The organism is Paenibacillus sp. GM2FR (genome assembly GCF_002803325.1).
Taxonomy (GTDB): Bacteria; Bacillota; Bacilli; order Paenibacillales; family Paenibacillaceae; genus Paenibacillus_AQ; species Paenibacillus_AQ lautus.
Genome location: NZ_MKZM01000010.1, coordinates 230,687 through 461,372 on the forward strand (window position 1 = coordinate 230,687; position 230,686 = coordinate 461,372).

At 51.4% G+C, this 230,686-nt stretch carries 196 protein-coding genes, 4 pseudogenes and 1 riboswitch (2 of these 201 cut by a window edge); of the genes and pseudogenes, 155 read left to right on the forward strand and 45 right to left on the reverse strand.

Going from position 1 to position 230,686, the window contains the following annotated elements:
- The 7 genes from PAEVO_RS26160 to PAEVO_RS26195 form a co-directional block, all read left to right on the forward strand.
- Window positions 1-291 carry the 3' end of a superoxide dismutase family protein gene (locus PAEVO_RS26160; protein WP_243390943.1) on the forward strand. 462 nt of this gene lie to the left of the window's left edge, so the window shows 291 of its 753 coding nt (coding positions 463-753); the start codon falls outside the window, past its left edge; it ends in the stop codon at window positions 289-291.
- A gap of 217 nt (window positions 292-508) precedes the next feature.
- Complete coding sequence (locus PAEVO_RS26165; protein ID WP_100540435.1) at window positions 509-1,024, forward strand: DUF4241 domain-containing protein; 516 nt, start codon at window positions 509-511, stop codon at window positions 1,022-1,024.
- A gap of 166 nt (window positions 1,025-1,190) precedes the next feature.
- On the forward strand, window positions 1,191-2,138 hold the full coding sequence (locus PAEVO_RS26170; RefSeq protein ID WP_100540436.1) for a hypothetical protein: 948 nt from the start codon (window positions 1,191-1,193) through the stop codon (window positions 2,136-2,138).
- A 283-nt stretch (window positions 2,139-2,421) separates the two neighbouring features.
- On the forward strand, window positions 2,422-5,766 hold the full coding sequence (locus PAEVO_RS26175; RefSeq protein ID WP_100540437.1) for an S-layer homology domain-containing protein: 3,345 nt from the start codon (window positions 2,422-2,424) through the stop codon (window positions 5,764-5,766).
- Between the two features lie 174 nt (window positions 5,767-5,940).
- On the forward strand, window positions 5,941-8,019 hold the full coding sequence (locus PAEVO_RS26180; RefSeq protein ID WP_100540438.1) for a bacterio-opsin activator: 2,079 nt from the start codon (window positions 5,941-5,943) through the stop codon (window positions 8,017-8,019).
- 321 nt (window positions 8,020-8,340) lie between these two features.
- The gene (locus PAEVO_RS34125) at window positions 8,341-9,498 is read left to right on the forward strand and encodes a WXG100 family type VII secretion target (protein WP_207797536.1); all 1,158 of its coding nucleotides are present in this window, start codon (window positions 8,341-8,343) and stop codon (window positions 9,496-9,498) included.
- Between the two features lie 14 nt (window positions 9,499-9,512).
- Entirely contained in the window at window positions 9,513-10,010 is a 498-nt protein-coding gene (locus PAEVO_RS26195; protein ID WP_100540439.1) for a SitI3 family protein, read from the forward strand.
- Window positions 10,011-10,108: 98 nt separating this feature from the next.
- On the opposite strand, the gene PAEVO_RS26200 is transcribed toward PAEVO_RS26195, so the two are convergent.
- The gene (locus PAEVO_RS26200; RefSeq protein ID WP_100540440.1) at window positions 10,109-11,803 is read right to left on the reverse strand and encodes a PucR family transcriptional regulator; all 1,695 of its coding nucleotides are present in this window, start codon (window positions 11,801-11,803) and stop codon (window positions 10,109-10,111) included.
- 446 nt (window positions 11,804-12,249) lie between these two features.
- Here PAEVO_RS26200 and PAEVO_RS26205 point away from each other — a divergent pair, with 446 nt between their 5' ends.
- From PAEVO_RS26205 to PAEVO_RS26240, 8 genes are all read left to right on the forward strand, one after another.
- On the forward strand, window positions 12,250-13,089 hold the full coding sequence (locus PAEVO_RS26205; protein WP_100540441.1) for an oxamate carbamoyltransferase subunit AllH family protein: 840 nt from the start codon (window positions 12,250-12,252) through the stop codon (window positions 13,087-13,089).
- Between the two features lie 3 nt (window positions 13,090-13,092).
- On the forward strand, window positions 13,093-14,637 hold the full coding sequence (gene fdrA, locus PAEVO_RS26210; RefSeq protein ID WP_100540442.1) for an acyl-CoA synthetase FdrA: 1,545 nt from the start codon (window positions 13,093-13,095) through the stop codon (window positions 14,635-14,637).
- Between the two features lies 1 nt (window position 14,638).
- Complete coding sequence (locus PAEVO_RS26215; protein WP_100540443.1) at window positions 14,639-16,069, forward strand: YlbE family protein; 1,431 nt, start codon at window positions 14,639-14,641, stop codon at window positions 16,067-16,069.
- A gap of 272 nt (window positions 16,070-16,341) precedes the next feature.
- Window positions 16,342-17,883: a xanthine permease gene (locus PAEVO_RS34520; RefSeq protein ID WP_100540444.1), complete on the forward strand. Its 1,542-nt coding sequence runs from the start codon at window positions 16,342-16,344 to the stop codon at window positions 17,881-17,883.
- 60 nt (window positions 17,884-17,943) lie between these two features.
- Window positions 17,944-19,311 (forward strand): tetratricopeptide repeat protein, encoded by a 1,368-nt coding sequence (locus PAEVO_RS26225; RefSeq protein WP_100540445.1) that lies wholly within the window; start codon window positions 17,944-17,946, stop codon window positions 19,309-19,311.
- Window positions 19,312-19,474: 163 nt separating this feature from the next.
- A complete protein-coding gene (locus PAEVO_RS26230) occupies window positions 19,475-20,425 on the forward strand; it encodes a carbamate kinase (RefSeq protein WP_100540446.1) in 951 nt (316 codons plus the stop codon).
- 206 nt (window positions 20,426-20,631) lie between these two features.
- Window positions 20,632-21,483, forward strand: coding sequence for a hypothetical protein (locus tag PAEVO_RS26235; protein ID WP_243390944.1), 852 nt, complete (start codon window positions 20,632-20,634; stop codon window positions 21,481-21,483).
- A gap of 95 nt (window positions 21,484-21,578) precedes the next feature.
- Window positions 21,579-22,139, forward strand: a complete 561-nt coding sequence (locus PAEVO_RS26240; protein ID WP_100540448.1) for a delta-aminolevulinic acid dehydratase — start codon at window positions 21,579-21,581, stop codon at window positions 22,137-22,139.
- 92 nt (window positions 22,140-22,231) lie between these two features.
- Here the strand turns inward: PAEVO_RS26240 and PAEVO_RS26245 are convergent, their stop codons facing one another.
- The 5 genes from PAEVO_RS26245 to PAEVO_RS26265 all read right to left on the reverse strand — a co-directional run bounded on the left by PAEVO_RS26245 (window position 22,232) and on the right by PAEVO_RS26265 (window position 28,662).
- On the reverse strand, window positions 22,232-23,020 hold the full coding sequence (locus PAEVO_RS26245) for a response regulator transcription factor (RefSeq protein WP_100540449.1): 789 nt from the start codon (window positions 23,018-23,020) through the stop codon (window positions 22,232-22,234).
- Window positions 23,013-24,713, reverse strand: coding sequence for a sensor histidine kinase (locus PAEVO_RS26250; RefSeq protein WP_100540836.1), 1,701 nt, complete (start codon window positions 24,711-24,713; stop codon window positions 23,013-23,015). The genes PAEVO_RS26245 and PAEVO_RS26250 overlap by 8 nt, the downstream gene beginning before the upstream one ends.
- Window positions 24,714-24,852: 139 nt before the next feature.
- Window positions 24,853-26,508 carry an ABC transporter permease gene (locus PAEVO_RS26255; protein WP_100540450.1) on the reverse strand — a complete coding sequence of 552 codons (1,656 nt, stop codon included), beginning with the start codon at window positions 26,506-26,508 and terminating at the stop codon, window positions 24,853-24,855.
- Window positions 26,505-27,617: an ABC transporter ATP-binding protein gene (locus tag PAEVO_RS26260; RefSeq protein ID WP_100540451.1), complete on the reverse strand. Its 1,113-nt coding sequence runs from the start codon at window positions 27,615-27,617 to the stop codon at window positions 26,505-26,507. The genes PAEVO_RS26255 and PAEVO_RS26260 overlap by 4 nt, the downstream gene beginning before the upstream one ends.
- A gap of 22 nt (window positions 27,618-27,639) precedes the next feature.
- Complete coding sequence (locus tag PAEVO_RS26265; protein WP_100540452.1) at window positions 27,640-28,662, reverse strand: ABC transporter substrate-binding protein; 1,023 nt, start codon at window positions 28,660-28,662, stop codon at window positions 27,640-27,642.
- A gap of 246 nt (window positions 28,663-28,908) precedes the next feature.
- Here PAEVO_RS26265 and PAEVO_RS26270 point away from each other — a divergent pair, with 246 nt between their 5' ends.
- The 5 genes from PAEVO_RS26270 to PAEVO_RS26290 all read left to right on the forward strand — a co-directional run bounded on the left by PAEVO_RS26270 (window position 28,909) and on the right by PAEVO_RS26290 (window position 34,022).
- On the forward strand, window positions 28,909-29,136 hold the full coding sequence (locus tag PAEVO_RS26270) for a hypothetical protein (RefSeq protein WP_100540453.1): 228 nt from the start codon (window positions 28,909-28,911) through the stop codon (window positions 29,134-29,136).
- Window positions 29,137-29,400: 264 nt separating this feature from the next.
- The gene (locus PAEVO_RS26275) at window positions 29,401-29,775 is read left to right on the forward strand and encodes a BlaI/MecI/CopY family transcriptional regulator (protein WP_100540454.1); all 375 of its coding nucleotides are present in this window, start codon (window positions 29,401-29,403) and stop codon (window positions 29,773-29,775) included.
- Between the two features lie 8 nt (window positions 29,776-29,783).
- A complete protein-coding gene (locus PAEVO_RS26280; protein ID WP_100540455.1) occupies window positions 29,784-31,229 on the forward strand; it encodes a M56 family metallopeptidase in 1,446 nt (481 codons plus the stop codon).
- A gap of 289 nt (window positions 31,230-31,518) precedes the next feature.
- Window positions 31,519-32,394 carry a radical SAM/SPASM domain-containing protein gene (locus PAEVO_RS26285; RefSeq protein WP_100540837.1) on the forward strand — a complete coding sequence of 292 codons (876 nt, stop codon included), beginning with the start codon at window positions 31,519-31,521 and terminating at the stop codon, window positions 32,392-32,394.
- A gap of 155 nt (window positions 32,395-32,549) precedes the next feature.
- Entirely contained in the window at window positions 32,550-34,022 is a 1,473-nt protein-coding gene (locus PAEVO_RS26290) for a DEAD/DEAH box helicase (protein ID WP_100540456.1), read from the forward strand.
- A gap of 84 nt (window positions 34,023-34,106) precedes the next feature.
- On the opposite strand, the gene PAEVO_RS26295 is transcribed toward PAEVO_RS26290, so the two are convergent.
- Complete coding sequence (locus PAEVO_RS26295; protein WP_100540457.1) at window positions 34,107-34,838, reverse strand: class I SAM-dependent DNA methyltransferase; 732 nt, start codon at window positions 34,836-34,838, stop codon at window positions 34,107-34,109.
- 199 nt (window positions 34,839-35,037) lie between these two features.
- Here PAEVO_RS26295 and PAEVO_RS26300 point away from each other — a divergent pair, with 199 nt between their 5' ends.
- Window positions 35,038-35,283: a PepSY domain-containing protein gene (locus tag PAEVO_RS26300; protein WP_100540458.1), complete on the forward strand. Its 246-nt coding sequence runs from the start codon at window positions 35,038-35,040 to the stop codon at window positions 35,281-35,283.
- 81 nt (window positions 35,284-35,364) lie between these two features.
- Here PAEVO_RS26300 and PAEVO_RS26305 read toward each other — a convergent pair whose 3' ends face one another.
- Window positions 35,365-36,606, reverse strand: coding sequence for an MFS transporter (locus tag PAEVO_RS26305; RefSeq protein ID WP_100540459.1), 1,242 nt, complete (start codon window positions 36,604-36,606; stop codon window positions 35,365-35,367).
- Between the two features lie 128 nt (window positions 36,607-36,734).
- On the opposite strand from PAEVO_RS26305, the gene PAEVO_RS26310 reads away from it, so the two are divergent.
- The 5 genes and pseudogenes from PAEVO_RS26310 to PAEVO_RS26330 all read left to right on the forward strand — a co-directional run.
- Window positions 36,735-37,166 carry an NUDIX hydrolase gene (locus PAEVO_RS26310; protein ID WP_100540460.1) on the forward strand — a complete coding sequence of 144 codons (432 nt, stop codon included), beginning with the start codon at window positions 36,735-36,737 and terminating at the stop codon, window positions 37,164-37,166.
- Window positions 37,167-37,211: 45 nt separating this feature from the next.
- Window positions 37,212-37,658, forward strand: a complete 447-nt coding sequence (locus tag PAEVO_RS26315) for an NUDIX hydrolase (RefSeq protein WP_100540838.1) — start codon at window positions 37,212-37,214, stop codon at window positions 37,656-37,658.
- Window positions 37,659-37,892: 234 nt separating this feature from the next.
- The gene (locus PAEVO_RS26320; protein ID WP_100540461.1) at window positions 37,893-38,081 is read left to right on the forward strand and encodes a hypothetical protein; all 189 of its coding nucleotides are present in this window, start codon (window positions 37,893-37,895) and stop codon (window positions 38,079-38,081) included.
- 205 nt (window positions 38,082-38,286) lie between these two features.
- Window positions 38,287-38,892 (forward strand): DUF2087 domain-containing protein, encoded by a 606-nt coding sequence (locus tag PAEVO_RS26325; protein WP_100540462.1) that lies wholly within the window; start codon window positions 38,287-38,289, stop codon window positions 38,890-38,892.
- A gap of 72 nt (window positions 38,893-38,964) precedes the next feature.
- Window positions 38,965-39,402: pseudogene (locus PAEVO_RS26330) on the forward strand (RNA polymerase sigma factor); the annotation flags it as partial.
- 42 nt (window positions 39,403-39,444) lie between these two features.
- On the opposite strand, the pseudogene PAEVO_RS26335 reads toward PAEVO_RS26330, so the two are convergent.
- A pseudogene (locus tag PAEVO_RS26335) lies at window positions 39,445-39,685 on the reverse strand (recombinase family protein); the annotation flags it as partial.
- Between the two features lie 166 nt (window positions 39,686-39,851).
- Here PAEVO_RS26335 and PAEVO_RS26340 point away from each other — a divergent pair.
- From PAEVO_RS26340 to PAEVO_RS26415, 15 genes are all read left to right on the forward strand, one after another.
- Window positions 39,852-40,511, forward strand: coding sequence for a TetR/AcrR family transcriptional regulator (locus tag PAEVO_RS26340; RefSeq protein ID WP_100540463.1), 660 nt, complete (start codon window positions 39,852-39,854; stop codon window positions 40,509-40,511).
- Window positions 40,512-40,623: 112 nt separating this feature from the next.
- Window positions 40,624-41,760, forward strand: a complete 1,137-nt coding sequence (locus PAEVO_RS26345; protein ID WP_100540464.1) for an alpha/beta hydrolase — start codon at window positions 40,624-40,626, stop codon at window positions 41,758-41,760.
- 594 nt (window positions 41,761-42,354) lie between these two features.
- Window positions 42,355-42,618 carry a B-box zinc finger protein gene (locus PAEVO_RS26355; RefSeq protein ID WP_100540465.1) on the forward strand — a complete coding sequence of 88 codons (264 nt, stop codon included), beginning with the start codon at window positions 42,355-42,357 and terminating at the stop codon, window positions 42,616-42,618.
- Between the two features lie 65 nt (window positions 42,619-42,683).
- Entirely contained in the window at window positions 42,684-43,472 is a 789-nt protein-coding gene (locus PAEVO_RS26360) for a prolipoprotein diacylglyceryl transferase family protein (protein ID WP_100540466.1), read from the forward strand.
- Window positions 43,473-43,489: 17 nt separating this feature from the next.
- On the forward strand, window positions 43,490-44,905 hold the full coding sequence (locus PAEVO_RS26365; RefSeq protein ID WP_076322754.1) for a radical SAM protein: 1,416 nt from the start codon (window positions 43,490-43,492) through the stop codon (window positions 44,903-44,905).
- A 124-nt stretch (window positions 44,906-45,029) separates the two neighbouring features.
- Window positions 45,030-46,163 (forward strand): SGNH/GDSL hydrolase family protein, encoded by a 1,134-nt coding sequence (locus PAEVO_RS26370; RefSeq protein ID WP_243390945.1) that lies wholly within the window; start codon window positions 45,030-45,032, stop codon window positions 46,161-46,163.
- 205 nt (window positions 46,164-46,368) lie between these two features.
- Window positions 46,369-47,427: a LacI family DNA-binding transcriptional regulator gene (locus PAEVO_RS26375; protein WP_100540467.1), complete on the forward strand. Its 1,059-nt coding sequence runs from the start codon at window positions 46,369-46,371 to the stop codon at window positions 47,425-47,427.
- Between the two features lie 7 nt (window positions 47,428-47,434).
- The gene (locus PAEVO_RS26380; protein WP_243390974.1) at window positions 47,435-49,306 is read left to right on the forward strand and encodes a sensor histidine kinase; all 1,872 of its coding nucleotides are present in this window, start codon (window positions 47,435-47,437) and stop codon (window positions 49,304-49,306) included.
- Complete coding sequence (locus PAEVO_RS26385; RefSeq protein ID WP_100540469.1) at window positions 49,299-50,804, forward strand: response regulator transcription factor; 1,506 nt, start codon at window positions 49,299-49,301, stop codon at window positions 50,802-50,804. The genes PAEVO_RS26380 and PAEVO_RS26385 overlap by 8 nt, the downstream gene beginning before the upstream one ends.
- A 114-nt stretch (window positions 50,805-50,918) precedes the next feature.
- Window positions 50,919-51,803 carry a carbohydrate ABC transporter permease gene (locus tag PAEVO_RS26390; RefSeq protein WP_100540470.1) on the forward strand — a complete coding sequence of 295 codons (885 nt, stop codon included), beginning with the start codon at window positions 50,919-50,921 and terminating at the stop codon, window positions 51,801-51,803.
- A complete protein-coding gene (locus tag PAEVO_RS26395; protein WP_100540471.1) occupies window positions 51,800-52,630 on the forward strand; it encodes a carbohydrate ABC transporter permease in 831 nt (276 codons plus the stop codon). The genes PAEVO_RS26390 and PAEVO_RS26395 overlap by 4 nt, the downstream gene beginning before the upstream one ends.
- 36 nt (window positions 52,631-52,666) lie before the next feature.
- Window positions 52,667-53,623, forward strand: coding sequence for a glycoside hydrolase family 113 (locus tag PAEVO_RS26400; RefSeq protein ID WP_100540472.1), 957 nt, complete (start codon window positions 52,667-52,669; stop codon window positions 53,621-53,623).
- Window positions 53,624-53,917: 294 nt separating this feature from the next.
- Complete coding sequence (locus PAEVO_RS26405; protein WP_100540473.1) at window positions 53,918-55,234, forward strand: ABC transporter substrate-binding protein; 1,317 nt, start codon at window positions 53,918-53,920, stop codon at window positions 55,232-55,234.
- Window positions 55,235-55,351: 117 nt separating this feature from the next.
- A complete protein-coding gene (locus tag PAEVO_RS26410; protein WP_100540474.1) occupies window positions 55,352-55,900 on the forward strand; it encodes an SGNH/GDSL hydrolase family protein in 549 nt (182 codons plus the stop codon).
- A gap of 333 nt (window positions 55,901-56,233) precedes the next feature.
- Window positions 56,234-56,812 carry a YecA family protein gene (locus PAEVO_RS26415; protein ID WP_100540475.1) on the forward strand — a complete coding sequence of 193 codons (579 nt, stop codon included), beginning with the start codon at window positions 56,234-56,236 and terminating at the stop codon, window positions 56,810-56,812.
- Between the two features lie 97 nt (window positions 56,813-56,909).
- Here the strand turns inward: PAEVO_RS26415 and PAEVO_RS26420 are convergent, their stop codons facing one another.
- Window positions 56,910-57,398, reverse strand: a complete 489-nt coding sequence (locus tag PAEVO_RS26420; protein ID WP_100540476.1) for a hypothetical protein — start codon at window positions 57,396-57,398, stop codon at window positions 56,910-56,912.
- 177 nt (window positions 57,399-57,575) lie between these two features.
- Here PAEVO_RS26420 and PAEVO_RS26425 point away from each other — a divergent pair, with 177 nt between their 5' ends.
- Complete coding sequence (locus PAEVO_RS26425; RefSeq protein WP_100540477.1) at window positions 57,576-57,758, forward strand: hypothetical protein; 183 nt, start codon at window positions 57,576-57,578, stop codon at window positions 57,756-57,758.
- 332 nt (window positions 57,759-58,090) lie between these two features.
- On the opposite strand, the gene PAEVO_RS26430 is transcribed toward PAEVO_RS26425, so the two are convergent.
- Genes PAEVO_RS26430 through PAEVO_RS26440 form a run of 3 tightly spaced genes read right to left on the reverse strand, consistent with a single transcriptional unit; the run spans window position 58,091 to window position 61,013 of the window.
- Complete coding sequence (locus tag PAEVO_RS26430) at window positions 58,091-58,966, reverse strand: ABC transporter ATP-binding protein (protein ID WP_100540478.1); 876 nt, start codon at window positions 58,964-58,966, stop codon at window positions 58,091-58,093.
- Window positions 58,967-58,986: 20 nt separating this feature from the next.
- The gene (locus tag PAEVO_RS26435; protein ID WP_100540479.1) at window positions 58,987-60,033 is read right to left on the reverse strand and encodes a FecCD family ABC transporter permease; all 1,047 of its coding nucleotides are present in this window, start codon (window positions 60,031-60,033) and stop codon (window positions 58,987-58,989) included.
- Window positions 60,030-61,013 carry a FecCD family ABC transporter permease gene (locus tag PAEVO_RS26440; protein ID WP_100540480.1) on the reverse strand — a complete coding sequence of 328 codons (984 nt, stop codon included), beginning with the start codon at window positions 61,011-61,013 and terminating at the stop codon, window positions 60,030-60,032. The genes PAEVO_RS26435 and PAEVO_RS26440 overlap by 4 nt, the downstream gene beginning before the upstream one ends.
- Window positions 61,014-61,210: 197 nt before the next feature.
- Between PAEVO_RS26440 and PAEVO_RS26445 the strand changes: the two genes are divergently transcribed.
- On the forward strand, window positions 61,211-62,233 hold the full coding sequence (locus tag PAEVO_RS26445) for an ABC transporter substrate-binding protein (RefSeq protein WP_100540481.1): 1,023 nt from the start codon (window positions 61,211-61,213) through the stop codon (window positions 62,231-62,233).
- 54 nt (window positions 62,234-62,287) lie between these two features.
- Here PAEVO_RS26445 and PAEVO_RS33575 read toward each other — a convergent pair whose 3' ends face one another.
- The 4 genes from PAEVO_RS33575 to PAEVO_RS26460 form a co-directional block, all read right to left on the reverse strand.
- A complete protein-coding gene (locus tag PAEVO_RS33575) occupies window positions 62,288-62,506 on the reverse strand; it encodes a hypothetical protein (RefSeq protein ID WP_133120359.1) in 219 nt (72 codons plus the stop codon).
- Window positions 62,507-62,702: 196 nt separating this feature from the next.
- Complete coding sequence (locus PAEVO_RS26450) at window positions 62,703-62,957, reverse strand: hypothetical protein (RefSeq protein ID WP_133120360.1); 255 nt, start codon at window positions 62,955-62,957, stop codon at window positions 62,703-62,705.
- 457 nt (window positions 62,958-63,414) lie between these two features.
- Window positions 63,415-63,633, reverse strand: coding sequence for a hypothetical protein (locus PAEVO_RS34135; RefSeq protein ID WP_207797537.1), 219 nt, complete (start codon window positions 63,631-63,633; stop codon window positions 63,415-63,417).
- A 315-nt stretch (window positions 63,634-63,948) separates the two neighbouring features.
- Complete coding sequence (locus PAEVO_RS26460) at window positions 63,949-64,449, reverse strand: VOC family protein (protein ID WP_165789763.1); 501 nt, start codon at window positions 64,447-64,449, stop codon at window positions 63,949-63,951.
- A gap of 264 nt (window positions 64,450-64,713) precedes the next feature.
- Window positions 64,714-64,817, forward strand: a riboswitch (TPP riboswitch).
- A 141-nt stretch (window positions 64,818-64,958) separates the two neighbouring features.
- On the opposite strand from PAEVO_RS26460, the gene tenA reads away from it, so the two are divergent.
- The 12 genes and pseudogenes from tenA to PAEVO_RS26515 all read left to right on the forward strand — a co-directional run bounded on the left by tenA (window position 64,959) and on the right by PAEVO_RS26515 (window position 77,541).
- Window positions 64,959-65,645, forward strand: coding sequence for a thiaminase II (gene tenA, locus PAEVO_RS26465; protein WP_100540484.1), 687 nt, complete (start codon window positions 64,959-64,961; stop codon window positions 65,643-65,645).
- Window positions 65,646-65,700: 55 nt separating this feature from the next.
- A complete protein-coding gene (thiM, locus tag PAEVO_RS26470; RefSeq protein WP_100540485.1) occupies window positions 65,701-66,543 on the forward strand; it encodes a hydroxyethylthiazole kinase in 843 nt (280 codons plus the stop codon).
- Entirely contained in the window at window positions 66,540-67,556 is a 1,017-nt protein-coding gene (gene thiD, locus PAEVO_RS26475; RefSeq protein WP_100540486.1) for a bifunctional hydroxymethylpyrimidine kinase/phosphomethylpyrimidine kinase, read from the forward strand. Before thiM ends, thiD begins: the two co-directional genes overlap by 4 nt.
- Window positions 67,553-68,233, forward strand: coding sequence for a thiamine phosphate synthase (gene thiE, locus PAEVO_RS26480; protein WP_100540487.1), 681 nt, complete (start codon window positions 67,553-67,555; stop codon window positions 68,231-68,233). Before thiD ends, thiE begins: the two co-directional genes overlap by 4 nt.
- A 242-nt stretch (window positions 68,234-68,475) precedes the next feature.
- Window positions 68,476-70,428: a BglG family transcription antiterminator gene (locus PAEVO_RS26485; protein ID WP_100540488.1), complete on the forward strand. Its 1,953-nt coding sequence runs from the start codon at window positions 68,476-68,478 to the stop codon at window positions 70,426-70,428.
- A 244-nt stretch (window positions 70,429-70,672) separates the two neighbouring features.
- Window positions 70,673-72,691, forward strand: coding sequence for a fructose-specific PTS transporter subunit EIIC (locus PAEVO_RS26490; protein ID WP_100540489.1), 2,019 nt, complete (start codon window positions 70,673-70,675; stop codon window positions 72,689-72,691).
- A gap of 312 nt (window positions 72,692-73,003) precedes the next feature.
- Window positions 73,004-74,170, forward strand: a complete 1,167-nt coding sequence (locus PAEVO_RS26495) for a dicarboxylate/amino acid:cation symporter (protein ID WP_100540841.1) — start codon at window positions 73,004-73,006, stop codon at window positions 74,168-74,170.
- A gap of 146 nt (window positions 74,171-74,316) precedes the next feature.
- The gene (locus tag PAEVO_RS26500; RefSeq protein ID WP_100540490.1) at window positions 74,317-74,946 is read left to right on the forward strand and encodes a TetR/AcrR family transcriptional regulator; all 630 of its coding nucleotides are present in this window, start codon (window positions 74,317-74,319) and stop codon (window positions 74,944-74,946) included.
- A 24-nt stretch (window positions 74,947-74,970) separates the two neighbouring features.
- Complete coding sequence (locus PAEVO_RS33990) at window positions 74,971-75,141, forward strand: hypothetical protein (RefSeq protein WP_165789753.1); 171 nt, start codon at window positions 74,971-74,973, stop codon at window positions 75,139-75,141.
- A 272-nt stretch (window positions 75,142-75,413) separates the two neighbouring features.
- Window positions 75,414-75,782 carry a hypothetical protein gene (locus PAEVO_RS26505; protein WP_100540491.1) on the forward strand — a complete coding sequence of 123 codons (369 nt, stop codon included), beginning with the start codon at window positions 75,414-75,416 and terminating at the stop codon, window positions 75,780-75,782.
- A gap of 56 nt (window positions 75,783-75,838) precedes the next feature.
- Window positions 75,839-75,970: pseudogene (locus PAEVO_RS34950) on the forward strand (pentapeptide repeat-containing protein); the annotation flags it as partial.
- Window positions 75,971-76,284: 314 nt separating this feature from the next.
- Window positions 76,285-77,541, forward strand: a complete 1,257-nt coding sequence (locus PAEVO_RS26515) for a DUF4073 domain-containing protein (protein ID WP_100540492.1) — start codon at window positions 76,285-76,287, stop codon at window positions 77,539-77,541.
- Window positions 77,542-77,823: 282 nt separating this feature from the next.
- Here the strand turns inward: PAEVO_RS26515 and PAEVO_RS26520 are convergent, their stop codons facing one another.
- A complete protein-coding gene (locus PAEVO_RS26520) occupies window positions 77,824-78,144 on the reverse strand; it encodes a helix-turn-helix domain-containing protein (protein ID WP_100540493.1) in 321 nt (106 codons plus the stop codon).
- A gap of 299 nt (window positions 78,145-78,443) precedes the next feature.
- Here PAEVO_RS26520 and PAEVO_RS26525 point away from each other — a divergent pair, with 299 nt between their 5' ends.
- The 16 genes from PAEVO_RS26525 (at window position 78,444) to PAEVO_RS26595 (ending at window position 101,434) form a co-directional block, all read left to right on the forward strand.
- Window positions 78,444-79,805, forward strand: a complete 1,362-nt coding sequence (locus PAEVO_RS26525) for a helix-turn-helix domain-containing protein (RefSeq protein WP_100540842.1) — start codon at window positions 78,444-78,446, stop codon at window positions 79,803-79,805.
- Complete coding sequence (locus PAEVO_RS33995; RefSeq protein ID WP_165789764.1) at window positions 79,802-79,942, forward strand: hypothetical protein; 141 nt, start codon at window positions 79,802-79,804, stop codon at window positions 79,940-79,942. The genes PAEVO_RS26525 and PAEVO_RS33995 overlap by 4 nt, the downstream gene beginning before the upstream one ends.
- 248 nt (window positions 79,943-80,190) lie before the next feature.
- Window positions 80,191-82,578, forward strand: a complete 2,388-nt coding sequence (locus PAEVO_RS26530) for a helix-turn-helix domain-containing protein (protein ID WP_100540494.1) — start codon at window positions 80,191-80,193, stop codon at window positions 82,576-82,578.
- Window positions 82,579-82,781: 203 nt separating this feature from the next.
- Window positions 82,782-84,332 (forward strand): extracellular solute-binding protein, encoded by a 1,551-nt coding sequence (locus tag PAEVO_RS26535; RefSeq protein ID WP_100540495.1) that lies wholly within the window; start codon window positions 82,782-82,784, stop codon window positions 84,330-84,332.
- A 21-nt stretch (window positions 84,333-84,353) separates the two neighbouring features.
- A complete protein-coding gene (locus PAEVO_RS26540; RefSeq protein WP_100540496.1) occupies window positions 84,354-85,310 on the forward strand; it encodes an ABC transporter permease in 957 nt (318 codons plus the stop codon).
- An 8-nt stretch (window positions 85,311-85,318) separates the two neighbouring features.
- Window positions 85,319-86,206 (forward strand): carbohydrate ABC transporter permease, encoded by an 888-nt coding sequence (locus PAEVO_RS26545; protein WP_243390946.1) that lies wholly within the window; start codon window positions 85,319-85,321, stop codon window positions 86,204-86,206.
- A gap of 14 nt (window positions 86,207-86,220) precedes the next feature.
- Window positions 86,221-88,974 carry a sialidase family protein gene (locus tag PAEVO_RS26550; protein ID WP_100540498.1) on the forward strand — a complete coding sequence of 918 codons (2,754 nt, stop codon included), beginning with the start codon at window positions 86,221-86,223 and terminating at the stop codon, window positions 88,972-88,974.
- Window positions 88,964-90,001 (forward strand): sialidase family protein, encoded by a 1,038-nt coding sequence (locus tag PAEVO_RS26555; RefSeq protein ID WP_100540499.1) that lies wholly within the window; start codon window positions 88,964-88,966, stop codon window positions 89,999-90,001. Before PAEVO_RS26550 ends, PAEVO_RS26555 begins: the two co-directional genes overlap by 11 nt.
- A gap of 18 nt (window positions 90,002-90,019) precedes the next feature.
- Window positions 90,020-90,955 (forward strand): dihydrodipicolinate synthase family protein, encoded by a 936-nt coding sequence (locus PAEVO_RS26560; protein WP_100540500.1) that lies wholly within the window; start codon window positions 90,020-90,022, stop codon window positions 90,953-90,955.
- Between the two features lie 213 nt (window positions 90,956-91,168).
- Window positions 91,169-92,980, forward strand: coding sequence for an alpha-L-fucosidase (locus PAEVO_RS26565; protein ID WP_100540501.1), 1,812 nt, complete (start codon window positions 91,169-91,171; stop codon window positions 92,978-92,980).
- A gap of 7 nt (window positions 92,981-92,987) precedes the next feature.
- Window positions 92,988-94,022, forward strand: coding sequence for a glycoside hydrolase family protein (locus PAEVO_RS26570; RefSeq protein WP_100540502.1), 1,035 nt, complete (start codon window positions 92,988-92,990; stop codon window positions 94,020-94,022).
- Between the two features lie 773 nt (window positions 94,023-94,795).
- Window positions 94,796-95,746: an ABC transporter permease gene (locus PAEVO_RS26575; protein ID WP_100540843.1), complete on the forward strand. Its 951-nt coding sequence runs from the start codon at window positions 94,796-94,798 to the stop codon at window positions 95,744-95,746.
- 17 nt (window positions 95,747-95,763) lie between these two features.
- On the forward strand, window positions 95,764-96,636 hold the full coding sequence (locus tag PAEVO_RS26580; RefSeq protein WP_100540503.1) for a carbohydrate ABC transporter permease: 873 nt from the start codon (window positions 95,764-95,766) through the stop codon (window positions 96,634-96,636).
- Between the two features lie 140 nt (window positions 96,637-96,776).
- Window positions 96,777-98,357, forward strand: coding sequence for an extracellular solute-binding protein (locus PAEVO_RS26585; protein ID WP_100540504.1), 1,581 nt, complete (start codon window positions 96,777-96,779; stop codon window positions 98,355-98,357).
- 213 nt (window positions 98,358-98,570) lie between these two features.
- The gene (locus tag PAEVO_RS26590) at window positions 98,571-99,596 is read left to right on the forward strand and encodes a response regulator transcription factor (protein WP_100540505.1); all 1,026 of its coding nucleotides are present in this window, start codon (window positions 98,571-98,573) and stop codon (window positions 99,594-99,596) included.
- Window positions 99,593-101,434, forward strand: coding sequence for a cache domain-containing sensor histidine kinase (locus tag PAEVO_RS26595; RefSeq protein WP_100540506.1), 1,842 nt, complete (start codon window positions 99,593-99,595; stop codon window positions 101,432-101,434). Before PAEVO_RS26590 ends, PAEVO_RS26595 begins: the two co-directional genes overlap by 4 nt.
- 94 nt (window positions 101,435-101,528) lie before the next feature.
- Here PAEVO_RS26595 and PAEVO_RS26600 read toward each other — a convergent pair whose 3' ends face one another.
- Window positions 101,529-103,361 (reverse strand): glycoside hydrolase family 97 protein, encoded by a 1,833-nt coding sequence (locus PAEVO_RS26600; protein WP_165789765.1) that lies wholly within the window; start codon window positions 103,359-103,361, stop codon window positions 101,529-101,531.
- Window positions 103,362-103,645: 284 nt separating this feature from the next.
- On the opposite strand from PAEVO_RS26600, the gene PAEVO_RS26605 reads away from it, so the two are divergent.
- The 4 genes from PAEVO_RS26605 to PAEVO_RS26620 all read left to right on the forward strand — a co-directional run bounded on the left by PAEVO_RS26605 (window position 103,646) and on the right by PAEVO_RS26620 (window position 111,710).
- A complete protein-coding gene (locus PAEVO_RS26605) occupies window positions 103,646-106,426 on the forward strand; it encodes a discoidin domain-containing protein (protein ID WP_100540508.1) in 2,781 nt (926 codons plus the stop codon).
- Between the two features lie 72 nt (window positions 106,427-106,498).
- Window positions 106,499-109,096, forward strand: a complete 2,598-nt coding sequence (locus PAEVO_RS26610) for a glycoside hydrolase family 95 protein (RefSeq protein WP_100540509.1) — start codon at window positions 106,499-106,501, stop codon at window positions 109,094-109,096.
- A 423-nt stretch (window positions 109,097-109,519) separates the two neighbouring features.
- The gene (msrA, locus tag PAEVO_RS26615) at window positions 109,520-110,485 is read left to right on the forward strand and encodes a peptide-methionine (S)-S-oxide reductase MsrA (RefSeq protein WP_100540510.1); all 966 of its coding nucleotides are present in this window, start codon (window positions 109,520-109,522) and stop codon (window positions 110,483-110,485) included.
- A gap of 262 nt (window positions 110,486-110,747) precedes the next feature.
- Window positions 110,748-111,710 carry a phosphotransferase enzyme family protein gene (locus PAEVO_RS26620; RefSeq protein ID WP_100540511.1) on the forward strand — a complete coding sequence of 321 codons (963 nt, stop codon included), beginning with the start codon at window positions 110,748-110,750 and terminating at the stop codon, window positions 111,708-111,710.
- A 215-nt stretch (window positions 111,711-111,925) separates the two neighbouring features.
- Here PAEVO_RS26620 and PAEVO_RS26625 read toward each other — a convergent pair whose 3' ends face one another.
- A complete protein-coding gene (locus tag PAEVO_RS26625; RefSeq protein ID WP_100540512.1) occupies window positions 111,926-113,143 on the reverse strand; it encodes an L-dopachrome tautomerase-related protein in 1,218 nt (405 codons plus the stop codon).
- Window positions 113,144-113,291: 148 nt separating this feature from the next.
- Window positions 113,292-114,707 (reverse strand): pyruvate kinase, encoded by a 1,416-nt coding sequence (pyk, locus tag PAEVO_RS26630; RefSeq protein ID WP_100540513.1) that lies wholly within the window; start codon window positions 114,705-114,707, stop codon window positions 113,292-113,294.
- 158 nt (window positions 114,708-114,865) lie between these two features.
- Between pyk and PAEVO_RS26635 the strand changes: the two genes are divergently transcribed.
- Window positions 114,866-115,645 carry an AraC family transcriptional regulator gene (locus tag PAEVO_RS26635; RefSeq protein WP_100540514.1) on the forward strand — a complete coding sequence of 260 codons (780 nt, stop codon included), beginning with the start codon at window positions 114,866-114,868 and terminating at the stop codon, window positions 115,643-115,645.
- Window positions 115,646-115,697: 52 nt separating this feature from the next.
- Here PAEVO_RS26635 and PAEVO_RS26640 read toward each other — a convergent pair whose 3' ends face one another.
- Entirely contained in the window at window positions 115,698-116,654 is a 957-nt protein-coding gene (locus PAEVO_RS26640) for an LCP family protein (RefSeq protein WP_100540515.1), read from the reverse strand.
- A gap of 187 nt (window positions 116,655-116,841) precedes the next feature.
- Between PAEVO_RS26640 and PAEVO_RS26645 the strand changes: the two genes are divergently transcribed.
- From PAEVO_RS26645 to PAEVO_RS26655, 3 genes and pseudogenes are all read left to right on the forward strand, one after another.
- Window positions 116,842-117,600 carry a MerR family transcriptional regulator gene (locus tag PAEVO_RS26645; protein ID WP_100540516.1) on the forward strand — a complete coding sequence of 253 codons (759 nt, stop codon included), beginning with the start codon at window positions 116,842-116,844 and terminating at the stop codon, window positions 117,598-117,600.
- Between the two features lie 142 nt (window positions 117,601-117,742).
- On the forward strand, window positions 117,743-118,594 hold the full coding sequence (locus tag PAEVO_RS26650; protein WP_100540517.1) for a manganese catalase: 852 nt from the start codon (window positions 117,743-117,745) through the stop codon (window positions 118,592-118,594).
- A 72-nt stretch (window positions 118,595-118,666) separates the two neighbouring features.
- Window positions 118,667-118,873 (forward strand): annotated as a pseudogene (locus tag PAEVO_RS26655) (KGG domain-containing protein); the annotation flags it as partial.
- Window positions 118,874-119,021: 148 nt separating this feature from the next.
- Here PAEVO_RS26655 and PAEVO_RS26660 read toward each other — a convergent pair.
- Window positions 119,022-119,360 carry a winged helix-turn-helix transcriptional regulator gene (locus PAEVO_RS26660; protein ID WP_100540519.1) on the reverse strand — a complete coding sequence of 113 codons (339 nt, stop codon included), beginning with the start codon at window positions 119,358-119,360 and terminating at the stop codon, window positions 119,022-119,024.
- Window positions 119,361-119,520: 160 nt separating this feature from the next.
- Between PAEVO_RS26660 and PAEVO_RS26665 the strand changes: the two genes are divergently transcribed.
- Window positions 119,521-120,459: an aldo/keto reductase family protein gene (locus tag PAEVO_RS26665; protein WP_100540520.1), complete on the forward strand. Its 939-nt coding sequence runs from the start codon at window positions 119,521-119,523 to the stop codon at window positions 120,457-120,459.
- A 65-nt stretch (window positions 120,460-120,524) separates the two neighbouring features.
- Here the strand turns inward: PAEVO_RS26665 and PAEVO_RS26670 are convergent, their stop codons facing one another.
- Window positions 120,525-121,499, reverse strand: coding sequence for an aldo/keto reductase (locus PAEVO_RS26670; protein ID WP_100540521.1), 975 nt, complete (start codon window positions 121,497-121,499; stop codon window positions 120,525-120,527).
- 271 nt (window positions 121,500-121,770) lie between these two features.
- Between PAEVO_RS26670 and PAEVO_RS26675 the strand changes: the two genes are divergently transcribed.
- From PAEVO_RS26675 to PAEVO_RS26705, 7 genes are all read left to right on the forward strand, one after another.
- Window positions 121,771-122,085 (forward strand): hypothetical protein, encoded by a 315-nt coding sequence (locus tag PAEVO_RS26675; RefSeq protein WP_100540522.1) that lies wholly within the window; start codon window positions 121,771-121,773, stop codon window positions 122,083-122,085.
- A 196-nt stretch (window positions 122,086-122,281) separates the two neighbouring features.
- A complete protein-coding gene (locus PAEVO_RS26680; protein ID WP_100540523.1) occupies window positions 122,282-122,746 on the forward strand; it encodes a DinB family protein in 465 nt (154 codons plus the stop codon).
- Window positions 122,747-122,872: 126 nt separating this feature from the next.
- The gene (locus PAEVO_RS26685; RefSeq protein ID WP_100540524.1) at window positions 122,873-123,382 is read left to right on the forward strand and encodes a CYTH domain-containing protein; all 510 of its coding nucleotides are present in this window, start codon (window positions 122,873-122,875) and stop codon (window positions 123,380-123,382) included.
- A gap of 339 nt (window positions 123,383-123,721) precedes the next feature.
- Window positions 123,722-124,393, forward strand: a complete 672-nt coding sequence (locus PAEVO_RS26690) for a helix-turn-helix transcriptional regulator (protein ID WP_100540525.1) — start codon at window positions 123,722-123,724, stop codon at window positions 124,391-124,393.
- 56 nt (window positions 124,394-124,449) lie between these two features.
- The gene (locus PAEVO_RS26695) at window positions 124,450-125,622 is read left to right on the forward strand and encodes a MalY/PatB family protein (RefSeq protein WP_100540526.1); all 1,173 of its coding nucleotides are present in this window, start codon (window positions 124,450-124,452) and stop codon (window positions 125,620-125,622) included.
- Between the two features lie 146 nt (window positions 125,623-125,768).
- Window positions 125,769-127,241: a Na+/H+ antiporter NhaC gene (gene nhaC / locus PAEVO_RS26700; RefSeq protein WP_100540527.1), complete on the forward strand. Its 1,473-nt coding sequence runs from the start codon at window positions 125,769-125,771 to the stop codon at window positions 127,239-127,241.
- 185 nt (window positions 127,242-127,426) lie between these two features.
- A complete protein-coding gene (locus PAEVO_RS26705) occupies window positions 127,427-127,813 on the forward strand; it encodes a RidA family protein (protein WP_100540528.1) in 387 nt (128 codons plus the stop codon).
- 109 nt (window positions 127,814-127,922) lie between these two features.
- Here PAEVO_RS26705 and PAEVO_RS26710 read toward each other — a convergent pair whose 3' ends face one another.
- Window positions 127,923-128,678 carry a YheC/YheD family protein gene (locus tag PAEVO_RS26710; RefSeq protein WP_100540529.1) on the reverse strand — a complete coding sequence of 252 codons (756 nt, stop codon included), beginning with the start codon at window positions 128,676-128,678 and terminating at the stop codon, window positions 127,923-127,925.
- An 81-nt stretch (window positions 128,679-128,759) separates the two neighbouring features.
- On the reverse strand, window positions 128,760-129,152 hold the full coding sequence (locus PAEVO_RS26715; protein WP_100540530.1) for a hypothetical protein: 393 nt from the start codon (window positions 129,150-129,152) through the stop codon (window positions 128,760-128,762).
- 146 nt (window positions 129,153-129,298) lie between these two features.
- On the opposite strand from PAEVO_RS26715, the gene PAEVO_RS26720 reads away from it, so the two are divergent.
- Window positions 129,299-129,664: an MmcQ/YjbR family DNA-binding protein gene (locus tag PAEVO_RS26720; RefSeq protein ID WP_100540531.1), complete on the forward strand. Its 366-nt coding sequence runs from the start codon at window positions 129,299-129,301 to the stop codon at window positions 129,662-129,664.
- A gap of 121 nt (window positions 129,665-129,785) precedes the next feature.
- On the opposite strand, the gene PAEVO_RS26725 is transcribed toward PAEVO_RS26720, so the two are convergent.
- The gene (locus PAEVO_RS26725) at window positions 129,786-131,060 is read right to left on the reverse strand and encodes a chitinase (protein ID WP_100540532.1); all 1,275 of its coding nucleotides are present in this window, start codon (window positions 131,058-131,060) and stop codon (window positions 129,786-129,788) included.
- A 398-nt stretch (window positions 131,061-131,458) separates the two neighbouring features.
- On the opposite strand from PAEVO_RS26725, the gene PAEVO_RS34725 reads away from it, so the two are divergent.
- Both PAEVO_RS34725 and PAEVO_RS26730 read left to right on the forward strand, forming a co-directional pair.
- Window positions 131,459-131,803, forward strand: coding sequence for an MATE family efflux transporter (locus tag PAEVO_RS34725; RefSeq protein WP_279300481.1), 345 nt, complete (start codon window positions 131,459-131,461; stop codon window positions 131,801-131,803).
- A complete protein-coding gene (locus PAEVO_RS26730) occupies window positions 131,748-132,812 on the forward strand; it encodes an MATE family efflux transporter (RefSeq protein ID WP_279300482.1) in 1,065 nt (354 codons plus the stop codon). The genes PAEVO_RS34725 and PAEVO_RS26730 overlap by 56 nt, the downstream gene beginning before the upstream one ends.
- 156 nt (window positions 132,813-132,968) lie before the next feature.
- Here the strand turns inward: PAEVO_RS26730 and PAEVO_RS26735 are convergent, their stop codons facing one another.
- Window positions 132,969-135,590 carry a winged helix-turn-helix domain-containing protein gene (locus PAEVO_RS26735; protein WP_100540533.1) on the reverse strand — a complete coding sequence of 874 codons (2,622 nt, stop codon included), beginning with the start codon at window positions 135,588-135,590 and terminating at the stop codon, window positions 132,969-132,971.
- Between the two features lie 189 nt (window positions 135,591-135,779).
- Here PAEVO_RS26735 and PAEVO_RS26740 point away from each other — a divergent pair, with 189 nt between their 5' ends.
- The 7 genes from PAEVO_RS26740 to PAEVO_RS26770 all read left to right on the forward strand — a co-directional run bounded on the left by PAEVO_RS26740 (window position 135,780) and on the right by PAEVO_RS26770 (window position 146,126).
- A complete protein-coding gene (locus PAEVO_RS26740; protein WP_100540534.1) occupies window positions 135,780-139,643 on the forward strand; it encodes an RCC1 domain-containing protein in 3,864 nt (1,287 codons plus the stop codon).
- Between the two features lie 396 nt (window positions 139,644-140,039).
- A complete protein-coding gene (locus tag PAEVO_RS26745) occupies window positions 140,040-141,083 on the forward strand; it encodes a BMP family lipoprotein (protein WP_100540535.1) in 1,044 nt (347 codons plus the stop codon).
- Between the two features lie 70 nt (window positions 141,084-141,153).
- Window positions 141,154-142,647 carry an ABC transporter ATP-binding protein gene (locus tag PAEVO_RS26750; RefSeq protein ID WP_100540536.1) on the forward strand — a complete coding sequence of 498 codons (1,494 nt, stop codon included), beginning with the start codon at window positions 141,154-141,156 and terminating at the stop codon, window positions 142,645-142,647.
- Window positions 142,647-143,714, forward strand: a complete 1,068-nt coding sequence (locus PAEVO_RS26755; RefSeq protein ID WP_100540537.1) for an ABC transporter permease — start codon at window positions 142,647-142,649, stop codon at window positions 143,712-143,714. Before PAEVO_RS26750 ends, PAEVO_RS26755 begins: the two co-directional genes overlap by 1 nt.
- Complete coding sequence (locus tag PAEVO_RS26760) at window positions 143,698-144,621, forward strand: ABC transporter permease (RefSeq protein ID WP_100540538.1); 924 nt, start codon at window positions 143,698-143,700, stop codon at window positions 144,619-144,621. The genes PAEVO_RS26755 and PAEVO_RS26760 overlap by 17 nt, the downstream gene beginning before the upstream one ends.
- 97 nt (window positions 144,622-144,718) lie before the next feature.
- The gene (locus tag PAEVO_RS26765) at window positions 144,719-145,393 is read left to right on the forward strand and encodes a sulfite oxidase-like oxidoreductase (protein ID WP_100540539.1); all 675 of its coding nucleotides are present in this window, start codon (window positions 144,719-144,721) and stop codon (window positions 145,391-145,393) included.
- 1 nt (window position 145,394) lies between these two features.
- Window positions 145,395-146,126, forward strand: a complete 732-nt coding sequence (locus PAEVO_RS26770; protein WP_100540540.1) for a nucleoside phosphorylase — start codon at window positions 145,395-145,397, stop codon at window positions 146,124-146,126.
- Between the two features lie 122 nt (window positions 146,127-146,248).
- Here the strand turns inward: PAEVO_RS26770 and PAEVO_RS26775 are convergent, their stop codons facing one another.
- Window positions 146,249-146,719 (reverse strand): DinB family protein, encoded by a 471-nt coding sequence (locus PAEVO_RS26775; protein ID WP_100540541.1) that lies wholly within the window; start codon window positions 146,717-146,719, stop codon window positions 146,249-146,251.
- Between the two features lie 245 nt (window positions 146,720-146,964).
- On the opposite strand from PAEVO_RS26775, the gene PAEVO_RS26780 reads away from it, so the two are divergent.
- The 7 genes from PAEVO_RS26780 to PAEVO_RS26810 all read left to right on the forward strand — a co-directional run bounded on the left by PAEVO_RS26780 (window position 146,965) and on the right by PAEVO_RS26810 (window position 152,450).
- Window positions 146,965-147,483, forward strand: a complete 519-nt coding sequence (locus PAEVO_RS26780) for a TetR/AcrR family transcriptional regulator (RefSeq protein WP_100540542.1) — start codon at window positions 146,965-146,967, stop codon at window positions 147,481-147,483.
- Between the two features lie 138 nt (window positions 147,484-147,621).
- Complete coding sequence (locus tag PAEVO_RS26785) at window positions 147,622-148,617, forward strand: NAD-dependent epimerase/dehydratase family protein (protein WP_100540543.1); 996 nt, start codon at window positions 147,622-147,624, stop codon at window positions 148,615-148,617.
- A gap of 488 nt (window positions 148,618-149,105) precedes the next feature.
- On the forward strand, window positions 149,106-149,573 hold the full coding sequence (locus tag PAEVO_RS26790) for an RNA polymerase sigma factor (protein WP_100540544.1): 468 nt from the start codon (window positions 149,106-149,108) through the stop codon (window positions 149,571-149,573).
- A complete protein-coding gene (locus PAEVO_RS26795) occupies window positions 149,570-150,778 on the forward strand; it encodes a hypothetical protein (RefSeq protein ID WP_100540545.1) in 1,209 nt (402 codons plus the stop codon). The genes PAEVO_RS26790 and PAEVO_RS26795 overlap by 4 nt, the downstream gene beginning before the upstream one ends.
- A gap of 20 nt (window positions 150,779-150,798) precedes the next feature.
- Window positions 150,799-150,996: a hypothetical protein gene (locus PAEVO_RS26800; RefSeq protein WP_100540546.1), complete on the forward strand. Its 198-nt coding sequence runs from the start codon at window positions 150,799-150,801 to the stop codon at window positions 150,994-150,996.
- Between the two features lie 169 nt (window positions 150,997-151,165).
- Window positions 151,166-151,765, forward strand: a complete 600-nt coding sequence (locus tag PAEVO_RS26805; RefSeq protein WP_100540547.1) for a TetR/AcrR family transcriptional regulator — start codon at window positions 151,166-151,168, stop codon at window positions 151,763-151,765.
- Window positions 151,758-152,450, forward strand: coding sequence for a YqeB family protein (locus tag PAEVO_RS26810; RefSeq protein ID WP_100540548.1), 693 nt, complete (start codon window positions 151,758-151,760; stop codon window positions 152,448-152,450). The genes PAEVO_RS26805 and PAEVO_RS26810 overlap by 8 nt, the downstream gene beginning before the upstream one ends.
- A gap of 5 nt (window positions 152,451-152,455) precedes the next feature.
- Here PAEVO_RS26810 and PAEVO_RS34000 read toward each other — a convergent pair whose 3' ends face one another.
- Window positions 152,456-152,593, reverse strand: a complete 138-nt coding sequence (locus tag PAEVO_RS34000) for a hypothetical protein (protein WP_165789766.1) — start codon at window positions 152,591-152,593, stop codon at window positions 152,456-152,458.
- A gap of 200 nt (window positions 152,594-152,793) precedes the next feature.
- Here PAEVO_RS34000 and PAEVO_RS26815 point away from each other — a divergent pair, with 200 nt between their 5' ends.
- The 9 genes from PAEVO_RS26815 to htpG all read left to right on the forward strand — a co-directional run bounded on the left by PAEVO_RS26815 (window position 152,794) and on the right by htpG (window position 167,742).
- Window positions 152,794-154,500 carry an amylo-alpha-1,6-glucosidase gene (locus PAEVO_RS26815; RefSeq protein ID WP_100540549.1) on the forward strand — a complete coding sequence of 569 codons (1,707 nt, stop codon included), beginning with the start codon at window positions 152,794-152,796 and terminating at the stop codon, window positions 154,498-154,500.
- A gap of 412 nt (window positions 154,501-154,912) precedes the next feature.
- Window positions 154,913-156,658 (forward strand): cache domain-containing sensor histidine kinase, encoded by a 1,746-nt coding sequence (locus tag PAEVO_RS26825; protein ID WP_100540551.1) that lies wholly within the window; start codon window positions 154,913-154,915, stop codon window positions 156,656-156,658.
- On the forward strand, window positions 156,636-157,808 hold the full coding sequence (locus tag PAEVO_RS26830; RefSeq protein ID WP_100540552.1) for a response regulator transcription factor: 1,173 nt from the start codon (window positions 156,636-156,638) through the stop codon (window positions 157,806-157,808). Before PAEVO_RS26825 ends, PAEVO_RS26830 begins: the two co-directional genes overlap by 23 nt.
- Before the next feature lie 144 nt (window positions 157,809-157,952).
- Window positions 157,953-159,230 carry an ABC transporter substrate-binding protein gene (locus PAEVO_RS26835; protein WP_100540553.1) on the forward strand — a complete coding sequence of 426 codons (1,278 nt, stop codon included), beginning with the start codon at window positions 157,953-157,955 and terminating at the stop codon, window positions 159,228-159,230.
- A 23-nt stretch (window positions 159,231-159,253) separates the two neighbouring features.
- Complete coding sequence (locus PAEVO_RS26840; protein ID WP_100540554.1) at window positions 159,254-160,267, forward strand: carbohydrate ABC transporter permease; 1,014 nt, start codon at window positions 159,254-159,256, stop codon at window positions 160,265-160,267.
- A complete protein-coding gene (locus tag PAEVO_RS26845) occupies window positions 160,264-161,076 on the forward strand; it encodes a carbohydrate ABC transporter permease (RefSeq protein WP_100540555.1) in 813 nt (270 codons plus the stop codon). The genes PAEVO_RS26840 and PAEVO_RS26845 overlap by 4 nt, the downstream gene beginning before the upstream one ends.
- Before the next feature lie 148 nt (window positions 161,077-161,224).
- The gene (locus tag PAEVO_RS26850; RefSeq protein WP_100540844.1) at window positions 161,225-164,323 is read left to right on the forward strand and encodes a glycoside hydrolase family 2 TIM barrel-domain containing protein; all 3,099 of its coding nucleotides are present in this window, start codon (window positions 161,225-161,227) and stop codon (window positions 164,321-164,323) included.
- A 53-nt stretch (window positions 164,324-164,376) separates the two neighbouring features.
- Entirely contained in the window at window positions 164,377-165,618 is a 1,242-nt protein-coding gene (locus PAEVO_RS26855) for an MFS transporter (RefSeq protein ID WP_100540556.1), read from the forward strand.
- 246 nt (window positions 165,619-165,864) lie between these two features.
- Window positions 165,865-167,742, forward strand: coding sequence for a molecular chaperone HtpG (htpG, locus tag PAEVO_RS26860; RefSeq protein WP_100540557.1), 1,878 nt, complete (start codon window positions 165,865-165,867; stop codon window positions 167,740-167,742).
- A 112-nt stretch (window positions 167,743-167,854) separates the two neighbouring features.
- Here htpG and PAEVO_RS26865 read toward each other — a convergent pair whose 3' ends face one another.
- Window positions 167,855-168,481, reverse strand: coding sequence for a DUF3298 and DUF4163 domain-containing protein (locus PAEVO_RS26865; RefSeq protein WP_100540558.1), 627 nt, complete (start codon window positions 168,479-168,481; stop codon window positions 167,855-167,857).
- Here PAEVO_RS26865 and PAEVO_RS26870 point away from each other — a divergent pair.
- Entirely contained in the window at window positions 168,449-168,709 is a 261-nt protein-coding gene (locus PAEVO_RS26870) for a hypothetical protein (protein WP_165789754.1), read from the forward strand. The genes PAEVO_RS26865 and PAEVO_RS26870 overlap by 33 nt on opposite strands.
- Before the next feature lie 13 nt (window positions 168,710-168,722).
- Here the strand turns inward: PAEVO_RS26870 and PAEVO_RS26875 are convergent, their stop codons facing one another.
- The 3 genes from PAEVO_RS26875 to PAEVO_RS26885 all read right to left on the reverse strand — a co-directional run bounded on the left by PAEVO_RS26875 (window position 168,723) and on the right by PAEVO_RS26885 (window position 171,226).
- Complete coding sequence (locus tag PAEVO_RS26875) at window positions 168,723-169,874, reverse strand: MFS transporter (protein ID WP_100540560.1); 1,152 nt, start codon at window positions 169,872-169,874, stop codon at window positions 168,723-168,725.
- 42 nt (window positions 169,875-169,916) lie between these two features.
- Window positions 169,917-170,462: a PadR family transcriptional regulator gene (locus tag PAEVO_RS26880; protein ID WP_100540561.1), complete on the reverse strand. Its 546-nt coding sequence runs from the start codon at window positions 170,460-170,462 to the stop codon at window positions 169,917-169,919.
- Between the two features lie 377 nt (window positions 170,463-170,839).
- Window positions 170,840-171,226 carry a winged helix-turn-helix transcriptional regulator gene (locus PAEVO_RS26885; protein ID WP_100540562.1) on the reverse strand — a complete coding sequence of 129 codons (387 nt, stop codon included), beginning with the start codon at window positions 171,224-171,226 and terminating at the stop codon, window positions 170,840-170,842.
- 248 nt (window positions 171,227-171,474) lie between these two features.
- Between PAEVO_RS26885 and PAEVO_RS26890 the strand changes: the two genes are divergently transcribed.
- Both PAEVO_RS26890 and PAEVO_RS26895 read left to right on the forward strand, forming a co-directional pair.
- The gene (locus PAEVO_RS26890) at window positions 171,475-172,023 is read left to right on the forward strand and encodes an NAD(P)H-dependent oxidoreductase (RefSeq protein ID WP_100540563.1); all 549 of its coding nucleotides are present in this window, start codon (window positions 171,475-171,477) and stop codon (window positions 172,021-172,023) included.
- 191 nt (window positions 172,024-172,214) lie between these two features.
- Window positions 172,215-172,742: a GrpB family protein gene (locus PAEVO_RS26895; RefSeq protein ID WP_100540845.1), complete on the forward strand. Its 528-nt coding sequence runs from the start codon at window positions 172,215-172,217 to the stop codon at window positions 172,740-172,742.
- Between the two features lie 17 nt (window positions 172,743-172,759).
- Here PAEVO_RS26895 and PAEVO_RS26900 read toward each other — a convergent pair whose 3' ends face one another.
- Together PAEVO_RS26900 and PAEVO_RS26905 are read right to left on the reverse strand one after the other, a co-directional pair.
- On the reverse strand, window positions 172,760-173,821 hold the full coding sequence (locus PAEVO_RS26900) for a response regulator transcription factor (RefSeq protein ID WP_100540564.1): 1,062 nt from the start codon (window positions 173,819-173,821) through the stop codon (window positions 172,760-172,762).
- Window positions 173,799-175,667 carry a sensor histidine kinase gene (locus PAEVO_RS26905; RefSeq protein ID WP_100540565.1) on the reverse strand — a complete coding sequence of 623 codons (1,869 nt, stop codon included), beginning with the start codon at window positions 175,665-175,667 and terminating at the stop codon, window positions 173,799-173,801. Before PAEVO_RS26905 ends, PAEVO_RS26900 begins: the two co-directional genes overlap by 23 nt.
- A 193-nt stretch (window positions 175,668-175,860) precedes the next feature.
- On the opposite strand from PAEVO_RS26905, the gene PAEVO_RS26910 reads away from it, so the two are divergent.
- The 9 genes from PAEVO_RS26910 (at window position 175,861) to PAEVO_RS26950 (ending at window position 184,456) form a co-directional block, all read left to right on the forward strand.
- On the forward strand, window positions 175,861-177,222 hold the full coding sequence (locus PAEVO_RS26910) for an ABC transporter substrate-binding protein (RefSeq protein WP_100540566.1): 1,362 nt from the start codon (window positions 175,861-175,863) through the stop codon (window positions 177,220-177,222).
- A gap of 30 nt (window positions 177,223-177,252) precedes the next feature.
- Entirely contained in the window at window positions 177,253-178,218 is a 966-nt protein-coding gene (locus PAEVO_RS26915; protein ID WP_100540567.1) for a carbohydrate ABC transporter permease, read from the forward strand.
- 60 nt (window positions 178,219-178,278) lie between these two features.
- On the forward strand, window positions 178,279-179,103 hold the full coding sequence (locus PAEVO_RS26920) for a carbohydrate ABC transporter permease (RefSeq protein WP_100540568.1): 825 nt from the start codon (window positions 178,279-178,281) through the stop codon (window positions 179,101-179,103).
- A gap of 60 nt (window positions 179,104-179,163) precedes the next feature.
- Entirely contained in the window at window positions 179,164-180,030 is an 867-nt protein-coding gene (locus PAEVO_RS26925) for a sugar phosphate isomerase/epimerase family protein (RefSeq protein ID WP_100540846.1), read from the forward strand.
- The gene (locus PAEVO_RS26930; RefSeq protein ID WP_100540569.1) at window positions 180,027-181,037 is read left to right on the forward strand and encodes a Gfo/Idh/MocA family protein; all 1,011 of its coding nucleotides are present in this window, start codon (window positions 180,027-180,029) and stop codon (window positions 181,035-181,037) included. The genes PAEVO_RS26925 and PAEVO_RS26930 overlap by 4 nt, the downstream gene beginning before the upstream one ends.
- A 53-nt stretch (window positions 181,038-181,090) precedes the next feature.
- A complete protein-coding gene (locus tag PAEVO_RS26935) occupies window positions 181,091-182,119 on the forward strand; it encodes a Gfo/Idh/MocA family protein (RefSeq protein ID WP_100540570.1) in 1,029 nt (342 codons plus the stop codon).
- 17 nt (window positions 182,120-182,136) lie between these two features.
- Window positions 182,137-182,928, forward strand: a complete 792-nt coding sequence (locus PAEVO_RS26940) for a glucosamine-6-phosphate deaminase (RefSeq protein WP_100540571.1) — start codon at window positions 182,137-182,139, stop codon at window positions 182,926-182,928.
- The gene (locus PAEVO_RS26945) at window positions 182,921-184,084 is read left to right on the forward strand and encodes an N-acetylglucosamine-6-phosphate deacetylase (RefSeq protein WP_100540572.1); all 1,164 of its coding nucleotides are present in this window, start codon (window positions 182,921-182,923) and stop codon (window positions 184,082-184,084) included. The genes PAEVO_RS26940 and PAEVO_RS26945 overlap by 8 nt, the downstream gene beginning before the upstream one ends.
- An 81-nt stretch (window positions 184,085-184,165) precedes the next feature.
- Window positions 184,166-184,456 (forward strand): hypothetical protein, encoded by a 291-nt coding sequence (locus PAEVO_RS26950; protein WP_100540573.1) that lies wholly within the window; start codon window positions 184,166-184,168, stop codon window positions 184,454-184,456.
- A 129-nt stretch (window positions 184,457-184,585) separates the two neighbouring features.
- Here PAEVO_RS26950 and PAEVO_RS26955 read toward each other — a convergent pair whose 3' ends face one another.
- Entirely contained in the window at window positions 184,586-185,248 is a 663-nt protein-coding gene (locus PAEVO_RS26955) for a CatB-related O-acetyltransferase (RefSeq protein ID WP_100540574.1), read from the reverse strand.
- A 217-nt stretch (window positions 185,249-185,465) separates the two neighbouring features.
- The gene (locus PAEVO_RS26960; protein WP_100540575.1) at window positions 185,466-186,413 is read right to left on the reverse strand and encodes a helix-turn-helix transcriptional regulator; all 948 of its coding nucleotides are present in this window, start codon (window positions 186,411-186,413) and stop codon (window positions 185,466-185,468) included.
- Window positions 186,414-186,524: 111 nt separating this feature from the next.
- On the opposite strand from PAEVO_RS26960, the gene PAEVO_RS26965 reads away from it, so the two are divergent.
- From PAEVO_RS26965 to PAEVO_RS26975, 3 genes are all read left to right on the forward strand, one after another.
- A complete protein-coding gene (locus PAEVO_RS26965; protein ID WP_100540576.1) occupies window positions 186,525-187,013 on the forward strand; it encodes a DinB family protein in 489 nt (162 codons plus the stop codon).
- Window positions 187,014-187,054: 41 nt separating this feature from the next.
- Window positions 187,055-187,543, forward strand: a complete 489-nt coding sequence (locus PAEVO_RS26970) for a helix-hairpin-helix domain-containing protein (protein WP_100540577.1) — start codon at window positions 187,055-187,057, stop codon at window positions 187,541-187,543.
- Between the two features lie 146 nt (window positions 187,544-187,689).
- A complete protein-coding gene (locus PAEVO_RS26975) occupies window positions 187,690-188,361 on the forward strand; it encodes a DUF4097 family beta strand repeat-containing protein (RefSeq protein ID WP_243390948.1) in 672 nt (223 codons plus the stop codon).
- A gap of 147 nt (window positions 188,362-188,508) precedes the next feature.
- Here PAEVO_RS26975 and PAEVO_RS26980 read toward each other — a convergent pair whose 3' ends face one another.
- From PAEVO_RS26980 to PAEVO_RS26990, 3 genes are all read right to left on the reverse strand, one after another.
- Entirely contained in the window at window positions 188,509-189,960 is a 1,452-nt protein-coding gene (locus tag PAEVO_RS26980) for an erythromycin esterase family protein (protein WP_100540579.1), read from the reverse strand.
- Window positions 189,961-190,133: 173 nt separating this feature from the next.
- Entirely contained in the window at window positions 190,134-190,331 is a 198-nt protein-coding gene (locus PAEVO_RS26985) for a helix-turn-helix transcriptional regulator (RefSeq protein WP_009594955.1), read from the reverse strand.
- A gap of 25 nt (window positions 190,332-190,356) precedes the next feature.
- On the reverse strand, window positions 190,357-190,872 hold the full coding sequence (locus PAEVO_RS26990; RefSeq protein WP_100540847.1) for a DUF6773 family protein: 516 nt from the start codon (window positions 190,870-190,872) through the stop codon (window positions 190,357-190,359).
- Window positions 190,873-191,375: 503 nt separating this feature from the next.
- On the opposite strand from PAEVO_RS26990, the gene PAEVO_RS26995 reads away from it, so the two are divergent.
- Together PAEVO_RS26995 and PAEVO_RS27000 are read left to right on the forward strand one after the other, a co-directional pair.
- Entirely contained in the window at window positions 191,376-192,215 is an 840-nt protein-coding gene (locus PAEVO_RS26995; protein WP_347708149.1) for a putative RNA methyltransferase, read from the forward strand.
- Window positions 192,216-192,316: 101 nt separating this feature from the next.
- Entirely contained in the window at window positions 192,317-192,742 is a 426-nt protein-coding gene (locus tag PAEVO_RS27000) for a VOC family protein (protein ID WP_100540581.1), read from the forward strand.
- 93 nt (window positions 192,743-192,835) lie between these two features.
- Here PAEVO_RS27000 and PAEVO_RS27005 read toward each other — a convergent pair whose 3' ends face one another.
- Window positions 192,836-193,885 carry an S-layer homology domain-containing protein gene (locus PAEVO_RS27005; RefSeq protein WP_100540582.1) on the reverse strand — a complete coding sequence of 350 codons (1,050 nt, stop codon included), beginning with the start codon at window positions 193,883-193,885 and terminating at the stop codon, window positions 192,836-192,838.
- 379 nt (window positions 193,886-194,264) lie between these two features.
- Here PAEVO_RS27005 and PAEVO_RS27010 point away from each other — a divergent pair, with 379 nt between their 5' ends.
- The 15 genes from PAEVO_RS27010 (at window position 194,265) to PAEVO_RS27075 (ending at window position 214,580) form a co-directional block, all read left to right on the forward strand.
- Window positions 194,265-195,179 carry a hypothetical protein gene (locus tag PAEVO_RS27010; protein WP_100540583.1) on the forward strand — a complete coding sequence of 305 codons (915 nt, stop codon included), beginning with the start codon at window positions 194,265-194,267 and terminating at the stop codon, window positions 195,177-195,179.
- Between the two features lie 221 nt (window positions 195,180-195,400).
- The gene (locus PAEVO_RS27015) at window positions 195,401-196,444 is read left to right on the forward strand and encodes a LacI family DNA-binding transcriptional regulator (protein WP_100540584.1); all 1,044 of its coding nucleotides are present in this window, start codon (window positions 195,401-195,403) and stop codon (window positions 196,442-196,444) included.
- Between the two features lie 429 nt (window positions 196,445-196,873).
- On the forward strand, window positions 196,874-198,241 hold the full coding sequence (locus tag PAEVO_RS27020) for an ABC transporter substrate-binding protein (RefSeq protein WP_100540585.1): 1,368 nt from the start codon (window positions 196,874-196,876) through the stop codon (window positions 198,239-198,241).
- Between the two features lie 59 nt (window positions 198,242-198,300).
- A complete protein-coding gene (locus PAEVO_RS27025; RefSeq protein ID WP_100540586.1) occupies window positions 198,301-201,258 on the forward strand; it encodes an extracellular solute-binding protein in 2,958 nt (985 codons plus the stop codon).
- A gap of 12 nt (window positions 201,259-201,270) precedes the next feature.
- Window positions 201,271-202,239, forward strand: a complete 969-nt coding sequence (locus tag PAEVO_RS27030; RefSeq protein WP_100540587.1) for a carbohydrate ABC transporter permease — start codon at window positions 201,271-201,273, stop codon at window positions 202,237-202,239.
- 4 nt (window positions 202,240-202,243) lie between these two features.
- Window positions 202,244-203,155 (forward strand): carbohydrate ABC transporter permease, encoded by a 912-nt coding sequence (locus PAEVO_RS27035; protein ID WP_100540588.1) that lies wholly within the window; start codon window positions 202,244-202,246, stop codon window positions 203,153-203,155.
- A 10-nt stretch (window positions 203,156-203,165) separates the two neighbouring features.
- Entirely contained in the window at window positions 203,166-204,629 is a 1,464-nt protein-coding gene (locus PAEVO_RS27040) for a gluconolactonase (protein WP_100540589.1), read from the forward strand.
- Window positions 204,610-205,230, forward strand: coding sequence for a Yip1 family protein (locus tag PAEVO_RS27045; protein ID WP_100540590.1), 621 nt, complete (start codon window positions 204,610-204,612; stop codon window positions 205,228-205,230). Before PAEVO_RS27040 ends, PAEVO_RS27045 begins: the two co-directional genes overlap by 20 nt.
- A 14-nt stretch (window positions 205,231-205,244) precedes the next feature.
- The gene (locus PAEVO_RS27050; RefSeq protein ID WP_100540591.1) at window positions 205,245-207,821 is read left to right on the forward strand and encodes a DUF5696 domain-containing protein; all 2,577 of its coding nucleotides are present in this window, start codon (window positions 205,245-205,247) and stop codon (window positions 207,819-207,821) included.
- On the forward strand, window positions 207,818-208,717 hold the full coding sequence (locus PAEVO_RS27055) for a carbohydrate ABC transporter permease (RefSeq protein WP_100540592.1): 900 nt from the start codon (window positions 207,818-207,820) through the stop codon (window positions 208,715-208,717). The genes PAEVO_RS27050 and PAEVO_RS27055 overlap by 4 nt, the downstream gene beginning before the upstream one ends.
- Before the next feature lie 48 nt (window positions 208,718-208,765).
- The gene (locus PAEVO_RS27060) at window positions 208,766-209,761 is read left to right on the forward strand and encodes a carbohydrate ABC transporter permease (protein WP_100540593.1); all 996 of its coding nucleotides are present in this window, start codon (window positions 208,766-208,768) and stop codon (window positions 209,759-209,761) included.
- A gap of 229 nt (window positions 209,762-209,990) precedes the next feature.
- Complete coding sequence (locus PAEVO_RS27065; protein ID WP_100540848.1) at window positions 209,991-211,007, forward strand: glycosyl hydrolase; 1,017 nt, start codon at window positions 209,991-209,993, stop codon at window positions 211,005-211,007.
- Between the two features lie 160 nt (window positions 211,008-211,167).
- Entirely contained in the window at window positions 211,168-213,726 is a 2,559-nt protein-coding gene (locus tag PAEVO_RS27070; RefSeq protein WP_100540594.1) for a beta-mannosidase, read from the forward strand.
- A 78-nt stretch (window positions 213,727-213,804) separates the two neighbouring features.
- Window positions 213,805-213,939, forward strand: a complete 135-nt coding sequence (locus tag PAEVO_RS34730; protein ID WP_279300483.1) for a hypothetical protein — start codon at window positions 213,805-213,807, stop codon at window positions 213,937-213,939.
- 98 nt (window positions 213,940-214,037) lie between these two features.
- Complete coding sequence (locus PAEVO_RS27075; RefSeq protein WP_100540595.1) at window positions 214,038-214,580, forward strand: alpha/beta hydrolase; 543 nt, start codon at window positions 214,038-214,040, stop codon at window positions 214,578-214,580.
- A 482-nt stretch (window positions 214,581-215,062) separates the two neighbouring features.
- Here the strand turns inward: PAEVO_RS27075 and PAEVO_RS27080 are convergent, their stop codons facing one another.
- The 3 genes from PAEVO_RS27080 to PAEVO_RS27090 form a co-directional block, all read right to left on the reverse strand.
- Complete coding sequence (locus PAEVO_RS27080) at window positions 215,063-216,883, reverse strand: ABC transporter substrate-binding protein (RefSeq protein WP_100540596.1); 1,821 nt, start codon at window positions 216,881-216,883, stop codon at window positions 215,063-215,065.
- An 84-nt stretch (window positions 216,884-216,967) separates the two neighbouring features.
- On the reverse strand, window positions 216,968-218,476 hold the full coding sequence (locus PAEVO_RS27085) for an ABC transporter permease (RefSeq protein ID WP_100540597.1): 1,509 nt from the start codon (window positions 218,474-218,476) through the stop codon (window positions 216,968-216,970).
- Window positions 218,477-218,489: 13 nt separating this feature from the next.
- Window positions 218,490-219,932, reverse strand: a complete 1,443-nt coding sequence (locus PAEVO_RS27090; RefSeq protein WP_100540598.1) for an ABC transporter permease — start codon at window positions 219,930-219,932, stop codon at window positions 218,490-218,492.
- 147 nt (window positions 219,933-220,079) lie between these two features.
- Here PAEVO_RS27090 and PAEVO_RS27095 point away from each other — a divergent pair, with 147 nt between their 5' ends.
- From PAEVO_RS27095 to PAEVO_RS27140, 10 genes are all read left to right on the forward strand, one after another.
- Complete coding sequence (locus tag PAEVO_RS27095; protein WP_100540599.1) at window positions 220,080-221,822, forward strand: ABC transporter ATP-binding protein; 1,743 nt, start codon at window positions 220,080-220,082, stop codon at window positions 221,820-221,822.
- A gap of 335 nt (window positions 221,823-222,157) precedes the next feature.
- Window positions 222,158-222,793: an SGNH/GDSL hydrolase family protein gene (locus PAEVO_RS27100; protein WP_100540600.1), complete on the forward strand. Its 636-nt coding sequence runs from the start codon at window positions 222,158-222,160 to the stop codon at window positions 222,791-222,793.
- A 182-nt stretch (window positions 222,794-222,975) separates the two neighbouring features.
- On the forward strand, window positions 222,976-223,512 hold the full coding sequence (locus PAEVO_RS27105) for a GNAT family N-acetyltransferase (protein ID WP_100540601.1): 537 nt from the start codon (window positions 222,976-222,978) through the stop codon (window positions 223,510-223,512).
- A 182-nt stretch (window positions 223,513-223,694) separates the two neighbouring features.
- A complete protein-coding gene (locus PAEVO_RS27110) occupies window positions 223,695-224,816 on the forward strand; it encodes a sugar ABC transporter substrate-binding protein (RefSeq protein WP_100540602.1) in 1,122 nt (373 codons plus the stop codon).
- 87 nt (window positions 224,817-224,903) lie between these two features.
- Window positions 224,904-226,451 (forward strand): sugar ABC transporter ATP-binding protein, encoded by a 1,548-nt coding sequence (locus PAEVO_RS27115; RefSeq protein WP_243390950.1) that lies wholly within the window; start codon window positions 224,904-224,906, stop codon window positions 226,449-226,451.
- On the forward strand, window positions 226,448-227,443 hold the full coding sequence (locus PAEVO_RS27120) for an ABC transporter permease (RefSeq protein WP_100540603.1): 996 nt from the start codon (window positions 226,448-226,450) through the stop codon (window positions 227,441-227,443). The genes PAEVO_RS27115 and PAEVO_RS27120 overlap by 4 nt, the downstream gene beginning before the upstream one ends.
- A gap of 288 nt (window positions 227,444-227,731) precedes the next feature.
- The gene (locus PAEVO_RS27125; protein WP_100540604.1) at window positions 227,732-228,187 is read left to right on the forward strand and encodes an acyl-CoA thioesterase; all 456 of its coding nucleotides are present in this window, start codon (window positions 227,732-227,734) and stop codon (window positions 228,185-228,187) included.
- Window positions 228,188-228,237: 50 nt separating this feature from the next.
- Window positions 228,238-229,236 (forward strand): Gfo/Idh/MocA family protein, encoded by a 999-nt coding sequence (locus PAEVO_RS27130; protein WP_100540605.1) that lies wholly within the window; start codon window positions 228,238-228,240, stop codon window positions 229,234-229,236.
- Between the two features lie 128 nt (window positions 229,237-229,364).
- Complete coding sequence (gene desA, locus PAEVO_RS27135; RefSeq protein WP_100540606.1) at window positions 229,365-230,441, forward strand: Delta(5) desaturase DesA; 1,077 nt, start codon at window positions 229,365-229,367, stop codon at window positions 230,439-230,441.
- Window positions 230,442-230,539: 98 nt separating this feature from the next.
- A protein-coding gene (locus PAEVO_RS27140; protein WP_100540607.1) for a sensor histidine kinase crosses the window boundary here: on the forward strand, window positions 230,540-230,686 show its 5' portion. Its footprint extends 987 nt past the window's final position; only the first 147 of its 1,134 coding nucleotides appear in the window; it begins with the start codon at window positions 230,540-230,542; its stop codon lies beyond the right edge, outside the window.

A 230,686-nucleotide genomic window follows, 5' to 3' on the forward strand; every position in this document is an offset into this window, starting at 1 on the left:
ATCCAAGGTGGAGATTTTAAATCTGCCGGAGGGCACTTTAATCCAACCGACAAGCATCATGGCCTTGAGAATCCGCAAGGAAGCCATGTCGGCGACATGCCGAACCTGGTCGTAGGCGCAGACGGTAACGCGGAAGCGGAGATGATCATTCAGCATGGAACTCTTGAAAAGAACCAGCCGAACTCGGTGCTGGGACGTTCGCTGATCATACATGCCGGCGAAGATGACGGCGTAACCGATCCATCGGGCAATTCCGGCGACCGTGTGGCCGGGGGAAATATCCCGGAGTAACCTGACTAGCTCCAGGTAACATGTGGTTTGCAGCATATGAGTGCCAGTGAAAAACGCATCTCTTTAGGGAGGTGCGTTTTTTATTAATTCACTAATCGTCCATTACTGTTTACAAACCGCTCCTTCGTTTCGGTTATATTGGAGCGGTTCTTCTAAACTCTCCGCATCATACGTGCTAAAATAAAACCATCATACGGAGTTATTGGAGGTATCTTCATTGATCATTCAACTGGGCGATTTTGAAGTGAATTCCGGGCAATTGGTTGTCGCGGATCCTTGTTATGAATTGGATACGAACATTATTATCATGGGTGTGTTGGAAGCCGTATTGAATGGAACCTGGGTAGGGGAAGTGGAGAAGGTGGAGATCCCGGACTGGGGCGAAGCCAACGCTAAGCTAACGGCTTACCATCATTCGGCAGCTGAACAGGGGGCATTCCTGGAGTGGATCAAGTGTCCATTTGTAGCTGGGGTGGATAGCGGGCAGGTTGGGATTTTTGATATTCAAAAGTACCGGATTCCTGACGCGGATGCGACATCGGACACCTCGGATACGGATACGGAATGGTATTACGCGTGCTGCGACATCACCGAGAGCGGGGAAGAAGCGGGCGTTCTGGATGGAGGCGTTGTATCTCGAACCGGTATGGGCGATGGTGCATACGGCGTGTATAAGGCTGTGAATGAGCAGGATCAGGTGGTTGGCGTAAAAATTGTGTTTATTAAGAAGTAGTCGAGTGCTATAGGAAACTGAATAAGAGCAAGTGCAAACAGCCATGGAAGGTAACCTTTTTGTGGCTGTTTTGCTGAATGAACAGAGGAGGCGGAGCAGCTCTTAGAGGAGTTACAGGAAGGTTAGCGAATAAATAGGGAATCCACTTTAAATCGAAGGTGATTCCATGAGTTTTAGGATTAACAAGAGTGAGCAGCACGCCAAGAAGGCTCTACCTGCATACCTAATCGGTCTGTTCGGAATGTTATTGTCGGTAGTCATTGCCCTCGGCATATTGAGTCTGACGGACTTCGAGTTATATTCGTATTCCATCTTGTTTGTTCTTCCTTTGGGTGCGATTGCCTTGGGTATGATTTCAACGTCGGTTTATACTTGGCGAATCGTAAGCAGAGGCTATAAGCCGTCCAGGCAACATTATGCGGTTTCATTACTCATGGCGTTCATCACCTTTTTCTTGATTCAATATGGTGAATATCAAACAACGTATGTAACTGAAGACCATACGATCAATCATCAGTTTAAAGGGGAACCTATCCGCAACTACACCGATGAGCAGGAAAATGTCCTCACGTTTCCCAATTACCTTGCCTTTAAACTGAAGACTGGCGAAACAAGCTTCATACACCGTGGCGGCGAGGTCATTGAAATGAATTCATCCTCAGGTTCCAACTGGTTCAGTTGGAGTTTGAGCCTTGTCGGATTCCTGTTGGGTAGCACATTTCCAGGCTGGTTCTCCCAGCAGGGCACGCTGCACTGTACGGCATGCAAACGAGCGTATGTGACAGAACACAAGCTGGGAGAGCTCACCTTTGAGAGAGTCACTGAGCTCCACGATGTTCTTGTTCAAGAAATCCAATCCGATAATTTCAACGCTTTTATAGACATCGTCAATCGATATGATATTTTCAAAAACAATGAAGCCCATGATCTTCAAGAAACCTACGTCATTAATATAGGTGTCTGCCCAAACTGCAACCATGGATATGTAATCATGAGACATTACTCTCGCATTGATGCAGAAGGAGGCTCTTTCAGCGAAGATAATAAAAAAATCGTACTTCCAACTACGGGGGCGTTTGCTGCACAGGGGTTTCGTTATGTGAAAGCGGTGTAACTTTTAAAGGCTCCGCCTACAAATTTGTTTGATGGATGTTGCGGAATCATCGTAAAAGCAATGGAACCTCAAGCAATATCTTAGCCGAGCGAAAACTCAGGGCCGCTCCCTGTATTCGCTCGGTTTTTCTGTTATAACATGCCTCCTTGAACTTGAAACAAAATTGAGACAGTCTTTATCCCTTGTTATATTACACTTAATTGAAGTTGTTGAATTTTATCAGATCACGTCGTGTTTCTATGACTCATCGATGATTGTACTGATGCAAAGGAGAAACCTGTTTATGAAAAAAATGTCCATCATGCTGGCAGTAACGCTCATTTTTTCGATGGTGCATGCTCCCTTGACTTCCGCTCTGCCAGTGGTCCGGGCCGGAAACGACTCGGTCCCGGCCGAAGCGGACGGTTGGGTGTGGGTCAAGACCGCAGAAGAACTGGCTTATATCAATCGGAATCAAGCATCTTACCTGGATCGGAAGATCCGATTGACCGACGACATCGATATGACCGGGTACGATTGGTTGCCCATAGCCGATGAAGCGACCGTCTTCAGCGGTATTTTCGACGGAAGGGGACATCGGATCGAAGGTCTCACCATCGATGGAGGAGCTCTACAGTATGTCGGCTTCTTCGGCCGCGTATCGGGGACCATCCGTAATCTAAGCATTTCCGCACAAGTCAACGGCGGCAGCTATGCCGGCGGTTTGGTGGGACATCTGATGGGCGGCAGCATCATCAACTCGCATTCACAGGGCACGGTTACAAGCGGTAATACGGGTACTGGGGGCGTGAGCGTAGCAGGCGGGTTGGTCGGGACGGCCTATGGCGATTCGACCATTCTTCGTTCCTCTTCATCCGCTGCCGTTAAGAGCGGCAATGCCTCCAATCAGTATGCCGGCGGGCTGGCCGGTTCTCAGGGAGCAGGCAGCATCATTGAGTCGTATGCCACCGGAACGGTCACGAACACGGCGGGCGATCACTATTTCTTTGGGGGCGGATTGGCCGGACAATTGATATACGGAACGATCGATAATAGCTATTCTTCGACTGCAGTCATGCAATCCGGAAGCGTCACCTATTACACAGTTGGCGGCTTTATCGGAATCATGACGTATGCATCGATCAACGCTTCGTATTACGATAACGTTGCATCGGCTCAAGCCATCGGCGTTGGTAGCGGGGATACATTGGGGGCGCCGCATCTCACAGGCCTAACCACCAACGAGATGAAGACTGCCTCCAATTATGGCGGCTGGGATTTTGCGAATACGTGGGCCGTCGATGCCGGTGTTAATGGAGGTTATCCTTTTTTGCGTCCCGTCATCTTGACAACCGATCTGCCGCGGGCGGTCAAGGAAGATCCTTATTCGAGCGCGATTGACGCTTTCGATGGTTCAAGGGGAGGGCTGACTTGGAGTGCCTCTGGGCTTCCCAATGGCCTAACGATGACTGCCTCTGGCAGGATCGAAGGCAGCGCTGCGGTGAGCGGCACGTTCCCGGTAACGGTCTCGGCAACCGATGGGGGTCAGAACACCTTTAGCGCGGTATTGACTCTGTACGTGGATGAACCAGCACCGGACATCGACGGCTTCTCAATCGGTCCGGGGAGCGCGATCGGCTCAACAAGCGTGATGGCTGTTTCGGGCGATCCGGGGCATACGTTTGCTTATCTGATCGGACCAGATGCCGGTGTGCGTCCTCTAGTGGGAGATGCGCTGCCTGCTGAAGCGAACTCGTACTTGCTAGGCACGGACATTTTGGATCTAGTCCCGGGTCAATATCTTCAGGTGTTTGAGTTTGATACACTGCAGCGCATTCAGGCATGGAGCAGCGTACAGGTGGAAGCCATCCATATTCGAGACCAAGTCCGCGTGACCGGAGTGACGCTGGATCGGACAGCATTGACCCTTACGGCAAGAGGTGCTTCACAGGAGCTGACAGCCGTACTTGCGCCGGCGAATGCGACGAACCAGACGGTATCCTGGAACTCCAGCGATCCAGCCGTCGCTCATGTGGATCAGAGCGGTGAGGTGACGCCGATCGCGGAAGGTTCGGCGGTCGTTACGGTGACAACCGCCGACGGAGGGTTCACGGCCACCGCAGCAGTGACGGTCCAGTCGGCTCCAGTGGACACGGGGACGGTGATCGGCGCAGTCTACGGTACAGGGAACACACCGCTGGCCGGTGCGGCGGTATCGGTGGGCGGAACGAAGGATATGACCGACGCCGAGGGGAGATTTGCGCTGAATAACGTAGCGGCAGGCCGCCATGCACTCACAGTGACGGCAGCAACGTATAACGATTACGCGACAACCGTAAATGTGTTAGCTGGGGAGACGGTCGACGTAGGACGCATCGATTTGAGAGCTGCCAATACCTCAGAACCGGAATCCCCATCCTATAGCTGGGTTCCTCCTGTTCCTCCCCCTATCCCTACACCGGACCCAAGGACGGTCGTAACGATCAACGGCAAACAAGTTCGGGTAACCACCAAAAAAGAGCAGGAGCACGACGGACGCACCGTTCTGAGAGTGATACCGGGCTCCGAGATGGTTCGGTCATGGGTCGCTGGCGGGGACGATATCGTCATCGACATCGACAATGAGGATCCGGTGGTGAAGGTCGATCTTCCTGTTGAAGCACTGCAGGTTCTCCTTGCGGCGAAGCCGAATGCAGCCATTCGGTTTGGGGTGAACGGGGCAAGCTACCGCGTTCCGCTGCACGTGCTAAGTGACCTCCCGAACCGAGTGACGGTAACGGTCGTTATTGCGAGAATGACGGATTCCGCAAGCCATGGTCTGGATGAGGAATTGACCCGTCAAGGCTATGACATGCTGGCGGAGCCGACGAGCTTTGAGTTATACAGCGACGGCGATGTAAGAATTGAAGCGGAAGGCACGTATTTGAAGAGGGCATTCTCAATGAACGCTGCGACAGAACCCGACCGTACCACCGTCGTATGGGTAGACGGCGCAGGGAAGCCGCGCTTCGTCCCTTCCGTTTTTGAAGGGGAGACAGCGACTTTTTATGGCGCATATAACGGTGTGTTCACCGCGGTTCGCTCCAACCGAACCTTCGAGGATATCCAAGGACATTGGGCGCAAAGCGACATCGAGCGCATGGCGAACAAGCTGATCGTGAACGGATCGGCTGACGGCACGTTTGATCCTAACCGTACGGTAACCCGCGCCGAGTTCGTCGCGATGCTCGTGCGTGCACTCGGACTGGCCGAGAAGCCGCAGCTTTCTTCCTATTCGGACGTGGGGTCAAAAGAAGCCTGGTATGCCGGTGCGATAGGCGCCGCATCCGCGGCCGGCTTGATTGAAGGTTACGCTGACGGTTCGTTCCGACCGGACGCTAGGGTCACGAGAGAGCAGGTGGCGGTTATGCTGGGCAGGACCGTTCGATATGCCGGCGAGCTTCCACCGCCGGATGCCTCCGTATTGGAACGCTTCGCGGACCATGCCCAGGTATCCGGGTGGGCCAAGGGACCGGCTGCCGAGCTGCTGGCCGCAGGCGTGATCGAAGGCGTCGGGAATGCTGCGTTTGCTCCGCAGGCGTTTGCCACGCGTGCCCAAAGCACCGTTCTCTTAAACCGAATGCTGCTCTACTTGAATTTCATCAACTAATTGCAGCCGCATAGTTAACGAGCACATTCCAGCCAAGAATGTGCTCGTTTTTTTGCGTTTATTCTGTTATGGAGCCTATTCGTAGATTCAAAAAATAGTATAGTATAAAAATTAGTAGGTTTATTCGTGATAAGATTCAACGGGCGAGAAGCGGATGGAGTGAGGATGTAACGAATGGAGAAGATTGCAAAACATCGCATCATCGGTTTGGATCGGGAAATGAAGAGTTTCACGGATTGGCTGGCGGATTCCCGGGCGCAGACATCCATTTTTTCAATATCAGGGATTGGCGGTATTGGCAAAACAACGCTGCTGCTTCAGATGGCCCGCACGGCAAGGCAGTCCTCGGTGCGTTCTCTTTGGCTGGACGGGCAAGGGGGCTTAACGACGTCGGGCGCTTTTCTTGCGAGTCTGGAGATGAGTCTGGCAACCGAATACGGCAGAACCAGGGCTCCGGAAAACGCGCTGCTGCCATACATCGTTAACGAGCTTCAGCTGCAGCGTACCGTGCTGTTCATCGACAATGGTGAAGAGATCGCACAGCTGGAAGGGTGGCTGTTCTCCAGCTTTCTCCCTGAGTTAAAGTCCGCCCGCGTGTTGATCGTATGTGCCTCGCGCAATGGACTGCCGCTCAAGTGGCAGACGAATCCGGAATGGAAATCCCGAATCCAAAGGTTCCCTTTGCGGCTGTTTACGCGAGAAGAGGTCTACGATTATTTAGGCGGCAGCGGCTTGGGTGTGGAAATGCAAAGGGTTATTGCCGAGAAGACGGAAGGCCATCCGTTGTCGCTTGCTTTGACCGTGGATCTGCTGCTATCCGAATCTGCGGAACATTGGGATGTATGGCGAGAGGTTCCGGCTGTATTGAGCGCCGAATTTTTGCGGGAAGCGGCATCTCCCGGCGTGTACCGTGCGCTGACGGTTTTGTCGCTTCTGCCTGCAGCCGACGAGAAGCTGCTGAACCGGTTGTTGGACGCACCCTTGGAAGAGGCGGACTATTATCATCTGAGGGCACTTTCGTTTGTACGGGATACGGTGGATGGGATATTACTGCACCAGGTCGTCGCTCGAATGTTACGGGATGATTTCGCTCGCAGAAACCCCGAACAATTCGAAGCGGTTCGCCATCAGGTGTTCGTCCTGCTGGCGGAACGATTCCATTCGGTCGATCAACGGATGCAGACACGCCTGAGTGCCCACATCTTGGAGCTGTACCGCGAATTTCTTCCCTCGGCCCATGCGTATGCCAATTTCTCGTCAAGCCTGAAGCCCGGCGAACAGAAACCGTTCAGGCAGGAGGAACTGCCGTATTTGCAGCGTTTTTTGAAGGCGTCTATTCTCGGTTCCGACTGGCAGTCTGAACTGGTTGAACCTGACGATTGTCCGGTTTTGCTGGAGGAGATTGCAGCTCATTTTCCTGAAGGGATCTTTATCGTGCGGGATGAAAAAGGCATGCCACTGGCATTTTGCGCAGGCGTATGGCTGCATGCCTTGAGTTTGCCATTGTTGGAACGATATGCGCCTGGGTGCAGGGGGATGCTGGGAGAAGGGGTTCCTTCGCTGCATCGGCTTCCTCCGGAGGCAGCCGATACGATATTCGTGCTGTTATCCGCGGTAAACTCCGAACAGACTTTGTATCGTCCCGAAGAGCTGGGGGCTTTGCTGATGCAGCAATGGCTGGTTCACATGACTGGCGGCCTGCGGGGGATATTGGCGGCGGCGGATCCCCAGTTGAATTCCTTATTGTCGATTCTGGGATTCAAAGCGTCCGGGAAAGCGACGGGATCTAAGGGCATCGAATTGACGACATGGGAGCTTGATTTTAGGCAAACAACCTTTGATCAGTGGATTCAACGGATCATCCGGCAAACAGAGACAGCAGCAGGTCAACCGACATATCAACGGGAGGATGAGTTTCCCCCGACCATTGATAGAAGCGTAATGAAGCAAATGCTGGAACGGCTGTTCGACCCGGACAAGCTGGAGGTACTCCCTATCGTTCGGCGATTGGGTTGGGACGGGATGCAGGTGAGGGACATCATCCAAGGGATTCTGGCTGACGCACGTTCGATGGAACCTTTGACGCTATTGGAGAAGGAAATTCTAATCGCAAGTTATCTGCGCAAGGACCGGAACAAAAGCCAGCTCGCAGCCTCCTTCCATATGAGCAGAGCCACCTTTTACCGCCATACGCGTTTGGCAGAAAAACATCTGGCTTTTGTGCTAAGCGATTTGGTGAGGTCAGAGTTCTGAGCACATTAGATAAGATATAGGATCAAATAGCCCGTTTATGCGGGCTCCTGCATAGGATTCCCAGCGGAAAAACGCATCTCTGTAGGAGGTGCGTTTCTTGTGATCTGTTTGATTAGAGATACATCCTAATGTCAACCAAGGCTGTCACTATACTAGAGACAATAGAGCATATTGGGGCTTCTGAACCATATTAGAACATGAAAGGCCCCAATCCTCCAGCTTGTAAACTCTAATGCCTTTGATATGAAGGACTCTGGAACCTTTTCCATATCCTAGAAGATAGGTACAATAAGGTCCAATGGAATATTGGAGAGGATGCAAATGCCTAGAATACTGGTTCCGCCCGAGGTATTGATTCGGGTATCGGAGGAAGCCGCCAGGTCAGCGGAAGAGCTGGAAACGACCAAGAATCGGCTGGACCAGCAGATTACGTATATGATGTCTTCGTGGGAAGGAACGACCCGTTCGCGGTTTTTTGAAGATTTTCAGCACGCCCACGGCGAAATGAATAAAACGATTGAACATCTGCGGATCATCGGCCAGGAGTTGAAAACCATTGCCTTTCGGTTTATTTCAGCCGATATGCATGAAGATCTCATGCTCACGGCAGCTGCAGCGAGCGCTGCTAATGAACCCAAAACGTTCTGGGACCATGCGGGAGACTTCTGGCAGGGGCTGCAGACCGGTGCCAAGACCGTGGCCAATTCGGTAAAGGATACGGCGACCTCCTTAGTAGAAGATCCGCTTGACACCGCTAAGGATATGGCCTATAACATGACCATCGGGGCAGTCGAAGAGGTCGTCGACACGGCGGTTTGGGGAGGCAAAATGATCTTTGATGCCGATACCCAGGAGAAATTCGCCGCAGACGTCGAGGCGTCGGGCGGTGCGTTCAATTTTGCCGGACAGCAAGCAGCCATGACGATCGCCGGCTTGGTCGGACGCCGCTTTGGCGTGAAGACTCACCCTCACCTGAAGCATGATTCGGGTGGGGATGGGGGGAAGGTTGGAGGGCCGCAAATAGTTGGTTCGAACGATATAACAAAACCTAGTGGTCTCCCAAATCCTGATGCGAGTCCTTTAGGAACTAAAACAAAAATAAATTATAATGATCCTGACCCAGGGAATATACGAGCTTTGGAGCGCGAAAACGAGGCTGCAGAAATATTAGCGAAAAATGGATATCAAGTTGAGCAAAATCCGAATCTTCCTAACACAACAAAAAATCCTGATTATAAGATTGAGGGAGAAATTTATGACTGTTATTCTCCAAATTCAAACACTTCGCCAAGAAATATAGGTTCAAGTATACAAGGGAAAGTGGAAGCAGGTCAGACGGATAGAGTGGTATTAAATCTTTCAGATTGGACAGGTGATATAAATGCGTTAAAAAAGCAACTATCAGATTGGCCAATTGCTGGTTTGAGGGAATTAATTGCAGTTGATGGTAAAGGCAATGTTACTCATCTTTTACCGTAATAAGGAGTGGTTAAATGGCTATTGAGTATTCACTTAGAATCGGAAAAATGATGCCTGAATCTCTTTTAATTCAAGAACTCGAGTCCATGGGATATAAAAATATTGACGTAGTAGAGTTATCTAGAGGAATTGAAATTCGTTCTTTTGAAGAAACACTAGGTTTAACACTATACTTAACAGAATCTGGAGCATATCCATATAACGCTTATGATACTCAGTTTTTGCAAAATGAGTTTGTGTACGAAAGTGCATTAAGTTTCCGATTCATAAACAACCTGCACAGCAATAAATCTTTTGAGTTTATGTTAGCATTGGTATTTAATTTGATGAAAAACCATAGCGCAGATGCTTTATTTTTATCAAATGGTGATAATGAACTTTGCTTCTTTTCTAAAGGCAGTGTATATTTAGAAAATTCATCACATGTTTGGGATACGGGGTGTTTTGCTGAAATTCTTAAGGGACATAGATATAGTATTTTCGATGGGAATCATATTTTATTAGAAGAATGAAAGCTAAGCCCTCCGCTCAGCCTTACAATCACCAAAAAGACGTGACTTGGAAATGATCGCCCGGGGCGATCCTTCCTATCACGTCTTTTTGTCGTAGACTACCCTTTATTCAGCAGCCGATAGAGATTGAGCGCCAATTGAATCTGGAATAGCTCGTCCGCGTTTTTTAAGTTGGAATTCAACAGCTCTTTGATTTTGTCGATGCGATAGATAAAGGTGTTGCGGTGGATGAACATCGCCTTGGCCGCTTCCGTCACGTTCTGGTTGTGCATGAAATAGTATTCCAGCGTGGAGATGAAGCTGGTGTTGAACGTTTGGTCATGGTAATGGATGACGCCAAGTGTGTTGTGGAAGAACTCCTCCATCTCGGCAGGCTTGATATTGGAATCGAGAAAATGATAGACGGCGTAGTCTTCAAAATGAGATATGATCCGAATGTCTTTGAATCGCTGCATCAATCGCATGGCTTCCTGGGCTTCGAAGAAACTTCGATGCAGGGAAGAGAACGTTTTATACTGGCTGCCGATGCCGATTAGAAACTGTGTTTTCTTCATTTCTCGGGTCAATAGCTCGACCAGTTCATTCGCGAAGGCCTTTGTTTCATGGACCGTAACCGGAGGTTTATGCTCGTTCTTCCCGACTAATATGATGATCTGCTGGCTTCGGTAGTAACAGGTAAGCTCCCCGTTGGCTTTGCTGGACAAGCCGTGGATCAAATTGACGCACTTCTTTACCATATGCTCCAGCTCGTATTTTCGGTACACGATGTCCTTGTAGTTGTCCAGCAAGGTCGGTTCGATATGGACAACCATGCAGTAATAGGTATAGTTGATATTCAGCCCATGCAAATCCGACTGCGAATGCAGCGTCTCGGTCGAGGTGATGCTGCCGGACAACAGGTCGTCAAAGAAATCATGCCGGATTTTGAGCTTGACTTCCTCCAGCTCTTTCGCCTTCATGCGATCGAGGGCCAGAATGGTAGAGCCGTGCTCTAACGCCAAATTATCGACTTCGGTCAGCTTGCGAACAGTTTGGAAGATGACGATGTATCCGTACACATGGCTGGACACCGAGATCGGCATGATGCGGCATTTAAAGGTTTGATGCTTGTGATTGTAGTCGCGCTGGATCGATTTCTTGATTTCGCTTACGTATGTCGGGATCGCCTCGGTAAACCCGGACGGAAAGATGGGCCTGTTCTTCTGGAGGGACAAGAACTCATGCAGCGGCGTCTTATTATCCGGATGATCTGTATAGCAGAGCAAATTCCAATCCCGATCAAGAATCAGGATCGGATTATGGACGATGTCGGCTAGCTCCGCTGAAATTTGTTCGATGCCGCCCCCTTCCAGCGGGATTTTGAACAGCGCATTATGCAGATCGAGCGATCTGCGATTCAGAGCGTCATAATCGGCATTGGTCTTCTCATTAATGATCGCGATCACCTTGGACAGCGTGTATTCAAAAGGGAGCTCCAGCAGTGGAAGCCCATACTTGTTCGCCAGATCGATCATGTTTTGCGGAATTCGGTCAAAATAGCGTTTCATTTTGATGCACAGTCCCGCGCAATTGTTCGCGGCCAATTCATGAATGACCCGATTCTGCAGCTCCTGGCTATCTTTAAAAATATATCCGGTGGATAAGAGCAGCTCATTCGAAGCCAGCCAATCGAATACATCCGGATTTTCAATAATGTTCACAATGGATATTTGGTGATCGATTCCTGCTGTGCCTGCAACGAGCTTAATGCCCTCGATCGCTTGGATCTGAAGGATGTCCCTGATGGTTAGCATTCTTTAACACCCACCTTTGTTTTTCGATCTTCATTGTGCAATGTGCACAGCGAATACGGCATGTTTTTAGTTTCGCTGTACAATGACCGGAGCATCTCCCTGGATTACAATAAGGGTGTCAGGAGCGGTTTGTAACTTTAACTGTGATATAATTCACAAAATATCCTTTTGGCCGTGGAAAGCTATTCACCTGTTACATGTTCTACGTTTATATACCGGCTGAATTTGAATTCAGTATAGCATTTAAATTCCTTTATCTACAACCGAATGCATGGCGGTTTCAAGGTGAATGAAGCATTCAAAGGGATAGCCTGACGCAGGGCGTTACCTGCCCATTCGTTAGTGAAGGAGGCGATAAAACGGGAAGTTACGGGAAGATAGCGAAGACGGAGTCCGTTACTATTGTAAGCGCCGCCATCTCGTGCGACGCGGAGTTTCTTCAAGACATGAGCAGCTTGAAATGGGATGGGTACGTACACAGTATTTTTGACCGAACGGTGAACCTGCAATGCCGGACGAACGATGAATTATACACGATTGCCAATCGTCAGATGGACAATGCTCCGAATACGCTGATCACGGACATGGGCAGCTTTTCCGATCGGGGGCTGGTCGTTGGAGACCGGGTCTATGCGGAGCACGATCGACTATACGTCGGGAAGGCGTTGGTCCTTACGCTGAGGGACGTCCGCGTATGGAGGAGCAAGCTTCCGTCATATGCGGATGACGAGGGAGTCCTAAGGAGCAATGCAGCTGCAGCGGCTTCATTTATTGAGATTCACGGCAAGGCCGGCGGGATGAAGCGATCGGCTGAGACCGTAAACTCTATTGATCAGGAAATGGAGAGGTTGCTGAGGGAGCGCTCGACGGGACTTCTTGAAGCGCTATCCAAAGGCGAGGTCAGTTTTGCCACCCATTATGCAATTCAACTAATAGGCTTGGGTCCGGGTCTGACTCCGTCGGGCGACGATTTCTTGGTCGGATTGTTTACCGTTATGAATCTAACGGATGGTCCGCTGTTCCAGATCCGCCATGTGTGCGAGCAAGTTGTGGCAGCAGCGGCTGATAGGAGCAATCCGATTAGCTATATGGCTTTAAAGAAAGCCGCAAGCGGCCAGGCAAGGGAATCCATTGGAGGGTTCATGCACCATATGATCCATGGCAGTAAGACTGAAGTTATATCTGGCTTATCCAGGGTACTTGATATCGGTTCTACATCAGGAACGGATATCGCGCTCGGGCTCGTGAATGGCTTGAAGCTTAGCATAGAAAGAAATGGGAGGTAAAGCATGTCGACTAAAGTTGTGATTAAAAAGAATACGTACTTTGATTCCGTTTCATTGATGTCACTGTCAACCAAAGCGAATCAATTGGAAGGCGTGGATCAGGCCTTTATCGCAATGGGAACGCAGATGAACAAGGAAGTACTGGCCAATGTCGGTCTCATGACCCCAGAGCTGGAGGAAGCCAAGGGAAGCGATCTGATGATCGTCATTAAAGCGGTCTCTGAGGAATTCGTGGAAAGCGCTTACGAAGGCATCGAAGCCCTGTTTAACAGCAAGGGAAGCGAGGCAGGAAACAGTGAACTCACGTTCCCGACGATCGACTCAGCCGCGAGAAATCTTCCTTCAGCCAAGCTGGCCGTCATTTCTGTAAACGGACTGTTCGCAGCCAGAGAAGCCAGAACGGCACTGGAGAATGATCTCCACGTCATGCTGTTCAGCGATAATGTCAGCGTGGAAGAGGAGATCGAGCTCAAGAATATGGCGCATGAGCGTGGTTTGCTCATGATGGGACCGGACTGCGGCACGGCCATCATCGGAGGCGTGGGACTGTGCTTTGCGAATCAAGTGCGACCAGGAAGCATCGGGATCGTTGGCGCATCCGGCACGGGAAGCCAGGAGGTCAGCGTTCAGGTTCATGATTTTGGCGGCGGAATCTCCCAGCTGATCGGCACGGGTGGACGCGATTTAAGCGAACGGGTTGGCGGGATGATGATGCTGGACGGCATGAGGGCGCTTAACCAAGACGAAGCAACCAAGGTCATAGTCCTGATCTCGAAGCCGCCGGCCAAGAGCGTGGAGGAGAAGGTGCTTGCCGAGATCAAGAACATGAGCAAGCCTGTCGTGGTGTGTTTTATCGGCGGAACGGAAGAAGCGGTCGTGAACGCCGGCGGACATTTTGCCAAAACAACGAAAGAAGCGGCGTTGAAAGCCGTTATCCTGTCAGGCGTAGACGAGAGTACCATCGATAAGCATCCGCTGAACCTGCCTCTCATCGAGGAGATCAAGGCCAAGCTGACGCCGGAGCAAAAATACATCCGTGGATTGTTCTGCGGCGGAACGCTGTGCGACGAAGCCATGTACCTGGCGATGGAGCAATACGAGGATGTGTACAGCAACATTCCGAAGGATCCGAAGTATCGCCTGCAGGATATCCATGTGAGCCAGGGCCACACGTTTATCGATTTTGGAGATGACGAGTTCACCAACGGCAAGCCTCACCCGATGATCGATCCTTCTTCCCGGATTGCCAGATTCAAGCAGGAAGCTAAAGATCCGTCGGTTGGCGTTATCGTAATGGATTTCGTTCTTGGATATGGAGCGCACGAGGATCCGGTCGGGGTCATGCTCCCGGCGATTCTGGAAGCCAAGCAGGCGGCCGAACAAGAAGGAAGGCATCTGGAGATTATCGGCTATGTACTGGGAACGGATCTCGATACGCCGTCTGTAGAAGACCAGTTAAATAAACTGGTATCTGCGGGAGTTACTTATGCCAGCAGCAGTACGAATACAGGGCTTCTTGCCAGAGGCTTCGTCGAGAAAGGAGTATGACATGAGCAGAATCAACGAGCTGTTTAACAGCGAGCTTCATGTAATCAATGTGGGTCTGGAAATGTTTAAAGACGATATTTTGAAACAAAAAGGGAAGGTCTCCCACCTGGAGTGGAAACCGCCGGGCGGCGGCAAGCCAGAAGTGATCGCACTGCTTGACAAGCTGGATCAGCCGGACGTTCAGGAGAAAATCGAAGCGGCGAACAAGCTGGCCGTGGAACGGATCATCAACTCCCAGCCGGTATTGATCGGTTTCGATCAGGCGATTCATGTCGTGCCGGGCATGACCAAAAAGACGATCCTGCACGCAGGTCCGCCTATTACGTGGGAGCGAATGAGCGGTCCGATGAAGGGCGCGGTGACGGGCGCACTGGTTTTCGAAGGCTTGGCCCGCAATCTGGATGAAGCGGCGGAACTTGCGGCATCGGGTGAAATCACGTTCTCGCCATGCCATGAGCATAACTGCGTAGGCTCGATGGCGGGGGTAACCTCAGCCTCCATGTTCATGCACATCGTGGAGAACCGGACATACGGCAATATCGCGTACACAAATTTGAGCGAGCAGCTGTCCAAAATCCTGCGGATGGGCGCCAATGACGAAACGGTCATCGCCCGTCTGAACTGGATGCGAGACGTGCTGGGCCCGATGCTCCGGGATGCCATGAAGTTCTCCGAGAATGGCATCGACCTTCGTCTCATGCTGTCGCAGGCGCTTCATATGGGAGATGAATGCCATAACCGCAACAATGCCGGCACGACGCTGTTAATCCAAGCGTTAACGCCGTTGATTCTGCGGACGGACTTCCCTACCGAGCAGCAAATTGAGGTCTTTGATTTTGTGGCAAGCAGCGATTACTTCTCCGGCCCGACCTGGATGGCGCTCTGTAAATGCGCACTGGATGCGGCGCACGGGATTGAATACAGCACCATTGTGACCACCATGGCCCGCAATGGCGTCGAATTCGGCATTCGCGTCAGCGGCATGCCAGGCAATACCTGGTTCACCGGACCCGCGCAAAAGGTGGTTGGTCCCATGTTCGCAGGTTATAAGCCGGAGGATTCAGGCCTTGATATTGGCGACAGCGCGATCACGGAAACCTACGGTATCGGCGGATTTGCGATGGCAACCGCTCCGGCGATTGTGGCGCTTGTCGGCGGAACCGTGGATGAAGCCATGAATTATTCAGTCAAGATGAAGGAGATTACGACCACGGAAAATCCGAACGTCACGATTCCTTTATTGAACTTTAGCGGCATTCCAACGGGCATTGATATTCGCAAAGTGGTCCAAACCGGCATCTTGCCTGTCATCAATACGGCCATCGCGCATAAAGACCCGGGAATCGGAATGATTGGAGCGGGTATCACGCATCCTCCGGTGGATTGTTTTGAACAGGCGTTACTAGCTCTTAGCCAGCGCACGCAGTCATAGAATGGTGGCCCTTCAGGCTTGCGTTAATGCCTGAAGGGTACCTGAAGTGCTAGTTCTATAAGAGGTTGTTCAAAAAGTCCGCTTTTGATCACGAGGCAAATCGGGAAGCTGGTTCGGCATCGAATCTTGAATTCAGCCGGTCCTTCCGGTGCTCACGTACCCAAAACGTACGCTCCGCTCCTCAGTCCCTAGCTTTATCCAATCTTCTCGGTGCTGAAAACCGACCTTTTTGAACACGCACTATAAGTGTAATGATCTAAGGAGGCATTTATATGGATCAGGTACTCATGAAAATGTTATGGAAAAAAGGAGATTGGGCTGCGTTCTTCGGCTTGCTTGCCAATAATCTAACCAATCTGCTGACCATGATTTCACTTTTGATTTTTGTTGTAGGTTTTCCGGAAGATATGGTCTACGGAAGAGTAGTCCCTGCCTTCGGATTCGCTATCTTTATCGCAAGCATGGCTTACGGTTGGTTTGGATATAGGCTGGCAAAGAAAACGGGCCGCAGTGACATAACCGCACTGCCGTCAGGTCCGAGCGCCCCATCGATATTTACCGTTACTTTTCTGGTGCTGATTCCGGTATTCCGACAGACCAATGATGCAACGTTTGCGCTGCAGATCGGTCTGGTATGGTGCTTCTTCGAAGCCATGATCCTGGTTGTGGGTTCCTTCTTGGGCGATTTGCTCCGAAAAGTAATTCCAAGAACCGTTCTCTTGTCCTGTTTGTCCGGCCTTGGATTGCTGCTGCTTGCCATGAACCCGATGCTGCAATCATTCGAAACACCGATTGTCGCTTTTATCGTACTGGTTATCATCTTTATCAACTGGTTTGGTAAATCTCCAATATTCAAAAAAATCCCGACCGGTTTTCTGCTCCTAATTGCCGGTACCGTCCTGGCTTGGGTATTCGGATTGCAAAATCCGGAAGCGATTACGACGGCGTTGTCTACACTGGGCTTTAATCCGCCTGAAGTTCACATTACAAGCCTGTTCCAAGGAATCCCTCATGCGCTGCCGTATCTGGCATCGGCTATTCCTCTGGGTCTCGCCAACTATATTTTTGACTTGGAAAATATCGAGAGCGCGCATGCGGCCGGAGATCCCTACAATACCCGGAACGTCATGCTGACGAACGGTGTGGCTTCCAGTATCGGCGCATTCACAGGCAACCCGTTCCCGGTTACCGTGTACATCGGGCACGCCGGCTGGAAATCCATCGGCGCAGGCCTTGGGTATACGATTGCATCCGGCTTTGCCATGTTAATCATCTCGCTCTTTGGAATTGGAGCGCTGCTCCTGTCCATCATTCCGGTTGTCGCGATTGTACCGATCCTGGTCTATGTCGGCGTGGTCACGGCCAATCAGGTTGTCCGCGAGACGCCTAAGAATGAAGTGCCCGTTATCTTCATCACTTTATTCCCTTGGATCGCCAACTGGGCTTTAACGCTTGCCAATAACATCTTTAACGCTGCTGAGACGACGGCTTCCAAGGTTGGCATCGATTTGTTGTTAAGCAAAGGCGTTTATTATAACGGTCTGAATCATCTGGGGAACGGCGCACCGCTCAGCAGTTTAATCTGGGGCTCAATTGCCATCTTCGCCATCCTGAATAAGCCGCTGCGGGCTGCCGTGTTCGCGGTCATCGCAGCCGTTCTATCCCTGTTCGGCATTATCCATGCGCCTACGGTGGGATTTGCCCAAGAAACACTGATGCCGTTCGTATACGCATACCTGATGGTTGCGGCACTGTTTGTTTATAAGCATTTTTCCGATCTACGCGATCCGGCAAACCAACTGCAGTCAGAATAATAGCGGAATATGCAGGTCCGCAAAATAAGGATTGCAAACATAAAATGAGGAGGTCACTCGATGAATGCGGAAGCGATGAATGACGAACTCATTCTGGCATGCGACCGGGGAGACTTGGCTGCGGTAGAGCAGTTATTGGAGCGTGGTGCCGATGTTCATCACAAGGACAGCCAGGGCCGGACGGCTCTAATGGCTGCAACACAGAAAAACCATGTTTCCCTCGCCAAAAAGCTAATCGAAGCCGGCAGTGACGTGAATGCAAGAGACATCACCATGTTAACCCCATACCTCTGTGCAGGAGCTAACGGTTTTCATGAAATCCTGCGGCTGACTATTCACGGAGGAGCGGATATCACAAGCGTGAACCGGTTTGGGGGAACAACGCTGCTGCCTTCAAGCGAAAAGGGATATTTAAGAACCGTTCAGATTTGCCTGGAAGCAGGCGTTGCCGTTAATCATGTGAATAACCTGGGATGGTCTGCGCTGCTGGAGGCGGTTATTCTCGGGAACGGGGGGCGGCTGTACTCTGATATCATTCAGCTTTTGGTTGAAGCAGGGGCCGACGTGCATTTGAAGGATCGTGACGGAAAGTCTTCCCTCCAGCATGCCGTAGAGATGAAGCAGCATAAGGTAATCAAGATTCTCAACAAACAAGGCGTAAGTTTCCCAGGCAGCATCCAAAGAGCGAAAGAGCTGGCTAGGGAAGAGAAATATGAGGAAGCCATCTCGATCATAGACAACGCGCTGGGGGAAGAGGGGAATCCTGCCGACCTCTACTACTACAAAGGTTATTTTTCCGGAGCATTAGGACGTTATGACGAGGCTCTGGCAGCTTATCATCAAGCGCTGTCGCTTGATCCCGGCGATCTCGACTTCTATTTCTATACCGCCAATGCTTATCGGATGATGAAGCGTCCTGAAGAAGCCATTGCCGAATATGATAAAGCGATTGAGCGGAAGCCGGAGGAAACGTTCTACCGCTATCATAAATCCAATTATTTAAGAGAATTGGGCAGGCACGAGGAAGCCGTCATCGTGATGGATCTGCTGTTAGCCCAGCAGCCTTGGCGTTATGATTTCTCTTTTCACAAGGCGAACAGCCTGAGATCGCTCGGTAAACACCAAGAGGCTGCCGATGCGATAGATCATGCAATCACGCATGATCGCACCAATGCGCTATATCATTACCATAAGGGCCAATCCTTAAATTTGCTTGGTAACTATGAGGCGGCGATGGAGCAGATTGACCAGGCAATCGAATACGGTCCGGATCATGCGGATTATTACTGTGAGAAGGTTTGCAGCCTGCTGGAGCTTAAACGGACGGAGGAGGCCATGGCGCTTATAGAACGTGTGCTTACGGTTCATCCGAACCATGGCAGAGCCGAAGGATTGAAAGAAAAAGCAACGGCTGCCGCACGAAAATAATTCTGCAGAATCAATGCCTCTTTTCGGAATTTTCCACAGCCTCGGGCACGATAGGGATGAGTTGGATACTAAACGCTATAGCTTGTTATGTCCCCGTGCCTTACGGCTCGTCATAGAGGATCACGCAGCTGGAGCAATCGGCTGAACGACCAGGAGGATTGTCATGAATAAATTTGTAGTTGTAGCCATTGGCGGAAATTCGTTAGTGAAGGATAAGGGTCGCGAGTCGATTAAGGATCAGTACGAAGCGGTATGCGAAATTGCAGCCAACATTGCGGATATGGTGCAAGCCGGCGTCAACGTGGTCGTTACGCACGGAAACGGGCCGCAGGTAGGCTTCGAGCTGAGAAGGAGCGAGGTGGCTTCCGAGGTCATCGGCATGAATGCTGTTCCGCTCGTGAACTGCGTGGCGGATACGCAGGGTGGCATCGGCTACCAAATTCAGCAGGCGTTAACGAATGAATTCATCCACCGCCGCATCACGAAAAAGGTAGCAACCATCATCACGCAGGTTGAGGTCAGCGAAGCCGACCATAACTTCCGCGAGCCTTCGAAACCGGTGGGTTCCTTCTTCACCCTGGAGCAAGCCGAGGAATTGAAGCGCGAGCATCCCGAGTGGGTGATGATTGAGGATTCGGGCCGGGGATATCGAAGGGTTGTTCCTTCGCCTGCTCCCATTGATATTGTCGAGAAGGATGCTATCCGTTCGCTGATCGAGTCCGGCTGTATCGTGATTGCCGTCGGCGGAGGAGGCATTCCCGTCATCAAGACGAAGGAGCATACCTACGAAGGCATCGATGCGGTGATCGATAAGGATTTTGCCACAAGTTTATTGGCAGAGCAGGTGGATGCGGAAACGCTGATTATCACAACGGGCGTGCCCCAAGTATTCGTGAATTTCGGTACGCCGGATCAGAAGGCGCTCGAAGAAGTCACCGTTGACGAGATTAAACAGTATGTGAAAGAGGGGCATTTTCCAAAAGGCAGCATGCTCCCCAAAATTGAGGCGAGCCTCAATTTTCTTAAGAAGCCGGGGCGCAGAGTTATCATTACAAACCCGGAAAGCTTAAGCGATGCCATCAGGAAACAGGCCGGCACTCATATTGTGAGTTAACGGCGCAAGCGGTTGGCTAATGAACAGCCATATCCACGTTTTTAGAACGAAGACCCGAGAGAGGGATACTTTGAAAAAAGTGCCTCTCTCGGGTTCTTTGCGTTTATATTAATAAATTACGTTTTCAAATAATAAAAAGAGGAAAAAACACCATATATTCGAATATACTCTAGAAACCACAAGAAGAGAGGGATACGCTGATGAATATGCAGACGCTAGCAGAGAAAACGAGTGCCGGCTTGTTTAACGATATCCTAAAACGTGACTTTTCGCAGGACACGATTTCTGAATTGGAACAGATGAACGCAGTCCAATTGGAAAACAAATTGAAAGACACACTAGCAGTGCCGATAAACATATCCAAGCCAAGGGTATTCGAATATCTTCAACTGTATTATTCAGCATCTTGGCAGAATCTCTTCATGGAGCTGCATATGCCCCGTGCTTTAAGTCTTTTGGAAGTCGGTGCAGGCGATGTCATTTACGTTCCCAAGGCTGTAGACGCCTATTCCCATGAAGCGGGGTCCTATGTGACGGCCAACCTCAACAGGGATCTGACACGAAATTTTCAGGAGAAAACGAAAGGAATGGACGTCAACATACGGGTTGTTGGGGACGATGCCGCCAATATCGGTTTATATTATCCAGAGTCCTCTTTTGACGTTGTGGCTTTTCATCATGCCATTAATGATATCATTCAGACCATTATCGCCAACCGCGAGGGCATAGATACCGAAAATCAGGATTGGTGGTCAATCGAACCTCAAATGCTGCAAGCTGTGATGGAGTATCATCGCAAAGGAACGCTAAAAGATGCAGCGTATCAGGCGTTTATCCAAATCATAGACACAAGCTGTAAGCAGCTAAAAAGCGGAGGATACATGATATTCGATAACATTACCTATGCCGGATATGATGAAATGGGGTATTCCTCCGAATTTCACAACGACTATATACAACTGGCTAGAAGCTGGATCGGCGAAGCGAATCTAGGTCTGGAAGAGATCGAAGTCGATTCGTATGATAAGCAATGGTGGATGATATGGAGAAAAGTATGATGAACCGCGCCTGGTTGAAAAAGGAAATGTTGCCGGCAATAATAGAATGGGGCTCCAATTCCAAATCTATGTAATTGTCAGGAGCTGATGTGCTAGTGAGTAAGCAGGTTATACAGGTCGCTCTGGTCGTCGGACCGGATTGCGATATGGAGAGCCAAGCCGTAAGGGCGGCTCTGGAGTATTTCGGGGTACGCGTTTTTACATATTGGATCGGAAGGCCGAATGATCTGATCTCCGTTTTGTCAGGGGATGATATATATGAAGGCACCGATATGATCTTGTTGAACTTTCACGGGGATGAAGGCAGCTTGATCATGCCGGAGCTCGGCGAAGAGGTATACGAGGAGGATGAGCCGAAGGGCGGCTTCGGGCCTGCCGAAATTAAGCGTTATGCGAAGCTGGACGGGAAGACGGTGATCGCGAACGGCTGCTCGCTGGGGGATCCCGCCCTGGCCGACGCCTTCCTGGAGAAGGGCTGCAGGATGTATATCGGGCCGGATGACTATCCGGACGGCAACGATGCGCTGATGTTCGTTCTCCGGCTGTTCTATGAGATCGTTCAGCAGGGACGGGACGTGAAGGAAGCCTTTGCGCAAGCGGTGGCAATGCGTGGTGAGCTATCCATGTACCGGCTGTATGAACGACAGGAATCATAGATAAAGATTCTACACCCCTGCTCAAGCCTAGCAGGGGTGTGTGCAAATATATAAGTGCGATAGAGTACCTCTAGTATCTAGATTACCCTAATCTATCCATTCTTCTCCTCGAAATATTCCTGATACTGACTCGGCGTGACATGGGCGTACTTTTTGAAGATGCTTATAAAATACTTGTAGTCGCTAAATCCGATATCCTGCGCGATGGTATAGACTTTGTTATCGCCTGACTTCAGTAAATCGATCGATTTCTGAATGCGATAACGATTGAGAAACTCGTTGAAGGTGTAGCTGGTCTCTGCCTTGAATTTCTGGTTCAGGTAATAGGCGCTTAAGCCGATCTCCTCCACGAGGTCATGAATGCTGATCTTCTTGGCATAGTTCTCCTGTACATAGGCGATCATGTTGGCCACGTATTTGGAGGTCTTGGTTTCCTTCTCCAGAAATTTGCTGTTTAGAATCTCTTCCTTCTCCTGCGGATGATTCGAGATCACTTCATATTTGCGGATTAAATCCACTTTGGCTTTGGCTGATTCGAGTGCCGCGACCAGCTGCTCATCCTCTAAGGGCTTCACCAGGAACTCGGTGACGCCTAACTGGAGTGCCTGCTTCGCAAGGTGGAATTCATTATAACCGGAGATAATGATGCTGCTGAAGGTATGCTCCTGCAAACCTTCCCGAATCATTGAAATGCCGTCCTTGATCGGCATGGTGATGTCGGTAATGACGATATCCGGCTTCAGCTCGCAGATCTTCTCGTAGCCATCCTGCCCGTTCAGTCCTTCTTCAATGACGATGCAATCGTATTGAAGCCAATCGATGCTGAACCGTATCCCCCTGCGAATCATATCTTCATCTTCGACCAGCAGTACTTTAAACATGATATTCACTCCATTCGTAAGGAATTGTAAGTGCCACGCAGGTACCTTTTCCTTGCGCGCTGTCAATGTGAATGCCGGATTCTTCGCCATATAAAAGCACTAAACGACGATGAACGTTGTACAGACCGATATGCTGCGTCGTATTCGTCTGGCTTTGCAGAATCTGATTCACTTCCTGCAGGGTCTGCTCACTCATGCCTTGCCCGTTGTCGCGAACTTCCAGAATGAGCTTGCCGGTTGATGTGTAGATGTTGATCTCAATCAGCACATCACTTTGATTCTCATATCCATATTTGATAGCGTTTTCGATAATCGGCTGCAGCAGAAGCTTGGGGACGTATACATCCAGCGTTTCCTCCGCTACGGTAATCCGATATTCCAGCCGATCATTGAACCGAATTTGCTGCAGCTTCAGGTAATCCCGTACATAATTCATATCATTCTTCAGCTGGACATTGCGATCATGTCCGATGCTGTATCGAAGCAAGCGGGAGAGAATCAGCACGATGTCCTGGGCTTGATTCGCGTCAATCTTAATAGCATAGCGCAGGGTTTCAAGGACATTAAAAATAAAATGCGGATGGAACTGCGATTGCAGCTGCTTTACCTCAATAATCGTGCGGAGCTCCGACAGCTCTTTATTTTTCTCGATCAATTCCTTCAACCGATCCAGCATCACATTGTACTCATCGCCGAGAATTTGAAACTCGTCGTTCGTCTGAATGTCGACATAGCCATTGAAGTTTCCTTCGCGCAGCTGGGCCAAGGCATGAATTAATTTATCGATCGATTCGGAATTTCGGGTCGACATTTTGTTCGCCAGGAACTGGATCAAGACCCACAGCAGAAGGCTGGCCGCGAGGACAAAGAAAGAAACCGTATAGTAGGTGTATTGCTCCGATTTATAGGAATTCAGCGTAATGACTTGAATCGGCGTGTCAGGGATTCGCTTGGCATACATATAATATTTGCCTTCGTTCAGCAGAACATGTCCCTTGTTATCGACCTTCGGGCTGAATTTGTTGAGAACGCCTTTGGTCACATTGCTGGTCGTGGCAATGATGGTATTATGTTCATCGGTGATCATGGCGATCTCATTATTTTGTTTGAAAATCACCTTCTGAATGTCCGATTCGTACAGCTGATAGATGATATAGCCTATCGTCCGCTTGTCCTTAACGATGGCCTTACCAAACGTGTAACTCGTATCGCGATCATGCGAATAACGAAAGCTGTTCATTTCGGTAAGCGTGTCGCCGGGCCGCTGATCAATTCGATGAATGAGATTGCCGAAGGCAAAATTGGAATACAGTGAATCCGCCGGGGCAGAGCTTGCCAGGAAGACCCCATCCGTATTGACGATATGAAAAATGCTCTTGACCTTCTGCTGGTTGTTGAAATCATAAAATGCGGAGTACACTTGTTCGCTGCCCAAATGCGAGCTTACATAATCGATCACGGTAGGAGAGACGGCCATCCGATTAATCTCCTCGTAGTACTGCTGATAAACGCCGGATATGGACTGACTGATGGACTGGGCAGCTTCGGTCGTTTTTTGGGTTAGGTTCATTCTGCCATTAATAATCGTGAACGCCAAAAACAATACGATTAAGATGGAGAACGGGATCATCGTATAGATGCGAAATAAATGACGGGTTGATTCCTTGAAGTTGCGATAGTGTGTATGTTTCATGCTGCCCTCCATCTGCGATAAGCCCCTCGATCCTATTATACCGACTGGCGGTAGCCGCAGATCATCCAAATACATCCAAGCCGGCCTTCATGCTGCAGGTGCCGACTTGGATGTAGTCTACTTTATGATTTCATTACATTTACATGGAAACTTCCTTTTGTCCAGAGAGCTTCAGGAAGACAAGCAGTGACACCACCGTAATGACGGTAAGAATTGTGGATAGGGCTGCCGCCACGCCGTAGTTCCCGCGAATGACCTCGGTGTATATGGCAACCGTTACGGTCTTGGTCTTGCCTGTATACAGAATGATCGAGGTGCTTAATTCGGTAATGATGGTAATCCAGCTTAGGATCGCGCCGGAGACTACGCCTGCCAGCATCATCGGAAGCGTAATCTTGAAGAACGTCTTCATCTGGGAGGCCCCCAGACTGATGGCTGCTTCCTCGATCCCATCGTTAATCTGATGCAGGATGGCTGCGCTGGATCGAATCGTATAAGGCAGGCGCCGAATGACAAATGAGATGATCATGATGACGGCCGTTCCGCTTAAGGCCAGCGGCTTGTTGTTGAACGTGATCAAGAGAGCAATCCCCAGAATGGAGCCCGGGACGATATACGGGAACATCGTGAAGATATCCAGCGTATTGGTTAGCGCATTCTTTCTTCGAACGGTTACGTAAGCAATCAGTATCGCTAACAGGATAATGGCGACCAGCGACACGATGGCCAAGAAGAACGTGTTCAGAATGACCCCGCCAATATTACTGAAGGCATCCCGATAGCTTTGGAGTGAGAAGCCTTCGACGAAAATTCGGCCGTTGGATTTCAGGAATGAAGTATAGATGACGTAGAGCTGCGGCAGCAGCGCGATTAGCGTATACAGATAGATAACGGCATGAGCCGCGATATTGCCGATCCCTTTTTTCTTCTTGGCTTCAATGGGATGCAGTGCACTCATCGTAAAGGATTTACGATTGGCTACGAATTTTTGCAGCAGGAATATCGTTGTGGCGAAGAGAACGACAATGACGCTGATCGCCGCTGCAAAGCCATCATCGCCGCCGACCTCACTGATGAACTCGTTAAAGATCAGTACAGGAACGGTCTTGTATCCCTCGCCGATCAGCATCGGCGTACCAAAATCGGCAAGCGCGCGCATGAAGACGAGCAGTCCGCCTGCCAGCAAGGTTGGCGTAATGAGCGGGAGTAGCACCTTGCGCATTTTGCCAAAGCCTGTATAACCCATGCTCTCGGCAGCTTCCATCAGCGATTGATCCATATTCTTCAGTGCACCTGATACATACATGAAAATCAGAGGGACCATCTGCAAGGTCAAGACCACTAATATCCCTGTAAATCCGTAGATATCCGGCATCGTAATGCCGAATGTGCTGCTAACGAATTTGGTAATGACGCCGCTTCTGCCCATCAGCAGGATCCAGGAGTAAGCGCCAATGAAAGGAGCCGACATCGAGGAGATCAGAATCATGACCCGAATAGCCGAACTGCCTTTAATCTTCACCGTTGCCATGATGTACGCCAGCGGCGTTGCGATAATGGCGGCAAGCAAGGTTACGCTGACGGTGACTTTCACGCTGTTGAATAGGGCGTTTAAATAGTAGGGCTTACTGAAAAACTTCGTGAAATAGGCGAGGGAAAAATCGCCTGTCGTACCGTTGTACACACTCTTGAACAGCATCGTAAACAAAGGCAGGGCCAGAAAAAGAATGTAGAACACAAAGATCAGTAACGAAATGTTGGTCCAGACATCAAATCGTTTGCGCGTCTCTCTCATAGCCGAGCGCCCCTTGTATAGTTCAGTTCGCCTGTTGCATCATAAACATTAATCTTCTCTTTTTTCGCCTTGAGATAGATGACTTGACCAGGTTCAAGGATATGTGACGTTTTCGATTCCTGCGTAATCTCCACGCGTTGACCGGACGCCAAGTCTACAAAATAATGGGTGTTTTGGCCCAAAAATACGCTGTGTACAATCGTTGCTTTCATGCCGGTTTGGTCCTCGGTCAGAATGAACTCTTCCGGCCGAACCGAGATTTGAACGTTCAGAGCGGAAGCCTGAGCCAATGCATTCGGAACTTGAATGTTAGACAGTTCTTCCGAATAGCCTGAACCGAACTGCAGGGCATAGCTGCTGCCTGCCGATTTCGTTAATTTGCCCATGATAATGTTGGTACGTCCGATAAAGGTCGCAACGAATACGTTCGCAGGGCGCTGGTAAATCTCCTGTGGCGTTCCGAGATGCTGAATCACGCCGGATTTCATGACCGCAATGCGGTCGGATACCGCCATGGCTTCCTCCTGATCGTGCGTGACGTAGACGGTGGTAATCCCGACTTCTCTCTGAATGTCTTTAATTGCGTTACGCATGTCGACCCGAAGCTTGGCATCCAGGTTGGATAGAGGCTCATCCATCAGCAGGACATCCGGCCGGATCACGATCGCTCTGGCTAGCGCAACGCGCTGCTGTTGGCCGCCTGACAGGTTCTTCGGCATGCGATCTTTATAGGGCTCAATCTGAACGACCTTTAGGATGTCATCCACCTTGGCATGAATCTCCGCTTTGGATAACTTTCGATTCTCCAGTCCGAACGCGATGTTTCCTTTGACGGTTAAGTGAGGGAAGATCGCATAGCTTTGAAAGACCATCCCGATATTCCGCTTGCCCGGTTCCACCTGGTTAATGACGCGATCGTTAAAATGAATCGTTCCGCCTTCAATGCTGTTGAAGCCGGCGATCATGCGCAGCAGTGTGGTCTTGCCGCACCCGGAAGGCCCGAGAAGGGTGAAGAATTCACCCTTCTTGATCTCCAGGGACAGCTCGGGAATGACGGTTGTGTCACCGTATTTTTTGATTAAGTCTTGAATGGTTATGGTTACGCTCATGGTTGTCACCTGATTCTATAGTTTATTTAACGCTAGTGAACAAATCGACATAACGCTCAACGATCTCGGATTTATGCTCGCTTACATAGTCCGTGTCTTCATCAATCATGTGGATTTCTTCGTAAGGCTTCATATGGTCTCCAAGCTTCGTGTCTTGGCGAAGCGGACGGTTCGTTAATTGCGTTCCGAACGCATCCTGTGCTTCTTGGGACAGAATGAAGTCGATGAATTTTTTGGCATTGTCCATATGCGGCGCATCTTTGATAATGGCAGATCCCGCATCCAGGAATACGGCGCCTTCTTTCGGATATACGATTTCTACCGGAGCGCCGTTCTTTACATAGGTGCTGGAAGGGTCTTCGTAGGTAAGGCCGACTACATATTCACCGTCCGCCACGCTTTTGTGAACGGCACCGGAACCGCTCGCGATTTTGCCGTCCAGGTTCTCGATCAGTTGACCGACGTAGTTCCAGCCTTGTTCGTTCTCATAATCGCCGCCCATCGCTTTCAGCATATTGGTTAACTGTGCGAAAGCAGAGCTTGAGCTTGCCGGGTCAGCGGAAGCAATCTTCCCTTTGAGCTGCGGGTTCAGCAAATCCGCATAGCCTTCGATCTTGATGTCGCCGATCAGGTTTTTGTTCACGAGCAGCACGCTGCCATCCGAGATATAAGGGGTAGCGAAGCCCGACGTATTGCGGTGGCCTTCCATTAAGTTCTTGTCTTCAGGTGATACGTAAGGCTCGTATAAAGCTTCATTTTCACGGAAACCCGCCATAGAACCACCGAACATCACGTCAGCGTATGGGTTCTGCTTCTCGGACTGTAAGCGCTTAATAATTTCGCCGGTTCCAGCCGTTACAAGCTCAACCGTAATCCCGGTCTGCTTCTCGAACATTGGAATGATGGTTTTGATAATTTCCTCGCTGTTCGGACTGTAGATGACGAGCTTATTCGACGATCCCGAATCGGAATCGCTGCTTGCGCAACCGCTCAGCGCCCCTATGATCAACACGCAGGTTAACAGTAAAATCGACAGCTTTTTCATGTATAATCCCCCTTGAACAAAAGTTCATTTCGTAATTGCATGTTCATTGTAGCAAGCTTGGTACCGTTTACATAATCCCATAATCCGCAAACATCGTCTAAAATTCGCAACCTAATTTGGAGTAGACAGGACCTGAATAGGTATATTTTATAGAATTATCTTAGATCGGTTAGGGCAAGATATGGTCTGGAACAACGTCTGGCAAGAAGGAGCTGTTCCTATCACAATGTCGAGGGAGTGAGATGGATGGCTAATAAGAATGATCGTAATCAAAAGGTTGATTCTGATCGCGACACGACCAACATGGGTGTTGACGCTGGAGAAGCTTTAGGAACCGCGGGTGGTGGCGTCGTGGGTGCTGCTGTAGGTTCCATTCTGGGTCCAATCGGTACGATTGCTGGTGGTATCGCAGGCGCAGCATTGGGAAACAAAGCAGGCGAGACTGTGGAAAATGACGACAACGATTCAAAATAAACGGCGTTAACACTACCATCTGTACGAGTACAAATAAGAGGACCCGGGGAATCCGACGCCCTCGATAATTTGAAGCTGCATGTTTAGATAAAGAACCGCGCTCCCGCGCGGTTCTTTAATTTTTACGTATTAGTTCTATGTAGTAGTAAATTTAAACTTATCTTCGCTTGACTTATCACTACGCGTTGTAGTAAGTTTTAATCACTACATCGTGTAGTGATTAAGTTCGTTATGGACGCATAACGACGTAAAGAGGTGTTCACCGTGAACCAGGTTCAAAAATTATCGGATACTGAAATGGAGCTAATGGAGGTGATTTGGGAGTGTACACCGCCTGTCACATCCACCGAACTGCTAGGTCTGTTTGCCCGAAGAGGAAGAGAGTGGAAAGCGCAGACCATTTCCACCTTCCTATCGCGTTTAGTGGATAAAGGGGCACTTTCGGCTACGAGGCATGGACGGACAAATCAATATATGCCTCGCATTTCGCCTGAAGATTATAAGCTTTTGGAAGCGCAGCACGTCCTGGACGGATTATATCAAGGCTCGGTCAAAAACCTAATTTCAGCATTGTATGACGGTGAAAAGCTATCAGATGAAGATATTGCAGAGCTGAAGCAATGGTTTTCGCAAAAGTAGGGGGGCTTATGAATACTATTCTCGAATGGCTGTTTACCCTTACCGTTGCTGGAAGTGCCGTCGTAGCCTGCCTTCTTGTACTGCGGATCGTATCGATCCATGCCGTTCCTACAAAGTGGCGCTATGGAATTAGCATAATGGCCGTAGGCTTTTATCTTTTGCCCGTAGTTCTTGGTATTCAATCGATTTCACCGTTTTTTATATTCGATGGAACAGCAACCGTCCCCATCGTGAACGAGTTGCCTTCAACTGTGCAACATGCGCTGCCCGGTCCATATCTAGCGACTCATTCGGAGCAGCTCATCCCAGAACAGACCATTCCAGCAAACGTAGCCCTTCCCCTCATTGTCTTATGGGCAATTGGTGCTATAACTTTTGCTGGATGGCAGATGTATTGTTATCGCAGATTTTTAAAGAAACTAGAACATACGCGTACCACTGTTCCGATAAGCAGCGAAGCTGCCAAACAGCTCCCTTTCATCAAGGAAGCCCTTGGTGTGAAAAGCAACGTCCGGCTTTTCTACAGCTCCATCATTCGGACTCCTGTTCTTGTCGGCCTGCGGAAACCCACCATTTATCTCCCTATCGAGAATACCGTTAACGTGGACATGGTGATCCGTCATGAGTTGATCCATCTGAAACGGAAAGATTTATGGGTCAAAGCGTTCACGCTTGGAGCAAGTGCCTTACATTGGTTTAACCCCTTGGTACACATTCTTCGCAAGGACATTCACGTATGGAGTGAGCTGTCTTGTGATGAAGAAGTCGTAAAAGAGATGTCCCATGCCGAGCGAAAACGGTATGGGGAGACGATTCTAAGCGTCGTAGCAGGATCGAGGAATTTACCCGTGCAATTTTGTGCTTCCTTATCCGGTGACGGCAAACAATTAAAAAGGAGATTAATGATGATGCTTAATGTAAAGAAACAAAAAAAGAAAGCATTGTATCTCACGATAGCAGCAGTATTCTTAGTTACTGTAATTAGCACATCAGCAGCGGCATGGGCTTCTAACCATACGCCCAGAGTCATTGGGAATGAGGAGAGTCATGCTGAAGCTCGACCAACAGAAGCGGCCCCTAAAGCGGTACCTTCTGAGACAGTGGTTGAGAATGAAGAAAGCTATGTTGAAACTCAGCCAGAAGAAACTCGTCCTGCACCTGTAGTTGTGAATGAAGGAAGCAACGTTGTAACTTATCCAACGGAAGCTCGTCCTGTAGCTGTCGTGGAGAATGACGGAAGCGATGTTGTAGATGACCCGAAAGAAACTCGTCCTGCAGCTGTAGCTGAGAATGGAAGCAGTGTTGTGGATTATCCAAAGGAAGCTCGTCCTGTAGCTATTGTTGAGAATGAAGGAGACGATGTTGTAGATGATCCGAAAGAAACTCGTCCTGTAGACGAGGGCTCTAGGAAGTCTCAGCCAAACGAGACCCCCCGGGTACTTCCATTACAATAAGATCCATGACGCTTGAAGAACTTGCTGAGTATGACTTTGATAAATAAGAAACCGTCAAAAAGATGGTTTGATGCTCAAGAGTGACGAATTCAACATTAACGATGAACGTTAATTAGAAAAAACGAAAGAAGAGGGTGCTCCCTCTTCTTTCGTTTTATACAGAATGGCACCAGATCGCATTTGTAGTTGTAGCTGTAGAAGCCCGCCTATGGTACGATATGTAGGATCGGCAAGCGACCAAGCTGGCAAATCGTCATACGATCATAGACATGGGATTGGGGATAACATCTTGAAGACGTTTAAGAAAGTTTACATAGAAATCACGAGTATTTGTAATCTGGCCTGCACGTTCTGCCCGCCGACAGAGCGTAAGGCCAACTTCATTAAAGTGGAAGATTTCGCGAAAAGATTGGATGAGATCAAGCCTCACACAAGTTACATTTATCTGCATGTGAAGGGAGAGCCGCTGCTCCATCCGAAGATTGATGAGCTGCTGGATATTAGCCATGAAAAGGGGTTCAAGGTCAATATCACGACCAACGGTACGTTGATCGCGAAGAACCGGCATAAGCTGCTGGGCAAGCCAGCATTGAGACAGATGAACTTCTCGCTCCACAGCTTCGACGGACATGTTGGTTCAACCAATCGTGAGGGATATTTGCGGGAGATACTCTCCTTTGTTCGTGCCGCGGAGGAGCATAAAGTCATCTTTTCGTTCCGTTTGTGGAATCTGACGCAGGACAACCAAACGAACCTGGAGAAGAGCCGTAACCGCCAGACACTCGAAATTTTGGAGCAGGAATTCAATCTGGACTACCGAATCGAGGAAAAGGTTGAACCCGGCGGTGGCGTGAAGGTTGCCGACCATGTCTATCTGAACCAGGATTATGAGTTCCAGTGGCCAAGTCTAACAGCGCCGGAGGATGAAGGCAAAGGCTTCTGCCATGCGCTTCGCAGCCAGGCGGCCATTCTCGTAGACGGGACGGTTGTCCCGTGCTGTCTGGACGGAGAAGGGGTCATCAATTTGGGCAATATTCATCAGAAGTCCTTCTCGGACATCGTCGATGGGGAGCGAGCGAACAACCTGGTGGACGGATTTTCACGTCGGGAAGCCGTTGAGGAATTATGCAGAAAATGCGGGTATCGGCAGCGGTTTGGGGCCTAAACAAGAGGCGGAGAAAAATTCCGCTTCTTTTTTTATACCGATGTATGGTATCCTTATATGTTATGACGTAAAGGAACGGCTTGTGGAGACTCGATCATGAGATGCCCCATGTTACGTGATGAGACAATATAGGTATTTACCTTAAAGGAGACCCCATGACATTTCAAGATTTAAATATATCCCCCGTGATTCTCAAGGCTTTAGCGAAGGAGAATTACAAGACGCCAACGCCTATTCAGGCTCAGGCGATCCCGGCTGTGTTGGCCGGCAGAGATTTGCTGGGCTGCGCGCAGACCGGAACAGGGAAGACCGCCGCTTTTTCGGTACCGATGATTCAGTTGTTGAACCAGCAACCCCCTAAACCAGGCATGGGGCGCCGCATTCGCGCCCTGGTATTGTCGCCTACCCGGGAGCTCGCCCTGCAAATTTCGGATAACGTCAAAGCCTACAGCCAGTTCACGAAGCTGCGTTCGACCGCGATTGTCGGCGGCGTTTCGCAGAAGACGCAGGAACGGGCGCTTCAGCAAGGAGCGGACATCCTCATTGCTACGCCAGGCAGACTGCTGGACCTTATGAATCAGAAGCACGTCGATTTGCAGCATGTGGAGATTTTGGTGCTGGATGAGGCCGACCGCATGCTCGATATGGGCTTTATCCATGACGTGAAGCGTATTATCGCCAAAATGCCGAGCAAAAAACAAACGCTGTTCTTCTCGGCCACGATGCCTGCGGAAATTACTCAGCTTGTCCAAACCTTGCTGCACAATCCCGTAAAAGTCGAGATCACGCCGGTCTCCTCTACGGCCGAACGGATCGAGCAATCGGTGTACCTGCTGGAAACCGGGAATAAGCAGCAGCAGTTGAATGAACTGATGAAGGACCCGTCCATCGTGTCGGCCCTGGTCTTTACCCGTACGAAGCGGGGAGCTGACCGGGTTGCGCGCGGTCTGAACAAGGTGAATATTACGGCTCAGGCCATTCACGGCGACAAATCGCAAACCAGCCGCCAGACGGCGCTCAACAATTTCAAAAGCGGGGCGACCCGCGTCCTGGTCGCGACGGATATTGCCGCTAGAGGCATTGATATCGACGAGCTGTCGCATGTCATTAACTTCAACCTACCGAACATTCCGGAGACGTACGTTCACCGGATTGGCCGGACGGGGCGTGCAGGACTGAGCGGAACGGCGATATCGTTCTGCGAAGTGGACGAGGTGCCTTTTCTCCGGGATATCGAGAAGTTAATCGGAAAGTCCATTCCCGAAGTGAAGGACCATGCCTTCCCGATGTCAGGCTCATTAAGAGCCGCCAAGGTAGACCGATCGCCGAAATCGGGCTCGGCCAAATCCGGCAAAGCCAAGTCAGCAGCGGTTAGATCGGCTAAACCGAAGGCCGATACCACCCGTAAGCCAAAGACCGACACGGCTCGTAAGCCGAAATCAGATGCGGCTCGTCATTCGAGCACGAATTCGGCACGTAAGCCGAAGGCGGAAGCCGTCAGCAATCCGTATTCAGAGATGGCACGTAAATTCAAATCGGAAGCTGCTCAGAAACCTATGGATGGCCAAGCCCGTAAGCGCAAGCCCGAGGGATTTAATAAAGGAAGCAAGACCGGCAGATCCTCGTAAGCAGAAATAACGATAGTGACGCAGAAAGCACCCTTTCCCACTTATGAAGTGGAAGGGTGCTTTTTTTTCGGAATGGAATGGGAGTTATGCGCTCTTTCTCCCCGCCAGAAACAGAAACAGTGGGATTCTGCGCCTGCGCTCATAGGTTTCTTCGTTTAAGAAATGTTCTCGCACAGGTCTGGATTCCCTTAGGTGTTCCACGGTAAAGCCGGCTTCCTGCATCGTCCGGAAGTAATCCTCCACGGTTCGATGGTACTTATGAACGGTGCCGCCGAGCCATTGTTGTTCCCGGTAGCCTTCGCTGAAGTAATGGTCCACGCCCCAGTTCGTTCGTGTGCCAGACGGCTGAAGCGTGGAGGTAATGACGGGATGCTCGACGGAGAAGACAAACCTACCGTTTGGCTTCAAGCTCTGATGAATGCATTGAAAGACGCGCTCGATATCCTGCAGATAATGAATGGCGAGCCTGGAGAGCACCAGATCATAGGAATCGCGGGGATATGCAAAGTCCTCAATCCTCGTATGCACAACGGTTCCGTTGTTGTAATCGGTCAGGTTGCTTGAGGCGGCTTCCACCATATTACGAGAGCCTTCAATCCCCACATACGCAGCACAGCCTTTGTTGAGCAGTTCCACGCCAAAGCCAGCATCGCCGCACCCCAGGTCCAATACATGCCGATCCGAGATATTCCCCAGCAGCTGCCAGATGACGGGTTTCTCCAATGTATCGTTGGCGTTCTCCAGCCCTTGCCGCCGCTCCATGTACTTCTCGAAGTTCGCGTCGTTGTCATAAAAATCGGATCCGTGATAGCTCATAAGCACCTCTTTCTAGGAATCATCCTGCCTTATGGTTCATTATAACGGATCGTTCCTCCCGGAATAATACCCAGACCGCGATTAAAATATAAATAACCGTGCCGATATGAATCAAGAAGGCACGTCAATAGGCACCAAGGAGCAGCTCCTCTCATATGGTACATGAGCGGACTTTTTCATTGAGGAGGTTACTTTTCGAATGTACGGTAATTACTATCATGTACCAGGGCCGATGACCAGGCAGAGAGTCTCCATGCAGCAAGCTCAAGAAATAGCACTTGCCCGTGTGCCGGGTCAAATCGTTCATGTCGATATGGATTTGGAGCATGGCGTGTTGGTCTATGAAATATTTATTCTGACATCCGACAACAGATTGTTTGAAGTTGAAATTCTCGCGAAATCGGGAAGAATCCTAAAGGTTGAGGAAGAAGACGACGCGGATTAAGGCGCCATTAGGAAAAAGCAAATAACCGAGTGAGACGTGGAGAAACCCGCGTTTCGCTCGGTTTTTGATCTGTGCAGGAGGTTAAGTTTCGGTTGCTTCGCCACCTCCAGGCATCATGTGATTCCCATGACGAAGAAGTGGAAGAATCATCAAGAATCCAGCGAGAAAACATGCACCAGCTAAAGCGTATACGTAGGTTAGTGACATAGCCTGCTTCAATAGGCCGGAGCATCCCATTGTGATCAGCATGGCTCCGGTCATGAGCGGCGTACGGACTCCGGTGACCCGACCGATGTAGGCTTGTTCCGTTTGCTGCATGACCAAGGTATGGTTCCCGATAAAAATAGCCGGCTGCAGCAGCGCAATCAGGAATTGCGAGAGCATGGTCAGCCAGAGGATTGTCGACAGACCCAGCAGGAGAATGCCTGCGCCGTTCACGATTAAACCCAACATCAGTAACCGACCGGGAGCGATTCGGGAAGCGAGCATAAACGTTACGATCCCACCCAGGATTTCGCCGACACCGTAAGGGATGGTAATCCACTGCAAGTCCTGAGCGGACAAGCCTAAGCGTTCGGTCACCAGAAACACGCTGAGCGGGGAGATCAGTCCCACCCCAAGACCCACAACCATGAAGCAGAGGCTTAGCCGCAGCAAATCTCTTTTGAATACAACATAACGAATGCCGGCGGTCATATCTTGAAGAATGGAGGGAGCTGCTGTTGCAGTGTTCATAGATGCCTCTTGGTCTTTAGGCACAAGCAGCATAGCTAGGGCAGATAACATGAACCATCCGCTCGTTAACACGAGGGCAGCCGATATGCCCCATTGCTGAAACACCCATGTGCCCAGAATCGGACCGATGATCATGAAGAGAGAGAACAGCGTTTGCAGCAGCGACATGCCAATGGAAGCATCTTCGTCCCGCACATGGATTTTGAACAGCTTCATGCCCGAGGGCTGGGCGAACTGCGACAGGATGGAAGAGCATAAGGTTGCGAAGAATACAGCGCCCCACGAGCCGGATTCCAGCATCAGAAACACGATGAAGACGGAGCAGGCACTGAGTATCTCGCACCAGACGATGGTTGCTTTAGGACGCCAACGGTCGGCCAATACACCCCCAATGAACGAAAACAGAAAGATGGGTCCATATTCGGCGACGGAAATCATGGAAATGGCAAAAGCATTCCCGCCTGTCATGTCCATGACATACAGCAGGACGGCAAAATTTCGGATCCATATTCCGAGCTGGGAGCATACATTGGAAATCAGGATCGCTCGGACGAAGCCGTTGTGGAGCAAACGGATGGAGCTTGGCATGATGATATTCCTCCTTACAGATTTAATGCTGGAACCTATTTTGCGGCCTCCTGTAAGGTAAGAGTCAATGGTCAACCGACGCCGGAATCGTGTAAAGTAAGATCAAAGGTTGTTGGAGGAGGGGTGTCATGTTTATCGTCAACGTAGAAGGGGCCGTCTGCAAGGACGGGCAGTGGCTGATGATTACGCGGAGCATGAAGGAAGAACATGCGGGAGGAACACTATCGTTAGCCGGAGGCAAAGTCGACAGGGAGGGGCACACGCTGGATATTTTGGAGCGCACGGTGAAGCGGGAGCTTTACGAAGAAGTTGGCGTCGAGGTGAAGGAGAACGTCACGTATGTCTACAGCTCTTCTTTTGTAACGGACGATGACCGTCCTGTCATCAACATGGTGTTCCTGTGCGAGTATGATAAGGGGACGCCTTACAGCAAGAGTCCAGACGAGGTCGAGTCGGTACAGTGGATGACGCTGTCCGAGATCATGAATCACCCCAAGGCACCGCCTTGGACGAAGGAGAGTGTGCAAAGAGCGGAGGAGGCACGGCGCAAGCTAACCTAAGTATTTTTCATGGAAAGAAGAATCCAACGAATTGGCGGTGTGGTAATGAGCAATCTGTTGCAGGTCAGAGTGACCGGAATCCTGATTGAAGACGAACGTATTTTGCTGGTCAAACAGAGTGTTTCGTCAGAACGTGGCTGGTCGCTGCCCGGAGGAAGGGTAGAGCAGGGGGAAACCCTGGAAGAAGCCATGGTTCGAGAAATGGAAGAGGAAACCGGGCTAATCACAAAAGTGAAGAAACTTCTATATCTATGCGATAAACCGGATTCATCGCCCTCACTGTTACATATTACTTTTTTGCTGGAACGTTTGGAGGGTGAGATCCGACTTCCGTCGAACGAGTTCGATCTCAATCCTATCGGCGATGTGGTCCTGGTCCCCATCGCAGATTTAGCGAGCCATGGGTTCTCCGAGAAGTTTACAACGATCGTTAAGCGAGGATTTCCGGAGTCAGGAAGCTATCAAGGCCTCAAGCGGAATATTGGATTATAAAGGAGGAGCTGGTTTCATGACCGCGTGAAGGCTTGAAGCCACCTATGTAAAAAAGAATTCATAAGCATTTATTCCCTATATTTGGCGGCAGGCCGTCCTCTATAATGGAGTTGCACAGATATCAGGCTGTATTTCCTACGATTCGTTTAACAAAGGGAAATCGCATCTTGGACAAGCTGTGTGATGGGTTCGCAACAACATTAGAGAGATTATGAAATAAAGGGGATATGAAACATGGCCAAAACAAAACGGGGCCGCGCACTCTGGAACATGCCATCTCGTGGCCGAGGCACATGCCCGGTATGCAGCACGTCTCGCATCAAGCTCCTCTACGTCGCCAACAAGTCGGACGGCACGGCGATGAAGGTATGCAAGAGATGCCAGAATGCCGATCAGTCCAGAGTCGACGCAGCTGTCGTGTAAGAATCGGTTCGTCGGTTATCTGCATGTGAGTACGAAACTTGAGAAACGTTAGTCATGCAGCAGCCCGCTCCTTTCGAAAATGGAGCGGGCTATTTAATGTGCGTGAGATTGAGGAGGTTTACTTTGAATTTCAGATGGGATAACATCTAATTTAATGAATCGCAAATTAGATGTTCGTCAAATTGTGTAGGGAGTGAACATATCCATGCAATTGGATAAGGTAGTTAGTTATCATAAGGCGCTTGCAGATCCGACGCGAATCAAAATGCTGATCCTGCTAGCCGAAGGCGAATTGAACGGACAGGTTTTGGCCGAGAAGATCGGTGTCACGCCGGCAACGATCACGCACCATGCAGCGAAGCTGCGGGAAGCGAGCCTGATCAAAGAGCGCAGAGATAAGAACACGATCTATTTCTCGTTAAACCATTATTTCATCAAAAATAGTGCAACTGCTACGGAAAATCTAATCTACCAAAGAGTGAGGCCCGAGGGCGTTCCGGAGCGCTTGGAGGAAGAAGATCAGCGGACGAGGGACGCTGTTGTGAACAATTTTTTCACTTCCGAAGGAAAGCTGAAGAGCATTCCTGCCCAGCTGAAGAAGAAACTTATCGTGCTTACGCATTTGGTATCCCGGCTGGAGAAGGGACGGAAGTACACCGAGAAGGAAATCAACGAGTTTATTCAGGATTACCACGAGGACTTTGCGACTCTTCGCCGGGAGTTCATCATGCATCATTTCATGTTCAGAGACAACGGGGTGTATGAGCTCAATCCGCAAGAGATGTGGGCACGGTGGGAGGATCTATCCTAAATGAAGGAGGATTCACCGCTATCCCAACAACGGATAGAAGATGCTAAAGCGGGGGATTTTGAAGCTTATCGGATGATTGTCAATCAGTATTCCAACCCCCTGCTATCCGTTGCATACAGTGTACTGGGGGACTTCCACGAGGCTCAGGATGCCGTACAGGAGGCGTTTGTGAAGGGTTACCGTAACCTGCATATGCTGAACGATCCTGCCAAGCTTGGCAGCTGGCTATATGCGATTGCGCACCGGACCAGCCTCGATTTTGCCAAAAGAAGCAAGCGAACGCTCCCGCTGCACGAAACGGCTCCACCATCTGACATTATCACGCCCTGGCTGGAACAATATGTGATCCATGATTCCGTCTGGGGGGCCTTGCAAGAATTGGAGGAGAAGAGTAAATCCGTTGTCGTGCTGCACTACTTAAGCGAGTGGTCCATGAAAGAGATCGGACAGTTCCTTAACAGGTCGGTATCTGACGTTGAAAGCCGAATACGACGTGCCAGAGAAGTCTTGAAGCAGCATCTTGCCCGTGACTTCGAGCATTATTTCCATACCCCCAGTGGAAATTTTTTTATCCATCGTAATATTTTCCTGCAGTCTATAAAAACTAATCCCTTTTTCATTCAGATCATTAACAACACTTATAAGTTCCTGCATGTTTCTTCCAAGTCGATAATCGCCAAACAACGATTGTGTCTCCGCTTCGAACAAAATCTAATGCCTCAGTTAATCCGTCCCTTTTCTTTTTAACTCCACTCCCTTTATCTACAAAAATTCTCTCACAACCAAAGGTCATATAAAAAAACGAAACAACTCCATTAACTTATCTCTTAGGAAGGATAATGTTCTATGCAATGGTTTTAATCTTTTATATGGATACTAATATTTCAATACGACTTGACATGTGAATGGATTATCGGTATGGTGTGAATGAGTTCACACTTCATATTAAGGAGTAATCTATGCCAAAAAATTCGTTCTATCGTTTAGATGAAGCAAGGCGCGAGGAAATATCTAATAACGCTATGCATCTTTTTGTTGATAATCTTTACGAGGATATAACTATGAAGATGGTTTTGGATAGTTTGTCTATGCACCCTGGAACATTTTATCGATATTTTGAAGACAAAGATGACCTTTATTGTCTCTTAGTACGTAATGTCACCCAGAAAAGAGCTAAGTATTTTAATAACAGTCATGAAGATTCCCTTTACCGGTTTTTCCTTACTACCTTATTCGGTAACGTTAATGGCACTGTGACCGAGCCGCTGAATGAGTTGGAAATCAAACTCACTAAAACATTTTTAAACATTCCTGAGAACACTTTGCTTAAAGTATATCTGAATGTGCTAAAGGGCGAGTCATTCCCTTTGATCAAGGACATTTTACGCCGAATGAGGGTTGATGGATATCTCCGACCTGATATTGACGATGACCTGATTTCTTTTATGTTTGAGTCAATGCAGTTTAATTTAGTCATGTTTTTTAGGGAATTCGATATTAAGGACTCTACGCTGCAACATAAGCTTAGCAAGTACTTTGCTGACTTTATGAGTCATGGGCTGCTTGAAGATCATAAATATTCTGAAATGGTTAGCGATATCAAGAAAGCCAAGGAGTAGATATGATTCACTGAAGATAGGATGTAATCGTTTTGCAGTTTTGAAAAGCGCTTATAGCGCAATCTATGTACTTCACATTCGCCACTTTTATTAATTAAGGGGGAACATGAATATGAAAACTTATGACGCATTTCCAGAACCAATTGGCGGCTATACTGTCGGTCGAACCCAGATGGATTTTGAGTACACGGCATCAGATCACTCAAAAAGAGAACTGACGGCGTTTGTGTACTATCCGTCCGACAGCAGCGAAGGTAAGACTACATCAACGTACATGTTTCCTGAAGTCTACGAGATGTTTAATGAGCAGCCACTTCTCACTGCGTTGAAGGATGTTTTCTCTATAGATATCAAGACCCAGTGTTACGACGACCTTGCTCTCTCCGGGAAGGAAAAGCGCTATCCGGTGTTATTCTATGTTTGCGGCGGGGGCGGTTCTCCAGAATGGGGTACAGTGATCTGTACAGACTTGGCAAGCATGGGATATGTTGTGGTAAGCATCGGCCATCAGAATAGCACGATGTATAAGCGTAAAGATGGGCGCCTGTTTAATGTATCAAAGGATTTTTCGGATGTCATTTTGGCGTTTTCCGAAGATCCGGAGATGCTGGCGTTGGCTGGTAAGATGGAGATGCGGCCTGACGATGAAACTGCCATTGAGATGTGCCGTAACGTGCTTACACTGCCGATACTTGCCAAGGTAACAGAGTATAGTGAATTACAGGCAGAAGATGTAAGGTATGCAGCCGATTATCTTTACAGACTGGACTCTGGAGAGCTGAATTCCATCTTTAAGGGCAGACTGCTGCTTGACATCGGCATGGGCATAGTCGGACATTCTTATGGAGGGCCTACGACGGCGATTGTTTGCCGGGACGACGACCGGTTCGCCTGCGGGATTGGCTTGGATAGCGGTGCGTTCGGACTTCAGGACAGCGACCTTAAGAAACCCTTCTTGCTGCTGTTTTGTGAACCTAACTATAACATGAATGCGATAATTGGCGCTAACAATAGCATGGAAACCTATTATTTCTCTGTTGATCGTGCTGCGCATTTAGATTACTGCGACATCGTGTTTACCAGTGTTAATGAGGAACTCAGAGGCGAACGGGATGCTATGGAGATGCGAAATCTTGTTACAGACTATACGAAGAACTTTTTTGATCATTACTTACTGCAGAAGGCTGCAAGTGTGGATAGTCTGGCATACGATGGCGTGGACTTGATCAAGAAGACCAGCAACAAGTGACATAACCGAGAGGTTGCTGATAAACGCATATCAAAGAGCTAGCCGTACAGACACTTTAAAAATATTCATATTGAGACCTGCCATGACTATGTCCTTTCATACTTCGCTACCTGATTGCCGTCAGCCGAAATATTATGAATATTTCTGTTCGATAAAAGTTTTAACATACCACTGCTCACGGTACAGATGTCCTTGCAGTGCTGTTCAATATAGTCCATTACTCGGCGCGGGGATAGGTTGTAATCGTTGACAGAATAAATGTCGCTTATGGTCGAGCCGCTGGTTGATCACGGTTCCTGCGGATTGCAGTTCAAATTCAAGGATCTCGACGGCAACAAGTTTAATGTTTGGCAGGATGCACCCACGAGCTGACGGATAGAACACTGGAATGGATAGGCAAGCACTGGCTCGAATGAGGCAGATGGCTTGCCTTTTTATGTTGTTAACGCGAATTCGCAGTTTGGAAGCTCCAGTTGAGGTGACTGAAACTCCTCATGATCAGTGGACAACGGTCATAACGAATCTGGTAGTTTAATTCCCCGACAACGTTTACAATAGGGAATATAAGGGTTAAATGCCAAGTGAGGTGATTGGATGGAAGTCTACCGCTGCATGAACCATCCCGAGAGGGAGGCCGTCGCTCAGTGCACGCGCTGCGGAAAGCCGGTATGCGAGGAATGCCATAATCCGGAGACAGGCCGCTGCCGCTATCGCTGCGGTGAGATGAACCCCGCACCCGGCATGCCGGGACGACCTAGGAACGTATGGGTGACCGTAATCGTCTCCATACTGGCTATCTTGGGCGGTCTTGCGCTGCTGCTGCTGACGATCTGCGGAGCCATACTGTTTTCTTATTAACGCACGTGTCCCTAGTTCCGACAAGCGCAATTTTCAATTCAGTTATTATTTCAAGGAGTGGACAGATGGAGTTTCCTGTTTATTTGTACCTGGGTTCCTGGCGGATTCATCCACATGTGTTGTTTGAATCGCTGGCTTACTTTATCGGCTTCCGCGTGTATTTATGGACCCGCAGGCCGAGCGGCATGACCAAGCTGATGAGCCTGCAGATTCTGGCTGGAATCATCGCCGGCGCGGCCATTGGCTCCAAGCTGCTATTTTGGCTGGAGGATCCGGCTGCCACTTGGGAACAGCTGCGCCAATTCCACCTGCTATGGGGAGGCAAGACGATTGTCGGCGGTCTTCTGGGCGGATTGATCGGCGTCGAGCTGACAAAGCGCTTGGTGGGATGGAAGCATTCCACGGGTGACGATTTTGTTTACCCGCTGATGCTGGGCCTGGGACTCGGACGGATTGGCTGTTTTCTGACCGGCCTAGATGACCATACCTATGGCACGCCGACGACCTGGTTCACAGGCGTGGATTTTGGCGACGGGGTTTATCGCCATCCGACTCAGCTGTATGAGATCCTGTTCCTGATCGTGCTGGCCTTGCTGCTGCTTCCGCTGTACCGCCAAAGCCGCGGCAGATCCACTCGCGAGGGCTACGTGTCCGGGCGGATGTTTCAATGGTTTATGGCCGGGTATCTGCTGTTCCGCCTGGTGATCGACTGGATCAAACCGACGCCGCATCCTTACCTGGGACTGAACAATATCCAATTAGCCTGCATCGCGGGCCTCATCTATTATGCATGGCTGATCGGCGGCAGAAACCGGCTTCGCCGCTTCATGCCGGGTTCCCATCTTCCAAGTTGACCAAAGGAGTCTTGATTATGCCAAAAAACCGGCCTTATCTGTATCATGAACTGACGAATAGCATATGCACGACCTGTTACCGCAAAGTGGAAGCCAAGATCATCGAGGAGAATGGCATGATCTATATGCTCAAAAGATGCCTCGTTCACGGTCCGGAAAAAGTGCTGATCGCCACAGAGGCCGATTATTACCATCAGACGCGAAAGTTTATCAAGCCGTCCGAAATGCCGCTTGTCTGGAATACGCCGATCCGTTACGGCTGTCCTTATGACTGCGGGCTCTGTCCGGACCATGAGCAGCACAGCTGCCTCACGCTGCTGGAGATCACGGACCACTGCAATCTGCAGTGCCCGATCTGCTTCGCGGAATCGTCGCCGCATCGTACCTCGTACCGGTCGCTAACGCAGATCGAATTCATGCTCGACCGGATCGTGGAGAACGAGGGGGAGCCTGACATCGTGCAGATCAGCGGTGGTGAGCCGACGACGCATCCGGATTTCTTTGACATCCTGGACATGTGCAAGAGCCGTCCGATCAAGCATATTATGGTGAACACAAACGGCATCCGCATTGCCCAGGACCGCGATTTTGCGCGGAGGCTGGCCGAGTACATGCCAGGATTCGAAATTTACCTGCAATTCGACAGCTTTGAGGCGCATGTGCTGAAGGAGCTGAGAGGGGCCGATCTGCGGCGCATCCGCCAGCAAGCCATCGACCATCTGAATGAATTCAATATCTCCACGACACTGGTCGTCACGCTGAAGAAAGGCCTCAATGACGGCGAAATCGGCGATATCATTCAGTATGGACTTCAGCAAAAAGCGGTGCGCGGCGTCACCATTCAGCCGATTCAGGCTGCGGGCCGGCTGGAGGGGTATGATCCGGCAACCGACCGGCTGACCGTGAGCGAAGTGCGGCGGATGATCATCGACCAGTCCGAGGTATTTACGGATGCGGACATTCTACCGGTTCCTTGCCACCCGGATTGCCTTGCCATGGGCTACGCCTTGAAGCTGGGCGGGGAAGTGCTGCCGTTGACACGGATGATCGACCCGGAAATCCTGCTCGAGGGCGACAGCAACACGATTGTGTTTGAGCAGGATCCGGTGATCCGAGGCAAAATGTTTGAGCTGCTGTCGACCGGCCATTCGCCGCAATCCTCTGCGCTTTCCCTGAAGAGCCTGCTCTGCTGTCTGCCGCTGGCGGCCGTGCCGGAGCAGATTACCTATGACAACGTCTTCCGGGTCATTATCATGCAGTTCCTGGACGCCCATAACTTCGACGTCCGTTCCGTCAAGAAATCCTGCGTCCACATCATGCATCCCGACGGACGAATGATCCCGTTTGACACCTACAACATGTTCTACCGAGACGACAAGGAAGAACTGCTGAAGGAGCTGAAGGAAGAGGTTGCCACCGCATGGGACCGGTAGGAAGGCTCTGATATTATGGCTCAATGGCTCCGAAACCGGAGCGGATGAGGCGATATAACACTTGAGAAGAAGATAAGCGCTTTGGATTCCTATTCATTCTTAACTACATAGGGAGGGGAGAATTGTGCAGAACAATGTTCCTGAACCTGAGAAGGTATCCCCTTATCAGTTGGATCAGAACATGAAGATCGATAACCATGGAGCGGACGAACGGATATGGTATTCCCCCCAGAGGGGGCCGTTTCAGGTATCCGGATTTGGCTGGTTCCATACAGAACGCATATATCGCAGACTGCCTGCGGTACCGGATGTTTACATCCGACCTGAGGTGGATGCGTTAGCGAACTGCACATCGGGTGGTCAGATCCGCTTTCGCTCGAATTCGCGGAGCGTGTCGGTCCGCGTGCGTCTGACCGCTGGATCCGGTATGTACCACATGCCCCCAACGGGGGAGTGCGGCGTGGATGCGTATATCGGCGGCCCCGGCCATTGGCTGCATGCGGGAACGGCTCGTTTTCAGGCTGGCCAGGTGGAGTATGAGAGCAGCATCTTTGATTCCGGGACAAGCGAGGCACGGTCGTTCCTCCTGAATATGCCCTTGTACCAGGGCGTCGAAGAGATATGGATTGGACTTGAACCAGGGGCCGAGGTTTGGGCACCGGAATCCTATGATTCTTCCAAAAAAGTGATTGTATACGGAACATCCATTACGCAAGGCGGATGCGCGTCACGGCCCGGCATGTCGTATACAAACATCTTAAGCCGCAGGTGTCATCTGGAGTTTATCAATTTGGGTTTCTCCGGCAACGGAAAAGGGGAGTCGGAGCTTGCGGTACTGGCGGCTCAAATTCCGGAACCCGCATGTCTCGTCATTGATTACGAGGGTAACGCCGGGAGCACTGAGTCTTATCGACAGACCTTGCCTCTATTTATCGAGACTTACCGCAAGGTTCATCCGGAGGTTCCCATCATCCTGATATCCCGCATCCGCCATGGAGCCGAGTCGTTCAAGCCGGAGATTCTCGAAGGGCGGCTTGCGCGGAAGAAGTTCCAGATGGATCTTATCCGGCAGCTGACCGAGGCGGGAGATCATAACCTAACGTTTGTCGATGGATCGGATTGGTTAGGTGATGATCCCGGGGAAACGACGGTTGACGGGGTTCATCCGACGGACCTCGGCTTCAAGCTGATGGCGGACCGGCTTGAGCCTGTGCTCAGGCAAGTGATTGGCGATAGTGCATCTGCAGCAGGGCGATAAGGCAGTTAACAGGTTCAAATGTTAGCGTATGGGTGAAGTCACATTAGCGCAATGAAACGTTCATAAGCTGAATCGTTAAAGGGCCCGTTCCTGGCTGGAACGGGCTTTTATCTGTGCCGTCGTCTAATTCAAAACTTTTGATTGTTTGCCTAATAAATGGGGTGTTATGATAACAAAAGATTACGCTAAAGGATGTGTGCAGGTTATGGCTGGAAAAGTCACGATGCAGCAAATTGCCGATCATCTCGGCCTTTCAAAATTCGCAGTTTCTAAAGCGCTTTCAGGTAAATCCGGCGTCAGTTTGGAGACCCGGGAGAAAATCGTGAACGTCGCGACCCAGCTCGGCTATTTTGCCAACAAGTCGCCGAAGGCCGGAGGCAAGAAGAGCGAAACCAACGCCGATGGCAGCCAAGCCGCAAAGGAGACCGTCATCGTGCTTGTGCCGAATGTCCGTTACCAGACGCGGGATTCCCTGTATTGGGGGCGAATTATCGATGGCATCACAAGTGGGCTTGAGCTGAGGGAGACGGGGATGGTCATCGTGACCGACCAATTTAAGGACAGCTTTGCGAATCTGATTAATCCGAGCGGGGTGAGAGGCATCATCGGCGTCGGATTCATCTCGTCACAGCTGCTGCTCGAAATCCGCAGCCTGGATATCCCCTTCGTCTTGATCGATCATGAAGATCCGCTGATTCCGTCGGACTCCCTGTTCATGAACAATGTGGAGTGCATGAGACGGGTAACCAATTATCTGACGGGGTGCGGACATCGAAGGCTCCAGTTCGTGGGCAACGTCCGGTTCTCGCGCAGCTTCACGGATCGTTATCAAGGGTACCGCTCCGTTCTCAGCGAGCAGGGCTTACCGCTGGATCAGAATGAGGAGCTGCTTAGCTTTGAAGGGGACAACCGCTCCGAAATGACGGATGCGCTGGAGATGATTATAAGCCGGATGGATGAGCTGCCGACGGCCTTTGTGTGCGCGAACGACTCCATTGCCATCTGCGTTATGACGGTGCTCGGCAAGCTGGGCACCAAGGTGCCCGCAGACTGCTCGGTTACTGGCTTTGACAACATTGAGGATGCGGCTTTTGCGGCCCCGTCGCTGAGTACCATTCACGTCAACAAGGAGGCGTTCGGACGCAGGGCAGTGGAGATGCTGATGAGACGAGTGGAGCAGCCGGACAGTCCGCTGGAAAAAATACTGCTTGCCGGCGACTTTATGCTTCGCGAATCCACGGCTTATGCCAAGAAGGTCGAGTGATGTGAATATGCGCGGCTACATCACCCGTCTATGGAAGGAGCGGCCGGCCGGACGCTTGGACCGGAAGCTGTTTGTGGTCTTTCTGTTTCTGATTATCCTGCCGATCGGACTCATCACGTATTTTGCGGCAGAACGCTATACAGCCACCATCGAGAACAATACGGTCGCCTACGTGTCCCAGCTGTCGAGCAAAATGATGGGCAAGCTGGACGATTACGTCACCGATATGATGAAAATTTCGATCATTCCCTCGTACCTCAATGAAATTCAGTCAGGGCTTGAGATGTCGAACCGCTACTACCAGGCCGAAGGGGAATCAAAGGAACCTGCAAGCGTGAACGAGAGTGAGCTGAAGCTCCAGATTACGCGCAAGGTCGAGCGGAGCATCTATTTCATGAACAACATCAAGGAAGGCACGAGTAATGTGTACTTGTTCGATCTTTACGGCAACCCGTATTACGTGGTCAAAAGCGGCGGCAACCGCTCGAATCTGCAGCAGTATTATGACAACTGGCGCAGGCTCGCCACGGAAGCCGGCGGACGGCCCGTACTGGTCAGCACGCAGGAGATCGCCGTGTCCGCCGGCAGCAAGCAGTATATGTTTACGGTTGTCCGCGACATTATCGATAAATCCTACCATTCCATCGGCACCATTGTGGTGGATGCCAACATCGGCGTCATTGAGAACATCGTCACCGATCTGGAGGAGACCACCCACGGCACCACCTTCATCCTGGATGACAACGGGACCGTGATTTATGACAGCGAGAAGAAATATTTGTCCCGCAGCATGACCGATAATGCCGCGCTTGCTCAGGCCACCGGTCACGAAGGAAGCTTTCGTCTTGAGGTCGACGGCGAGCAGCAGCTTGTTGTTTACCGGAAATCGGAGCAGACCGGCTGGCTGATCCTGATTACGGTGCCGGAGCGGCAGCTGATGCAGGATGCGCTTAAGACCCGCAAGATTACGATCACGGCGGCTGTCGGCGTTACCAGCTTTGCGCTCATCATTTCTCTTATTCTTATTTATGCGCTGACAAGACCGCTGCGATCCATCGTCCATCTGATGAAGCAGGTGCAGACCGGCAAGCTGGATGTGGTATTCCCGGTCCGAAGGCGTGACGAAGCCTCGCTGATCGGGGTCTCGTTCAACCGGATGATGGCACGCATCAAACAGCTCATCGACGATATTTACACGATGGAGAAGCGGAAGAAGGAGGCGGAGCTGGAGCGTCTTCAGCACCAGATCAATCCGCATTTTATTTACAATACGCTGGAGACGATTCGGATGACGGCCGTCCTTCACAACGATCACGAGGTAGGGGATATGGTTCAGCTGTTAGGGCAGCAGCTCCGTTACAGCATTCATGCCGGCAGCGAGGTCGTTGAGGTGAGGCACGAGTGGGAGCATGTCAAAGCCTACATCGAGCTGCTCAATTACCGGTACGGTGAGCGGTTCGTGTTGACATTGCCGGATGATTCGGCAGCTAATTCCATTCGGGTGATGAAGCTGCTGTTTCAGCCGATCATCGAGAACGCCGTCAATCACGGCTTTGACGAGAACAAACCCTTGCTGCATCTGACCATTACCTACGCCATGGATGGCATGAACCATGTTTTTACCGTTACGGATGACGGGCTGGGCATGTCGGCAGAAGCGCTTGCCAGGCTGCGCTGCATATTGGATCAGGCGCAGCCCCAAGGAACGGACGGCCGGGGAGTCGGGCTGCGAAATGTGCATGAGAGACTTCAACTCCGATACGGAAGGCCTTACGGCCTTTCCGTAGACAGCGAGGAAGGGCAGGGCACTACCGTTCGGATTACCTTTCCCGCGGAACATGTAGAAGAACCGAGAACAGGAGGACTTGCGAATGCTTAACATCGCCGTGGTGGATGATGAGGAACGGATCAGGCTGGGACTTGGCAAGCTGATACGGGATGCAGGCGAGCAATACCGCGTCGTGGGGACGTTTGCAAGCGGACAGGAGCTGCTGGATCAATGGCATGAGCTCCAGCCCGACTTGGTCATTACCGATATCAAAATGCCGCAAATGAACGGGCTCCAGCTGATGGCGAATATCAAGCAGCTGGCCAGCCATACCAAATTCGCCGTGCTCAGCGGTTACAACGATTTCGAATATGCACGGACCGCCATGCGGCAGGGAGCCCTGGAGTATTTGCTCAAGCCGGTCAACATGAAAGAGCTGCTGCGCATGCTGGAGAACGTTGACGAGCTGGTGAAGGGAGAGCAGAACGAGCGCAAGCTGGAGTCGGACGATCTTGTCAGCTTCCTGTTAGGCACGGATCAGCGAAAAATGCCGGAGCATCTGTTCCAGGAGGTCTGCGACCGGCTGGATCAGCAGGCGCTGTTCCACGGATATTATGCCGTGCTCCTCCTTCGCACGTTCCCGGAGATGGCGGAAGAGAGACTGCTTGCGTGGACGTCGGCTTGGGGGGCGGAGCGGAAAATTATCGGCTGCGAAGGAGGAAGGCAGGCGATCCTGGTGTCCATCGCGGAGTCCAGCCATGCGAATATGGCGAGAGAATGGGCTGCCATGCTGCTGCAGCAGCTTCCCGCGGGGACTTCGGCGAAACTCGGCATCAGCGGCGTGTTCAGTGGAAGCCGATGGCTGCCGCAAGCCTATATGGAAGCCGCTAGCGTGCTGGAGCAGGCTTGGTACAGCGACGAACGGCGCTGCTCAGGAGGCGAAGGCAGACCGCCGGTTCAGAAGGAAGAGCGCTACCGGCTTGTCCGTTCGCTGGATAAACAGCTGCTCCCGGCACTGCGTGCCGGTGAGTATACACGCTTGTCGGCCGCGGTGGACTCCTGGCTGGATGAGTTGGCTTCCCTGCGGCCCGGCTGGGCCGAGCTGAAAGAGGCTTGCCTGACCCTGGAGTCGCATGTGGCGGAAGAGATGAAGCAGCGCGGCATTGGCGCAGGAGATGTGGATTGGAACCTGGAACCGGGGAACAGCGAGAATTGGCGTTCGTTCGCGGGGAGGCTGAAGCGCGCTGTTGAGCAGGCCGCCGGGCTTCTGGATCAAGGGAAGAGTGAGCATCGGGCCGTGGAGACGATCAAGGGTTATATTCAGCAGCATTATACCGAGGAACTGGAGCTTCAGCACCTCGCCGATCTGGTCTATTTGACCCCGAGCTACTTGAGCAAGCTGTTCAAGACCGAAACGGGCGAGACGATTACCGACTACTGCATCGCCGTGCGAATCGAGCATGCCAAGCGGCTGCTGAAGGAGGATCACGGGCTCAAAACATACATGGTTGGCGAGCGCGTGGGCTACCCGGACCCGGCTTATTTTAATAAAGTGTTCAAAAAAATGACGGGGAAAACGCCGAAGGAGTACCGCGATTTTGTTAGGTGACTGTTATCTAAATTGAGGACAATAAAACCAAACAAAGTCTATTATTTTTCGCGGCGCTGTCTTTTATAATGATTGAAAACGGTACCATTTCATCCAGAAAGCGAGGAAGGGAACGTGTTCAATTTCAGTTATAAAACGCAGCGCTATCTTATTCTGTTCGGTTTCCTTGCCATTCCAGTACTCTTGTCCCTGACCTTCTCGTATTATCCGGCGCTATCGCTGTTGTATTACAGCTTGACGGACTGGTCGGGTCTCGGCTGGGATATGAACTTTATCGGCTTTGACAATTACGTTGAGATTTTTACGAAGCCCGAAGTGTTCAGTTCACTGAAGAACAATCTGTATTATCTGATCGGGGGACTCATCCAGGTCGTGTTTGCCCTCTATTTTGCCGTCATTCTGACGAGCAAGCTGAAGGGGAGGAACGGCTTCCGGGTCGCTTTGTTCCTGCCGTACGTGCTGCACAGCGTAGCCACGGTCATCATGTTCAAGAACGTTTACCACATGGAATACGGCTCACTGAATACGCTGCTCGGCGCGCTGGGACTCGAGTCCTGGCAGCAGAGCTGGCTGGGCGATAAGGGGATCGTGAATTTTGCCCTGGCGTTCATCTCGATGTGGAAGTACATGGGGCTGAACATGGTCATCTTTATCGGGGCGCTGCAGTCGATACCGGGCGACCTGTACGAAGCGGCCTCCATCGACGGGGCATCGGGCTGGCAGAAGTTCCGTTATATCACCTTGCCTAGCATACGGGGCGTGCTGGAGTTAATGCTCATCCTTACCTTGACGGGCGCACTCGAAGCGTTTGATATTCCGTTTGTGATGCTGCTCGGGGCTAACGATACGTCGACCTTTGTCATCAAGACGGTGGATACGGCGTTTAAGTATCAGAACTTCGGGCTGGCCTCGGCGATGGCGGTTGTGCTGCTGATTATCGTGCTGCTGTTCATTGTCATCCAGCGGAAGCTGCTGTTCAGGGAGGAGAAGCAATCATGAGAAGGGAACGCTCGATCGGCTTTACGATATTTAACTATTTCACGCTGGTTGTCGCTTTGTTTGTGGTGTTCTTTCCGATTTACTCGATCTTCGTGGGAGCGTTCAAGACCCAGGTCGAGTATTATCAATCCGGCCTTAACTTGCCGGACAATTTCTTGAACTTCGATAACTTCAAGCGGGTGATCGATATCGGGGATCTGGGGCTCGGCTTTCGCAATATCCTGATCGTATTGGTCATTTCGGTGGTCGGCAATATCCTGTTTGGCACCATGGTCGCTTATGCGGTCGGACGGTTTGAGTTCAAGATGAAAAAAGCGATCATGGGCATGTACCTGGTCGCCCAGGTCATCCCGATGGTCACGACGCAGGTAGCTACCTTCAGCGTCATTCAGAGCCTGGGGGCCTACAACACGATGTTTGCGCCGATTCTGCTGTACCTGGGAGCCGATGTGCTTCAGATCGTCATCTATCTGCAATTCGTGAACAGCATCCCGCGGGATCTGGATGAGAGCGCCATGCTGGAAGGAGCGTCCCTGTTCAAAATCTACCGATCCATCATCTTCCCGCTGCTTGCACCGGCTACGGCCACCTTGGTCATTCTGAAGAGCATCTCGATTTACAACGATTTTTACACGCCGTATCTGTATATGCCAAGCCAGGACCTGAAGGTGGTATCTACCGCAATCTATTCCTTCATCGGTCCGAACGCGGCGCAGCTGAATGTGATCTCGGCAGGCATTCTGATTATCTTCATTCCGACGGTCGTGTTGTTCCTGTTTATGCAGCGGTACATTTTTGCGGGCGTTACGAACGGAGCAGTCAAATAACGAACACTAGACGATGAAGAAGAGGAGACTCGATATATGAACTCGACGAACACGTGGACGGAAAAAGTATGCGGCATGACATGGGGATGGACCGGCGTGCGGGGATCCTGGACGGGGCCTGAAGCTGCGTTCTCCATGGAACGCATGGCAGAGATGAACGTGAATTGGGTGGCCATTGCGCTGTCTGCCGTGCAGTCAACGCCGCAGTCGACGGAGATTCCGTTCCGGGAGGAACCGACGGTGACGGATGATGAGGTGCGATGGGCCATCCGCAAGGCGAAGAGCATGGGCCTCAAGGTGTGCTTGAAGCCAGTTGTTAATGTAGGGAACGGAACGTGGCGGGCCCACATTACCTTCTTCGACGAGGAGGTTCCGGGTGAGCCGAGCTGGGCCGAATGGTTTCGCTCCTATGGGGAATTCATTCGCCATTATGCTGAAATTGCAGAGGAAGAGCATTGCGAGATGCTGTGCGTGGGCTGCGAGATGGTACAGGCCGACAAGCGTGATGCGGAGTGGCGAGCTCTCATTGCGGATGTCCGTAGCGTCTATGGCGGGCTGGTGACGTATAACTGCGATAAATATCAGGAGGAGCGCGTGCGCTGGTGGGATGCGGTAGATATCATCTCCTCCAGCGGCTATTATCCGATCGACCAGTGGGAGGAGCAGCTGGATCGGATCGAAGCCACGGTCCGCCGATGGAACAAGCCGTTCTTCTTCATGGAAGCCGGCTGTCCAAGCCGCGAGGGCTCTGCAGCCCGCCCGAATGATTGGTCGCTGCCCGGCGGCCCGTCGGAGGAGGAACAGCGGCGGTATTATGAAGCGATGTTCGCGGCCTGCGCCAAGCGAGAGTGGATGCAGGGGTATATGCTGTGGGATTGGCCGGCACGGCTGTACAGCGGGGAGGAAGCGTCTCTGAATGATGATTATTGTATGTACGGCAAGCAGGCCGGAGAGACGGTGAGGAATTATTATGCTGCCGGAATCCGGGTTTAAATTGGAATCCGTTGGGCTATCTCAGGTTAAGCCCGGTATCTGAACAGTTAGAATAGAGGTTTAGCATCGCACCGCATGCTGCTTAACGCACGGTGCGATTTTGCTATAGAGGGGAGATTTTCTGGAGCCTAACAAGAAAATGATGTGTTAGCATAATTTATGACAATAAAAACAAAAACACTTCATTTGTTTTGGGCGTGTTAGCGATTATCATTTGAAATGTAAGCGATATCAGTAAACGCTTCATGAGGATGCAGGAAGCGCAACACATTCAACGTACAGGGGGAAGACGAAATGAAAAAAAGATTCACGATGGCACTGCTTCTGCTCTTAACCGTATCATCCATTTTGGCCGCCTGCGGAGGGAATAAAACAAATAACGCAGGTACCGAGACGCCGCCGAGCAATAACGCAGGCAGCGAGCCAACCGAGGCATCCGGCGAAGCGGAGCTTGGCGGCAAGCTGAAGGTGCTGACGCACCGCACCGACCTGGTGAATGACGGCACGCTGGACAAATACGTGGAAGCCTTTAAAGCGAAATATCCGAAGGCCGAAATTGAATTCGAAGGATTGACGAACTATGCGACGGATATTCAGGTCCGTCTGACCACGGGTGAAGCCGGCGACGTGCTGATGATTCCGACCGGTCTTGCCACCTCGGAGTACAGTAAATATTTTGAGCCGCTGCCGGATGCGATGTTCGAGGATGTCTATTTTGCGGACAATACCCTATTCGAAGGGAAACGCTACGGAATCTCTACGGGTGTGAATACGCAAGGGATCGTATATAACAAGAAAGCATTCGAGGCCGCAGGCGTCGATAAAGTACCAGCCACGCTGGATGAGCTCTACGCGGCTGCGGAGAAACTGAAAGCGGCGGACATCATTCCGCTGTACATGAACTTCGGGGCCCAATGGACCATGGGCAACTGGGCGGATAATTCGGCATGGTACGTGAACGGGGATCCGCAGTTCGCCTCGAAGCAGGTAACCGAGGAGGCGCCGTTCCAGGTGGATAATGCTTGGGGGATCCTTGCGAATATCGGACGCACCTTCGTGCAGAACGAATGGGTAGAGAAAGACCTGTACACGAACAACTGGGAGATTTCGAAGGGCGAAGTGGCTGCCGGCAAAGCGGCGATGTACTTTCTGGGCAACTGGGTAATCCCGCAGGTGATCGGTGCAGGAGCAGCTTCGGAGGATATCGGCTTCTTCCCGCTCCCGTATGATAACAGCGGCAAGTACAACGCACCGCTCGGTTCGGATTACTTCATCGCTGTCAGCAAAGACAGCAAGAATAAAGAGCTTGCCACTGCTTGGGTCGATTTCTTCGTGAAGGAATCCGGCTATGTGGAGGATTCCGGCTTCATGCCGATCATCAAGTCGGCAGAGTCCTCCATCCCGCAGCTTGCCGAATTCCAATCGTTTAATCCTACGTTGATCGAGAGCGAAGCGACCGATCCGAAGTTTAACGAAATCGCCAATAAAGCGCAAATCGGCATCGGCACCGGCGATTATGTTCAGGAATATATCGTGGCTGACGACCTGCAGGCAGCGTTCGACAAGCTGAATGCAAAGTGGAAAGAAGCCAAAACCGCACTGGGATACTAGTCCGGGGGATATAACGGGCTCCGTCTCGTGCTGTTCTTGCAGTCTTACTCTGGATGATCAGGGTAAGACTGTTTTACTTTATTACTCTATAATATGGATTGAAGAGGAGGCGGATACATGAAGAGGATTTTGTTGCTGGGCGATTCCATCCGGGAGGGATATGAGCCTTACGTTAGGGAAAGGCTGGCTGGCCTTGCAGAAGTTGTGGCACCGGGGGAGAACGGGCGCTTTTCGTTTTATACGCTGTGGGGCGTCAATCTCTGGATGAAAGAGCTGGGGACGCCTGATATCGTCCATTGGAACAATGGACTGTGGGATGTGCACCACGAGGCTCCGATGGTCGAAACGCTGACGCCGATCACCGATTATGTAAACAATTTGAAGCGGATTGCCCACGAGCTGCAGCGGACAGATGCGCATATCGTATTTGCCACGACGACGCCGGTGCATCCGGAATCCGAGGGCAGAAGCAATGAAGAGATTGATGCCTACAATCAGGCAGCGATGGAGGCGCTTGTGCCAATGGGCATTACGATTCATGATCTGAACGCCAGGGTCAAAGAGGATCTGAGCGGTTATTTGTCGGATGACCACCTTCACTTGAACGAGGAAGGATACCGGATGTGCGCCGACTCGGTGGTGGGGATGCTCGGTCGCTATCTGTGACGTTTGGGCCAGGCCAATGAGCCTTAAGGCGCGAATCTATGGAATCTTTACCAAAAATGGCATAAGTCTATTATAGGTTCTAACAAATTTGTTACATCCTACTTGCGTTATGACGATATTATAGAATAATATGAAGGGGCGCGGCTTTCATAGAAGGGACCCGCGCTTTTTTGCTATCTAGCTTGCCTGGACACCTTCTTATCGGAAGCCCCCCCTGTAAGAGAGTGTTATGACGCGGAAGGCCGGCATGCCTTAAGGGTCTACAGGCTTGAGGTGCGCATTTTCATATTTTCCATGTATAATAGAAGAAATCATTCAAATAGGAGCTAGGAAATGAAAAAGCTAGGAAGAAACGATCTATGTCACTGCGGAAGCGGGAAAAAGTACAAAAGATGTTGTCTTGAAAGAGATGAACGCACGGTATACGGTAAAGTCATCCAGTTCCCTGGTGCGAGAGCAGCAGAGCCTAAGCTACAGGTCGATCAATTGCGGCAGATGATTAACGACAAGCTGGGATGGATGGACTGGAACGCTGATGAGCATCGTGAGCTTGCGGAGTCTGTGTTTCCTCAGATCTGCCGGGATTATGAGCTGCAGGATGATCAGCAGCTGTTTCAAGTGTTCAGCCTCCTGATGGTCTGGAACAGTTTCTCCAGAGAAGCCAATCCGAAGTACCGCAAACAGGGCGGATATGCAAGTGCGTTAGAATATATAGTAACTTCATCGCTTAACATTTCAACAACGAAGTCCGATATCGCGAAGAAGCATGAGGTTTCCGTTGCTACGTTGACCCGCAACAGCGGTCAGATCCAAGATTTCATGGATGGCGTAGCGGCATCCGGTGACGACGCGAACGTCGAGGATGAGGAATCCGATAGCGAGGTGGACCAGGACCTGTCCCTGGGACGCTAACATCGCCAAAGTGAAGGATCCATAACAGAGTGCGGCATGTGCGCATTCGGTTTCATAGCTGTGACCGCTCCTATTCAAGTGGAGCGGTCATTTTGCGTTAATCCATAAATCGGCGTTTTCGCATGACTGCTTTCCCGATCTTGGCAGAGATTCCACGTGAACTTGTCAGCAGCCAGCCTAATGCAATGCCGTATAGCAGATGACCTGCCAGCCAGAATAGAAGGGCAGCGAAGTCGGACAGCTCCGGTGTGCGAACGGACAAGACCGTAGTCGGATACAGGACAAGTCCTACGACCATACAGACCAGGGAGACCCAGGATAAACTTCGCCCGCGAGGCCAATTCTTCTGCTCCAGAAAGACGGCCAGAGCGATACTCAGCAGGACGGAGATGACGAGATGCAGCGCAAGCTCGATAGGTTCGGAGAGCTTCAGTTCCTTCAGGACAGGTACGTAATCAACGTTCAGCAGCAGCGTATAGACCTTCACCGAGGTGATGTGCTCGATCATTTTAAGGAACAGCCCGAGGAGAATGCCTGAGGCGATGCCTGCCCAGACCGGCCGGTTCAGCTTCCATGTACTCCACATGAGCGATATCCTCCTTTGCTGTTCATTGTATGATACTTGTCAATCAATGGGAAACCGAAATTCTCGCTTTACACCCATAGAACGCCATCGGCCTAGCCTGTTACCGGTTTTGTTTAGAAATTGTATAGTTCGGTCCTATACTCTAGTTCTATAGACTTATACAGCTGGAGTGATAGGATGACAGACGAGTATTTTGACGAAATGCGCAAGTTCGGCCATGAGGATGAGATGAGGTACCGGATATTGATGCGAGGGGTAAAGAACCTGTTGGAACAACGGAAACGTGAAAAATCCAAGCTGTTCAAAGGACTCCCGCATCGTCAGAGAAAAAGAGACCTGCGCCTAGGTAAATGGTCATGATGAATCGATAGCGGAGCAGTCGTGAGCAACAGCAGTAGAAGCATGGTGATCGTTACGTTTGAATACAGGGACCGCCTTCCACCATGGGGGCGTTTTTTTTTGCATATTTTTATGTCTTTCTATTCGCGTCGGCATTTGTTTTCAAAAATGATGGACGGGTTAAAGCAGATACGCTTACTCGTTTGTCTCTGCCATCCCGGCTGCCCCTCGTATCATGTTTTTGTGAAACCTGTTTTAGATCATAGCTCCATACTGTTAAGAAACGCCTAAATCAAAAAGGCCGGCTCCTGCCGCTTGAATGCGAAAGGGAGTCGGCTTAATTGCGCTTTATACTACACCGGTGCCAGTTCTGGGGCTGGAGTCGGCGTTGTTGGTTGTTTGGGTTTGGGTTCCGCCGATTCCAGCTTGACGGCTGAAGGCCGACGCATGCCCTTCCCGCGCGGGACGCACATCGGGGTCCCGTACAGTGGGTCCGGAATGATCTCACACGGCAGCTGGAACACGGTCTGCATCAGCTCGGAATCGATAATATCTCCCGGTTTGCCCTCTGCCTTGATGCTCCCGTCGCGAATGGCGACGATATGATCGGCATAACGGCAGGCCAGATTGATATCATGCAGCACCATGACGATGGTCCGTTGTTCTTGAACATTTAATTCATACAGCAGATCCAGTACTTCGATCTGGTGCGTCAAATCCAGATAGGTGGTCGGTTCATCGAGCAGAATGAGCGGCGTCTCTTGTGCCAGCGTCATCGCGATCCAAGCCCGCTGGCGCTGGCCGCCGGATAGCGAGTCAACCGTACGGTCAGCCAGTTCGGTCAAACCCGTGGATGTCAGGGCCGCCGTGACTGCTTCCTCATCCTCGCGTGACCATTGACGCAGCCAGCTCTGGTAGGGATAGCGCCCTTGCTTCACCAGCTGCATCACCGTCAGCCCTTCCGGAGCAGTTGGTCCTTGAGGCAAAATGGCGAGCTTACGCGCCACGTCTTTGGTGGACAAGCTTGCGATGTCGGCTCCGTTCAATACAACCGAGCCGCGCTGCGGTTTCAGCAGCCTGGCCATGGAGCGCAGCAAAGTGGACTTGCCGCAGCCGTTGCTGCCGATAAACACGGTGATTTTACCTATAGGCACGGTTAAATCCAGATTTTCGAATATAAAGTCTCCCCCATAGGACAGACCCAATCCCTTTGCTTCCAGCGTATTCATGACGCCAGCTCCTTTCGGTTCTAGAATCGATTGCGGTTACGATACAGCAAGTAGAGGAAGAACGGCGCGCCGATCGCGGCGGTGAATACACCTGCCGGAACGTCGCGCGGCAGAAATGCCGTCCGAGCTACCAAGTCCGCGACAAGGAGCAGAATCGCACCGATCAGTGCGCTGACCGGCAGGACGCTCCCGAAAGATGGACCCACCAGCCTGCGGGCCATATGCGGTGCCATCAGACCGATGAAGGCGATGGCGCCGCCGATCGAGATGGCTGCTCCGGCCAGGGCGACGCTGAGTCCGATCAGGATCAGCCGCTGTTTCTGAACCTGGGCGCCGGTGCTGCTTGCAACGTCGTCTCCCAAGGCTTGGATGTTCACATTCCGGGCCTGCAGCCAGGTAAGCGGTAGCAGTACAGCTACCCAAGGCAGCAGGGTCAATACATCCTTATCCCAGGACATGCCGTAAATGCTGCCTGCCATGAAGGTAAGGGAGCGGTCGGCCAACTGCAGCGGACCGGATATGATCAGCATGTAGGAGATCGATTTGATGGCGGCTGATACCCCGATCCCGATCAAGACGAGCCGTAGCGGCGATACGCCATTCTTCCACGCAAGCACATACAGCAGTCCGGTAATGAAAAAAGCACCAAGGATGGCGAATAGCGGCATCCAATGGATCGATACGGTGCCTGTGAATATGAAGATGAAGAGAACGGCTCCTAGCGATGCTCCCTCCGTTATGCCAATGACATCGGGGGAGGCCAGGGGGTTGCGGATGACGCCCTGCAGAATAGCCCCCGCCACCGCGAGAGCGGCTCCGATCAGCACGGCGATGATAATTCGGGGCAGCCTTAGCTGCATGACGATGACCTGCTCCATGGGCGGAGCATCGCCGAACAATGCTTTAATGACATGAAGCGGCGAAACAAACTGGCTTCCCGTTCCTGTGCTAAGAATCATGGCGGCGATGCAAAGCACGAATAGGATCAGGCATACCCATAGTGTTCTTCTCTCCAGCATAAACGATACTTTAGCGTTCCTGGAGCGGAATATGCGGTGTTTACTCATTGTGCTCGTCTTCCTTTCCTGGCTATGTACACGAAGAACGGCACGCCGATGATTGCAGTCATCACGCCGACCGGGACTTCCTTCGGCATGGCAATGTATCGGGAGCCGAGATCGGCCGTCACCAGCAGAAGTGCGCCAAGCACCGCGCTGTAAGGCAGAATCCAGCGATAATCATTTCCTATTAAATACCGAACGATATGCGGGATGATGATTCCGACAAATGCGATGGGTCCCGCAGCGGCAACGGAACCTCCGGCCAGCAAAATAACGGCCGCTGCCGCTAACAGCTTAATGAGGGCTGTTTTTTGCCCAAGGCTCTGGGCGATGTCGTCTCCCATGGAGAGGGCGTTCAGATGACGGCCCAGCAGGAGTGCAGCCAGCATGCCAACGGTCATGTACGGCCACACGGCTGCAAGTTGGTTCAAATCGCGTCCGGCTACCGAGCCGACCAGCCATACCAGGACCTGATCGAACATTTTGCCGTCGGAGAGCATTAATCCCTGTGTCAAGGAATGGAAGAAGGCGGCTATGGAGGCACCCGCGAGGGTGATTTTTACCGGCGTCATGCCGTCCCTGCCGATGCTGCCCAGGAAAAACACGATACCGCCGCTTACCGCGGCCCCGATCAGCGCGACCCAGGTAAGGGATTGGAGTCCGCTTATGCCCAGCCAACCCGCCGACATAATAATGAAGAAGGCCGCACCGGAGTTCACGCCCAGCGTGCTGGGGGATGCAATCGGATTGCGGGTGATAACCTGCATGAGCGCGCCCGCAACAGCCAGGCTTGCTCCTACGGCAAGCGCAATGAGCGCCCGGGGCAGTCTTGCTGTGAGAATGATCAGATGCTCGTTGCTCCCGTTGAAGTGAGTGAACGATTCCGATACCTGATGAAGAGGTATGTTTGTTACTCCGAATGCGATGCTGCACATAACGGCAGCAGCCAGCGCCAATAGCGATATGAATAGTCCGAATACGCGCATATATGCTCACTTTCTTAAGTCCATGAATAATTAAGTTCATATGAATTTTAGGTGAAGGGACCCCATCTGTCAATGATCTTGATAATCATTCTCATAAATATCTTGATATTTTTCATAAAACCCTTTATAGTTTTGAATCAGTGATTGATAATGATTTTCAAGTAGAGGGATATGACACAAGGGGGATTTAGATAGGTATGGGAAAAGGAATGGCAAATAAATCAACGAGAGGCCTCAAGTTTAGCTTGCTGGCTCTCATCATGATCGTGATCCTTGCCGGGTGCGGAGCAAGCCCAGCGAAAGAAAACGCAAACAGTACCGGCGGCGACACAACGAATGCTGCAGGTGGTAACAATGAAAGCGCAGCAAGCGAATCGTATGAAGTTACGCATGCGATGGGTACGGAAACGATCAAGGGAACGCCTCAAAAAGTGGTGGTTCTCACGAACGAAGGAACAGAGGCCCTTCTCGCATTGGGCGTGAAGCCTGTAGGTGCCGTTAGATCCTGGACAGGCGACCCATGGTATCCGCATATTAAAGACCAGATGGAAGGCGTTACCGTTGTAGGGGAAGAGAGCCAGCCGAACATCGAGCTAATCGCCGGCCTGCAGCCGGATCTGATTATTGGCAACAAAATGCGTCAGGAGAAAGTATATGAGCAATTGAAGGCGATCGCGCCGACTGTTTTTGCCGAGGATCTTCGCGGCGAGTGGCAGACCAATTTTGAGCTGTATGCCAAGGCACTGAACAAGGCATCTGAAGGCGAAGAGCTCCTGGCTGCATACGACAAGCGGATTCAGGATTTCAAAGAAAAGGCCGGAAGCAAGCTGGATGAGACCGTCTCCGTGGTCCGTTTCATGGCAGGCAAGACGCGCGTGTACCATACCAATACGTTCTCGGGCGTCATTTTCGAGAAAATCGGTATCGCCCGCAACGACATGACCAAGAACGCCAAGGACGATTTCGTTGACGAGATTACGAAGGAACGTTTGCCTGAGGCAGATGCCGACAGACTGTTCTACTTCACTTATGAAACCGGGGATGGCGGTGCCAACCAAACCGAGCAGGAATGGATCAACGATCCGCTGTGGAAAAACCTGAACGTCGTCAAGAACGGCCAAGCCCACAAAGTGGATGATGCCATCTGGAATACAGCAGGCGGCATCCTGGCAGCGAATCTGATGATTGACCAGCTGCAGGAGTTTTACGGCATTCAGTAATGAATGAATGAAAACGAATGCTGCATAGGAAAAAGCTAAAAAAGGAGTCACCCCTCAAGATCTGAGATCTTGAGGGATGACTCCTTTTTTGTGCATCGCCGCGTCGCCAGTACCGCCGCGTCGCCAGCATAGCTGCAAGGTAGCATCGCTGTGTAGCCGGTACGGCTGCGTTGGCAGCATAGCTGCACGGTAGCATCGCTGCGTCGCCGGTACGGCTGCGTTGGCAGCATATCTGCACGGTAGCATCGCTGTGTCGCTGGTATGTAACTGCATGCCACACTGTACGCCAGCACAGCATAACCAACTCCCCCTGCTTCTTGCCGCTACCCCTGACCTGTTAACGGACTCCAGTTCCCTTATTTTCTTAATTCGCACCCAATTGTTAAATCTAACGGACTCAGGATCCCTTATTACCGCAATAAGGTGCCTATTTGCCATCATATTCTATAAATAACGTATCTGGTGTCCGTTAGCTCTCGAAAATAACACCCATTCGGCTAAATAACGTATCCTCAGTCCGCTTGCCGCCCTCGAGCAGTAGCAACAAGGCCAGCAGTCGAACCAAGATGAGTAGTAGCAAACGAGCGCTAGAACCAAGATGAGTAGTCGCACCAAGATTAGCAGTCGCAACAAGATGACTAGTAGCAACAAGGCCAGCACTAGCACCAAGATAGTAGTAGCAAACGAGCAGCAGCACCAAGATGAGCAGCAGCAAAAAGATCACCTGTTAACGGACTCCAGTTCCCTTATTTTCTTAATTCGCACCCAATTCTAAATCTAACGGACTCAGGATCCCTTATTACCGCAATAAACTGCCTATTTGCCATCATATTCTATGAATAACGTATCTGGTGTCCGCTAGCTCTCAAAAATAACACCCATTCGGCTAAATAACGTATCCTCAGTCCGCTTGCCGCCCTCGAGCAGTAGCAAACAAGGCCAGCAGTCGCAACAAGATGAGTAGTAGCAACAAGGCCAGCACTAGCACCAAGATAGTAGTAGCAAACGAGCAGCAGCACCAAGATGAGCAGTAGCAAAAAGACCACCTGTTAACGGACTCCAGTTCCCTTATTTTCCTGATTCGCACCCAATTGTTAAATATAACGGACTCAGGATCCCTTATTACCGCAATAAGGTGCCTATTTGCCATCATATTCTATGAATAACGTATCTGGTGTCCGCTAGCTCTCGAAAATAACCCCGATTTGGCTAAATAACGTATCCTCAGTCCGCTTGTCCTCGAGCACTAGCACCAAGATCAGCACTAGCACCAAGATCAGTAGTAGCACCAAGATCAGCACTAGCACCAAGATCAGTAGTAGCACCAAGATCAGCACTAGCACCAAGATCAGCACTAGCACCAAGATCAGGACTAGCACCAAGATGAGTAGTAGCACCAAGATCAGCAGTAGCACCAAGATCAGCACTAGCACCAAGATCAGCAGTAGCACCAAGATCAGCAGTAGCACCAAGACCAGCAGTAGCACCAAGGCCAGCAGTAGCACCAAGGCCAGCACTAGCACCACGACGAGCAGTGGCCTCAGCTATCTACTCTGAGTTCCCCCGTTTTCTACCACTAAACCATAGCTACTTAAAATCATGCGGTTCTACATCGTTTTGGTTGGCAGCCATCCAAGCATCCCCGGGACCCGAATCCATCCACGAATCCATCCGTGCCCTCCCTGTAATGACGCCTTTGCTTCGCTTCCACCTTTTTACGAAATCTTCACCACAATGTCCGCTCCGGCAACATAGGCCATCGCCCGGATGTATTCCGGGTCTTGGGCTCGTCGTTCCATTTCCTCAGAAGTGAGGTCCTCCATTCGCGTCTGAATCCACCATAAGTTGCCGAACGGGTCCCGTACCCGTCCCACCCGGTCACCGAAGAACAAGCTTGTTGGCTCCGTGACCGAGACGGCTCCTGCGGCCAGCGCTTGCTGGTAGACGGCATCGCAATCCTCAACATATAAACGGAGGTATGCCGGGCTATCCGGCCATTCCGGCTTCGCGTCAAACATCATCACGACGGCGTCCCCGATTCGCACCTCGGCATGGCCGATGATACCATCGCCAACATAGACGCGGGCTAACTCTTCGGCTTGAAAAGCCTGCTGCAGGAATTCGATCAGCGCTGCGGAGTTTCTTGAGATGATCCACGGTGTCACGGAGGTATAGCCATCCGGAATGGGTTTAACCGCTTTCGATGGGTTCGTCATAAATACGCTCGCTCCCTTAAATTTCATTTATTTGAGCTGCTCTGATGTACTCATTATGCGGGGGCATATATGACAACCGAGCGTCAGTGTTCCCAAAACAAGTTTTGGGCATACGGCTTTTTAATTTAGCAAAATAACCACCGCCACCGTAGAACATTATGATCACCCGGTCATGTAAAGGTTTCAAGCGTGGAGTTCTGTCCGCGAACGGTTCACGTTTGACACGACCCACAAACCTATGTACAGTATTAGACAAAAGAATAGGAAGTCCACTAGGGGAGCCGTTAGCGGCTGAGACAAGAGCGTATCTTGGACCCTTTGAACCTGATCTAGTTCGTACTAGCGTAGGAAAGTGGAGCCTTCGTATATGAGGTCTCGGTGCGTTTTTTGGCGCACTCGGGCTTGTTGACGAAGCCGCTCCAGTTTTCGGGGGCGGCTTTTTAGCGTTGCCTGGAAACTCGTGACTTACGGACTTCCTGCTCTTCAATATGTTGGAGGTGGGGACAAAAATGAGTTTCACGCAAGAGCTCCGTCAGCAGGCGGAAGGTATTTTTCAAGCAATCTTCGATCATCCCTTCGTAAAAGGCATTGCCCAGGGGAATCTGGAGCGGGAGCAGTTGATTCACTATGTAAAACAGGATTTTGAGTATTTGAATGCCTACATGCGGATTTACGGTATCGCCATATCCAAATCGACCAGCAGGGAAGAGATCGTGACCTTTAACGAACAGATTTCGTTCATCCTGCACAGCGAGGTGCACCCGCATCAGAATTTTTGCACAGCCGCCGGGGTGACCTATGAAGAGCTTCAGGGGTATCCGCTTGCTCCGTCCGCGCATCATTATATCCGTCATATGCTGACGGTGGCGCATGAGGGCAGTCTGGGCGAGATTATGGCGGTACTGCTTCCTTGCCCGTGGACGTACCTGGAGATTGGCCGCAGGCTGCTGGATGAAGTGAAGCCGGATGCGTCCCATCCGTTCTATGACTGGATTTATTTCTACGGCAACCGGGGGGAAGACGCGACAGCCAAGTTCTGCAACCGTGTCGATGAATGGGCAGAGCGTGCGACGGCAGCCGAGCGGGAACGGATGACGGAGCATTTCATGCTGAGCTACCAACTGGAGTATATGTTCTGGGATATGGCATATAAGCAGGAGGAATGGCCGGTGCAGCTGCAGGCTGCGGTGCTGTAAGGAGAAACTGTATCAAGCACATAAATTCCATTATAGATAAGAGAGGCTGATTCATATGCATGCATGGGAAAAAGAGGTTTCGGCGCTTTTAACGAAGGTACAGCAGACGAGCCCCCTCGTTCACAATATGACAAACGTGGTGGTTACGAATTTTACGGCTAACGGCTTGTACGCGCTGGGCGCGTCGCCGGTCATGGCTTACGCGCCCGAGGAAGTGGCGGATATGGCCGCCATCGCGGGCGCACTCGTATTGAACATCGGCACGCTGAACCGCGAGCTGGTAGATGCGATGATAATAGCGGGGCAATCGGCCAATGCCCATGGCGTCCCGGTCCTGCTGGATCCGGTCGGTGCGGGCGCGACCCGTTTTCGGACGGAGTCGGCCTTGCGGATTCTGAGCGAGGTGAAGGTTTCGCTTGTGCGTGGAAACGCGGCTGAAGTCGCTCACCTTGTTGGGGAAGCCCGCGAGATCAAAGGCGTAGACGCTGGCATCAGCGCAGGCAGCAATCATGCCGAGCTGGCTGTGCGGGCTGCACGCGAATTAGGCACGATCGTGGCCATTACCGGTGAAGAGGACGTAATTACCGATGGAAGTGAAGTGCGTATCATTACTGGCGGTGACCCGCTGCTCACGAAGGTCACCGGCGCAGGGTGCCTGCTGACCTCGGTGCTGGGTGCCTTTGCCGCAGTGGAGGCAAACCTGCTGCTTGCGGGTACGGCGGGACTGGCCTTCTACGGGGCCGCGGCGGCAAAAGCCGCAGAGCGCACGGCAGACCAGGGACCGGGGAGCTTCCAGATCGCTTTCCTGGATGAGCTGGCAAAGCTCCATCCAGACTCGCTGGAAGGATATGCGGCTGTCCGGGAAGCAGAAGCGACCGCTGCAGGTGGCACACGATGAGCAAGACTCGCGTGCCCCGGGCACTGACGATTGCCGGGTCCGATAGCGGCGGAGGCGCCGGCATTCAGGCCGATCTGAAAACCTTCCAAGAGCTCGGCGTATACGGCATGTCGGCGATTACGGCGATCACGGTGCAGAATACCTTGGGGGTTCACGGCGTATATCCACTGCCCCCCGAAGCAGCCGCCGAGCAGATGGAAGCGGTAGGCCCGGACCTTGGAGTAGATGCATTGAAGACGGGCATGCTGTTCAACGCCGAGATCATTCGCCTGGTTGCTGACCGGATTCGGGCTTTTGGCTGGGAGAAGGTCGTTGTCGATCCTGTAATGATTGCCAAAGGCGGAGCGGAGCTGCTGCAAAGCGAAGCGGTGCAGGCTTTAAGAGAAGATTTGCTGCCGCTGGCCTTGATTGTCACCCCCAACATACCGGAGGCCGAAGTATTGGCGGGGATGCGTATCCGCACAATGGAAGATCGGAAGGAAGCAGCGAGGCGTATTCATGCTCTGGGGCCCAAGATCGTTGTGATCAAGGGCGGCCATGATGAGGGGATGCTTGTCGGTCATGAAGATGCGGATCACCAAAGAGACAGGGAACCAGATATAATGGCGGATACGCAGCAGGAAGAGTTGCCTAGGTCCGAATTAACGTCTGGCCAAACGAGAACTGCCAGCCATAACGGGGAGTTAAGTGAGGGACGCTCCCCAATTATCAAGAATGGCGACAGATTCGGAAATCCCGGCAGTCCTCCCGTCATGGACCTTGTATACGATGGTATGGCCTTCACGGAATTATACGGCAAACGAATTCATACCGTTCATACGCATGGTACCGGGTGCACTTTCTCTGCCGCCATCACCGCAGGCTTGGCCAAAGGCTTGAGCGCATTCGATGCCATTCAGAGCGGACGCTCTTTCATCCAAGCGGCCATTGAAGACGGCTTAAACCTGGGGCAAGGACACGGCCCCACGAATCATTGGGCGTATCGTCGCCGCCGTCAGGAGGTGCTGCGATGACGGGGAGAGTGACACCCGAAATGATGAGGCAGCATCTACGGATGTACCTCGTACTCGGCAGCGTGAACTGTATCGAAGAGCCAAGCCGAATTGTGCAGAAGGCACTGGCTGGCGGCGCGACCATGGTCCAGTTCCGCGAGAAGGGACATGGCGCGCTTGTTGGGGAGCCGATGGTCCAGCTGGCTCGCCGGATCCAGAATCAGTGCCGCCAAGCGAGCGTACCCTTCATCGTCAATGACGATGTGGAGCTGGCGCTGAAGCTGAACGCCGACGGTGTGCACATCGGCCAGGACGACGAATGCGCGGCTTCCGTACGGGAGCGGATCGGCAACCGGATTCTGGGTGTCTCCGCCCATACCGTGGAGGAAGCGAGGCGCGCCCTTCTCCATGGTGCCGATTATCTTGGCATCGGACCGATTTATCCAACCGTCTCGAAGGATGATGCCAAGGCTGCACAAGGCCCAGCGATTCTTCGTGAACTGCGCGAAGCTGGAATCCATCTGCCGATCGTAGGGATTGGCGGGATTACCGTGGAGCGCGTGGAGGAAGTCATGGAAGCGGGTGCAGATGGCGTCGCGGTGATCTCCGCCGTGACGGGAGCGGAGTCGGCGCGGGAGGCTGTGGAGGCTTTTATAGGAAAGATACGCCGTGCAACCAACGAATTACTTGAGATGTAAGAGGATTATATGCGGATTATGAACAAGGGTGCCGAAGCTTCTGCGGCACTCTTGTTTTGTTTACGTCAGATTTTAAATTACTGTATAGGCTCAGCTTTTCCGTCAACATGCCATTCTTTTCATCCATTTTCGTGTAACATCCTAGATCAGATTGCCATAAAGACCCGGATATGATATACGTAGGACAATGTACCTGCTCCACGATGAGTGAGCTCTCCAAATAAGTTGAATAGGAGATCGGAATGAATAATAGGCAAAAAGAGATATTTCGCAATTTGTTAATGGAACCGAACCGGCTGTGGCTCGTTCAGGATCTGGCGGATCAGACCGAGTGCTCGGAGAAGACGATCCGAAACGATCTGAAGGTGATTGAAGAATATATAGTTAAGCACTCCAGTGGCCATTTGGTGAAAAGGCCGGGACTTGGTATCTATCTGGAGATCGGAGAAGCGGATCAGGCTGATTTATTCCACCGCTTGTATTCCAACGAGAGTACCACCGAGGATGAATCTGATGAGGAAAGGGTGCTGCACCTGGCCTATCGGCTCTTAATGAACGCGAAGCCCGTAACCCTGCAGAACCTGGCTTCACCGTTTTACGTGAACAAGGCGATTATCCGTCGGGATATGGAAAAGATTGAGGGCTGGCTGCGCAGCTTTGATCTGAGCTTAATGACGAAGCAGCGTGTAGGCTTCATGATTGAGGGCTCGGAGAAGAACAAACGGATGGCGCTGGCGCGGTTGAACCAATTGATCAACCGTCCGGAGTTGACGGGACAGATGATGCGTAACCAGTATGAACCGCACGAGATTGCAACCGTATTCAATGAGTTGAAGGCGTTGCAAAAGCAGCATCAGCTTCGCTTCACCGATGAAACCTTTGAAAGCCTGATGCTGCATATTCTGCTCATGGTCAAACGGACCAAGCTGGGACAGCCGATTTCGCTCTCTGGGCAGGACATAGCCTTTTTGGAGAACAAAGCGGAATTTGCATGGGCGATAGACTTTTTGAAGAAGCTGCAAAAACTGTTCGCTGTCCCTTTTTCTAAGGAAGAAACCGCTTATCTAACCCTGCATCTGCTTGGCGGGAAGTTCCGATACACGCAGGAGGATGGAGGCGCCCGGCGGAGCGATCTAGCAGATAGCCACCCCCTGCTGTCCCAATTGGTTGAGCAATTGATTCGGCGGATGTCGGAGCTGAATATGATCCCTTTCTCCAAGGACCAGGTATTATTGAACGGGTTGAAAGTGCATTTGTACACAACCATGCACCGTCTTCATTATGGTCTGGCTGTGTCCAATCCGATGCTGGCTGAGATCAAAAAGATGTATCCCTATATGTTCGATCGGGTCATCATGGCATTGGAAGAGGTAGGGGGAGCGCTCCATCTGCACTTTCCCGAAGAAGAGGCTGCATATTTGACGCTGCACTTTCAGGCGTCTGTGGAACGGCTTCACCAGAATGAAAGCCATCCTCAAAAGGTCATTATTGTGTGTCACATGGGCGTCGGGATGTCCCAATTGCTTCTCGCGAAGGTGGAACGGAGATTCCCGTCCGTGCATGTAGAGACAACGATGTCCAAAGCGGAAGTTGATGATTATCTGGCAGCTCATGAGGTGGATCTTGTCATTACAACTGTTGATCTGCCCGAGCTAAAATCACCTTATATCCTCGTTTCCCCTCTGCTCGAGGCCAGTGACGAGCGGAAGCTGGAGCAAGCGATCCGGGGGCTCGATGAGCCGGACAGCAGGGCGGCTGAGGAATCGGTCTTTTTGAAATATACGACACCTTTTCTCGTCTTTCCTCAGCAGGAGGTAGAGCGTCCAGAACAGTTAATCGCCAAGTTTGCGCAAATGCTGGAGGACAAGGGGTATGTCGAGGCTGGGTACACGGAAAGTGTGCTGGTTCGTGAGAATATGTCTGCTACGACGATTGGGGGTGGCATTGCCATCCCTCATGGCAGCTCGGAGTGGATTAAACAGTCCTGTATCGTTGTTGTTACATTGAAGCAGCCGATTACCTGGGGAGCCGAGAAGGTAGAGCTTGTGTTCTTGCTCGCGGTTAAGCACGATGAGCGGGAAGAGATGAGGCAGCTGTTCAGGGAATTGTCACGGATCAGTGAGCAGCCGGCATTGGTCCGTGCGTTGTCTAAGGAGACGGACGTGATGCGATTGCTGAATACGTTAAAAGGGTAAAATTAGTAGTAGAAACCGTGATGATGAAGCAGGACGTATACGTCCTGCTTCATCATTTTTTTGGGGTTCCCGCAAAGTATTTGGAATAAGCATCGTAGCATAGGCCCACTTTGTGGGGATATTTTATTGCGAAATAAACCTATTTTTCCGGAAGTTCCGGTAAAAAGTTCATCCGATAACAGCGTTTTCAGCGTGTACACTATAAATGTAAGCGGGAACATGACAGCAAAGGAGAATGACAATCATGAAAATATTAGCGATTACTTCATGTCCTAACGGAATTGCACATACGTATATGGCTGCTGAGAATCTGCAGAAGGCAGGCGCGAAGCTGGGCGTTGAGTTGAAGATCGAGACCCAAGGCTCCATTGGCGTGGAGAATCAATTCACGGAGCAGGATATCCGTGAAGCCGATGGCATTATTATCGCAGCGGATAAGACGGTGGTAAAGGACCGGTTTGTTGGTAAAAAACTGCTTGTGGTTGGTGTGCAGGATGGCATCCGTCGTCCGGAAGAGCTGATCCAACGGATGATAAAAGGGGATGTGCCCGTCTATCAGGCACAGTCCAAGTCGGCTGAAGATATGACAGGAGAGAACAAACCTAAACAAAATCCGATCTACCGTCACTTGATGAACGGTGTATCCTATATGGTGCCGTTTATCGTGATCGGTGGACTGCTCATCGCAATCGCACTGACGATGGGCGGCGTGAAAACGCCGGGTGGGCTGGTTATACCGGAAGGTTCGATCTGGAAAACGATTGAGAGTATCGGTGCGGCTGCGTTTACCTTCATGGTTCCGATCCTTGCCGGATTTATCGCAATGAGTATTGCGGACAGGCCGGGTCTTGCACCAGGTATGGTCGGTGGGTTCATTGCTGCGAACGGCAGCTTTTATGGAAGTGAAGCGGGAGCTGGATTCATCGGGGGGATTATTGCCGGTTTCCTGGCAGGTTATGTTGCACTTGCTATTAAAAGGATCAAGGTTCCTCGGTCGTTGCAGCCGATTATGCCCATTATCGTTATCCCGGTACTGGCGTCACTAGTTGTAGGGTTAATCTTCGTCTTTGTGATTGGTGCTCCGGTTGCGAATCTGTTTGAAGCGTTAACCGTCTGGCTCGCGGGAATGCAGGGCACAAGTTCGATTCTATTGGCGCTTATTCTGGGCGCGATGATATCTTTTGACATGGGTGGTCCCGTGAATAAGGTTGCGTTCCTGTTCGGCTCGGCCATGATTGGTGAAGGGAATTATGTGATTATGGGCCAAATTGCCGTTGCCATCTGTGTTCCTCCGATTGCCATGGGACTGGCGGCCATGATGAACAAAAGGAAGTTTACACCTGCGGAACGTGAAGCTGGAAAAGCAACATTTACGATGGGATTGTTCGGTATTACCGAAGGAGCGATTCCATTCGCGGCACAAGATCCTCTACGCGTCATTCCGAGTATCATGGTCGGTTCCATGACGGGTTCAGTGATTGCCATGTTGGGCAGTGTCGGTGACAGCGTAGCCCATGGCGGTCCGATTGTAGCCGTTCTCGGTGCCGTGGATCATGTGTTGATGTTCTTCCTCGCTGTCATGGTCGGCGCAGCCGTATCGGTTATCATGGTGAGCCTGCTCAAGAAAGAGGTTGCAGCTGAGACTCCGGCAGTTGTTGGAGAAGGAGCCGAAGCGATAGAAAATCCTGCCGGAGCAGGTGAAGAGTTGGCAGTTAACGCAGCTGCACCCATAGCTGCGGACTTAACCGAAGTGGCTTCAACCGTGATCAATAACGGTACAGCAACGGAAACACCTGCTATCCGAGTTGAGAAATTGACGGATATTGTAACACCGGATCTCATTAATCTGAATCTGGTCGGAACGACACAGGATGCTGTTATCGACGAAATGATCAGTGTATTGGAGCGGAATGGTGCGGTAAGAGCTGACGGAGATTTTAAACAGGCCATATTAGCTAGGGAACAAGAAAGCTCCACAGGCATCGGCATGAATATTGCGATTCCTCACGGTAAATCGGATGCTGTCCTGAAACCAAGCGTGGTCTTTGGTATCCAGCAGGATGGTGTCGACTGGAAGAGTCTGGACGGGAGCGATGCCAAACTGATCTTCATGATTGCCGTGCCGCGTAATAGTAAACAGAATGCACATTTGAAAGTGCTGCAAATGTTGTCCCGCAAGCTGATGGATGATGATTTCAGAGAAGCGCTCTTGGCGGTGACAACGAAGGAAGAAGCCTATCAATTGCTGGATCAGGTGCATTAATTCTAGACGCTGAGTGACAGGGTTGTATATGAAGCCACTCCAATGAAGCCAGCCCCGCACAGAAATGAGCGGGGCTGGCTTCAATTTTGCGCGTGCTTGAACCGGAGTAGGCATATCGCTTTTCCATGATTTATTTGATGCCCATGCCTCTCATCTGATCTATTACTGGTGAAGTTTCGTTGTCATATTTTGCATAATGACAATGATATCCAAAATATGATAAAGTTTGTTCATTCCGTGTCCAATGGAATTTCGTCCGTTTGGAGTGGACACTAAACGAAAATAACATCTGTGGGTGATAGCAGCATGAACATGAAAAAACTCGGCTTACTGCCGAAAATCCTTATTGCCATTGCGCTAGGAATTGCGATCGGATCGTTCTCGCCGGGATGGCTGGTTGCCGGATTAGCTACCTTTAGCGGGTTGTTTGGAAACTTCCTTGGTTTTGCCATACCTTTAATTATCATTGGCTTCATTGCTCCCGGCATCGGGGAGCTGGGGAGAGGAGCCGGTCGCCTGCTAGGCGTGACCACGGGCCTTGCTTATCTCTCCACCATTATCGCGGGGCTGTTGGCGTTCTTGGCAGCGACACTATTGTATCCATATATGTTGGAGGTTGGTGGTCTGGTTAATTCCTACACCAATCCGGAAGAGGCGCTGCTGGAACCCTTTTTTAAAGTTGACATGCCGCCTGTATTCGGGGTGATGACTGCTCTGCTGCTTGCCTTTACGCTGGGGCTGGGAGCGGCTGTAATCCAGGGACAAGCCTTGCAGAAGGTCATGGTGGATTTCCGGGAGATTGTTGAGAAACTGATCGCCTCGATCATCATTCCGCTGCTGCCGTATCATATCCTCTGCGTGTTTGCCAACTTAACCTATGGCGGGCAAGTGACCATGATCCTGTCGGTATTCGCCAAAGTATTCATTATGATCATTGTCCTGCATGTGCTGTTCCTGATTATACAATACCTGGTTGCGGGTCAAGTCGCACACAAGAATCCGTTTGCCATGCTGAAGAACATGCTGCCAGCTTATTTTACGGCGATAGGCACGCAGTCTTCTGCCGCTGCCATTCCGGTTACGCTGCGCCAAACCAAGCTGAACGGAGTCAGTGGGAAGGTCGCTGATTTTGTCATCCCTCTGTGCGCAACCATACATCTATCCGGCAGCACGATTACGCTGGTAAGCTGCTCGATGGCCGTCATGCTGCTGACAGGGATGCCGACTTCCATCGGCATGATGTTCCCATTCATTCTGATGCTGGGCATTACGATGGTTGCTGCTCCCGGAGTTCCCGGAGGCGCCGTTATGGCAGCACTCGGATTGCTGGAGTCCATGCTGGGCTTCGATACGACACTGACGTCGCTTATGATCGCCCTCTATATTGCGCAAGACAGCTTCGGTACGGCTTGTAATGTAACCGGAGATGGAGCTATCGCCGTGATCACGGATCGCGTGAGCAAATCTGAGCCTGCGTAAATCATGTAAGCGCGGCTTACTACTTTGCATCGCGGACGGTCAGGATCCAGCAATCTATATGAGTTCAGGCAGAAGCCTGCCCATTTCCGAAAAGATGGGCAGGCTTCTTATTGATTTTTTCTGTACAATCGTACTAAAATGTAACCATGAATACTAAAAATAAAACGAATGACCAGAAGGAAATGTCGTTTATTGAGAAGGCCCGCCGTGCGCAGATCGTGGCATGTGCGATCGAAACCATTGCCGAGGTCGGTTATGCCCAAGCTTCGATAGGTCAAATCGCCAAGCGTGCCAACGTTAGCAAAGGGGTGATTTCCTATCATTTTGCCGGGAAGGATGAGCTCCTGGAGCAGGTGGTGACGGAGTATTATATCGCCTATGAGTCCTTTGTGCAGCCCATCCTGCGTGACGAAGCATCTCCGAAAAACAGGCTCAAGAAGTATATTGAAGCGAATGTGGAGTTTATCGCGGATCATCGGAAGATGGTTTTTGCCGTTGTGGAGATCGTGACGGGCATGAGGACGAAGGAGGGGAAGCCTCGGTTTTCGGCGGATACGGATGAAGGTGTGTTTCAACCGATTGAGGCGATTCTGCATGCAGGGGTGAAGGAAGGAACCTTTCGTGAATTCACCCCCTTATCTTCCCGAGTCATGGCTCTCGCTATCCGGCATGCCATCGATGGATTCAGCCTGGAATTGATGAGAAACCCCGATCTTCACGTAAAGGCTTATGTACAGGAGCTGATTACGATCTTTGATCACGCCACGCGCAAATAAGAACGCTCCCAAGGAGGAGAGAGCATGTTGATTTATTATGAGGTGGAATGCTTTTGCTGCAAGAAGACATTTCGGCTGTACGAAGGAAGCATAGGATATAAAAATTTCAAGGAAAACCGGAAAGGGAACTATTCCTGCGAGTCATGCAATCACAGCATACGGCTGGAGGCGATTTTTAATCTGCTTCGGAAATAAGAAGGAGGAAAATCAGAAGAATATAATAGAATAGGCTCGTGAACGATTTTGATGGGAGAGTTAGGGAACACCTACAGGTTAACGTACAGTGCGCAAGACTACCGAGTGTCGGCTGAAGCGGCACTCTTTTTTGCATGCTTTTGCAGATCTATGCAGGGTTAGGGAATTTTCGACGGAGTTGTTACTCCACATAAAGAGGACCTTGGAACCTTTTCCAGTTATTTGAAATGAAGTAGAATGACTATCTAACAAAATGACGAAGAGGTTGACGTATGTCCAAGATACTTGTACCTCCTGAGGTGCTGCTGGCAGTGTCGGATCAATTCGACAGGTCCTCTGATCAGCTGGAAGCGAACAAAAACACGCTGAATCAACGGATTCAGATGCTGGCGTCGTGTGTTGAAGATAAGGCAAACGCCTTGGTTGAAGATCCGATCGGAACCGGTAAACAGATGGCTTACGATGTTACAATAGGGACTGCCGAGGAGGTCTTGAATACGACCATATGGGGCGCCAAAATGGCATTTGACGTTGGCGACACCCGCGAGAAATTCGGTGAAAGGATACAGGCCGAGCAAGAGCGAATGAATGAGATGGGGAAGTCGGCCTATCTGGGGCAGCAGGGAGCCAAGGCCCTTTAGGCGCTTTTGCTCTTAACCACTATTTGATTACGCATCCCTAAAAATCCTCTTTTGATGATGCAGATCTTAGCTTTACTAACATATCTGGATCAGACTCGAGGCGAGCATCATTTCGAAGAGCAAATCTAAGCGCAAAGTTTATTAAAGGTGATTTAACAAAAGCCCTGCTTGATGGAGCACTTCTCTAAGGAACTGGCTTTGAAGAAGTTAGCGGAATTGATGAAGTGTCAGCCAAATTTTTGTTGGATCTGAAGAGAATCCAAGAAGGTTGGAAGGCGATGATATCAAACAATGGGTACTGGAGCTAGGGAGAAGGTAATATCTTCATCAGCGGAACAACAATTTTCTCTAAATATTGTTGCAGCTTTGGTTTATTTACATATTTTTGTGCATTATTTACTCTAGGAGAATATTACCTTAATATTTCCTGTTTACTATAATATAGAAACTTATATCCTTAGCGGATGATATTCTGAAATGATGATAACTAGGAGGAATAATTGTGAAGAAGCTACTAACAGGTATGATGGCAGCATCTATGATTTTCAATATAGGTGCTTTTTCAGGATCAGCTCAAGCAAAACTGGATGAACATCAATTTTCAAAAAATCCAGGTCTTACTTTTGATGTCATTAGTGACATTCAAGGGGATTACAATGACTTTAAGCATGTGCTTCACGATATGAAACAGGTAAACCCAACTTCAAAAGCATTAATCGTGAATGGTGATATTACAGACCGAGGGTGGGATTTTGAATATCAAGCCGTACAACAGGTGTTAGATCATAATCCTCATCCGGAAAATGTATGGTACAGCATAGGAAATCATGAGTTTTACAAACCAAAATGGGCAACACCGAACACATTAGCGCAAAACACGTGGCCAAATCATACGCCGGAGTCCGAAATGTTCCAAAACTTTTATAACTTTACTGGCGAGGAGAAAGTCTACCATAAAAAAGAGTTAGACGGATATCCGTTCCTTTTCTTAGGAACCGAAAAATATATGCACTACCATGATAAATCCTTGTGGGATGAGGTTTACCTTAGTGATGAGCAGCTTGATTGGTTAAAGCAGAATCTTGAAGAATATTCAAAGAACGATCCAAATAAACCCATCTTTCTGTTTAGTCATCATATTCTGAAGGATAGTATTTCAGGCTCCAATCAATCCCCTTATACAGGTGATTACTTAGACCAAGAAAAATTAGAAGCCATCTTAAAGGATTATCCGCAAGTCATTCTCTTTACAAGTCATAGTCACTGGGATCTGAATCTTCCGGATTGGGCAGGTAAAAAGGTAGTCGATGGTGGAGATAAGCGTGGTTTTACGGTTGTGAACACAGCTGGGATTCAAGCGGGCTGGGCATCGGCAGGGCCTAATGGTGGTGAAGTGTCGACGGGCAATGATTTTAAACAGGGCCTTCAGGTTGAAGTGAACGGAAATGATGTAGTAATAAAAGCGTATGATAATAAAACAGATAAAATCATTAAAGAGCTGGGTGTGCATCAGGGTACTGTTGCTCAATTACCACCTCATGTTGAAGCTGATGATAAGAAAAATGAGCTCATTGGTGCTACGCAATATATGGAATATTCTGTAAAAGGAAATGGTAATGGAAATGGGAAAAGTCGCTGGGTTGACTATGATCCGAAGAATCCTCCAAAATTTGAAGGAAACCAAAATGTATTCGTTCGCCATAAAGGTGAAATGAACCTGGAAGATGGATTATCTAAAAAGGTGACTTTCAAAAAATAATGTCTGAATAGAACAGAGTGTTGATTCAATTAACGCTCTGTTTTTTTGCGTGCACAAATTACGTTTTAGTTCAGGACCTCAAGCCTGGACAATGTTTTGGAAAATCTGATTCCATGCATAGTAGAGTTTGTTTTGATCAATCTTTTTTCAAAACAAGTTCATTTATCAATTCGGTAAACAAATAAAAAAACTCCCGTCTAATCAGGAGTTAGTTATATCGTTTTGAAATGCTGACCCAATAGATCTTATAGGAAGATAGATCTCGTTTGTAATGTTCATTTTTTATTTTCGATACAACTCTTTAAGGATGTTTAATCCTCTTAACTGGTTTTCTTCATCTTGCTGTAGTAGCAGCGAGTTAATTTCAAATATGACCTCATTATCTTTTTTACCTAATGACATAAAGTCAAAGAAGTCCAGATTAAGCGCTGTTGTAATTTTTTCGAGGGTTTGCACGGTGAAATTGCCTTCCCCTCTTTCCAGCCTGCCAATATAACTAAAAGAGGAACCAATTTTCTCGGCAAGCTCCTCTTGGGTTAGATCCTGACTTTTTCTAATTTCTCGAATGATAATGCCCAATCTCTCTGCAATCGATTTATCCATATATGATCGACTCCTCTTATAAGAAGTGTAGACAAAAGGTAGTTAATAATGGAGTCACTAAAAGATTCATTATGCATAAAATATTGTCCTTATAAGGTTTTTGTGATAAATTGTAAATATATTCAAATATAGTAGGATAGGATTAAAGGTACTTCCTAAACAAAGTGGTTTTGTCCGGGAAGCTAGCTTTATGCTTTAATTGACAGGCGTTAAATTAATCTATACTATTACTATTATTATATTGATGTACTAAATTATGGATGTTCCGAATGCGGATATTCTTATTGGAGGTTGTTGAATTGATACATACAACCACGATACGATCAGAATTGGATTTTCACCTGAAAAAGACGGGATTAACTATAAATCAATTTGCGGAACTATCAAAAATTAACTCAGGGACGTTAAGCACTATTATTAAAGGGATACGCCCCATTGCTATGCAGCAATTAGATCGAATGGTATCGGCCATGGGACTTCCCGAAGGCAGCTTTTACGAGCTGTATGCGGATGAATGTTTTGCTTATCCGCTGAATTGGAGAAGACTAAAGCCGTTTTTGTACCGCTGTGCCGAACTGGATAAGCTGAAATTAATTCAGAAGGTTGTTCGATACATGACGGATAACCTAGCTTATGTGCCACTTCTTTTTGACACAGCAGAGGATTTGTTTAATCAAGGCAAGTATTCAGCAGCCGCAATGATATACGAATCAGTAGCCGAAAGTGAGAAATATCAACATTCTGAACGGTTAGCTCTGTGCCATTATCGACTGTTTACAATCTCATTAGGTCATGATCAGGAAAAGAATCTTAGGGCAGCCACCAAATTTGAGGAATTCGTCGAGCGTTTAGATGAAGTGGATCAATTTGATGCGTTGAAGGATTTGGCTAATATTTATAGTTCTCTTCGATATTGGGATAAGGTTGAGGAAATTGCAGAAAAGATGGGACGAAAGGCAACTATCCAATATTCTTATAAATATGAACAGACCAAAAGTCATTGTCTCCAGAAGGAACCGAAACGTCCGCTGTTTCTATATATTATATACTCGTATTTATTACGTTCGGGTGTTTGTGATGAACGAGGAGATTATGAGCAGGCATTACGATATGTATTGCTATATTCAGAACTGAGTTGGGTCAAGGAGGATTCTGAAGAAGCTCATCGAATTAAAGAGCAATATAAAATGTGGGCTGTGGCAAATACATATCTATACCAACTGTTGTCAGGTAAGGTCGAGGTTCTGCCGGATTATGTGGCTTATATTGAATCCAAAGAAGACGAGATTCTTCCTGCTTTGACTAAAATTCTCCAGGCGGCTAATCAGTATCATTTTAACGTAGATTATATTTTGCAGAAATTTCAAAGCAAGATTTCTTCGTATACTGCGATAAAGGGACAGTCGCAAACGTACCACCATCAAGTGGGAGAAGATCGGTATACGCATTTTTTGATCGAACTTTCATCCTATTATCTGAACAGACAAAGGTACGAGGATGGTTTGACTTATTTATTAGATGGTTTGGCAGTAGCCATTGATATTCATAAAGATGACGCCATTCTGAAATGTGTTCAATCTTTTGAGCAGTTCAGACATGTTGCATCTGTGGAAATACAAAATAGATATAATATTCTAATCAGTGAGGTGAAAATAAAATGAAAAGAAAAATAGTGTTATTTTTGATTGCATTCTGTATGGTTATTTCTATTAATGTTCCTGTGCATGCTGATGATGATTCCACGCTGGCTGAACCACCGCTCGTTCAGCAATTTACACATGGTATTGGGGGATCTTAGATCTCTTATTTCAAAGGCTTATTCCAACTCGAAGTATGAGTAGGAATAGGCTTTTTTACATGCCCAGCAATATATTATGGATGGATATGCGCCTATAAAACCTACCTAACAACAAGCCCATAAGGTATAATCTGTGTACATATTGTAAGCGCTTTATAATTGAGTCAGGATTGTATCAGTGCTCAATACGCTGCCCTGAATAGTTCCGTGTTGCTGTGTCTTCATAATTCGGGCCAAGGGGGATAAGGATGCTTCAAATAAGAAATTGGATCGATTCCGTGGGAAGCATGAAAAAGCGTAAGTTTTTTCTGAAGTTAATTGTCACGACGGTGCTCATTACCGTGCTTCCGAGTTTGATCTCCAATATTTTTGCATATTACAGGGTATCCGGCATTGTAGAAGAAGAGACGGGTAACAACAAGCTGCAATATTTGAACCAGACGATCAACACCCTTGAGATTTTGCTGAACCGGATTAAGGAAAATTCGAATTTGCTTGCACTCAACCGCTCTTTCATTAGCTTCGAGAATTTCCCGAACGGGGCTTACTACGAAGGGCTTCAAGGGGAGATTCCGGAGGAAGACCTGCCGGCGCTCTACGCTTATCTGGAAGCCAAGAAGAATACCTTCCTCACGATGAACTCATTCAAACTCTCTGATCAATTCGTGGATTCCGTATACTTTTATGACAGCAGCAAGAACCTAGTGATCACTTCAGATAAAGACCGCTCCAATCGTCAGTTTCGGAGGGAGGATTTTTATGATAAAGACTGGTATGACGCCGTGCAGACCATGCAGGTGAATCCTGTCTTCTTGGACACTCGGACCGCGAAGCAATATCCTGACGGGGATAAGGATCTCCTGTCCGTGATCTATAAATCCAAAAAAGCCAACAACGCCATCATCGTCAACCTCGATGCGGCCATGATTTATGAGGATATTATCAGCAAATTGAATGCGAGTGACGACATGTACGTAGTGTCCTCATCTGGAAATCTCGTATTCCGCAGCCAATCTTCAATGACGGGCGGTGTTCAGCAAATTGGATTACCCGAGGCTCTGCAAAGAGCCAAGTCAGGATCGTATTCCATCGAGCTCAATGGCAGCAAGAAGCTGGTTAGCTACTCTTCTTCCGCGCTATTGGGTTGGACCTTCGTCAACATATCCGATATGGGGGTGTACACGCAGGGCACGATTGACATCAAACAGACGATTACGTATTCTGCCGGCGCTTTAATGCTGTTCTCGCTGCTGCTCTCCTACTTCTCTTCCAGGAGCTTGTATAAGCCGATCTCCCGTTTGAATGCACTTGCGAAGGGGAGGAGCGATGGGAAAATCCAGCTGGTCAGCGAGCAATCTAACGGGCCGGATGATGAACTCAGCGTCATTGGCAGCTTTGTCAGGTCCACCATTGATGAGCGCAATTATTATAAGGAAAGGCTGGAGGAAAGCCTGCCCTTTCAATTGGAACGTTTCAAGCTGTCGCTGCTGCAGCGGCATACGATGAGTCTTGAGGAAATTGAATCAAAGAAGGATTATCTTGGACTCCCTATCAGCCTTCATGAGCTGTCTGTGTTCTTGCTGTCCATTGATGAAGAGATGGCTTCTAACGGCGAGGATATGCTGGCGCAGGACCTGTGCAAGATCAAGATCATGGATGCCTTGCAGGACAGCGTGGTACTGGGGCTGGGTACTGCATTTTTCGTCGTCAATGTGGAGAAGGATAAAATCGCAGTTGTTTTTAACCTTTCCGGAAAAGGGCGTCAGCAATTGTTCCATCTGGCACAGCAGCTGCTCGATGAGGTGAATGCACGGCTGGGCGTGCAGTTCTCACTTGGCGTCGGAAGTATCTGCAGTGGGATCGAGGAGCTCCCCCTTGCTTATGAAGAAGCGGCAGAGGCGTTAAAATACCGTATTCTCTATGGAAAAGGTTACGTGATATCCATGGACGATATCCGTGCCGATAATGGGCAAACCTTTCATTATCCGAACCAGCTTGAGGAAAAGCTCAACAGTTGTATCCGGACTGCCTGCTTGCAGGAAGCTCTTTTCATATTCGACGCCTTTGTGGCCGAGATCGAGGCCTGTAAACACAAGCTTCATTACAACCAGATCCAGCCGATCTTCATTCAATTGTTCACGTCCATCCGGTATTCATTCAGCTCGTTTGGAACAGGCATCGAAACTCTGTTCGAGAAGGGAACAGATCCATACCGAGAGCTGCTCGATCTGGGCTCGATGGATCATATCGTCGCATGGTTTCAATCGCTTATAACGCGCGGGGTTGAATGCATACGTCAAGAGATTCACGCTAGGGGCAACCAGCACATTGCCAAAGTCATTGAAATGTTGGAGAACGATTATGATAAAGATATCTCGTTACAGTGGGTTGCCGAGCACCTGAATTTGAACCCGGCTTATATCAGCAGACTATTCAAGCAAAGCACCGGTCAGCCCTTCATTGATTACCTGAAGCAGGTACGGGTTGATAATAGCAAGCGTCTGCTCGCGGAAGGCAGGCTTAAGATCAATGAGATCGGAAAGCAGGTCGGATTCGGCAGTGCCCACTATTTTATTAAGGTGTTTAAGGAAATAACCGGGATCACTCCCGGCGAATACAAAAAAATATACTCATAGTATCGATCCCGGCCTCTTACTCCCAGAGAAGGAGTACCGGGATTTTTGTCTTTCGTAACAAATATTTGATAAGTAGAAATCGTGTTATAAAAGTACAGCATTTCACATTTTAAGCGCTTACATGTCGTGATAAGCTGTCTCCTGAAGCAGGTCCCGGCCATGTTGGAAACGCGGACCCAACCCAATTTAAGGAGGGAATAAGAATGAAGAAGCTGTTTCATACAACGCTGAGCGCCATGCTGGTGCTTTCGCTTGCGGCATGTGCAGGTGGAGGATCGGGAGGGAGCGGAGGCGATGGAGCCTCTGCCGGATCCAAGGAGGTTAGCGGAGATTCAAACAAGGGTTCCGGGGAGATGGCTAAAATTTATATTTATCAGAATACCGGGGCCTTGAATCAGAAACCGGAAGGCAGTATTCCGGATGCGCTAGAGGAAATGAAGCAGATGTATATTGATGAGCTTGGCATTGAACCGATTGCGATCGTACCGCCAAAAGGCTCCGAGGGCGAAAAGTTGAATTTACTGCTTGGGTCCAAGGATGAGGTGGACGTATTTCAGGGGGATTGGGATCAATATGCTTCGAAGGGTGCTATCATTCCGCTAAACGATTTGCTGGAGCAGCACGGCCAGGACATTCTGAAGGCATGGCCTCAGGAAGCTTGGGATTATATGACCGATAAAGACGGGAAGATCTGGGGCATTCCCCGGGGGCTGCCGTCCGTTCATTACCCGGTCTGGATTCGTACCGATTGGCTGAAGAAGCTGGATTTGGAAATGCCAAAGACCATTGATGAGCTCGAAGCGGTATTAAAGGCATTCCAGGAGGGCGATCCGGACGGTAATGGCAAGGCGGACACAATCCCGATGATGACCGATCTGGGCGGTATGAATAATGCGCTGATGGGCGCCTACGTGGAGGGCGGCAACAGTAATTGGCTTGATCCGGCCGACAACAAAATCAAACCGGTTGAGCTTGCGCCCGGCTATCAGGATTATTTGGCCAAGATGGCGGATTGGTACCAGAAAGGCTACATCTATAAGGAAGCTTTTGCAAAATTCGACCCGCTGGAGCTGCTAAAAACCAACCGGGTTGGAACCTCCTCTATGTGGTATTCCAGGATTACGCTGCTGTTCCCGCAGATCAAGCCGAATCTCCCGGAGGGAGCCGATTATGCGATTGCTAAGGATCTAACCGGTCCTGCCGGTAAGCTGATGACAGCGTCGCGCGGAAACACGACGGGCATGCTGGTTACCAAGAAAGCCAAGAATCCGGAAGCTGTCATCAAGTTCATCAACCATCAATACAAGGATTTGCCAACCAATACGCTGAATGCAGCCTTCGGGAAGAATTGGAAGTATCTCGATGACAACAAGTTCGAGATCGAGCTGCTTAGCCCGGATCTCCGGTATGCCGGTGAATATATGCTTTCTCTGGGCTTAGCGACGGAGAACAAATACGCATTCCGTGATCCCGTGAAGAAGATGCATGCCGATTACCTGAATCATGAGATTACCAATGTGAGTGCAGCCAAAATGCCACTGGATGCAACCGTCGTATATGACAAGGAACGGCTGAAGCAGAATGTCCCGATGCTTGAAGATCTGGACCGTTTGCGGAGCGAGGAGCTCGTTAAGTTCGTGACCGGCGTAAGACCCCTGAGTGAATTCGATCAATATATTGAGCAGCTGAACAAAGCCGGACTGCAGATGTGGATCGATGAGTACACGAAGCAATTTTTTGAGCTGAAAAAATAAGACGGGAGGGCTGCGTGTGTGATGGAGCTTAACACTGCAACTGTTGCCCCGCCGGCCTTGAAGAAACGAAGCCGCTGGGCTGCAGTTAAAAAGCATCGATTTTACTATTACCTGATTCTGCCCGGGATCCTTTATTTCCTTATATTTGATTACGTGCCGATGTTCGGCGTTATCATTTCGTTCAAAGACATTTCGCCGTTTGAAGGGGTACGGGGGATTTTAACGGGGGAATGGGTGGGTTTCGATCATTTTGTCCGTTTCTTTGATTCCTATTACTTCTGGAACGTGCTTCGCAATACGTTTCTGATCAGCTTTTATAACCTGTTGTTCGGGTTTCCGTCCGCGATCATTCTAGCGCTCTTGATGAATGAATTGAAGAACGGGCTGTTCAAACGGATCGTTCAAACGGTTTCGTATTTACCGCATTTCATCTCGACGGTCGTGGTGGCAGGTCTCATCATGATGATGCTGTCCACGGATAACGGGCTGCTTAATGCGATTATCGTGTTTTTTGGCGGAGAGCCGATTCTGTTCCTCGGAGAACCCAAATACTTCCGATCCATCCTCGTTATATCCCATGTGTGGCAGACCGTCGGGTGGGGGACGATTTTATATCTGGCAGCTATGGCAGGCATTGACCCGGGGCTGTATGAGGCAGCCAAAATCGACGGTGCCAACCGGTTCCGTCAGGCATGGCATATTACATTGCCAGGCATTTCGCATGTGATTGTCATTATGCTCATTCTGTCGATCGGAGGCTTACTTAATGCGGGCTTCGAGAAGGTGCTGCTGCTGTATTCGCCTGCCGTGTACGGGGTGGCCGACATTATCGATACGTATGTGTATAGAGAAGGCCTGACATCGCTTAACTATTCATTCGCCACAGCGGTCGGTGTTTTTAAAAATCTGCTGGCGATGGTGCTCATCCTAGGCGCGAATTATATTGCGAAGCGAATGAACCAAACGGGAATCTGGTAAGGGGGGATATGGTGAGCGGAATAAAGCCTACAACAAGTGAACGAGTTTTTGATGTTGCCAACATTGTTTTTCTGATCTTCTTGTCCCTCATGTTTGTTATTCCGTTCCTTGCGGTGCTGTCAACGTCGTTTATCAGCGCTGAGGAGTCCATGCGTCGCGGAGCGTTCGTGCTTATACCGGAACGGCTGGATTTCGCAGCCTACGATGTGCTGCTTAACCGGGGGAAAATCATTTTAAATGCTTATCAGGTTACGATTTTCAGAGTCGTGGTCGGCACCATTCTCAATCTGTTATTTACATCCATGCTGGCTTATGGATTGGCCCGGCGGAGCTTGCCCGGACGAAACGGCCTTGTGCTGTTCATATTTCTGACGATGATATTTCAAGGCGGTTTGATCCCTAACTATATGTTGATGGATACGCTGGGGCTTAAAGATACGCTATGGGTGCTTATCCTTCCCAGCCTGATCAGCGCGTGGAATTTATTTATTCTCCGGAATTTCTTCATGGGACTCCCGGAGGAGCTGGAGGAATCCGCCGTCATTGACGGGGCTACCCCTCTGCTGATTCTGTTCAAGATTGTCATTCCGCTGTCCATGCCGGCGATGGCCACGATCGGTTTATTCTATGCGGTACATCATTGGAATGATTGGTTCGGGGCGTCGATCTACATTAATGATGTCAACAAGATGCCGGTTCAGGTCATCATGCGCAACATTTTGCTGACCGGAATTACACAGAATGAGGCCCAACTGGAATACGTGCGCAATCCGCCCCCGGCGGCCACGCTGAAATCCGCGGTCATTATGATCAGTACGCTGCCAATATTGTTTGTATATCCGTTCCTGCAAAAATACTTCGTTAAGGGAGTTATGGTTGGCTCTATTAAAGGATAGGAGGGTTTATAAACTTGATTCCATTTCGTAAGTTACTCATTGGCTGGATGATGCTTATATTAATTGCTGCCCACATTCCCTATGGACCTGTTGGCGTAAGTGAGGCTGCCGAGGCCCAAGCTGTGGCCGATGGGGAACCACAATTTCGCAATATCGATTTGTTTCTGGCTGGTACGGAGGGGTATCATACGTTCCGCATTCCGACCATATTGACGACCATGGATGGAACCCTGCTGGCGTTTGCCGAAGGACGTAAAAACAGCGCTTCCGATACGGGTGATATCGACCTTGTGCTGAAGCGGAGCTTGGACGGCGGCACAACCTGGGAGCCGCTCCAAACGGTGTGCGACATGAGTGCGGATACCTGCGGGAATCCGACGGCGGTGCAGGATGAGAGCAATGGCCGCATATGGTTATTTATGAACCATAATTATGGCGACGACACGATTGAAGAGATCAACAATGGAACGAGCCGAGGCGTGCGTACGATCTGGAGCTCATACAGTGACGATGACGGAGTCACCTGGTCGGAACCGGTGAACCGTTTCGAGGAGGTGCAGCCATCCAATATAAGGTGGGATGCAACGGGACCTGCAATCGGGATTCAGCTCCGGCATGGGCCGAACCAAGGGAGGCTGGTGATTCCGGCGATCGGACGAAACATTCAAAGTGATGACCATGGCTTAACCTGGTATCAGAGCGGCTATATCCAAGCGGACACAAACGAGGCGACCGTTGTGGAGCTGACGGACGGCACGCTGATGCGGAACGACCGTTTGTCCGCTAACAAAGAGCTGAAGCGGAGGGCGATATCGACAAGCAGCGACCAAGGGGCAACCTGGTCACCGGTTTTTTATACGCCCGAGCTGATTGATCCTGTTGTGCAGGCGAGCATTGTCCGCTACATGCCTGCCGATAATGAGCTGGGCAGCAAGCTGCTGCTTTTCGCCAATCCGGCCAATGAGAACGTTAGAGAAAATATGACGGTCCGGCTCAGTTATGATGACGGAGCCACCTGGCCGGAAGCAAAGACCGTATACAGCGGGCATTCCGCCTATTCTTCGCTCACCGTGCTACCGGATGGAACGATTGGCCTGTTGTTTGAAGGCGGGGGTTACACACCATATGACAAAATCATGTTTGCGAAATTCAATTTGGCTTGGTTCGATGCGGAGGAAGCGCATCTGGACGATCTGATGTTCTCGGAAGGCTCGCTGTCTCCCGTGTTTCGGGGTGACATCGGACATTATCGTCTGACGATGTATGAAGGAACAGAAGAGGTGACGGTGAAGCCGGTTACATCAAATGAAGGAATTGAAATTGAAATAGCGGGCGAGCCGGCGGCTTCAGGAGTGCCAAGAGCGGTTCGGCTTGACGGACTTGAAGATCTTTTCATTACGGCCAGGTTGGGGAGTCAGACACGCACCTATTCGATTGAATTGGATAGGTCCAGACCTCGTCCGGAGCTGCTGCTTCATTGGGATTTTGAGCAGACGGATGATTCGAGCGTGACGGATGTGACAGGCAAAGGTCATACCGGTTTGCTGAAGAACGGTGCGGCGGTAAGACCAGGGGCGGTTCGTCCCGATGGGCAGGGCCATATTCTTCATCTGGATGCCTTACAGCGTTCTCACGTCGAGATCACCCAAGCTCAGGATCTCCATTTTGGGACTGGCGATTTTAGCTTTGCGGCTTGGGTCAACCCGGAGACGCTGTCTCGGCAGCGACACCTGCTGATGTGGTACGGTACGGCGGGTCGGGGTGTGCCGCAGTGGTGGATGTCGGTCGAACAGAACGGTGCGGTTCGAATGAATTTGAACGGACTGCCGCTGAACAGGGAGATTGGCATTGCAACCCCTTCGGGTCTAGTTAAAACCGGGGAATGGACACATGTTGTGGGGATCCGGGAAGGCGGTAATCTGCTCGTATATGTGAACGGTGAGCTGGCGGCGACGTCGGCGAGGTTCGACGGTTCCGCCATGAATGTGTCGAACGAAGACGCTCCGCCATTCGTCGGTTTCGATAAAGGCACAGTGGCGAATCGCGATTGGAACGGTAGTCTGGACGATGTGCGGATTTATCGTCACGCGCTGGATCCGTCCGACGTCCGGAAGCTGTATCAGCTGCCATCCGATGCGATAGCACCGATAACGAAAGCTATAGTCACTCCGGATGAGCCGGGTGGAGTGAATGGATGGTACACCTCCGATGTGACGGTGGAGCTAACGGCATCAGATGAGGAATCTGAGGTAACGGGTACGGAATATCGACTGGACGGCGGGGAATGGAAGGCATATGAAGGAGCGGTCCCTGTTTCTGCAGAAGGGATTACCACGATGGAGTATCGGAGCCGGGACGGGGCAGGCAATGTGGAGGAGGGGCGTACCCTTACGCTGTCCATCGACAAGACGGTACCGGATATCACGATTTCTCCGAACCGTAACGTTATCTGGCCACCCAATCGCAAATGGGTGCCGGTGGAGATGGAAATCCACACCAAGGATGAATCATCCGGAATCGCTTCGATTGCACTGGTATCTGTTACCGGCAGCGGTGTACAGGATCCAAGTTCAATCGTCCGTGGTGCGGAGGTTGGAACTGGCGACACATCTTTTGAGCTGATGGCCGCGAGCAACCCGGGCGGACAGAAGCGGGAGTACAGCATCACTTATGAAGCAAGAGATCATGCCGGACATACAACGACAAAGACGGTAATCATCGAAGTAGCGAGAATTGTCAATGAGGAGGATGAACATGATGGCGATTGAAAGGTTTGCAATCAGCAGAGACACGGAATGGTATGAGGCATGGCCGGACGTAACGCTAACGGCCGCGGGCAAGCTGGTATGCGTATTTTCCCAATGCACTCACCACGGAGACCGGTCGGCTACACGCCTGATGTTGACGGAAAGTACGGACAAAGGGAGAACCTGGAGTGACAAACAACCGTTCACGTCATTGACGAACGGACTTCCGTACTGGAATTGTGCACGCATATCGAGGCTTCGGGACGACCGGCTGGTTATCGTGGCGGATCTGATATCGGCGAAAAAGGAGAACGGGGGCCGCAATTATATATGGATCGGAGACGCGGAGGGGAATAACTGGTCGGAGCCTATGGAAACGCCCGTTACCGGTATCGTTCCGGATAAACTGTGTGAGCTTGCAACCGGACGCTGGCTGCTGTCGGCCCATGAGCGAAACCCGGATTCGGGGGTAAGCGAGCAGCGGCTCTGGTATTCCGATAATCAGGGTGCGGACTGGGTGGGACCTGTCACTGTGGCTTCTCATCCGGATCTGAAGCTGTGTGAAGGAAGTATACTTCCCCTCCCGGATGGAACGTTGGTTGCGTTTCTCCGGGAGAACTCAGGGCAGGGATTGGATTGTTATAAATCAATATCCCATGATCAGGGCCAGACTTGGAACGGACCGTATCGTGTTCCTCTCCCCGGTTGTCATCGTCCCGTTGCAGGGATGCTTCAGAGCGGGAACATTATGATTGCGTACCGTTTCATGCAAGGCGGTAAGGGCTGGCTTGGCACCTGGACACAGAACTTCTTCGCAGCTCTTACGGATCAGGAATCAGCAAAGGCGATAGAGCGGCGGGAGCAGTGGACGAGAATCATGCCGATTGATTACGACCGTAGTCCAGTTGCAGACCTTGGTTATTCGGGCTGGGTACAGTTCGAAGACGGGGAGATTTATGTCGTTCAATATATTGCGGATGATGCGCCTAGAGCGCAAATCCGCGGGTACAGCTTTTATGAGGATGATTTTTTATTGAAATCATTGTAAACATGAGGGGGACGTTTTGTGAACCAGATATCTGGAGAACACAGCAAATTTAAAGGCATATTTACGGCACTGTTGACCCCGATGCATGAAGACGGATCGATTGATTTCGAATCGTTGTCTCGTTTGGTTGAACATCAAATCTCGCTGGGAATTAAAGGCTTCTACGTTGGCGGAAGCACAGGGGAAGGATTTATTCTGACGACGGAAGAACGACAGCAAGTTCTTGAGTCGGTCGTAAAGACGACAAAGGGTCGAGTGACCGTTATCGCGCATATCGGCTGCATAAGTACCATGGAGTCGGTTAAGCTAGCCCGGCATGCCGAAGCCTTAAGCGTGGATGCCGTATCGGCCGTTGTCCCGTTCTATTATAAAGTCACGATGCAGGAGATCCGGGAGCATTATGAAACGATCATGACCGCCGTACCGCTGCCCATGCTCGTCTATCATTATCCGGGAGCTACCAGCGTGAGTCTAACCATGGACTTTTACAGCCACATGAGCCGTAACTCTCAATGTGTGGGCGTGAAATTCACCTCGCTGAATCTGTTTGAGATGCAGCAGATCCGAGCGTTATGCGGGGAGCGATTCATGATCTATAACGGGCATGACGAGGTATATTTAAGCGGGGCTTATGCCGGAGCCGACGGCGCGATCGGAAGCACTTTCAATATGATGCCTGAACCTTTTGTTCAGATGCACGCTCAGATTAGCGCTATGGAGAGACCGGATATGGAGCTTCTCCAGTCTTTGCAGTCGAAAGCGAATGAGGTCGTATCGCATATGGTAAGGTTTGACGTCATCGCGTATGAGAAGTATGTCTTATTCCTCCAGGGAGTACTATCCTCACCAAAGGTACGCCAGCCTTTGAAACAATTTACGGAGGATGAGCGGCGGCAAATTGACGACTATTATCGGAATAGCGAGCTGCTGCATCATCATCGAATCAAGGTTTAAGGGAGCAATGAGCGTAGAGCGTTAGAGCTTAAACAATCTGCAAAAAACCAACAGGCCGGTCATGACTGGTCTGTTGGTTTGACGTTTAAATAGATCCACACCTCAACAAAACACAACCCCAACCCAAAAAAACAAAGAGGCTGCACCAGCGTTACTTCTATAATGGAGGTTACTAGACTGTCGGACCGCTGAGGATCGTGAGGAGGGATAAACATGAAGCGGGATGAATATATGGATGGGGCAGGACTGGAGCAGGGAAGGTCGGATGCTCTCATAAGCAATAAGCGGGTAAATGATCATGATCGTAACCGTCGGATAGCCTGGTGGCGCGAAGCTCGCTTTGGGCTCTTCGTGCATTGGGGGCCTTATTCGATGCTGGGCGGGAAGTGGAACGGCGAACGGGTGGATGCCAATTATGCGGAGCATATCCAGTTAAGGGGAAAGATTCCGGTGACCGAGTATGCGGAGGCCGCAGCCGGGATGAACCCGGAAGCGTTTGATGCGCACGAGTGGGTATCGCTGGCCAAGCGGTCCGGGGCAAAATATCTTATCGTGACAGCCAAGCATCATGATGGGTTTGCAATGTACGATTCCAAGGTCAGTGATTATTCGATTACTCGTCATGCTCATTTTCCAAGGGATCCGATCAAGGAGCTTGCAGAGGCCTGCGAATCGGAGGGGATTCGCCTTGGAATCTACTACTCCCATGCCATGGATTGGCATCACCCCGATTCGCAGGGGAACACGCTGGATTACCCGGATAACATCGGCGCCTGGGATCAACTGGAGGAATGGATCGAAGATGACGATAAGCGGGAACGCTTCGAGCGTTATCTTCATGAGAAAGCTCTTCCTCAAGTAGAGGAGCTGCTTACCGATTACGGTCCGATTGGTTTGATGTGGTTTGATTGCGGTCATAAGATCAGCGACGAGCACGCTGTGTGGTTCTATGATCTGGTACGCAAGCTACAGCCGGATTGCTTGATTAACAAGCGACTGCGGGATGACCGATTTGCCGATTACGGCAATCCGCATGATAACCAGCTCCGGTTCCATCCGGTGCAGCCTGAATGGGAGTCGATTCATACGCTGAATGATTCCTGGGGGTTCCGATATGACGATGACCATTGGAAGAGTCCGGATGAATTGATCGAACAGCTGCTGCGCGTGGCAGCCACGAACGGTAATCTGGTACTGAATGTGGGGCCGCTCGGAAACGGGACGATTGACGATACGTCAAGAAGCCTGCTGGAGACGGTGGGCAGCTTCCTGGAACGGAACGGCGAGGCGATATACGGCACGAGCGGCAGTCCGATCGGTACGCCGCAGTGGGGATATTGCACATGGAAGCCGGATGAGAATCTCTTGTACTTGCTGGTGAGAGAATGGCCGCAGGACGGGCGTTTGATCCTGCCCGGTCTTGCCAGCCGAGTTCAGTATGCGAGGCTTATCGGAGTGAAGGCGAAGGAGGACAACCTGCCGATCCGACAGCTTGGGCCGTGGGACTGGCAGATTGATGTGCGTTCGGTACCTCAGGACGCCTATGCGACGGTGATCAAGCTAAAGCTGGATGGAGCGCTGGAGACGCATCTCACTCCAAGGTTTATTTCCCGGATGCCGAATACGTTCTGGGCATATGATGGTGTTACCTGGGGCGATGGCCTGCGATACGATAATGGAAAACGCGGTCATGATGGCGTTACCGGCTGGACAGCTCCAAATGCGGCTGTTCAATGGACATTTCGTTCCGAGGAAGAGATGCCGATTCACTGTCGAGTGATCGTCACCTTGTCCGCTGCAGCGGATCAGGCGGGGGGGCATTTTGAGTTGTCCCTGGATGAACAGAAGCTGACTTGTACCGTTAAAGATACGGGTGGGGACGGATGCTGGGGAGAATTTGAGATAGGTCAACTGACGATTCTCTCGGCAGGCTTACATCGTCTTGAAGTCCGGGGACTATCGCTGGTTTCTGATTCATTAATGAATTTGCGCAAGGTTACGCTATTGCCAATGGAGAGGGAGTGAGGAATCAATGAAAATCGTATTTGATCCTGCACCGGTAGCAGGAGGCTTTCGAATGCCGGGATATTGGATATGGTGCGGCAGCGTTATCCAGGGTGAGGATGGCCGGTACCATATGTTTGCTTCGCGCTGGCCGAAATCCTTGCCCATGCATCCCGGCTGGCTTGCGGCCTCGGAGATCGTCCGTGCGGTCTCCGACCATCCGGCCGGACCGTACGTATACGAGGAGACGGTGCTCGGAGCCAGATCTCCGGCCTATTGGGACGGATGCAGCGTGCACAATCCGCATATCGTGAAGGTGGACGGCACGTACGTGCTTTATTATATGGGCACGACGTTCCCGTTTCCGCTGCCTGAAGAAGAGGAGCCGCTGCTTCCGAATGATCCGCTCGTCGCGGTAGCCAGGGCGAACAAACGGATCGGCGTGGCGACCGCCCCTTCCGTAACCGGCCCGTGGACTCGAAGGGATCATCCGGTTCTGCTGCCGCGTCCGAATCATTTTGACAGCTTCTTGGTATCTAATCCGGCCCCCTGTGTTCATGAGGACGGTTCGGTGAAGCTTATCTATAAATCTCGTCCCTATGAAGGGCATTCCTATGGCAACATGCAGCTGGGCTTGGCCTGCGCCGAATCGGTGTACGGTCCTTACAACCGTCAGCCTGAACCGCTGTTTCCTCCAGCGATTCATATTGAAGACCCCTTCATTTGGCGTACGGCACGCGGGTACGAAATGATTGCCAAGGACATGGACGGCTCCATCTGTGGGGAGCGCTATAGCGGAGTCCATGCGTGGTCAGCGAACGGGGAAGAATGGAAGATGACAACCAAACCAGGGGAACCCGTGTATTCCCGCAGAGTGCTGTGGGATGATGGTGCGGAGCGGCTGATGGGCAACCTGGAACGGCCTTTTTTGCTCATGGAGGACGGTCGTCCGGCCTGGATGTTTGCCGCGACTTCGGACGGGAGCCGCGGGTTTTACGATTGTACGGAGACCTGGAATATGGCGATTCCGATTCGGGAGATTACAGAGAACGACGACGAATAAGAGCGATTCATATCCGATTCGAAGCATGATAAACAGCACCTGAAACGGATGGTCGCCCTCCGTCATGCGATGCTGCACCGTGTATTGGGAGTGTGTGCGGTGAGAAATGCCCGATTACTCTCAGCGGCCCATGCTCTCATGTACGGCTGCGTTTTACTTCACCGTTCATTTCCCTCATAAGCCCTTCTGCTTACCATGGTCGGATAGACCATGCTAGCAGCAGGGCTTTTTTCTCTATTCCGCCTCAAATCCCCCATCTTAAAGTGCGTGTTCAAAAAGGTCGATTTTCAGCACCGAAGCTTATGCTTCCGATGTGCGTTTTTTCAAAACGCTTCAGTTGGATGAAGCTAGGGACGTCAGGAGCGGAGCTACACGTTTTCGCAGAAAACGCCTTCGAAAGCATCTGCTGTTTTGGGTACGAGCACCTGAAATGTTTCCGCAGGAAACATGCTTCGGAAGCTTCTCCTTTGGCCCGGCTGAATTCAAGATTCGATGCCGAGCTGCTTCCTGATTCGCTTCGTGTTAGATATAGAATTTATGAGTTATCAGTGGAACTGATGAAATTCTATATCGCAAGAAAACCTACCTATGCATCGCGGTCGCTCATCCTTGAAGTGGCCTCGATAGAGGTTTTCTTATCAAAAGCGGACTTTTTGAACAACCTCTTAAACACAATCATAAAAAAACACATCGACAAACAAATGCCGCCATTGTTGGCAAGGCCCTCCGCTTATACGATGAATACGAAGGAAAACTTACAACGGGAGGTCCTTATGGCGAACATCAACCCAAGCACGCGGCTAACACCGTCAGCGCGGAGCCGGGAATGGTTATCCAGCTTTCGCAAGTACAAGGCGATATACCTCATCTCGATTCCGGGCATCCTCTATTTTCTGGTATTTAAATATGTCCCTTTATTCGGGAGCGCCATGGCTTTTCAGGAGTATAACTTATTCAAAGGCATATGGGAAAGCCCATGGGTGGGGCTGGATCAGTTCTACCGCATGTTTCAGTACGAGGAGTTTCTGCGGATCTTCTGGAACACCCTGCTGATCGGGATGTACAGCATCGTATTCGCTTTTCCAATCCCGATTATTCTGGCCCTGCTGTTGAACGAGATTCGTCTTGTCCTGTACAAGCGGGTGCTGCAAACGGTCATCTACATGCCTCACTTCCTGTCCTGGGTCATCATCGGGGGGATTGCGGTAGGCATTCTGTCTCCGACCACGGGCATCATCAATCAGATCCTGATGTGGGTGGGACTCGAACCGATTTACTTCCTTGGCGAGGAAGGCTATATTCGCAGCATTCTGATCGGCTCCGGCATTTGGAAGGAAGCGGGCTGGGGAACGATTATTTACCTGGCAGCGCTGGCCGGGATCAATCCGGACCTGTATGAAGCTGCACGCGTAGACGGCGCGAACCGGTGGCGCCAAACCCTGGCGATTACGATTCCGTCGATTCTGCCCACGATCATGATTCTGTTCCTGCTGAACATCGGCAATTTCCTCGATTTCGGGTTCGAGCGGGTATTTGTGTTCCTGAATGCCTTGAACGAGAATAAGGGCGATATTCTGGATACGTACATTTACCGCGTCGGTCTGCTCGGACAGCAGTACAGCTACACCACGGCCATTGGGCTGTTCAAATCTCTCATCGGGCTGCTGCTCATTGTGGGCGGAAACGCTATAAGCCGCAAAACGACTGGAAATTCCTTATATTAGGCAGGTGACCGAAAAACATGATAAAACGATCAAAAGGCGAATTCGTATTCGAAATGTTCAACTATATCTTCCTGGCCGTCGTGTCGGCCGCCATGATATTCCCGATCCTGCACGTTGCGGCGCAATCGCTCAGCAGCGATGTGGCCATTTCGCGGGGAGACGTTGGCCTGTGGCCGGTGGAGTTCACGCTTTCCAACTATGCGATCGTCTTGAACGATACTTCGGTGTGGCGTTCGTTTATGATCAGCGTATTCGTGACCGTTGTGGGGACCGGGATCAACCTGATCGCAACGGCTTCGCTGGCCTACCCGCTGTCGCGCAATGAATATCGGGGGCGAAAGGTCATCCTCATGCTCGTGCTGGTCACCTTTATTTTCAGCGCGCCGCTCATTCCGAACTATCTGCTGATTAAATCGCTGAACATGCTGGACACGGTATGGGCCCTGATCATTCCCGGCGCGATCAGCGCGTACAACCTGTTCATCATGCGCTCGTTCTTCATGAATCTTCCGAACGAAATCATTGATTCGGCCCGGATCGACGGGTGCGGGGAGCTGCGGATCATATCGAGCATCGTGCTGCCTTTGTCCAAGCCGGTCATGGCGACGATGGGATTGTTTTACGCCGTTGCGCATTGGAATTCATACTCGTCCGCTCTATACTATATCAATAGCCGTCAACTGTTTCCGCTCCAGGTTCGTCTGAGAGAGATCGTCATCACCGATCAGATGGGAGAGATGGACACCACGTTTGAGAATCTGGCCAACATGTCCCCGGAGGGCATCAAAATGGCCACGATTGTGATCGCAACGCTGCCGATCATCCTGGTCTACCCGTTCCTGCAGAAATATTTTATTAAGGGCATGCTCATCGGTTCGATCAAATCTTGATCGTAAAAGAACACAATCCCATAATAAGAACGCCAATACTGCATATGAGGGTTATGAGCTACGATGAAATGGATTTAACGAAAGCGCTTACCTCATGAATGAGCCACTTGTCTATTTTTTGTGAAAAAGGGGAGAGGTTGATGAAAAAAAGTTGGACGGTCTTACTGATCAGCGTCATGATGATCTCACTGCTCGCGGGATGCGGTGGGAAACCGGAAGAAGGAGCTGTCAGTCCCAAGCCGGAAGAAACGAAGCAAGGTACAGACTCAAGCAAGCTGTCCTTCTCGATTTCTTTCTCCACGGGCGGCAACACCTACATCGAATCGTCACCCGATATCAATAAGGACAAATGGGTGCTGAAGCTGGAGGAGATGACGAACACGGATCTCGATATCCGCTTGATGTCCCACAAGGAATTTGATCAGAAGATGAGTCTGATGTTTGCAGGCAACGAAATCCCGGACGTTGTGGGAAATATGCGGGGAGGTCCAACAACAGGGTCCATGTCGGGCTCGGTGGAAGCCGGGGTGTTCATGCCGCTGGATGACCTCCTCAAGGAGCATGCTCCGAACTTGATGAAAATGGTCACTCCTGCAGCGTGGGAGGAAGTATCCTATAACGGCAAAATCTACGGCATTCCGGCCTGGCTGGAAAATCCGTCGCGCCGCGCCACATTCATTCGCACGGATCTCATGGAGAAGGCCGGTATCAAGGAAGCGCCTAAAACCGTCGAAGAGTACCTGGATATGCTGCGTGCCTTTAAGAAGCTGGGTGTAGAGCACCCCTACCAGTACCGTGAGGGCTTTAAATATGCGGATACCTTCCTTGGGGCATACGATGTGCTGCCGTTCCAGTTCATGGAGCTGAATGGGGAGGTCGTACCGAAATTTTTCGATGTCGAGAACATGACCAAGGCGCTCCAGACGTATAAGACGATGTATGATGAGGGTCTGATTCCGAAGGATTTCGCTTCGCTCTCTCAAGAGGATTACGGACGCAATATCAATGCCGGCAAATCCGGGATGTGGGCCTCCAACGGCGAGGGGCTGATCGGGTTCCGCACCAAGCTGAAGGAAGTGGATCCTTCGATGAAGGTGGATATTTACCCATCCCCGACCGGACCGGACGGCAAGGGCGGACTCGGCTTATACAGCTCGGTATCGACCACGTACTATATCAATAACAAGGTGGGAACAGAGAAAGCCATCGAAATCATTAAATTTCTGGATTGGATGCTGACGGAGGAAGCCGATATGTTCTTCTCCTTCGGGATTGAAGGCGAGAATTACACGATGGAGAACGGGAATGTCAACTATAAGTGGCCTGTGACCAAACAAGAGGTCGACGAAGCGGGCTTCCGGGCCAACCAGCTGTGGTTCGTTCATGAGCTGACCTATAATAAGAAGCAGACGGCCCTTACCGAGGATGGCCAGGACGTGATCAAGGCGTTCAGCGATGTGCTGAGCAATGAAGGCCGCGGCGGCATTACGTTCATGGCGAATCTGAACAGCTTCTCCAAGTTCCCGGACCTGGCTTCGACCGGAGATACGGGACCTAAATTCATCCTGGACAGCATGGTGAAGATGATCTATGGCAAGCAGCCGATCTCCGATTGGCCGAAGGTGCTGGAGGAATACCGTGCCAAGGGCGGGGATGAGATCATCAAGGAAGCGACGGAGCGCTGGAAGAACAAGGAGAATGTAGTAGACCGTACGAGATAACATCCAAGATAGGAAGTAGGGCATCTCCTGTTTGTTCCATATATCGTGTACAATAGATCCGATATGTAAGCGTTTTAACCCGAATGAGCGAAGGATGAAAAATCTAGGTATCCGCCGGTCTTACCATCACAGGTATCCGCTGCGGATACCTTCTTGTTCCATTCAATGTTTGCCTCATACCTTATTCTTCTACATACAGGAGGCTAAAATAATATGCGGTTGCTTATTGCTGACGACGAACCTGTAATCCGAAGAGGGCTGGTCAAGATGGCGGAGACCTACCGTCTGCAGTTTGATGCCATCGACACGGCCGTGAATGGTGAGCATGCGCTCTCCCTGATCAAGGAATTCGAGCCGGATGTACTGCTGACCGATATCCGGATGCCCCGAATGGGCGGACTGGAGCTGTGTCAGGAGCTTCATGAGTTGTACGGGCATATTCAAATTATCGTCATATCGGGTTATGGCGAATTCCAATATGCGCAGCAATGTCTGGCTTACGGGGTGAAGCATTATCTGCTAAAGCCGGTTACCGGCGTGGTGCTGCACCAAACCTTTGACGCGATTGTGAAACACCGCAATAAAGGCATTGTCTCGCTGGCTTCCTATGTCGATTGGATTGAAAATATCGGGCAGGAGATCTGGATGCTGCAGACCGAACAGCTCGATCGGCTGTTGGTCGATTGGAGGGCGCATCTGCAAGCGGCGGGACTCAGCGTCCCGCAGCTCCAGCAGCTGCTGGATGACGCAGTGGGCATGATATTCCGTCGTCTCGTCTCGAAGGGGTATATGGAGGTTTCGGTGATTGAACCGATCGGTCACCACACGGTGCAGGAGCAGCTGTTGAACGAATTTGAGTTAAGGGTCAAGCAGATGACCGCGGATCTGGTGACGCAGCGGTGGGGGAATTTCAAGAACCCGCTCGATGAAGTGAAATCGTATATCGACACGCATCTGTCCGAGGAGATCACCCTGGAGGAAGTGGCAGAGATGGCCGGTTATACGCCGACGTATTTTAGCGCAATGTTCAAGAAGATGACGGGCGATACGTTTGTCCGGTACCGGATTCACCGGCGAATGGAGCGGGCGAAGGAGCTGCTGGCCCTGCCGCATATGCGAATCATCGACGTGGCGGCGAACGTCGGTTACGAGGATTATCCCCATTTTACGAAAATGTTCAAGAAGGTAACAGGACATACGCCGACGGAATATCGGACGATGCTGGGCTTTAACGGATGAAAAATAAACTGTACCGCAAATTGTTTTTGTACTTTGTGTCCATCATTGTGCTGACTTCCTTGTTGATCGGCATCGTTACCTACACGCGCTCATCAGCTGAGCTGGATCGCCAGCTGGACCGGCATATGTCGCAAATCGTGCAGAATGCCTTAAACCATACCGATCTGTACATTAAATCCTACGACCGTACGATGATCTCCTTATTGACCAACCGGGAATTGAAGAAATTCGTAGATTTGCCTAACCCGGCGGATCATTACGAGTATTATCACATCAGCTCCACGATCAAGGATACGGTATTCCGTCCCCTCATGGACCGGGGGCCCGAGCTGCTGACCATGTATCTCCTGTCTTACAACGGAAATGCCACGTATAGCTTCGGTTCTGATTTTACGGCACCGGTATTCAGTGCAGAGGAGAAGGCGAAGCAGCTGAAAGACCTCCGCAATACCACAAAAGATGAAAGCGGTCTCATGATTCATACGGAGAGTATTATACCTGGACGTAGCGGCAGTGTGGTACGCATGACGAGACTGATCAAGGGCTTATCCTCCACAGCGGAAAAAGGCGTGCTAGCCATGGAAGTGCGTTCCCAGGAGTTATCCTCTCTCTGGAAGGGAATTGATCTGGGCGAACGCGGATACTTCTATATCGCGGATGCCAGCGGCCATGTCGTCTACCAGCCGGAGGGACTGGAGCATAACGCCTCGTCGCCGGCCGAGGATCCGAAGCTGACGGCCGCCATCATGGGCGCAGACGAGGAATCCTTCAAATATACGACGGCCGATGGAGAGCAGAGAGTGTTCATGTCGCGGATGTCTCCCTATTCCGGATGGCGTCTGGTTGCTTCGTTGCCGCTGGAGGAGTGGCGCAAACCGATAGCCAGCATTCGTTCTACGGTCTGGACGATCGGCTTGATCAGTCTCATTGCAGCTTGTCTGCTTGCTTACCGTTTCACTCGTTCCATTACCCAGCCCATCCAGACGATTATCCGCGGGATGCGCCAGACGGAGCAGGGGCGGTGGATTCCCTTGGAGCTTCCTAAACGCGAGGACGAGCTGACGGAAATGATGCAGCGGTATAATCTGATGGTGACCCGATTGTCGGAGCTAATCGAGCGGGTATACGAGACCGAGCTGCAGCAGCAGAAGACGATTATCGAACGGCAAAAAGCCGAGTTCCAGGCGCTTCAGCTCCAGATCAATCCGCATTTCATGTACAACACGCTGGAGACCATCGTGTGTTATGCCGAGGTCGAAGGCTCGTCGGAGATTACCGAAATGGTGTCCTCACTAGGTTTTATGATGCGGTACTCCTTGCTGACGTCGCTGGAGGAGATCACGGTCGCCAATGAGCTCAAGCACGTTTTGAACTACATGACGATCATGAAGCATCGGCACGATCTGGAGTTTGATCTTCGGGTTGAGGTTCCCCATGAGCTGCTCCTGTACAAAATGGTGCGGTTGACGCTCCAGCCCTTGATTGAAAATGCATTCCAGCATGCCTTTCCGGACGGCATCGAGGCCTCGCAGCACATCATCATCGCTGCCGGGTGCGATGAAAATTCCTTCTGGGTCAGCGTGACGGACAACGGCATCGGCATGACCGATGAACAGCTGCGCGAGGTTGCGGCACGGTTATCCTATGAGTACGACCACGTGAATCACTCGCCTGAATCTTCCCTAAACCTTAGCGGTACCGGAGGCATCGGGCTGCTGAATGTGCATCGGCGGATTCAGCTGGTATTCGGTGAGAGTTACGGACTTCGTGTAACCTCGGCAGGCGAGAGAACGGGAACCACCATCCGCATGGTCATGCCGTGTCCGCCGCGTGTTTAGCACAAGGCCTGTCTCCGTATTGGAGGTCAGGCCTTGTACTTTTTGAAGTAATAGGTATAAACTTCTGAGGCTTCCCCTTCTTATCTCCCAAGACTTACTTGTTCTCCGCTTGCGGCGTCAGATGGATGGATACGCCGCCGTACACCTTGAGACGGATCTTGATGGTATCCTTGGCGCAGCGCGTTTCCGTGTGAACCTCAATGGGAGGAAGAACGGAACGATATCGATATTCGTCCGCTTCCGCTTGTTCCCGATAGATCACCGCTCGGTATGCCGTATTATCTTCAAGGAAATCCAGCGGGATATGGACGTCTCGTCCTCCGGCGGCGCAAATGGAGGTGACAAACCATTCGACACCTGATCGTCTTGCTATCGTAACGAATCGGCCCGGATAACCTTCCAGCAGCCGCGTCTCATCCCAGACGGCCGGAACAGCGGCCAGCAGCGGCATGCCCGGATGATCGGCGAAGACTGATATCGCATCCGCATAATGCTGGATGCCGGATTCAAAGAGGATGGCCAGGGCCAACTGAAGCCCTTGGGTTGTCGTGGTCCGCCTGCTGAACGTAACCGGCGTAAAGTCCATGGACCCGATCACGTTCCGCGTAAACGGCAAGGTACAGAGATGAACCGCATTAGGCCCTTCACTCTGTGCCCGGTAGTATTCCGCACCGTAAACGCCTTCTCTTGTCATCACGTGAGGCCATGTCCGGTGCTCGCCGCTTGGTTTGGTGGAACCATGAAAATTGACCATCAGCCGATGCCTGGCAGCGGATTCCGCAATGGCATCATAGACCTGGAGCGTCTCTTGATTGTCGCTGTCGAAGAAGTCGACCTTGATGCCAACGGCGCCCCAAGATGCCCACAGGCGTAATTTCTCTTCACGGAGTTCCTCCGTGTTCAGCCCTTTATAATGCGTCCACAGCCAGATGCCGACGCCGCGCGCCTTCGCGTAATGGATGAGCTGAGGCGCATCCAGCACACCCTCCCAGCCGCCGTCCACGACGCTGTATTCCCATCCCATCTCGGCGGCAAAATCCACATGCTGCCGTTGAATTTCCATATCCCCGCAGGAATCGCCTTCCGCGTACCAGGACCAGGCCGCTCTGCCGGGAGAGATCCAAGAGGTGTCTTGCAGCACGGGTGGGGGACATAAGTGAGTCGTTAGCGATGAAGACACCAGATCCCTGAGCGACCCGATGATCATGACACGCCAGGGCGTCGAGAGCGGAAGCTTGGCGGCAATCGGCGTTTCCTGATCCGGGGCGTAAGCGATGCGGAGCTTCCGGCCGTCTTGCTCATCCGCTGCGAGATGACTGGCGCCATACCTCCCGTCCACGGCTGCTTCAGTCAGCAGCAGCCAATGATCCTCTGCCGATTGGACCAGCAGCGGGAAACCGAAATGCCTTCCCCGAAGATGATCCGGCATGGCATGGTCATAGGTTCGTTCATAACACCGCATGAACGGCTGAGCCCAGACGTTGAGCATCCGGTCCTCCGGCAGATGGAAGCCGGAGAGCTCGTTCTCGAAACGAATATCCCCTTCTCCTTGCAGCTCATACCGGTATGCGACGCCGTCATGAAAAGCGCGGAAACGGATTCTCACCTGATGATTCTCTACCGAAGTCAGAAGCACTAATTCGTTTGCTTCGTAAGACTGCGATTTTTGCTTACCGGTTACAAGCTCGTAACGCTCTGTGATTGTGTTGTGCTCCACCCCTTGTATACGTATGCCTTGTTGAAGTTTGTATTGGTCGGTGATCAGCCCGAGCGGCGACCTTTCAAGAACGCGATACCGGTTGTTCATCACCGTGTAAAAAAGGGGGCCGTTAGGCTCCTGTTCCAGTGTGATATGCAGATTCCCGTCAGGTGAATGAAGCTGTGCATGAAACGGCGCTGACAGAGACTGGGATAGCTCATGATCCATAAACGAAACTCCTTCCTTGTCGCTACAAGAATGACGTATCCATTGCAGCCTCATTGTAACGGACAATGCAAAGGCTTAGCATACGGCTCCGTTCGCTCCGGGTTGTGTTTTCTTACGTTGTGTTACACCATAAAAAAACACGGCCATTCCGCAAGTTACGGCATGGTCCGGCGAGCAGCCGCTGTTTTATCATAGAAGCATATCAAGAGGCGTTTGAAAGGAGGGCACCTGTAATCGCGGGTGGATCGTAATCACTACTTATGACAAAGGATGGGTGATGATTGATGAGACAGGTACGCAAGCGTAACAGGCAGGTAAGAAGAGGAGGGTTCATACTGCTGCTGGGTATTCTGCTGTTTTCGTTCGGCAATCGGCCAATACAGGGGGAAACGGCCGCTCCGGATGTAATGGAGCGGGTCAACCTGGCATGGAATAAGCAGGCGACGGCCAGTTCCGAGATCAGCGGGCGTGAAGCAGGGAAAGCCGTTGACGGCAGCCGTGATACCTACTGGCAGCCGGCGAGCACAGACCGTGAGGACATGAATGTATACATACAGGTGGATCTGGGGAGTGAGCAGTCCTTCAACCAGGTCGTCCTGGATTTAAACCGGGGAGATCATTTGGGAACTATCGAGATCGATTACTCCCGTGACGGTGAGTCTTGGAGCAGAGCCTATGCGAAAAATGGGGGCATTCGAGCGGACGGTCAGGAAGTGATGACGTTTAATTCCGTAAGCGCTTCCCACTTTCGGGTAACGCTGCTGCTAAGCCGAAATCTCAATGTTCAGCTAAAGGAGTTGGAGCTTTATATGCAGGATGGGGATCAAGGGATTCCGTCCGATGTAACGGAGCTGGCCTTCGTGAAGCCGGATGGAACCCCTTATACCAACAATGAGGAACTGACCTTGGACATTGGAGGCACATCTGCCGTGGAGGCGCGCGGCAAACGGGGGAACGGGGAATGGATTTCGCTGCCTCAAGGCCAGGTTCAATATCACGCCGTGGGAACCAGCGCTGCGGTGACTTCCGAAGGTTCGGTAACGGGGGTCAAGGTAGGAGCGACCCGGTTATATGCGGAAACCAGCATCAACGGTCAAGGGATACGTACACCGGATTTCTGGATTGTGGTGAAGGATGATCAGGAGTTCCAGGATGCGAAATACATTGCCTTCAGCTCGTTCACGCATAAGGCGTTGGTCCAGCAGATTGGCAAGGCGGCGATCTTGGGTGATGGCGAGGAGCTGCCAGTCGTAACCATCGCTCCTAATAGGGATGGAACCGTATCCGCCAGATGGTTCAAGGACGGTCAATCCAGAGGTTCGCTGGGCACGAAGGCGCTGCAGGCAGGGGTAACGCAATCGATAACGCTTCCGGGTGGGATGAAGGTACCGGGCACGTACGAGGTGCGGATGACTTTCCAAACCACAGACGGGGGAACCTACTTCGACAGCTTGTTTTACACCGTCATGCCCAAGAAGGGAATTCCTGAAGGTCAGAGCCAAATCGCCTATACCGGAAAAGACGGTAGGATGGTATATGTCCCCGATTATAAGGGGAACCGGATCATCGATTTCTCGAACGTCGGTTATATGGGTGGCGGTGTGAAACTACCTAACGTTCAGGCGAGGATTGCCGTACAGCCGACCGGCGGGGATGATACGGCGATGCTGCAGGCGGCGATTGATGAGGTGTCCCGGCTGCCGCGTGACGCAGATGGTTTCCGGGGGGCGGTGCTGCTGAAGAAAGGCACATATCTGGTTGGCGGTTCCCTTAACATTCAGGCCAGTGGGGTCGTGCTGCGGGGTGAAGGCAAGAGTGAGGACGGCACCATTATCCGCGGCACGGGAACAACGGCCAGAAATTTGATTGTTGTCGGTGGAACGAACGGTGCCGCTGTTGTGGACGGGACGGAGACGGACGTGCAGGATTTGTACGTTCCGGCAGGATCCCGATCGTTCCATGTGCAGAATGCCTCGGCCTATCAGGTGGGCGATTCCGTCATTGTTCGTAGAATCGGTAATGACCGCTGGATTCATGAGATCGGCATGGATCATATCTACATGCGGCCAGGGACCGGGGGAACGCAGCAGTGGTCCCCGTTCAATCTGGATTTTGACCGCGTCATTACGGCCATCGACGGCAACCGGATTACGGTGGATGCTCCATTAGCGAATGCCATTGAACGTCAATGGGGCGGTGGCAGGCTGTTCAAGGCAACGGATGAATCTCGAATCGAACAGGTTGGGATCGAGAACATGCGCGCCATATCCGATTTTGATCCGAGCAAGACCGATACCAAGATGGATAACGATGTTCTGGATACCCCGTATTATTCCGATGAGGCACATGCGGAGCGCTTCATTATGATGAACAGCGTAAAGAATGCCTGGGTGCGCGAGGTGGACGGCTACCATTTCTCCTACGCCTTGGTGCAGGTCGGGCGGCAGGCCAAGTGGGTCACCGTGCAGGACAGCGAAATGTACGACATGGTCAGCGTGATTACCGGCGGTCGTCGTTACAGCTTTTTCATCCAGGGGCAATTAAATCTGGTGCAGCGCAATTATACGGAAACTTCACGTCATGCTTATGTCATTGAGAGCCGCGTACAAGGACCGAATGTCATGTACGACAATAAGGCCACTCGCGAATACAATACGAGCGAGCCGCATCACCGCTGGTCCACGGGCGGCCTGTACGACAACGTCAGTGCGCGTATCAGCGTCCGCGACCGCGGATGGCTGGGCAGCGGACATGGCTGGGCGGGAGCGAATTACGTTATGTGGAATACCGAGGGAGGGCTTGTTGCGCAGAAGCCCCCAACGGCACAAAACTATGTCATCGGACACATCCCGACGGAAGACGGTTTGAACGTGAAACCGCTCGTTCCAAACGATTATGATTCCAGACCGCGTGAGGACGGCTATTGGGAATACGCCGACCGGCATGTAGCGCTCCAGAGCCTATACGTCCAGCAGTTGACGGACCGTCTGGGTCAGCAAGCGGTGGATAATCTGGCCCGTACGCCTGTGGGCGGCGGTGCGATCGATATACCAGCGCAGCCTTAATTATATATAGCGAACAGGGGATTATCAGGGGAAACGCTGATCGTCCCCTTCTTCGCGAAGAAGGAGACGTGTATGAAGGTGGAGAGGGAGATAACAGGAAGAGATACGGAACGTTCTCACCGGAGACATCATGCGGAGCTTGATCGTGCAGGGCAGTACGGCAAGTTCGAAGCGGTAGGTGATAAAACCGCATGGCGGCAGCCTGACACATCTGAAAGTCGGCGTTTGCGGTTATGGTACGCTTCCCCGGCTGCGGAGTGGAATGAGGCATTGCCCATCGGGAATGGGCGCTTGGGCGGCATGGTTTTTGGCAGGACCTCGCTTGAGCGGGTGCAGCTCAACGAAGATTCCCTCTGGTATGGTGGTCCGGGAAGGGGAGCCAACCCGGACGCCACCGAATATTTGAGCGAGATCAGGCAGATGCTGCGGGATGGACGTCAGGCCGAGGCCGAGCATTTGGCACGGATGGCGATGACTTCATCCCCGAAATACGAGCAGCCCTACCAGCCGCTGGGCGATCTGCTGCTCCAGTTCTTGGGTGCGGAGGAAGCGGTGGAGCATTACGAGCGAGAGCTGGATTTGGAGCGGTCCATGGTGACCGTATCCTATTCTTCGCGCGGCATAGGCTATCGCAGGCAGTATTTTGCCAGTGCGCCGGATGGCGTGATGGTTGTTCGCCTGTTTGCCGATCGGCCGGGGGCGTTGACGTTTGCGGCGAACCTGATGCGACGTCCTTTTGACAGCGGAACGGAGTCGTTAGGGCACGATACCTTGCTGATGAAGGGCGAATGCGGCGCGGACGGCATCTCCTTCTGCACGGCGCTGCGTGCTGTCGCTGAGGGAGGTAACGTACGAACCATCGGTGATTTCCTCTCGGTTGAAGGGGCGGATTCCGTTACGCTGCTGCTGTCAGCCCAGACGACCTTTCGGTGTCAGCAGCCGGGCCAGGCATGTCTCGAACAGCTGGATCGTGCGGCAGGCATGTCGTTCGAACAGCTGGAAAGCCGTCATTTGGAGGAATATCGGCAGAAGTTTGAACGCTTCTCGCTAACTCTCGGTTCCAGTAAGAAAGATGTGAATAGAGCGGGCTTAACCGAAAGTGGAAATATCATTCCGAATGGGCAGGACCGACTCTTCGGTTCAGATCAAGTTGAAACTTCGAACCGAGCGGAAGACGATTTATCATCCCTGTCTACCGATCAGCGGCTGAATCTGCTGAAGGATAGAGTGAAGACGGAAGGTGCCTCTGCGGAGAAGAGCGATCCCGAATTGATTGCCCTGTACGTACAGTACGGGCGCTATTTGCTCATCTCCTGCTCCAGACCCGGATCTCTCGCAGCGAACCTGCAGGGCATATGGAATGACAGCTTCACCCCGCCCTGGGAGTCGAAGTATACAATCAATGTGAATATTCAGATGAACTATTGGCCGGCAGAGCTGCTGGGCCTGGCGGAATGCCACGAGCCGCTGTTTGACCTGATTCACCGCATGCTCCCGAATGGCCGGGACACGGCTCGCGAGATGTATGGCTGCCGTGGCTTCGCAGCGCATCACAATACCAATCTCTGGGGAGAGACCCGGCCTGAAGGAATATTGATGACCTGTACCGTATGGCCGATGGGAGCCGCCTGGCTGTGCCTTCATCTATGGGAGCATTACCGGTTTGGCGGGGATGCGGATTTCCTGCAGGAACGAGCGTATCCGGTTATGAAGGAAGCGGCGATATTCCTGCTGGATTATATGACCGTGGATGAGGAAGGCAGACGAATAACCGGTCCTTCCGTTTCGCCGGAGAACCGATTTGTGCTTCCGAACGGAGCCGTCGGCAGCCTCTGCATGGGACCCGCTATGGACGCGCAGATTGCGACGGCCTTGTTTCGGGCCTGTCTGGAGGCAGGTCAGCTTGTCGGAGATGAGGACACTTTCCTTGAAGAGCTTCAAACGGCGCTGCAAGAAATTCCGGTACCGCGGATTGGAAGGCATGGTGGGATCATGGAGTGGCTGGATGATTACGAGGAGGCCGATCCCGGACACCGGCACATCTCGCAGCTGTTCGCCCTGTATCCGGGAGAGCAAATTGATCCCGTTCAGTCACCTGAGCTTGCCGAGGCAGCGAACAAGACCTTGGGGCGACGACTTGCGAATGGCGGCGGCCATACCGGCTGGAGCCGGGCCTGGATCATCAATTATTATGCCAGGCTGCAGCGGGGCGCGGAAGCGCACGAGCATCTTGTGAATTTGCTGGCTTCTTCAACTTATCCGAATCTATTGGATTGCCACCCGCCTTTTCAAATCGACGGTAATTTCGGCGGGATTGCCGGCGTTGCCGAAATGCTGCTGCAGTCGCATTCGGGAGAGTTAAGGCTGCTCCCGGCCCTGCCCTCGCAGTGGAGCAGCGGTGAGGTGAAGGGCCTTCGTGCCCGCGGCGGCTTTGTTGTCGACATGTGCTGGGAGGAAGGTGAACTGACCGAGGTGAAGATTCGCGCCGATAGGGCGGGCGAATGCAGGCTATGGTCCCGTTCATCGCTTGTCCTCATAGAGGAGAAACGGCTTGGAGAGGTTATGCTGACGAGTACCACGATATCCGGAGGAGCGTATTGCTACTCGTTCTTGATGCAGCAGCAGGGTGCCAGCTGTAGCTGGGGAAGGTCTGTGAGGGAGCAAATATAATGTTATAATTTGGATTGTACATACACACCTTGAGTGGGCGCACTCCTCTGTAAAGGAGGTTGTGCGATGAACGTTTCGTTCGGTGAAGTGATAACCTTCGGGATTTTCCTGCTGGCATTGCTGACTTACATCGATAAACGACGAAAGTAACCCACTCCTAAGGTTGGCGCCTAAGTGGGTTACTTTCTCATTCCTGACTTGATCTTGGAGGAGAAATCCTACTCAAGATGTTTGTACAAAGGAGTAGCCATAGGCCGGCTGCTCCTTATTGCTATTCTTATCTTATCATACCCCTTTCTAGACCTCAATAACGGATCGATTGCACAAAATACTAGTGAAAAGTTATGATACTTGCTGCGATTGAGTCCTCAAGACTACACTAGTATCATAATGAAATAGACAAACATGAAAGGGGGGACTGCCTTGAATCAGGCAAGTGGAAAGACGCAATTGGCGACGTTTGCGGGCGGGTGTTTCTGGTGCATGGTTAAGCCGTTTGACGAGCTTCCCGGTATCCTTTCCTTGGTTTCGGGTTACACGGGCGGCCATACGGAGGATCCAACCTATGAGGAAGTGGGAACGGAGACGACGGGTCATTACGAAGCTGTGCAAATCCGGTTTGAACCGGATGTATTCCCGTACACAAGGCTCCTGGACATCTACTGGCGCCTGATTGATCCAACGGATGCGGGAGGCCAGTTCATGGACCGCGGGGCGTCGTACCGGACCGCGATTTTTGTTCATCATGAAGAGCAGCGCGTGCAGGCGGAAGCCTCCAAGCGAGATCTGCAGCAAAGCGGGCGGTTCAAGGGAAAGATCGTGACACCGATCCTGCCGGCAGGACCCTTCTATCCCGCAGAGGATCTTCACCAGAATTACTATAATACCCATCGTTATGACTACAACCGGTATTATGAGGGCTCCGGCCGAGCTTCTTTTGCCGAGCGGCATTGGAATCGGAAGCAGGACAAGGCAGAACTGGAGGGACGTCTTACTGCGCTCCAGTATGCAGTGACACAAGAAGGCTTGGATGAGCCTGCTTATGATAATACGTATTGGAATAACACAAGCCGGGGGATTTACGTGGACGTGGTGAACGGAGACCCGTTATTCAGCTCAACCGACCAATATGACGCCCGAACGGGATTGCCGGCTTTTATGAAACCTCTGCATGAGGGATATATCAGCAAAAAAGGAGATCTTCGCGGCGGCAAGGTACGCACTTCGCTCTATGGCAGATTGTCCGGCTCTTACCTCGGTCACCTGTACCATGACGGGCCTCCGCCTGGCGGTTTGCATTATCAGATAAACTCTGCGGCGCTGCGTTTTGTGCCGGAGGAGGAGATGGTTCGGGAAGGGTACGGTGAATTCGCGCGGCTGTTTGAGTAGAGCAAGCCGGCAGATACCGTTTTCGTCAATATGTCGCTCCCCATGTTCTTCGTAAACTTCCCCTATACTTATTCTCTCCCATCCACTCCACATATGGCTCCGGTACAATACCTATTAGGCAAGACTCATGCTTGCGTCTAGTGCGGAAAGGGGTGACGTTGTTGAATACGATTCATATTCACAATGGTGTACAGATGAGAGGGCTTGTTACTTAAGTTGAAGTGAAGTCCTCTTTAGGCTGTAGTGGGAGGAAAAAGAGTAGATGATGAAGTTAACGACGATGGTTCGTGGTGTTCGCGGAGATGCTGTAGCACGCGAGCTCATCCGCAACTGGGAGTTTGACGAAGGAACGCTGAAATTCTGGCGGGCCAGCTCCAACTTTGTGTATGTTTTTGAGAGTGATGGAGAGCGACATTTCCTCAGGTTTAATTATGAAGAGGAGAGCACGGTCGAGCAGATGACGGCCGAGCTGGAATTCATGCGGTATCTGATAAAGAACGGATACCCTTGCGTCACGCCGGTTTCGTCCGTAGACGGCAATTGGATCGAAACGGTTCAGGCGCCCGAGGGGCATTATCACGGCGTTGTGTTTTCCGCTGCTGCAGGGATTGCATTAGATGGCAATCTCACGGCGACCCAGTGCAAGGATTGGGGAAAATCGCTCGCGAGGCTGCATACGCTTTCTAGCGAATATGAACCGGGGACCGTAAAGCGAAAAAGCGCAGAGGACATCTTGCGCATGATCGATCAGGTGCTGCAGCGGCATCCCGAGGAGCAGGATGCTGTAGAGGAGCTTCACCGGGTTAGCCTCTGGCTGCAATTCATGCCATCGTCGAGACAGACGTATGGCCTAATCCATTATGACTTTCAGTTGGATAATATCTTTTATGAAGCAAAGGAACACTCGTTCCGCGTGATCGATTTTGACGATGCCATGTACCACTGGTTTGCGATGGATATCGTGACGGCTCTTGCGGATACCGAGTCGGAGGATGAGAAACGGGCTTTCCTGAGAGGGTATCGTTCCATCCGCAGTTTGGATCACGAGTTGGAGGGCGAGTTTCCAAGATTTCGCCGATTCGGTCGGCTGTACGGATTTGCCAGAGTGCTGCGTTCCCTGGAGGACAGCGATTTGACGGATGTTCCCCCTTGGTATGAGGGGCTACGGATGAAGCTGCTGCGCTACTGCGAGAACGATAGGCAGGGGTTTAGGAAGCCGTGGTAAAGGTCCGAAAGTAGTGAAGGAGACAGTCGCTTTGGGATGATCGAGCCGGATAAGCACATCGCTTACGCTGGTCATCGACTGCGAGGCTTACGTGACCGTGTCGCCAGTAGGGACACGATATTGCGGCCGCTCCGGCCAGGCATTGCAGCTATATAACAAAAAGGTTAGGCAGAGGGCATGAGTGCCCGATCTGCCTAACCCTTTTTTCTTAAACGTCAACCATACAAATACGATTTCACATCCGGCCCGAGGTAGGCTCTCCATACAATGAGATTGTAAGGATCGTCCCAGTCGATGTTCTGCGGCTCCTCGAACATGCGGTGCAGGCGGTTATTGTTGAAGATGATCGAGCCGCATTGGTCAAAAGCCACTCCGTCTACCCACAGCATTCTGTCATCGGACAGCAGCTTGTTGAACGAGCGGGTGTACGGTGAATAGTAACCGATCCCTTTGCCTTCGAGCATGGTGTAGAACACATGGCCTTTATTGTCGGCATGCATGCCGTCGGTTGTCGTTCCTTTGCTGCCCAAGGTCTGAACGGAATCCCGGATGATCGCATCGGGAATATTGAAATTCCGCAGCAGCCCTGTATCGATAGCGTACAGATTGCGTCCCGTTACCTGGCAGTAGAATAGCGTTCCGCGATCCGCGGATAGTGCTATGCCATCGGCGCCGACCCGAATCGGCTTGCTGCGGTATACCGGCTCGGTATCGATCTCAAACCGGAAACGGGGCACGTCCTGCGTACTGTAATGACTGTCAAGGACGCGACGAAATTCCTTTGTTCTCATATTGTAGACGATGATTCCCCCATAAAGCGGATGGTCCGGCCAGCCGGAGCCCGAATCGGTAATATAGGCATAACCGTTTCGGTTATCTACCACGATGTCGTTTAGAAACGACGTACGGGGCGGGGCGATATCATCCGGAATGATAATGGAATCGAGCAGGCGGTTAGCGCTCAGATCCCAGATGACCAGCTTTTGCGAGCCCTCGGGGGAAGTATCATATGCGATTTTTCCTTGATCCAGAATCCACATCCGATGATGTTCATCGATCTCGTAACCAAGGACGGATTGCAGCATCCGCACATCTCCCGGCGTATTCCACTCCCAGCTTGGAAAAGCCTCCAGCACAGGCTTGCCGTTCACCATCACAATGGTATTCAGCGTAGCGGGAATGCCTTCCGCCCAGCGCGGAACCGATACGTAGAAGCGTCCCTGCCGGTCTACTTTGATGCCTGCGGGCATGCAGTGCTTCCAATGCTGATGCTCCTCGAATCGCTGCTTCATTGCAGGATTTGGGAAGTTCCAGTCCAGGCGGTTCCAGTGGAAGAGCATCTGGTACGGACTTGTATAGCCATGGACTTGCTTGCAATGAGGGGCGGCAGGCTTCTGCCACTGGCCCCCCATGGAATAATGCGGTACAACCATTTCAAGACCTCCCGATCACATGCTCGGTTCATCCATTACGGCAGCGAAGTGTATCCTTCGCGCGTAGTCCTCTGAGTTAGTTATATGCCCAGAGAGATGGATTGGCGCCGAATATATTTACGAGAGAGGTCTTGTTTCAGATTGCCTGTTACACTTGCAGAACCTTAATCAGATTCGTGTTACCGGATTGACCGATCGGCACGCCGGCAGATAATACGATAATGTCGCCTTTTTCGATGTAACCTGTCTTGATGGCATTGCGGGTCGCGGATTCGAACATTTCGTCCGTCGTTGTGACTTTGTCGCCTTTTACCGGAATGACACCGGAGAGCAAGCAGATCTTGGCCAGCACTTCTTCATGCTGCGTGACCGCGATAATCGGTGCTTTTGGCCGATACTTCGAAATCATCCGCGCCGTAAATCCGCTCTCCGTTGCCGTAATGATAGCTTTGGCATTCAGCACGAGGGAGGAGCTAACCGCACCCTGACTAATAACCTCGGTAATATCGGCTACTTGCTGTCTGGATTTGAAAGCGAATTGATCTTTATAATCGATCATCGTTTCGGCCCGGCGAGCGACTGCCGCCATCGTACGCACGGATTCCACCGGATATTTGCCTGCAGCGGATTCGCCCGAGAGCATGACAACGTCAGCGCCCTGGATCACGGCATTAGCCACGTCGCTCACCTCGGAGCGGGTTGGACGGGGATTGACTTGCATCGATTCCAGCATGTGCGTGGCCACGATGACCGGTTTGCCGGCCAGGTTGCATTTATCGATCATTTCTTTTTGCATCATCGGCACTTCTTCGATCGGCACTTCGACGCCAAGGTCGCCGCGGGCAACCATGATTCCGTCGGATGCTTTAATGATGTCGTCGAGGTTCTCCATGCCCTCTCCGTTTTCGATCTTGGAGATGATCTGTACATGCTCCGCGCCGCGTTCCTTCAGGATGCTGCGAATTTCCCGGATATTATCGCCATGGCGCACGAAAGAAGCGGCAATGATCTCAATGTTGTTCTCCAGTCCGAACCCGATATGCATGACGTCGCGTTCGGTAACCCCGGGCAGCGTCGTTTTGATCCCAGGCAGGTTGACGCCTTTGCGCGGTTTGAGGACGCCGCCGCTGATGATTTTGCAAAGAATGTCCGGTCCGTCGACGCGAATAACGTTCAGGTCCACGAGGCCGTCATCGATCAAGATACGGTCGCCCGGCTTAACCACTAGATTTAATTCGGCATAATTGACCGAGATGCGTTGTGCATCGCCCAGAATTTCTTCGGTAGTCAGGATCAGCTCCTCACCTGGCTTTAGCGTGCAGGAAGCCTCTTTCAGCTTGCCGATCCGTACTTCGGGTCCTTTAATGTCCATCATGATGGGTACATACGTGTTTAATTCGGATGCGGCTTGGCGAACATTCCGAATGCGGGTCACGTGATCCTCCGGCTCGCCATGTGCCATATTCAATCGGGCGACCGTCATACCCTCCTGAATCATGTTCTTTAACAGCTCGATGGAATCGCACGCGGGTCCCATCGTACAAATAATTTTTGTTTTTAGCATGGCTGTTTGTTCCTCCTTTGTAGTTGCACTCTTCATTTTTTTACAGCATTCGAGCTTTATTCAAACTCCCTAATGATCACATTGTAGCCTGTCTTGTCGAATCGTGATATGAACTATAGTACAATGAATGGATTATAGTATTGCAATTGAGGTGGGTTATGATCACTCCGGTTGAAGTAAGGCAAATGAGTGGTGTCGACTGGTATGAAGAAGCTGACAATGAGAATAGAGCATGGCGCTTAAGCCTTATGACATATGGAAAATGCGTATATTGGGTGAATGGCGATAAGCAGATTATGGAGAAAGGGGAATTGCTGCTTATTCCAGCCGGTGTTCCGTATTATGGCAAAAGCATCCCTACCGTGACGCACACGCAGATCGTCGTTCAATGGACGGAAGGTGCATCGACGGAATTATCCGTGCTGGATCGGAAAGAAGCCTTGAAGTTTAAACCGGGTGGTTATGAGTTGATCCGCGAACGGTTGAAGGTGATCCATCAGCAGTGGCAGGAACGCCCATCTTATTATGTTTTGATGATAGAAGCATTATTGACAGAAGTGTTGATTTATATCAGTCGTGAACTGGACAAGGGCGTCATCACGCCGGAGAAGCACTTGCATGTGGAACGGATGAAGTCCTATATTGAGCGGCATTACCGTGAGAAAATAACGAAAGAGGAGCTGGGCGATGCCATCGGCAAAACCCCGAATTACGCAGCGGTCCTCTTTAAAAGCGTGACGGGGCAGACCATCAGCCAGTACGTGCACGCCCAGCGGATGAAAAGGGCAGTATATTTGTTAACGGAATCGCAGCTGACGGTACAGGAGATTGCCGTATTTCTCGGATACCAGGACCTCTCCTACTTCTATAGAATTTATAAACGGGTCACCGGCAGCGCGCCATCGGATTTATTGAATGAGCGTCCACGAACCGTATAGGATATATCAACGAAAAAAAGAGGGCTTTCGCCCTCTTTGGGTGATTGCTATTTTATTGAGCAGCGTCATTTTCGAATAACTGCTTCACATACTGCCGCAGTTTATTTTTATCTACGCCGAGCACTTGTGCCCGGCCGACTTTCTCGTTTGTCAGCAGGGAGAATGGGGGGAGCTGCTGTTGGTCGATTTTATCCAAATTCACATCAAAACCCAGAGCCATCAGCTTCAGCATTTCTTTGGGGCTTAAGTCGGTTTCAATGTATGGCGCGATGGAATCAAGGATGCTGGGCAGCTTGATTAATGAGCCCGTGGTCTGCATTTTCTTGGCAACCTCCGTCATGAGAATCCGCTGTCGTTCCGTACGGGCAAAATCGGATCTCGCATCGTGCCGGAACCGGACGTATTGGAGCGCCATTTTGCCGTCGAGATGCTGCAGCCCTTGTTTTAAATCGATGTCGTACATATGCTTGTCCGCTTTGCTTGTGTAATACATGTCTTTCTCAACCTCGATATCGACTCCGCCAATGGCATCGACCAGGGCGATGAATCCGACAAAATCGGTGTAAACATATTTATGTATGGGCAGGTCCAGCAGATCACTGATGGTTTGTCTGGTCAGCTCGATTCCGCCGTAAGCAAATGCCGAATTCAGTCGTCCTTTCCCATGGCCGGGGATGTCTACATAGGTGTCCCGCAAAATCGAGAATAAATGGGCTCTTTTCGTGACAGGATCGATGGAGGCCACCAGCATGGTGTCGGATCTGCCGGCATCGTCTCCCCGGGAGTCTCCTCCAATCAGGAGAATATTCATGCGTTCTTTACCTTCCCACTTGGGTATTTCGATGATTTCCTCCGACACGGCGCCCGAGGTTTCCGCCTGCTCCGCCGAATTCGAAGCGGTCGAAATTTGGTTTGAGAATTGTATGATAGCGTAGGTATAGTACGAGATAATCCCCAAGATTCCAACGGATAATAAGAGCATGGTGTATTTTAACCATTTCCTTTTCATAGTTCCTATAACATCCTTTCTGTTTTACTAACTGCATAATTGACCATTCTAGCAAAATAACGAACAAAAATCATATTTTCTCGTGAGAAGCGAGATTAAAGATTCCATAAACCTCAAAAGAAATGACTTCGTTGACTCTCCTCCAAGGGGAGACCTTAAACTGGAAATCGAAGGAGGGAACAACAGTATGTTATACACGGTAAAAGAGGTTTCAGAGCTGTCCGGGGTTACTATTAAAGCGCTGCATCATTATCATAAACTCGGTTTGCTCTTGCCTGCCGAGATCAGCGAGGCGGGATATCGCTTGTACGGCTCGGATGAGCTGGAGCGATTGCAGCACATTCTGTTTTACAGGGAAATGGACTTTCCGTTGGAACAAATCAAGGTACTGATGGAGGAAACCCCTGAGCGGCGGAAGATGCTGTTACTACAGGAGAAGCTGCTGATGGATCGCGCAGATCGATTGAAGGCAATTCTAAAAACCTTAAGAACATCCTTAACCAGTACGGAGGAGGGAAAGCGCATGGAGCCCCAAGATTTGTTCAAAGGCTTTGAAAGTGAAGAAGAATGGAAGGATGCATTGACAGAGCAGAATCAACATCTGAAAGAGCGGTATGATGTGGATTTGCTTGAGGGTGAACCTGTCGATGTTTCAAGCATGAACGAGCAGGCAAGGGAAGCGGCTGCTTTTATGGCAGGCATGGCGAATGCGTTGAAAACGGGGATCAAGCACGATGATGTGCGAGTACGGGATTCGATTCGGGATCATCTTCGGTTTATGAATGAGCAGGGCCATTCCTTTACGGCTGCAGATTTTGCGGATCAATCGAGGTTTTTCCTGAGTGATGACTTTCATCTCCGGATGCTGGAGGAGCAGCAGACGGGGCTGGCCTATTATCTGCATGCGGCTGCGGAGGCGTATGCGCATCTGACGTATTTAGGGTGATTAAGCCGCGCGGGTCGCGGCTTTTATTCTTTTTAAGGGTACATAGAATCGAGATCATCATGGTGAATTACAGTTTCATATCGATCGAACCGGGTAAGAAATACTCGGACTTACCATCACTATACGAAGGAGGACGACTTTGATGTTTATTCATATGAAAGAGCTTCAATTCCGGGCAAAACCTGAGAAGCCGGATCCGGTATATGCAAGAAAGCTTCAAGAGGTGCTGGGTGGCCAGTATGGTGAAATGTCCGTTATGATGCAGTATCTTTTCCAAGGATTTAACTGCCGGGCAGACCGGAAATATCGGGATATGCTGCTGGATATCGGAACCGAGGAGATTGGTCATGTCGAGATGCTGAGTACGATGATAGCCCAGCTTCTTGACGGTGCTCCTGCGGATCAAGTCGATGAAGCGGCGAAGGATCCGTTGATTGCCGCCGCACTCGGAGGCATGAATCCTCAGCATGCCATCGTATCGGGATTGGGCGCGACGCCGACGGACAGCAACGGTTATCCCTGGAACAGCAAATACATCATCGCGAGCGGAAATCTGTTGGCTGACTTCCGTGCGAATCTGAACGCGGAGTCCCAAGGCTTGCTCCAGGTCGTACGCTTGTACGAGCAGACGACGGATCCGGGTGTCCGAGACATGTTGTCCTTCATGATAGCCCGCGATATCATGCATCAAAATCAGTGGCTGGCCGCGATCGAAGAGATTGAGGCCATTGAAGGCCCGATTGCTCCTGCTTCGTTTCCGCGCGAACGTGCCGTAGAAGAAGCTACCCGCCAGTTCATGAATTTCTCCGTAGGCGAGGAGAGCAGTGCGGGACGCTGGGCGAACGGACCGCTGCCAGACGGTACCGGCCATTTCGAATACGTGGCAAATCCGACAGCATATGGCGACGCCCCCGTATTAAATCCTGCCGCCAAACACCAGCATTCCACGCTTGGCACAGGTCCATATGTGGTGAATGAAGGAACCCAGAAGTAGTGTTTAATATTTTAGAGATGGGTTAAATACATGACATAGCAGCAACAAAAAACAACTTAGGAGTGATGAACAATGGCTAACAACAACGGTAGCAAAATGAGCAGAGAAGAAGCGGGACGCAAAGGCGGCGAAGCAACGGCCAAGAATCACGACAAGGAGTTTTATCAAGAAATCGGCCGTAAAGGCGGAGAAGCCACATCAGAGTCCCATGATAAGGAATTCTATGAGGAAATCGGTCGCAAGGGCGGAGAATCCAGAGGCAATCAAAACAATAACGATTAAATCAATCTACAATCCAAAAATAGCAAGCTTTTAAAAAGCAGCGGCGGTTCTCGTTGAAAAAACGGAATCCGCCGCTGCTTTATTTTTGAGCTAACCGTAACCGCTGAGCCCGGCGTGTGCCGGACGCTGTCAGGCTATCTTGAATTTAAGTCCATCGCGCCGCCCACAGCTTCATTTCCTTGCAGATGACATGCAGGTCCATGCCTTTCGGCGTCAGCGTGTATTCCACCGTAACCGGAACGGTAGGGAATACTTCGCGTTCAAGCACGCCCTGTTCCTCCAGATGGCGAAGCGTCGTGGTCAGTGCCCGCGGACTGACATTCGGGATTTGCCGCTGCAGCTCGCCGAATCGTTTCGTGCCCCCAAAGAGCTCGCGGATGACGAGAAATGCCCATTTCCCGCCTAAGACCAGCAGCGTTTTTTCGATATTACATTCGATATGATCGGGAGTTTTCGGTATGTAACTGCTCGATTTATTACCCATAACGGTAGGCTCCTTCCGGTATTCTATTAACTATACTCAAGTATATCAGCTATCCTTCTTATAATATAGTGAAGAACATTTCACTTCTTCCCTGAGAATAGGAACTACTATAAAATAGCAAATGTAGCATCCAAGTTATTCTATTGAAGGAGGATTTGCCATGAAATACAGAAGATTAGGACGTACAGGTCTCAAGGTCAGTGAGATCAGCTTGGGAAGCTGGCTTACATATGGTGGTTATGTTGAACGCGAGAATGCGGTCAACGCGATTAAAACGGCCTATGATCTTGGCATTAACTTTTTTGATACGGCGAATGTCTACGAGAAGGGCGCAGCCGAAGTGTTGGTTGGCGAAACCTTGAAAGCGTATCCGCGCGAGTCTTACGTGCTGGCGACCAAGGCATTTTGGCCCATGGGCGATGGCCCGAACGACCGCGGCTTGTCCCGCAAGCATATTATGGAGCAGGCGCATGCCAGCTTGAAGCGGCTTAACCATGATTACGTGGATATTTTCTACTGCCACCGTCATGATCCGGAAACGCCGCTTGATGAGACGCTTCGGGCGATCGATGACCTCGTCCGCCAGGGGAAGGTGCTCTATGTCGGCGTCAGTGAATGGCAGGCATCGCAAATCGCGGAAGCGTTGACGGTAGCGGATCGCTACCTGCTCGACCGCATTGTCGTTAACCAGCCGATCTACAATATGTTTGAGCGTTACATCGAAAAGGAAATCATTCCGCTGAGCGAGCGTTCCGGGATTGGGCAGGTGGTATTCTCACCGTTGGCACAAGGTCTGCTGACAGGTAAGTATACCTCCGCTTCCGATATTCCAGAGGACAGCCGTGCCGCGAAGCTGGAATGGATGCGCAAAGGCATTACCGAGGAGAAAATCGCGAAGGTTCGCGAGCTGGAGAAGATTGCGGCAGAGCTTGAGGTATCCGTAGGTAATCTGGCGCTTGCCTGGATTCTGCGCCAGCCGAACGTAGCCAGTGCGCTTGTCGGCGCAAGCCGTCCGGAGCAGGTAACCGAGAATGCGAAGGCATCCGGTATCGAGCTTAGCGAAGAGGTTCAGGCTCGGATTGAAGAGATTTTGAAGTAGGGAGTCATGCTAAAACACATAAAGCCTTCTCAACAATTCGTTGAGAAGGCTTTATTACGTTGTGTTTACCCCAACCGATAAGTCGCGAACGGCTTGGCATGCACAAAGTCGTCGCTGATTTCATCCAGGCTGGAACCCAGTGCCTCATCGACCTCAATCTCCAGGCTCTTCAGGTTATCGTCCAGCTGCTCGGTTTTCGTAGCGCCGACAATAACGGTCGAGACGGCAGGGCGATTCATCAGCCAGGCTAGGGACAGGGCGCTTGGGGAATGACCATGCTCTGCAGCCAGCTGACTGACCTGCTGCCCGAGTTTCAGATTGCGATCTTCCAGGAAGCGATTGAAGTTGGGGTCCGTTTCCGCACGGGAGCCGGCAGGCGTGCTTGCGCCCTGACCGTATTTGCCGGTGAGAATGCCGCCGGCCAGCGGGAAATACGGGATGATGCCGACGCCCTGATCAAGGCAGAGGGGGACTAGCTCTAGTTCCGGCGTCCGGTCGGCGAGGGAATAACTCGTTTGGGTGGATACATACCGGGTGTATCCGCGCAGCTCGCTGATCCCAAGCGCCTTCATAATTTCCCAGGAGGCATAGTTGGAAGCGCCGATATATCGGACCTTGCCCGATGTTACCATGTCGTCCAGCGTACGCAAGGTTTCCTCAAGGGGAGTATTGGGATCAAACGTATGGATCTGATACAGGTCCACATAGTCGGTTTTCAGCCGCTTCAAGCTGTTCTCCAGCTCTTGCTGCAGATGATAGCGGGAGGAGCCTCGTTCGTTCGGCCCTTGGCCGTTCACAAGACCGGCTTTCGTAGCTAATACAACGTTATGGCGTTTGCCGGCAAGCGCTTGTCCAATGATGCGCTCGGATTCCGAACCCGCGTAAATATTGGCGGTATCGATGAAATTGATGCCATGATCCAGTGCATGGTCTATGATGCGGGTGGATGTTTCTTGATCGGCTCTTTTGCCAAAAGCATTCGTTCCAAGACCGAGCACCGAAACCTTCAGTCCGCTGTTGCCAAGACGACGGTAGTTCATCTTGATCCACTCCTTTATGTATAGATTTCCTATAGTATAAACATGTTCCCGGAATCGGTTCAAATGGATCGAGCGCGAAAGAAAGATATAGATGTAAGATTCTACATCTTTTTTCGACAATATCTAAAAAAAGTGATTAACTTCCATCCCATCAAATGGTAATATGGTCTTAGGAGAAAAGATTCGGATTAGCCATGGGATATACTACATAAGAACTACTTCAGATGTTGGAGTACGACTTCTTTTTTCACTAATCGTTGGAGTGTGAATCATGAAGATTTATCTGAAAAATGATGCTGGGGTAACTAAACAAGTAAAGGTAGGCTTTAGCTGGACGACGCTGTTCTTTGCCTTCTTCCCGGCTTTGTTTCGAGGCGATCTGAAGTGGGCAGTAATCATGTTTATTATCTCTGCCGTCGTCGGTCCATTTACGTTGGGAATAGGAGCTTGGATTAGCGGAATCATATTCTCATTCGTGTATAACAAGATTTACATTAAAGAACTGTTGGAAAAGGGGTATCGCCCTGCCACTGAGGAAGCTCGAGTGGTTCTCGAGAGTAACCACATTATTGCGAGAGTAGCATAGTTTTATTTCATGCATAAAGCCTGGACCCTGAGTGAATCTTTCATTCAAAGCTCCAGGCTTTACTGTTTCTTTAGCCTAATCGATGAAGAAGTTTGTGACTAAAATCTAAAGTTGCGCAAATAGCCTTAGGGCTCCTTGCGATTGGCCAAATATTACGATAGGATAGTTACGTACGATTTGGAAGGGGGATTATCATATGAATGAAGCGATTTTTAACCAATTGGATTTTGCCAGAGGAGCGACACTAAAGTCGATCGAAAATGTAACGGAGCAAGAGGCTGATATCATCCCGGAAGGATTTGCGAATAGCATTCGCTGGAACTTGGGACATATCTACACCGTGCATGAGCAGTTCGCTTTTGCAACGGCCGGCGAGCAGCCCCGTCTTCCGGAAGGATTCGAGGCTTGGTTCGCAACCGGAACCAAACCTGCCGATTGGACGTCGAAGCCGCCTGCACTGTCCGAACTGGTGGAGCTTTTGCAGGAGCAAACGACCCGTATCCGCGAAACCTTCTCGAATCGCCTGGACCAAGCGTCGGCTCATCCGTTGACGATCGGTCCCTTGACGTTCCAAACCGTGGGAGAATTCCTTGTGTTCAGCTTGTATCATGAAGGAATGCACACGCAGACGATCAAGGCTTACAGAAAATTGATAAAGTAATACGATGAACACGAAACGATAGAAGGATTGCGCATCCCTTCTATCGTTTTTGTTTGTCGCTGCGGTGATCGATCCTTATAATGGAATCAGCACAGATGGGATCATCGATTGGAGGATATGACGATTATGGCGATTGAAATCGAACGCAAATACCTTTTGGAGGCTTACCCGGAAGACTTGATATCGGAAGGAACCATCGTGGTCGAAAAAGAGCAGTTCATCGAGCAGACGTATTTGGCGCTGGATAGGGATCAGGAGCTTCGGGTCCGCAAAATAACGGATTTGAAAACGGGTCAGCTTGAATTCACCCATACGTTCAAAAAAGGGTGGGGGATTGCCAGGGAGGAAGTGGAGTACGCGATTTCCGAAGGACTCTATGACCAAGTGGTGAAGGCACATGGCGCAATTCCGCTGACCAAGAGACGGGTAACCGCCCGATGGGGCAGCACGATCATCGAAATCGATGATTATGCGCAGATAAGCTTGCTGGTGCTGGAAGTAGAGTTTCCTTCCATGGAAGCTGCAGATGGCTTTGTCCCGCCGGCATGGTTCGGACAAGATATCAGCACGGATAAACAATACAGCAACAAGAAGGTATGGCGGGATCTGCAGCTGCAAGCAGGCAGGGGAGCCTAACGGATATAGTCACGAAAGGAATGGCCGACATAGGAAACGCATGCAGCTAGGATGTGGATACTGCGCTTTCTCATATGATTGTAAGAAAGGCTCTTCGCGGGTGGTCATGTTTGATCGCTCGCAAGAGCCTTTTTTATGGCATTCAGCCAAAATCCTGTAGTAAGGCGAACAATATTTGACGATTGCAGGGTGTTTTGAGCAGCGATCGACTTTTTTTGACAAGAGTATTGTAAACGGTTTATTATTATAATATAATATTATCATGATAATTAATTATTATATCGCAAGTGATGACACACATAAAACATGACGGTTTATCAGAGAAGGGAGAGGCTCTTCATGAATGGAAACCAGCAGCTGCTTGAAAGCTATTTTCCGATTGCTTCTTTTATCGCGGCGATCATCGGACCTCAATGCGAGGTGGTCGTTCACGATATCAGCGATCCGGAACGCTCCATCATCTTTATCGAGAACGGCCATATTAGCGGACGCAGGGTCGGCGATGCCTCGACAGACCTCGTATTGAAGATTTTGAAGGCGGAGGCCTACCGCGAAGAGCAGTTCATCGCGAACTACAAAGCTTCCAGCGCGCGGGGGCAGACCTTCCGATCGTCTACGTATTTTATTAAGAACGGGAGCGGCGAGCTGGTCGGCCTTATGTGCCTTAACATCGACATCACGCATATGGAGGTTGCGGCCGACTGGATCAACAGCATTTTGCAGGGAGGATCGCTTACGCCGCCGGCAGCCCTGGATGCACCCAAGGAGGACAAGCCGTCCACCGAATACCTGCAGGGGAACGTGGACGATTTGCTTCAGCACATCATCCAGACCGTCCTAGGCAAAATCAGCATTCCGGCGGACCGTTTATCTTCGAACGAGAAGATCGAGATTGTGAAGGAATTGAACGAGCAGGGCGTATTTCTGCTGAAGGGCGGAGTTTCCAAGGTTGCCGCGGCTTTATCCATATCGGAGCCTACCGTGTATCGCTATTTGCAGAAGCTGAAATAAGCGGCTTGTACCTTAATATTCAAGTAGTGCATCTTGAAACAATGGAAGGTGACATCATGACATATAACTTTGACAAGGTCGTCAGCCGGTTTGGCACGAACAGCGCAAAATGGGACGGGATGGCGCAGAGCATGGGGAGCGACATGATCGCTCTCTCCGTGGCGGATATGGATCTACCGGCTCCGCCCATGGTGGTAGATAAGGTGGCAGAGGCAGCGCGTCACGGCATTTACGGATATACCGATCCGTTTCCGCCTTACTTCGAAGCTGTCCGTACCTGGCTCGATAAGGCCTATGACTGGCAGGTCGAGCCCGATTGGATCGTATTTTGTCCGCGCATTGTGCAAGCCGTTTCGGTCATTATTCAGAATTTCACGGAAGCCGGAGACGGAATTCTTGTCCACACGCCTGTTTATCAGCCCGTTGCGAAAGCGGTTACGCTAAATGACCGGATATTGGTTGAAAGCCCGCTAAGGCTTGTAGACGGAAGGTATGAGATCGATTTTGACGATATGGAACGGCGGATGCAGGAAGGGGTCAAGATGGTCCTGCTCATATCCCCTCACAATCCGGTGGGCCGCGTATGGACGAGGGATGAGCTTGAACGCATGGCGAAGCTTTGCATCCGGTATGACGCACTGATCGTGTCCGATGATATTCATGCTGATTTCATTCATGAGGGACACGAGCATACCATCATCGCCAAGCTGTCCGAAGAGGTTGCGAATCGTTCCATTATCTGCACGTCACCGGGCAAAACCTTTAACCTGGCTAGTCTCGAAATCGCTAACATTATCATTCCGAATGCTGCGCTTCGGGAGCAGTTTAAGCACGGTCTGCTGCAGGCGGGGATTCATAATCCCACATTCTTCTCCGTGCCTGCACTGGAAGTCGCATACACATCGTGTGATGAATGGTTAACGGAACTTCGAGCTTATATCAAAGACAACATTGCTTATGCCCGAACTTTCATAACGGATCATATGCCTGAGCTGGCCGTGATCGAACCAGAGGGGACATATTTGCTGTGGATCGACTGTACGGCCGTGAGCAGCCATGAAAAGGATTTGGTGGAGTGGATCCAGGAAAAAGCGCGCGTCAGCGTCAGCTTCGGTTCATCCTTCGGTCCTGGCGGTGAAGGCTACATCCGGGTCAACGTGGCTGCGCCGCGCCCTGTCTTGCAGGAAGGCCTGAAGCGGCTTGCCGCGGCTTATCCGCTGCATCGTTAACAACCAAAGTTTAAGAGATCAGAAGGAATAAACTTCAAAGGCTCACCATCCTTATCTCGCAAGAAAAACTTCCGCTATATGCGGTCTGTCTTCTGAGAAGGTACGTCGATAGAGGTTTTCTTATTTACATCCAGGGGGAATGCATAATGGTTAAGCCAAAAGAGGAACGAACGATAAAGCAGCCGACCATGTTTCTGGCGCTGCTTCCGATTTTTACGATGGTGATTTTGCTGTGCCTTGGTTACGTATTATTTGAGCTGCCGCCCGAACCGCTGATTATTGTATCAGCCATTGTCGCAGGCCTGATTGCGATCAAGCTGGGTTACAGCTACAACGATATATTGGAATCCATCTCGCAAAAAATTGCGAAAACCATGCCCGCCATCCTCATTCTGATTGTGGTCGGATTTATGATCGGCGCGTGGATGGTCGGCGGTACCATCCCCATGATGATCTACTACGGCCTAAAAATCATCGATCCGCAGTTTTTGCTGATTACCGCTTTTCTCGTGACGTCCGTGGTCTCCGTATGTACGGGCACCTCCTGGGGATCAGCAGGGACAATCGGGGTTGCCTTCATGGGGGTTGGCGCCGGAATGGACGCTAATCTTGCGGCTGTGGCGGGTGCGGTTGTAGCGGGTGCTTACTTCGGGGACAAGCTTTCGCCCCTTTCGGATACAACCAACATCGCGGCTTTGTCCACTGGCGTTAATCTGTATGAGCATATCGGCCATTTGCTGTATACAACGCTGCCGTCCTTTTTCGTGGCGGGGATCGTATACGTGGTCACAGGATTGAACACGCATGTGTCCAGCACCGGGGTTCCCGAGAAGGTGACGGAGATCATGAATACGATGGCAACGATATACGATTGGAACGTGCTTTTGATCCTGCCCGTGCTGATTGTCCTGTACGGCTCGATCACCAAGAAACCTACGATTCCCGTCATGCTGCTGTCATCGTTCGTGGCCATGGCGAACGGCATGATATTTCATGGCTTTACGCTGCAAGACGTAGTGACTTCGGTTGTAAGCGGATTCGATATCGCGATGGTTCATGTTAGCGGTTTTGATCCGAACGCCGTCATTGCGGACATTCCGCGCCTCATTAACCGGGGCGGCATGAGTTCCATGATGGGGACACTGCTCATCTGTTTCAGCGCGATCACATTTGCCGGCACGATATCGCTGACCAAATCGCTGGAGCTGATTGTCGATAAGCTCTTAAAGCATGTGCGTTCCACGGGATCGTTGATCCTGGCCACAATTGCAACAGGCTTGACCATGATCGGTGTGACCAGTAACGGGCAGGTCTCCATTCTGATGCCGGGCGAGATGCTCCGTGAGGCTTACATCCGGCGCGGTCTCCATCCGAAGAACCTGGGGCGTACGGTGGAGGATTCCGCCGCCATTACCGAACCGATTCTGCCATGGACGGCAGCGGGTGCCTATATGGCCGGTACACTGGGCGTAGCGACACTATCCTATTTACCTTGGGCGGTGCTGTGCTGGACTGGCATTATTTTTGCGACGATCTGGGGTTTTACCGGGTTCGGTATTGCGAAGCTTACCCCCGAGCAGCAGGAGGAAATGCTAAAGGAATACGAAAAAGCCGCATAACGGGAACCGGAACTAGCCTCATGCGGATGATGCAGGAGCTGCATCGGTCCATTCATGCAGGATGGATCAGGAACTGTATCGCTCCAATTCATGCAGGATGAATCAGGATGGATATTTCTTTGGAACTAGGCAACAAATCATTAATATATATGCGTGAATCTATGCGCTAAAGAGGAGAGAACACCATGACACAACTAGAGAGAAAAACCATCGCAACCCAGCAGGCTCCAGGAGCAATCGGCCCTTATTCCCAAGCCGTGCAATACGGAAATCTTCTGTTTACATCCGGCCAGCTTGGTATGGATGCGTCGGGGCAATTCGCGCCGACGGTAGAAGAACAGGCGAAACGCTCCCTGCTTAACGTGAAAGCGATCCTGGAAGCTGCCGGCTTCGGCATGGAGCATATCGTCAAGACGACCGTCTTCCTGAAGGACATGAACGATTTTCAAGCAGTCAACGAGGTGTATGCTTCTTTCTTTGCCGAACCGTATCCGGCACGGAGCGCCGTAGAGGTTGCCCGATTGCCGAAGGATGGTCTTGTTGAGATTGAAGTGGTAGCCAGCAAGCCGTAATAATAAGCGCTCTTCGAGGTAACTGAACATAAAGTTATAAATGAGGTTGCAGCCAAACGGCCGGGCATTATGCCCGGCCGTTTTGTTTAAGCGACTGAAGTATCTTTGTTTATTTCGTACGTCCATAATGCTTCCCGTAAGACAGAACCTTATAGTACAGGCTGTGATCTTTTAACGTTTTGAGCGGATAAATTTGAGGTCTGGTGTTAACCTCGAGAATCCAGGGTCTTCCGCTTGCATCCACGGCGACATCCAGTCCCAGTTCCTTGAAGCCGCGATAGTGGCGGTCAAAATTTTTGCCCACGGCAATCCCGAGTCCCTTGAGTTCGGACTCGAGCTGCTGGGTGAAGGCCGGGCCGAAATTGGCACCGCTCATCGTCTTTTTGAACGTGCCGATGGAGCCGCCCTGATTATAATTGGTGGCGACTTTGTTCGGTTTGCCCACCTTCGTGAATAGGGCGGTGCTGACCCAGGTGCCCTGCCTAGTCTTCTGGACCATCACCCGGATATCGAACGGCTTGCCATTGCTTTTGGCCAAGCGAATTCCTTTTTGCAGGAGATAAGGTCTGCTCCCCGCAAAGCGATTCAGATCGCGGTACAATTGAGATGAGCTTGAGTACGACGTTTTCGTCGTGTTCAGCTGGCATGTGTAGCCCCTGTCTGTTTTGCGAATCCGGATAATGTTCCTGCCGCCTGAACCATCCGTGGGTTTACAGAACACTGTGGAGTAGCTAGCCAGCATGGAATTCAGGTTTTTTTTGCTGAACGGCAGCGTGTGCGGCACGTACTGCCTGAAGTAAGCATCTTCGTTTAACCATTTCGTTTTCTTCCACTTGCTTTTGATGGTACTGCTTTTATAGCTCATAGTTAAGAGGCTCACCTCTCTTTTTTTGTTCAGCATATGCGGAAAAAGTAGAGCAAGCCTCCACGATGGCCTTGAGCCAAGCTATGTGCTCGAAAACAATTTTTTATCGAAAAACAATAAGGTGATAAATAAAACTGCTGCGACAAGCAGAATCGACGCCGGAATGATAAAGGCCAGCAGGGTTGCCGTATTCTGCGTCTGATAATACATCAGCATGCCGAGAGGCATGATCCCGCCCCCGAGAATACTCGTCCAGAAGTGCAGCGCGGCCGTCTTTCTCATACTGAGTTTTTCTCGAAACACGTAGTAGAACATGCCATAGGCAAATAAGGTCAGCCAGCCTACCACCAGAATATGGGCGTGGCCTGCAACCATGCTGTAGTTGCTTTTTCCTGCCATGTCCGCTCCGATCAAAGCGCCGATGAGCATATAGATTGCGGCAATCCGCATCAGCCACTTGCTGTATTTCAACATGGATAAATCGCCCCCTTGGATCTGAATCAGTCCCAATATACAAGAGTTATATGAACGGAGCATGAACAAAACAGGAACGGAATTGAACAGGGGAACGTCATCTACTATAATCAAATAGATCTGATCTAGAAGGAGAGAATTTCCAGGTGCGAAGCCCACTCATTGCTTACTGTCTTTCGAAGAAAGCTGCGGTCGAGGACTATCCGTTCGGACCGCTTCCGATCGTCATGAAGGTTGGCGGCAAAATGTTTGCCCTGATTACCACAACGGCAGGAGAGAAGGTCAGCCATATTTCCCTGAAATGCGATCCGGTGATCGCGGAGAATTTACGCCAGCAGCATGAAGCCGTGCAGCCCGGGTATCATCTCAACAAGAAACATTGGAATACGGTTGCCGTGGATGGTTCCTTAACGGAGGCGGACCTCCACGATATGATTGATCATTCCTATGATTTGGTGCTGAAAAGTTTACCGAAAGCTCAGCGCGTTGCGATCTCTCAGCGGCTGGTATGAGGCCTGCTGAAACGAAGCATCGCCCTGTGGCAGTGGAGGCAGAAACATCCATTTGCCAGAGGGCGACTATTAGATGATACCATCAAATATGTTCCAGCCTATCCGTGAGACCGGTTTCGTATCAGAAGGGTCTCATTCCCAAAGTATCTACTTTCTCACCGGTAATATCAACGCCCATACGGCTTGTAATATCTCGGTAATGGCCGGCGCGCCGCTGTACCGGGCTGCCCTCGGTTTCACCGAGGTTGGCTTCCAAGCCGTTCAAGACCATCACGGTCGTGCCGAAGCCGGGATCGCCCAGCCCTCTGAACTTCTCGAGCGGGGAAGGCTTCCATCTGCCAACCATCACGTCATGGGCGGAAGGCTTCGGGTCCTGCGGCGTCATCCAGAACAGGATGGCGGTCATGTAGCCGATCTTGCCGTCAGCGGCAACGATCTCCGGATGGTCCAGCAGCACGCTTTTGTCTCCATAAATGATGGAACTGAACAGGCCGTAGTTGAAGTTCCAGCTGAGCATGATCGGTCCCCGTCCATAATAGCGTTTGCCTGGTGTTCCGGGATACAGCTCAGCGCTGTCAGGATCGACGAAGGCATCCTTGTTGACGCCGGTCCGGCCGGCGATGTTCTCGTTCCAGAACAACCCCCAACGGAGCGGTCCTCCCGGAGCGGTCGCCCAGCCTCCGCCCGTCTCGTGGGACAGATTGGCGAGGAAGGCTGCCAGCTCGCGCTTGCGGTCCTTCTTGAAGCCTTCCTTCAGGAAAGTGCCACCGTCAATGATAACGGTTTCAATCGCTTGGTTAAGGTTCTCAGCCGCATGGAAGTCAGCTGAACGCACAACGAGTGTTTCAACGCGGGCGTCCTTGTCTAATCGGTAAATCTCCTGCGCGGAAGGGGTTCCTTGCCGCGTGTTGATCTTGATCTTCAGATTGGAGACCTCCGCGACCGCGTGGATGAGATTATCGTATGAGAAATAGTCCGTCTGATCGGCTTTGTAGTATTCTTTGCCCTTGGCGACTTTATACCATTCCGCCGAACCTAGCCGGTAAGGGAACAACGCCTCGAAATCTTCCTCCGAGAGCAGCGCTTTAACGGCTGCGATCGCCTTCTCCGGTGTGTAATCCGGATCGAGCCCGTCCCAGTTCTGGTCGATCTCCTTGCGGCTGATTAGCCGGTGCTCCCCGATCGCCAGGGAACGGATGGGATTCTCCGTGATTTGTGCTGGACCCGAGGGGCTGGATTGGGTGCTGGATGGCGTTTTCGTTGGTGATGCCTCGGCTTGGGGCGCTTCATCTGCTGCAAAGGCATGAAGCGGGGTCATGAGGAGCGCAGCGCCGAGGGCTGCAATCATACTTCGCTGGATCATGCTGCGAGATAACGGATATTTCCATACGGTCATACACATTCTCCTCTATATCATTGGGATTGGATTACACTGCCATCATATATACGGTATGTTGTTTTGTACATAGTCAGGAAATCCCACGATGTTACGCGCGGTTGACACTGAAGGGAACCTCCAGCGCGACCAAGCGGGTTGAGATGTGACGATAGGCAGGGGATTTGCTGTGGAATCACCAAGGATACCGTCGAAGTTCGAATACCGGCATTCGCAGCATCCTCCAACTTGATGACTAGTTTTTTAACGCAAAAACATTATAATGTTATTATGTTTTTAATTCTATCAATCTACTAATCTATGGAAAGGATGCCTCACTCCATTTTGTTCTGTTCATTTGCGTAATTTCATATATATTAGAGATTCATCATCTTATAGACGAAGAAGGGTTAACTGACATGAGTTTATTTGTTCGCGAAAAAGGGTTCTACAAAAGTTTTTTCTGGCTGACGCTTGTGATCGGGATGCAGAACCTGATATCGGTCGGCGTGAACTTGTCGGACAACGTCATGCTGGGAGGATACAGTGAATCGGCGCTATCAGGCGTTGCCCTCGCGAACCAGATCCAATTCCTGCTGCACATGCTGGTTTTGGGCGTATGCGAAGGATTGGTCATCATGTCGTCCAGATTTTGGGGAGCGAAGGATCTAGGCTCCATCAAAAAAAGCGGCAAGCATCGGCATGCGCATGGCCATTTTTCTCAGTATTGTGTTATGGGCAATCGTGTTCTTTTTCCCGCATGAGGTATTGTCCTTGTTTACGAAGGAAGAGAATGTCATAGCCGCCGGCGTGGACTATTTACGAATCATCTGTTTCTCTTATATCTTTTTTGCCGTCACCAATTCCTTGCTGGCTTCACTGCGAAGCGTGGAAACGGTAAAAATCGGCTTTGTGGTATCGTTATCGACCCTGATTATCAACATCTGCCTGAACTATATCCTCATCTACGGGTATTTGGGTTTTCCTGAACTTGGCGTGGCCGGATCGGCTATCGCTACCCTGACGGCCAGGATCATTGAATGCGTGATCGTCATCGTTTATATTAAGCGGTTTGATCGTAAAATCTTGCTGAAGATGCAGGATTTCCTGCAGTTCGATATGGAGCTCTTCAAACAATACATTCGTGTAGGCTCCCCGATCCTGCTGTCCAACACGATATGGGGGCTTGCCATGGCGGCACAAACCGCCATCCTGGGGCATATGGGAGAATCGGCGATTGCCGCCAACAGCATTGCCACAACGATTTTCCAGATGGTGACGGTCATCGTATACGCTTCGGCCAGCGCAACGGCTGTGCTGATTGGGAAGACCATCGGAGAAGGTTTGATGGACAAAATCATATCCTATGCCAAAACGCTGCAGATTCTGTATATCCTTCTCGGCTTGCTGACGGGCGCTGTGCTGTTTGTGATTAAGGATTTTGTGCTGGGCTTCTACTCCATATCCGATGAGGCGAAAACCCTCGCGCTGCATTTCATGACGGTGTTGTCGATCACCGTAGTCGGAACCGCTTATCAGATGCCGGCCTTGACGGGCATTGTGCGAAGCGGGGGAGACACCCGTTTTGTGCTCTACAACGATTTGATTTTTATGTGGCTGATCGTGCTGCCCTCATCGGCATTATGCGCGTTCGTGTTCCATTTATCACCGCTCGCCATATTCATTTGCTTGAAGTCCGATCAGATTCTGAAGTGTTTTGTGGCGATCGTAAAGGTCAACCGATTCAAATGGATACGATCCTTCAGCTCATGATGGATAGACGGTTGTCTTAAGGAAAATCGATAAAGTAAAAGGAACCCCGGGTCCACGGACCGACCGGAGTTCCTTTTTTAGAGATTACAGAATGTATAAGTTTTCAGCGACGCGTAAGCAATTCTTGTATTGGGGTATGGTATTGGGGCCCCCGCATCAATCCTCCAGCAGGTTTAATGACTGGGCTTTAACCAGAGCCTGCGTGCGGGTAGTCACGCCGAGCTTGCCATACAGTCTGGATAAATATACCCGGATCGTTCCTTCGGACAGGCCAAGTGCAGCGGCCATCTGTTTATTGGCGGCACCTTGCCGGATCAGACGCAGAAGATTCATTTCGTTCCGATTCAGTTGTTCCGGGAGAACAGGCGTGGATACCTTATCGGATGAAGGATCCGCTTGAGAATAATCAGGGAAATACTCCAACAGTATGCGTACATATTCAAGCAGTTGATGCTGCTCCGGCTTTAAGTCGATTGCTTGTCCTTGGTGGTTTGCGTACAGCCTCAGCAGTTGGTACATATCCTCTCCTTCGTCGAGGAAGGAACGGACATAACCGTTCTGTGCTCCTATACGCAATGCGTCGCCAAGGAGATGAAGGGACTGCTTTCGCTGACCACGCTGATATTCCATCAGCGCTTGCAGGCCTGTGATCTCTATGATGCTGGATCGCTGCTGTTCGCGCTCAGCCTGGGGTTTTAACAGCTCCAGGAGGTGAAGCGCCTCGGCTTCTCTGCGCTGTTTGCCTAATAGGCGAACGAGAACCAAATATTCGGTTTCCCGGCTATAGGTTGGTCTGTCCTTGACGGAAATGGGGAGGCCTGCAGCTTCCTTCCGGGCTTCGGATATACGCCCTTCCCGGATATAGAGCATGCACCGTATAGCCTTTAATGGAGCAAGCCATGAGATTGCTTTCCTGGCAAGGACAGCGGTCCACGCTTCATCCAGAGCATAATGGGCCAGATGAAACTTGCCCTCCGCAGCGTACAGCTTGGCATCGGTTATATGAAGCGGCACGAACAAACCCATCGTTTCTTTGGCGGGGGGCGCGTTTCGAATCTGCGCCAGCAGCTGACGGCATTCGGTAAGCCGGTTCCATTCATAATACCCCTCGCACAAGGACTGCTTGACATATAAATTCATGAGCGAATGCTCCCATCCATGGGATTCCAGCACACCGGTAAACAGATGTGCGATCCTCTCCGTATCGGCGGAAAGAGCTCCTTTCATGCCAAGCGGTGTACGTCTTACGTAAGGCTCCCGTCGGTTGTAATCAAACTGGTAGTATATCGGATTGTCGGGCAACAGGTTGTCGAGGATGCCTTCGCTGAAAGCGAACCATTTACCGAAGTCCCCGTTTAGAAAAACAAGATTGGAACGCACGAACAGGATGCTGCTTCGGAGCTGCTCCCGTCGATCCGATGCCGCGAGTGCGGCGCACGTTTCTTCAATCCGGGACAGCATGACCTCAGACCGCTCCAGATCCCCTGCCAGAACCACAATAAAGGCATGTGCTAATGACATTTCAAGTGTAATCGAAAATGGGGATGGAATGCGGTCAAACCATTCAAGCAAGGTAGCCATTTCCCCCCGTTCCAGCACGGTTTGCATATGCTGCTCCAGCAAGTTCACGGCACTCTCCATATCCTGTGCTGCAAACATATGGTTAATGGCCTCATCCATTGAACCGATGGAAATGTAATATTGCCCGGCAAGCCGATGACGCTTTATATATTCCCCGTTATATTCACGCAGCAGGAGGTCCAGCAGAAACTGCGAGAACAGATGATGATAGCGAAAGCAGGTGTGATGATCATCCAGTGGAACCAGAAACAGATTCAGCTTCAGCAGCTCCTCCAGCATCGGGCGGCTCTCGCTGAGATCGGTTACAGCATCGCACACCTGAGGATGAAGCTCGGATAGGACTGCGGTCTGCAGGAGAAAAGTGAGCACCTCGGAAGGTAACCTGCCGATCACCTCCTGAAACAGATATTTTGAGATCAAAAGTTGATTTCCCTTCATATCTTCGACGAATGGCTCCAGATCGTTGCCGGCTCGAAGGGAAAGCGAGGCAAGCTGGAGCCCGGTTATCCAGCCTTCCGTTTGATTAAGCAATGTATCCAGTTGCATCGGAGATAGACGGGGCTGGCTGCTGTCTGATTCATGCCGGAAAAAGCGCTCGGTTTCATCGGAGGTGAATTCCAGCTGCTTCATGCCGATATGGTTGACCTCATGGTTAACCATCCCTTTCATCGTGGGGAATGGAAGCTCGGTTCGGGATGAGATGAATAGATGAATATGCTCAGGGAGGTAATCAATCAAGTAGGATATTCCCTCATGGATTGCCTTATAGTGAATGCTGTGCAGGTCCTCGAGAATGAGATTGAGGGCTTCTCGCTCCTCGTATAATTCACTGATCAGCGTGTCCAAAAAGGTTTCAATCGAGGCGCTTGGCAGCAGATGCATATGGTTCATAAGCCGCTCTCCTTGCTGCCTGGGAAGAACCGAGGCCAGTGAGGCCGCAACGTATCGCCAAAAGCGGACGGGATCGTTATCCCGTTCATCCAGTGACACCCAAGCGCATCGTTCGTTGCTTTCATGAGCCCATTGGGCGAGCAGCGTCGATTTGCCGTATCCGGCAGGGGCAATAATGGCAGTCAATTGTCCATTGTGGCCTGCTGTCATCGCTTGAATAAGTCGATCCCGGTGAATGAGATGCTTTTTTAACCCGGGAAGGCTTATTTTCATTTTCAGAATAGGTGAATTGGTCAGTAATTTCATAGGTACCCTCGCAATATACGAACGTTATTTTTACGAAATTTGAGTCAAGATAACTAGATTATATGAAAAAAATGATGAAAAGTTAACGTTTGTCAATCGTTTCCCTTCTATTAATTTGATAGCATCTTTGGTACCGCGGTCCCGACCGGGAATGTGGTTGATCAGGCGCTGAAGAATAGGGAGGAGATTATGATCAAGCGTTCAGGGAAAATCCTGCTATGTATAGCTTTGCTGTTGATGCAGATGGATGGGGTATTCGGATACCGGCAAGCCTTCGCGGCCAACGCGGTTGCGCCGAAGCTTGTTGCCGGTTACTATCACACCGTTTCGCTCGTAAGCAGCGGTGAAGTTTACTCATGGGGGTACGGGGACAGGGGGCAGCTGGGTGATGGCACCTGGAATACCCGGACGACTCCGGTCATGGCGAAGAATTTGAACCATGTCATTGACATTCACTCCGGCGTCCGCAGCTCCATGGCGCTAAGGCAGGACGGAACGGTATGGACTTGGGGGGCAAACGAGAACGGACAGTTAGGAATTGGAACGATAACGAATGTGAACGCTCCCGTGCAAGTTTCGGGTTTAAGCGGGATCAAGGCCATCTCGGGCGGACTGGGCTATCACGGCATGGCGCTTTCCGAGAACGGCACCGTATGGACTTGGGGGAAAAATGACAACGGCGAGCTGGGCAATGGAACGACGACACAACAAAACGCTCCGGTTACGGTGACCGGTCTAAGCGATGTGAAGGCGATTGCGGCTGGGGGATACTACAGTCTTGCGCTGAAATCGGACGGTACCGTATGGGCCTGGGGCGTGAACGGAAGCGGGGAGCTTGGCGACGGGACGACGACGGACCGATACGTTCCGGTGCAGGTTGACGGGCTGACGGACGTCATTGCGATCGCTGCCGGGGGTTCCCACAGTTTGGCCGTTAAACAAGACGGTACCGTATGGGCCTGGGGAAGCAACACGTACGGCACGCTTGGGGACGGTACGAGAACGCACCGGACGAGACCGGTGCAGGTTCGAAACCTGCAGCATATCGTAGCCGTTGCGGGAGGAGGTTATCACAGCCTTGCAGTGGACCGGGCAGGAAATGTATGGAGCTGGGGGGATAACAGTCGAAAGCAGCTTGGCCTGAGTTCGAATGTCTCCAGCCTCATTCCGGTCCCTATACCAGGGATCGAGCATGTACGCGAGATTTCCGCCGGCGGCTTTCATAGTGTGGCCATGAAGAAGGATGGAACCGTCTGGGGATGGGGCTTGAATTCCGGAGGCCAGATCGGAGACGGCACATACAACAATACCAGGGATATTCCTACCCTGACGAAGGCCGTGCTGGATACCACGGCGCCGGATATCGGCAGCGGGATGCTGAATCCGTACAGCATCACGGCCGACTCGGTTGGATTGGAATGGCCCAGAGCCTCGGACAATATGACGGAGCAGCACGAGTTGCAATATCTGTTATATCTATCCGGCAGCCCGAACGTCGGGGATGTCAGTCAAATGGAGAGGAACGGAATGCCGGTCGGAAGCTACGCGGCGGATCAAACCGGACTTGTGGTCAACGGACTTACGGAAGGCACGGATTATTATTTTAACGTCATTGCCAAAGATGTCGTGGGCAGGAAAAGCGCATACCGCATGCTGAAGGTGACAACCAAATGGCCGCAAATCTACTCGTTAACCTATGACGGCAATGGACATACCGCAGGGAATGTTCCGGTAAGCAGCGGTTTGTTTGCCAGAGGCGACGAAACGGTTGTGGCGGGCAATACAGGCCAACTGGGCAAGGATGGATCTACCTTCGTCGGCTGGAATACGGAGGCCGACGGAAGCGGGATCGATTATCCGGCCGGCGGCAAGCTTACCTTCGGTACGCAGGATGTCACGCTGTATGCCAAATGGAACAAGAACCCGGCTCCGATCGAACTTACGGCGGTATCGTATATGCCGGCTCATCAATCTGTCGGCGTGGAAAGAGATGCGACCTTGCAGGTTGTCTTTAATGAAGACGTGACGGTTGTGTCCGGTAAATCGATTACGATTAGGCAAGCTTCGGATCAGCGCGTTGTGGAGAGCATCGATGCAGCCGATGCAGGTAAAGTAGCGGTACTCGGGAATACGGTGACCCTAGACCCGTCGACTGCCTTCGACTATGGAACGACCTATTATGTCGAGATCGAGTCCGGGGCTTTTACCGGTAACCATTCGGGCACCTATTTCACCGGAATTCAAGGAGCTGATACCTGGAGCTTTACGGTCAGGGAACCTGCTGCCCCGGCGTATGACGCCACCTTGCAAGCATTGGGGCTGAATTCACCTGGAGGGGAAGTCGGTCTGAGCCCTGAATTCAATAGATATCACTACGATTACAAGGCACAGGTAGCCAACGAAAATGATCGCCTCACGGTGACTGCCCAGGTGTATGACGCCCGTGTGCAGGTAACGGTCAGCGTGTACGGGGAAGCCGGGGATTTGGAAGTGGGGCCGATCGATATCCTCTCCGGCCAGGAGAGCCCGGAATTGCCGGTTTCCGTCGGCAACCATGTCATCGAGATCGTTGTGACAGCCCCGGATGGCCAGCACCTGAAATACAGATTGATGGTGACAAGAGCGTCATCAACCGGAGGTGGAACGCCTGAAGAACCAGGGGGAGGTTCGTCTCCTGGAGGTACTGGATCCGGCTCGGGATACGCTAATTCAGGTTCATCAGGCAGTGCGACGCCATCAGAGAATAGGGTGAATGTCAGAGTTACGCTAAACGATGAATCTCAGGAAGGGATGGTTACAGGCTTGTTCCATGAGACCGATGGACATACCGTCGTTTCGATGAAGCTGGATACGGCAAAACTGGAAGCCCGTTTAAAGACCGTGGACTACAATCCGGTCATCGTTATTGCGCTTGCACAGCCTGCAGATCATGTCTCCCTGGAAATAAACGGTGCTGCAATTGACCTTCTTGACGCTAAGCAGGGCACCATTGAAATCCGATCCGTTCTCGGTACCTACCATGTTCCTGCTGCCGTGATGGCGTCATCGCGCTGGCAGAAGTCGGGAAGTCTGGATCAGCCGATAGCGGCGGATCAAATGTCGGTGATACTGACGATGGCTGCCAGCGATGCAGTTAAGGTAAGGGCCGCTCAGCAGGCCGCGCTGCAATCGGGCATAACCCTTGTCGGTTTGCCAGTCGATTTTGAGATTACAGCTAAGGTTCATGACATATCCCTGCAATTAAATCCGTTTCCACAATATGTGGAGCACCGAATTTCTTGGCCACAGGGACTGTCTGCCCCAATGAATACAGCTGTTGGGTTGGATAAGAACGGAGTTTTCTATCATATACCGACGCGAATAGAGATGAAGAAGGATGGAAGCAGCGAGGCCGTTCTGCACCGTCTAGCTGCTGGAACCGTTGCTTTCATATCTCATCAAGCGAGCGCTGCCGATGTTTCGTTTCATTGGTCCAAGGATGCCGTGAACGATCTTGCTTCGCGAATGATCCTTAACGGAAACGGACTTGTCGACGCTGCGGCAGGCACAAGTACGAATCAGTCTGCGGCGCTTCATTTCGCGCCGAATGCTCAAGTGAACCGTGCGGAGTTTGCTGCCATGATCGTGAGGGCACTCGGTTTGCCTGAGGCGAAGGGCGAAATCCCTGCTTTTCAGGATGTCAGCGCAGGCGACTGGTATAGCGGCGTCATTGCACAAGCCGTGCAGTATGAGTTTCTTCAGGGATATGAGGACGGCTGTTTCCGTCCAGATCAAGGCATTACGCGTCAAGAGGCCATGGCGGTCATGGCGAGAGTGATGAAGCTGGCAGGAATAACGAGTGCCGTGAATGAGATGGAAGCAGCAACCGTCCTTTCCTCTTTCCGAGACCGTGAGGACTTGTCCGATTGGGCCAAACCGGCTGCGGCAGTCCTTGTGAAACAAGGAATTGCCCAAGGAACCGACGCGGGGCTTAAGCCGCTGCAAAAGCTGTCCCGAGGCGAGGCCGCCGTCATGCTGCAGCGGTTATTGAAGGCCGCAGAGCTGATCGATTGATACTAAACACAGATTGGCTGGGTTGATGGATGCAGGTTCGAGGAACCTTTCCATATGTTGCTTCATCTAAAAAGAGATGATACATGAAGGATGCCATTAGGCATCCTTTTTTGTAGGAGTGAAAGGATATAGGTTTGGAGAATTCCAAAAAATTGAAATAATGCGTTTTCATTCGGATTCATGTCGAAAGCGTTTGCTCAAATGTTGGCAAATTCCGAACATTATCGACATTTGGATAAGGTAATGTTCTGTGATATCTGCAGTTTTCCACCAAATTTTTGCTAAAAAACACATTAAACTACATAAAACGCTAAAATTTTTGTTTTGACATCTGCTTGTCTATACCATAGGATAATAGTATAAAAAAGTGCTCATCTAGGAGGATAAGGTCAGGAAATGAAAAAGACATGGTCAATTCTATTAACACTCGTATTATCCGTTGGATTGCTTGCAGGTTGCGGCAATGATGATAAGTCTACTGACAGTGGTGCAGCTAATGGCGGTTCGAATGGATCTCAAGATAAGAAACGCATTGCACTTGTTCTCCCTGAGAAGATCGGCGTGAATCCTTTCTTTGCATTGATGGACGAAGGATTGCAGAAGGCTGCTGCTGATTTCAATGTTGAAGTGAAAACAATTGAATCGACAGACCCGGCTTCGATTGAGCAAAACCTGCGTACGGCGGTTGCCGAAAAATATGATTTGATCATCACATCCACCTTCCAGATGGAAGATGCATTGAAGAAGGTTGCACCGGAGAATCCGGACGTGCCTTTTGCCATTATCGATACGGTCGTGGATTTGCCGAATGTCCGCAGCGTCGTATTCCGTGAACATGAAGCAGCTTACCTGCTTGGTGCAGCAGCTGGATTGGCTACGAAGACCAACAAGGTTGGCAACGTGGTTGCAGACGACATTCCGATTATGCATAAATATATGACCGGCTTTGCAGAAGGTGCAAAATCGGTAAACCCTAACGTTGAAATTTTCGTTAACTACGTCGGCGGTTTCACAGATCCGGCTAAAGCGAAGGAACTCGCACTCCTGCAGAACTCCAAAGGTGCCGATTTCGTTGCAGGCCTTTCCGCTGTTGGTGATTTGGGCGTATTCGAAGCCGCGAAAGAGAAAGGCTTCTACGCTTCAGGACAAGATACGGATAACACGGGCACGGATCCCGAGCACGTTGTGCTTGCACAATTGAAAGGGACAGACGCTGTTGTCTACGAAACGGTTAAAGACTTTGCAGAAGACAAATACTCATTCGATATTCGTGATTACGGTCTGAAAGAAGGCGGCGTGGGTCTTACCTACGTAACCCATGAGAGCAAAACACCGCTTAACCCATTTATTGGACAAGACATCGTAGATCAGCTTAAGGTGATTTCCGACGATATTATCGCCGGAAAGATTAAAGTAACGAACGCATTGGAACAAAATTAGTTCTCACCTGGACCGGCTGCACATGAGCAGTCGGTCTTTCATTCAGAAGCGAAAGGAAGGCAATGACTCGATGCTACTCCAGATGGACAATATTACGAAAAAGTATGGCGAGTTTAGCGCAAACCGCGGCATTGATTTTTCGCTGCGCGCGGGTGAGGTTCATGCGATTGTCGGGGAGAATGGTGCAGGCAAAACAACGCTGATGCGGATATTGTACGGGATGGAGCAGCCAACCTCGGGTACGATTCGGCTGAATGGCAAGGAAGTTTCGTTTGCAAGCCCGCTTGACGCGATTCAAGGCGGCATCGGTATGGTGCATCAGCACTTCATGCTGTTTCCTACGTTTACGATCGCTGAGAATATCGTAATCGGCAATGAGCCGGGATCAGGTGCCGGGTTTGACCGCAAGCAAGCCGTGAAGATCGTGGAAGGACTCTGCGAAAAATACGGCATGAAAGTGGACCCGCGCGCCACCGTTAGCAGCAGCGCCCCCGGCGTGCAGCAGCGGGTTGAAATACTGAAGGTGCTGTATCAGGGCGCCGAGATCATTATATTGGATGAGCCGACGGGCGTGTTGACGCCGCTTGAGGTTCAGGAGCTTCTGGATGCCATTAAACAGCTCTCCAAACAGGGAAAGAGCTTTATCCTGATCAGTCATAAGCTGAACGAGGTCCTTGACGTGGCCGATCGCATCACGGTGCTCCGTGACGGCGCCGTCACAGGCGTAGTCGAGAAGGGAAACACCGATGCCCATGAGCTTTCCCGTCTCATGGTCGGCCGTGAGCTCATGGAGCTAGATCGCAAGCCGATCACGCCGGGTGAGAAGGTGCTGGAAGTATCGGACGTTTCGATCCGCGGAACGAAAGGAAAGCCGGTTCTGGACGGCGTAAACCTGGAAGTGCGGGCAGGCGAGGTTGTCGGGATTGCCGGTATTTCAGGCAACGGGCAATCCGAACTGCTGCAGGTGATCTCCGGTCTGGCTCAGCCGGACAGCGGCCGGATTGCCGTTTCGGGCAAGGACGTAACCGGCATGTCGACACGGGAAATACGGGAGCACGGATTAGCCCATATTCCGGAGGATCGCTATGTATGGGGTGCTAATCGAACGGCAACCGTGATGGACACCGGGCTTATGGGGCACCACCGTCGCTTGCAGAAGGGCGGCTTCCTTAATCTGAAGGACATTCGTTCGCTGGTTTCCGGATGGGTTCAGAAGTTCTCGATCAAGACCGGATCTCTGGAGACCAGCACGCAATATCTATCCGGCGGCAATCTGCAGAAGCTGATCGTCGCACGGGAACTGGAGCAGGGAACCCCGTTCCTGATCGCTGCCGAACCGACGCGGGGCGTCGACATCGGGGCCATGGAGACGATCCATGGCGAGCTGCTCAAGCGGCGTGAAGAGGGGACGGGAATTCTGCTGGTATCGTCGGAATTAACAGAAATTTTGAAGCTGTCCGACCGGGTTCTGGTTATGTTTGAAGGCCGGATCGCGGGCGAGCTGTCGGCGAAGGAAGCGACAGAAGAGAAGTTGGGACTGCTGATGGCGGGAGGAGCCTTGTAATGAATAAATGGACAAAATTTACGCTTCCGCTGCTCCAGCCGATTGCCGCCATCATTGTTGGGCTGCTTGCCGGAGCCATCGCGATCATGATTGCCGGCGGCGATATCCTGCAGACTTACGCGGAGATGTGGAAGGGTGCCTTCGGCGGCATGTATTTCTTTACGAATACGCTGTCCCGGGCGACCCCGATCATTCTGATCGGTCTGGGCGCGGCGTTTGCTTTTCGGGCAGGTTTCTTTAACCTTGGCGCCGAAGGTCAGATGGTGTTTGGCGCGCTTGCTGCCGCATTGGTCGGATTGTATATGCCGGGCCCCGGCTGGCTGGTGTGCATCGCTGCCATCCTTGCGGGTGTGATTGCGGGCGGATTATGGTCGGTGATGGCCGGATATTTTGATGCCCGGTTCCGGGTGAACCTGCTGATCTCCACGCTGCTGCTGAACTATGTGGCCGTATTGTTTGCGGGCTATCTGGTCGCCTATCCACTGAAGGACCGCTCGGGCTCCGCTGCGATGGCGCAATCCGAAATGCTGGATAACAGCGTCTGGCTGCCGAAGCTGATCTCCGGCATGCCGCTGCATGTAGGCTTTGTGCTCGCGGTGCTGGCCGCGTTGATTATATTCGTGCTGTTGAAGCGCTCCGTGATCGGTTACGAGGTACGGATGCTTGGCGGCAATCCGCTGTTTGCCCTGTTTGGCGGCGTTAAGCGCGGTCCGATGATGCTTGGCGCGATGTTCTTCAGCGGGGGCTTGGCCGGACTTGGCGGGGCCGTTGAAATTCTGGGCTCCCAGTATCGTTATATCGATGGTGCATTATCTACGGCCGACTATGCCTGGACGGGCATTATGGCTGCATTGTTGGCAGGATCGCATCCGATCGGCACGCTGGTTGCATCGATCTTTTTGGCCGCGCTGCAGACAGGCGGTATGGGCGTGGAGCGGAATACGGAAGTGCCGCTTGAGGTAGGAGCGATCATCCAATCCGTGCTGATTCTGTTTATTTCCGCCCGATTCACATACAGCTTCCTGAAGCGCAGAAAGGGGAACAAATCCGATGGAACAGCTGTTTGATCTTGCTCTAATCAACTCGGCCCTCCGCGTGCTCACTCCGATCTTGCTTGCGGCCCTCGGCGGTGCCCTGTGTTCGCGCGTCGGATTGTTCAACGTCGGTTTGGAAGGCTTTATGCTGCTGGGCGCTTTTTCCGCCGTGGTGGGGAACCACTTCTTCGGCAACGTCTTTTATGCGATTTTGTTCGCGATTGCAATTGTTTCGATTTTCTCTTTTATCTTTGCGTATCTCAGCATTAATCTGCAGGCCAACGTCATTGTGGTCGGTATCGCGATGAATGCGTTGGCGGCCGGATTGACCACGTTTAGCTTACGGGCTATTTTTGATGTAAAAGGTGCATTTTATGACAATACGATGGTCGGGCTGCCAAAATGGAACATTCCGATTATCGAGGATATTCCGGTGATCGGTCCGATACTGGCCGGCCTGACGCCGCTTGTCTATCTGTCGTTTTTGATTGCGGGCCTCATGTGGTATTATTTCTATCGCACGAAGAATGGCTTCCGGTTCCTGGCTGCCGGCGAGAATCCACTCGCTGCCAAAAGCGTGGGCATCCGTGTGAGACGGTACCAGTATGGAGCCGTGCTGGCGAGCGGCGTGTTATGTGCGCTTGCTGGCGCGCAGCTGTCGCTTGGACAGGTGACGATGTTTACGGAAGGCATGACGGCTGGACGCGGCTTTATCGCGCTCGTAGCGACGATGCTGGGTCAATCGGGTCCGCTAGGGGTGACGGCGGCAAGCCTGCTGTTTGGCTTTATGGATGCGCTCAGCATCCGGTTCCAGGGGCTGGCGCTGCCTACGCATTTCACGCAGATGCTGCCTTATGTCGTCACGATTCTGGCGATGTTCTTCTTTAAGGATAAAAGCTTCCAGCAGGACGCGCTGAAGCAGGGCACAAGCTCCAGATAGGCGCGTATGCCGCGCCGCGACAACCTGTGATGTGATTGAAGTCATCCAGACGATAAGCGGATGCGAAAGCCGACAAAGCGTAAAGGAGATGAACTTGGTGCACAAAAAAGCAGAACGATTGAAAAAAATGAAGCCGGTGGCGGTGGGCAACCTGACCGAGGAGCAGCGTGCCAAGCTGCCGCCGGGGCAGACGCTGACCGAGAAATTCCCGATTTTGCACGAAGGGGAGGTTCCTCATTACGACATGTCGGAATGGACCCTCAAGGTATTCGGCGAAGTCGAAGAAGAACGGACGTTTACCTATGAAGATCTTATGGCGATGCCAACGGTAACCGTGAACACTGACATTCACTGCGTCACCCGCTGGTCCAAGTTCGATACGGTATGGGAGGGAATCCTGTTCCGGGATTTCATAGCGGAGCTGGGGATCAAGCCGGATGCCAAGTATGTCATGTTTCATGCCGATCCCGATTATGACACGAATGTACCCATCGAGGATCTGCTTAAGGACGATGTGCTGCTGGCCTATCGCTTTAACGGCGAGCCGCTGACGGACAAGCATGGCTGGCCGCTGCGCACGGTTGTGCCGCACCGCTATTTCTGGAAGAGCGCCAAGTGGCTGCGCGGCATCGAGTTTATGAAGGAAGACCGCCCGGGCTTCTGGGAACGCAACGGCTTCCACAATGAAGCGGACCCGTTCAAGGAAGAGCGGTTTAGCGGCGAAGCCTTGGATATACCCGAAGACGAATGGACACGTAAGGAGTTTGACTAATATGTTGATGCCTATTTTGCAAGTGAACTCAGAGGATATACCTGAATTTGTGATCGTCTGCGGTGATCCGAAACGCGCGGAGACGATTTCCCGTAAGTTCGCAGATGCACGCGAACTCGCATTCAGCCGCGAGTACCGCACCTTCGTGGGGACGTATGAAGGCGTTGAGCTGGCGGTAACCAGCCACGGCGTTGGATGCCCTGGAGCTGCGGTTTGCTTCGAGGAGCTGATCCGCGCGGGCGCTAAGACATTGATTCGCGTCGGGACGGCCGGGTCTTATCGTGCGGACACCCCTGCGGGGAGCCTTGTCGTCAGCACCGCGGCGATCCGTACGGACGGCCTGACGAAGCAGCTGGTGCCGGACGGCTTTCCTGCGGTTGCGGACAGCCAGGTGGCGGAGGCGCTGTACGAATCCGCCCTCGCGAGCGGTGATGGCGTGGTGCGCAAGGGGATTACCGTAACCCTGGATGTGTTCTTTAACGGTGTTGAGGAAGTGCCGCACCAGAAATATAAAGCAGCGGGCGCGCTCGGCGTCGAGATGGAAATTGCGGCGCTGTACGTCGTTGCGGCGATCCGCGGCGTTCGCGCCGGCGCGATTGTGGCGATGGACGGCTTTGCCGACGCCGATCTCGCGGCCGAGTACGACCCGAACACGAATGTGGTCGCCGACGCGGTGGAACGCGAGATTAACACGGCCCTACAGGCTGTGGTGAAACTGGCGAAGCAGGGTTAGTAAGGGCAAGAAAGCCGGATTTCCTGAGAGCAAGCTGCAGGAAATCCGGCTTTTTTGTTTTAGTATGATGAATCTGGGGAAGTACTAGAGACTTGCAGCAGCAACTCCAGCAGTGCCTATCGTTATTGCTTTGGCGGCTGGACCGTGAAGAAGGGAACCTTTTCGATTCCGACGGCCCGCACGTAAGTGAATAATTGCCCTTTATGGTGGATTTCGTGATCGACCATGTTGCCCAGCCACACTTTTCCCGGGACAACGAACCCGTTAAATTCCAGCGGCTGCTCGAGCTGGCTGTCGGACAATTCAGCAAAAACCGCCGTAGACGATTCGGTTGAAGCTTGCACGATATTTCTAATGTCATCGATGGTTTCGAACTGGGTGGAAATCGAAGGCGGAGAGAATGAGCCTTTTGCAATGGAGCGCAGGAACATATCCGAGGACGCCGCAATATGAACAGCTAATACGCCTAAGGTATAGGCGTTATCCCACGGTTTATAATTCAGATGCTCGTTCTGTACGTCCTGCAGCAGTTGAAGCAAGACCGTACGGTGTCTATGCCATCGTTCGAATTGCTGTTGACCTTCATGACTCATGATTCATCCTCCTTGATCGATTGCAGAATAAGTCTTTAACATGCAACCGCCTTATTCGCGGTTCATAAAACAGTTCGATAGGAATTAGCGAATTCCTTCCCTATGCGCAAGCTTATAGCCAGATGTTGAATTCGATAAATTCGGAAAAAAGTAGTTGCAAAAAGAAAGCGGAGCGTATATACTGAGTTTAATTAGTAATTGGTCAATCAATAAATAAATGAAATGAGTGAAGGGAGGGTGGTAGAATGGCTAGAGCGTCGACCTCTGCGAATCGGCGGAATGATATCGTGGCGGCAGCAATCGAAGTGTTTGCAGAGATCGGATATTATCGCGCGACCACGGCTCAGGTAGCCGAACGGGCAGCGATATCCCAGCCTTACGTTTATCGGTTCTTTACCAAGGAGTCGCTGCTCGTGGAGTCGCTGGCAGTTTCCTGGGAGCGCATTGTGAAGGCATTTCAAACGGTGATTGAATCCGCTTCTCCAGAGAATCTGGAGCTGGGTTTGATTCAGGCATACGAAGGAATCGTGCAATCGCATCGCAGCGAGATCCTGCTCCAGATGCAGGCTCAGACGATTCAGGAAGCGCCCATTCGCGAAGCGATGCAGCAGGGAATGAATGAGGTAAAGAATCTTGTGGAGAATGCCTTTGTGCGAGCGGGGTTTGAGGATGCCGATAAGAAAACCTCCGATTTTCTGGCCCGGGGCATGCTGTGCAATGTAGCCATGGCGATGGATATGCCGAATATGATGCCCATCAGATAGAGAATGCCCAGCGCGCTTTGAAGTGCCACACCGCGTACCGCCAAGGTAGTGCGCGGTGGAAGAAGGGCATTTTTTAAAAGTAATTGTAATTGATCAATCAATAATAACAAATAACATAAAATTAAGGAGAGATTGATGATGAAAAAAGCGATTGTGTTGGGTGCAACAGGTGGCGTAGGAGCCCCATTGACCGTGGAGCTGGTAAAGCGTGGGGTCCAAACAGTGGCCTTCGGCCGCTCTAAGCAGAAGCTCAACGAGCTGGCTGAGCAGCTGGGCCATTCCCCTCTGCTTACGCTAGAAATAGGGGATGCTTTTAAACCGGAGGATATCCGAAGAGCCGGGGCAGGAGCTGACGTTATATTTCACAGTGCAAACATTCCTTATCATGAGATGGAGTCCAGGCTGCTGCCGCTGGGGGAATCGGTCATGACAGCAGCAGAGAAGCTGGGTGCAAAGGTTGTCGTTGTCGATGGAATCTATCCTTATGGCAGACGCGTAATGGAAAAGGCAACGGAGGATCATCCCAAAAAACCGCATACCCGTAAGGGCAAAGTAAGATTGGCCTACGAGCAACTGATATTCTCGTCGCGCTGGCATAAGGCGAAGCCTCTTATCGTACGGCTTCCTGACTATTACGGTCCTTCCGCGCAGGCATCTTATCTATCCGTCACGATGGAAGCCATTGCGGCAGGCAAGCCAACTGCTTTCATCGGCAATATGAGCGTTCCCCGCGAGTACGTCTATTTGCCGGACGCCGCCCGGATGATTGTGGAGATTGCAACAAGAGAGGAGTCCTATGGGCAGAACTGGCATATCCCCGGACCGGGCGTGATTTCAGGCCATGAGCTGGTGCGGATTGCGCAGCAGGCTGCCGGAAAACGCAAGGCCGTGATGCCGCTGGGACGAATCGGGCTCTCCGTGATTGGGTTATTCAATCCGGTGATGAAAGAAGTGGTTGAGATGCTGTATTTGACCGAGGAGCCGCTGGTGCTGAGCGGTAAAAAATATGAACGCTTGATCGGCCCGATTCAATGGACGCCGCATGAGCAGGCGATTACGGCAACGATGAGGAGTTTAATGGGCAAACGTGCTCGGGAAGCAGAAGACGCAGAGCGTGGTGCAGCCACGATATAACGATGCGATGCAGAAGTTTTTTTACGAGAATTAGTAATTGATCAATCAATCAGTAAATAAACGAATAATATCTTACTCGTCGAGTGATTGACTCTTTAAAGGAGGTGAATCCAATGGCTAAACTTCAGCTTAAATTTATGGACGGTTTCTTGGTAGCGGTTATGCTGGTATGTGTGCTTAGCTGGTGGGATTGAAAGATCAGGGAAGATGAATCATCAGGTTAAATAAAAACAATAAGGAGGATGTAAGTATGAAGGAAGAGATACGTTCGGTTTGGTTTTCCAGGCACTCGATCTTGCTCGGCATCACAGCCACTCTGCTGGTACTGTTCTCCATGTGGGATTAATTATAGGTAAACACGCTGACTGCGTAGACGGTTGGCGTGTTTTTTTATGGGCTCGAAAAAAATTTCGAGAATATCCATCAGTTTCATTTGCCCAAACGTTATATTAACAGAAAAGACAAAACGAAAAGTGAGAGGTTGGCTAATGCAAGTATGTGATCTCTATGAAAATCTGAAGGACGATGTCCAGCGTTATGCCAGATCCATTGCCAAGCATGCTTATGAAGCGGATGATCTGGTCCAGGATGCCTTTATGAAGGCCATCAATGAGCCGAACCTGGCAGCTCTGCCCCTTCACAAGCAAAAGGCTTGGTTCTTCAGAGTCGTCAAAAATCGCATGATCGATATTAGCCGCCGGGAGAAGCGGCTCGTATCGTGGGAGGATGATCTGGATGTCGCCGAGCTCCCCGTTTCAAGCCGCAATATTGAAATGACAGAATGGCTCGCCCGTTTGCCGCAATCGCAGAGCGATATCGTGTTTAAGCGCTTTTGGCTCGGGATGTCCAGCCAGGAAATCGGTGAACAGCTGGGCATGCCGGCAGCCACGGTTCGTTACAAATTGCAAACCGCCATTAAAAAGTTGAGAAAACTATGGGAGGAAGATATGAAATGAGCAGAATCATTGAGAATGTAGGGATGTTGGATCTTACGCAGGCCACGGAGGAAACCGTAACAAGCATCGAGCGGATCGGAAACGTGGGCCTTGTGATATACCGGGCAGAGACGGCACACCTCCTCACGCTGTTGAAAAACGCAGGCAATATCGGCAAGACGCTTGAAATCCCCGAGGGACACCGCTATTACAGCGGCACGCTGCGGCTGGGCGAGGAATATTTTCAGCTCTTGGAGCAGCCGGACCGCGTATTCGTTAACGGCACGGTCATTATCGATAAAGAAGTATCCCTTGAAGTCTTCCAAAACAGCGCACTGCATCTGGTGGTCAACGGCGAGGTCTATGCTCCCCGGCATCTGGCCGCTGCCGTTACCTCAGCCCTCCTCAAAGTGGGAGGAGCCAGCGCGGAGATTCACGCTTACGAATACGAACCCAGGTTCGAGTCCGGGAAGGTACAGTTGAACAACGCGTACCTGGCCTCCAGCAACGAGCCCATGAACCTGGTCTTGAACGGCATGGTTCATCTGGATAAGGAGCTGGATATGGAGCAGTTCACGGCCCGGATTGACAGCCTCCAAGTTAACGGCAAGGTGATTATCCATGAACATCAATCCCCTTATTTCTACGATAAACTGAAAACGATAAATGGCTTGGTCGAGGTGATCCCGGCAGAATTCGAATATGTAACCAAACCGTTAAGGCTAAACGGAAGAACCGTTCGGCGCTTCAAAGGACATAAGCTCTACACAAATAAGCCGCTCATTATCGAGGCGGACGTGACCCGAGACGCCTTCAGCCAGGCCGTGTCGGAGATACAGTCGACTTCCTTTATCATTTGCAGCGAGGAGATCGAGGATCTGGTCTGGGAGCGCTGCCCCAACCTAAATACGGAGATCGTAAGTTATGAGCGGCTGTTTGTGTTCATCAACGGTGAGGAGACCTGGTCGAGGGATCAGCTGCTGGCTTTGGAACAGCCGGCAAGCTTCATTGTTGACGGGACGTTGACCTTGGACGATGACGTGACTGAGGAAGATATTAAGGCTTCCGTGTCCTCCCTGGATCTTTTCGGCGAAGTTGTTGTAGGGGAAAAAAGAATTAAAGGCATTTTATACCCTTACCTTCGGGCAAACAATGGAAGTATTATAGTGAAGGGGACGGAAGAAGAGCTTGCAGGTATTGGTAATGTCGGAATGTTGTCGCTATAAAAGAAATGAGGAATGAAACCATGAATATCAATAATGAAGATATTGCCAAACAGCATGTTCGCGATCTCCGTCAGGAATTGGAACGATGCCGGATGGCAACGAAATTGCGATCGAAACGCAATGCAGCGGTCAACACCGCAACGACTGCACGTACAGTCGAAGGAAAGTGGAAGTCGCTGCTTAATACCATCATCATGATGGGAAGAAGAATGCTCTAATCGGTTGAGCCGGTTAAGGCACCAAACGAAATTATACGAATCGTCGATGCGATAAGCATCGGCGATTTTTAGTTTTTTTTGCCTACCGATAGTTAAAAAATATTGACACCTGTCATCATCCAGCTTAAAATTTTACCTATCGGTAGGTAAAAAAGGAGCGGATGACATCGTGAAAAAGAAAGATTTAACCTCGCAGCAAATCGTCGAGGCTGCCATCGGATTGTTTGCATCCCATGGCATCGACAAGACCAGCCTTGCGATGATTGCCGGCGAAGTTGGCATTACGAAACCGTCGATCTACTACCATTTTGCATCCAAGGATGAACTGGTGGAGCGCGTCTTTGATTATATGTTCAGCGATTATCGTTTCGATCATTATTTCTCCCTGACCGGGATGAATGAGCATAACTTTGCAGAGCAGCTGTACGAGGGCGGGCTGCGCATGTTTCCGGAGGAAGAAGAGGCATTTGTGCCGGTGATGCGCCTATTGAGCGAGTTCATGCTGACCGCAAACCGGAATGCCAACTACGGCCAGCGGGTAGCTGCCATGCAGCAATCGTTCCTGGACGGCTTTCGGGAGCTGATGCGGTTAGGAGCAGGCTTCGGAATTATCGATCGGCAGCATGCAGATGCCAAGGCCTATGTTCTGGCTCTGGTCATTGATAATATTACGAGTTATATCATGATGGAGATTCCGCTGGACTATCAAACCGTCTGGAAAGAAGCGGTGAACAGCGTTCTCAGGAAAGGAGCGGATACCATTGAATAATGGGATGGAATACAGTGACATTGGATTGTCCGCGTCTGACCGGATCCTAGTTTGGGCGGTACCGCCATTATTAGGCGCGGTGATCGGCTGGTTTATACCTGCTATTGCGGATTGGGCAACGGGCCTGGCTTGGGTGCCTTTTCAAGGGCCCTTGGAGTTAATCGCATCCATACAAGGACCGTGGGTTGTCATCGTGACCGCAGTTCTAGGTCTGCTCGCGGGTATGATACTCTCCCATGTCGCCATCAAAGAAAGTCTTGCCGTGCGCCTGTCCGACAAGGAGATCAAGCTCCGCATTCATGAAGTCGACCATACGTTTGCGAGAGAAGAGGTGTCGGCCGTTTTTCTGGACGGCAAGCAGCTGGTGCTGCTGGGCAACGAGGGACAGGAGCTCTATCGGGAGAAACCCGAAGCCAAACGGGATGTCGTGGCCGAAGCCTTTAAACGGCACGGATACTCCTGGAGAGACCGCGATCCGTTCGCTGATCATTACGTCAGATGGGTTGCCGATTCGCCGGGATTGACGCCCAGCATGAACGCGCTGTTCCTGGCACGGGAGAAGGCGATGGAGAACGAGGATAAAAAAGATGCAGCCGATCTCCGACAGGAATTATCGAAGCTGGGAATTACGGTGCGGGATGACGGAAAAAAACAGTATTGGAGGCAGCACGGGCAGAGGCCATAGCGATCTTAGGCAGCAAAGCGGATCATAGCGACATCATGGCTCACCAGATACATGCCCACGATTAATAACGGTATAGAAGCAATCGTAGTTGTCCTGCTCATACGCTGCACACTCATCACGCCCACCGCCGATAAAGGGATCATCGGCGGTTTTTTATTGGATCTTCACATCGCTATTGGCTGCCATGACATTTATACCCCCTCTTATCCAACAAAATGACACCTCCCTCGCTCAAGCGAGCCTGCGGCAAACAATATCCCTCTTATGGCAAGACATCCGGCAGTCCTCTCTTTCCATGAGAAGTTTTACAATGAAAGCGATACCTCAGCGAAGGAGTTGTCTTATGAATTTTGATCTGAATATCGTACCTTTCAGCCGAAGAGAGTCCTTCTTGGCCATTTCCCTCCTGCCCGCGGCAAAGGACCGCAGACAAGGACTTTACCTGCGCACCGTCCGCGGAGGGGATGACAAGTTTGGCGAGGCGTTTCTGATAGAGCTGCTAAACCGGCAGAGCGAGCCGGTTCCGTTCGAACCTATTGCATCACCCGACAAAATCAGGCTAACGGCCGCCGATTCGGAGGGCCATGCGGACATTTGTTTATCGGACTCCCGGACCGTGCGATTCCGCTCGGAAGGCTGCGGCATCCGGCTTACCTTTTTTCCGGCAGCGTACGACTACGCCTATGAGACCCATCCGGACAGCTGGGAAGTGAACAGCTTCACGCATGGCTGCCGCTTCATGCTGACCCGGCTTGCAGGCCAGATGGGCATGGAGGTCGAATGGAACGAGATCAAGAGCTCGCGGGTAACCGCCGATTTTTCCGTGGATCCTGCAACCAATTGTGCGGAATTTGCGGTTGAAGAATTCATTACGGTCTTGAAGCCGCGCGACAGATGGGAGTCCTTCGACGATGCGGTTGAAAGCGTCCGTGAAGATTACGGGCATTGGCTGAACAACACCCTCACCGTCTCTGAACGGTGGCAGGAAGCAAGGGAACTCGCCGCCTATATTACCTGGTCCTGCGTGGTTCCGGCCGAAGGCTACCTGACCCGCCCAGCCATGTATATGTCCAAGAACTGGATGACCAACATCTGGAGCTGGGACAACTGCTTTAACGCAATGGCCCTCGTGCGGCATAATCCCAGGCTGGCCTGGGATCAATTCATGATCTTTTTTGACCGGCAGGATGAGAGCGGCCTGATTCCGGACTTCGTGAACGATAAATACGAGCTTTGGAATTGCAACAAACCGCCGATTCACGGCTGGACGCTGGCCTGGATGATGCGTCGGACCGATTTCATCAAGGAGACCCAGCTGCGCGAGGTCTATGGCCCATTGTCCAAATGGACGGAGTGGTGGTTCACGCATCGGGACCAAGACGGCGACGGCATTCCCCAGTATAACCACGGCAACGATTCAGGCTGGGACAACAGCACGGCGTTCAATAACGGCATTCCCGTCGAGAGCCCCGACCTTGCCGCCTATCTGATTATTCAGATGGAGACGCTGGCCGAAATCGCGGGTTTGCTGGGCCTGACCGAGGAGTCCAGTCAGTGGAGACAGAGAGCGGACGATACGCTGGAGCGTTTGATTCGGCACTTCTGGAAGGATGGCCGGTTCACGGCCTGTCGTTCGGGAACGCATGAGGTGTCCGAGGGAGACAGCTTGCTGTTGTTCGTTCCGATCCTGCTGGGAAGGCGCCTACCCGAGTTTATCCGTACGGCTCTACTGGAAGGGCTTCGAGATGAAAACCGATTCCTGACGAGCAACGGCTGGGCTACCGAGAGCGTAAGCAGCCCATATTACAAGCCGGACGGATATTGGCGCGGGCCGATCTGGGCCCCTTCCACGATGCTGCTGGTCGAAGGGGTGGCCGCAGCCGGCGATAATGAGCTGGCCACGGAGATTGCGGAGCGGTACTGCCGGATGGTCAGTCTCAGCGGCATGGCCGAGAATTTTGATGCCCTGACCGGAGCGGGGCTTCGCGATCGGGCGTTCACCTGGACCTCCAGCGTATTTTTGATTCTTGGACATGAATACACCCTGTAAGTGCGTGTTCAAAAAGGTCGATTTTCAGCACCGAAGCTGCTTCCTTTTCGCTTCGTGTTAGATATAGAATTTATTCGTTATCAGCAGAGCTGATGAAATTCTATATCGCAAGAAAACCTACTTTTGAATCGCGGTCGCTCATCCTTGCTTGGCCTCGATTGGTTTTCTTATCAAAAGCGGACTTTTTGAACAACCTCTATAACGATGACGGACAAATACTTCTTCCCGGGCTTTTGCCTTGCGGGGGAGGTGCTTTTTCCGTTTCCTCTCATTTTCCAGTTGCCGCCTAATTACAAGCCCTTTGTTCGGGTTTATAATGAAAGCGGTATCACGGACGGGATAGCGGTCCTACCGCATGGCGAACGAGTGGACGTAAGTTTCACGATACGATACGACAACGGGGAGAGTAACCATGAATCTTCAGGGGATCAAAGATCGTGTGGGCCGGCTGTTCACCGGCACCTATCACAGTATACGAACCAAGCTGCTTACTTGTTTTTTAATCGTCACCCTGATTCCGCTGTTCTCGCTTGGCGGACTTTCCTATGTTCAATCCGCTAAAGTGATTAACTCCCAGTTCGGCAAATACGGCGATAATGCCGTAGCACAGCTGGAGCAGCAGACCTCTTCGGTATTGGGGCGGATGAAGCAGACGGCGGAAACGATTTATTCCTATTTACTGGACCCGAGCCATTCGGGTATTGGAAGCGGGACGCCGTCCACCTACGGCGACATTATGGAGAAGAACGATTTCGAATCGTTGTTGAAGTCCCTGCGGACTCAGCTGACGGCCGGGATCTACATTATTACGACCTCCGGCTATTACTATGGGGAGAACAATTTGGATGTGAATAAACTCGGCAATATCCCGATGTGGAACACGAGGCCGAAGACATATGCCGGGACTTATTGGCTCGGCTTTTATAAACAGGATCACTCCATCAAGAGCGGCGATAACGATAACGTGCCGGTCATCGGGCTGGCCGTACCGATCCACCACCCGGACAAGGCTCAGGACGGCAGTGTCATCCTGATTGAGGAGAACGCCGAGGAGCTGCTGCGCAGTTATGCCAAGTTCGAGGCGGATACGCACGCCCATCTGCTTATTACTTCGCCGGACGGCACGGTCGTATATGAGACGGACGCTCCGTATACGCCCCATGACAACGATGTGACCTGGACCCGGGCGATCGATGTCAACCAATGGACCATGGAAGCCAGAATTCCCGCCAAGGCGTTCTATCAATCCTCGGGCGTTATTCGGGCGAATACGATGGTTGTTGCCATCGTCTCCTGCCTGCTCGCTTTTGGCATCGCCTATCTGTTCTCCTCCCGGTTCACCTCGCGAATCCGGACCTTGAAGGACTCGATGCAGAAGGTGAGCTTTGGCAAGCTGGATACCCGTACGCCGATCGAGGGCAGGGATGAACTGGGCAGCCTCGATATGAGTTTTAACCGGATGGTAACGGGGGTGCAGACCCTGATTGGCGAAGTGGAGCAGAGCGAGCGGCTGAAAAAAGAGGCTGAACTGCGCGCATTCCATTATCAGATCAACCCCCATCTGCTGTTCAATACACTCAATTCCATCCAGTGGAAGGCCCGGCTGCAAGGTGCGGAGGATATTCGCCAGATGCTGTACCATCTGACGATGGTGCTGGAAGGGAATTTGAATATCTCGCAGGAGCTCGTTACGCTGAACAGGGAGCTGCGCATGATCGGTCACTTTCTGAAAATCCAGGAGATCAGGTACGGCAAGGTGTTCCGTTATGAGCAGGACTGCGATGAGGCGCTCATGCCTTATTTGATTCCACGGATGACACTTCAGCCGCTGTTTGAAAATATTTTTTTCCATGCCTTTACCGATGGTCAGGGAGAAATACATGTCAAGGTCGAGGAGGATCATGACGAGCTGGTGCTCACGCTTCGCGATAACGGAGCCGGCATCAAGGAGGAGAAACTGACGCAGTTATTCTCGCCGGAGATGAAGCGGAAGGGTCGCGGCGGGCTTGGCGTGCGTAACGCCGACCAGAAATTCAAGCTGCATTTTGGCCCGCTCTATGGACTGAAGGTGCATTCGGTTAAGGGAGAAGGAACAACGATCACCATACGTTGGCCGAAAAAGGAGGAATCTTTCGATGATGAAAGCAGGGGACATTAAAGTGATGATTGCCGACGATGAGAGCATTGTTCGCAAGGGACTCCGCTCCACGGTGCCGTGGGATCGGTTCGGGATGGAGGTTGTGGCGGACAGCCCCAACGGTCAGGCGGCCTGGGAGGCTTTTCTGGAGTTTCGACCGCAGGTCGTCATTACGGATATCGTCATGCCGGAGATGGATGGGATCGAGCTGTCGCGGAAGGTGAAGGAAATCGCGCCGGAAACCCGGATCATTCTGCTCAGCTGCCACCGGGATTTCGAATATGCCCAGGAGGGGATGCGGCTCGGCGCTTCGGGTTATCTGCTGAAAACCGCCTTCGAGGACGAAGAGCTCGAAGCGATGCTGGGAAAATTCCAGCGTGAGCTGGCCGACATGCCGGCCTACGGGTACGAGTTGGGAGAACAGGTATCCGCCCATCTGTTTGCTTGGCTTAACGGTCATAGCGATCGTTTCCCTGGAGAGCTCCATAAGCTCTGCGCCCGAGCGGGGCAGGGGGAGGGCAAGCCCATCTCTTTGTATCTGATCAAGACGGCGGGCTGCAGCGGCAATTGGGAGGGCCTGCTGCAGGAGCAGGGCTCCGAGGAGCCGGGATTGCACTTCAGCAAGCTGGTGCCGTACGGCGCGGACAGCTGCTATTGGGCCGTACCGGAGGAATATAAGGAAGCGGCGAACGGCCTGCTGGTGGAGACCAAGAGCCGCTGCGGGAAGCTAACCTGGAATTGGCGGGGAGGTCTTCAAGACTCGGAGGATGTCCAGAAAGCCTTTCAATCCTTGCACAAGGAAGCCGAGCTGGAGCGGGTGTACGGTCTGAGCGGGGAGCATTGGCCGGAGCCGATCCTGCACGCGGTTCATCTGCTGCACGAGCATCCCGCGGACGAGTGGTCGGCAGCGGAGCTTGCTCAGAAGGTGGGGCTGAGCCGCAGCCACTTTTCGATCCTGTTCAAGAAAACGGTTGGCGACAGCTTCATCGCGTTCCAATATAAACGCAAGCTTCGCCTCGCTTATGGCCTGCTGCGCGAAACCTCCTTAACGATGCAGGAGATCGCCGAGAAGACGGGGCTCGGAGACAGCAAGTATTTCAGCAAATGGTTCAAGCGCTGCACGGGTCAGACGCCAAGCCAATACCGTGCCGAACAAAAAGGGGAATCATAGTAAACAAATGAACACCCGGGGGCGCAAGTTCGAACAAAAATACGATCATCTGCGAATCAGCGCACGTTTTGAACCGCTTTCATCCGAGTTATGATGAAAGCGGTTCAATTCATATCAACTCAATACTTTAGGGGAGCTGACAATATGAAAAAGAAAATGTCATGGATCGCATTGGTTTCGGTTTTGACGTTAATGGGATCCTTGCTGGCCGCATGCAGCGGCAGCGGCGGGACTGGGGCATCGAAGGAGCCGGACGGCAATTCATCGGGCACGGCGACGACGCTTCGCTTCGCTACCTGGGATACGGGAGATGCGCTGAAAATCGAGCAGGAGATCGCCAAGAAGTTCGAGGAATCGCATCCCGGAACCAAGGTGCAGGTGGAGGCTTATGCCGACGGATTCGATCAGAAGCTGGCCGCAGGTTTTGGCGCAGCCAATCCGCCGGACGTGATGTACATGTGGGATTTTCCGACGTATCACCAGTCCCTGGAGCCGCTGGATTCCTACGCGTCCAAGGACGAGGATCTGAACATCGATGATTTTTACCAAGGATTGTTCAACTACGGCAAGATCGAGAATCAGCTGTACGGAATCCCGGCGGGCTTTACGACGCGGGTGGTGTACTACAACAAGAAGATGTTCGACGATGCGGGCATTGCCTACCCGAGCGATGGATGGACCTGGAGCGAGTTCCAGGAAATCGCCCAGAGGCTGACGGATAAATCCAAGAAGCAGTACGGCTTCGGCGTTCGGGCCGAGAACGATACGTATGACCTTCAAGGGTTCGTATGGAGCAACGGCGGTTCCTTCATCTCGGAGGACGGCACAACGATTGAAGGTTACATGAACAGCAAGGAAACGGCGGAAGCCATTCAGATGCTGGGCGATATGCTCAAGAACGGCTCGGCCGTCCTGACTGGAGGCAAAGGGCAGCAGAGTGGGGAGGATATTTTCAAAGCCGGCAAAATTGCCATGTGGGAGAGCGGCATCTGGCCGTTGGAATCCTTCAGGGAAGCCGGAATCGATGTGGGCACGGTGGAGATGCCGGCCTTCGAGGGCAAGCCTGTGAAAGGCGTATTGGCCGAATCCGCGCTGTCGATTGCGAAGGACTCCAAGAACAAGGACTTGGCGTGGGAGTTCATCAAGTTTTACGTATCGGATGAAGCGATCAAAATGCGTGTGGCCGACCTTCCGGTCCGGGTCAGCGTGGTCAACGAGCTGAAGAAGGACCAGGATCCGCTCTACAAGCCGTATTACACGATGCTGGAGCGTTCGGACAATACGCCGGCCTTCCTGCTGAATCCGAAATGGAACGAAGTAAACCGCCAGCTCTCGGCAGCCGTGGAATCCGTCATGTTCGGCAGCGATGCCCAGGAGGTTCTGAACCAGGCGGTGAAGGATAGCGAACGCTATTTGAAATAATCGAAGAAAGAAGGTTCGCGAAAATGGCCCACACTCAAGTGCCTTACTCACAACAGCAGACAGCGGCCCCGAAGCGACTTGGACCAAAACGTTGGGGTGGGGCCGTGCCCTACCTTTTCATTTTTCCATGGATATTCGGATTCCTGGTATTCACGCTTGGCCCGCTGCTGTTTTCCCTCGTCATTTCGTTTTTTGATTGGCCGATCGTAGGCCAAGTGACCTTTGTCGGCATCGACAACTATGTGGAGATGTTCTCGAATGATCCGTTGTTCTGGAAATCGCTGCTGGTTACGCTGAAATTCGCGGCTTTGTTTGTGCCGCTGAACATCATCGTGGCTTTGGGACTCGCCATGCTGCTGAATCAGAAGGTAAAAGGGAGCGCGTTCTTCCGGACTGCGTTTTACCTGCCGTCGGTCATTTCCGGCGTAGCCCTCGCCATGATCTGGTCGTGGGTGTACAGCGGGGATTATGGGATCCTGAATTTCTTTTTATCGCTTGTCGGCATCGAAGGCCCGGATTGGCTGAACGATACGAAGTGGTCCCTGGTCGCCATGGTCATTGCAAGCCTGTGGGGACAGGGCTCCATGATGCTTATTTTTCTGGCGGGTCTCAAGGGAATTCCGAAGGACCTGTACGAGTCGGCCTCGATGGACGGGGCGGGAAAGATCAGGCAGTTTTTCAATGTGACCATCCCGATGATCACGCCAACCCTGCTGTTTAACCTGATTACATCCATCATCGCCGCCTTCCAGCAGCTGACGCTGGCACTTCTGCTTACCGGCGGTGGTCCGCTGAAGTCGACGTTTTTCTATGCGATGTACATGTATGAGAATGCATTCAAGTATTTCAAGATGGGTTATTCTGCAGCCAATGCCTGGTTCATGTTCCTGATCGTGCTGACGCTGACGTTCCTCGTGTTCAAGTCTTCGGAGGCCTGGGTGTTCTATGAGGGTGAGATGAAGACGAAGAAGGAGAAAGCGAAGCCGAAGCGTAACAAAGCAGGCGTACCTGCCGGCAGAGAGGGGCGTTCCGCATGAAAAAGGTGATCACGTACGCACTGCTCATTCTGTGCTCCCTGCTGTTCATTGCTCCGCTCTTCTGGGCGATCACGACTGCACTGAAGTCGCAGCAGGAGCTGTATCTGTTTCCTCCGAAATGGCTTCCTTCCGTGTGGAGATTCAGCAATTTCGCGGAAGCCTGGAGCATTCAGCCGTTTAATCTGTTTTTGAAAAATACGCTGATCGTGACGCTGCTCTCAACGCTCGGACAGCTCATATCGTGCACGCTGGTGGCATACGGGTTCGCCCGGTTTCAGTTCAAGGGACGGGATGCGCTGTTTCTGATCGTGCTTGCCACCATGATGATTCCGTGGGAAGTGACAATGATTCCGCAGTATATGGAATTCAACTACTTGGGCTGGATCAATACACTCAAACCGCTCATCGTACCGTCCTGGTTCGGTTCCGCCTATTTCATTTTCCTGCTGCGCCAGTTCATCATGACCTTGCCGAAGGAGCTGGATGAAGCGGCAACCATTGACGGGGCGGGCAAAATGATGGTTCTGCTGCGGATCATCGTGCCGCTGATGGGACCCTCGCTCATTCTGGTGGCCGTGTTCCATATGATGAGCTGCTGGAACGATTATCTAGGTCCGCTCATCTTCCTGAACGATCAGACGAAATATACGCTGACGCTGGGGTTATCCCAATTTAAGGGCATGCACGGCGTCGATATGCAATCCATTATGGCCATCACCTGCCTGATCTCGATTCCGCCGCTTGCCGTCTTTTTCTTTGCGCAGCGTTATATCGTTGGCGGGATTGCCACGACGGGGATCAAGGGGTAACCGTGCCGGTGATAAGAGGCATTCACGATGGATATGCAGCATAATGCAGCATCAGAACATAGAAGTGTGTGTTCGAAAAGTCATGGAACGATGACTTTTTGAACGACCTCTAGAAGCTTAGACTGCTTGGAAAGGATGGAGAGACATGATGAAGGACCATCGTATCGGCCGCGACTGGGATGACCTAAGCGTGCTGGAACGAAACCGGGTGAAGAGCCGGGCTTATTTCATTCCGTTCGCGGATACGGACGGCGCATTAAGTTATGACAGAGGCAGCTCGGCTTGGTACCAATCGCTGAACGGGGTGTGGAAGTTCCACTATGCCGAGGAGCCGGAGACTGCTCCTGAAGGATTTTATGAAGAGGATTACGATGTATCGGCCTGGGATGACCTCCCGGTTCCGGGGCACTGGCAGCTTCAGGGCTACGGGCATCCGCATTACACGGACCTGTACTATCCGTTCCCCGTGGATCCGCCGCATGTGCCGAACGCAAATCCGACCGGCAGCTACGTACGCGAGTTCGAGCTTCCGGAGCATTGGGACGGCCAAAAGATTTGCGTCAAATTCGACGGGGTGGACAGTGCGTTTCATGTGTGGCTGAACGGGTCGTTTATCGGCTACAGCCAGGGAAGCCGGCTGACCTCGGAATTCGATCTGACGCCTTACCTGAAGGCCGGGGTAAACAAGATGTCCGTCCGGGTGTATCAGTGGTCCGATGGAAGCTATCTGGAAGACCAGGACATGTGGTGGATGAGCGGCATTTTCCGGGATGTTTACCTGGTTGCCGAGCCGTCGGCGCTTCGCATCAACGACTTCCGCGTAACGACCGAGCTGGATGCGAAGTATCTGAACGCCAAGCTGAACGTGCATTTGGAGCTGGAAGGAAAAGAGTCCGGATCGGTACGGCTGCAGCTGCTGGATGGAACCGGCGTGGTGGTGGGTTCAGTCGAAAAGGACGTCACACACTCCGCTGCGGAGGATTTTGAGATCGAGGTGGCCGGCCCGGATTTATGGACTGCCGAGTCACCGGCACTGTACCACCTGGTGATCATCCTGCGGGATGCTCAAGGGGGAACGCTGGAGACGGTGGCGCAGCGCGTCGGATTCCGCTCCATTGAAGTGAAGGATGGACAGCTCCTGGTAAACGGCAAGGCGATCCTGCTTAAAGGCGTCAACCGCCATGACCATCATCCGGATACGGGCCGAACCGTCACCCTGTCCATCATGCTGGAGGATATCCGTTTGATGAAGCAGCACAACATCAATGCCGTGCGGACGGCGCATTACCCGAATGATCCCCGGTTCCACGAGCTGTGCGACGTGTACGGACTGTACGTGATGGAAGAGACGGATTTGGAGACCCACGGCTTCGAGCCGCTCGGCAACATTTCCCGATTAAGCGACGATCCGGATTGGAAGGAAGCTTACGTGGACCGTGTCCGCCGGATGGTGGAGCGGGATAAGAACCATCCGTCCGTGCTGTTCTGGTCCCTCGGCAACGAATCCGGCTTCGGCTGCAATTTCCGCGCAATGGCGGAGTGGTGCCGGGAGAATGATCCGACGAGGCTGATCCATTACGAGGAGGATCGCGAAGCCGAGGTGTGCGACGTGGTGAGCACGATGTATTCCTCCGTCGAGAAGATGGAAGGCTTCGGCAAAATGACCAATCATCCCAAGCCGCATATTCTGTGCGAATTCGCGCATGCGATGGGCAACGGGCCTGGAGGTTTGCGTCCCTACTTCGATACCTTTGAATCGCATCCCCGCCTTGCGGGCGGTTTCGTGTGGGAGTGGATCGATCACGGGCTGAGCAGAAGGACCCCGGACGGCAGGAAGGATTATGCATACGGCGGCGATTATGGCGATGTGCCGAACAACAGCAATTTTGTTATCGACGGTTTGGTCCGTCCGGACCGTACGCCTTCACCCGGACTTCTGGAATACAAAAAGGTCATAGAGCCTGTCCGTATGACGATGCCGAATCAGGGTTTGCTGCACATTGCAAACCGCTATGATTTCATTTCGCTGGATCATCTGGCGGCCCATTACCGGGTGTTGGCTGATGGACAGCTTGTCCATAGCGGGGTACTGGAGCTTCCCCGCATCGAAGCAGGCACAAGCGCGGAGCTAAACCTCCTGGAGGTCTTGGAGCAAGCGACAATCGGCGTGAGTCCTTATGCCGAGCTGTGGCTTGAGGTATCCCTCTCGCTGGCTGCGGACTGCCGCTGGGCGGAACGGGGACATGAGGTTGCGTGGTCCCAGCTTATGCTGCGGGAATCGTCGATGCCCGAATTCGAGTCAACGGCTGCCCTGCGGCGGGGGCCTTTACAGATTAGCGAGGAGAAGCATAGCCTTCAAGTGAAGAATGGCAGCTTTCAGCTTTCACTCAGCACCCTCCGTTCCGGCTTCCAAAGCTTGTCCATGCATGGCAAAAGAATCATGCTTGGCGGACCGGCGCTGAATTTCTGGCGGCCGCCGATTGATAACGATATGTACGTGCTTCCGGATTGGCGCAAGGCCCATCTGGACCGACTTTCTGAACGGATCGATCATTTCGAATGGAAGCGACTGGACCAAGACAGCGTGGAGGTGCGCCTTATTTCCCGGATTGCGCCGCCGGTATATGATTGGGGCTTCCGCTGCGAAACGACCTATACGATCACTTCCAGCGGCCTGATTATCATGGATGTGAAGGGTGAGCCGATCGGCACGCCGCCCGCCATGCTGCCGAAAATCGGATTGCAAATGCAAGTCGCGGGAGACATGGAACATGTCCGGTGGTACGGCAGAGGACCTGGGGAAAGCTATCCGGACAGCCTGGAAGCGGGACGGTTCGGGGAATACCGCAGCACGGTGGACGGCTTGTTCACGCCGTATATTTATCCGCAGGAGAATGGGAACCGATCGGATGTCCGCTGGATCTCGCTCGCGGATGGTGCTGGATTGGGGCTCCTCGCCGTTGGCGAGCCTGTCCTGAATTTCAGTGCAAGCCGGTACACCGATCAGGATGTGGAGTCCGCGGCGCATGCCAGCGACCTTGTTCCACGCAGCTTCATTACGCTGAATCTGGATTACCGACAGAACGGACTTGGCAGCAACAGCTGCGGTCCGGCACAGTCTCCGGAGCATTCGATCAAGCCGGAGCCGTTCTCGTTCCGCATTCTCCTGAAGGCGTACGCTGCCGAGGATACCGATCCGGTAAGACTGAGTCGGCGGATGCGCTCGGAAGCGGAATTATACAAGTAACCGACTGATTTCATTTTAGATCGTCATCGGATTTTCTGGAGAAGGGGAATAACATGTCCTTTTACATCAAAGACCTGCTGCAGCTGTCTACGGGGGTGCGCCGGTTCCTCATAAGCGAGGCTTTCTATGGTATCGGAATCGGCCTCTATACGCTCGTCCTGAATCTGCATCTGCTCTTCCGGGGGCTTAGAGAAGACGAGATCGGCGCGTTGGTGTCGATGGGCATTCTGATCATGGGCGTGCTCGCCATTCCGGTATCCCTGCTCGCTAACCGGACCGGAAGAAAAAAACTGCTGGTTACCGGCGTATTCTTTATCGCCGCAGGCAATGTGCTGTTTGCCGTCAGCGATGATTTGCTGTGGTTCTATGCCGCTCAAATATTGGTGTCTGCCGGCTTGACGCTTGTGGAGACGACGGAGATTCAGCTTCTCTTCCATTATTGCCGTTCCCGCAAGGAGGAGGCCCGTGCATTTTCCTTGATGTTTGCCGTTTTTACGGCTTTCACGGGTCTCGGAACGCTGGCAGCCGGATATATCTCGAAGGGATTTGAAGGAAGCAGGGGCTATGAGGTGTCTCTTCTGCTGACCGGGCTTGTGCTTGTGCTTCACGGCATCATCCGGGCATTCTGGCTGCCTGCCGAGCACAGGGGCGTGGATGAGGAAGCGGCGGCTGCTTCGCCTTCGAGGGGAATCTCCAGGTTAACGGGGCCTCTATCCTCCGGGACCTTGTGGCTGTTCGCCGTATTTACGGCGCTGCTCGGCGGCTGCATCGCGATGACGGGCTCATTCCTGAACGTCATCGTGAAGTTCCGCCTGGATTGGATGGATGACCAGGTATCTCTAATTCTTGCCATCGGCGCGATCCTGCTGTTTATATGCTCATTGATGACCCCTTACATCATGGAGCGGTTCGGTTATAACACGGCCATCATCTCGGTATTTATCGTTAATATTTTGCTGTTTGCCGCTCTATACATGATTCTCCCCGTGTGGCTGTTTGTCGGGCTGTTTCTGCTGCGGGGCGGAGGCGTGACCATGCTGTCCAATCTGCTGGACAGTCTGCTGATGTCGGCTTTCAATGAGAAGGAACGAAATCTGTATGCCGGCATGCGGTCGGTTTTCCGAAGTCTAGGCTCGTCCGGGGCAACCTTTGTCGCCGGACTGATCCTGGCCAGGCAGGATTATCGGCTCCCCTTTCTGGCCACGGCCGGCGTGCTGCTCCTATGCGGCCTGTATTACGTATGGTGGATTCGTCCGGTCTTATCCAAGAGATTAAACAGCGGTATCGAGCCATGAATGAAGGGCCGTCTAAAAGGGGAATTCCCTTTTAGGCGGCTTTTTTGCCGATTGCAGCATGCACTTTCATATTCATCTTACGGCGTCGGCTTCACCGCTACAGGCTGAACCCGTATTTGTTCCAGGGAAAGTCTTGAAACATATTGACATCAAAAATTGGTACATGTTTAAATAGAAGGAGTGTTAGCACTCTGCTGTAAAGAGTGCTAAAAGAAACCTCGTTCAGATTGGAAAGGAGATTTTTTCATGGCGAAAAAACAGTTTAAAGCTGAGTCCAAACGGCTGCTCGAGATGATGATCAACTCCATCTATACGCAGCGTGAAATTTTTCTGCGTGAGCTGATTTCAAATGCCAGCGACGCGATCGACAAGATTTACTATAAAGCACTGACCGACGACAACTTGACCTTTAATAAAGAAGATTACTACGTTAAGATTACCGCAGATAAAGCAAACCGTACGCTGACCATTACCGACACGGGGATCGGGATGACCAAGGAAGACCTGGAGAATAACCTCGGCGTCATCGCGAAGAGCGGTTCCCTTGCATTCAAGAGTGAGAATGAAGCGAAGGACGGCCACAACATTATCGGCCAGTTCGGCGTTGGCTTCTACTCCGCTTTCATGGTGGCCGATGTTGTTACCGTAACCAGCAGAGCCCTCGGCAGCGACGAAGCATTCAAGTGGGAATCCGAAGGCGCGGACGGATACACCATTACGCCGGCCGAGAAGGAAGCTGTCGGAACCGAGATCGTGCTGAAGATCAAGGAGAACACGGAAGACGATCAGTATGACGAGTACTTGGAAGAATATCGCCTAAGAGCGATCATTAAGAAGTACTCCGATTTCATCCGTTATCCGATCAAGATGGACGTGAAAACGCAGCGTCCTAAGGCAGATGCCGAGAACGAGTTCGAGGAAGTCCAGGAAGAGCAGACCATCAACAGCATGGTGCCGATCTGGCGCAAGAATAAAAGCGAGCTGACCGACGCGGATTACGAGAATTTCTACAATGAGAAGCGTTACGGCTTCGATAAACCGCTCAAACACATTCACGTCAAAGCGGACGGTGCCGTGGTATACAACGCGATTTTGTTCATTCCAGAGAATACGCCATTCGATTATTACACCAAGGAATACGAGAAAGGGCTGGAGCTCTATTCCAACGGCGTCTTGATCATGGACAAATGCGGTGACCTCCTGCCGGACTACTTCAGCTTCGTGAAAGGGATGGTTGATTCCGAGGATCTGTCGCTGAACATCTCCCGCGAGATGCTCCAGCATGACCGTCAGCTGACGCTGATTGCAAAGAACATCAAGAGCAAAGTGAAAAGCGCGCTGCAGGGTATGATGAAGGACGAGCGGGAGAACTACGAGAAGTTCTTCGCATCCTTCGGCAGAGGCTTGAAATTCGGCGTCTATAACGATTACGGCATGAACAAGGAAGATCTTCAGGATCTGCTGCTGTTTACTTCCTCCAAGGAGAAGAAGCTGGTCTCGCTGGATGAGTACGTGTCGAGAATGCCGGAAGATCAGAAATATATCTATTATGCTTCCGGGGATTCCATCGACCGGATCGAGAAGCTCCCGCAGACGGAAATGGTGCTCGATAAAGGTTATGAAATTCTGTACTTTACCGACGATGTCGATGAGTTTGCAATCAAGATGCTCATGAAATACAAGGAGAAGGAATTCAAGTCGGTATCCAGCGGCGATCTTGGCCTCGACTCCGAGGCGGACAAACAGGAGAATGAAGCTGAAGATAACGACAATAAGGAACTCTTTGAAGCCATGGGCAGTCTCTTGGCTGGCAAGGTAAAATCCGTTAAAGCCTCCAAACGACTGAAATCCCATCCGGTATGCCTGTCCACGGAGGGCGATGTCTCGATCGAGATGGAGAAAATATTGAAGGCGATGCCGAACGGACAGGATATCCAAGCCGACAAGGTGCTGGAGATTAACACGAACCATGAAGTATTCCAATCCCTGAAGACGCTGCAAGCCGATCAGGATAAGCTGAAGCTCTACACGAATCTGCTGTACAATCAGGCGCTGCTGATCGAAGGCTTGCCGATTGCCGATCCGGTGGAATTCACGAACGATATTTGCAAAATCATGGTGTAACCGTCGCAGCTAAGCTCATGCGATGATAACAAACAAACCCGAAACGCTGGTAAGGTACCAGGGGATCGGGTTTGTTTTTTTCTGCATAATCACCTGAACACGGTACGGCTCGTTACACCACGTCCGCGGCAAGATCCGATAACAATCCGTTCTCGGGCGCCATACTCAAGAGGTCATATACCGATATGGGGAACATCGGAAAGCCGACATAGTATGGCGTGATGGCATATAGCGGATAGAAGATGACCAGGGACTTATCCGCCAGATAGAAGTCCTGATTTGGCGAAACGGTAACCGGACGGTTCTCCAGCACGGGAATGCCCCGTTCCTTGATCTGTCGGTTCACTTCGGCGGCCAAGACGGTTTGATAGCTGGAGTCTGGACGGAACAGGTCGGATAAAGCGTAGGATTGTCCGTTAGCCGTGGAAAAGGTCAGTCCTTTTGTCACCGTATACCCGTGTGCCATATGCTCGGAGTAGGTGTAGTTGGTCAGCACGAGGCTAAGAATGCCGCGCTCGTTCGTTTTAATCTCAAAGGTGCCTGTCGTTTGCGGGTTGGTGCCGGTCTGAACCTGCTGCTGTTCACGCTGCATATCCTGGATTTGAAGAATAATGGCCCGGTTGATGGCTTCTTCTGCTCCAGGATTCAGGAGGCCGTATACCTGCGGATAATGAATCACGAGACCGGGTGCCGTATGCGTGAGGGTATGGATGTTCACCGGCGGTACATATTGCGCCATGCGTACCATCGCTCCAATCTAACATCAGATACGTTAGCCTATTCGGAAGCGGGCGCGGAGGTTACGAAGCCGGAGGGTCGGAAGTCGGAACCTCGGAGGCCGGCGGGCTTGGAGGCTTGGAAGCTTGGAAGCTCGGAAGCTCGGAAGCTCGGTCATCCCTGCGGAACGGCTTTCGGGCAGACAGAACGCTCTTATGCGGCAGTCCCGGTCCGCGGCGTGTTTGCCTGAAATCGGATATCCATCACTCTTTGTCCGCAACGCCGGGCGAAAGCAGTCTTCTTACAAAGACCGCGAATATGATTAAGGATACGACAACCGACACGGCCGTTACCGTAAACAGATATGCATAGCCGATACGCTCGGAGACCAGGCCCAACACGATGGCGCCAAGTCCGATGCCGAGATCGAACGCCGTCATGAACGAGGCGTTGGCTGCGCCTCTCCGGTTCTCCGGAGCAATGCGCAGGGTGGCTGCTTGGAGAGCGGGCTGGGCCGAACCGAAGCCGATACCGTACAGAATGGCAGCTGTAATCAGTCCGGGCAATCCGCTCGACAGGCTTAAGACGATCAGAGCCGCCGCCGTTACGACAAGGGACGGAATGATGACAGCCGCTTCACCGAAACGGTCCGACAGCTTCCCGGCAAAGGGCCTGATCAAGGTAAGAGCGACGGCGTACACCAGGAAAAAGGTTCCCGGATTGACCCGGATGGACTCGGCAAACAACGGGAGAAAGGTCGTAATTCCCCCATAGGCGACGGCCAGGAAAAAGATGGCGACCGTGACCGGGAGAGCGGATTTCTCGACCAACTGAATTCGCCCTGCCGAAGGTTTGGCTTGATAAGGGGCTCTGGTCATGTAGGCCAGTATGAAGGCAATCAGAGAGAGCCCGGTAGCGACAAGAAACAACGTCCGAAACGAATACCCGCTGACGATAAAAGTACCCAGCATGGGGCCGATGGCCATCGCCACCGTCATCGCCATACCGTACCAGCCCATGCCTTCCCCACGACGGGAGGTCGGGATTAAATCCGTAATGACCGTTCCGATGGAGGTTGTCGAGAAAGCCCAGCTCGCGCCGTGCAGGATCCGCAGCGCAAGCAGAAGCAGAATGCTGCCAACCCAATCGTAGAGATACATCGAAAGAACAAAGAAGATAAGACCCCATACGTAAAAAGCTCTTCTGCCGTACCGGTCCACCAATCCGCCGACCATCGGGCGAAAGACCACAGCCGTCAGCGTGAACGCACCGGCTGCCAATCCCACCTGGGTTTCGGAGCCGCCTAAATGCTTGATATACAGCGGAAGCGTGGGCAGCAGCAGATAGAAGCCCGTAAACAGAAACAACATTCCGACCGTCATCTGAATAAACGGCTTCGTCCATAAACGTTCCATCCTATATCCCTCCTTATGTCCAATGTATAAAACGTTTGAACGCTAGTCCTCTTCGGAATTGACAGCCGCCATTTCATTCTTGATCCACTCGATATTCGTCATTCCCATCTGCTTCCGGTGATCCAGCACCCTCAGCAATTGAAGACGCTGTTTCTCAGGCTCAGGTTTATAAAACGTGATCTCCGCTTCAAAGTCCGTCACATGTTTCAGGTTGGTCTCCAGATAAATCAAGTACTGCTCTAGACAAGCGAGCCGAACCTTCTTTGGAACATACCTGAAATACACCATCTTGAAATGGAATATTTGCTCCGTATCCATGTTGTATTCCAGGGGGTTCTCCATAAGGTCGAGGAACTTCTTCCGTCCGGAATCGGTAATCCCGTAGATTTTCCGGGGGCGTTTGCCTCCGCCGGATTCATCCAGACGAAGATGGATCCACTCGTGATCCACCATCCGGGAGAGCAGGGGATATAACGTACCGGAACTAATCTGGCGGTAAGGGCCGCCTGCATTTTTAAGGATCTCTTGAAGCATATAACCGTGTTTATCTCCGGTCATCAATTCACCCAGAACATAAATCTCATACATATAGCTCCTCCTAAAAATATGTCGATACGATATAAATATATATCGTATCGACATAAATAAGCAATGCCTGGAAGTGAATTTCTGCAATCGATTTTCAAACTACGGTCAACCGTTGGCAGATATTCGATTAGATTATGCGATAGGTGAAGAGAAGCAAGGAGAGCGATTCGGTTATGGTTTTAAATACCAGCCTGGAGAGGAGCAGCCAGTGAAGCTGATCCCAAGAGGGACGGCTGAAGAAGCGAAGAGGGAGGGGGAAGCCAACGGTAACATGAGGCGTCTGGCAGACACGAATCCGTTATGCGCAGCTGTGAGTAAATGCATGCGCTCGATGTATGAGCAATGCCAGGCCTCTCATGCTGGCCTGCTATTTTCGTCTACAGCCCGCCTGCGTTTTTCCCGTGACTCTCATCAGGCTGTCCGTTGACCTTGTCGACATAATCCAAATGTTGAAACCCCCAGGTGCACATGTCGGTGAGTACGCTGTCCAAGCTCTTTCCATGCTCCGAGATGGAATACTCTACCTTAGGCGGAATCTCCTGATATACCTTGCGTACGACCAGCCCATCCTGTTCCAGTTCACGGAGCTGATTCGTGAGCATGCCTTGGGTCACGCCCGGAAGCAGCCGCCGGAGTTCCCCGAACCGCTTGGTTCCGTCCTGGAGCAGTATAAACAGAATCAGCGGCTTCCACTTGCCGCCGATTAGTTGCAGTGTGGTCAGGATGCCGTCAGTGTTAGGCCGTTCATGTTTGGTTGTTCTCATATTCTCATCTCCCATAGGAAGTGTGCCATCGGTCTTTGTTCATTTGATGTTAGTAATGTAGCACAGTATTCGGTTAAAACCCAGTACTATTCTTTCTCGTACTTAGTACGTTTTATCGTACTATGCATGGGATGAATAGGTACGCTAAAACCGACTAAGTACATAAAAAGAGCGTACTTTTCAACGAAACCGATCCGAAACATAATGGGGGTGTCAAACAAACCAAATGAGACAGGAGAGACCTGAATATGAAAATCATGGTGATTGTAGCTCATCCGAATTTAGACAACTCGCGTGCGAATCGAGCGCTGATCGAGCACAGCGGGCTGTATGCGAATGGAAATGTAGATGTCCGGGATCTTTACAAGGAGTATCCGAATTGGAATATCGATATCGAGCGCGAGCAGCAGCTTCTTCTTCAATATGATCGGGTGGTGTTCCAGTTTCCGTTTTACTGGTACAGCTGCCCGCCCCTGCTGAAGAAATGGTTCGATGACGTGCTGACCTTCGGCTGGGCGTTCGGGCCCGAAGGCAACAGCCTGAAGGGCAAGGAATTCATGCTGGCGACGACCGCAGCAGGGGCAGAACAAGGGTATCGTGCAGGCGGGGACAATTGGTATACCGCCAGTGAGCTGCTGCGGCCGATTCAAGCCACGTTGAACCGGTGCAAAGTCCAATATCTACCTGCCTTCGTAACCTATAACGTAGAGCGGGTAAGCGATGAAACACTTCGGGCAGAGGCCGACAGGTATGTGGAGCAGGTTCTGGCACCTGCCGTTGTGGAAAGTCGATATTAAGGTATGCTTGGCCATAATCCAATAGCACATTGGCTCTTGCCGATTAAAACCCTAAAGGGCATGATGGAGTCATAGGTGAGTGCGTGCGCATGAGCTGAAACCGTGCCTATGCCTCTTATGGGGGCCTGCTACTTTTGTTCGAGGAGCTTCACCAGCAGCACGCACGTACCAAATTCGAAGGAGGATCCTTCATGACGATTGATGAAGCCATTCATTTGGAGTCCTACGACAAGCAGTGGGCGGATCGGTTTAGCGACGAACACCAGACGTTAATCAGGGAGATCGGCCCTTATACGGCCGCCATCGAACATTTCGGAAGCACATCCGTACCGGGGATGACGGCCAAACCCATTATCGATATTCTGGTTGGCGTGGAGAACACGCAGCATGCGAATGAAATCATCCCCAAGCTGACCGCTATGGGTTATGAGGACTTAGGCGAAGCGGGGATCCCCGGCCGTTTATATCTCCGCAAAAGAGGTAGGCATGCCTATAACGTTCATATTGTGTCATACCGTGGCGACATGTGGAATCATAACATCATGATCAGGGAGTACTTGCGAGCACATGCGGTGGAAGCCGAGCGTTACAGCGAGATCAAACGACGGATCGTTACGCAAGGGACCCGAACCCTGCTCCAATATTCCAATGAGAAGCATGCATATGTAGAGCAGCTTCTTGCCAGAGCCAAAGCATGGATGAACGGGAGAACAAGCTGAATAAGCTCCTGCCCGTCTCATCCTCCATTCATGGCCTTGCACTGCTTTCGGTACGCCGAAGGGGTGAGGCCATGAAATTTTTTGAACGTCTTGCTGAAATGGACATAGTCCGAGAAGCCGACGCGGTAGGCCGTTTCCTGGGCGGAAAGCTCAGATTCCGCCAGCAATTCCCTCGCTTTTTCCATGCGGACCTGCACAAGGTATTTCACGAAGTTCATATTCGTTTCGCTCTTGAAGGTACGGCTTAAATACGTGACCGACATCCCCACTGAATCAGCCACCTCCTGTAAGGACAAATCCTCCATCGCATAATTCTCTTCAATGTATCGTTTGGCTTTCTGAATATTGTGGCGAGACCCCAGATTTCGGGAGCCCTTAATCAATGCCAGCATTTCCTTGACCTTATCCTGTATTTGACTGTTGCAGGCCAGGGGATCGTCTTGTGGCCATTGATCCTCGCCGATGTCCATCGCAAGAAGCAAACCGCGTTCTTCAAGAGCAGACAGCAGATCCTGCAGCAGCATATGGGCGTATCGCGACAAGCTCACTTCTTCCGGTCCCCTCGTCTCAAAAAGGGTCATGATCTCGCGGATTTGCTCCAATGCTCCCTGCTCATCGGCAGAATACAGCAGCTCAGCGAGCCTGGCTTTATAGCGCTGCTGCGCAAGCGTCCATTCCGTTTGCCTGGAGAATCGCGCTTTCCGGTTATCCAGCTCCCTGCAGGCACGTTCCAGCGTTGTATGGAACTGCGCCGGGTCGATGGGCTTCAGCAGAAAATCCGAAACGCCATAGCGCAGGGCCTGGCGTGCAAATTCGAAGTTGTCGTGGCCCGACAGGATAATAAAATGCATCTGTGGATGGGATTCTCTGACACGGCGGATAAATTCCAATCCATCCATTTCAGGCATGCAAATGTCGGTCACGATAATGTCGGGCCGGCTATTCTCCAGCATTTGCAGGGCTTCAAACCCGTCTTCGGCTTCGCCGGCGACCGCAATTGGAAGACCAGACCTCTCAACAAGCTTTCGCAAACTTAAATGAATGGCGTATTCGTCATCAATCATCATGATCCGGTACATGGTGTCCCTCCTCGCTAGTCCTATATGGCAGTCTGATTTCAAATATGGTGCTTTCCAAAGGCACGGACTCGACAAGGTGCAGGCCATACTCGGCACCGAAGGTAAGCTGAAGCCTTTGATGCACGTTCAAGAGCCCGATGCCGCTGGTGGGTTCCTCCCCGTTGTTACGCAGCATGCTTTCACCCGGCTTCTCGCGCGTTTGCAGGATTCGCCTGATCTGCCGCAGCGTTTCCGCGGTCATGCCAATCCCCTTGTCCCGGATGATGATGGCAAAATAGTCCGCCTCCGCACGGGTGCTTATCCCGAGGTAGCTCGGCTTCTTGCCTCGGTATCCGTGGATGAACACATTCTCCACAATTGGCTGCAGCGTGAGCCTGACGGCGCTCACGCGATCCAGGTCCCGTTCGTTCACGTCCATATCGATTTGGAGCCTGCGGAAACGGGCGCTTTGAAGATCGAGATAATACTGGACATGCGTCATCTCCTCCCGCAGCGGCACAACGGATCCGGCATGGCCGATATTGTAACGGAACATGTGGGCCAGCGCCCGCGTCATGCGACTGATTTCCATATGATCGTCCGCGATGGCATATGAATTAATAATCTCCAGTGAATTGTACAAAAAATGCGGGTTGATGTGGGACTGCATGGAGCGGAGCTCGGATTCCTTCTGCTTGATGATGAGCTCCCGTTCCTTCAGCTGGGAATCCTGGACCTCCCGGATCAGCCGCTTCAGCTCTCCCGTCATGCTGTAAAAGCTCTGGAATACGGCGGTCATTTCATTGTTCCGGAACCGATTCATTGTGGTAGGAAGCACAAAATCGCCCCGCTCGACGCGGGCCATCAGCTTTTGGAGCATGGAGAGCGGCCTTGTCAAAGACAAAGAGAATCCGCCCACGAGCGCCAGTGCAATGATCATGAGAACAGCTGCGGCCGCAAGCGAGTAATTACGCTGGGTGATCAAACCGCCGATGAGATTGTTCAGCGGCAGGTCGGCGACGACCGTCCAGCCGGTGATCTGCGAGCGTTCATGCAGGACCATCTTTTCAGTGCCCGAAGCTGCATCTTGATGCCGGAAGAAGGAGGAGTCCCGGTTTTGAATACGCGTTAACAGCCCCGATTCAACTTGCGTTCCGACCCGACTCGGATCCGGGTGGTAAATCATCTGCCCATCCTTACCCATGATCCAGACGTCAAAGCCGCCCAGCGAATCGTTAGAGCAGATGGCTCCGATTTGCTTCAGATTGAGGTCGACAATCAATAAGCCTTTGTAGAGAAAGGAAGAATTGTCATACAGCTTTCGGGCCACGGTAAGGGCTGGCGTGTTTCCTACCCGGCTGAGGCCGATGATTTGAAAATCGTTGAATTGATCCAGCTGCGCTTGAAAGGATCGGTTGCGTTTGCGGATTTCACTCATATCGAGCAGCCCCGGCGCGCTTTCGTAATCGGTAATTTGCCGCTTGTTCTCGGCGACGAGCGAGATTCCGATAATGTCGGACCTGCCGTAGATCATCTGGGCAAACAAGTCGTCCTCCACTTTTTTGGCAAGCTGAAAGTATGCATAGGGAGTAAGCTGGGTAGTTGAGAGAAATTGCTGGATCTGCGGGTTGTGGATAAAGGGATAGGTGGAATTCTCCAGATTGGATATGTAAGAATCCAGCGAGACATTGGTTTGCTCGATGATACGCTTGTTGGCGCCTGCGGCAAACTGTTCAATCGCTTCGGTAGACGACTGGTACCAGAAGCTGCCGAGCAGAAAGAAGGGGAGGCCAATGAATAGGATGATCAGCACGAACAATCGTTGGTTAATGGTCAGATTACCGCTGGAAACGCCTTGGATGTTCATCGCTCTTCCGCCTTCCTCGCATTGAAGTAGGGAATGTAAGGAACATTGTAGCAAAAAAACACAAGTTGTAAATAAAAAACCATGATGCCGCAGCAAGAAATCACAAGTGGGCTAAGAAAGCACATGGGCGCATTCGGTCTTTATCAACTACAATCTCATTAATCCATTTCAATCAATCAGGGGGCGAGGATTTGTGAAAAAGAGAAAAGGGTTCTACAGCTGGGTAACGGCCTTATTGCTTATATCCATCATTGTAAGCGGATGCGGGAATGCCAGCGAAGGTAAGGACGGCACAGCATCTCCGGGCACCGGGGACGAGGAAGGGAAGAAGGTAGAAATCCTGCTCGGATATTATTCCAGCGACAGCTCCGATGCCAAGATGAAGGAGCTGATTGAACAGTTTGAGAAACAGCATCCGAACATTACGGTGAAGACGCAGAGCGCGCCATACGGGCAGTTCTATCAGAAACTGGATACGCAGATCGCGGCCGGCCAGGCGCCGGATGTATGGCTGTCCGACGGCGTCTACGTCATGAAATACGCCCAGCGGGGCGCGGCTAAGGATCTGACGGATTGGATCGCAAGGGACCTGAAAGCCGACGAGTACTACGGCCTCGATTTCAACAAGGACGCGGACGGGCGCTATTGGGGCGTGCCGCAGGGCATTCAGGTCGGCGTGCTGTTTTATAACAAGGAGCTGTTTGATAAAGCGGGCGTAGCGTATCCTTCGGATGAATGGACCTGGGAAGACCTGAAATCGTCGGCAGCCAAGCTGACCGTGGATGCCAGTGGGAAAACGGCCGAGGACAGCGGGTTTGACGCCGCGAGCGTGAACCAGTTCGGGCTTACGTTCTTCAGCATTACCGAGGGCTGGTTCTCCGTGATGAAATCCTACGGAGGCGGTGCCCTTGACGAGAAGGCGGAGAACTCGATCATCAATTCCCCTGAGAACAAGCAGGCGTTCGAATGGATGGTGGACGGCATGCAGCGCGGCATCATTACCGATCCGGTTGACCTGAAGAGCTTCCAGAGCAATACCGCCGTGTTCCCTAGCGGATCGGCCGCCATGCGGATCGGCATCTATGCCCGGGTGCAGGCGGCGAATGAAGCCGGTCTGAATTACGATGTGACGCTGCTGCCGAAGGGACCTGACGGCAAGCGGGTATCCCCGGTCATCGCCAACTCGTGGGTGATTAATCAGAAGTCGAACGATGAGAAAGCGGAAGCTGCCTGGGAGTGGATTAAATACTGGGCTACGGAAGACGATGTGCAGAAGCAGTGGACCGAGCTTGGAGAAGCTGTGCCCGTGAAAAAATCCGTAGCGGAATCCGAAGTGTTCCTCAAGGCGGGAGAGCAGCCGGCAAACCGCCAGGCATTCCTCGATAGCCTGGAGTTCGCACAGACGCTCGACAATAACGCGGTCTGGGAAGAATGGGTGGGCAAATTCAACGAACATGCCGAGCGTGCCTTCCTGGGCGATGCAGCCATCGATCAGGCGTTAAGCGAGGCGGACGCAGCCGTTCAGTCGGTTCTCGATGATTTTTATAAAAAATAAAACCAAGGGTGGAAGAAAGGCGGGAGTGAAATGGACAATACGCTAAATGACAATGCAGCACTCAAAGCCGATCCGATGCCGCACGGAAAGCCCGCCCGAAAACGGAAATGGGATCATGAGGGGAGATGGGGGCTGCTCATGGCCTCCCCCTATCTTCTCCACTTTATCATTTTTGTGGCGGGTCCCCTCGCCGCATCCCTGTACTTCAGCTTTTCCGATTACGATATGCTGAATCCGCCCGAGTGGAGTGGATTGGATAATTTCCGGCGAATGGCCGAGGATTCGATGTTCTGGCGTTCCCTGTGGAATACCCTGTATTTTGCGGTTCTGTTCGTGCCGCTCCAGACCTTTCTTGCGCTCGTGCTGGCTGTTGCGCTAAACCAGCGTTTGAAAGGGCTTAAATGGTTTCGGATGGCCCACTTTATCCCGGTGATCTCCTCCTGGACCGTCATCCTGTATGTTGCCGACGCCGTATTCAATCCTCGCTTCGGTCTGGCGAATACGCTGCTTGCCAAGCTTGGCCTGGAAGGGCAAGGCTGGCTGCAGGACCCGAAGCTGGCCATTCCGCTGCTTGTCTTCATTGCGGTCTGGAAAGGGATCGGTTATATCATGGTCATTTACCTGGCGGGTCTACAGAGCGTTCCCGGAGATCTGTATGAAGCCGCGGAGATCGACGGTGCAGGAGCCCTGCGCAAATTCCGCTACATTACGGTTCCGTTGATCTCGCCGACAACCTTCCTGGTTGTCATCATGAGCACGATCTCTACCTTCCAGGCATTCGAACAGATCTACGTGCTGACCGGCAGGGGCGACATCAGCTCGGCTGGAGGCCCGAATAACTCCAGCTTGGTCATGATGCTGTATTTATATCGCGAAGGGTTCACGTTTATAAGGATGGGTTATGCTTCCGCCATTGCTTGGGTGCTGTTCATGATCCTGTTCCTGCTGACGCTGATACAGCTAAGGGCTCAGAAGAAGTGGGTGCACTATGACTGATCAAGCGGTCAAGATGGAACTGCAGATTGGGAACCGCATCGGGGGAAGGAGGAGCCGCAAATGAGAAGAAAGCTGCTGGGAAAAAGTATCGGTTATGTGCTGATCGGGATCAGCTCGCTCATCATGATCGTGCCGTTTCTGTCGGCGCTCATGAATTCATTGAAAACCTACAAGGAATATACAACGGTTCCGCCACGCTGGATTCCCGAGGTATTCCAATGGTCCAATTACGCCGAGGTGTTCCGGCTTGGAAATATTGGCGGTTACACGCTAAACAGCATCTTCGTGGCCGCATTGTCCGTCATCGGCGCATTAATCTCCTGCTCGATGGTCGGTTACGCGTTCGCAAGACTGCGCTTTCCGCTGAAAAGTGCGCTGTTCGTGATGGTGCTGGGAACGATGATGATTCCGGCGGTGGTCATCATTATCCCGCATTTCATCATTTTTAATAAGTTGAACATGCTGGATACGCTCACGCCGCTGTGGATTATCGAATGGCTGGCTCAGCCGTTTGGGATTTTCCTCATGCGACAGGCTTTTATGAATATACCTAAAGAGTATGAGGAAGCGGCCAAAATGGAGGGCTGCAATCCGTTCCAGATTTATCTGAGGATCTTCATTCCGATGGCCAGGCCTACGCTGGCGACGCTGGCGATCTTTACGTTCATGGGCAAGTGGAACGAGATTCTGACGCCTGTCATTTATTTGACCTCGAATGAGAAGTATACGCTGCCCATCGGCATTCTCTCCTTATCAGGCCAGTGGACCGGCAATGAACAGCTTATGATTGCAGCCGCACTGGTCAGCCTGGTACCGATTCTGCTGGTATTCCTGTTTGCCGAGAAATATTTTGTGCAGAACCACAATATGGCCGGGATTAAATAATGGAACGTTACTATCGGCCCGGGAAGGGTCATGTCTGTGAAGGAAAGGATGAAAGACGAGATGAAAATAGCGGCATTCAGCGGATCACTCATCGATTACAGCATCCATGAAGCGATGTCGATTGCGGCCGAACTCGGTTTTGACGGGGTCGAAATCGCCTGCCGCGAACCGCATTTGAGCCCGGAGGCATCGCTTCCGCGGGTCCGCGAAATGAAGGCACTTGCGGATGGGCACGGTATGGAGATTCCGGCATTGGCAGGTTACATGGGTCATTTCTCGACAAGCGGGGATGCGGAATGTGCCGGGGCCTATGATCAGTTTATGGGCCTGCTTGAACGCGCGGTGATGTTGGAGGCGGGCATGATCCGGATCTTTCAGGGAGGGCCAAATGCCTTCCTAGCAGAGGATTATCATTATGCCAAGGCGGCTTTCTGGATTCGGAAATGCGCAGAGGAAGCCCGTGCTGCGGGAAAACGGATCGTGCTGGAGATTCACAACCAGAGCCTGGTGGAGACGACGGACAGCGCGCTGCGGTTGCTGGATTTGATCGGTGACGATCAGGTTGGCCTGATTCATGATGCAGGGAATATGTACATCACGGACACGGAATTTGGGGAAAAATCGGTCCGGCAGCTTGGAAGCCGGTTGTTTCATGTGCACATCAAGGATGAACGGCGGATCGGCCAAGTGGGCGAGCCGGGAACGTTCAAAAATTTGACCCGTCACGGGGAAGAATTCTTCCTGCAGTGCCGCCTGGGTGAGGGAGAAGTGGATCACGGCGGGCTGCTCAGGGGACTTCGGGAACAGCGGTACGCGGGTTGGCTTACGCTGGAATGTGCCGCTCCCTATCCACCGAAGGAACGGCTCGCTTATGATCTGAGGGTCATCCAGGAGTGGCTGCAGGCTGTGGAGGTGTCAAACAGATGAGCGGAAAAGCACGGAAATTTGGAATCATCGGCTGCCAGCATGCCCACATCGGCATGTTTATCGAGGAGATGCTGGCACTGGGCTACGAATGTGCAGGAGTATACGAACCGGACAATCAGCCGTTCGCCCGCACTCTCGCCGACCGGTACGGCCTGGAGCTGACGGGGGATCGCGAGTCGATGCTGGCAGACGAAGGCGTAGGAATCATCGGCTGCGCGGCCATCAATGATGAGAAGATGGACGTCATAGAGCTGTGTGAGCTGCACGGCAAACCGATCATGATCGACAAGCCTGCCGTGACGGATCGAGCGGGACTCATCCGGCTGCGCGATGTTCTGGAGCGTGGAAGGATCGAGGTAGGCATGATGCTGACCGAGCGTTTCCGTCCATCCCTGCATACCGTTCATCGGATGATCCGGGCAGGAGAATTGGGGGACATCGTCCATATCTCGATGCGCAAGCCGCATCGGCTGAATCCGGCTGCCCGCCCGGCCTGGCATTTTGACAAATCGCAGTCCGGCGGCATCATCAACGATCTCTTCGTGCATGACTTCGATCTGTTAAGGTGGCTGACGGGCCGGGAAGTCGAGACGACATCCGGTTATCTGGCGAAGCATATGCTGCCTGAATACCCGACTTTCTATGATGCGGCCGGCGTGCAGGTATTTATGGCTGGCGGCATAACGGCACAGCTTTACGCGGACTGGCATACACCTGCCGGCAGCTGGACTTGGGGAGACGGCCGGATATTCATTACGGGGACGCGAGGCATTGCCGAAATTCGGCTGGAAGGCGATCCTTTGCTGTCCAGCGATGAGGTTGTGCTTGTTATCACCGATCAGGAGCTGCGTTCTATGCCTTTGAAGCCGCCGCCGTTCTCCCTTTCGCAGGATTTTCTGAACCGGGTGAAGGGAGAAGCGGGCGTGATCACGCATGACGATATTTACAAAGCCTCGGAGGCGACGGTGATAGCCGATGAGGAAGCACGGATCCTGATTCGGGAATAGGGAAAGCATGCGGCTTTGCTGCAAACTGAACGTAACGAGGAGGCGTAGGATACATGACGGAGGAAACATTGCCGGTTCGATTCGGGATTATCGGCTGCGGGATTATTGCGGACATTCATGCACGGAGCATCATGAACACGGAGGAAGCCGTGCTGGCCGCCGTATTCGATACGAAACGGGAATCTGCGGTCAAACTGACTGCAACGTACGGAGGAGATATCTGCGATACCTTGGAAGAACTGCTGGCACGCGAGGATATAGAGGTAGTCTGCATCTGCACGCCAAGCGGTATGCATGCAGAGCAGACGGCGATGGTTGCCCGGGCGGGCAAGCATGTGCTGGTAGAGAAGCCAATGGCGATCCGGCTTGACGATGTCGAGCGCATGATTGAGGTATGTGCGGAGAATGGGGTGCTCCTGGCAACCGTTTTTCCAAGGCGTATGTCCCCGCAGGCCCGATATGCCCGCCAGGTCATTCAAGAAGGGCGCCTCGGGAAGCTCAGCTTATGCTCGGCGTATGTCATGCTGTACCGAGATCAAGCCTATTATGACAGTGCGGGCTGGCGCGGGACCTGGGCGATGGACGGCGGCGGGGCGATGATGAATCAGGGAATCCACACGGTGGATATGCTGCAATGGCTCGTTGGACCCGTTGCATCCTTGTCTGCCAAAGCCAAAGCCGTGCTGCGCAATATCGAAGTCGAAGATACCGTGATCGCAGCCCTTGAATTTGCGAGCGGCGCGCTCGGCGTCATGGAGATCACGACGACAGCCTGCGACGGGAAAGGGCAGCGGCTGGTCATTCATGGCGAGAAGGGCGCGCTTGTCATCGAAGAAGATACGATTGTATCTCTTGAGATCGATGGCGAACAAGTTCAACTGCCTGATTTCGAACCGTTTAAAGTTATACCTGACGGCCACCGTCTCCAAATTCAAGATATGGCGCTTGCCGTTCGCGAAGGCCGCGAGCCTGTCGTCACCGGGAAGGACGGGCGGCACTCTCTGGAGATCATTCTCGGCACCTACGAGGCTTCCCGGCAGCGCAAGGAAATTCAACTACAGACCGGAACGCCGGTGTTGTAACGGCTGGAGGTGACTTTATGAAGACTGGGCAAAGCATAAAGCCTGTTATTGAAAGAGTTCAAGATCAACTGAAGGTCCGCGTTTATGACCAGCGCGAAGCGATGGGAAAAGCGGCTGCCGCCGATATCCGCGCGGCCATGCAGCGTCTTCTGACCGAGAAAGAGCGCATTCGCATCGTCTTTGCGGCTGCCCCGTCACAGAACGAATGCCTGGCGGCGCTGGTTCAATCGGAAGGATTGGACTGGAGCCGGGTCACGGCTTTTCATATGGATGAATACATCGGCCTTCCTTCGTCTGCGTCTCAGCGGTTCGGGAACTTTTTATCCCGGCAGCTGTTTGATCGGGTATCTCCGGGGGAGGTTCATTTGATCGACGGTATGAATGATCCTGAAGCGGAGTGCGACAGATACAGCCGATTGGTAACTGCTGAGCCGATCGATATGGTGGTCCTGGGCATAGGAGAGAACGGGCATATCGCCTTCAACGATCCGCCCGTTGCGGATTTCACCGATCCGCTGTGGGTGAAGCGGGTCAAGCTGGACGAGGCTTGCCGCCTTCAGCAGGTGAATGACGGCTGCTTCGCGAGCTTGGAAGAGGTTCCGGAATATGCGCTTACGCTCACGGTTCCGGCGTTAATGTCAGGTGCCCATCTGTTCTGCGTCGTTCCGGGTGCAAGCAAGCGGGCAGCGGTACAAAGGACGCTGCACGGCGAGATAAGCGAGGCCTGCCCCGCCAGCATTCTTCGGCGGCATCCGGATTGCACGCTGTACGTGGACCTGGAGTCGTATGGGGAAATCCGGAATGGATAGCCCTGGCCTTGTTCGTATGGGCCGACATTATGCAACAGGTGAGACGATTGAGCTGGCATGGAACCCTGACGGCCGGATAGAGCGGACACTTCCTTACGACGGCGACGGGGAGATGTGGATTGCTCCCGGATTGATCGATCTTCAGATTAACGGCGGTTATGGACATGATTTCAATTCGCTGCCGCTTACAACGGAGACGGTCATCCAGGCAACCCGGCGCTTATGGGAAAAGGGGGTAACGCTGTACTACCCAACCATCATTACCAATGGCAACGAAGAGATCGAACAGTTGCTGCGGGTTATCGACGCGGCTTGCCTGGAGGATGAAACGGTCGGTTCGACCATTGGCGGGATTCATTTGGAAGGACCCTTTCTTTCTCCGGAGGAAGGGCCCAAAGGCGCGCACGATTCCCGGTATATCAAAGCGCCGGACTGGTCGTTGTTTACAAGGTGGCAGGAGGCATCGGGGAACCGGATTCGGATCGTGACCCTATCGCCGGAGTGGCCGGAAGCTGCGGATTTTATTCGGGCGTGCGCGAAGGCGGGAATCGTTGTATCGATCGGGCACACTGCCGCCACACCTGAGCAAATTCGGGAAGCCGTGGACGCTGGAGCGACGATGTCCACCCATCTGGGCAATGGCGCGCATCTGACACTGCCTCGCCATCCGAATTATATATGGGAGCAGCTTGCGCAAGATCGGCTGTGGGCAGGGATCATCGCGGACGGATACCATTTGCCGGATTCGGTCATCAAGGTGATGCTCCGCGCCAAGCCGTCCAAAGCGCTGCTCGTCAGCGATGCCGTCTATTTAAGCGGAATGCCGCCAGGCGAATACGAGACCCATATCGGTGGTCATGTCGTCTTGACTTCCGAAGGCCGATTGCATCTCGCCCGCAAACCCGAGCTGCTGGCCGGCTCGGCCATGATGCTTGCCGATGCGGTATGGCGGCTGGCTCAGTCGGGGCTGTGCACATTTCCTGAAGCATGGGACATGGCTTCCATGCTGCCCGCCCAGGCGGTAGGGCAAACGGAAAGCTATGGGCTGAGGAGAGGGGCGCAGGCCGACTTCGTGCTTCTGGAGAAGCATAAGGGGAACCTTCGCATTGTGGAGACCGTCAAGGGAGGGCGTTCGGTTTACCGGGCGGCCCAATAAATGTTAAAATATAGAGAAGATACTTGAAAAACCCAGAGTAACATCTGGGTTTTTCCTCATTACGGACAGAAGGAGAGAGGCATGACATCGAAATGGAGAGTTCCCGTTGTGCGTAAAATCTCAGCATGGACGTTTATTTTGCCTATCCTCTTATTCGCAATCGAAATTTTGTTTGTCCGCGATGGGCATTGGTTTCACTTTTACGGACTGCTATCCACTGTCGTTATTCCGCCGTTCGGTATCGTGTTATCTATCCGTTCCTATGGAATTACCGATTCAGCCAAGGACCTGCTATTAATAGCCAGCAATGGGCTTGCGTTATGCTCTTATTTTATCTACACCTTTTTAGGATATCTAATGCTGGGTCCATAAGTTAGATTTCCATGAACAGGATGCAAGGCGTTTTGAACGATGAACAAAAGTCTAAGGCCAAGACGCAAAAATCCCTTCTTGAATTCAAGAAGGGATTTTTGCATTCCTATTTAATGAGGCATCTGAAATTTAAACGTAGGGTTTTATTTCATTTTGATAAAAGTCATATAATCGATGGATGGAGGAACTGGACAAGATATGAGCAGCTCGTTCAATTTGCTCACGTTCCCAATCGTACCATCGCATTTCCATTAACTTTTCGATGTCTTCGTCCGCAAAGCGTTTCTTTATCTCTTTGGCAGGGTTACCGCCTACGATCGTATAGGGCGGGACATCCTTAGTAACAACCGAACCAGCCGCAACAATGGCGCCTTCGCCTATGGTTACGCCTGGCATAATCATGGCATTCATTCCAATCCAGGCATCGCTTTCGATGACGGTATCACCTTTTGGCGCGTAAGAAGCTTCAATCTGCTCTACAAACGGGTACACGGTTATCCATTCCGGATGATGGTTGTGATTTCCGCCCATTAAAATAATGACGCCACTTGCGATACATACGTAATTTCCGATAATCAACTTATCGATATGCCAACCATGGTTTTCGATGGGATTAAACAGCCTTCTGGATTTTTCATCCCCCCATAGGTATCTAACGCAGCCATCTTCAAAATCATGATGATCGTAATATCCAGAATAGTATGAGTATTCTCCTACACTAATCATAGGGTTCGTGACAATATCCTTTAAATACTTAATTTCGGACCAGTGTTCAAATTGATGTTGTTTCATTCTATTTCCTCGCTTCTAAGTAGAATATATCGTTTACTTAGAAGCTCAATACAGTAGCCACATTCTTAAACCTGATCAAACGACGAACCATCGTCCTCATCCTTTTCCTAATTGTTGATGAAATTGTAACAAGGCATGTTCTTTTCGTCAAACTTACAGGGATACAAGATTCCGATAAAATAATCCATACCTTTTGCCAAATAAGAGGTAGCTGCCTCTAACCGTACTTCACCATCATCTCCGTCAGAATCCCCTTCATGCGATCCACCAGTTCCTGCGGCTCCTTCACAGTGGCTTCATTTCCTAATCCGATAAAAAATTTAGCAAAATACAACATTTCGCTGACAGGAACGTTCTGATCGAGCTGTCCGCTTCCATCCGGCTGCATATCGATATGGGGAACCGGACATAACTCGGATTCGCAGCGCTGAACGCCTTCCCGGCTCAGATCCACGACCATGCGAATATAGACCGATTTCTCTGTCCCGTATTCCCTCCAGTTACCCAGATGGATATGGCGGTGATCCCGCGGCTCGATGCCGGTTGTATCACAGGCCACGGACTGCATGCGGTCACAGCGGAACAGGCGAAAATCATTGCGCAGAAAACAATAAGCGGGACAATACCAGAAGCCGTTGCTTGCATAGATGCCCACGGGCTGGATGCTTCTCGCGGCATAGCCCTCCCTGCTCTCATACAACACCGTAACGACCCGCTGGTCGACGGCGGCATCCAGCAGAGCCCCGAGAGATTCGGCCTTCTGCTGCCTTGTATGCGTCAGAAAATCCACCCGATTCTTCATCTGGTCAATCCGGTCGCGCACATCCCCAGGCATATAATAATAAAATTTCTGAAGTGCAGTAGAGGACTCGGCTTCAAAGGGAAGAAATAGATAGTGACGCAGGGCGTGGCTGGCAAAAAACATTGCAACGGCTTCTTCCTCACTGAAGGCGATCGGCGGAAGAACCCGTTCTTTCAGCACCTGGTAGCCTCCGTGCGGTCCTACCTCGGAATAGAGCGGAACCCCCAGTTCGCTGAGCTCCTGCAGGTCCCGCAAGATCGTGCGAGACGACACGCCGAATTGATCGGCCAGTTCTCTTACGGTGAATTTTCGCATTCGGTTAACGGTCATCATCAGCTCGATGAGACGTTTGGATTTGGACATAGGATCAGCTCCGAATCGTTGGATGACTATGACAATAGTTGTCACTATTATACGCTATACTGGCCGTAGAACCCAGAGCCGCCTTATAACTAATAAATGGAGTGATGAAACGTGAATCAATTGCATGAAATGAAGCAGCTGTTGTTCGAAGAGCTGGAGCTTATCGTTCGTACCAGTTCGAATCTGATCGGCAAAATTTCGGCAGAGCATTGGGATTACAGGCCTGCCCACAATATGAGATCGCTGCAGGAGCTCGTGCATCATCTGGTTTCGGTGCCTGCGACGGACCTGTTGATTCTCCAAGAGAAGAGCGAAGCGGAGATCCGGGAACTGGAGGCAGGCATCGCCGCTGACGGCACGGACAAGGACAAGCTGATCTCTTGGATGACAAAGGGACTTGCCGATGTAAAATCCTACATGAATGGGCTGACAGATGAAGAATTTTTGCAGAAGACAACGAGACCCTTCTATTTGGAGCACGGTTCAACCCAAGCCAAGTGGCTGATTGAAATCGTCACGCATGCCCAGCATCATCGGGCGCAAATGTTCAATTACCTGAAAGCCCAAGGCTATGAAGTAAATATGTTCGATCTATATTAAACGTCAGGTATGTATGCAGAGTGAGAACAGGGGTGAGAAGGATGCAGCGGCATGTACCGAGAAAATCGCCGAAGCTGCCGTTAACTGGCGAGGAGTTGGCGAAGCTGCGGTCAAACAAAATGAAGCTCATCGATATTGCGCAAATGGATATCGAGTTATTGTCCGGCGTGCTTGGTGTTTCGGATAGCCGCGCCCAATATATCCGGGGACTGGCACAGTTTCAGACAGTTCCTTCGATCGGACCGAAAGTGGCTGAACGCGTAGTCCAGTTGGGGTATTTCGCATTGGAAGATATCAAGGATGAAGACGCTGCCTCTTTAACGGACCGGATGGAAGCAAGCAGCGGTTTCTGGGTGGATCCTTGCGTGGAGGATGCGTTTCGCTGCATCGTACATCATGCCAATCATCCGGGGAGCGGGAAGAGCTGGCATGACTTTACCGAAGTGCGTAAGCAGTTTAGGGAGCAGCACGGATACCCTCCAACCCGTCCAACTTTATCGTGGTACGACCAAAAAGATGGACAACCATAGGGTCCCTACCTTGAACTAGCAGGAGGCACTGCCACATGGCGGTGTCTTTTTTCCTGTTGTTTACCAAACTTGAAAAATCGCTTGAAAGTGAAGCGGCGTCATCCTGTACAATGGCTTCAATGTTGAAAAGGGGTGGAGGTAAAGCAATGAAACGATATGCACCAGCTGTTATCCTATGGATCCTTGGCGTATTCTTACTCAGTGCATGCAGTTCAGCGGGCGAAGAAGAGCAGCTCCAACGCGTAACGCTTGAGAAGGTTGAAGAGCTGGAGATCGACCATGGCAGCACGACCTTGTTCGTGGAGACAGCGGATGTGGAGGTATTAGAGGTTTCGCTGCTCCAAAGCGGCAATTCTGCGGGGGCCGTTGTTGATCAGGATGGCCATCGGATGAAGATTCGTTTAGATAACGATATCACTCGGATGTTGAATATCGGGCGAATGCCGCAGCTTCACGTGAGAATTCCCGAGGATTATGCGGGGAAGGTCATCGTAGACGGTTCTTCCGGCAAAGTAACGGGAACCGGCTTGCAAAACCACAGCCTCCAGGTAAAGGGTCGAAGCGGGAATATCTCACTTGCGTTTACCCGTTTGAACAACGATGTGGAGGTATCGGCGACTAGCGGAAACGTGAACATACAGCTCGATGAAGAAACGCCTGATGCAACATGGATGCTGCAATCCGGAAACGGACGCCGGTCCATTGCCGTTCCTTTGGAGGACAGAAAGGAGAGCAACCGGAAGACGGAAGGGCGCTCCGGTGCTGGCCAGCATAAGGTGAAACTCAAAACCTCCTCGGGGAACATCTCGATCCAATAACCATGTAAGAACAAAGTGTAAGAAAAAAACATCCCCGTGGTCCTTTCCAAGAGCTTACAGCTTTCGGGCTCTTGAAGCAGATCATCAGAGGATGCTTGGCATGTTAACCTATTAAATTCTTATATGACAAAGAAGAATGATAGCGCCTTAGTCTTCAGCAGACACAGAAGCCTTGGATGAAGCAGGAGATCTCATATATTGCGGCGGGTTTACGTCATCAATAAGCAGAATACCGTCGTATTGGTCACGGGCGATTAAGCTTTCCGGAATCATGCCCCAGCTATAGGCAAAACGCGGCTCGAACATCCATGAGTTGCCTGCCTCACGCTTTTGGTAACGCAGGTCAACGAAGGTATACGGTGAGCCTGCAGCCGACAGGATCGATTCCATGGATCCCGGCTCTGCCGGCAGAACGTCATGCACATTGCCCATATTATCTGCGGTTTGTCCGCTGGCCGGATACAAGCCGAGTACGTAACTGTATTTTTTCATTTCCTCCGAGAGCTTTTCCCCCATTAAAGTAACCGGATATGGCGTACCCATCACTTCGGTTTGGGCTTTACGGATGTGGTCGTTATGTCCCCACACGATGAATTTTTCCGTCGGGTATACTTCGGTTGCCAGCCACATGAGATTGTCATGCATCGCCTGATCCCGCCATTCCATCGATTCCAGGAACGGGGCATAATCGCCGCTTTCCATGCCAAGCGTTGATTGGATGGAGAGCTCTACATACTCCCGGGCTACCCGAATTCGGTCGTTCAGGGTCCGCTCGAGCAGCATGGACAGTTTGGGGTTATCCGGGTACAGCTTCTTTATATGAACTTCGTTTGCCTCCGTCTTTAAGGACACCAGAGCATCCTTGTATACTTGAATCAGCTGATGTTTCTCTTTGCGGTAAGCGGCAAGATCCCTACCAAGAGAGTAGTCGGACAATTTCTTCTCAGCTTCCGATAGGCGCTTAGCCATGGCCTGATCCTGCAGCCATTGCCCATCCAACAGCGGATACTGCAGCTGCATGTCAAAACCGGTCAGCACGAGCGGCTGCTTGCTCTGTTGTGCTGTTTTAATGTAGTCGAACAACGGCAAAATCTCCTTGGACCACCAAACGCCGAAGATGGAATCCTTCATCGTTTGTTCGGCGCTTTGCTGTCCGGCCCGGCCATAAGCCAAGGAACTGTTTCCTAGGCCGCTCTCAAAGGCCAGGACGTTATACCCCATTTCTTGATGCAGAAACTGGATCAAACGGGTCTTGGCCAGATTGAACTCGGCAACGCCGTGGGAGCTTTCCCCCAGGAACACCATGCGTTTGTCATGCAGCAAGGGCTTCAGCATGGCCAGATCCTTATACTGGTTAGAGCCGTTGGCCACGTTCGATGGCTGAATCGTATCCAGTCGGTATACATGGTCTTTGGCCCAATTCTCCCACTCGGCAATCTTTTCATCCGACGTACGTGCCGTCTTAACCTCCGTAACCTGGCCTTGGATGGAATCGGCGGCAGAAGCATCTGCTTTTCCTTCAGAGATGAAGGTGGTTCCCAATAGGGAAGCGGTGAGCAGAAACACGGTGAATGCTTTTCTAGCTTTATGTATCGGCATGCGGGTCACTCCTTATAAGATGATGATCAGTTATATGTTTTGTGGTGGTTGAACGTTTCGAAGAGAATATCAACACTATTATTTCTTGTCTTGAAGCGTTGGCATCACCTCCTTAACATCGCCGCAATTACTGTCCGGCGGCGTTAAAGAACTATAATACTGTATGGCCTACCTTAGTCCTCTTCCCAGAACAGATCGTTCAGCGTACGCGATAATGCCTTGCATATGGCAACGCACAGGCTGAGGGACGGATTGTATTTCCCCAGCTCGATCAGGCCGATGGTCTGCCTGGAGACACCGACAATCTGGGCCAGTTCTTCCTGTGATAAATCCTTCTCGACGCGGGCCATCTTCAATTTGATGTTTTTCATGCGACAGTCACCCTGATATCCCTTTCTACGAGTCGAACGGATCGTTCTGCGACATTTTCTGGCTTACCTTGTTGGCGCCGTAGTGGATCACCGAGCTCACTATAACAAAGAGCGGGACATTGATGATAAGTGTAGCGAAGAATACGATGATAAAATGTTTAATCTCGGTGGCGCTGTTGTTGTTTCCGTACAAGATTGCGCTGCGGATTCCACAGTAAAGAGCTAATATGAACCCGATGGCAAAGCACCAGAGCACATTGCGCTTATTGAACGAAACTTTGCTTCGCTGGTCATGGACCTCCACTTCATCCGAATAAATTCCCAGCGCTACGCTGCGGATACCAAAATATAAGCTTCCTCCCAGCATGATCAGCATTTCCAGCCAAACGGATTCCGTCCGTGGCAGCGCAAAAGATTTGATGATGACGGAAATGCTGCATATGATCATGATCAAGGTATACACCTCTTTATATAACTTGTTCTTCAAATTGACGATACGCTCATCCTCAACCGAGTTTTTCTTAAACCAATTCAAGCTCATCATTCCTTTCGTTTGGTTAGAGATACGTTCCTGAGATTTTCTGGATACCTGCATTGTAATAGTATTCACGTCATTTTGCAATATATATATGTCATTTTGATTTCAATATTTGTCTTTTTGACCGAGGAAGTGGATGTAGTCTCAAGAATTTCATCATAGTCCGTAGGGGGAGTTTATTCTTGATCTATTTTGCTAAAACAGAACTATAGGCCGGCGGGTTTACAACGCTTCACAGCGTGTTTAAAATGGGAATAGGGCAGATCTCTTGCCCGAATTGATAACTGGAGCGTGTTCGTTGCCATGATTATGATCCATTTCATTCGCTTACGTTAATGTGAGGTACAGATCCAAGTAGGCTCGGCCCTTTTTTTTTGACATTGCGGCTTGAGTTTATTTTTCTGTGCCTTTTTCATTACGTATGATCGAATGAAAGGGTGATTTTTGCTGTGTCCAGAAATGAAAGGTTATTACAAAAAGCACAATGGCTATCGAAACATGAGAAGATGTTTAGATGCCCGATCTGCGGCAGTTCCATGAGAGTTCAGCAGCTGGCAAGCTTGGTGTGCGAGAAGCTGCATAGCTATGATATATCGAGACAGGGGTACGTCAACCTGCTGTCCAACAGATCCAAAACCAAATATGATAAGGCCTTGTTTGAGGCACGAAAAATGATTAACAGCAGCGGGTTCTTTGGCCCGATGATTGAAGGGATTTCGAATCGTCTGATCAGGATGCAGTCTCGGAAGCCGCCGGAATCCGGCAAACCTCTGAGACTGCTCGATGCAGGCTGCGGAGAGGGTTCCCATCTATCCGCCATTGGACGTAAGCTTTTCGATCACCCCACGGTGCCGGACATTCTCGGTGTGGGCATGGATATCGCCAAAGAGGGGGTCGTAATGGCCGCCAAGACATCCCCGGACCCTATATGGTGCGTGGCTGACCTGTCTCAGAGCCCGTTTGCTGACCAACAGTTTGATTACATTTTGAATATTTTGTCCCCTTCCAATTATTCGGAGTTCAGGCGATTGCTTACGAGTGACGGAATGTTGGTGAAGGTCATTCCGGGGAGCCTGTATTTGCAGGAGCTTCGAGCTTTATTTTATACAGGTACAGGTAAGGAGACGTATTCCAATGACGGCACGATGGAGCTGTTCAGCCGACATTTTGAACGGATCGAGTTCGAAGAGATTCGGTATCGCATCATGCTGGATTCCGAGCAGACGAAGCAGCTGATTCATATGACGCCGTTATCCTGGAGCGTTTCACCTGAGGTTATTGAACGGATGTCAGGTGGAGAGATGGAGGTAACCGCCGACTTCGCACTTCTCTATGGTTGGAAATAAGGGGAAGTATTTTTCCTGCCCGGATCTCCGACGTATTTTGCTAAAGTGTCCACCATAGGAGATAATATGAGTTATCAAAATAAAAGGTGGTTAACTATCGCATGACACTTCGAATGAATCCGTATCTCATTATGGATGGAAATGCTAAGGAAGCTATTCAATTCTATGAGAAGGCCTTGGACGCCAAAGTCGTCATGGTTCAGACTTTTGGCGAGATGCCGGCCAACCCGGACTTTCCGCTGCCGGAAAGCGCGCGGGATCGGGTATCCCACGCAAACCTTATGGTCGGCGAGACGGTCTTGATGTTATCCGATACGTTTCCCGGTCAACCGGTCCAATCCAGCAATCAGGTCCAGATCTGCATCATGACCGATGCAGCCGAACATGCGAAGCAGATATATGAAGCGCTGCGTGAGGGCGGCAAGGTCGTTATGCCGCTGCAGGAAACATTCTGGAGCCCGGCCTACGGGATCGTTGCGGACAAATACGGCGTTAACTGGAATATCTCAACCGAAGTTGAAGCTTAGAAGCAGATGCTACTCCTGCAGGTATAATAAAAAGGCCCTGACGGCAAATCGTCAGGGCCTTTTTCGGTTAAAGCCAAAATCCAGTTTCCTAATCTACGCCCGCGATCCATCCCACCACTTATAGTAGATGTGGACATGCCCGGCGGGGCTTGCCACAAGCGGATCGATCACGATCGTCTTGCCGCTCACTTTCAGCTCGATCACCTTTTTGTTCTTCTCGGCGGAGTCTATCTTCGCGAGGAAGGAGGAATCGACTTGGAATCCATACAGTTGGAGGAGCTCGATCAGCATGCTGCGCTGCGTTTTATCGGCGGCATTGGAAAGCGCGATTCCGCTGAACTGCATAATCTGCGGCTCGAATTGAACGGACACGGCATAATCCGTTTCGCCGGTTTGCTTTGTGCTGGTCATGACTATTTTGTTTGACCCGTCGTCATAGATCCTGTAGCCGCTGTAGTTCGAGAATACCTTCTGACGAATCACGAGATACATCTCATCCCGGTACACATCCCAAGGCGTTGGCAGCTTCGGAAGCATCGCCTCCGCACTTGGCACAGTGGGGCGATCATACAGGTTCGACATTCCACGATCGGTCAGGTTCTTGATAAGCTGAAGCACTTCAGCGCGCGTGATGGTGCCGCTGCCTACATACCCTTCAATCGTGTTTTCGCCCTTGATCCGGCCCTGCGCGTATTTTTTACCCAAAACGTATTGAATCGCTTGATTCCCGTCGTAGTTCACGCCGTCGGCGCTGGATATCAGCTCGGCCACATGGGCCCGCGTTATGTATTGGCTGCGCTTGGTTTTGTCTGCGAATCCGTGAACAGGATAGTTCTTGAAGTGCAGAAAATGATAATATTTATCCGACCATAGTTCGGTCAAATAGTTCTCCTGCAGGTCTTTGCCCGTGATGCCGACAACGAGCATACGAATGAATTCGGCCTCGGTCACATTTTGGTTGGGCATGAACATCCCATTGGCATAACCGTTGACAATCCCTTGATCGACGCCCCATTCGATGGTCGTTTTTGCCCAGTGATTATCAATATCCCGAAACGTAACCCCGGCGGAAGCGCTGCCAGCCCCTACGAATAAAGAGACAACCAGGAGTATAGGCGCACATAGTGTCCTGAACTTCAACATCTGCAATCCTCCATCTATAATTTGCTAAAATACTACAAAATACATTGTATAAGTGTGTTTTTCGAGCGGTCAAGCGTCTGGAAGCGGTTCTTGTCAAAGATGGGCTGTTATAACTAGCTAACTAACTTAAGCGATACTTAGTGACTACAGGACTAAGGAAGTGCATAAATCCTCCACTTTGGAAATGGAATTGCGAAAGAAAGACATGTTTTTCGCGAAGGAGCTAGGGAATGGAGGACGCTGTACCCTGAAATATTCGAGCGTGGAAAAAGACAGCTATAGTCTAAAAGTTAGGGGTTCGGAATTCCTATTGGAAGATACCAAGCCATTAGGTAAAATATCCCTTGTTTACGATCTATAGAAGAGGGGCGAAATTTTGATGAGATTGGTGCGAAAATCCTTATTGACCCTGTGCAGCCTTTTGCTTGCAGTCTCGGTCCTGATCCCGCAAACAACGGTTCACGCAGCGGATCAGAAATGGATGAATCAAGTATGGAGCGAGTATAAATCCTATCATAAGAAGACGGTAAACGCCTATAACAATTACCAGAAGCAAGCGGACAAGAAATATAAGTTATTTTATGAAACAAGCCATGCGTCGCTGGATCAGCTGGAGAAAAAAGTGCTGGAGGATCAAAAGCAGTGGGATGAGAAGCTTCAAGCTGATTTGGAGCAGCTGAAGCTGAAGCATGAAGGAAACCGGGACTTAATGGATAAGCTGACACAATATGAACGGTTCATCAATCCAAGTTATTTGAACAGCCCGATGTGGAAGTACGCGAATGCTGCAAACCGGAGTTATTTGAATAGCACGCTCTGGAAACTAAGCAAAGAAATGAACGAGGATTATTTGAACAGCTTGATGTGGACCTATAAGAAGACGATCAGCCCGGATTATTTGAACAGCTCCGCGTGGAAATTTAACAAAACGGTCAGTGAAAGTTATTTGAACAGCCCGATGTGGAAGCTTCGGAACGGGTCCAGTACGTCGTACCTGAACAGTCCGATGTGGAAGTACAAACAGGGGAAAATCAGCAAGGCAACAGCCAAGAGCCAATACAGTAAGCTGTTTAAGGAACAGACAACCGCGATCTCCAAGAGCAACGCCGCAAGAAAATCCGAAATAGCGAAAATGGCAAGCGGCACGCAGAAGAAGATAGGGGAGCTTTACAAGGAAACAGTGGTCACACTCGAGACACGCCGCGAGGAGGCACTGAAGAGCATCTCCGATCTTCGGATCGAAATCACCGGAGAAGGCTTGCAATGGGAACCACTGCTCGTGATGAAACCATAATATCGTAAATCTTACCGCTTACTGGAGAAGAGCTGCTCTCATGGTCTGAACATGATCATAAGGGCGGCTTTTGTTTTTGTAAAAATGAAAACAAGAAAATGCAGGATATTCTTTGACTTTGACGATTATTTCAAATAATATTATGTCAGTAACCTAACAAAAACTAACAATAATAACACGGAAATTGAACGACAAATTCGCACTTAAGTAGGTTGATAACGATGAAAACGAAAGTGACGATTCAGGAAATTGCCGATTTTACCGGCGTGTCTAAATTCGCGGTATCCCGTGCTTTGTCGGGGAAGTCGGGCGTCAGTCCCCAGACCAGGGATATGATTCTGAAGGCAGCCGGACAGCTTGGATATTTTAAGGATCAGCCGAACCAAGCGGCGGGAAAAAACCAGCAGCTTCAAGATCCGGAGAACAGAAAATGGGCGGGGGCGGTGCTTGTCCTGTTCCCGAATGTCCGTTATCAAAATCGGGAATCCCTTTATTGGGGACCGGTGTTTGACGGCATATCCGCCCGCCTGAATCAGAAGGGACTGGACATTCTGACGCTGACGGAGCCTTCGAACGACCATATGTTCACTCTGCTAAATCCCCAGGGGATTCTCGGAATTGTGACGGTGGGATCTGTATCCACCCAAAATTTAATGGACATCAAGAAGCTGAATATTCCCGTGGTCATGGTGGACCACATGGACCCGGCGTTCCAATCGGACACGGTGTTCACTGACAATATGCACAGCATGAAACAAATCATGACCAAGCTGATCAGCAGAGGTTATAGAAAATATCAGTTCATCGGCAATATCGAAGATGCCCAGAGCTTTTATGAGCGTTGGATCGGCTTCTCGTCCGCGCTGGCCGATTACAAAATCGAACATCGGCAGCTGCCTTCCCTGATCAGCCCGGAGATTGAGAATATACACGAAGCGTTAGGAAAGGCTCTTGCCGGAAACGAGCTTCCGGAAGTGTTTGTGTGCGCTAACGATATCACCGCCATGTTCGCCATGGAGGCGCTCAGGAATCAGGGCATCGACGTACCAGGCCGTGTACAGGTGACCGGATTTGATAATACGTACGATAACCTGCCGATTATGGCAACCGTCAACATCGATAAGGAACTGCTCGGGATGCGTGCCGTTGATCAATTGCTCTGGCGAATACTGAACCCGGATTCGAATTACGAGCGGCTTCTAATTCAAGCAGATGTCATTGTTAGGGATTTGAATAACGCAACACGCGATACGGATGAACAATAAGCTGTAATGTCATATCTTCATGTTAGCTCCGATGTCTTCATGACATCGGGGCTTTTTACATTCATAACAAAAAAATAACAAATGTAGTGGCATTATAAGGGGCGGTTTGTCCAGATGAATTAAAGTAAACCGTTGATATATATGGAATTATATCGAATAAAGCCGAACTGTGTAGATTCATATTGTAATCGTTATCACTAAATATTTAGGTTAATTACAACAATTTAATTAGGTTTTTTGTTATTATTAACATAATTTATATTGACTAAATCACAAATAGGGTGATATATTTTTTGGCAAACAGGGATAACGGATTGGGGGGAGCCGAGGGGAGCAGCAGGGAGCACCGGGAATCGATCTATTCAACATCATCTTAGGGGTACATGCAGCAGTTAACAGGGTGTTAAACAAATAAGGGAGGTTTTTGGTGTGAGAAAAATGAAAGGGCTTTCTTTGTTGCTTGTTTGTTTATTATTTTTGATTACGGCCTGCAGCGGCGGAGGGGCAAAACAAGCAGAGACACCGCCTGCGACTCCGGCTCCTAGCACGGAAACCGCGACAGAGACTCCAAAAGAAGAACCCGCTGAACCTGAGGCAGAACCTGTTGATCTAGGCGGCCGCGTGATTAAGGTCGCTGCCTGGTGGGACCTGAAGCCGGCAGGCACAACAGCCGGAGAGAAAGCCCGCCTGGAGAAGATTGCTGAGATCGAGAAGAAGTACAATTGCAAGATTGAGTTCGTCAACGTTCCTTTTGAGGAGTACATGAACAAATTCACGACAAGCGTACTGGCAGGCGAGCCGTTTGCCGATATCGTGCAGTTGGAGTACAAATCGGCACTGCCGGCCATTATGAAGGGGCAGATTCTGCCGATCAGCGAGTTTACGACGGATCAGAACAACATTAATAACGAAGCCGATCTGCAGACGAAATATCCTTCCATTGGCGGAGGTGAATACGGATTCGATAATCCGACCTCCATCGGGCTCGGACTTCATTACAATCGTGATTTGTTTAAGAAGAACGGCCTCCCGGATCTTCAGGAGCTGTATGCCAAGGGAGAATGGAACTGGGATAAACTCATGGAAATTGCCAAACAGGCAACCAAAGATACGAATAACGACGGGAAAACGGACGTATGGGGCTTCTCCGGCTGGGCGATTGATGCGGTAAAGCATTTCACCGCTGCTAACGGGGGGAAAATCGTTGATGACTCCAATGGCAAAGAAGGCTTGACCGATCCAAAAACATTGGAAGCAGCCGAATTTGTGAACCGCCTCTACAACGTGGAGAAGGTTGTTAAAGTCAAGAGCGGCAACAAAACAAACTGGGAAGAGACAAACACCTTTAAAGACGGCGATGTAGCCATGTTTACGGCAGCGGAATGGATGCTCGGCGACATTACGTTCGAGGTCGGCGTGGTTCCGATTCCTAGCGGTCCGCAAGGCTCGGCGGAAACAACGTATGCCAATACCGCCGCATCCGCGAAGTTCATTCCAAAAGGCGTGAAAGATCCGGACATCGTCTATCAAATTTATGAAGAGACGTTCGATATACCGCCAACAGAGGAATATCCGGGTCAGGATTACCTGGAGAGCATCTATACCAATCAGGAAGACATCGACATGATTCGCGAGCATATTGCCGGAACCGGCGTCATCACGGTTGACGAGGCTTACACGGATTACCCTACGGGCGCTTTCATTGAGGATATTATCGTGAACAATCAATCGGTAGCCGCTACGGCCGAGAAATATAAACAACAGGCACAGGCTGCTGTCGATAAAATGGGCAAATAAGATGGACGGGGGCGTTTTGCGCAAGCCGCGCCCCCTTCTCCTGAACAGGGGGATGAACATTGACACTTCAAACGCAGCTGAAAAAATGGATGAACCGATTATGGATTCTTTTGGCGGTCATGGCCGCTTTGATTGTGTTCTTTAATAGAGGGGGAAGTGAACTCGGATCCGTCGGAAAAGCGGAAGACAGCCGGACCGAGCTTTCATTGGAACGTCCCGCATCGCTGGTCAATCTCAGCACGCAGCCGGGAAAAAGCCTCTCCTATGCCCAGTATTTGTCGGATCATGACGAAAAGAGTCGGCCGGATCGTGAAATCACGATTCCCGCTGTCGATTACAGCCGTGCCGAGGGCGGGGAATTCCGCAAGCTGGAAGCCTATGAGGGTCATTCGGGTACCTCGCTTTTTACGGGCGAGAAGGGTGAGGTGGAATGGAAGGTTCATGTGGAGGAAGAGGGATTGTACAATCTGTCCCTGCTCTATTATCCAGTGGAAGGAAAGAGCTCCTCCATTGAGCGTTCCATCCGCATCGACGGGGAGGTTCCCTTTCAGGAGGCGGCCTATTTGCAATTTGACCGGATATGGGATAACGCCAAGGACAGCATCGATCAGGATAACCAGGGCAATGACCTGAGACCGAAACAAATCGAACGTCCGGCCTGGGTCGAGGCAGTGCTTAAGGATGCGGACGGATACATTACGGAGCCGTTTCTTTTTTACTTTGAAAAAGGGGAACATACCGTGTCCCTTACAGCAGCAAGGGAGCCGATGGTGATCGGAGAGCTGAAGCTTTTTAAGCAGGAGGGCCCGCTGACGTACGCCGAGCTGCATCAACAGTATGAGGATGAAGGGATTCGGAAAATCGAAGGAACCGTGCTTACAATTCAGGGTGAGGACGCAGTCGCCAAATCCTCGCCGACCTTGTATCCGTTAAGCGAGCGTTCGAGTCCGAGCGTCAGTCCCTACAGCGCGTCGAAGGTACGGATCAATACCATCGGCGGCTTCAACTGGCGGCTGCCCGGACAGTGGATCGAATGGGAGCTGGATGTACCCGAGAGTGGGCTCTACCAGATTGCATTCAAATCGCAGCAAAATTTTGTAAGGGGCATATACTCGACGAGAAAGCTGACGATCGACGGGAAGGTTCCGTTTGAAGAAATGAACCACGTCGCTTTCCGCTTTAAGAATGGATATCGCATGGACGTGCTTGGGGGCGATGAACCTTATCTGTTCCGGTTGGAGCAAGGTAAGCATGTGTTACGCCTCGAGGCGAGTCTGGGTGAATTCGCTCCGCTCATTCATGAGGTGGAGGATAGTCTGCTTAACCTGAATGCCATGTATCGCAAAATATTGATGATCACCGGCACGAATCCGGATGAATTCCGGGATTACCGCGTAGAGCAGCGGATACCGGAGCTGCTGGAAATCTTCCGGTACGAGAGTGACAGATTAAAAGCCATCGCGGCCAGATTGGTTGAGCTGTCGGGACAATCCGGCGACCAGGAGGCCCTGCTGAAGACCATGGCGCTTCAGCTGGATGAGATGATCGAGAAGCCGGATACGATTCCGCGCAGGCTGGAGGCTTACAAGACGAACAGCGGCGGACTCGGAACGTGGCTGCAGCAGGCAAGGGAGCAGCCGCTCGAGATCGATGCCCTCTACGTTGCGTCAGCCGATGCCAAGCTGCCGAAGAGCGGAATGGGGGCAACCGATAAGGTGAAGCATGAAGTGTCGACGTTCTTCAGCTCCTTCTTCATCGATTACAACAATATCGGTAATGTCTCGGATGAGAAGAATCAGCGTTCGATCACGGTATGGATCGGCAGCGGGCGGGATCAGGCCAATACCATCAAGGCAATGATTGATGAGACCTTTACGCCGGAGACCGGAATCAACGTCAATCTAAAGCTGGTGAACATGGGGACGCTGCTCCCCGCAACGTTGTCAGGTCAGGGACCTGAGGTCGCGATGCAGATCGGCAATGACCTCCCGGTGAACTTCGCCATGCGGAATGCGGCAGCGGACCTGACGCAATTCCATGATTTCGAATCGGTAGCGGACCGGTTCAGGGATAGCGCCTTGGTGCCTTACCGATACCGGCACGGCGTGTACGCGCTGCCCGAGACCCAAACCTTCAACATGATGTTCTACCGGAAGGATGTGCTGGAAGAGCTTGGTCTTGATGTTCCGAAGACTTGGGACGATGTGGCCAGCCTGCTTGCCGTATTAAACAAAAATCATATGCAATTTGGTCTTCCCGTTGTGGCGCAGGCACCGGATCAGTGGACCACGCTGCCGCCGAATTCTTTATATGCCGCGCTCCTGATGCAATCCGGCGGACAATTTTACCGCAACAACGATCAGGAATCGGATCTGGATTCCAAGATTGGGCTGGAGGCCTTCAAACAATGGACGGAATATTACACGGATTACAAGCTGGAGCGGGAATACGATTTTGCGAACCGATTCCGTACCGGACAGATGCCAATCGGTATTTCCGACTATACCACCTATAACCAGCTGTCCGTGTTCGCGCCGGAGATCCGGGGCGTATGGGGCTTCGCGCCCGTACCGGGAACCGTTCAGACGGACGGCACCATTGACCGCACCGTTCCAAGCGGCGGCAGCGCCGTGCTGATGCTGGACGATGCGAAGGACAAGGATGCAGCCTGGGAGTTCCTGAAGTGGTGGACCAGCGATGCAACACAGACGAACTTTGGCCGCGAGATGGAAGGACTTATGGGGGCGGCGGCCCGCTATCCGACCGCCAACATCAAGGCGCTGGACAGTCTGCCATGGCCGGTAGCCGACTATGAGAATTTGAAATCCCAATTTGAATGGGTCCAGGGAATACCCGAGGTGCCGGGCGGCTATTCCACGGGCAGACATTTGTTCAATGCCTTCTACCGTGCGGTCATCAGCGGCATCGAGCCGCGGGAGGCCTTGATGGATTCGGTGCAGTATATTCACGACGAAATCCGAACCAAGCAAGAAGAATTCGGCGAGCTGCAGGAATAGGGGGAGTCCAAATTGCATAATGCCAGCCTTCAGGATCCTGAGGTTACGATGCCCGCCGCTATCCGCCCCGTCAAGCCGCAATCCTGGTGGAAGCGGAAGCTGGCGGAGATGAAGGCCAGCAAGCATTCCTATATATTGCTTGCGCCTTATATGATCCTGTTCACGCTGTTTACCGTGTTTCCGGTCGTCATTTCGATGATTCTCAGCTTTACGTACTTTAATATGCTGGAGTTTCCGCGGTTTGTCGGTTGGGATAATTACACACGACTGTTCCTGGAGGACGATATCTTTCTGGTTGCGCTGAAGAACACGCTGCTCTTCGCCGCCATAACAGGACCCATCAGCTATTTGGCCTGCTTTCTGTTTGCTTGGGTCATCAATGAGCTGGGTCCGCGGCTGCGGGCGTTCATGACTCTGATCTTCTATGCGCCTTCGATCTCGGGGAACATTTACTTCATTTGGCTGATGATCTTCTCGGGCGACCGCTACGGCATAGCGAACGGTATGCTGATAAAGCTCGGCATCATTCTGGAGCCGATCCAATGGCTGAAGACCGAAGCGTTGATCATGCCGATTATCATTCTGGTCCAGCTGTGGCTCAGCCTTGGAACCGGCTTCCTGGCTTTCATCGCCGGTCTTCAGACCGTAGATAAAACGCTCTACGAAGCCGGGGCCGTGGACGGGGTCCGCAACCGCTGGCAGGAGCTGTGGTTCATTACGCTGCCTTCGATGCGGCCCCAGCTCATGTTCGGCGCGGTCATTCAGCTAACGACATCGTTTGCCGTGGCCGACGTCTCGATTGCGCTTGCCGGTTTCCCCAGCGTGAACTACGCGGCGGAAACGATCGTAACGCATCTCATTGATTTCGGCACGACGCGCTTCGAGATGGGCTTTGCGTCGGCGATTGCGACCGTGCTGTTCATCCTGATGGTGGGAACCAACCTGATCGTCCAAAAATTGCTGCGCAAGGTAGGTGAGTAGACGCATGAGGGTTACATACGAACTTCCGAAAAAACGGGGCAGCCGCCTGCTGAACGTAAGTCTTAAAGCTCGCAGCAAACGGGTAAACCGTTCCTTCATGGGCACCATCTCCCTGTTTGCGCTGCTGGCGGTGTTCGGCGCTTTCATGGCGCTGCCATTGGTGTACGCTATCAACAATGCGTTCAAGCCGCTGGACGAAATTTTCCTGTTCCCGCCCACATTGTTTGTCCGCAATCCAACATGGAATAACTTTTCCGATTTGATCAATCTGCTGGGCCAGTCCTGGGTACCGTTCTCGCGGTATATCTTCAATACGGTCTTCATAACCGGGGTCGGCATTGTCGGGCATGTGATCTTTGCCTCCGCCGCGGCTTATCCGCTGGCCAAGCATAAGTTTCCGGGCAAGGTATTCCTGTTCCAGGTCGTGGTGCTGTCCCTGATGTTCACGCCGGTCGTTACGGCGACGCCGAACTATATGATCCTGTCGTGGCTGGGGCTGATCGACACCTACTGGGCCGTCATTATACCGGCTTTCGGCTATTCGCTAGGGTTATATCTGATGAAGCAGTTCATGGAGCAGATACCGGATGCCCTGCTGGAGGCGGCCAAGATCGACGGAGCCAGCGAATACCGGATCTTCTGGTCCATCGTGATGCCGAACGTGAAGCCGGCTTGGCTCACGCTGATCATTTTACTGTTCCAGATCCTGTGGGGAACCGATGGCAACGGCTTTATTTACAGCGAGCAGCTCAAGACCCTGCATTATGCTTCCAATCAGATCATTCTGGGCGGTATTTCCCGGGCCGGCGCAGGCGCAGCCGTGGCAGTCATCCTGATGAGCGTGCCGATTGTGCTCTTTCTGTTCTCGCAGAGCCGGATTATCGAGACGATGGCCACATCCGGAATGAAGGATTAGGGGGGATCACATGTCAGCGAAAAAATGGTTGCTATCGCTCGCGGCGGCCTCCCTGCTGCTAACCGGCCTGATGCCGGGGAGCGTCTCCGCCAGTGCTCCGTATGAGAGCTATATCTACAATTATTGGGAGGAAACGGTCGCCGTGCCTGCAGCCTATCTGCCGGTTCGCTCCGTGACAGGGAAGGATCTGGGTATCGGGGAGTTTCTGGAGCCCAGCGATATGCATGTGTCAGAGGCCGGAAACATCTACGTGATGGACAGTGGCAACAAACGTATTGTTTGCCTCGATGAAACGTGGAAGGTCGTTCGTGTCATCGATACTTTTATGAATGATGGGAAAGAGGACGGTTTTGCGAACCCTACCGGCATCTTCATTGACGGAGATGAGCAAATCTATGTTGCGGATACGGACCACCAGCGGGTTGTCGTATTAACGGCGGAAGGCACGCTTGTCCGGATCATCGAGCAGCCGGAGTCGGATGTGCTGCCTCAAGGCTTTCAATTCATTCCGCTGAAAGTAACGGTGGATGAAGCCAAGCGGGTATTCGTTGTCGCACGCGGCGTTTACGAAGGCATAATGCAGTTCGAGGAGGACGGTACCTTTCTAGGCTACGTCGGAACGATTAAGGTGAAGCGCGATTATGGCGATTATTTCTGGCGATTGGTATCGACGAGCGCGCAAAAGGCCCAGATGAGACTGTTCATCCCGACCGAATTCTCCAATCTGGATATCGACGGAAAAGGGTTCGTTTATGCCACGAATATTGATGTCGGCTCCAAGGAGCCGATTAAACGCCTCAATCCGTCGGGTGAGGATGTGCTGAAACGCTTTGGCTACTTTCCGGTTGCCGGGGATATTTATTATCGGAGAACGGTAGGTCCCTCCAAGTTCGTTGATATTAAAGTGCTTGGCGACGGGATATACAGCGCGCTGGACTCTACCCAGGGGCGCGTATTCACTTACGATGAGACCGGGAACCTGCTGTATGTCTACGGCGGCATCGGGAATCAGCTGGGCGTGTTTAAGACGCCGGCGGCAATTGAACAGCTTGGAGACCGTCAGCTTGTGCTGGACCGGGGAAAAGCGAGCATTATCATGTTCGAGCCGACCGAGTTCGGGAAGCAGGTTAACCTTGCTGTCCGCCATCATTACCGGGGAGAAGATGCGGAGGCGGAAAGGTACTGGGAACGCGTGCTTCAGCTGAATGCCAACTATGACATCGCTTATATCGGCATCGGGAAAGCGAAGCTCATGAAGGGGGAGAACAAGGAAGCCCTTCGATTTTTTGAGTTAGGTATGGACCGCAAAAATTATTCCGTTGCTTATAAACGATATCGCAGAGAGGTCATGAAGGAGCATTTCGGCACCTTTTTATCGGTTGGGACCAGCGCTGTGCTGCTCTATGCGGTCTATAGAACGGTGAGATACCGAAAGCAGAGGAGGGAAGGGAAGCATGAAACAGGATTATCTTAGATTCCCCCTTCATTTGATCGTGCACCCCTTCGATGGGTATTGGGACCTGAAGTATGAGAACAGAGGACGCCTCGGAGTTGCTTATGTCGTATTGGCGCTTGTGGTCATGGCCATGATTCTGCAGCGGCAGTATGCGGGATTTCTGGTCAATTACAATGATCCGAGGACGCTGAGCAGCATCGACGAACTGATCTATTTCGTGCTCCCGTTCTTTCTGTGGTGCGTCTCCAATTGGTCGGTCACCACGCTCATGGGCGGGGAAGGAAAGTTTAAAGAGATTGTGATGGCCAGCGCGTATGCCCTGATTCCGATGGTTCTGATTTATCCGCCCATGACGCTGGCGAGCCGGTTCATGGTCCAGGAAGAGACCGTATTCTACTATCTGCTCACATTGGTAGCGGCGATCTGGTTTATCGGGCTGCTCTTTGTCGGTACGATGACGGTTCATCAATACTCCGCAGGCAAAACGATCGTCACGATGTTTCTGAGCTTGATCGTCATGGGCATTATTGTATTTCTGGGCACGCTCGTCCTGAGCATGCTGCAGCAGATTTACACGTTCGTTGTCAACGTTTACCGAGAGATCCTATTCAGGCAATAAGGAGGCCGTGGGCCGTGAAAAAAAGAAAATGGCTGTACACGGTGCTTGCATGTACCGTTATAACGTGCATGGCTGCGAGCTTTCTGTTCTACGTGAACCGGGGAGCACCGGCGGTAGACGTGGCGGCTTACCGTACCGCGGCAGCCGAGCCGACGCCGGGCGGTGAGCTGACCGTCCTGAACGATTCGACGGACGGCGTACCCGGTATGGATCTGGTGGCGGAGACGGCGGCGCTTGCCCTGTATTATCATCCGGAAACGACCGAGGTGGCGGTACGGGATAAGCGGAGCGACACGGTATGGTACAGCAATCCGCCAGACCGGATGGAGGACGGAATTGCCTCGCCGTTTGAGAAGGAAGTGCTATCTTCGCAATTGACGCTGACGTTCCGGGATGAGATCGGCACGCTTGAGACCTATCCGAATTATACGTGGAGTGTGATGAACGGGAACCACACGGCGGAAAGCTTGGACAACGGAATTCGAGTCACGTATACGCTGGGAGATGTGTCGCTCGGGATCGATGCCTTGCCGAAATACATCTCGCAGGACCGGCTGCAGGAGAAGGTGATCAGCAAGCTGGATGAGTCCCTGGCGAGATACGTTCAGGCCCGGTACTACCCCTTGAAGGATAACCCCGCGATGCTGGAGCGATTGGATGACCAGATCAAGAAGGAGCTGGTGCTGAAAAAAATGCTGGGGGCGTTTGAACAAGCGGGCTACACCGCGGAGGATCTTGCCTACGATAACGAAGCGGGTGGAGGAGCGGCCGCAAGCGCCTCTTCGAAACCGCAGTTCAAGGTTCCGCTCGAATACAGGCTGGAAGAGGATTCGCTGATCGTTTCCATACCGCTTGATCAGGTAACGGAAAGTGAGAGCCACCGTTTGCGCAGCGTGGAGCTGCTTGGCTATTTCGGCGCGGCGGGCTCGAAGGCCGAGGGATACATGCTGGTGCCGGACGGCAGCGGCAGTCTGATTAAGCTGAATAACGGCAAAGTGAAGGAAGAGCAGTACGTGCAGCGAATATACGGCACCGATCCGAATAATAACAGCAGCAGCCGCGGGCAAGTGGCGGAGCAGGCACGGATGCCTGTGTTCGGCATGAAGAGCGGCGATCGCGGCTGGTTTGCCGTGATTGAAGAAGGCGACGCCATCGCGAGCGTGTCCGCCGATATCGGCGGGAAGCAGAACTCGTACAATCATATATTCAGCAGCTTTGCCTTACGCGGCGAGGATATGCTGGAGCTATACACCGGCAGCACGATACAGGAGATCCAGCTGCTGAATGACAAGCTCTACAACGGAAAGCTGTCCGTAAGATACCGTTTCCTGTCCGGCGACGAGGCCAGCTACTCGGGCATGGCCCGCTTATATCAGGAAACGCTTGTGGAGGAAAACAAGCTGGCTCCCCTGGAAGAAGCGGAGGGCATCCCGTTCTATCTCGATATGCTGGGAAGCGTGGATAAACGGAAATCTTTTCTGGGCGTGCCGTATGATGCCGTCGTCTCGATGACCACCTTCGAGCAGGCAGGCGAGATTGCCGCTCTTCTGAAAGGCGAGGGCATCGCCAATCTTCGAATGCGTTACCTCGGATGGTTTGGCAAAGGCGTCCATCACAAAACTCCGGTGAAGGTAAAGACAGACAGCGTTGTTGGAAGCGCCGCCGAGCTGAAGGCACTGTCCAAGCAATTGCAGGACGCCGGCGGCGGGTTGTACCCGGATATCGCCTTCCAGCATGTCTACCATGACGATGGGGCGTTTACGCCGTCATCCGATGCATCCCGTTACGTGACCAGGGAAACGGCAGCGCTGCATCCGTATGATCGGAACACGAACCGGATGGACTCGTATTACGGCACGTACAACCTGATGTCGCCGGCGAAGCTTCCCTATTACGTGGACCGATTTGCGGGGCAATATGAACGGTTTGGCATGGGGGCCGTGTCATTGCGGGACCTGGGCGATATCCTGAGCTCCGATTACCGGGTGCAGCGGGTGGTTTTCCGAGAAACCGCGAAGTTTATCGTGACGGATCAGCTGCAGAAGCTGCATGAGGCCTACCCGGATACGATGGTTTCCGGTGCCAATGCATACAGCTGGCCTTATGCCAGCCACGTGATTGATGTACCGTCGTCGAGCAGCGGATTTGGGCTGACAGATGAGGAAGTCCCCTTTTATCAAATGGTCATTCACGGATATCTGGATTATGCAGGGGCATCGGTCAATAACCTGAATGAGCAAAACCTGCGCAAGCAGCTTCTGCAGTCGCTGGAATTCGGATCGGCTCCACACTTTCTGTGGTCTTATGAGCCAAGCTCGAAGCTGAAGTACACGCGTTTCGATGACATGTACGCCACCCATTACAAGGATTGGTTCGATGAGGCGGTTTCCTTGTATCAAGAGCTAAGTGAGGTGCTGGCGCCGCTCCGGACGCAGCGGATAGTGGAGCATATACGGCATGCTGACGGCGTCGTTGAAGTGAGGTATGAGAGCGGCACGTCGATTCTGATCAATTATACCGATCAAGCCGTCGATGTGAACGGAACTCTAGTGGGACCGCAAAATTATGCCGTAGGGGGTGACCGGGCATGAAAATGAGATTGTCCCTGACTCAGAAAAGATCCATGCTCGGCCTGCTCTTCATCGCTCCATGGCTGATCGGTTTCATATTTCTGTTTGCCGGACCCCTGTTACAGTCGATTCTGTTCAGCTTCAGTAAATTGAACATTTCCCCCGCAGGCTATGAACTGAAGTCGGTTGGATGGAGCAATTTCAACACGGCGCTGTTCGTGGACGCGAATTTCAACCGGATCTTGACGGAATCGATACTGGGCATGGTGGTGGACGTTCCGTTGATCTTGTTTTTCAGTTTGTTCTCGGCCGTTCTGCTGAATCAGAAATTCAGGGGGAGAGCCCTTGCCAGGGCGATTTTCTTCCTGCCGGTCATCCTGGCGTCAGGCGCGATTTCCGCAGCGGAAACCTCGGGTTTGATCAATCTGGTCGGAAACGCGACGGTGGCGGAGGAGCTCGGGCAAGCCTCCGGGCAATTCAATGTGCTGTCGATGGTTCGCATTTTATCCGAGGCCGGATTTCCGATTACCGTAACCGAGTATATTATCGGGGCCGTCATGAGGATCTACGATATCATCAGCAGCTCGGGCGTGCAGATTCTGATCTTTCTTGCAGCCTTGCAGGCCGTGCCAGGCTCGATGTATGAGGTGGCGAAGATCGAAGGGGCTACCGCCTATGAATCCTTTTGGAAAATCACGTTTCCGATGGTGAGCCCGCTCATCCTGACAAACATGATTTATACCATCATTGATTCGTTTGCAGACAGCACGGTGACCCGGACGATTTACGAGACAGCCTTCAAGACGCAGAATTTCGGACTCAGTGCCGCGATGGCGTGGCTGTATACCATCGTCATCAGCGTGCTGCTGATTATCATGGGGATCATCGTATCGAGGAAAACCTTTTATCAAAATTAATGGCAAAGAGATTCCTGACTGACGGGTGCAGGAAAAAAGGAGGTCCGTATGGCATCGATTCGGGATCGCTCGGACGAAGCGGCTCAGGAACGAATGAACCGGTTCAAGAACAAGGCGCTGCCTATCCTATGGGCGGTGTTCCGCTACCTGCTGATCATCGGCATCACATTCATCATCATCTATCCGATCATCTCCAAGTTCTCCGTCGCGTTCAAAGACAAACAGGATATTTATAATCCGACGATTTACATGATTCCGGTGCATTTCACGTTGGATAACTTCAAGCTCGTGCTCGACTTGCTGGATTATTGGCCGCTGCTGCTTCATACGATGATTTACGTATTCATCACGATGCTGCTGACCACGATGTCGACCGCGCTTGCCGGGTATGGCTTTGCCAGGTTCACCTTTCCGGGAAGCAACCTGCTCTTCGGCCTGGTGGTGCTGACGATCCTGATCCCGATGAGCACGCTGATGGTACCGATGTATTTGCACTTTCGCAGCTTTGATATTCTGGGGCTGGTTCACTTGTTTACCGGAAAAGAGGGTATCAATCTGTTAAACAGCTATTGGCCCTCGATCATTACTTCGGCTACGGCCACCGGGCTAAAGGCTGGACTGTTCATTTATATCTTCCGTCAATTTTTCCGGGGGCTGCCGAAGGAGATTGAGGAGGCGGCGTTGATCGACGGTGCAGGCGGGATCAAGACGTTTTTTGCGATTATGCTTCCCAATGCGATCCCGCCGCTCATTACGGTGACGCTGTTCTCGTTCGTTTGGCAGTATAACGACACCTTCTATACCTCGCTTTTTATGAGCGAACAGTCCCTCATGCCGCTGAAAATCGCTTCACTGCCGGCGGACGCCAACCAGTTTCTCCCGGCACTGATGGGGCTCGGCTCATCGGCCAAGGCCGATCCGAACTATGTGGCACTCGTGGTGGATACGGGGATATTGCTGGCCATTCTGCCGCTGATCGGATTGTATCTGTTCGTGCAGCGCCATTTTGTGGAGAGCGTGGAGCGTACGGGGGTTGTCGGGTAGAAGCTGCCGAGGATGGATGTCGTGTTGCAGGATAGATATCATATCGCAGGATAGATATTGTATTGCAAGATAGATGCCGTGTGCGCTGGATGAGTGGAGGGCGTGAGTTAGGTATCGTGCTTGCTTGATAGGTATGCTGCTGGAATTGGGCTGTGCCATTTGGGTTACGGTGAAGGAAATCTGTAGGTTCTTTCATCCATACGGCAATTACAGGATAGGAGTGAATCGCATGACAAAAGCAAGCAGCACCCGCTATGAGGTCCAACCGGACTTGATCAACCCGGCCGCTTCCGATGAAGCGAAACGGTTAATGGGCTATCTGTGCAGCATTTACGGCAAGCGGATGCTGACCGGGCAGCAGATTGGCGTTGTGTCAACGCCGGAGTTCGAGATGATCCACGAGGTCACGGGCAAATACCCGGCCGTCGGCGGGTTCGATTTCATGAATTACTCCCCATCCCGGGTGGAGCGAGGGGCCGAGCGTCAAGATACGGATCTGGCGATGAAGTGGTGGAAGCGCGGCGGGATCGTGACCTTCTGCTGGCATTGGAATGCCCCGAAGGATCTGATCGATTTGCCGCCGGATCGGACCTGGGGCCGAGGCTTTTACACCAATGCGACAACCTTTGATATCGCAAGGGCGATGTCGGAGCCTTCGTCGGAAGAGTATGGCCTTATCCTCCGGGATATCGATACGATCGCTGTCGAGCTCAAACGTCTGCAGGATGCCGGCATCCCGGTGCTGTGGAGACCGCTTCACGAGGCCTCCGGCGGGTGGTTCTGGTGGGGGGCCAAAGGCCCCGAGCCTTGCATTGCGCTCTGGAAGCTGATGTACGAACGCATGACGCATCACCACGAATTGAACAACCTGATCTGGGTATGGAACGGGCAGCACAAGGATTGGTATCCGGGTGATTCCTACGTCGATATCATCGGGGAGGACATTTATCCGCCTGCCCGGGATTACAGCTCGCAATCCGAACGGTTCCGCAGGGCATTATCGTATACGGACACGAGGAAAATCATTGCCCTGACCGAGAACGGCGTCATACCCGACCCCGATCTCATGCAGGCAGACGGATGCCCGTGGGCATGGAATTGCACATGGTATGGAAACTTTGTGTTCACAGGGGAAGGAAATAACCGGAGGTATTCCGAAGAGTATACGGATGAGTTGCAGCTGATTCGCACCTATCATCATCCGTTTACCGTCACGCTGGATGAACTTCCGGATCTGAAAGGCTGACGGCTTGATCTGTAAGGCATGCCAGTTGTAGGCCGCTGCCGCTCGCCGGGAAGCTGATCGTAGCGTGGAGAACAAGCTGATACGCGAAAGAAGCCATATCTGTATGGAGTATGACCCGAACCGCATCAAAATCAATATATAGAGATGGAGAGAGACTATCATGAATTTTAACGTTATGACTTTAAATCAATGGAACTTCAAAGCTTGCGACGAATCCGAGTGGCTGCCGGCCCAGGTGCCGGGCTGCGTTCACACGGACCTGCTGAAGAATGGCATCATCCCCGATCCCTTCTACGGGACGAATGAGCATGACCTGCAGTGGATCGATAAGAAGGATTGGGAATATGAGACGTCGTTTGATGTGGATTCGAATCTGAGCGCCCAATCCCGCATCGAACTCGTATTCGACGGATTGGATACCTACGCGGATGTGTACGTGAACGGGGCCAAGGTGCTTTCCGCCGATAATATGTTTCGTTCATGGCGGATCGATGTGAAATCGCAGCTCAAGGATTCGGGAAATGTGATTAAAATCCGCTTCCGTTCCCCTATCCAGGAGGATCTGCCGAAGCTTGAGAAGCTCGGATATCCGCTGCCTGCTTCGAATGACCAGTCCGAGGTTGGCGGGATGGGCGACCAGAAAGTGAGTATTTTTGCCCGGAAAGCGCCTTATCATTACGGCTGGGATTGGGGACCGCGCTTCGTGACCAGCGGGATCTGGCGGGAGGCCAGGCTAGAGGCTTGGTCCGAAGTCAGGCTGGATGATTTGTTTATTCGCCAGGATGAGGTTACGGCAGAAATGGCCAGGGTCACGGCTGTTGCCTCCATTGCGGCGGAGTATGCTTGGCAAGGCGTGCTTCGGGTAAGTGCAGGCGGCCAGACATGGGAACAGGATGTTCGGCTGGATGAGGGCCGTCATTCGGTTGAATTGAGCCTTGCGCTTGCGGAGCCGAAGCTGTGGTGGTGCCGCGGCCTGGGCGAGCCTCATCTGTATTCGTTCCATGTCGAGCTGGTGGAAGCAGAACGAACCGTTGCGGAGAAAAAGGTTCGAACCGGCCTGCGCAGCGTGAAGCTCGTTCGGGAACAGGATAACCGCGGTACTTCCTTTTACATTGAGCTCAATGGGACGCCCGTGTTTGCCAAAGGGGCAAACCATATCCCGAATGACAGCTTCATAACGGAAGTGACGGCGGAGCGATACCGTCATGAAATTGCGTCCGCAGCGGAGTCCAACATGAACATGCTGCGCGTATGGGGCGGCGGTATTTATGAAGAGGACGTATTCTACGATCTCTGTGATGAATACGGACTCATGGTGTGGCAGGACTTCATGTTCGCTTGCAGCATGTATCCGGGCGATGAGGCGTTTCTGGAGAACGTCCGGCTGGAAGCGGAGGAGAACCTGATCCGGCTGCGGAATCATCCGAGCATCGTGCTCTGGTGCGGCAACAACGAGATAGATTCCGCTTGGGCGCACTATGAAGAGAAGGCCGGTTGGGGCTGGAAGCAGCAATATACCGAAGAACTCCGCGAAAAGATCTGGAGCGACTACGAAAAGGTATTCCACGGAATTCTGCCGGAGGCTGTAACCGGTTATGCACCTGGAGCAGAGTACTGGCCTTCATCTCCGCTGGTATCGCTCAGCCATGATAAGGAGCAGCATGCCAATCCGTCCACAACGAGCGGAGATATCCATTACTGGGGCGTGTGGCATAACACGGAGCCGTTTGATAACTACAATGTTTATGTTGGCCGATTCATGAGCGAATATGGGTTCCAGTCCTTCCCGGAACCGAAGACGGTCCGCACATACGCGGAAGATAGCGATATGGAGCTGGAGTCCAAGGTCATGCTGGCGCACCAGAAGAACGGTGCCGGCAACCGCTTGATCAAGACTTACATGGATCAATATTATAACGAGCCGAAGGATTTTGAAGCTTTCCTGCATATGAGCCAAATTCAGCAGGGCGAAGCGATGAAGATGGCGATTGAAGCCCATCGCCGCAACAAACCGTACTGCATGGGCACCTTGTATTGGCAGATGAATGACTGCTGGCCGGTCGCTTCGTGGGCGGGCATGGATTACCTCGGCAGATGGAAAGCACTGCAGTATGTGGCTAAGCGCAGCTTCCGGGATGTCAGTGTCACGATCGAATCCAAAGAACAAGAGATCATCGTCCATCTCGTATCCGATATTTCAGAAGCGGTCCAGGGCACACTGAAGATTCAGTTATTCGATTTTAACGGAAAAGAGCTCTATATATCCGAGCAGCCGATCCGTGCGGAAGAGCAGGCGTCCCTCGTCGTATTCCGCGCGGTGGCCGATGAGCTGCTTGGCGGACATGATGCATCCCAGGTCGTGCTCCTGGCGCAATGGCTTCAGGATGGAGACGTGCTTGACAGTAAAACATTCTATTTCGTGAATGACAAGCATCTTCGTCTGCACAGCCCGACCATCAGCATAAAAGAAGTCGAGGGAAGCGACGGCACGACGTTTGTGCTGGAGAGCAGTGTGCTCGCCCGCCACGTATGGCTGTCCTCGGAAGCGGAAGGCTTCTACAGCGATAACTTCTTCGACCTGATTCCAGGCATCCCGATGACCGTTTCCTTCAGCCGCCGCGATGACGGCGAGCAGGCATTCGTACCGGGCAAGCCAGGCCGGGCCGTGGTTCGGTCCATGGCCGATTGTATCGATCCGTCGATGGTGCTGACGGTTTAATTCATCCTATAATCGATCCGCTAAAAAGAGCCGCCCCTTCAACCGTTTCTGGTGAAGGGGCGGTTTTGTTTGTCTTAGATGGAGTACCACGTAGATTTGAGGCTGATAGAGAACGAATCCTCGCTGCTTGATCTTAAGCATGATTACCAAGTGGGGGCGTTTCCGGGCAAGATGCAAGGAATAAACCCGTTCCAATTAAATGTCAGCAAATGAAAAGAAGTCGAACCCCTCTCCATAGGATATTCTAGGTTGGTACACATCCTGTTGGACATGCTCATACCCATAAGCAAGGATCGGGAAGGAGACTGAACATGAAAAAACAAGTTTTGTTCATCCATAGCGCAGGACCCCAAGGTCCTAACCAAGGAAGCCGCGGCTTGATCGCCCATCTACAAGAACAGCTCGGGGAAGTTTACCATATCTTATCCCCCGGCATGCCGGATCCGGATTACATTCCGTGGAAAACGCAGATCGCCAATGAAATCAAGGCATGGGATGGGGAGGTGCTGCTCATAGGTCATTCCCTAGGCGGCTCCGTGCTACTGAAATATCTTTCGGAAGAAGACTGCCAGCTAACCGTCTCTGGACTGTTTTTGATCGCCGCCCCCTATTGGGAGAAAGACGACGATTGGCGGAGTGAAGATTTTAGATTGCCTGATTCTTTCGCCACCATGCTGCCTCGCATATCCAGTCTGTACCTGTACCACAGCCGCCACGATCCCGTGGTGCCTTTCGCAAACGCTCAGCACTACGCGAAGCAGCTCCCCCAAGCTGTCACCCGAGAATACGAGGGCGACGATCACTATTTCTGCGAGGGCTTGCCCGAGCTTGTAGATGATATCAAGCGCCTGTAATCCAAGGCATCAATCTTGGTAAGCCCCCCTGTATATGTTAATTACAGGGGGGCTTCCTCTCACTCCCCCCTCCCCAAAAAAAGGCGAGAGTAGCTGCGCCGCGGCTATCATTCGTCCCTTTTTATGGCTAATGTGAGATGTATCGAAACATGAGCTAACAACGGACTACTTAAGGTAGTGCTCCAGCGGAGAAGGCGGAATGATTCTGGAGAAGCGGGTAGCGGTCTCCTGAAAGCTTTCTGAAAGAAAGCTGCATCGTAAGCGTAAACCGCCCCCGGATTTCTACTTTGGCCCATTCATTCATAGAAATCTGGGGGCAACAGAGATCGGAAGAATCATCCGCATGCGGAGCGATGTAAAAAAAAGCTGGAGCGATGCAGAAGAATTTCTCACTCCCATTGCTTTGGAAGTGAGAAATAGCGCATATAAAGCTCGCATCAAAAAAAGACGACATCAGCTATTCGCTAATGTCGTCCTCTTTTTTACTTGCTCGCTTTATATGCGCTCAAGAATTCCTTCACCTTCGCCGGATCGGCGACCAGCTCGTTGCCGGTTTTTACGATTGGGCTGACGGTGGAGTAGGCTTTGATTTTGTTGTTGTTGTAGTATGTCAGGATCTCATCCTGGTTGATGGAGTAGAGCACCGCTCTTCTCAGATCGTCGCTTGTTGCTACATCACGGTTTTTCGTGTTGAACAGCAAGTAGGAGACGGCGTTGCTTTCGATGGTTTGCAGCTTCAGCTTGCTGTCGCCTTTAACCACATCGTATTTCGTTTCAGGCACGCCATAGTACAGGTGAATTTCGCCGCTGCGAAGTGCGGAGAGCGTGCTGTCCGCATCCTTGATAAAGCGAACTTTCACTTGCTCGATTTTCGGTTCGTGCTCCGTGCCCTTCATGTAGCCAGGGTTTTTGAAGAAGGTGGCTTCATAGTCCGTTTTGGAAGACAGGATGTACGGACCGCTGGCATACAGCGTATTGTTGTATTTGTCGCCTTCGGTTACCGTATTTTGGTCGCCGTAAGGGATGTCTTTGTTCACGTCGAATTTCTCAACGTCATACGTGTTGATGGACTCGACCTGTTTCTTCGACACGATACCGGCCGATTGGTGAGCCAGGTAGTTCAATACTTGCGGGAACGGCTCGGTTGTCGTCAATTTAATGACTTGGTACTTACCGTCTTTGGTGCTTGCTTGGTTCTTGTCATCAACAAGGGAAGTGATCTTGGTATCCAAGCCGGCTTCCAGAGCATCCTTGACGCTTTCGCTGCCGCCGGATACTTTGGTGTTCTCCAGTGCGCTCAAATCCGTTACAGCTTCAACCGTGTTGATGTGCTCGTGAAGCGTGTAGGTACGATGATCAGGCACCGAATTTTTGTCTTTGGCTCTGTTCATGGAGAAGATGACATCGTCGGCGCCTACGCGTTCGCCGGAATCTTCAGCTTTTTTGTTCGTGATTTTGGCAAAGTTAATATCGTCTCTAAGAATGAAGTAGTATTCCGAGTTGCCTTCGCCAATGGCATGGTTATACGACAGCGATCCTTCGGATGTGATTTTGTCATCATCGGTCAGGTTGATCAGACGTACGTTCATGTTGGTGTTGATGATGTTGATGGAACCGTCATTACCCTTGATCGGATCAAGAGAGGTCAGTTCAGAGATCGATTGGGACAGAATCAGCGGCTGCGTAGCACGCTTGGATTGGTCTTTGAAATCAACGGCTTCCCAAGGAAGGGAACGGGATTTCGAAAGACGGACCGAATTCTCGTCCAGCACGTCCTTGTTGAACGCTTGGCTCTTCAAGGAAATGTACAGTGGAGCGATGTAAGCTTTGTCTGTAACAAGACGTTGCTCCAGCTGTTTGTAGGTTTCAACAGCGTCTTCAGGCGTTTGCGTAGCTGCTTGGTCGATCAGCTTGTCCACTTCTTCGTCGGACATGATGCTGTAGTCGCCGCCGGTTTTGAACAGGGAACGAACGGCATAGTCAGGGTTACCCGTAACGGTAGTCCAGCTGGACAGCGCGACGTCGTAGTTGCCGGCATCCTGTTGTGCCTTGAAGCTGCCGTAGTCCGGCTGCAGATTCAGCTTCACGTTGAAGCCGTTCTTCGTGAGCTGGTCGCGAATGATGTTAACATCCGATTCGTTAGAGCTCATGCCGAGCAGTTCGATATTAACAGCAGATGTGTCCGTGGCTGTATCCGCTGGTTCTTGCTGATTTTGCTGTGCATCATCTTTGGTTGTTACGTTGCATCCGGCCAGTACGATGACTAGCGTGAGAAACAGTAACAGCAAGGAACTCTTTTTCATTGGTGATACCCTCCTGAGTTGTATATATATTTATATAAAATATTTTTTGAAACCATTAGTTAGTGTGCCAAGGGCACTGAAGCATTAATCCAGCTTAGGATCAAGGGCATCCCGGAGTCCGTCGCCAAGGAAGTTGAAGGACAAGACAAGCGCGATGATGGCTAGACCCGGATAAATGGCCAAGTAGGAATGCGTCTCAAGATACGTGCTTCCGATCTTAAGGATATTGCCCCATTCCGGGATGTGCGGCTCAACGCCGAGACCCAGATAACTCAAGCTGCTCGTCGAGATGACGGCTGCACCGATGGTTAGCGTGGATTTCACAATCATGGGTGCAAGCGAGTTAGGAACGATATGCTTGAATATAATCGAAAAATTGCTGGAGCCGAAGGCTCTGGCCGCATCGACGTATTCAAAGGTGGAGACCAGAAGCACGTTCGCCCTCATGGTTCTCGCATAAGTCGGTATAGCGCCTACGCTGAGTGCCAGGATGAGATTGACGGTGTTGGCTCCGAATGCAGCAATAATCGCAATGGCGAGCAAGATGCCCGGAATGGCGTACAGCACATCCAGCAAACGCATGATGATGTTATCGGTATGGCGGCCATAGTAGCCGGAGATGGCACCGAGAACACCGCCGATGACAACCGGGATGGCTGTAGAAGCAAATCCGACGATCAGCGAGATTCGGGCTCCAAATACGATTCGGGAGAACAAATCCCGGCCGAAGTTGTCCGTACCAAAAGGGTACACCAGGCTTGGCGGCTGCAGGATGGCGCTATAGTTGTTATCGATCGCAATGCTGTAATCGAAGGTAAACAGACTGGTTACCGACAGACAGAACAGGAAGATTACAAAGAACAGTCCGGACATGGCTGTCGAGTTGGCAGTAAGCTTCACCCACACGTCACCCCAGCGGGTCATCGCCGGATTACCGTTCTTGCGTATCTTCGCAAGCAGGTTGATGCCGAGCACCAGAGCAAAAATATTGCCCGTTACCGCAGTCAGTATGATCGGAAAGGCAAGCCAGGTCAATGCGGGATGCGCGTAATTCGCTTTGACGTACCTGGCAACAAGGATAAGCGCGATCAGCTGAATGACGGCTACAACCAGAAGCACGGCCATCGCCGGCAGAAACGTATTCGAGACGTAAGGCTTGAACAGGTTCAGCGCCGATATCGCGATGACAAACAGCTGGGTTAACAGCATGTAGACGGCAATCGTATATTCGGGAGGCTTCTGCTTTTTAATCAGATTGAAACCGAAAGTGACGGTAAACAGATTTCCCGTGACAATGCTCAGCAGCTGAATGTAACCCAGGATCCTCGTCGAGCGCCGGATTTCTCCCTGGCTTTGAAGATCTCTTCGGATCAACAGCGTAATGATAATCTGAATGATGGTAAACAATGCGTATACCGCAAAGGCGGTGAACACCCACGGTTTAATGGTTCCCCCAGTGAAATCAAAGCTGTTCAGAAGCAGGATCACCGTTAAGGTCAAAGAAATAACCCATGTGAAGCTGGCTTGACTGTACTCGTGTGAGGATTTCAGCTGGTGTTTGGTTTCTTGTTTAGAAAGAAGCTTCTTGATCATGAGTACACCTGCTTTAGTATTGTTTCATCTTGGATCTGATCCGTGGATCGAAGAACGCGTACAAGATATCAATGATGACGTTCACCAGCGATATGGTAATGGCGGTGTACACTACGCCGCCCATAATGGCCGGAATGTCAGGGATGAATTGTTTATCGACGATGTAGCTGCCGATACCGCTGATGTTGAATACCTTCTCCGTAACGGCAGAGCCGCCGAGCATCCCGCCGAACTGAAGTCCGATGACGGTAATGATCGGAATGATGGCGTTGCGGACAGCATGCTTCATCAGGATGGTACCCTTGCTGAGCCCCTTCGCTCTGGCTGTTATCATGTAATCTTCATTAATAACTTCCAGCGTTGAGGAGCGCGTCATTCTCGCTACTGAAGCGGTAAGTCCTGTACCGAGCACGATCACCGGCATGATCATGGACAACCAGTTCTCCGGATTAAAGGTGGCAGGGAGCCACTGCAGCTTGATCGAGAAATTCAGGATGAAGATCAGTCCCTGCCAGAAATTCGGAATGGACAGCCCGATCAGCGCGATAAACATAAACGTATAATCAAAAAACGAATTCGGTCTCGTAGCCGAGATAATCCCGATCGGCAATGCGATCACAATCGCGATAATCAGGGAAATGACCGTAAGCGTCAGCGTAATCGGGAACTTTCTGGCGATGCTTGAGGTAATCTCTTCATTGCCCGAGAAGGATTTGCCGAGATCGAAGTAGGCAATTCCTTTAATGTTGTTCCACAGCTGCGTGAGATAGCCCTGATCCAGTCCGTGCATTTTGTTAAAAGCCGCGATCTGTTCCGGTGTTGCCGTCTCGCCCAGGATGTTGGCTGCAGGGTTGAACGGCGACAAGTGGAGAATCGTAAAGACGAGCACCGCTACGCCAAAGATAACGAAGACCGTCATCACGAGTCTCTCCAGAATATATTTCAGGTAAGGATTGCTGTACAAAAAAATAAGGATGTACATCAGCAAGCCTGGAATAAGTGATATAATGAAGAACAACGGATTCTCGATAAGAGAACCAAACGTATCGGCCATGGTCAACCGTTTACGGTTGTTCAGCTTCAGTTCCTTGGCGGTCCGTTCCTTGAGGACTTCCTGGAACCTTGCTTCTACGATCTTGTCGACTTCCTGCCGGAGCTGCCCCTCATTGACTTTTTGCTTGAAAAAGTCGTGCTTGCGTTTCTGCTGCTCCATCATCTCGGAGCGTAGGGCCTCCAGATATCCGGCAGCCAGCATCTCGCTGCGTATGCGGTTCTCCGCCGCTGTGTAGTCGTCCTTCTTTCTCTGAACCAAATAAAATAGGAAGACCACGAGATTCACGGGCGCTCCCAATAATAATAGTAAGTATCTATAAGAAGGATTCAGAAGGATCTTACTGTATGTGCTGCTTATCAAACCTATGAGTCTGTTTGGTCTTGCTGCTTCTGTCCCCCCCATAAGCTGCCTTTCCTCCTTGTTTCAAATTGCATTATTCCGAGTGATATAGTATATTTTATTTTAGCCTATTTTAAAAGTCAATAGATTATAAGAGTTGTAGATGATATTACTTTAATGACATAAATGCATAATGGCAGGTGAGCAGAGTTGGAACCGATATTGCAGGTTAAAAATTTGAGTGTAGCCTTTCAATCCCGTGATTCAGAATTTCACGCGGTGCGTGGGGTCAGCTTTGAAGTGAAGAAAGGGGAGACTCTCGGGATCGTTGGAGAATCCGGGAGCGGCAAAAGCGTCACGGCGCGCTCGATCATGCGGCTGCTGCCGTCTCCGCCTTCCTATATGAAGGATGGGGAGATCCTGTTCCTTGGCCAGAACCTGGCGGAGAAAACCGAGAAAGAGATGGAGAGCATCCGCGGACGCGATATCGGGATGATTTTTCAGGATCCGATGACTTCGCTTAATCCGACGATCCGAATCGGGGAACAAATATCGGAGAGCCTGGTGAAACACCAGAAGCTGTCCAAGCAGGAAGCGAAGAAGCAGGCGCTTGAGATGCTGAAGCTGGTCGGCATACCGAACAGCGAAGCGCGCTATAACCAGTACCCGCATGAGTTCTCGGGCGGCATGCGGCAGCGAGTGATGATCGCCATCGCCCTGGCGTGCAGACCTGCGCTGCTGATTGCGGATGAGCCTACAACGGCGCTTGACGTAACCATTCAGGCCCAGATCCTTAATTTGATGAAAAATATGCAGGAGCGCTTCGGTTCTTCCATTATATTGATCACGCATGATCTCGGCGTCGTTGCAGGCATGTGCGACCGCGTGGCGGTGATGAAGGACGGCGTGATTGTGGAAACGGGAACCACGGAGGAAATCTTCGAGAATCCTCAGCACCCCTATACTTTGAAGCTGTTAAACGCGCTTCCGCGTCTGGACGAGAAGAAGAAAGCAAAGCCTGCGCCGATCATCGTGCCAAGCACGGATTACAAAGGACCGCTGTTAGAGGTTAAGTCTTTGAAGCAATATTTTGATATGGGCAAAGGGAATGTGCTTAAAGCGGTGAATGATATCAGCTTTCACATTCAGGCAGGGGAAACGCTCGGGGTCGTCGGGGAATCCGGAAGCGGTAAATCGACGACGGGACGAGCTATCCTTCGCCTTCATCAGCCGACCGGTGGAGAAGTGCTGTATCAGGGAATGTCCGTGAATCGCCTATCTCCTTCGGAAATGAAGGCCATGCGGCGCCATATGCAGATGATTTTCCAGGATCCGTATGCTTCGCTCAACCCGAGATTGAAGGTGGTGGACATTATCGGCGAAGCGCTGGATGTTCACAAATTGACCGGCAGTAAGCAGGAGCGGAAGAAACGGGTCGAGGAGCTGCTGGATATGGTCGGATTGGATCCGGCGTACGCCACGCGCTATCCGCATGAATTCTCAGGCGGTCAGCGCCAGCGGATCGGGATTGCCCGGGCGCTGGCGGTGGAGCCGAAATTCATCGTGTGCGATGAGCCGCTCTCCGCGCTCGACGTGTCGATCCAATCGCAGATCGTGAAGCTGCTGGAAGAGCTGCAGCACCGTCTGGGCTTGACCTATCTGTTTATTGCGCATGACCTGTCGATGGTGAAGCATATCAGTGACCGGGTTGCCGTTATGTATATGGGCAAAATCGTGGAGCTGGCGGAAAGCGAAGAGCTGTACTCCAATCCCCAGCATGATTATACGAAGTCTTTACTCGCGGCGATTCCGGTACCCGATCCGAAGATCGAATCCAAGAAGAAACGGGTACTGTTGGAAGAGCGCACCGGAGAGGACAAATATAATCTCGAGCATTCGGAGCTTGTGGAAGTATCGGAGGGCCACTGGGTGGCCATGCCGACCGGAGCCTAATCGAACCATACTAGAACCTGTCCCGACCGAAGTCGGGGCAGGTTTTTTTATGAGATAATAAGTATCTGCTTCAGAGGTCGACCATCCTGAGCTCGCAAGATAAACTTCCGCTAGATGCCGTCTGTCTTCCGGGAAAGTACGTTGATAGACGTTTTATTCACCTAACGGGGATTCCAAAAAAATTCGGTCATAATCAATGATTTGCTTGGTTTATAAAAAGGAATTGAGCCCTGCACGGCAAATATTTAAATGTTAGGAAGCGTTCTCACGAGACATGAGCCTACGAATTTCCAATGGTACGCACAATAGCAACATACCGATGAGGAGGAAGTGGAATGAATCGTTTGCAGCAAGGGGATGTCGTATTATTTCAAGGGGACAGCATTACGGATTGCGGTCGTGACCGGAACTTTTCCGGCAGCTTGGGGAACGGCTACCCGCTATTGATCGACTCGTTGTTCGGCATGAAATTTCCTGAGTTAAACGTAACCTTTTTGAATAGAGGGATCAGCGGAAACCGGGTTGTCGACTTGAATGACAGATGGCAGGAGGATTGCCTGGACCTGAAACCGGACTGGGTATCCATCTATATCGGCATCAATGACACTTGGCGCCGGTATGACAGCGGGGACCCGACGAGCACCGAGGATTATAAAGCCGGCTACCGTAAATTGATCGAACGCACTAAAGGGGCACTGGACGCCAAGCTGATTCTGGTTGAACCGTTCGTGCTGCCGCATCCGGAGGATCGCAGATTATGGCGCGAGGATCTGGATCCGAAAATCACGGCCGTTCGCGAATTGGCGGTGGAATACGGAGCGCTGCTGGTGCCGCTGGACGGATTGTTCGCTGCTGCGTCGGTACGCCGCGAAGCTGCCTTCTGGGCGCCGGACGGCGTGCATCCGTCACCTGCCGGACACGGCCTGATCGCGAAGGCTTGGCTCGAAACAATGGGCATTCGTTTGGATTAACAGATTTAAGAGCCGAAGTTAGAGGCAACCAACTCGGGATTATCTTGAACGGCTTATCAATTAGAAAGAGCTCGGGCGTGAATCACTGCGTCCCGAAGCTCTTTTTAAATAAGATTTGAACTTAGAGTATGAAATAGGGGCTTGGAGCTACCGATACATATATAAACAAAGGGGATGACGTTATGCTGTATGGGCAACGGGTAATTCTCAGACCAGTCGTCGAAGAGGATTGGGAGCAACGATATCAATGGCTTACGGATTCTGAAGTGAGTTCTACACTTCCATCCGGTACCGGGGTGCCTTTAACCCCGGCAACCGTGAAGAAACGGACACAGAAATATGCGGAGGGTGACCCGTCAGGTGCATATTTCACTGTGCTCAACCTGGACGGGAAGCCGCTCGGCAATGCTCAGTTGTTCAAGATCGATCCTTGGGCGCGCAAAGCGGAATTCGGGATATGGATCGGAGATAAAAGCGTGTGGGGACAAGGCTACGGCACGGAGGTTACGCAAGTCCTCGTTCAGTTCGCTTTTGAGAGACTGAATTTGCACAAGGTGTATCTTACCGTGGATGCTACCAATGCCGGCGCAATTCGGTGTTATGAAAAAGCCGGTTTTCAGCGGGACGGAATTCTGCGTGATGAAGCGTATAAGAACGGCTCGTATGTGGATCGTATTCTGATGAGTTTGCTTCATTCTGAATATGTCGTAAGGGCCTGACTTTTTTAAAAATGATAGCTTCTCGAAAGCCGAACGAGAGTTAGAAATCACTTTCATTTTTTTTGCCTATGTGGTGTAATGCATTAAAGCGGAAAAATAATGGTTGACGCCTCCAGTTAAATCCTATAGGATTACTTGTATTAATATTTGTCCTTTTTACGGAAAACAGGGGGAGAGAGAACATGAAAGGCAGTAAACATGTAAGGAAATTAACGACGCTGGTGCTCGCGTTTATGATCGTCTTAACCGGATGTGCCGAATCGGGCAGCGGCGGCGGTAGCGGGGCAGGCAATCTGGCGGACAAGGTCGAGAACCTGCCGGCAGGCATTGCCGAGAAGGATCCGGTGAAATTGATGGTCGTCCGGAAAATCGGGGGCGATGATCATACGGCGCAATTTTTGGCAGGTGCGAAACAGGAAGGCGAAGCTCTCGGGTTTAAGGTAGATACCTTCTCGGCGAACGGAGACTCCGCCAAATTCCACGATGCGATCGCACAAGCCATTGACAGCGACTACGATGGATTTATCATATCGCATGGCGACGATCCTGCATCGGTGCAGGACGTAAAGAAGATTACCGAAAAAGGAATTCCGGTCGTCACATTTGACTCCTTGCCAGAGATCGGCGACATTGCAGGGGTAACCCAGACCTCGCAGGATGACGAGCAGCTCGCGAAGCTGGCGCTGGACAAGCTGGTTGAAGAGCAGGGGCCGGAAGCCAACATTGTCTATCTCTGGGTAGACGGATTCCCGCCGATGGTACGACGCAATGCCGTATATCAGGAAACGCTGAAGAACAATCCGGGCATCAAGGAAGTGGAGCGTTTTGGCGTAGCGAGCGACCAGACTTCCCTGGAAACGCAAAATGCGGTATCCGCCATCCTAACGAAATATCCGAAGGGCGAAATCGATGCAATCTTCGCAACCTGGGATGCATTCGCCATCGGCGCAGCCAGAGCGCTGGAGGAAGCGGGACGCACCGAGGTTAAGATTTACGGCATCGACGTATCCAACGCAGACCTGGAGCTGATCCAGAAGCCGGACAGCCCTTGGGTAGCTACGGCGGCCGTAGACCCGAAAACGATCGGCGCGATCAACGTTCGCTTGCTGGCTAAGAAGATTGCCGGCGAGGAAACACCTGCTACGCATAATCTGGAGCCTGTATTGATTGAGCGCTCCGACCTTGCGGGTGCAGCTGAAGCGGTCAACATGGTCAACCTGGCGGATATTATCCCTAGCTGGGGGACAAGCACCGAATTCGAAGAGGATTGGATGAAGGCGTTGAAAGAAGCCAGCGGCAAATAAACAGCAATATTCATACAGGCGCTCTTATCGGTCATCGATAGGGGCGCCCTATCCTATTTGAAGGGAAGAATACACTTGCGAAGCGTGATGGAGCCAACAACTGCCGCCTCGACCCACTCGTCGAATACGGCACCCTTACTTCAAATGAAGCACATATCGATTTCTTTTCCGGGCGTTAAGGCGTTAACCGATGTGGATTTTCAGACGACCGCAGGAACGGCACATGCGTTGATCGGCGCGAATGGCGCAGGGAAATCTACATTGATGAAGATTCTGTCGGGAGCGTACAACCATTACGAGGGCGAGATCTGGATCGATGGGAGCAAGGCGGACATTCGTTCACCGAAGGAAGCGAAGGACCTGGGCATTCAGATCGTTTATCAAGAGGTGGATACGGCGCTCATTCCGAACCTGACGGTCGGGGAGAACATTATGCTTGACCGGACGGTTCACGATATGGGCAAACGGCACTTGGTCCGCTGGAAGGAGCTCCATCGGGAAGCCGAATCGATTCTTGCACGGATGAATATCCGGGTTCCCGGCAAGAAGCTGATTTCCGAGCTGACGCTGGCGGAGAAGCAGATGGTGCTGATCGCAAGAGCCGTTTCCAAGCAGTGCCGGATTCTGGTGCTGGATGAACCGACCGCGCCGCTCAGCCACAGCGAGACGGAGCAGCTGTTCAAGCTGGTGCGCAAGTTGAAGCAGGATGGGGTCGGCATTATTTTCATATCGCACCGGCTGCCGGAGCTGTATGAAATCTGCGATGATATTACGATCATGCGGGATGGTCGGCTGGTGAAGAGCGACCGCATTGCGAATATCGAACAGCCAAAAGTGGTGGAGTACATGCTGGGCTCCAAGATGGAGCAGCAGTTTCCCCATATTGAACGAGACATCGGCACCGTCTGGTTCGAGGTGAAGGACATGTTGGACCCAGGCAAAATCAACGGCGTTGACCTGCACATTCGCAAAGGGGAGATCGTCGGTCTGGCCGGACTGGTCGGGGCCGGGAAAACCGAGCTGTGCCGGGCGATATTCGGAGCATCCGACACATCAACCGGCGAGATCACGCTGAACGGAAATAAGCTCCGCATCCGCTCGCCGCACGATGCCGTTTCGCATGGCATTGCGCTGGTCCCTGAGGAACGCCGTCGTGAAGGCGTCTTCGTGGAAGAGCCGGTATCCGTCAATTTAACGGCTGCGGTGCTGTCCCGTTTTTCCAAGTGGGGATCCTGGCTTAGCTTCGGCAAGGAAAAGCAGGCGGCGAGGGAGATGATCGAGTCGCTCGGGATTAAGACGCCGAATGAGCGAGCCAAGGTGAGAAACCTGTCCGGGGGCAACCAGCAGAAGGTGGCGATCGGCAAGTGGCTGCTGGTTGACGCGGATGTGTATATTTTTGATGAACCGACCAAAGGGGTTGACGTTGGCGCGAAGAGGGACATTTTCCATCTGGTGGCCGAGCTGGCCAAGCGGGGGAAATGCGTGCTGTACGCCTCAAGCGAGCTGTCCGAAATCGTTGGCATCACGGATCGGGTGTATGTGATGTATGACGGCGGCATCACGAAGGAGCTAATTACGCAGTCATCCAACGAAGAGGAAATATTGCTTTATTGCACAGGAGGCGGGTTGACATGAATACAGCAAGACCTGTTAAGGAGAAGCCGGCAGCTAGTTTCGCTTTTGATTTTCTGTATAAATACGGCACGTTGATTACGGTATTCGTACTTATTCTGGTATTCGGGACCGTCGCCGACAACTTTTTGAATACAAGCAACATTATTAACATACTCCGTTCGATCTCGATCGTGACGATCATTGCTGTAGGGCTGACCGTATCGCTGGCCGTTGGCGGCTTTGACCTGTCTGTTGGCTCGACGGCTTCCCTGGCGAACGCGCTGGTCATTTCCATGTTTGTCTGGCACGGGCAAAATATCGGCATCGGCATTGGTCTCACGCTGCTGTTCTGTCTGGTCGTGGGATTGATCAACGCCTTCCTGGTCATCAATTTCAAAATTGATGATATGCTGATGACGTTGGCGACGATGTTTATCTTTCAGGGCGTTGCGCTCACGTATACCCGCGGCGCTACCATTTCCCAGAATATGATCCTGCCGAGCGGAGACTTTGCCACCGGTAAAATTCCGGCGGTGTTTGAGAAGATCGGGCAGGTGCCATGGATCATCATCATTATGGTGCTCGTGGTCCTCGTGGTCCATCTGTTTCTGACCTATACGAAACACGGGCGGTACATGTACATGATCGGGGGCAACCGCGAAGCCGCGGCATTATCCGGGATACCGGTGAGTAAATACCGACTGATCGCTTATCTGGTCTCAGCTTTGTTTGCCGCCATCGGCGGCATTATCCTCGGGGCTCGGGTTATGACGGCCGAAGTCAACTCCGGCGGACCTTATCTGATGGATGCCGTCGCTGCAACCTTTATCGGATACTCCGTATTCGGAGCGGGCAAGCCGAACGCGCTCGGAACCTTTGTTGGGGCAGTATTGATCGGTATATTGCAAAATGGTCTGATCATGCTGTCCGTGCCGTATTATGCGATGGATATCGTGAAGGGCGCCGTGCTGGCGTTGGCGCTTGCTTTAACCTACTATAAGAAGCGGCATTGATCGCCTGAGCTGCGCTTTTTTTAACCGAGCTTTGTTCCATTCATACTTATCGAGACCATCCCTCCAGTGATCCTGCTCCGGAGCGGGTGGTCTTTTTTCATGGCTAGCTGCATTTAGGCAAGCTATGAGAGAAGCGGATTTCAAGCCTTATTCTACGGGCGAATCCGACATTTTATCCATGATATGGTTATTTAGTTGACGGACTCAACTTGTATTCATTATCCTTGTATAAGACTGATTATAAATTGTACATACATTTGTCTCTTATAAAGAGAAAGGGGACTCATCATGAAAAAAACAACCTTCATACAACCGGATCCCAAGGCTTGGCTGGACACGTTTCACTTTGAAATTCCGATAAAGATAAGGTACTGCGAAACGGATATGCTGGGTCATGTCAATAACGTCAGTTATTTCATGTATTTTGAGCAGGGACGCATTGAGTATTTCGAGAACTTGGGATTGACCGAGGATCTGTTCAGCGACAAAAAGGTGTCGGTGGTTGCGGATCTGGAGTGCCAATATCTTGCTCAATTGTATCTGAAGGACGCACTTAAGCTTCATGTCCGGGTAGCTGAGATCGGACGCTCCTCCATGGACGTCCAGTATGCGATCGTGGTGGACGACGCCTTAAAGGCGGCCGGGCGTGGAACCATTGTGCTCATCGATACCGAATCCGGCAAGAGCACGCCGATTCCGGATTCGGCACGCGAGCGAATTTCAACGTTTGAAGGATGGATGTAACGAAAAGCGAAAGATCAATCACAATCAGATAAGAAGGGAAGGGATTAGGGATGAACATCCGTTTTGCCGTTATCGGCACAAACTGGATTACCGAGCGGTTTCTCCAAGCCGCTCTGGAGACGGAAGAATTTATTCTTGCTGCCGTATACTCCCGTACGGAAGAGAAGGGCAGGGCTTTCGCGGCCAAGTACGCGGATCCCAAAGTGTACACGGATCTTGTGACGATGCTGCAGGATGACGAGATTGACGCGGTGTACATAGCGAGTCCGAATTCCTATCACGTCGATCAGGCGATATTATGCATGAACCACGGGAAGCATGTCCTTTGCGAGAAGCCGATGGCTTCTAATGCAGTCGAAGTGTCCGCCATGATTGAAGCAGCGAAGAATAACAACGTTTTGCTAATGGAAGCGTTAAAGTCGACGCTGATGCCGAACTTCAAGACCGTCAGGGACAACCTGTACAAGCTGGGCCCAATTCGGCGTTATTTTGCAAGCTATTGCCAATATTCCTCCCGCTATGACGCGTTCAAGCAGGGGACGGTACTGAATGCGTTCAACCCTGAGTATTCCAACGGTTCACTCATGGATTTGGGGATTTATTGCCTGTACCCGATGGTCACTCTGTTCGGTAAACCGGATTCTGTCAAAGCTTCCGGCTATATGCTATCCTCCGGGGTTGATGGCGAGGGCAGCCTGTTGTTGTCCTATCCCGAGATGGATGCCGTGATCATGCACTCCAAGATCAGCGATTCCTATGCACCTGCCGAAATTCAGGGCGAGAACGGCACGATGATTATCGACAAGATCAATCAGCCTTATGATGTGAAGATCCATTATAGAGACGGCACCATTGAGAACGTCACCCAGCTGCAGACCCATGAATCGATGTATTATGAAGCCCGGGAATTTATCGATTTAATCCAATGCGGCGAACGGGAAAGTGCAATCAATACCCATGCCAACTCACTCATTACGGCTGAAATCATGGAGGAAGCCAGACGCCAGGTCGGACTGCGGTTTCCGGCCGATTCCCGGACCGATATATGATATTTGTCATACTCCCGAAATGACGTTTATGACTACGACACGCGTGACATCCTATCTATAATTAGATTAGACAAATGCGTGATAACTTCAGAATGTCTTTACGCTTTATTTCGAGGAGGAAGACAACTATGGCTAAACCCGATAACAAACTGTCCAGCTTGAAAAAGAACGTTGCCCCTTATGAAGAAATTGACACAAAGGCGAGTATAGGTCAGCTTTTCAATACACTGGTTCCCTTGATACTGCTATGGTATGCAGCCTATTTAAGCTTATCCGTATCGTACTGGCTTACCATTCCCATAGCGGTGATTGCTTCGGGGTTTGTTGTCCGGACGTTTATCATATTCCATGACTGCTGTCACGGATCTTTCTTTAAAAGCCGCAAAGCGAACAAAATTCTCGGTACGATTACAGGCGTTATTACTTTGTGTCCTTACGAACAATGGAAGAACACGCACGCGATTCATCACGCCACGAGCAGCAACCTCGATAAGCGGGGAATCGGCGATATGTGGGTATTGACCGTTGAAGAGTATGGGGAGGCTTCCTTTTGGCAGCGTCTATACTACCGGGTTTACCGTAATCCGATTGTGATGTTTGGACTGGGTCCTATTGCTATTTTTCTGATAACCTATCGTTTCAACCGTAAAGGCGCGAGACGCAAGGAGAAGATCAGTAACTATATAACGAATATTTCGATTGTTGCTCTGTATGCATTGCTGTGCTGGGCGATTGGATGGCAGGCATTCCTGCTCGTTCAAGCTCCTATATTCATGGTATCGGGGATGCTTGGCATTTGGTTGTTCTATGTACAGCATCAATTTGAAGAAACGTACTATGAGCATGATGAAGAGTGGAGTTATATCAATGCAGCCGTAGAAGGCAGCTCTTATTACAAACTTCCGAAGGTCCTGCAATGGATCACCGGCAACATCGGCTTCCATCACGTTCACCATCTTAGCCCGAAGGTTCCTAATTATAACCTGGAGAAGGCGCATGAAGCAGCTCCTCCGCTGCAAAAGGCAACGACAATTACGCTCAAGACCAGTTTGAAGTCTATTCGTTTCCGTCTGTGGGATGAAGAGAAAAAGGTGTTCGTCACGTTTAGGGAAGCCAAGAAGTCGCTCCGTAAACCGCAGGAATCGGTATTGGCGAAAGCCGAGAAGAGCCTGGCGAGCAGCAGACCTAGAGTGCAGGGCGAGTAATTCCGTTCGAGACGAGATTATAATAGAAATGAATAAGAATACGGGTCCGTTATGTAGAAATGAGGACAAAAGCTTGAACCGACAGAAGGTGGGACTCCATGCAGAAATGGTATCAGATATTTCATAAAAGTACGGGGCTGAGCCCTTATGTATGGGTCGTCTTCTACATCCTTCCGTTTTATTTCATCTTTCGTTCGACCTCTACCTACCAGGTTGTCTTCGGAACACTGATGATTGTGATGTTC

What these genes read in the sequence shown, in the direction of transcription:
- PAEVO_RS26305 (WP_100540459.1), bottom strand. Translation starts at nt 36,606, where the DNA reads ATGCCAAGCTCCATCCGTTTGCTCCACAACGGCTTCGTCCGAGCGATC.
- PAEVO_RS26730 (WP_279300482.1), top strand. Translation starts at nt 131,748, where the DNA reads ATGGCCATTTTTCTCAGTATTGTGTTATGGGCAATCGTGTTCTTTTTC.
- PAEVO_RS27085 (WP_100540597.1), bottom strand. Translation starts at nt 218,476, where the DNA reads ATGATCAAGAAGCTTCTTTCTAAACAAGAAACCAAACACCAGCTGAAA.
- PAEVO_RS26745 (WP_100540535.1), top strand. Translation starts at nt 140,040, where the DNA reads ATGAAAAAGACATGGTCAATTCTATTAACACTCGTATTATCCGTTGGA.
- thiE (WP_100540487.1), top strand. Translation starts at nt 67,553, where the DNA reads ATGACGGGGAGAGTGACACCCGAAATGATGAGGCAGCATCTACGGATG.
- PAEVO_RS26900 (WP_100540564.1), bottom strand. Translation starts at nt 173,821, where the DNA reads ATGTACCGGATCATGATGATTGATGACGAATACGCCATTCATTTAAGT.
- PAEVO_RS27010 (WP_100540583.1), top strand. Translation starts at nt 194,265, where the DNA reads ATGAGATTGGTGCGAAAATCCTTATTGACCCTGTGCAGCCTTTTGCTT.
- tenA (WP_100540484.1), top strand. Translation starts at nt 64,959, where the DNA reads ATGAGTTTCACGCAAGAGCTCCGTCAGCAGGCGGAAGGTATTTTTCAA.
- PAEVO_RS26780 (WP_100540542.1), top strand. Translation starts at nt 146,965, where the DNA reads ATGGCTAGAGCGTCGACCTCTGCGAATCGGCGGAATGATATCGTGGCG.
- PAEVO_RS26225 (WP_100540445.1), top strand. Translation starts at nt 17,944, where the DNA reads ATGAATGCGGAAGCGATGAATGACGAACTCATTCTGGCATGCGACCGG.
- PAEVO_RS26545 (WP_243390946.1), top strand. Translation starts at nt 85,319, where the DNA reads ATGGTGAGCGGAATAAAGCCTACAACAAGTGAACGAGTTTTTGATGTT.
- PAEVO_RS26595 (WP_100540506.1), top strand. Translation starts at nt 99,593, where the DNA reads ATGAAAAATAAACTGTACCGCAAATTGTTTTTGTACTTTGTGTCCATC.
- PAEVO_RS26175 (WP_100540437.1), top strand. Translation starts at nt 2,422, where the DNA reads ATGAAAAAAATGTCCATCATGCTGGCAGTAACGCTCATTTTTTCGATG.
- PAEVO_RS26640 (WP_100540515.1), bottom strand. Translation starts at nt 116,654, where the DNA reads ATGAAAAGGAAATGGTTAAAATACACCATGCTCTTATTATCCGTTGGA.
- PAEVO_RS26400 (WP_100540472.1), top strand. Translation starts at nt 52,667, where the DNA reads ATGAACTCGACGAACACGTGGACGGAAAAAGTATGCGGCATGACATGG.
- PAEVO_RS26825 (WP_100540551.1), top strand. Translation starts at nt 154,913, where the DNA reads ATGAATCTTCAGGGGATCAAAGATCGTGTGGGCCGGCTGTTCACCGGC.
- PAEVO_RS26215 (WP_100540443.1), top strand. Translation starts at nt 14,639, where the DNA reads ATGAGCAGAATCAACGAGCTGTTTAACAGCGAGCTTCATGTAATCAAT.
- thiD (WP_100540486.1), top strand. Translation starts at nt 66,540, where the DNA reads ATGAGCAAGACTCGCGTGCCCCGGGCACTGACGATTGCCGGGTCCGAT.
- PAEVO_RS27055 (WP_100540592.1), top strand. Translation starts at nt 207,818, where the DNA reads ATGAAAATGAGATTGTCCCTGACTCAGAAAAGATCCATGCTCGGCCTG.
- htpG (WP_100540557.1), top strand. Translation starts at nt 165,865, where the DNA reads ATGGCGAAAAAACAGTTTAAAGCTGAGTCCAAACGGCTGCTCGAGATG.
- fdrA (WP_100540442.1), top strand. Translation starts at nt 13,093, where the DNA reads ATGTCGACTAAAGTTGTGATTAAAAAGAATACGTACTTTGATTCCGTT.
- PAEVO_RS33995 (WP_165789764.1), top strand. Translation starts at nt 79,802, where the DNA reads ATGAAAAGAAAAATAGTGTTATTTTTGATTGCATTCTGTATGGTTATT.
- PAEVO_RS26955 (WP_100540574.1), bottom strand. Translation starts at nt 185,248, where the DNA reads ATGAAACAACATCAATTTGAACACTGGTCCGAAATTAAGTATTTAAAG.
- PAEVO_RS27125 (WP_100540604.1), top strand. Translation starts at nt 227,732, where the DNA reads ATGAAAAAAACAACCTTCATACAACCGGATCCCAAGGCTTGGCTGGAC.
- PAEVO_RS26485 (WP_100540488.1), top strand. Translation starts at nt 68,476, where the DNA reads ATGAATAATAGGCAAAAAGAGATATTTCGCAATTTGTTAATGGAACCG.
- PAEVO_RS27065 (WP_100540848.1), top strand. Translation starts at nt 209,991, where the DNA reads ATGACAAAAGCAAGCAGCACCCGCTATGAGGTCCAACCGGACTTGATC.
- PAEVO_RS26690 (WP_100540525.1), top strand. Translation starts at nt 123,722, where the DNA reads ATGAATGGAAACCAGCAGCTGCTTGAAAGCTATTTTCCGATTGCTTCT.
- PAEVO_RS26980 (WP_100540579.1), bottom strand. Translation starts at nt 189,960, where the DNA reads ATGCCGATACATAAAGCTAGAAAAGCATTCACCGTGTTTCTGCTCACC.
- PAEVO_RS26670 (WP_100540521.1), bottom strand. Translation starts at nt 121,499, where the DNA reads ATGAACTACCGTCGTCTTGGCAACAGCGGACTGAAGGTTTCGGTGCTC.
- PAEVO_RS27015 (WP_100540584.1), top strand. Translation starts at nt 195,401, where the DNA reads ATGAAAACGAAAGTGACGATTCAGGAAATTGCCGATTTTACCGGCGTG.
- PAEVO_RS26880 (WP_100540561.1), bottom strand. Translation starts at nt 170,462, where the DNA reads ATGTATGAGATTTATGTTCTGGGTGAATTGATGACCGGAGATAAACAC.
- PAEVO_RS26535 (WP_100540495.1), top strand. Translation starts at nt 82,782, where the DNA reads ATGAAGAAGCTGTTTCATACAACGCTGAGCGCCATGCTGGTGCTTTCG.
- PAEVO_RS26775 (WP_100540541.1), bottom strand. Translation starts at nt 146,719, where the DNA reads ATGAGTCATGAAGGTCAACAGCAATTCGAACGATGGCATAGACACCGT.
- PAEVO_RS26790 (WP_100540544.1), top strand. Translation starts at nt 149,106, where the DNA reads ATGCAAGTATGTGATCTCTATGAAAATCTGAAGGACGATGTCCAGCGT.
- PAEVO_RS26750 (WP_100540536.1), top strand. Translation starts at nt 141,154, where the DNA reads ATGCTACTCCAGATGGACAATATTACGAAAAAGTATGGCGAGTTTAGC.
- PAEVO_RS26915 (WP_100540567.1), top strand. Translation starts at nt 177,253, where the DNA reads ATGGACAATACGCTAAATGACAATGCAGCACTCAAAGCCGATCCGATG.
- PAEVO_RS26835 (WP_100540553.1), top strand. Translation starts at nt 157,953, where the DNA reads ATGAAAAAGAAAATGTCATGGATCGCATTGGTTTCGGTTTTGACGTTA.
- PAEVO_RS26995 (WP_347708149.1), top strand. Translation starts at nt 191,376, where the DNA reads ATGTTTAGATGCCCGATCTGCGGCAGTTCCATGAGAGTTCAGCAGCTG.
- PAEVO_RS26990 (WP_100540847.1), bottom strand. Translation starts at nt 190,872, where the DNA reads ATGAGCTTGAATTGGTTTAAGAAAAACTCGGTTGAGGATGAGCGTATC.
- PAEVO_RS26440 (WP_100540480.1), bottom strand. Translation starts at nt 61,013, where the DNA reads ATGCGCGTATTCGGACTATTCATATCGCTATTGGCGCTGGCTGCTGCC.
- PAEVO_RS26870 (WP_165789754.1), top strand. Translation starts at nt 168,449, where the DNA reads ATGGATGTTCACCGGCGGTACATATTGCGCCATGCGTACCATCGCTCC.
- PAEVO_RS26725 (WP_100540532.1), bottom strand. Translation starts at nt 131,060, where the DNA reads ATGACCGTATGGAAATATCCGTTATCTCGCAGCATGATCCAGCGAAGT.
- PAEVO_RS34125 (WP_207797536.1), top strand. Translation starts at nt 8,341, where the DNA reads ATGCCTAGAATACTGGTTCCGCCCGAGGTATTGATTCGGGTATCGGAG.
- PAEVO_RS26255 (WP_100540450.1), bottom strand. Translation starts at nt 26,508, where the DNA reads ATGAGAGAGACGCGCAAACGATTTGATGTCTGGACCAACATTTCGTTA.
- PAEVO_RS26755 (WP_100540537.1), top strand. Translation starts at nt 142,647, where the DNA reads ATGAATAAATGGACAAAATTTACGCTTCCGCTGCTCCAGCCGATTGCC.
- desA (WP_100540606.1), top strand. Translation starts at nt 229,365, where the DNA reads ATGGCTAAACCCGATAACAAACTGTCCAGCTTGAAAAAGAACGTTGCC.
- PAEVO_RS26340 (WP_100540463.1), top strand. Translation starts at nt 39,852, where the DNA reads ATGCCAAAAAATTCGTTCTATCGTTTAGATGAAGCAAGGCGCGAGGAA.
- PAEVO_RS26865 (WP_100540558.1), bottom strand. Translation starts at nt 168,481, where the DNA reads ATGGCGCAATATGTACCGCCGGTGAACATCCATACCCTCACGCATACG.
- PAEVO_RS27120 (WP_100540603.1), top strand. Translation starts at nt 226,448, where the DNA reads ATGAATACAGCAAGACCTGTTAAGGAGAAGCCGGCAGCTAGTTTCGCT.
- PAEVO_RS26280 (WP_100540455.1), top strand. Translation starts at nt 29,784, where the DNA reads ATGAATACTATTCTCGAATGGCTGTTTACCCTTACCGTTGCTGGAAGT.
- PAEVO_RS26180 (WP_100540438.1), top strand. Translation starts at nt 5,941, where the DNA reads ATGGAGAAGATTGCAAAACATCGCATCATCGGTTTGGATCGGGAAATG.
- PAEVO_RS26905 (WP_100540565.1), bottom strand. Translation starts at nt 175,667, where the DNA reads ATGAACATCCAAGGCGTTTCCAGCGGTAATCTGACCATTAACCAACGA.
- PAEVO_RS26530 (WP_100540494.1), top strand. Translation starts at nt 80,191, where the DNA reads ATGCTTCAAATAAGAAATTGGATCGATTCCGTGGGAAGCATGAAAAAG.
- PAEVO_RS26960 (WP_100540575.1), bottom strand. Translation starts at nt 186,413, where the DNA reads ATGTCCAAATCCAAACGTCTCATCGAGCTGATGATGACCGTTAACCGA.
- PAEVO_RS34730 (WP_279300483.1), top strand. Translation starts at nt 213,805, where the DNA reads ATGGAGTACCACGTAGATTTGAGGCTGATAGAGAACGAATCCTCGCTG.
- PAEVO_RS26495 (WP_100540841.1), top strand. Translation starts at nt 73,004, where the DNA reads ATGAAAAAACTCGGCTTACTGCCGAAAATCCTTATTGCCATTGCGCTA.
- PAEVO_RS27045 (WP_100540590.1), top strand. Translation starts at nt 204,610, where the DNA reads ATGAAACAGGATTATCTTAGATTCCCCCTTCATTTGATCGTGCACCCC.
- PAEVO_RS27000 (WP_100540581.1), top strand. Translation starts at nt 192,317, where the DNA reads ATGACACTTCGAATGAATCCGTATCTCATTATGGATGGAAATGCTAAG.
- PAEVO_RS26385 (WP_100540469.1), top strand. Translation starts at nt 49,299, where the DNA reads ATGCTTAACATCGCCGTGGTGGATGATGAGGAACGGATCAGGCTGGGA.
- PAEVO_RS27070 (WP_100540594.1), top strand. Translation starts at nt 211,168, where the DNA reads ATGAATTTTAACGTTATGACTTTAAATCAATGGAACTTCAAAGCTTGC.
- PAEVO_RS26600 (WP_165789765.1), bottom strand. Translation starts at nt 103,361, where the DNA reads ATGGATCATGAGCTATCCCAGTCTCTGTCAGCGCCGTTTCATGCACAG.
- PAEVO_RS26695 (WP_100540526.1), top strand. Translation starts at nt 124,450, where the DNA reads ATGACATATAACTTTGACAAGGTCGTCAGCCGGTTTGGCACGAACAGC.
- PAEVO_RS26785 (WP_100540543.1), top strand. Translation starts at nt 147,622, where the DNA reads ATGAAAAAAGCGATTGTGTTGGGTGCAACAGGTGGCGTAGGAGCCCCA.
- PAEVO_RS26365 (WP_076322754.1), top strand. Translation starts at nt 43,490, where the DNA reads ATGCCAAAAAACCGGCCTTATCTGTATCATGAACTGACGAATAGCATA.
- PAEVO_RS26925 (WP_100540846.1), top strand. Translation starts at nt 179,164, where the DNA reads ATGAAAATAGCGGCATTCAGCGGATCACTCATCGATTACAGCATCCAT.
- PAEVO_RS26610 (WP_100540509.1), top strand. Translation starts at nt 106,499, where the DNA reads ATGAAGGTGGAGAGGGAGATAACAGGAAGAGATACGGAACGTTCTCAC.
- PAEVO_RS26395 (WP_100540471.1), top strand. Translation starts at nt 51,800, where the DNA reads ATGAGAAGGGAACGCTCGATCGGCTTTACGATATTTAACTATTTCACG.
- PAEVO_RS26710 (WP_100540529.1), bottom strand. Translation starts at nt 128,678, where the DNA reads ATGAGCTATAAAAGCAGTACCATCAAAAGCAAGTGGAAGAAAACGAAA.
- PAEVO_RS26650 (WP_100540517.1), top strand. Translation starts at nt 117,743, where the DNA reads ATGTTTATTCATATGAAAGAGCTTCAATTCCGGGCAAAACCTGAGAAG.
- PAEVO_RS26435 (WP_100540479.1), bottom strand. Translation starts at nt 60,033, where the DNA reads ATGAGTAAACACCGCATATTCCGCTCCAGGAACGCTAAAGTATCGTTT.
- PAEVO_RS27090 (WP_100540598.1), bottom strand. Translation starts at nt 219,932, where the DNA reads ATGGGGGGGACAGAAGCAGCAAGACCAAACAGACTCATAGGTTTGATA.
- PAEVO_RS26500 (WP_100540490.1), top strand. Translation starts at nt 74,317, where the DNA reads ATGAATACTAAAAATAAAACGAATGACCAGAAGGAAATGTCGTTTATT.
- PAEVO_RS26585 (WP_100540504.1), top strand. Translation starts at nt 96,777, where the DNA reads ATGAAAAAAAGTTGGACGGTCTTACTGATCAGCGTCATGATGATCTCA.
- PAEVO_RS27105 (WP_100540601.1), top strand. Translation starts at nt 222,976, where the DNA reads ATGCTGTATGGGCAACGGGTAATTCTCAGACCAGTCGTCGAAGAGGAT.
- PAEVO_RS26290 (WP_100540456.1), top strand. Translation starts at nt 32,550, where the DNA reads ATGACATTTCAAGATTTAAATATATCCCCCGTGATTCTCAAGGCTTTA.
- PAEVO_RS27035 (WP_100540588.1), top strand. Translation starts at nt 202,244, where the DNA reads ATGAGGGTTACATACGAACTTCCGAAAAAACGGGGCAGCCGCCTGCTG.
- PAEVO_RS26505 (WP_100540491.1), top strand. Translation starts at nt 75,414, where the DNA reads ATGTCCAAGATACTTGTACCTCCTGAGGTGCTGCTGGCAGTGTCGGAT.
- PAEVO_RS26245 (WP_100540449.1), bottom strand. Translation starts at nt 23,020, where the DNA reads ATGTTTAAAGTACTGCTGGTCGAAGATGAAGATATGATTCGCAGGGGG.
- PAEVO_RS26665 (WP_100540520.1), top strand. Translation starts at nt 119,521, where the DNA reads ATGAAATACAGAAGATTAGGACGTACAGGTCTCAAGGTCAGTGAGATC.
- PAEVO_RS26970 (WP_100540577.1), top strand. Translation starts at nt 187,055, where the DNA reads ATGCAGCGGCATGTACCGAGAAAATCGCCGAAGCTGCCGTTAACTGGC.
- PAEVO_RS26555 (WP_100540499.1), top strand. Translation starts at nt 88,964, where the DNA reads ATGGCGATTGAAAGGTTTGCAATCAGCAGAGACACGGAATGGTATGAG.
- PAEVO_RS26740 (WP_100540534.1), top strand. Translation starts at nt 135,780, where the DNA reads ATGATCAAGCGTTCAGGGAAAATCCTGCTATGTATAGCTTTGCTGTTG.
- PAEVO_RS26315 (WP_100540838.1), top strand. Translation starts at nt 37,212, where the DNA reads ATGAGCAATCTGTTGCAGGTCAGAGTGACCGGAATCCTGATTGAAGAC.
- PAEVO_RS26375 (WP_100540467.1), top strand. Translation starts at nt 46,369, where the DNA reads ATGGCTGGAAAAGTCACGATGCAGCAAATTGCCGATCATCTCGGCCTT.
- pyk (WP_100540513.1), bottom strand. Translation starts at nt 114,707, where the DNA reads ATGCTAAAAACAAAAATTATTTGTACGATGGGACCCGCGTGCGATTCC.
- PAEVO_RS27040 (WP_100540589.1), top strand. Translation starts at nt 203,166, where the DNA reads ATGTCAGCGAAAAAATGGTTGCTATCGCTCGCGGCGGCCTCCCTGCTG.
- PAEVO_RS26770 (WP_100540540.1), top strand. Translation starts at nt 145,395, where the DNA reads ATGTTGATGCCTATTTTGCAAGTGAACTCAGAGGATATACCTGAATTT.
- PAEVO_RS26945 (WP_100540572.1), top strand. Translation starts at nt 182,921, where the DNA reads ATGGATAGCCCTGGCCTTGTTCGTATGGGCCGACATTATGCAACAGGT.
- PAEVO_RS27075 (WP_100540595.1), top strand. Translation starts at nt 214,038, where the DNA reads ATGAAAAAACAAGTTTTGTTCATCCATAGCGCAGGACCCCAAGGTCCT.
- PAEVO_RS26935 (WP_100540570.1), top strand. Translation starts at nt 181,091, where the DNA reads ATGACGGAGGAAACATTGCCGGTTCGATTCGGGATTATCGGCTGCGGG.
- PAEVO_RS26520 (WP_100540493.1), bottom strand. Translation starts at nt 78,144, where the DNA reads ATGGATAAATCGATTGCAGAGAGATTGGGCATTATCATTCGAGAAATT.
- PAEVO_RS26800 (WP_100540546.1), top strand. Translation starts at nt 150,799, where the DNA reads ATGAATATCAATAATGAAGATATTGCCAAACAGCATGTTCGCGATCTC.
- PAEVO_RS27060 (WP_100540593.1), top strand. Translation starts at nt 208,766, where the DNA reads ATGGCATCGATTCGGGATCGCTCGGACGAAGCGGCTCAGGAACGAATG.
- PAEVO_RS34520 (WP_100540444.1), top strand. Translation starts at nt 16,342, where the DNA reads ATGGATCAGGTACTCATGAAAATGTTATGGAAAAAAGGAGATTGGGCT.
- PAEVO_RS26415 (WP_100540475.1), top strand. Translation starts at nt 56,234, where the DNA reads ATGAAAAAGCTAGGAAGAAACGATCTATGTCACTGCGGAAGCGGGAAA.
- PAEVO_RS26985 (WP_009594955.1), bottom strand. Translation starts at nt 190,331, where the DNA reads ATGAAAAACATCAAATTGAAGATGGCCCGCGTCGAGAAGGATTTATCA.
- PAEVO_RS26430 (WP_100540478.1), bottom strand. Translation starts at nt 58,966, where the DNA reads ATGAATACGCTGGAAGCAAAGGGATTGGGTCTGTCCTATGGGGGAGAC.
- PAEVO_RS26420 (WP_100540476.1), bottom strand. Translation starts at nt 57,398, where the DNA reads ATGTGGAGTACATGGAAGCTGAACCGGCCGGTCTGGGCAGGCATCGCC.
- PAEVO_RS26930 (WP_100540569.1), top strand. Translation starts at nt 180,027, where the DNA reads ATGAGCGGAAAAGCACGGAAATTTGGAATCATCGGCTGCCAGCATGCC.
- PAEVO_RS26300 (WP_100540458.1), top strand. Translation starts at nt 35,038, where the DNA reads ATGTACGGTAATTACTATCATGTACCAGGGCCGATGACCAGGCAGAGA.
- PAEVO_RS26325 (WP_100540462.1), top strand. Translation starts at nt 38,287, where the DNA reads ATGCAATTGGATAAGGTAGTTAGTTATCATAAGGCGCTTGCAGATCCG.
- PAEVO_RS26620 (WP_100540511.1), top strand. Translation starts at nt 110,748, where the DNA reads ATGATGAAGTTAACGACGATGGTTCGTGGTGTTCGCGGAGATGCTGTA.
- PAEVO_RS26940 (WP_100540571.1), top strand. Translation starts at nt 182,137, where the DNA reads ATGAAGACTGGGCAAAGCATAAAGCCTGTTATTGAAAGAGTTCAAGAT.
- PAEVO_RS26875 (WP_100540560.1), bottom strand. Translation starts at nt 169,874, where the DNA reads ATGGAACGTTTATGGACGAAGCCGTTTATTCAGATGACGGTCGGAATG.
- PAEVO_RS26815 (WP_100540549.1), top strand. Translation starts at nt 152,794, where the DNA reads ATGAATTTTGATCTGAATATCGTACCTTTCAGCCGAAGAGAGTCCTTC.
- PAEVO_RS27110 (WP_100540602.1), top strand. Translation starts at nt 223,695, where the DNA reads ATGAAAGGCAGTAAACATGTAAGGAAATTAACGACGCTGGTGCTCGCG.
- PAEVO_RS26635 (WP_100540514.1), top strand. Translation starts at nt 114,866, where the DNA reads ATGATCACTCCGGTTGAAGTAAGGCAAATGAGTGGTGTCGACTGGTAT.
- PAEVO_RS27080 (WP_100540596.1), bottom strand. Translation starts at nt 216,883, where the DNA reads ATGAAAAAGAGTTCCTTGCTGTTACTGTTTCTCACGCTAGTCATCGTA.
- PAEVO_RS26590 (WP_100540505.1), top strand. Translation starts at nt 98,571, where the DNA reads ATGCGGTTGCTTATTGCTGACGACGAACCTGTAATCCGAAGAGGGCTG.
- PAEVO_RS26705 (WP_100540528.1), top strand. Translation starts at nt 127,427, where the DNA reads ATGACACAACTAGAGAGAAAAACCATCGCAACCCAGCAGGCTCCAGGA.
- PAEVO_RS26625 (WP_100540512.1), bottom strand. Translation starts at nt 113,143, where the DNA reads ATGGTTGTACCGCATTATTCCATGGGGGGCCAGTGGCAGAAGCCTGCC.
- PAEVO_RS26250 (WP_100540836.1), bottom strand. Translation starts at nt 24,713, where the DNA reads ATGAAACATACACACTATCGCAACTTCAAGGAATCAACCCGTCATTTA.
- PAEVO_RS26320 (WP_100540461.1), top strand. Translation starts at nt 37,893, where the DNA reads ATGGCCAAAACAAAACGGGGCCGCGCACTCTGGAACATGCCATCTCGT.
- PAEVO_RS26845 (WP_100540555.1), top strand. Translation starts at nt 160,264, where the DNA reads ATGAAAAAGGTGATCACGTACGCACTGCTCATTCTGTGCTCCCTGCTG.
- thiM (WP_100540485.1), top strand. Translation starts at nt 65,701, where the DNA reads ATGCATGCATGGGAAAAAGAGGTTTCGGCGCTTTTAACGAAGGTACAG.
- PAEVO_RS26200 (WP_100540440.1), bottom strand. Translation starts at nt 11,803, where the DNA reads ATGCTAACCATCAGGGACATCCTTCAGATCCAAGCGATCGAGGGCATT.
- PAEVO_RS26895 (WP_100540845.1), top strand. Translation starts at nt 172,215, where the DNA reads ATGACGATTGATGAAGCCATTCATTTGGAGTCCTACGACAAGCAGTGG.
- PAEVO_RS26715 (WP_100540530.1), bottom strand. Translation starts at nt 129,152, where the DNA reads ATGTTGAAATACAGCAAGTGGCTGATGCGGATTGCCGCAATCTATATG.
- PAEVO_RS26830 (WP_100540552.1), top strand. Translation starts at nt 156,636, where the DNA reads ATGATGAAAGCAGGGGACATTAAAGTGATGATTGCCGACGATGAGAGC.
- PAEVO_RS26355 (WP_100540465.1), top strand. Translation starts at nt 42,355, where the DNA reads ATGGAAGTCTACCGCTGCATGAACCATCCCGAGAGGGAGGCCGTCGCT.
- PAEVO_RS34000 (WP_165789766.1), bottom strand. Translation starts at nt 152,593, where the DNA reads ATGATCCCTTTATCGGCGGTGGGCGTGATGAGTGTGCAGCGTATGAGC.
- PAEVO_RS26405 (WP_100540473.1), top strand. Translation starts at nt 53,918, where the DNA reads ATGAAAAAAAGATTCACGATGGCACTGCTTCTGCTCTTAACCGTATCA.
- PAEVO_RS26230 (WP_100540446.1), top strand. Translation starts at nt 19,475, where the DNA reads ATGAATAAATTTGTAGTTGTAGCCATTGGCGGAAATTCGTTAGTGAAG.
- PAEVO_RS26360 (WP_100540466.1), top strand. Translation starts at nt 42,684, where the DNA reads ATGGAGTTTCCTGTTTATTTGTACCTGGGTTCCTGGCGGATTCATCCA.
- PAEVO_RS26885 (WP_100540562.1), bottom strand. Translation starts at nt 171,226, where the DNA reads ATGAGAACAACCAAACATGAACGGCCTAACACTGACGGCATCCTGACC.
- PAEVO_RS27130 (WP_100540605.1), top strand. Translation starts at nt 228,238, where the DNA reads ATGAACATCCGTTTTGCCGTTATCGGCACAAACTGGATTACCGAGCGG.
- PAEVO_RS27100 (WP_100540600.1), top strand. Translation starts at nt 222,158, where the DNA reads ATGAATCGTTTGCAGCAAGGGGATGTCGTATTATTTCAAGGGGACAGC.
- PAEVO_RS26575 (WP_100540843.1), top strand. Translation starts at nt 94,796, where the DNA reads ATGGCGAACATCAACCCAAGCACGCGGCTAACACCGTCAGCGCGGAGC.
- PAEVO_RS26675 (WP_100540522.1), top strand. Translation starts at nt 121,771, where the DNA reads ATGAAGATTTATCTGAAAAATGATGCTGGGGTAACTAAACAAGTAAAG.
- PAEVO_RS26605 (WP_100540508.1), top strand. Translation starts at nt 103,646, where the DNA reads ATGAGACAGGTACGCAAGCGTAACAGGCAGGTAAGAAGAGGAGGGTTC.
- PAEVO_RS26410 (WP_100540474.1), top strand. Translation starts at nt 55,352, where the DNA reads ATGAAGAGGATTTTGTTGCTGGGCGATTCCATCCGGGAGGGATATGAG.
- PAEVO_RS26570 (WP_100540502.1), top strand. Translation starts at nt 92,988, where the DNA reads ATGAAAATCGTATTTGATCCTGCACCGGTAGCAGGAGGCTTTCGAATG.
- PAEVO_RS26580 (WP_100540503.1), top strand. Translation starts at nt 95,764, where the DNA reads ATGATAAAACGATCAAAAGGCGAATTCGTATTCGAAATGTTCAACTAT.
- PAEVO_RS34725 (WP_279300481.1), top strand. Translation starts at nt 131,459, where the DNA reads ATGAGTTTATTTGTTCGCGAAAAAGGGTTCTACAAAAGTTTTTTCTGG.
- PAEVO_RS26380 (WP_243390974.1), top strand. Translation starts at nt 47,435, where the DNA reads ATGCGCGGCTACATCACCCGTCTATGGAAGGAGCGGCCGGCCGGACGC.
- PAEVO_RS26850 (WP_100540844.1), top strand. Translation starts at nt 161,225, where the DNA reads ATGAAGGACCATCGTATCGGCCGCGACTGGGATGACCTAAGCGTGCTG.
- PAEVO_RS26890 (WP_100540563.1), top strand. Translation starts at nt 171,475, where the DNA reads ATGAAAATCATGGTGATTGTAGCTCATCCGAATTTAGACAACTCGCGT.
- nhaC (WP_100540527.1), top strand. Translation starts at nt 125,769, where the DNA reads ATGGTTAAGCCAAAAGAGGAACGAACGATAAAGCAGCCGACCATGTTT.
- PAEVO_RS26920 (WP_100540568.1), top strand. Translation starts at nt 178,279, where the DNA reads ATGAGAAGAAAGCTGCTGGGAAAAAGTATCGGTTATGTGCTGATCGGG.
- PAEVO_RS26645 (WP_100540516.1), top strand. Translation starts at nt 116,842, where the DNA reads ATGTTATACACGGTAAAAGAGGTTTCAGAGCTGTCCGGGGTTACTATT.
- PAEVO_RS26840 (WP_100540554.1), top strand. Translation starts at nt 159,254, where the DNA reads ATGGCCCACACTCAAGTGCCTTACTCACAACAGCAGACAGCGGCCCCG.
- PAEVO_RS26855 (WP_100540556.1), top strand. Translation starts at nt 164,377, where the DNA reads ATGTCCTTTTACATCAAAGACCTGCTGCAGCTGTCTACGGGGGTGCGC.
- PAEVO_RS26680 (WP_100540523.1), top strand. Translation starts at nt 122,282, where the DNA reads ATGAATGAAGCGATTTTTAACCAATTGGATTTTGCCAGAGGAGCGACA.
- PAEVO_RS26310 (WP_100540460.1), top strand. Translation starts at nt 36,735, where the DNA reads ATGTTTATCGTCAACGTAGAAGGGGCCGTCTGCAAGGACGGGCAGTGG.
- PAEVO_RS26760 (WP_100540538.1), top strand. Translation starts at nt 143,698, where the DNA reads ATGGAACAGCTGTTTGATCTTGCTCTAATCAACTCGGCCCTCCGCGTG.
- PAEVO_RS26490 (WP_100540489.1), top strand. Translation starts at nt 70,673, where the DNA reads ATGAAAATATTAGCGATTACTTCATGTCCTAACGGAATTGCACATACG.
- PAEVO_RS33575 (WP_133120359.1), bottom strand. Translation starts at nt 62,506, where the DNA reads ATGCAGTTACATACCAGCGACACAGCGATGCTACCGTGCAGATATGCT.
- PAEVO_RS26260 (WP_100540451.1), bottom strand. Translation starts at nt 27,617, where the DNA reads ATGAGCGTAACCATAACCATTCAAGACTTAATCAAAAAATACGGTGAC.
- PAEVO_RS26660 (WP_100540519.1), bottom strand. Translation starts at nt 119,360, where the DNA reads ATGGGTAATAAATCGAGCAGTTACATACCGAAAACTCCCGATCATATC.
- PAEVO_RS26195 (WP_100540439.1), top strand. Translation starts at nt 9,513, where the DNA reads ATGGCTATTGAGTATTCACTTAGAATCGGAAAAATGATGCCTGAATCT.
- PAEVO_RS26295 (WP_100540457.1), bottom strand. Translation starts at nt 34,838, where the DNA reads ATGAGCTATCACGGATCCGATTTTTATGACAACGACGCGAACTTCGAG.
- PAEVO_RS26445 (WP_100540481.1), top strand. Translation starts at nt 61,211, where the DNA reads ATGGGAAAAGGAATGGCAAATAAATCAACGAGAGGCCTCAAGTTTAGC.
- PAEVO_RS27005 (WP_100540582.1), bottom strand. Translation starts at nt 193,885, where the DNA reads ATGTTGAAGTTCAGGACACTATGTGCGCCTATACTCCTGGTTGTCTCT.
- PAEVO_RS33990 (WP_165789753.1), top strand. Translation starts at nt 74,971, where the DNA reads ATGTTGATTTATTATGAGGTGGAATGCTTTTGCTGCAAGAAGACATTT.
- PAEVO_RS26795 (WP_100540545.1), top strand. Translation starts at nt 149,570, where the DNA reads ATGAGCAGAATCATTGAGAATGTAGGGATGTTGGATCTTACGCAGGCC.
- PAEVO_RS26235 (WP_243390944.1), top strand. Translation starts at nt 20,632, where the DNA reads ATGCAGACGCTAGCAGAGAAAACGAGTGCCGGCTTGTTTAACGATATC.
- PAEVO_RS26170 (WP_100540436.1), top strand. Translation starts at nt 1,191, where the DNA reads ATGAGTTTTAGGATTAACAAGAGTGAGCAGCACGCCAAGAAGGCTCTA.
- PAEVO_RS26265 (WP_100540452.1), bottom strand. Translation starts at nt 28,662, where the DNA reads ATGAAAAAGCTGTCGATTTTACTGTTAACCTGCGTGTTGATCATAGGG.
- PAEVO_RS26205 (WP_100540441.1), top strand. Translation starts at nt 12,250, where the DNA reads ATGAGCAGCTTGAAATGGGATGGGTACGTACACAGTATTTTTGACCGA.
- PAEVO_RS26735 (WP_100540533.1), bottom strand. Translation starts at nt 135,590, where the DNA reads ATGAAATTACTGACCAATTCACCTATTCTGAAAATGAAAATAAGCCTT.
- PAEVO_RS26685 (WP_100540524.1), top strand. Translation starts at nt 122,873, where the DNA reads ATGGCGATTGAAATCGAACGCAAATACCTTTTGGAGGCTTACCCGGAA.
- PAEVO_RS26460 (WP_165789763.1), bottom strand. Translation starts at nt 64,449, where the DNA reads ATGACGAACCCATCGAAAGCGGTTAAACCCATTCCGGATGGCTATACC.
- PAEVO_RS26540 (WP_100540496.1), top strand. Translation starts at nt 84,354, where the DNA reads ATGGAGCTTAACACTGCAACTGTTGCCCCGCCGGCCTTGAAGAAACGA.
- PAEVO_RS27115 (WP_243390950.1), top strand. Translation starts at nt 224,904, where the DNA reads ATGGAGCCAACAACTGCCGCCTCGACCCACTCGTCGAATACGGCACCC.
- PAEVO_RS26345 (WP_100540464.1), top strand. Translation starts at nt 40,624, where the DNA reads ATGAAAACTTATGACGCATTTCCAGAACCAATTGGCGGCTATACTGTC.
- PAEVO_RS26425 (WP_100540477.1), top strand. Translation starts at nt 57,576, where the DNA reads ATGACAGACGAGTATTTTGACGAAATGCGCAAGTTCGGCCATGAGGAT.
- PAEVO_RS26270 (WP_100540453.1), top strand. Translation starts at nt 28,909, where the DNA reads ATGGCTAATAAGAATGATCGTAATCAAAAGGTTGATTCTGATCGCGAC.
- PAEVO_RS26950 (WP_100540573.1), top strand. Translation starts at nt 184,166, where the DNA reads ATGACATCGAAATGGAGAGTTCCCGTTGTGCGTAAAATCTCAGCATGG.
- PAEVO_RS26975 (WP_243390948.1), top strand. Translation starts at nt 187,690, where the DNA reads ATGAAACGATATGCACCAGCTGTTATCCTATGGATCCTTGGCGTATTC.
- PAEVO_RS26565 (WP_100540501.1), top strand. Translation starts at nt 91,169, where the DNA reads ATGAAGCGGGATGAATATATGGATGGGGCAGGACTGGAGCAGGGAAGG.